We start from the raw sequence: 230,686 nt of genomic DNA on the forward strand, positions 1-230,686 counted from the left end.
TCACACCCATCTCAAGCAACTTATCAACTAAAAGAGCACCTTGTATATCTTTCTCTACAATACGATATCCAAAGCATTCTATACCGTGTGACAATCTTTTCGTTTCTACATAAAATTCATTATCTTCAAATACGGTACCTTCTTCTGTTATCTCCACAACTTCAAGTGGATATTTCACATGTGTCGTACTTACCGATAATGCCACTTCAATAAATTGTTTAATTCCTTTCGGTCCATACACCGTTAAAGGCGTAGTTCCTCCTTGAAATGAACGGCTACCTAATAAACCAGGCAATCCAAAAATATGATCGCCATGTAAATGCGTAATAAATATTTTTTCAATGCGGCGCGGACGTACAGATGTATGTAATATTTGATGTTGCGTGGCCTCACCACAATCAAATAACCAAGTTTGTCCTCGTTCTTCTAACAATTGTAAAGCAATTGCTGAAACGTTCCTTCCTTTTGAAGGAACACCTGCACCAGTTCCTAAAAATACAAATTCCACTTTCTTTCCTCCAGCTCTAAATATACTCTATCTCTCATCTTACGGAATGTTATTTCAAATGGCAAATTGAATTTACATAACCAAACATCTAGACAACTATATAACACGAACGTTATACTCAAAAAATTTAGCTATCGTTCGTGTTTTGTGTTAAAATAATTATACTACATTTTAAGGGAGCGTTTTATTATGAAAGAAGTATTTCGTTTACAAACTGATTTTTCATCTTCATTTGATCGCTGGGTAAGTTCTTTCGTGTCTGATCACCCAGCACAATTAGAATGGACAACTTTAAAGGAATTAATCCATGAATATACAACATCACATACAAATGATACGTTACCAGCATATATTTCTTCAGCTTTAACATATTACGCCCAACGCGTTTCAACTACAAACAGTTCAGAGATTGTTATTTTTGAAAACCCTACAATCTCGTAATCTATAATAAAAAAGCACTGGTTACAGTGCTTTTTTATTTATACTTATTTAACAAATGATCATATTCCATCCAAAAGTCGGTATACATACTTCGCTCAAACTCATTTAAAATTATCTTTTCACTTGATTTATTGAATAATTCTTTTGCCTGTAGCGCAAAAGAAACAATTTGTTTTCTATATTCATTTTCATTTACTTCTATATGAAGCCCTTCATAGTATATAGCCTTTTGATCAGTAGAAATAACTTTGACAAAATCCTTTAAAACCACATTTTCACCTATATGGTTTATAGTCCAATGAATTGAAATTGGGCATCCTAACATGAGCATAGTGCCACATCCGTGCAAAATAAGCCCCTCTTCATTTTCAATATCACAAATATATTCTTTATCTAAAGTTCGTAACAGAGCTAAAGCTGATTCACTTATTCCCCATTCCTCATCCATACCTGTTTGTGTAATAATCGTTCCATCCACATTTAAATAAATTTCCCCGTGAGAACATAAATCTTCCTGCTCATTAAACAACCACTTTTGATTCTCAATATTTATAATAAAATTTTGTGGTACCATTACAAATTCCCCTTTTATAAAAATATTTATTTTTCATATTATTTATAATCAATATCATACATTTCATCCCACATATCTATTATAAATCCGTTTAATATTTTAAAAACACAGATAAAAAAGATATTGACACTACAATTTTACAGTGCTAACATTCAACATGTAATTGAATATGGTCTCTGTTAGGTGAGGCTCCTGTATAGAGAAACGCTGCTGCCCAAAAATGTCGAGAGACGCCAATGGGTCAACAGGAAAGGTCGGAATGAAGGCCTTTTTTAATGTAGCTGGTTTCAGTACCTATGCTATACAGTGCTAAAACTCAACGAGGGAGAGGTGCATGTATTTTGTCATACACAAAAACTGTTTTTATTTATGTCTACTAACAGTCTTTGTTGTGGACTCTTTTAACTGCGAATTCAGACCTTTACTCGTTTTGAGTAAAGGTCTTTTTACGTCTATATGCACCTTACTATGAAACAAACATAGCATATTCAGAAACTACTAAATTGTACGGAGGTGAGGAACAGTTGGCAATTGATGATTCGGCCCATATACCCATACGTTTTACATTCATATTTCATCATGTAGGTAGGAAAGAAACTGTTCCTCACCATTTCAAATAGTTAGGTAACAGATTGTTTCCTCCTTCATGACAGAGGAGGAACTACCGATGTTTAATTTACAAAGACAAGAAACAAAGCATGCTTATGAGCAAGATAGCATGAAAACAAATAACGAATTATTAGTGGAGGTTGCAACACAAGATGTAAGCTCTGCGTTAAAACTTTTAGAAACAACACAAGATGGATTATCTAAACAAGAAGCGTCTCGTAGACTTTCTTTATGTGGTCCGAACGAAATAGCTCATAATAAAATGGCGCCGTGGTACATTCAATTTCTGTCGGCATTTAAAAATCCATTTATTTTCGTTTTATTAGCTCTTGGAGCACTCTCCTTTTTCACGGATGATATGCAAGGAACAATTGTCGTATCTGCAATGGTACTACTTAGTGCAACAATTCGGTTTTCCCAAGAATTTCGTTCTCAAAAAGCTGCCGATAAGTTAAAGGCTATGGTTCGAACAACTGCGAGCGTATTTAGAATAAATGGATTTGTACATGAAACAAAAAATGTAACGAATTTAAATCGAAATTACACAACAGAAATTCCAATTGAGGAACTTGTACCTGGCGATATCATTTCCCTTTCAGCCGGTGATATCGTTCCAGCTGATGTGCGTATTGTATCCGCTAAAGATTTATTTGTTAATCAATCTTCTTTAACAGGGGAAGCACTTCCTGTAGAAAAATACGAACACTGCTACCATACAGAAAATAAGCATATCTTACCGACAAACATGAAAAAAAATTACAATCCACTCGATATGGAAAACCTTTGTTTCATGGGAACAAATATTGTAAGTGGTAGCGCAAAAGCTGTTGTCATCTCAACAAGTACCGATACGTATTTCGGCTCTTTAGCCAATAAGGTAATTGGAAAGCGTGTAGAAACAAGCTTTGATAAAGGTGTAAACAAAGTAAGCTGGCTCTTAATTACATTCATGCTTATTATGGCACCTATTGTCCTTCTCATTAATGGATTCACAAAAGGTGATTGGCAAGAAGCTTTCTTCTTCGCTATTGCCGTCGCTGTCGGCCTTACACCTGAAATGTTACCGATGATTGTAACTGCTAATTTAGCTAAAGGTGCCGTTAACATGTCTAAACAAAAAGTAATTGTAAAACAGCTAAATTCTATTCAAAACTTAGGTGCTATGAACATTCTTTGTACAGATAAAACCGGAACTTTAACAGAAGATAAAGTTGTCCTTGTTCGTCACTTAGATCCCAAGGGAAATGAATGCAATCGCGTCTTGCAATTTGCCTATTTAAATAGTTTCTATCAAACTGGATTGAAAAATTTAATAGATAAAGCTGTTATTAAGCATACAGAGGAAAACAATACATTTAATCCATCAGCTTTTCAAAAGCTAGATGAAATTCCATTCGATTTCGCCCGCCGGCGTATGTCAGTCATCGTAAAGGATATTTCAGGTGAACATACAATGGTTTGTAAAGGTGCCGTAGAAGAAATTTTATCAATTTGTAACTACACTGAAGTGGATGAAAAAATCGTTCCACTCACCGAGGAAATACGTTCAAATGTCAAAAAACTAAGTGAGACACTAAATAGTGAGGGTATGCGGGTTATTGCTGTGGCTTATAAAAAAGATAGAAGAATAAATGATACAGAGTACGCAGTAAAAGACGAAACTGATATGATTCTCGCTGGATATATCGGCTTTTTAGATCCACCGAAACCATCTGCAGCAGCTGCAATTCAAGCATTACAAAAACATGGTGTACAAGTGAAAATTTTAACTGGCGATAACGAAATTGTTACAAGAAAGGTTTGTAAAGAAGTTGGATTAGATATCTGCGAACCAATCCTCGGTTACGAGATTGATTCTTTACCAGATAAAGCATTAGCAAGACTTGCCGAAGAAACGACTGTATTTGCGAAGCTTAATCCAATGCAAAAATCTCGTATTATACACGCATTACAAGGAAATGGACACACTGTAGGTTACATGGGAGACGGCATTAACGATGCTGTAGCATTACGTGAAGCTGATGTCGGAATATCTGTTGATACTGCTACTGATATTGCGAAAGAAGCTTCCGATATTATTCTACTCGAAAAAAGTTTAACTATATTAGAAGCAGGGATTTTAGAAGGACGTACTACATTCGGAAATATTTTAAAATATATTAAGATGACAGCTAGCTCTAACTTCGGTAATGTGTTTAGCATGTTAGTAGCAAGTGCTTTCATTCCTTTTTTACCGATGCTTGCCATTCATCTTTTAATTCAAAACTTACTTTATGATATTTCACAACTTTCTATTCCATGGGACAAAATGGATAAAGAGTTTCTAGAAAAACCACGAAAATGGGATACTGCAAACTTACGAAACTTCATTATTTGTATCGGCCCAATTAGTTCTATATTTGATATTATCACATACGTAGTCATGTGGAATGTATTTGGTGCAAATACATCGAGCGAGCAATCATTATTCCAGTCCGGTTGGTTTGTCGTTGGATTGTTAACACAAACTTTAATTGTTCACATGATAAGAACACAAAAGATTCCATTTATTCAAAGCACTGCATCAACACCAGTCGTTTTATTAACCGCTCTTATTATGGCAATCGGGATTTATATTCCATTCTCACCACTTGGTGCAGCCGTTGGTTTACAAGCATTGCCACTTAACTATTTCCCTTGGTTAGTAGGAATACTATTAGGCTACGCTTTTTTAACACAATTCCTGAAAAAGCTTTATATTAAAAAGTTTCATAGCTGGTTGTAAAAATAAGAATGAGTATCCCCCGCTCATTCTAAAAAACATAACACATATTATATATGGAGGTGACCATGATGGTATGGTACGACATTGTATTCAGGTTAGTTATAGCAATTATTGTAGGAGCTTGCATTGGAATGGAAAGACAATGGAGACACCGAATGGCTGGGTTACGGACAAATGCTCTCGTATCACTTGGTGCCTGTATAATAGGAAAGGTGTCATGATTTTACTACTTCATGACACCTTCTACATAAACTTATTTTCTAACTTTTGTTGAAACGACTTCTCTTGCTTACGTAGTAGTTGACTACCTCGTTGTAAAATCGGTGTTCCATACTTATCGTTAATTTGATCAATGACAGCAAGTAGTGGTTCTTTTTTCGCATCCTCTTCAAATGAAAATAAATCTAATTGTTTCACCGATTCTGTCTTCCACTCTATTTCAGTAGCTGTAACACCTAGTAAACGAACGGAATCACCATCCCAATGTTGCTTCCATAAACGGGATGCTGCTTGAAAAATATCGCGTTCTTCCCAAATTGCATTTTTCAATTGCTTACTCCGTGTTACTGTTCGCCTATCATGGTATTTAATCATAATTTGAATATTATAACTAACAAGGGTTCGCTTTTGTAATCTTTTACTCACTGATTTTGATAACCGTTCTAACATATCAAGTAATTCTTTCTCTTCATCCATATCCTTTGAAAAAGTCATCGAGTTACCGACACTTTTATGTTGGCCCATTTGACTCGGATCCACTTCCCTATCATCCGTACCTTTTGCACGCTTTTGTAAATCAATACCGTGCTTGCCAATTTTAGCGCGAATGATATGCTCGTCTCCCTTCGCTAACTGTTCAATTGTATGTATATGAATTTCATTTAATTTTTCAGCTGTTTTTTCTCCAATCCCATGCATTGCTTCAACTGAAAGTGGCCAAATCATTTCTGGAATATCACGTTTTCGAAGTACGGTAATACCGAGAGGTTTTTTCATATCAGAAGCTGTTTTTGCTAGGAAAAGATTTGGAGCGATTCCGATACTACACGGAAGCTGCAACTCTGTTAATAGTGCTTGTTGAATCATCTTTGCTATTTCAAGAGGCGAACCAAGTGCGTAGCAATCTGTAATATCTAAATATCCTTCATCTATTGAGACTGGTTGTATCTTTTCTGTAAAACGAGAAAGGACTTGAAACATTTGAAATGAAGCTTCGCGATATAATGTGAAATTAGGACGCCTTACAACTAATTGCGGGCATAACCTTTTCGCTTCCCAAAGGGGCATCGTCGTACGTATTCCGTATTCCCTCGCCTCATAACTACATGTTATAATAATTCCTTTTCTCTCTTTTTCATTTCCAGCAACCGCTAATGGCTTTCCTTGTAATGATGGATCATGAGCAATTTCAACAGATGCGAAAAAGCAATTCATATCTACATGTAAAATAACGCGACCATTTTTCGGATACATTTCTCGCATAGTACTCACTCCCTAATCAGAACGTTCGTTCTTTTATTATATCAAATTTTGCACAATAGTTATAATAATTACTTGTTCTTTTTTATAATCGATATAAATCGAAACTTTAATCAACTCTCACTAATCGGACTTTTACGGGCAGCAGGGCCCCCACCTAACTTCTTTACTTTCGCTGAATTTTGAGGTAGGGGTCTTACTGTCCGGCAAATAGCGGGATAAACTCAACTATACATTCCTTGTAGTTATATTAATCATTGCAATTAATTATTTACTACTTCCGATTTTCAATATGAATACGTTAGGGTTATTCCCTCGTCTAGTACATGTAGCAACAACGTATATACTTCCATAGTTTTTCTTATATTCGCTTATACGTCTTGTCAAAGCAATCGAATCAAAATAAAAAGCGTGTAAATCATAATTGATTTACACGCTTTTTATTTTCCATTACTTCGCTACTTCTTCAATAATTGCAACAACTAATTCTGCTGTTTTTGCTAATTCTTCAACAGGAATCTTCTCGTTTGTTGTATGAATTTCTTCATAACCAACCGCTAAGTTAACTGTTGGGATACCATGTCCTGCAATTACGTTTGCATCACTTCCGCCACCACTTTGGTGAAGAGAAGGTGTACGACCAATTTTTTCAGCTGCACGTTTTGCAACTTCTACAACGTGATCGCCATCAGCAAATTTAAATCCTGGGTACATAACGTTTACTTCAACGTCTGCATGACCTCCCATTTCTTTTGCAGTTGTTTCAAATGCTTCTTTCATTTTCGCAACTTGTGCTTCCATTTTCTCATTAATTAAAGAACGAGCTTCTGCAAAGATTTGTACATGATCGCAAACGATATTCGTTTGTGTACCACCTTCAAAACGTCCAATATTTGCAGTCGTTTCAGAGTCAATGCGACCAAGTGGCATCTTCGCAATTGCTTTCGCTGCGATAGTAATTGCAGATACACCTTTCTCCGGCGCTACACCAGCGTGAGCTGTTTTCCCGCGAATAATTGCGTTCACTTTCGCTTGTGTTGGAGCTGCAACAACGATTTCACCAACTTTTCCATCGCTATCTAATGCGTAGCCATATTTCGCTGTAATACGCTCACGGTCTAATGCTTTTGCACCAACAAGACCTGATTCTTCTCCGACTGTAATAATAAATTCTATTTTACCATGAGGGATATTTTTCTCTTTTAAAACACGGATTGCTTCGAACATTGATGCTAATCCAGCTTTATCATCCGCACCTAAAATTGTTGTACCATCTGATACGATATATCCATCTTTAATAGAAGGCTTAATTCCATTACCAGGAACTACTGTATCCATATGAGAAGTAAAGTAAATTGTATCAACACCATCTTTTGTTGCTGGTAAAGTACAAATTAAGTTACCTGCACCATGACCAGTTACAGCCATTGTGTCATCTTCAAATACTTCTACACCTAAATCTGTAAATTTCTTCGTTAATACTTTGCAGATTTCTGCTTCAAATTTCGTTTCAGAATCTACTTGTACTAATTCCATAAATTCATTTACTAAACGTTCTTGATTAATCATAAGACTGCGCCTCCTGCACTACCATTATGTATGTAACACTATTAATTATAACAGAATTTCGCAAAAGTTTCGAAATACAAGACAAAAAACAGATGGTTTACATGTCTAGATAACCATCTGCTTTCTATTACTCATTTAACAATACCCAGCGCATATGATCTTCCCACACGCCATTTACCATTAACATCTTCCTAGACACGCCTTCATATTGAAAACCTATCTTCGTTACTACTTGTATAGATGCTAAATTACGAGGCATAATCGGAGCTTCTATACGATGTAACTGAAATTCCCCAAAAGCAACTTGAATTGCTTTTCTAAGCGCTTCTGTCGTATACCCTTTGTTTAACTCTGCTTTATCTAATTTATAACTGAGTACACAAGATTGATAAATGCCACGAACGATTAAATTAAATGAAATACACCCAATTATTTTCGTATCATCACCCTTTTTAAAAATCCATAGTCTGATGATTTTCCCTTCTTCGAACTCTTTTCTATCCTTTTGCAACTTTTTCTTTTGATAATCTAGCGTAAAAAAATCATCCGGTCTATACTCTTCCCAAGCTTTTAAAAATTCACGATTTCTGTCGTAATATTGAAGAACTGTTTCAGCATACGACTCATCAATTTCCCTTAAGTATAAACGATCTGTTTCGTATATTTTCATCATCGTATCTCCATTCTTCAGCTTGCCCAACTAAAAATTAACAATATACCCTTTTACTATATTCTCTATACACACTCAAATTTCCTGTTATATTTTGCAATCCCCTCCCGAATTTTGTCCTCACTCTCCCCTTGTCCATAATTTCATTTCTCGTTACAATGAAATTGTACTGATTTGCAAGGAGGTATAACGATGCATAAAAAAGCTCAAAAAGTTATGGTTTATGTGATGCTGATTTCTATGCTTGTAACAACATTACTTGCTGGCGCGAGTATGTTTTGGTAAAAAGGGCGATGTGTTCGTCCTTTTTTTACTTTTTACACATGACAAAATAAACCATCTCGACATCGAGATGGTTTATTTTATATAAAACACAATCGCTACAATACTAAAGGAAAATGACATTACAAGTGCTATTACAAAACTTGTATATTGTTTCTGCTGAAATGCTCCAATAACAAAAGTTAGATTAAGTAATGCCATACATACAATCGCTACAAGATAAGAACATATATTAAAAGTTGCCAATATGAATGTAATAACAAATAGAAATCCCATAAAAAACTGCATATACGAAAGTTTTGGATTCAAGTACATATGAGCAACCCCTTTATCTAATTTTATCTTTCTATATTCTCATTAACGCACGGTTATGTACACATGTCAAGACAACTTATTATAATAGAAAAAGCCAACCTTTTCGTTGGCTTTTTCATATGCAACGGCTCCTTTTTCTTTTGCCAATTGCTGAAATGATTTTTTCGATTTCACAATCCATACTTTCGTTCCAATTGGAATGCGATCAAACAAATATTCCACATCGTTTTTCTTCATTCTTATACACCCTTGTGAAATATACTTTCCAATTGAACTCGGTTGGTTTGTTCCATGTATTCCATATTTACTTCCATCAGTTCCTCTTGCATTAAATCCAATCCACCTTGACCCAAGTGGATTTTTTGGCGACCCACCTGGAATATCCTTCGCAATATAATACGGATCCTTCGCTTTCATTACAACATCAAAAGTTCCTTCTGGAGTTAATTCATTCGTTTTCCCTGTCGCTACTGGAAAAACCTTTTGAATCTTTCCATCGTCAATGTAAGCTAATTTATTCGTTGCTTTATTTACAATAATAAAAGGATCTCCGGCACGTGGATTATCCCCAAGAGGCCAAATCGGCGATAAAGAAAGACATAATATGATAGAGAGAAGATACGGCATAGATAATTCCTACCTTCTATATAAGTTCTTTTATATTATCCTTTCCCTTAAAGCGACTTTTAATGAGTAAATATTGTTCCATTTCATACACAAGTTGAACAAGTTTCGCACGTATCTCAAATTCTTCGCGTGTAGCTGGCAATGGCATGTCTCTAAATAATTCCCTCATTTCTTGAAGCTGCCTTAAGGAAATAACGCCAGTACTCTCAGGGCTAATAGCATTACCAATGTTTTCAACAACATCTGCAATCATATCAGCTTGTTCATATGTCCATGATAAAGAAGCTGCTAGTGGTATCATTCGCTCTAAAATTTCGAATTGTTGCATACGCATATTAAAATAACGGTAGTAATAATCATCTTCTCGCATAAATGCATTCTCAAGTTTTTTAAACGATAAATCTCTTGCTTCATTTAACATATTCTCGGTTTCAATGAGTTCTGCTCCACTCCAACTACTTTCTCGATTTCGTAAATACACAACCATTTCAAACAAAATCGTTTTAAAATTACTCTCTATTTTACCCTGATACTCTTTTAGCTTATTTTCACTACTCGGCATATACATATTTACTAATAACGCCACACTAATCCCTATCGTTAATATAGCAATTTCATTTCCAACTATAAGCCATGTAATTTGCTTCAATGAATATAGATGCATAACAATAACTGAACTCGTGACAATACCTTCTTGAATTTTAAGCATTACTGCAGTCGGAATAAATGTAAGTAACAATATGCTAATTGCAAGTGGTGTATAGCCGATCGTTTCAAAAATACAAAACGCGAATACCATTGATAATACACAAGCTAGAAAACGATGTAACGACACTTGAAGCGATTTGCGCTTCGTATTTTGTACACATAAAATAACTAAAATACCTGCTGAACTATAAAATTCCAACCCTAATAACTGAGCAATAAAAACTGCCGCACCTGTCCCTATTGCTGTTTTTACTGTACGATATCCAATTTTAAACATATCATTACTCCTATATGTATAAACGTATTTACAGCTAGTATAAAAAAAGGATGACACAATGTCATCCTTTTCTACTTATTATTCACATAACCTTTTCATATTACAATATTTTTTGTAAAAATTGTTGCGCACGTTCACTTTTCGGCGCTGCAAAAAATTCTTCTGGTGCACTATCTTCTACAAGCTTTCCTCCGTCCAAGAAAAGAACACGATCTGCCACTTCTTTTGCAAAGCCCATTTCATGTGTAACGATAGCCATCGTCATTCCTGTCGTAACTAACGATTTCATAACTTCTAACACTTCTTTCACCATCTCTGGATCTAGCGCCGATGTCGGTTCATCAAATAACATAACTTCCGGTTCCATTGCTAACGCTCTTGCAATTGCTACACGTTGCTTTTGTCCTCCCGAAAGACGATTTGGATACGTATCTTTTTTATCTACTAATCCAACCTTTTCTAAAAGTTTCTCAGCTTTCTTTTCAGCTTCTTGCTTCGTTATCCCTTTTACATTGATAGGAGCATACGTAATATTTTCTAATACAGTCATATGAGGAAATAAGTGAAAATGTTGAAATACCATACCGACATTTTCACGAACATGCATAACATTCGTTTTCGGATTCGTTACTTCTTCCGTTCCAATCCAAATGTGACCATCCGTTGATGCTTCTAACATATTCATACAACGTAAAAATGTTGATTTTCCTGATCCAGAAGGTCCTATAATTGCAACTACTTCCCCTTTTTCAATCGTTGTTGTAATTCCTTTTAATACTTCGTTTTTACCAAATGATTTATGAAGGTTTTCAATTTTAATCACTTTTCTTCATTCTCCCTTCAATTGCCTTCCCGACTAATGTAAGAATAATGACTAACATATAATAAATCAGTCCAACAAAAAGTAATGGTTCAAGATATTTAAATGTCTCACCGCCTACAATGTAAGCACGACGCATTAAATCAGTCGCGCCTATTACCGTTACTACAGCCGATTCTTTTGTAAGTGTCGCAAATTCATTCACAAGCGCTGGTAATATATTTTTTAATGCTTGAGGGAAAATAATATTTCTCATCATTTTTCCGTATGGTACCCCTAAAGCCATTGCTGCTTCTGTTTGTCCTTTATCAACCGCTTGAATACCAGCACGAATTACTTCTGACATGTATGCACCTGAATTCAAGCTAAATGCAAGTACAGCAGCTAAGAATGCTGGTATTTCATAACCAATTATTTGTGGGACGCCGAAATAAATAATCATTAATTGCAATACAAGGGGTGTACCACGAAAAATTGATGTATAAAAATCTGCTGCTATATTTAATGCTCGTATTCTAGCAATTTTACAAAGTGCTAATAGCGTTCCTAAAATAAATCCTGCTAAAGCTGATACTGCTACAATCTTCAAAGTAACTTCTAAACCTTTTAGTATATATGGTATCGAAGGCGTAATCGCCGAAAAATCTAAGTTCATTCTTTTCATTCCCCTCACAGAAAAGTGAAAGGCAGCTTATTTTCCGCTGCCAAACCATTTCTTCACTAATTTATCCATTTCTCCATTTTCTTGCATTTTTTTAATTACTTTATTAAATTCTGCTGTTTTATCACTGTTTTTCGGAAGGGCAATTGCTGCTCCAACTTCTTCTGGTGCTTCTTTAATTTCAATTCCTTGTAAATCTTTCATTTTCTCTAAATAATTTTTAGCAACTGTGTCTTCTATAATTGCAGCGTCAAAACGACCAGCTTTAATTTCTTGTACGATTTCTGGTATACGGTCACGTCCCTCAACTTGGAAATCTACTTGTTTTTTAAATTCTGCTGCTTTCTCTTCTTGAATAGACCCTGTTTGTACCCCTACTTTTTTCCCTTTCAAACCCTCTACAGATTGAATGTTAGAATCCTTTTTAGAAACGACCATGTTTTTCGCAACAAAATAAATATCTGTAAAATCAACATTATTTTTACGCTCTGCAGTTGGCGTCATGCCTGCCATTACGAAATCAACTTTTCCTGAACTAAGAGATGCTAATAAACCACCAAAATCCATATCTTTCACTTTCACTTCATACCCAAGTTCTTTTCCGATATATTTAGCAACATCAACATCAAAGCCGATAATTTCATCACTTTTTGAAGCTTCTACGTATTCATATGGTTTATAATCTGCTGAAGTTCCCATTACGAGTACTTTCTTATTTCCTTTTGTTTCTTTCGATTCCCCATTACTACAAGCGCTGAACATACTTAAAATTAAAATAAGTGCAAACGATATTGATACTAACTTCTTCATCTTTCTTCCCCCTAATAATGTATATTTAAAAGTTTAATAGAATATTTATTCGATGTTTGTATTGTATCAGCACTTTTATTTTTATGCAATATATAAAATAAAAATAAATAAACAAACAATATAAACGCTGTTTTTTATGTATAAAAAAATGCATAAAATAACACAACTATGCATATCTCAGAAATTTTAATAATAAATAAAAAAGGCGGCACATCCACTTGATTGTGGACGTGCCGCCTTTTCTCTTATTTTTTATAGTTCTTCACAATTCTCTTCGAAATATGATTGTAGTTTGGCAATAACTTGCATCGGTTCATGACCTTCAATTTCATGACGCTCTACCATCGTTACAATTTTTCCATCTTTTAATAAAGCAAATGATGGAGAAGAAGGTGGGTACCCTTCGAAATATTCACGCGCTCTTGCTGTCGCTTCTTTATCTTGCCCTGCAAACACCGTTACAAGGTGGTTAGGACGTTTATCATAATGTACGGAATGCGCAGCAGCAGGACGAGCAATACCACCTGCACAACCACATACAGAGTTTACCATTACAAGTGTTGTTCCATTTCTTTTAAACGCTTCTTCTACCGCTTCTGGCGTCGTCAATTCTGTATATCCAGCAGAGACAATCTCTTCACGCGCTTGGCGGACAACATCATTCATAAAAAAGTTAAAATTAATCACTCTTTTCCCTCCTCTAAAACTACCTATTTGTATCTTACCAGTTAATGTTTATGAAATACAAGTAAGTTTACTTGTATTTAAGTATAGAAAAGGTGTTAGAGCTCTTGCTCTAACACCTTTTCTTTAATGACCACGATGTTTTTGCTTTGCTTTTTGTACTTTCATTAAACGTCTTCTTTCTTTTTCAGCTTCTCGCTTCTCTTTAGACTGCACTTTCTTTTCTTGTTTATGCAATTCATAAGATAAACTAATCGCCTCTTGCGCCTTAGTAAAACGTTTAATATTTATTTCTTTTGCTGCTTGTCGTATGGTACGCTTTATGTTTTTAGGACGCTGTTTTTCTTTAATTTCTACACCACATTTTGCAAAGTGCTGAAAATGCTCTAAAAGTGAACTATTCACAAACATAAGCACTTCTTCATCTGACGGTTCCGCCCCAAAAATATACCTCGCTCCATACAATTTCCCTTTTTCTTTGCATGTAATGATTCCAACAAAAAATTGGCCATCGTGATATACTGTCAAATCCATTGACAGCCCCTCCTTTAAAAGATTAGAAATACGGGACATCCCGGAGGGGAAGGTTACTGACATGAAATCATGCGTCTGGACTACCAACCAGAACTGTGTTTTTGTATTTCTTTCACTATGATTATATCTTTTTTTCCATAATCTTCATATATTCAGCAATCATTTTTTTATGCGATCCTACAATATAGTCAGGTAGTTCTGTTACTGAAAAGAATTTAAGCTGAACTGCTTCTTCTTTATTCATAACAAAATCCCCTTCGTATTCATCTGTATAATAGGCGGTTGTTACAGATTGAAATTCATCACCGTTTGCTAATTTTGTAAAGTAGTTTGCTCCAGAAAATACATTGATTAGTTGCAAGTTCTTCACTTTTATTCCTGTCTCTTCATATACTTCACGATAAGCTGTTTCTTCTGGTGATTCACTAAGCTCCATTAGCCCACCAGGTAGCCCCCATTTTCCGTACGGCTCTGTCCGCTGCTGCAATAAAACATATCCATTTTCATTTATAACGAGTACAACAGCACCAACTAAAATTAAAGGGCGATGACCAACTATTTTTCGTAATTCTTCTACATATCCCACCGTATCGCCTCCTTTTTCGTTGTCCACACTATTGTATCATATGTACGAAACGACAAAATGCGTATATTTTTCATTTTTTTAACAAAATATTTATTTTATGTGATTCATCTACTGTAGCTAACATAATGGATTCGACTTCTGTACTCTCCTCTAGAAATTTTCTCGCCCACGCTTCTGTTTTTCCTAATAATGCAAGAACATCTTTCTGTATCCTCCCATCCTTTACTAATACAAAAGAAACTGGAGATTTTTTTCCCGCCACTTTAAGATCAAGCCGTGAAACTGCTTCATATTCTGGATACCGAAATATAGAAACGACACCGTTCGCTTCCCATAATGCTAATTTAATCGTTTGAATATCGCTCACATTTCGCATACGAAGTTCCGAAAACAAATATTCCACGGTAATTCTCGCCTTTTTCAAATTGCTAAAATCAATGGAACCATTATGTATAAGAATGATAGGTGCTGGCTCTAAAAAACGTCTCCATCTATCCCATTTCAGCATTAAAACTGAGCTTATAATATGAAGTACAACGAGTATGAACGTTGTAATCATCGAGCCCAGTAACCCTACTTTTTCATCAGACAATGCGTTAGAAATATTCCCACCAAGCAATAACACTAATACAACATCTAAAAAACGAAGTTGTGCGATAGACCTTTGCCCCATCGCTTTCGCAACTAATATTAAAAATATGTATGCTATAATAGCCCGAATAACCCATTCACTATTAGAAAGATGCCGTGCTCCTTCAAAAATATGCATATGCATCACTTTGCACTCCTTACCCGTCTCAAACTGCTATCCTGTTTTAGTTTGCAACGTTTATGAGCATATATGTAAAAAAGCTGGTTCGTTTAAAAACGAACCAGCTTTTTTTACTTAACTGAAAACATATATTTTTTATACGTTTTCCGTACCGATAGTATGAGCCCCATCATAATCATATTCGAGAATAAGGAACTTCCCCCATACGATAAGAAAGGTAATGCAATACCTTTTACAGGCATTAATCCAACGATCATACCGATGTTTTGGAATATTTGAACTGTTAATATACCGATCGATCCAGCGCATAATAATGTACCAAATAAATTATCAGCGGAATAACCAATAATAATTGTTCGATATAGTAGTAATAGGAACAAGAAGACAACTAAGGCTGCTACGATAAATCCACCTTCTTCGGCAATTGTAGCGAAAATAAAGTCAGTATGCTTCTCTGGGATATAGACGCTTCCTCCCCCAAACCCTTTACCTTCCATTCCTCCACTACCTACAGCTAAAATCGATTGTTGCGTTTGATAACCTTGATCTGCATTTTCAAATGGATTTAACCAACCTACAATACGCGACTGTTGGTGAGGTTTTAGTAAAGTAACTAAATTATTATAGAAAAAATCTTGATACTTAAAGAAAATAAATATTAAAGCAGATAATATGGTCAACGGAATAACTGTACATAATGCTATCAATTTCTTTTGAATACCTGACATAAATAAAATACATGCAATAGCAGCAGCATATAAGAACACCATACCTGTATCAGGTTGACTATATACAACCGCCATAGGTGGAAGTGACACTAGCATAATTTTACCTACTAGCTTTAAATCTGTTTGGAATGTCCTTGCCATATACTGTGCATTATGTTTTACTGCTATACTCGCTACTACAAGTAGCAATGCAATTTTGAAAAACTCAGACGGCTGAATTTGTCCAAATACTGGGAAAACAAACCATCTTTTTGCACCTAATTTTTCAGGTGTAAAACCTGATGGTGGTAATACTTTCAAAAGAATAAGTGAAGCAAACCCGGCAATATAAAGTGGCCAAGACAATTTTTGCAATTGATCTAAGTCGATGCTTGCAACAAGAAGTAACAATACAACCCCAATTATGTAGTTAACACCTTGTTTCATAGCAAAGTTTGCAGCTCCATACTGTCCCGTTTGCTGACTGCTATATATAGCAGCTATACTCGTCACACATAGTGCACACAAAATTAAAATTAATTTTACATCTAAACTTTTTAGAAACTCGGTACTTCTTTTCATGACATCCTCCTGAAACATTGTTACGGCAAAAATAAAAAACCAGGAGTCAACATTCTTCATGTTTTGACGACTGATTACACATTATCTATAAAACACTTATATAGAATAACTCTCTTTTTCATACAATACAATATATTATACTACAGTTTCATCAGTAAGATTTGCCAAAAAAATTATTCTTTTCTTATTTTATATCCATATACCATATATCAGCAATGTATTTTCGTAAATTCCTAATACATAATCGTTTATTGTAAGATTACTGGGAAAGGTATTTATACATATAGTAGGATGTAGATGAAGAAATAAGATAATAAAAAGCTCGCATAAGCGAGCTTTTTATTAATATACAGATGTATTGTTTTCTGACATGTTTTCTAAAATTTCTTTAACACGTCCTAAGAACTTACCACAAATTAAACCATCAAGTACTCGGTGATCAAGTGATAAACATAAGTTAACCATATCACGAGCACCGAACATACCGTTATCCATAATTACTGGGCGTTTTACAATTGATTCAACTTGTAGAATAGCCGCTTGTGGGTAATTAATAATACCCATAGATTGAACAGAACCGAATGATCCTGTGTTATTAATTGTAAATGTTCCACCTTGCATTTCGTCTGCTTTTAACGATTTCGTACGTACTTTTCCTGCAAGTTCTGTAATTTCACGAGCGATACCTTTAATTGTTTTCTCGTCCGCTTGCTTAATTACTGGTACAAATAGTTCTTCCTCTGTTGCAACAGCGATAGAAAGGTTAATATCTTTCTTCTGAACAATTTTATCGCCAGCCCACATTGAATTAATTTGAGGATACTCTTTTAACGCTTGTGCTACTGCTTTTACGAAGAAAGCAAAGAACGTTAAGTTAAAGCCTTCACGCTTCTTAAAGTCACCTTTAATTGAGTTACGGTATGACACAAGGTTTGTCACATCTACTTCAATCATCATCCAAGCATGTGGTGCTTCGTGTTTACTACGTAACATGTTTGCTGCGATTGCTTTACGCACACCTGTTACTGGAATTTCGATATCTCCAGGCATTGTAGGTACAGAAACTGGTTTCGCAGCTTCTACTTTTTGCGCTACTGGTGCTGCTTTTGGTGCTTCTGGGCGAGCTTCTACTACTGCCGCTACAGCTTCCTCTTTCTTCGCCGCACCTGCTTGCGGAATATTTCCAGATTCCACTAGCTTTAAAATATCTTTACGAGTGATACGGCCGTTTGCTCCCGTACCTTCTACTAGATCTAAATCAACGTTATGCTCACCCGCAAGTTTTAACACAGCTGGTGAAAAACGTGGTTTTCCATCAGTTGGTTGTTTTACTTTCGGTGCTTTTTCAGACGTAGCTACTTCCGCCTTTGGTTCTTCTTTTGTTTTTTCCTCAACAGCTGTTGCTGCTACTTCATCTGCGCCTTCTACTTGAATCACACAAACTACTTCACCTACAGCTAACGTATCACCTTCACCAGCGATTAACTCTTTCACAACACCCGTGAAAGAAGATGGTACTTCAGCATTTACTTTATCAGTCATTACTTCTGCAAGCGGATCATACTTGTTTACGTGATCGCCAACATTAACGAGCCATTTACTAATTGTGCCCTCTGTAACGCTCTCCCCGAGCTGAGGCATTGTAATATTTTCTACAGCCATGTATAGTCCCCCCGATTAAAATTCCGCAAGTTCACGCATTGCTTTTTCAACTTTATCTGGATTTACCATAAAGAATTTTTCCATTGTTGGTGCATATGGCATTGCTGGAACGTCTGGACCTGCAAGACGTGCGATTGGCGCATCTAAATCAAATAGACAGTTTTCAGCAATAATTGCTGCCACTTCACTCATAATGCTTCCTTCTTTATTGTCTTCTGTTACAAGAAGAACTTTACCTGTTTTAGAAGCTGCTTCAATGATTGCTTCTTTATCTAATGGATATACAGTACGTAAATCAAGAATGTGTGCAGAGATGCCATCTTGTGCTAACTTTTCAGCCGCTTGAAGAGCAAAATGAACACATAATCCGTACGTGATAACTGTAATATCATCACCTTCACGTTTTACATCTGCTTTTCCGATTGGTAATACGTAGTCATCCTCCGGCACTTCACCTTTAATTAAACGATATGCACGTTTATGTTCGAAGAATAATACTGGATCTTCATCACGAATGGCTGCTTTTAATAAACCTTTTGCATCATATGGTGTAGAAGGGATAACGATTTTTAAACCTGGTTGGTTTGCAAACATCGCTTCTACAGATTGCGAATGATACAATGCACCGTGAACACCCCCGCCAAATGGTGCACGGATTGTAACTGGACAAGTCCAATCATTATTAGAACGATAACGAATTTTTGCTGCCTCAGAAACAATTTGGTTTACTGCTGGCATGATGAAATCAGCAAACTGCATTTCAGCGATTGGACGCATCCCATACATTGCCGCACCAATTGCTACTCCAGCAATTGCAGATTCTGCAAGCGGTGCATCAAGCGCACGATCTTCACCAAATTGATCATACAAACCGTGTGTCGCTTTAAACACGCCACCTTTTTTACCAACATCTTCTCCTAAAACGAATACTTTCTCATCGCGTTCCATTTCTTCGCGCATTGCTAATGTAATAGCATCAATATAAGACATTACAGCCATGAAACGTTCCCCCCTATTCTGCGTATACGTGCTTCAATGCATCTTCAGGTGCTGCATACGGAGCATTTTCTGCATATTCTGTTGCTTCATTTACGATATGCATAATTTCATCTAACATTTGTTTTTCCGATTCCTCAGTTAATACACCAGCTTCTTTTAAATAAGCCGCGAATGTTATAATTGAATCTTTTTTCTTTGCTTCTTCTACTTCTTCTTTATCACGATAAACACGATCATCATCGTCACTAGAATGTGCTGTTAAACGATATGATACTGTTTCAATTAAAGTTGGTCCTTCACCACGACGACCGCGATCTGCTGCTTCTTTTACAGCTTTATATACTGCAAGTGGATCGTTTCCGTCTATTGTATATCCAGGCATACCGTAACCAATCGCACGATCTGATACGTTTTTACATGCTAATTGTTTTTCAACTGGAATAGAGATTGCATATTTGTTATTTTCACACATAAAAATAACAGGTAGTTTGTGTACACCAGCAAAGTTTGCCCCTTCATGGAAGTCACCTTGGTTTGAAGAACCTTCTCCAAATGTAACGAACGTTACTAAATCTTTCTTCTCCATTTTTCCAGCTAGTGCAATACCAACTGCATGTGGTACTTGTGTTGTTACTGGAGATGAACCTGTAACAATACGATTTTTCTTTTGACCGAAGTGACCAGGCATTTGACGACCACCAGAGTTTGGATCTCCAGCTTTCGCAAAAGCAGACAACATAAGCTCTTTAGCTGTCATACCAAATGCTAGTACAACACCCATATCACGGTAGTATGGTAATGCATAATCTTTCTCTCTATCAAGAGCGAACGCCGCTCCAACTTGTGCAGCCTCTTGTCCTTGACAAGAAATTACGAATGGAATTTTACCAGCACGGTTTAATAACCACATACGTTCGTCAATTTTACGTGCAAGTAACATCGTACGGAACATTTCTAATACTTGCTCATCACTTAAGCCAAGCTCTTCATGGCGCTTTTCTTTTACTTCTGCCATTTTTCATAACCTCCTAAATCCACATTTTTATGCGTGTAACGCTCTTCCATCTACAGCAAGTGCTGCTTCACCAATCGCCTCAGATAATGATGGATGCGGATGAATTGTATGTGCTACTTCCCAAGGTGTTGCATCAAGTACTCTTGCAAGACCCGCTTCAGAAATCATATCTGTTACATGTGGTCCAATCATATGAACACCAAGAATGTCATTTGTCTCTTCATCAACTACAAGTTTTACGAAACCATCTGATTCTCCGTATACAAGTGCTTTTCCGATTGCGCGGAATGAGAACTTACCTACTTTTAACTTATAGCCTTTTTCTTTCGCTTCTTGTTCTGTTAAACCGACAGAAGCAACTTCTGGACTGCTATATACGCATTTTGATACCATAGAGTAATCAATTGGTGTAACTTCTTTCCCTGCAATATGTTCTACTGCAGCAATTCCTTCATGAGAAGCAACGTGAGCAAGTTGCAGGCCACCGATTACATCTCCAATTGCGTAAATATGCGATTCTTTCGTTTGATAAAACTCATTTGTTTGAATGTATCCTTTTTCCACAACGATATCTGTGTTCTCTAAGCCAATATTTTGCGTATTCGCTTGTCTTCCTACAGATACAAGCATTTTTTCTGCTTTAAATTCTTTATTTTCACCGTTGTGTTCAGCTTGGATTGTTACTCCATTATCTTTTACCAATGTTTCTGGTAATACTTTTGCACCAGTTACCACTTTAATACCTTTTTTCTTGAATAGACGTTGCATTTCTTTTGAAACGTCTTGATCTTCTAGTGGTAATATCGTTTTCGCATACTCTAATACTGTAACTTCTACACCGAAGTCAGCAAGCATAGATGCCCACTCAATACCGATTACACCGCCACCAACGATAATAATCGAACTAGGAAGCGTTTCCATTTTTAGAGCATGATCTGAAGACATTACGTACTCTCCATCTAATTCTAAACCTGGTAATGAATTTGGACGAGAACCTGTTGCAATAAGTACATTTTTTGGAATTAACATTTCATTCTCTTCTCCACTTGCAAGTTCAACTGAAATTGTCCCTGGCATCGGAGAGAAAATAGATGGGCCAAGAATACGGCCAATACCTTCAAACACATCAATTTTACCTTGTTTCATTAAATGTTGAACGCCTTTATGAAGCTGCGTTACTATCTTCTCTTTACGCTCTTGTACTTTCGCAAAGTTTAGTTCTACATTGCTTGCAATAACTCCGAACTCTTCGCTTTTTTTAGCAGTTGCATATACTTCCGCACTACGTAAAAGAGCTTTACTAGGAATACATCCTTTGTGTAAACAAGTACCACCAAGATTTTCTTTTTCGACTAGTGCAGTTTTTAACCCTAGTTGTGATGCACGAATTGCAGCAACATATCCACCAGTACCGCCGCCAACGATGACTAAATCATATTCTTTTGCCATTATCTCAACCCCTAGCTACCGTTTCTTTTTCACGTACAACGTATTCTTTTGGAGCTTCTTCTTCACGTAATACACGAAGTGCTCCTTCTGCTAACGCTTCTAACTCATCTTCGCCTGGATGTACGATAACATCTGCAATCCAGTCCACTCGCTCTTTTATTTCATCGACAAGAATTTTACTGTATGCCAGTCCACCAGTTAATACGATTGCATCGATTTTCCCGTGAAGTACAGCGCTAGCTCCGCCAATCTCTTTTGCAACTTGATATGCCATTGCTTTATAAATAAGAGTTGCTTCAGGATCACCTTTTTCAACCATTTGCTCTACTTTAATCGCATCATTTGTACCGATTAAACTTACAAGTCCACCTTGTCCGACAAGTTTTTTAATCATTTCATCACGGTAATACTCACCAGAGAAACACATTTCTACTAGTTGCCCTACTGGTACTGTACCAGCGCGCTCTGGACTAAATGGTCCTTCTCCGTTTAAACCGTTATTCACATCGATTACTCTTCCTTTTTTATGAGCACCAACTGTAATACCACCGCCCATATGTGTAACTAATAAATTTAAATCCTCGTATTTTTGATTTAACTGTTCAGCTACTTTACGAGCAACTGCTTTTTGATTTAATGCATGGAAGATACTTTTGCGTTCCATACCAGCAATGCCACTTATACGAGCAACCGGCTCCATCTCATCTACAACGACAGGATCTACAATGAATGCAGGAATGTTTAATCCAGAAGCAATTTCATATGCTAAAATGCCTCCAAGGTTTGAAGCGTGATGACCGCTAAAGCCATTTTTCAAATCTTCTAACATCGCATCGTTTACTGTATACGTACCGCCTTCGATTGGACGAAGTAATCCACCACGCCCACAAACAGCGTTTAATTTTGAAATGTTAATACCATGAGAATGTAGAACTTCTAAAATCGTTTCTTTTCGAAACTCATATTGGTCGATAATTCTCTTATATTTTCCAATCTGTTCTACGTCATGACGAATCGTTTCTTCTAGAACGGGTCTTTCATTATCAAAAACACCAATTTTTGTGGATGTACTACCTGGGTTAATAACAAGAATTCGATTTACAGACAATGTTGCTACCTCCACTAATAAATTCAAAAGGAAGTGGAAACCTCATAAGAGGTAACCACACCTTTTGTAAAAGTTATATATGAATGATTAGCGACGGCTAATAATATCGTGACCGTTGCGTAAGTAAGTGCTACGAGAATTTTTCAAGCTTGCAATGCGCTCTTCAGCTAGACGATCTGCCGCTACATAAGTTGCTATGCCATCGCGTTTTGAAATTTCGATTACTTTTGCAATCGTGTCATAAATAGACTCAACACGTTTTAGTGCACGTTCTCTATTGTATCCATATAATTCGTCTGCTACGTTAATTACGCCACCTGCATTAATTACATAATCTGGTGCGTATACAATACCCATTTCATGAATGATGTCACCGTGACGATCTTCTTTTAATTGGTTATTTGCAGAACCTGCGATTACTTTTGCTTTAAGTTGTGGAATAGTTTCATCATTAACTGTTGCGCCTAATGCACATGGTGCGTAAATATCGCATTCAACACCGTAAATTTCATTTGGTTCAACTGCTGATGCACCGAATTCTTCTACAGCACGTTGTACAGCTTCTTTATTAATATCTGTAACGATTAATTTTGCTCCTTCAGCGTGTAAATGTTTGCATAGATGATATGCTACGTTACCAACGCCTTGAACAGCAATTACTTTTCCTTCTAAATTGTCAGTGCCGAAAGCTTCTTTCGCAGCTGCTTTCATACCACGATAAACACCGTATGCAGTTACTGGAGATGGGTTACCAGAAGAACCGAATGATGGTGAGATACCTGTTACAAAGTCAGTTTCTTCGTGGATAATATCCATATCATCTACTGTTGTACCAACATCTTCAGCTGTAATGTAACGTCCGTTTAGTCCTTGGATATAACGTCCTAGTGCACGGAACATTGCTTCGCTCTTATCTTTACGAGGATCACCGATAATTACTGTTTTCGCACCACCTAAGTTTAAGCCAGCTGCTGCGTTTTTGTATGTCATCCCTTTTGCAAGACGCAATGCATCTTCAATCGCCGCTTCTTCAGAATCATATGTCCACATTCTTGTTCCACCAAGAGCCGGTCCAAGTGTTGTATCATGAATTGCAATAATTGCTTTTAAACCAGATTCTTTATCTTGACAAAATACTACTTGCTCATAATCATATTTTTCTAAGTATTCGAAGATTTCTAATGTCATTGTCGTTTCCCCCTAATGTTTTACCCTTTTTGGTTTATTTTGAAGCAGTCGCAACTGCCAATGCTAATGAATATACTTTTGTTTCTGCTGAATCAGCACGAGATGTTAAAACAATCGGTGCTTTTGCGCCAGCAATCATTGCTCCTACTTTTGCATCCGCAAAGTATACGAGTGATTTATATAGCACATTTCCAGCTTCAATCGTTGGGACGAGTAAAATATCTGCCTTACCTGCTACATCACTTACTATGCCTTTATGCTCTGCTGCAATTTGTGATACTGCATTATCTAAAGCAAGTGGTCCATCAACGATACAATCTTTAATTTGTCCGCGGCGATTCATTTGTGTTAACATCGCTGCATCAATTGTCGCCTGCATCGCTGGATTCACAACTTCTACTGCTGCAATTGGTGCCACTTTTGGCAAGTCGATTCCTATTGCCTGGGCAACTTCTACAGTATTTTGTATAATAGCAGCTTTTTGTGTTACATCAGGTGCGATGTTCATCGCTGCATCTGTAACGAAAATAAGACGATTGTAATTTGGAACTTCAAATGCTGCTACATGTGAAAGTACGCTACCTTTACGTAGGCCCCACTCTTTGTTTAACACAGCCTTCAAAATATTCGCTGTTGGGATGTTCCCCTTCATAAGCACGTCTGCTTCACCATTTCTCACAGCTTTAACAGAAAGTTCTGCAGCCTCTGCACTAGACATTGCTGCAATCACTTCAACATGTTCTGAAGTTTGTAAACCATGTTCTTCTAGCATCCCCATTATTTTTTCTTGATTTCCATATAGACGAAATTGAGCTAGCTGTAATTTAATTGCTTTCGCTACAGCTTCAATTACTTCATGATCTTCAGCTACTGCTACAGCCACAGTTTTTTTAGGCTTCCCTGCTGCTTGATCAATTAAGTATTCTAACTTCATATTTTGTAATCAACCCTTTCCGTCGTCCCTCGTCTATTTATAAAGCAAATACCGTGCCAACTTTTAAAAGTGGTCTTACCAATAATGAAAACGCATTCAAAATGCAGTAAAATCAATACTTTGGAAAATAACAAAAGATTCTGTCTTATTTTGTCGCTTTTTGTATACCATGCAATAAATTGCACGGTACGCAATTTATTGCATGCTATTTTTTGCATGGTCATACTTTTCTAGCTTGTAATATAAATTTCGAACGGAAATTCCTAACGCTTTTGCAGTTTGCGTTTTATTCCCATCAAATCTCTCCAAATATTCATGAATAATATTCCCTTCAAACTCTGTCACTAAATGTTCAAGTGGCTTTTCTTCTAATTCAGGTAATAAATGTGATTGCTTTGACTCCACCTGCTCTTCGTTATGTAATGGCGGTAAATGGTGTACATCAATATAGGTCTCGTTATAATTCATAAAGATAATAGCTCTTCCCAGAATATTTTCAAGTTCCCTCACATTCCCTGGCCATTCGTATGATTGTAAATATAAAATGGCTGAATCAGTGAGCCCTTCTACATTACGACCGTAATCTTGATTAATTTTTTGAATCAATCTGTCCGCAATTGTCGGTATATCTCCTTTACGTTGACGAAGAGATGGAATTTGAATTGGGATTTTATTTAATCGATAATATAAATCCTCCCTAAACTTCCCTTCTAGAATAGCCTTTTCTAAATTCACATGCGTCGCTGCAATTACTCGAACATTAATAGGTATCGCTTTCGTTCCACCAACTTTTACAATTTCTTTTTCCTGCAGTACACGAAGGAGTTTCGCTTGTGTATTTGCAGATAACTCCCCTATTTCATCTAAAAAAATACTACCGTTATTTGCTTCCTCAAAGAACCCACGTTTCCCGCCTCTTTTCGCTCCAGAAAACGCCCCTTCCTCATAACCAAATAATTCACTTTCTAACAACGTCTCCGAAATGGCTGCACAGTTTACACGGACGAACTTATTGTATTTTCGATTACTTCCATTATGGATTGCATGTGCAAACAATTCTTTACCAGTCCCAGATTCACCGCGTAACAGTACTGTTGCTGGTGTATTTGCTCCTAGCTTCGCCTGTTCGATAGCTGCCGTTGTTTCATCTGAATTCCCGACAATATCATCAAATGAATATTTCGCTTCTAATGTGCGAATAATTTGCCTTGCTCTATTCAATTCATTTGTTAACTTTTGAATTTCCGACACGTCACGGATAACGCCGACGCTTCCTTTCAATATTCCATCCACAATGACTGGTGCCACGTTTACAATTACATCGCGCTTTTTTTGCCCAATCTTCATATGTATTCCGCGCACCGCACGACGCGTTCGAAGTACTTTCATATGCATACTTTCGCCTTCTACAATATCAGTTGTAGCAGGCTTCCCAATAATATCTTCTTCTGTTAAACCCGTTAATTTCGTATATGCCGGGTTAATGACTAAACCTCTTCCTTTTTCATCCACAACCGAAATTGCTTCTTCAGATGAGTTAATAATTGCCTCTAATAGTGTTTGAATTTCCTTTAAATCTGTAACTTCTTCCGCTAAATCTACAACTTCTGTTATATCTTTAAAAATTGCAAATGCCCCTTGTACCTCTCCGCCCTCTTTTAATATCGGTATACGCGTTGTAATAATTTTCTTTCCATTCTCTAATGTTAGTTCATAATTTACTTCTATTTGTTTCGTACGTATAATGCGAAGTAATTTACTAGTTGGAATGACTTCTAAAATATATTTTCCTATCGCCTCTTCTTTTTTATATCCGATAATACGCTCTGCACTTTTATTAAAAAGACGAACTTGTCCCTCTCGATCAATTACGATCATGCCATCATGTGTAGAATTTAAAATTAATTCTCCTTGTTGCGTTTGTTCCTCTAATCGCCCAATTAGCCCTTCCTTCTCATGCGCTAATCCTGTAACAATTTTTGCGATATCACCTGGTATAAGAAGAGTGTCTTTTTTCTTTTTTTCCAATAAAACCTTATGCACATCATCTTCACCTGTCATATCAAATATTACATCGATATGCATAGAAAGAAATGGAGTTACACTTTCTCCAATTGCAATCCCGTATTCCTTAGCAATTTGTAGTCCTTTTGCCAACGGATTTATATCAATAATCCCTATAATTTGAAATATATTCGAACTTTGTAACAGATTCAGCAGTGCGCTCCCGCCTTCACCTGCACCAACAATTAATACTTTTTGTTTCATATATCCCACTTCCTCTCGAAGTAACTCTGCAAATTTTTTCACACTTTTATCTTACTCGTTCAGCACCCTCTTGACAAACCCCCTTTCCCTATAACATCATTAAAATATACGAAATAATCTGAAAAGGAGCGTTATGTATGCAGCGTTACGTTGCTCTACTATTAGCACTCATCCCTATTTCATTAGCTGTGTTTGGTATAAAGTTAATGAGAGATACTGTATTCGGGATTCTATTTCCACCAATCTCTATACTGTGGTTACAATTTTTAATCGGCGCTCTCTGCTTCGGGCTCGGGTTTTATATCTTCGGTGGCTTCGTCTTGCACCGAGACCGTAAACGAAATAAAGTACAAGCTCGCTTTAGAAGATAGGAATGCCTCACTATTTATAAATAAAAAAATGAGACCGTTACACGCGGTCTCATTTTTTTATTGGCATTAACGTTCTTGCCGTTTCAGGGTAATCAGTAATAATCGCCGATATATTCATATCAAAATATTTACGCATAAGCGTTTCTTCATTAATTGTATAAGGGCGAACCTCTACACCACTTTCCATCGTTAGTTCGGCAATAGCATCTTGAAGGTAACGATAATTCGGATGTACTGCTGTAGCCCCCATTTTTTTCGCGTATGCCCACGGACTATGCAAACCTTCGCGATATAAAATTGCTGTTTGAATATCAGGAGCCATCATATGGCACCGTTTCATACTGTAGTGATTAAACGAAGAAAATATAACACGATCCTCTAGACTAAATTTCCGCACAAGCGTTATAACTTCTTCCTCTAAACCTCTGTATGGAATTTTATTATTTTTAAGTTCAATATTAAGTAGCAAACTCGTTTGTTCAAGCCATTCTAATACCTCTTCTAAAAGTGGTATTTTACAAAAACCTACTTTATCACCAAATTTATAACTTGCATCTAACTTGCATAAGTCCTCATATACATAATTCCGAACCGCGCCTTTTCCATTTGTTGTCCGGTCCACCGTTTCATCATGAATGACGACAACTTTTCCATCTTTCGTTAATTGAACATCAAGTTCAATTCCATCCGCTCTAAAAGACTCAGCCGCTTCAAATGAAATCATTGTATTTTCTGGGTACGTTCCAGCCGCACCACGATGTGCAAATATAAGAGTCATCCTCACTCCCCCAATCTTATGCTATACTATACGAAAAAGGAGGTACTTCTATGAGACCATTACAAATCTCTCCAGATACTGCAGTCCGCTTATCAAAAGCACTAGGTGTTCCACTTGAACAACTCATGCATATGCCGCAGCACATTTTAATTCAAAAGCTAGTTGAATTAGAAAAACAAAATAAAGACGAAGAATAATACAGTCCTGTTTTGCAGGACTTTTTATTATTTTCTATTATATCACGGATGCCTTTCCTACTAAAATCCTTTAACAGATGTACTACGATGTGATTTAGCCGTTCCTTCATCATTTAATAATGAATCACATCTTTTCTTTTTTTGTTACACGTCATAAAGAAAGCAGACTATTTATTTATAAGTCCCCATTGCGTTCTAAAAACACGATCATAAAAAAACTAGAAGCCCTTTATATTATTTTTTATTGAACGTGCGGAGCATCCCCTGATTCGTATAGTTCTTTCGCTTTTTCCTCCCCGAATGTAGTTAAAATATAATGTTGCTCTTCTAACGCATCCATTGCTCTAGTTACTTTACAAACGCTATCTTCTTGAGCATCCGAGAAATAATTGTGATCTTCTACAATTTTACTAAAATCTTTTTTCGCCCATCTATCAGCAATTGCTAAAAGTTCATTTTTCTTCGTAAAGCTACTCTTATTTATAATTTCTTTTAATTTTTTAGCATTACTTTGAATCATTGGGATAGAGCCCGATTTTCGTTCTGCCACCACTTTTTGATGAGTCATGCGATGCATCGCTGTAATGACTTCGCTTTCAGTAGAATTTTCAGTAACATACACATCAACAAAGACCCCATCCACCTCTCTACCTACTATTGTTTGGTCTTCTTTTTTATCTATTTGAGCGCTCACTTCTTTATCTACTGGATTATCTGCAAGTTCTAACATTCCAAATGTAACTGCAATAGCAAGAACTCCCATAGCTGCTACTATTCCTAGCCAAGTTGAAATTTTATTTTCCATTCCCCTTCTCCCTATCTATATCTATTTTATTGCCTTATAAAAAACTCACTTACATGTAATATTACTGAAAATAGGTTTTATTTTCCACACTATCAAATAATCTCTTTTTCTCAACAAAATAAAAAGACCAACGAATTATAACATTCATTGGTCTTTCATTAAAAAGTTTATTGGCTTTAAATTTGATATCGAGTATCAATTTCAAGAATTATTAAGCTTTACTAAAGCTTAAATCCCCTACTACTTTTACTCTCAACTAGCTTTATGTTCAAGTCTCAGCTTATCCGCAACCATTGCGATAAACTCAGAGTTCGTAGGTTTTGCTTTTGACATGGATACTGTATAACCGAATAAGGACGAAATAGAATCAATATTCCCACGGCTCCAAGCTACTTCAATTGCGTGACGAATTGCGCGCTCCACACGGCTTGCTGTGGTATTATATTTCTTTGCGATATCTGGATACAATACTTTCGTAATCGATCCTAATAATTCGATATCATTGTATACCATGGAGATTGCTTCTCGTAAATACATATATCCTTTAATATGAGCGGGTACACCAATTTCATGAATGATACTCGTAATACTCGCATCTAAGTTTTTCGGTTTTCCATCTACTGTTGTTGCTGATCGGAATGATGGTAGTGGACGCTTAATCATAGCGTTTGCTTTACCACTCACTTGACGAATATGACTCGTTAAATTCTCCATATCAAATGGTTTTAATATGAAATATGAGGCACCTAAGTCAACTGCTTTTTTCGTCACATCTTCTTGCCCGAATGCTGTCAACATAATTACGCTAGGCTGTTTTAACCTTTCAATATGTCGCATTTTTTCCAATACAGCTAAACCATCTAAGTGTGGCATAATAATGTCTAAAACGAGTACATCAGGTTGCTTATCTGTTAATAAGTTTAAACACTCTTGACCATTATAAGCAGTACCGATTACTTCCATATCATCTTGAGCGGCTACATAGCTCTCTAACATTGATACTAATTCTTTATTATCATCCACAAGACATACTTTAATTTTCTCCACAGCTTTTCCTCCCTTACCGAATCGATTCTCCGACATGTGTATCCTTCTAGGCTACATGAATTGTTCGACAATTGTGTGAAAATTCCCTTTTAAAGTTTCTTACTTTCCGATAAAATCACAAAAAAATATGTTTATCGTTCATTTATTCCCTTTCGCAACACATTCCATCATAGAAATACAACGAAACGTTCAACCCTTTCCTTTTATTTTACAACAAAAAACACCTCTTGCGGAGCTTTTACAAAATTTCAACGAATTTTTCAACAGAAAAAGCGAGCTAATAATATATATTAGCTCGCTTTTTTCTCTTGATCATAAATATTAATTCCAGCTTGATGTAACATCCATTCAATATGAACACCATATCCTGATGTTGGATCATTTACAAATACGTGTGTAACAGCACCAATTACTTTTCCATTTTGTACAATTGGACTTCCACTCATTCCCTGTACGATACCGCCCGTTTTCGCTAATAGACGTTTATCTGTTACTTTTATTACCATACCCTTTGTGGCTGGGAATTTTTGTTGCACTGTACTAACAACTTCAATATCAAACGCTTCTACTTTATCTTTATCAATAACTGTTAATATTTTTGCCGGTCCTTCTTTTACTTGATGAGATAATGCGATAGGCATCGCTTTATCCATTATACCGTTTTTCATATTCGTATTTAATTTTCCAAAAATACCATATGGACTATTAATTGTAATATTGCCAATCACTTCACGGTCTGGTGAGAATCTTGCTAATTTCTCCCCTGGATTCCCATGACTACCTCTTTCAATTGATGTAACTGTCGAGCGCATAATTTGTCCATCTTCGACTTGAATCGGCTTTTTCGTATCATTATCAGAAATAACATGACCAAGTGCCCCATATTTCATAGAATCTGGATGAACAAATGTCATCGTTCCAATTCCAGCTGCCGAATCACGGATATACAAGCCAATTCGATAAGACGATTCACCGTTGTCTTTTTGTGGAGTTAGCTTCGTACGAATATATTTTCCATCTCTTAACAATACAAGATTAAGCGGTTCACCTGTTTCTCCACTATTATGAATAAACGGTGCTACATCACTCATTCTTTCAATTGTTTTACCATTAATTTCAGTAATCATATCTCCAATTTGTACACCTGCTATTTCACCAGGAGATATTTTACCTTTTTCAGTTTGAATTAAATGATGGCCTACAACAAGTACACCTTTTGTATTTAATTTCACACCAATTGATTGTCCACCTGGAATCACTTTAAAATCTTTTAACACTTTCACATTTACTTTTTTCACTGGAAAACCAGCAAGCTGAAATACCATATCAGCTTCACCATTTTGATGAGAATTTACCATAAGTCCTTGTTTTTCTTCATTCGAACTCACTGTAAATACATGACGATTTGTGGATGAAGCTTTGAAAACTGGTAATGATGATATTTCTGATTGTTGTCCTTCAAAAACAACAAGTTGTTTCGGTGATGAAATAAACGTTCGAAGCGGTTTAAAACATCCAATAAAAACTAAAGAAACAAGGAGACAAAGACCTATTATTTTTCGAAATTTTTCTAATTTCAACTTGTTCACTCTCCTCGCTCCTACCCCACATTCAGCCTCTTGGCTTCACTTTTTAATCTCTCCTTGCAGTGCTTTATTTATAACCGGAAGAATTAAGAAATCGTCATTTGAGAAAAAAAGCTATCCATTACTGGATAGCCTCTGCTGTCTGTTTAAAATGATGTGCTTGCGTAAGTAATTCTTTCGCATGCTCCGTCGTTAAATCTGTGATTTCCACACCAGAAATCATTCGAGCTATTTCTGTTACTTTATCCTCCATAGTTAAAACAGTAACTGATGTAATTGTCCGATCATTCGCTACTTGTTTTCGAATAAATAAATGTGAATCTGCCATTGAAGCTACTTGAGGTAAGTGCGTAATACAAAGTACTTGCGAGTTTACTGATACTCGATAAATTTTTTCCGCAATAGCCTGCGCGACCCGGCCACTTACACCCGTATCCACTTCATCAAAAATAACAGATGCAACTCCTTGATGCTTAGAAAAAATGCTTTTTAAAGCTAAAATGATACGAGATAACTCTCCGCCAGAAGCAACCTTTGAAAGTGGTTTTAGCGGCTCTCCTGGGTTCGTTGAAATATAAAATTCCACATGATCGTAACCATCCGCCGTAAGTCTTACCGGCGCACCTTCCACAAGGGGCTCTTCTGCATTTCCTTCTCTCTTCATAATTCTCACTTCAAATTTCGTTTTTTCCATATATAATTCTTTTAATTCCTGATGAATTGCATTTGTAAGGTGTTCTGCAAGTTCATGACGCATATTACTTAACAACGTTGCTTCTTTCAGAATAACACTTTCTAATTCCTTCAACTGTTTCTTCGTCGTTTCAATATGAACGTCTTTATTTTCAATCGTAAAAATTTCCTGTTCAATTTTATCAGCATACGCTAAAATCTCTTCTACAGTATTTCCATATTTTCTCTTTAGCATACGAATTTCATTCAAACGTGTTTCGATTTCATCTAAACGATTTGGATCATATTCCATCATATCGAGCTTTTCTCTCAGTTGATAGGCAACCTCTTCTAATAAGTAATAGCTATTTGCAATTGAATCATGATTTTCCTGATACACTTCATCTAAATGTGTAATACTTTCCATTTGCCCCATTGCACTTCTTACATTATCTAACCCTTGTCCGTCGGCACTTAACGAACGATATGCATCACCTAACGCTTTATAAATCTTTTCAAAATTAGAAATTTGCAATCGTTCCTCAGTTAATTCATTTTCTTCATCCATCTTTAAATCCGCCTTGCGAATTTCTTCATGCTGAAATTGAATTAAATCTAAGCGATGTGCCATTTGTTGCTCATTTTCACTTAACGATTTCAATTGTTTTTTTAATTTTTCATAGTCAGCGTATACGTTTTGATATATGTCTAATTGTTTAACGATTCGATCCCCATCAAAGTGATCAAGCATAAACAGATGTCGTTCTTCATTCATTAAATCTTGCGTTTCGTGCTGTCCATGAATATCAACAAGTGTTTTCCCAATTTCTTTTAATATGCTAAGTGTAACAAGCTTCCCATTTACACGACATACACTCTTCCCGTTCGCAGCAATATCACGCTTTAAAATAATCATGCCATCTTCTATTTCTATATCTAACTCTTCTGCCTTTTCAATACATGGATGCTTCTCATCTTCAACATAAAATAGCCCTTCAATCTCAGCCTTTTCTGTTCCATATCGAACAAATTCTGCTGACCCACGGCCACCTACAAGTAAACTAATTGCATCAATAATAATCGATTTTCCGGCCCCTGTTTCACCGCTTAAAACCGTTAAACCTTTTTGAAAAGAAATATTTAATGCTTCAATAATAGCAAAGTTTCTAATCGATAATTCCGATAACAATGCCCCATTCACCTCGTTATAAAATAATCCCTTACTAAAGGATTTTCTCAGTTCTTCATTCAAATAATCATGCTATATATTTGTATGTATATACTCTTCTAACCCGCTTCATTGTACCAAACATTTGTTTTACGGGTCAATCCATCTATTTTCTAACTTTATGCAAACAAAATATTATATTACAATTGAAAATTCATATTTTTAACCAATAAAAATATCTTGTTCACTTTCCACTTTACGATGGAAAGCAAACAAGATTTTTTTGTTACAACATATTTAAGAAACGATCAGAGACAACACCTGTATCGTCAGGTGTACGGCAAATAATTAAGCAAGTATCATCACCACAGATGGTTCCGATGATCTCATCCCACTCTAAATGATCAATAAGTGCTCCAAGTGAATGAGCGTTACCAGGCAATGTTTTTAGCACAAGCATATGTCCTGCCGTGTCTAATTTTACAAATGAATCCACTAGATTTCGTTTTAATTTTTGTAACGGGTTAAATCGTTGATCTGCTGGCAAGCTATATTTATAGCGCCCATCATGTAATGGCACCTTCACTAAGTGCAGTTCTTTAATATCGCGCGATACTGTTGCTTGCGTTACATTAAATCCCTCATTACGTAAAATATCAACTAATTCATCTTGTGTTTCAATTTCTTTGTTTGCAATAATTTCCCTGATTTTAATATGGCGCTGACCTTTATTCATACATTTGCACCTCACACTATCTCTTACCATAGTTTAAACATTGGTATACTTCACTTATTTATGTTAACTTATAATTCGTTTCTTGTACACAATTGTTTTTACAATCATTATACAATTACAGCAAAAAGAGGAACAACATATGTTATTCCCCTTTCCCTTTTTGTTTTAGAACTTCATGCGCTTCTGTAACAACTTGCTCTATAGAAATCGGAGAATGATTTTCGCCATTCTCACGTTCACCATGCCATTTCAGATGAATTAAAAATTCAATATTACCATCCCCACCCGTAATTGGTGAGAATGTTAAACCTTCCACATCATAGCCTTCTTTTAAAGCAAACTCGACAATCATTTCTACAACAGCTTCATGTACTTTTCTATCGCGAACGATACCTTTTTTCCCAACTTGCTCTCTTCCAGCTTCAAACTGCGGTTTAATTAACGCTGCTACATCTCCGTTAGGCATAAGCATTGTTTTTAAAACTGGCAGTATAAGCTTTAATGATATAAATGAAACATCAATACTTGCAAATTGAGGTAAACCACGTTCTAAGTCTGCTGGTGTCACGTAACGGAAGTTTGTTCGTTCCATTACAACAACACGCTCATCTTGACGTAATTTCCACGCTAGTTGATTGTATCCTACATCTAATGCATAAGATAATTTCGCTCCATTTTGAAGCGCGCAATCTGTAAAGCCACCAGTTGATGAACCAATATCTATCATAACTTTATCTTGTAAATCAAGATGAAATGTCTCTAATGCCTTTTCAAGTTTATAACCACCACGACTTACATACGGCATAACTTGTCCCTTCACCGTAATCTCAGTATCTTGCGAGATTTTCTCTCCTGGCTTATCAAGTCTCATCTCATTCGCATATACGAGTCCGGCCATAATGGCGCGCTTTGCTTTCTCACGCGTTTCTATAAGTCCTCGCTCTACTAATAGTACATCTACTCTTTCTTTTTTTACGCTCATTTGTTACGCCCTTTTTTGTTTTGATGGAATCATTGTATGAATACGGTCTACAACAGCATCTGTCGTTAAACCAATTTCTTCTAATAATTTTGTTACACTCCCGTGCTCTATGAAGCGATCTGGAATACCCATTCGTTCAACTAATGCACTATGGTAACCATTTTCAGATGCAAATTCAACTACTCCTGTTCCAAAACCACCGATTAAACAAGCTTCTTCAATCGTTAAAATCGGTATATTCTTTCCTAGAAGATCATGTAAATATGCTTCATCCATTGGTTTAATAAAGCGAGCATTCACTACTTTCACTGAAACCCCAGCTTTTTCAAGACGCTCAGCTGCTTCCATTGCCATTGGTATTGTCGTACCAAACGTTAAAATAGCTGCTTGTGTACCCTCTTTTAACGTCTCCCACGTACCGATTGGAATCGCCTTTAATTCTTCATCCATATGAACGCCAAGTCCATTACCGCGCGCATAACGCAATGCGATTGGTCCATCTTCATATTGCATCGCCGTATAAACTAAATGTTGCCCTTCATTTTCATCTTTCGGCATCATAAGCACCATATTCGGCAAGTGACGTAAGAATGAGATATCAAATACGCCTTGATGCGTTTCACCATCTGCTCCTACTAATCCCGAACGATCTATTCCGATGAAAACATTTAAATTTTGGCGGCATATATCATGAACAACTTGGTCATATGCTCTTTGTAAAAATGTTGAATAAATCGCTAAGAATGGCTTCATTCCTTGCGTTGCCATACCTGCTGCCATTGTTGTAGCATGCTGTTCTGCAATACCTACATCAATCATACGATCTGGGAATTCTTTTTGGAATTTCTCAAGTTTTGATCCAACAGGCATTGCAGGTGTAATTGCTACGATACGCTCATCTGCTCTCGCTAGCTTAAGTACTGTTTCACTAACGACAGCACTCCATGCTGGTGCAACTTCTTTCGGCTTAACGAAGTCACCTGATTCAATTTTATAAGGTCCTGTTCCATGCCAAGTTCCAATAACGTCACTCTCAGCCGGTTTATAACCTTTTCCTTTTTTCGTAATAACGTGAACGAGTACTGGGCCTTTTGTTTTCTTTGCATATTGCAACGTTTCGAATAACTTTTCATAATCATGCCCATCGACTGGACCTAAATATGTAAAGCCTAACTCTTCGAAAAAGACACCAGATACTAGTAAATATTTAAGACTATCTTTTATTTTCTCTGCTGTCGCAGCCACTTTCCCGCCAACTGCTGGGATTTTCTTTAATATATACTCTAATTCATCTTTTACCCAGTGATATTTTCCTGCGGTACGTAAACGACCGAGCACATTATGAAGCGCACCAACGTTTGGTGCAATTGACATTTCATTATCATTCAAAATAACAATCATGTCTGTTTTTTCATGTCCAATATGGTTCAATGCCTCTAAAGCCATTCCGCCTGTTAAAGCACCATCTCCAATAATTGGTATAACATATTCTTTCGTTTTCTTTAAATCACGTGCCAGAGCCATTCCCATTGCAGCCGATAACGAAGTCGAGCTATGACCAGTTTCCCATACATCGTGCTCACTCTCACAACGTTTCGGGAAACCACATAGACCTTGATATTGCCTTAATGTACCAAACTCTTTCGCGCGTCCAGTTAAAATTTTATGTACATAGGATTGATGTCCTACATCCCATAAAAATTTATCTTGCGGGCTATCAAATAATTTGTGCAGAGCAATTGTGAGTTCTACTACACCTAAATTAGGTGCAATATGTCCACCTGTTTGAGAGAGCTCTTCAATTAAAAACTTACGAATATCCTCACTCAATCCCTCTAGTTCACTGATAGACATATCTTTCAAAAAACTAGGGTTTTGAATTTGCGTTAGATCCACATGGATCACTCACTTTCATTTCATAATCTGTCAACATGTCAAATATTATAAAAAAACATTTACACAAAACAAGAAATTCTCTTTTCTATTTTTCGTCTTGTCCCGCTATTAACCAGTCTATTGCGCCTTAATCCTATTATAAACCATATTTCTTCAGGCGATGAAAAAAATAGCCGCTAACACGAAGTGATAACGGCAATGTAATCTACATATATTTTTGCCAATAACAAGAAAAGAAAAACCTTTTCCTACATTTATATCATAAAATGATGAATGACTCAACAAATGAAAACGCTGTTATATTAGTTATTACGTTTTGCAATCAAATCGCAAATAGATAGTAAATATTCATCTTGTAATTGCAAGGAGCTAATCGCACCTTTTGCTTCTGCAATTGTTTCTTCTAAAATATCCTTTGCTCTATCTACAGTAAACAACGTCGTATATGTGCTCTTTTCATTAGAAAGATCGCTACCAATCGGTTTTCCAATCTCTTCTTCAGTTCCTTCGACATCTAAAATATCATCTCGAATTTGGAAAGCTAGACCGATATATTTGGCAAACGTAAGCAACTTTTCTTCTTGCTCTTCTGTCGCATCAGAAAGTATCGCACCCGCAAGTACAGCAAATTCAAGTAGTTTTCCGGTCTTATGTTTATGGATGTACTCCAATTCATCAATCGTAAGGCGTTTCCCTTCCGCTTCCATATCTGCCACTTGTCCGCCAACCATTCCTTCTGGTCCTGCTGCTTTTGCGAGTTCAAGTACAAGTCTTACTTTTTTTTCAGCAGAAATTTCTTTTTGCTCATATGCCATAATAACTTGAAAAGCGTATGTCAATAAGCCATCTCCTGCTAAAACTGCCATCGCTTCACCAAATACCTTGTGATTTGTGGGCTTTCCTCTTCTTAAATCATCATCATCCATACAAGGTAAATCATCATGAACTAACGAATATGTATGAATCATTTCAAGAGCACAAGCTGCACCTACTCCAAGATTTCTTTCTTTCCCAAACGCTTGTAATGTTGCAAACAAAAGTAACGGGCGGAGACGTTTTCCACCCGCTTCCAAAGAATATGCCATCGCTTCACGAAGTACATTTGGACATTGTAATCCATTTGCATAGCTTACAAGTTTTTCTTCTACGAAAGTTTTACTTTCTTTCAAAAAAGTATCAAAAGCAATCGTCACTATGCTTCATCTCCTAAAGCAGTAAACGGTTCAAGCTCTCCATCTTCCCCAAGAATAACTGCCATTTGTTCTTGTACATTCTTCAGCTTCTCATCACAAAGCTTAGATAATTCCATACCTTCTTTAAAATAAGAAATCGCTTCTTCTAAAGGTACGTCACCTTGTTCTAGCTTAGAAACAAGATGCTCAAGTTGCGAAATTGCCTCTTCAAAGCTTAATTTATTTTCCATTATTCAATTCACGCTCCTCTATGCCTGATACGCTACAATCTAGTATTCCATCTTGTAATTGAACTGAAACAGCATCTCCAAGGCTTACATCTTTCACACTTTTTAACACTTGCTTCTCTTCATCATATACAAGCCCGTACCCTCTCATCATTACTTTAAGCGGACTTAACGCTTCAAGTTTTTGAGCAGCTCTTACAAAGGCAAATTCTTTCGTTTGAAGTAACGTTTGCATTTCACGTTGTAATTGCTTTTGCAACGTTTCCACAGCTACCTTCGTTTGCACAATTTTTTGAGATGGGTGGTGCTTCTCTAAATAAAATGAAAGTTGCTTTAACTGATTCACCTTTTTATCAATATAGCGCTCTTTCGCTAAAACAAGCTGTTCTAGCGCTCTATCTAATTGCTCTTCCTTTTGCTCATATACTTGTCTTGGATAACGGAACGCATACGATTTTTGCAACACTTGTAGTTTTTCTTCTTTTTTATGTACTAACTCTCTCATTGCTCTTTGCAATCTCAGAGTTCTTTGTAATACCTTTTCTTGTAACTCTATAATATTAGGTGCTGCCAGCTCAGCTGCTGCGGTCGGTGTTGGCGCGCGTAAATCTGCAACAAAATCTGCGATTGTAAAATCCGTTTCATGGCCTACTGCCGAAATAATAGGGATTTCACTCTTAAAGATTGCTCTTGCAACCATTTCCTCATTGAAAGCCCATAATTCCTCAATAGAACCTCCACCACGACCAACGATTAGTACATCTATCTCTCCCATTTCATTCGCTGTACGAATCGCTTGTACAATCGAGGGAGCCGCTGACTCCCCTTGTACAAGTACCGGAAATACAATAACATTCCCAATTGGATAACGACGTTTAATCGTTGTTATAATATCACGAATCGCTGCTCCTGTTGGCGACGTAATCACACCTATTGTTTTAGCGTAAGGAGGAATCGCTTTTTTATAAACTTGAGAAAAAAGTCCTTCTTCTTCTAAACGAACTTTTAACTGTTCGTACGCTAAATGTAAATTTCCGACTCCGTCAGGCTGCATGTCTTGAATATAAATTTGATAAGAACCACTCGCCTCGTAAACAGAGATTTTCCCTTTCACGAGTACCTTCATCCCATTTTCCGGTTTGAATTTAATATTACGATTATGGCCCGCAAACATAACCGCTGCGATTCTTGCATTTTCATCTTTCAATGTAAAATACATGTGGCCACGGCTATGATTTTTAAAGTTGGAAATTTCACCTTTTAACCAAACAGACTGCAAATGCGGATCATATTCTATTTTTGTTTTTATATAGCGTGTTAACGCTGTAACGGTTAAATATTGCTTCTCCATTTCTCTCTCCTCATAGCCGACTCAAATTATTTACAAACGACACCTGCACGTTTGGCAGATTCAACAGTATTATGAAGAAGCATTGTGATTGTCATTGGACCAACACCCTTTGGCACAGGTGTAATGTAACCCGCAACATCTAACACGTTGTCAAAGTCAACATCACCACAAAGTTTTCCTGTTTCTAAACGGTTAACACCAACGTCAATTACAACCGCCCCTTCTTTAATATAATCCGCTGTTATCATTTTAGGTCGTCCAACAGCTACGATTAAAATATCAGCTAACTTCGATAACTCTTTCATATTTTGCGTCTTAGAATGACAATATGTGACAGTGGCATTTTCATTTAAAAACAATTGCCCCACTGGTTTACCGACAATATTACTTCTTCCAATTACTACTACATGTTTTCCAGAAATATCAAGATTTGTTTCTTTTACTAATTCTACAATACCATGCGGTGTACATGGAAGGAATGTATCTTGTCCCGTCATCATACGTCCCACGCTGATTGGGTGAAATCCGTCTACATCCTTTTCTGGTGAAATTCTTTCAATGATAGCTTTTTCTTCAATATGTTTTGGTAAAGGTAATTGCACTAATATGCCATTAATACGGTCATCGCCATTTAAGCGATCGATTTCAGCAAGCAAACGTTCCTCAGTAATTGTTTCAGGAAGTTCAATTAGCTCTGAGTAAATCCCTACTTGTTCACAGCCTTTTTCTTTTCCTTTCACATAAGAACGAGATGCTGGATCTTCTCCAACTAAAATAACTGCTAATCCTGGTACAATACCTTGCTCTTTCAACTTCACAACTTCTTCTGTTAATTGTGCTCGTTTTTTCTCCGCAACTTCATTTCCTTTGATGATTACTGCTACCATTTTAAGATTCCCCCTTAAAGAATTTACAGTGTATCTTTTATATTAGATAAAACGCCGTTAATAAAACGACGAGATTCCTCATCCCCAAATGTTTTAGCAATTTCAATTGCTTCGTTAATTGTTACGTTGTGTGGAATTTCTTCCATGTATTTCATTTCATACACAGCTACACGTAAAATACTGCGATCAACAATACTAATACGCTCAAGCTTCCACTTTTTTAAATTTTGACGAATCGCTTCATCGATTGCTTCTTTATTTTCTACAAAACCTACTACAAGTGACTCTAGAAACTCATTTGTTTCTTCGCCTTCATCTAGCGTGTTTTCCACTGCTACTTTCGGTTCTAATTCACCTGTAATATCCATTTGGTATAATGCTTGCATTGCTCTTTCTCTAGCCGTCCTACGTTTCATTGTAACTCTCCTTTATGCTTCAAGTCTTTCCTTATACTTTGTTATATTATTATAATTTATAAGCCGTCAATTCACTTACTCTTACAGTTTTCATTGATTTTCCAACCTTATAATACAATGATAATAACACAATTTATCGTTTCACACACGGGTTACAAGGCTGAAAAATAATAAAAAGATTAACTTCAAGTTCCATATCTTATCACAATGTACGTTTTTTGGAAAAACGAAACATCTTCTTGTTTATTTCTTATTTTTTGAAATAGTATAATAATTAGAGGGTTGTAATTTGTGAAGAAATGAAACGATAAAAAAGATGCCTATGTTACTAGGCACCTTTTCATTCTTACACTGGTTCGATTTCTGTTTTTTGTGTTTCGAATGTTACGCCAACGATGTGAACATTCACTTCTTTTGGCTCAAGTCCTGTCATTGTAAAGAGTGCTTGGCGAATATTGTCTTGAATCTTTTGTGCAACAACTGGAATTGCTACACCAAAATACATTACAACATAAAGGTCAACGATAATATCTTCGTTTGCTAATTCAACCTTTACACCTTTACCATGATTTTTCTTACCTAACTTCTCAACAACATCTGTAGCAAAATTACCGCGCATTGCCGCTACACCTTCTACTTCTGCAGCTGCAATACCTGCAATTACTTCAATTACTTCTGGTGCAATTTCTACTTTACCAAGAGTTGTATCTTGACCCATATCTAACATATGTTCAGCCATGAAAAAAACCTCCTTTAATGTATCACTGCGTCACAAGTTCATGCTCTTCCAAAAATTTCGTATTAAACTCACCTTTTACAAAATCAGGATGATCTAGCAATTGCAAATGGAACGGGATTGTTGTATGTACGCCTTCAATGACAAATTCACTAAGTGCGCGCTTCATTTTTGCAATTGCCTCTTCACGTGTTTTTCCGTGAACAATTAATTTAGCAACCATCGAATCATAGAAAGGTGGGATTGAATATCCCGGATATACAGCTGAATCGACGCGAATACCAAATCCTCCTGGTGGTAAATACATTTCTACTTTACCTGGAGATGGCATAAATTTTTTGGCAGGGTTTTCCGCATTAATTCGACATTCAATTGCCCAACCATTAAATTGTACTTCTTCTTGCTGTAACGATAACTTTTCTCCTGAAGCAACAAGAATTTGCTCTTTAATTAAGTCCATTCCCGTTACCATTTCAGTAACCGGATGCTCAACCTGAATTCTCGTATTCATCTCCATGAAATAAAAGGTTTTCGTTTTATATTCATAAATAAACTCAACCGTACCAGCACCTGTATAATCAACCGCTACCGCCGCTTTAACTGCCGCTTCACCCATCTGCTTGCGAATATCTTCATCAAGTGCAGGTGATGGACTTTCTTCTAATAGTTTTTGCAAACGGCGCTGAATTGTACAATCACGCTCTCCTAAATGAATGGCATTTCCGTGTGTATCTGCCATTATTTGAATCTCAACATGGCGGAAATCTTCAACGTACTTTTCTAAGTATACACCAGGGTTCCCAAAAGCGGTACTAGCTTCTTGCTGTGTAATTTGAATTCCTTTTATAAGCTCTTCTTCATGGCGTGCAACACGAATACCTTTTCCGCCGCCACCTGCAGTCGCTTTAATAATAACTGGATATCCAATTTGATTAGCAAGCTCGATCGCTTCTTCGGTATTTTTAATAATCCCTTGTGAACCTGGTACAATCGGAACCCCTGCTTCTTTCATTGTATCACGAGCAACGTCTTTTGTGCCCATCTTTGAAATAGCTTCTGGACTTGGACCGATAAAAATCAAGTTACATTCACGGCATAACTCTGCGAAATCTGCATTCTCTGCTAAAAATCCGTATCCCGGATGAATAGCATCGCAGCCTGTTAACTTCGCAACGCTAATAATGTTTGTCAAATTTAAATAGCTTTCTTTCGAAATCGTTGGTCCTACACAATACGCCTCGTCTGCAATCTGTACGTGAAGTGACTCTTTATCTGCTTCTGAATAAATTGCAACTGTTTCAATATCCATTTCTTTACAAGCACGAATAATTCGTACAGCAATTTCCCCACGATTGGCTATTAATACTTTTTTTATCATCACAAAGACTCCCTTATTACGCTTTTACAAGAAATAGCGGTTGTCCATACTCAACAAGTTGTCCGTTATTAACAAGAATTTCAACAATTTCGCCCTCTACATCAGCATCAATTTCGTTAAATAACTTCATAGCCTCGACAATACATACGATAGAATCTTTCGATACTCTATCCCCAACACTTACATATGGAGGGGTATCAGGCGAAGAAGAAGAATAGAATGTACCTACCATCGGTGATGTGATTTTATGTAGGTTTTCATTTTGAACAGCCTTCTTCTCTTCTTGTTTTGGTGCTTCTGCTTGTGCTGCTGCTACTTTCGTTTCAACTTCAACAGGCGCTACTGGTTGCATAGCTTGTTTTGCTGCAGGTGCTTGCACAGCAACAACTTCATTACCACGCTTTTTCATTTTGATTGTTGTACCGTCTTTTTTGTATTCAAATTCATCAATATTAGAGCTATCAATTAATTTAATTAATTCGCGAACTTCTTGAATTTTAAACATGTAAAATCCACTCCCATACTCTTGTTTGTCCCGTTTTTACAGATTCTCGTCACGAAAACTAGATTGACTGTAAAAATACGATGTACTCTATTAGAAAATATATTTCATTAACTAATAGAAATATTTACTATTTCCATCTTACGATAAATTTTTTAAACATTCCAATTTATATTTCTTTATAATAAATCGAAATTCCTGTAAAAATATTATTCCAATAAAAAATTTAATACCTAGTAATAATACCAAGTTTCACATGAAATTGGCAAGACCACTTCTAAAAAAAACATTCACTACTTTTTCAAAACGTTACACAGCAAACATGCCATTCCCTCTCCACTCTTCACCACACCTATAGTCAATAACATATTTTTACCAAATATTATTTTTTTGTTTACACGCCGTTCATCATTCCTTCATATAAGAATAGTATGTTCAAAGTGTAGAAAATATATTGTGTCGAGGTGTGGAAATATGATATGGCTCATTCTCTTTTTACCTGCTGTAATCGTTTGGGCATGCGTTCTTTTCATCCACGTCAAATCCGGAAAAAGTAATCATCAGTACCATGAACCACTAATCTTTTACTCACAACGTATTTCTCCGTTCCGAGTTGAACATAGTAAAAATAATTACAAAGACGAAATAGAAAAAAGCTATCGAAAATGATAGCTTTTTTCTATTCACACGTACTTACATACTCTTTTTACTATTTGCATACCCTTTGCTTAGTAAAAGATAATAATCCGCAGGGAAATCCCTACGGATTAAAGTTTCACTTATTTCGCTGGTGGATCAAATTTCACACCTACATCTTTTGATCCGCCTTCACTTCTTACAAGTTGAATAATTTTATTTGCTTCTTTCTGTGAATGTTTTGCCGCTTTAACCGTTACTCTAATATCAGTACCATCAGCTCTTACAAGAGCATCTGGATATCCTCCTTGAGATTTAATTACTGTCTCAAGTAATTCTTGCTTCGTTTCCATTGTAGTGATTGCATCAAAGTTATCTTTCGCTTTACTCTTTTCTGTCGCTGAAGATTTCGAAGAATTCATCACTTCTTGTAATTTTGCTTTCTCTTCACTACGCTGATCTTCCATTTGCATACGTAAAGCTGTGAAATTCTCATCACTTGATTGAACTGATACATTGCCCTCTTTTTTACTTGTTTCTTTTTTTGCATTTTCTTTTTTGTCTGTTTCTTTATTTGTTGTTTCTTTGCTTGTATTTTCTTTTTTCGGAGTTTCTTTAGGCGCTTCGTTTGTTACTGCTTTATCAGTACCTTGTTTTTCTTGTCCAATCTTTTCACCTGTTGCTGGCGATGCTGTATTCATTTTGTCAGGAGTTGTCACGTAATACACAGATAGTACAACAACTAAACTTAACATCGTTAATAGCCAAACTGTTTGTTTTTTTAACACTTTATTTCCTCCCTATCAATTTTTCGGTGAAACTGAAACGCGATGGGCCGGTACATCTAGCAGCCTTATCACAGCTTCTTTTACCATTGCTTTAACTTGTATATTATCCACTCCCTTTGCTACGACAAGAACACCACGTACTTTCGGCTTCTCTGTTCGTAAAACAACAGGAGTTTCTTTATCCCCTTCACGTATAATGACAGTCTTTTCATCAAGAGACTCGTCCTCTACTTCTCTCTTACCGCCTGTTTTATCTGTTTCACCTGTTGTTTGTGAGCGTTTCACTGTATTTTTTTCTAAAATTTTTTCTTCAGATGAATCCAAATTCACTTTAATCGTTACGTCTTTTACTCCTGCTATTTCTTCTAAAGCAGTTTTTAATTCTTGTTCATACGCTTTTTCATATTTTTCTACATTTGACATATTATCATTATTTTTTTGTCCAAAAGTTGGTACATCTTTTTCCTGGTTTTGAGTTTTTTGTTCTTTAAATACAGGTACTTCTTCTTTTTTACTTGAAAAAAAACTACTAGAAAACATAAGCAACATTCCAAGTATGAGTAGGACAAGTAAGAACTTAGGTGTTACCTTTCTTCCCTTCTCATTACTTTCTTTTTCATCTCCATTCAATAAGTTTCGAAAAAATGAGAACTTCGAATTTTTATCTTTATTGTCCATTTACTCTACCTGTCCTCCCTTCCATTTGAACTTGGATTTGTTTATTCTCTAGTTGCCACCTGCTTGAAAAGAAGTCTTTCATTTCTACATTCGTTTCCTCTACTTTTTTCGGTGGTTCTTTCGTGTTAATTTCAACTGGTTTTACTGTTTCGATTGCATCATTTTTACTACGTTCTTTTTCTTTTAACGTCACAACAACAGATTGAATATCTTTCGCTGACTTTACTTCCGCTGTGCTTTCCGCTGCGACTATTTGTATTTCAGAGACTGACATACCATACTGTTTCTCAAACTCTTTTCCTACTTCTTTTTTCATTTTGGTAGCCATCTCTTCTAAACTATATGCACGTGTTAGAGCTTGTATTTCTTTTTTCTTCGAATCTATTGAATTTTTTACAGATCCTTCTGCTACGTACTTTTCTTCATTAAAATTTGCAATTACTTCATTTACATCTGTCTGCAATAGTTTAAAAAGAGGTGTTAAAATTAATACGACTAACAAAAGACTTACAACGAATTTAACGTATTTTTGCAAATTCGAATTTGGAAGAATAAGATGAAGCATTGTCGCTAAGAGCAAAAAAACGATAATATTTCTGATCCACTCTGTAACAAATTGCATACTCTTCACCTCCTACCGCATCATAAGTGTAATATTCCCCGCAGCAATAATAATTGTAATACTTAAAAAGAACATAAATGATACGATAGCTAAGCAAGCAAATACGTAAATGATGCTTCGTCCAATAATGTCTAAGCATTGAATAATTGCTCCGCCGCCAACCGGTTGCAATACTGCTGCTGCGAATTTATAAATAAATGCGATACAGAAAATTTGAATCGCTGGAAAAGCAACAATTAAACATAAAATGACGAGCCCAATAATTCCGACTGTGTTTTTCAATAATCCTGATGCGCTAATAACAGTATCTGCCGCTTCTGTAAACATCCTTCCGACTACTGGAATGAAGTTCCCTGTTACAAATTTAGCAGTTTTCACAGCTATTCCATCAGCAACAGCTGTTGCTGTTCCTTGTACAGATAATACCCCTAAAAAAATCGTTAAAAAGATACCGATAATCCCAACGCTAACGTTTTGCAGAAGCTTGGACAATTTCGTCACTTTATATTGATCACTCATTGTACTTACAATACTTAATATCGTTGCCAGTAATAAAAGCGGTAGAACGATATAATTCATAAGAAGCCCGCTTGTATTCATTAAGAAAATGATAATCGGATGAAAGAAAGATACAGATACAACCCCGCCACCAGTCGCTATAAGCGCCAATAAAATTGGCAATAGCGCTAATATGAAATCTACCATTGTTTGTATCGTTTCTCTTGCATATGTCATAACGACATAAAAACTATTTAAAGCAAAAATAATAAGTACCATATATACAACAGCATCAGCAATTTTACTTACACTACTTTTTGAAAAAGCGGATTGCAGTGATTGCAACAATGCACTAAAGATTGTGAGCATAATGAGTGTGCCAAGCAGTTTTCCATTAGCTGCAAGCTCATGAAATAAATATTTTAATAACCCTATCATCCACTCTTTTAGAGAGAATTCTTTTTCTCCCTTTACAAACTCCATAAAACTCCCTTTTTGACTCTCTGGCAAATAGCCTCCATATTTTGTAACAAGCCCGTCCCAAAATTGCTTCACATCTTCAATTCCGAGCTTATCCAATTGTTGATCAACGACGTTTGTTTCTACAGGAGAAGCTTGTACAACAACTGGTAAAGAAAAGAAAAGGAAGCAAGCAAATAGCAGCTTAGCTCCAAACCTCCTCAACATTCACTCCCCCTTATCCCGTCGGTAAAAATCCGAGAATAGTTTCAATTACAACCGTCAAAATAGGAATTGCCATAACGAGAATTAAGATTTTCCCAGCAAGTTCAATTTTCGAAGCGATGGCACCTTGACCAGCATCTTTTGTAATTTGAGCTCCAAACTCGGCAATATAAGCAATTCCAATAATCTTTAGTAACGTTTCCACATAGACGTTACTAACTTTCGCTTCACTCGCAACTCTCTCAATCATTTGTAAAATAGAATGAATTTGATCGATTAAAATAAGAAACATCACGCTACCTACGAACACAATAAATAAAGATGTAATACTAGATTTATGCTGGTTCAAAACAGCAGCTAAAAACGTAGCAACGAGGCCTAATCCGACAATTTGTATAATTTCGATTCGAACCGCCTCCTTTACTGGAAGAGAAAGACACTTTTAATCTTGTCGAATAGCGTATTAATTAAAAATGCAACATGAAATAAAATGACGACAAAACCGACAAGGATAACCCAATTTGCAATATCCTCACGCTTCAATTCTTTTAGTACAGTATGAATGAAAGCTAAAACAATGCCGATTCCGGCGATTTGAAATATTAATCCAACATCAATGGACATCGCCTTTCTCCCCCCTATAGCAGTAAAATTACAATAAGTAGCCCTGCTAGTACCCCTAAGCTCTTAATCATTTTTTCGTATTGCAGTTGTAAAGCTTTCGCTTCCTCTTCTTCTCTCTCCAAATGTGTAATACATAAGCGAATATGTTTTTGTTGTGATTCACGATCATGTTGCCCTAGCGTTTCACCAAATTGCTGCAGTATTTCATACTCGGTTTGTTGAAAAGCCGTCAACTTCCAATTCTCTTTCAAACTATCTATCCAAGCTTCCCTTACTGTTTGTTCTCCACTTTCTAGTTTTTTAGCGAAACTTTGAAATATCCAATTTAATGGCTTTGGCATTTGTTTAACTAATCGCTCGGCAGCCTCAGATAAAGGTGTGTGTCCATACATAATTTCTGCCTCTAATGATTGAAGTGCTGATTTTAATAACCTAAGTTGCCTCGGTCTCTCACTGTATCTTTTAGCGTACGAAAACCCGAAAAAGGTGCTGACCGCAACGATTAACACTGCACCAAATATTTTCACCATACGCCCTCAGCCTTTCTATTTGATAACACTGGTTTTCCATATTTATCTTTCACCTGCATAACCGTTCCTGGACCCCTCGCTTTTGACAACTCCACAAACCTATCAAATATACCAAGCTCTAGCACTGCCTTGAGCGATGGACGTCTCACAACATCCTCATAGGAAAATCCGTGTGCGCTTATAAAAAGCTGGACACCTGCATGCACTGCCTCCATAATTGCTTCACTATCTTCTTTACGGCCAATTTCATCTACGATCAAAATATCAGGACTCATAGAACGAATCATCATCATCATTCCTTCTGCCTTTGGACATGCGTCTAACACATCGACTCGGGTACCAAAATCATATTGCGGGATCCCTTTCACACAACCAGCAATTTCTGACCGTTCATCAACGATCCCCACTTTACAGGAAGGAATTTCCGAAGCACTTACCCCTTGACTCATGCAACGTGCTACATCTCTTAAGAGTGTCGTTTTTCCCGTTTGGGGAGGGCCAATTACCATCGTGTTTAACCACCTTTTTTCATACAAATATGGCAAAAGCGGTTCAGCAATCCCTATTTTTTGACGAGCAATACGAATATTAAAGGAAGAGACATCACGAATCATTTTCACTGCGCTTTTTTCTGTAATGACTTTTCCTGCTAACCCGATTCTATGCCCTCCGCGAAGCGTCACATACCCACGTTTTAATTCCTCTTCCATCGTATAAATTGAGAATTGACTTAACTTATTCAATAAGTAAATAGCATCCTCTGCAGTAGTGATATAGTCATAAAAAAACACCTTTCCGTGTGCAATACACTCTAGCGGCCTTCCAATTCGAACACGAATTTCCTCTAAAGCATCGTATTGCTTACATTCTTCAATTAAGTACTTCATCGTTTTTGGTAAAACTTCTAATACCTCTTTCATCGGCTTCTCCCCACTATACTCGACTTACTATTTCAGTAATGCGATAAAAATACAGCAAATTCCAAGCGCTAGAAAAAAGAGCTTCAAGAAAGAAATTTCACTTGCTACACTCGCTATCCCAATTGTCATTGTTAAAATTAATACGGTAGGTCCAACAAACGCCAACATACCATTTATAAACAACGCTTTCTTCGCATCATTCACATAAAGCATAAGCAAAGCAGCAAATATCTCCGCACTACCTGAAAATAATCGAAGTGCCCCCATAACAAGCACGGATGTTTCCATTGCCGCTAGCCACTGTTTCATTCTTCCACCTTCTCCCGTAACAGTTACTAACTTCGTATTCTAAAAAAGAATATATTTGTACAACCATATGCAGAGGTTGTCTATTTCAGAAGTAAAAACATAATTTTTCTCTAAATTCCGAATTACAATCTGAATATTCATATTATTTCATGGTATATTATGGTATATTTAGTTTAAAAGAGGTTTAAACCATGCAACACGTCACTTTATTACCACTAGATTTATGCCATACAAATGTGATTTTCGAGCTATCAAGTGATCCACATATAAAAAATGCATTGGGAATAACGGTAGAAAACATCGAAGACACGAAAACATTTCTTCTTTTCGCAATAGAAGAAGAGCGTCAAAAGAAATCCTTATCGAGAATGATTGTGAATGAAGAAAATGAAATAATTGGCCTCACCACACTTAAACATATTAATAATGAAAAAAAGCAATCTCACATTGGTAGTTGGCTCGGCTATCCGTACTGGGGAAAAGGCTATAACGAGGCTGCTAAAAAAGAAATCTTTAAAATCGCCTTTTTAGACTTACAACTTTCCTACGTATTTGCTGGTGCTAAAACGAATAATATCCGCTCACTAAAAGCACAAGAAAAACTACCTTATATTTCATTGCATGTGGAAAACAAGTTTCCAGACGAACACGCTGCACTAGAGAAAGAAGTAAAGTCACCTTGCTCTCTGCATGTCGTGTCACGTAAAAATTTTTTAAACTGGTTGAAATTACAAAATGAGGAGGAAAAATATGAAGGCATTGAAAATTAGTTTAACCGTTGTAGTAGAATTAGCTCTTATTTATCTTTTTTCATTATTAGTCGGTTGGTCATTTATAGAGACCTTTTTCCTTGGTAGTTTAGCAATATTTGCAATTATGTGGTTAATTATTATGAGTAACCATAGAAATAACATTACAGATCACGCAATAAGTAAAACATTAACTGGCGTTGAGACTGGCGAAATAAAACCATTTCAAATTGTTTTGACTCCATCTATTATGGGTACTCTTTCACTTGTTTTAGTCAGTTTTATAATAACAGCTATTTACTATCTACCCTATTTCCTATAAAAAAAGCACTCGTGAATTATCACGAGTGCTTTTTTACTATGCACGAGAAACGTATTTACCTTCACCAGTGTTGATGATAAGCATTTCGCCTTCGTTAATGAAGATTGGTACTTGTACAACAAGACCAGTTTCTAATGTAGCTGGTTTTGTTACGTTAGAAGCAGTATCACCTTTAATACCAGGCTCTGTTTCTGTAACTTGTAATTCAACTGTGTTTGGAAGTTCAACACCAAGTACTTCGCCTTGGTAAGTCATAATTGCTACTTCCATGTTTTCTTTTAGGAATTTAAGCTCGCGCTCGATTTGTTTTTCACCAAGTTCGATTTGCTCATAAGTTCCGTTATCCATAAATACATGAGCCTCACCGCTTGCGTATAAGTATTGCATACGACGGTTTTCGATGTGTGCTTTTTCTACTTTCTCACCTGCACGGAATGTTTTCTCTTGAACAGAACCTGTGCGAAGATTACGTAGTTTAGAACGAACGAATGCAGCACCTTTACCTGGCTTTACGTGTTGGAAATCAAGTACTTGCCAAAGGGCATTGTCCACTGAAATTGTTAAACCTGTACGAAAATCGTTTACTGAAATCATGTAAAAAAATCCTCCTGTGTATTACAAAATAATAAGTTCTTTTGGTGATTTCGTAATTACTTCATTACCTTCACTTGTCACAATGATATCATCTTCAATACGTACGCCGCCAATACCTGGAATATAAATACCTGGCTCTACTGTTACAGCCATACCTGGTTCAAGTACTATATCAGAACGGAACGCTAAACCTGGTGCTTCATGGATTTCAAGACCTATTCCATGACCAGTAGAGTGTCCAAAGTATTCACCATATCCTTTTTCCGTTATGTAGTCACGCGTTAGCGCATCAGCCTCGCGACCTGTTAAACCAGCTTTAATACCGTTCACACCACGTAATTGTGCTTCTAAAACGATATTATAAATTTCTTTTAATTTATCAGATGGTTCACCGACTGCAATCGTACGAGTAATATCAGAACAATATCCTTTGTAATAAGCGCCGAAGTCTAATGTAACGAAATCTCCTGTTTCTATCACTTTTTCAGATGCCACGCCGTGCGGTAATGCCGAACGAAGACCTGAAGCAACGATAATATCAAACGAAGAAGATGTTGCTCCTTGTTTTCTCATGAAAAATTCAAGTTCATTTGACACTTCAATTTCAGATACTCCCGGGCGAATGAATGATAGAATATGCTCAAAGGCAGCATCTGCAATCTGTGCAGCTTCCTTTAATATCTTAATCTCTGAATCAGTCTTTATCAAGCGTAACTTTTCTACAAGTCCAGAAGTCGGGATAAATTCAGCATCAATCGCTTCCTTATGCACTGAATAAGAACTATATGTAAGAGTATCTTGCTCAAAACCAAGTTTTTGAATTCCAAGCTCTTTCACTTGCTTTGCCACTTCATCAATGATCAATCCTGCGTGCTGTACAACCTCATATCCAACCGCTTGTTTACTTGCCTGCTCGACGTAACGGAAATCTGTAATAAATTGAGCACGATCTTTTGAAATAAGAACAACGCCTGCTGTTCCTGTGAAGTTAGCCATATATCTACGACTATGTTCATTTGTTAACAAAATACCGTCAATGCCAGCCTCATCAAATGCACTTCGTAATCTTTCAATTTTCTCCATTACTTTATGCCTCCCTCAATTTCTCCATTAATGCAAATAACGCTAACTTATAGCCATAAAAACCAAATCCTACAATTTGACCTGCACAAACAGCTGCCGTCACAGATTCATGACGGAACGATTCACGCTGATGAATGTTAGAAATATGTACTTCAATAACAGGAATCGAAATGCTCGCAATGGCATCACGAATCGCATAGCTATAATGCGTAAATGCTCCCGGATTTAAAATGATCCCTTCATATATATCTTCCGCTTCATGAATAATGTCGATAATGGCACCTTCATGATTCGATTGGAAACATTCTAACTCCACTCCCATTGTTTCTGCTTCTTGCTTCATATCTGCTTCAAGTGTCGCTAGCGTGCCCTTTCCATATACATTTACCTCACGAACACCGAGGCGATTTAGGTTAGGACCGTTTACGAGGAGTAACTTTTTCATATTCTTAAAACTCCTTAATATTAAATATCTATACAATATTTTAACATAGGAGTTACTTATTTGAATAGTTCGTCTTCTCTTGCCCTTCTTGTTCTGCTTTATTGCTATTTACTGCGTAAGAAACAGAATATGCTATAAACACACCATACAATATAAAAATACATATTGTCGTCACAATTGTCTCTTTTGGTAAATGGAGCGCACTTTTAATAACAGGAGCCATTAAACCCATCCCCCAAAACAGTAGTGCCCACCAAAATAGCCCATAAATAATTCCCGCTATAATCCCTTCAAACTTCGCAAAAAATGCTTTATACAAAAAGGCGATCAAAATTGAAAGAAGTCCCATACACACTATTCCGAACACATTGCCCCATACACCCTCTTTCCAACTTCCAAACGCAAATGGTAAAAGGAAATAATTCGGTCCCGCCTCCGTGAATGAAAATATATGAAGGAAATACCAGATCCCGCCCCAAAAGATTCCACCAAACAAACCAATCTGCACAAAATTCCTTGTTCCTAATTGTTCTTGACTCACATCGACACCTCCGCTCAATAGTATGCCCGAAACTATTTTGAAGCATGTTTAAATCCTGCGAAATTTGTCTATAAAAAGAATAAGAAATGTCCGACTCTCATAACATTTTCCCTTGTCATCTACTTGTATTTGCCGATAAAATAAAGGAAACTCGGTGATTGTCTTATTTCAAAACGACAGAACCCAGTATGACAATTGCCTCTTTTTCTACATAAGAGAGAAACAAATACAGGTTGGTGTTAACATGGCAGAAGAGTCAAAACAAATATATGGCGGGCAAGCGGTCATAGAAGGAGTTATGTTTGGCGGTAGAGAATATACTGTTACAGCGGTTCGTCGTAAAGATAAATCGATTGAATTTTATCGATTACCACGCGTTCGTAATAAAGTACTATCTACCCTAAAAAAAATTCCATTTTTACGAGGGATTGCCGCTATTGTGGATGCAAGTGCGAATGGAGCAAAGCATTTAAACTTCGCTTCAGAACGATTTGACGTCCACCCAGAAGATGATGAACAAATTGCAAATAAAAAAGAAGAACAATCAAAATTAACGATGGTATTAGGAGTTGCAGCTGTTGGCGTTTTATCTTTTATATTCGGTAAAGTCATTTTCACAGCAGTTCCTGCACTATTAGCTGAATTAACGAGACCGATTTTCCCATCTCATACTGGGCAAATCATTGTCGAAAGTGTCATTAAGCTCATGCTATTATTGAGCTATATATACTTTATTTCTTTAACCCCACTTATTAAGCGGGTATTTCAGTATCACGGTGCAGAGCATAAGGTAATCAATGCTTACGAGAATAACCTTCCTCTGACTGTAGAAAACGTTCAAAAGCAAACTCGTCTCCATTATAGATGCGGCAGTAGCTTTATTATATTTACAGTCATTATTGGAATGTTCGTTTATTTCCTAGTCCCTACAGATCCTCTTTGGGCACGAGTTATAAACAGGATTTTATTAATTCCAGTTGTACTTGGTATTTCTTTTGAAGTATTGCAATTTACAAATCGATTACGAGATATTCCCGTATTACGCGTACTTGGATATCCTGGATTATGGCTACAACTATTAACAACGAAAGAACCAACAGATGATCAAGTGGAAGTAGCAATTGCATCGTTTGAAGAATTATTACGTTTAGAGAACAAACAATAATTATTTAAAAATGGTGTTCAACTCCTTTCCTCATCGTTAATATACTAATTTCAATATATGTTTTTAGGAGGTGTCCCTTATGAACGGTCGTTCGTTTACTTTCGCTATATTTGTGCTTATTATCGGATTGGCAATATTCGGCCTTGTTTCATCTGTTATTACAAATCCCATGGGTGTATTAAGAAATATCGGGTACATGTTACTTGTTGTCGGTATCTTTTACTTGCTATACAAGATGTTTACAAATTCCAGTGGTTCCGCAAATTCGCAAAGCTCATATAAGCGTGCGGCAAAACAATCGAACCGCAAACATGGGAAACAAAATGTAGCACCCCTAGGCAATTCTTTCTTTAAGTCAAATACTTCTAATGACAAAAGTAAAAAAGGGAATTCTTCCACTTTGAAACGAAAAAGAAAACAGTCTCATTTAACTGTCATTGAAGGCAAAAAAAGCAAAAAGAAAGACCGTGCTTCCTTTTAGGAAATACGGTCTTTTTTTATACTTTGAAGCACTTCTTTTAAACTTTTCTCTCTCATACTTTCAATTCGAAGATGATGATTTTCAAACGGTAAATTCCGTGTCACATCATTAGGTACCACAACGCACGTTAATCCCGCTGCAACTGCTGCTCTCAATCCATTTAATGAGTCTTCAAATACAACAGCTTCAGATGGCTTAATTCCTAATTCTTCTATTGCAACTCGATAAAGAGCTGGATCTGGTTTTACCTTCTCAACATCTTCTCTCGTTTTAATTACTTCAAAATATTCTCGAATTTGTAGCTCTTCTAAAAAATGAATAACCCATTCTCTAGAAGAACTAGAAGCTAGTGCGATTTTTAATCCCATTTCTTTCGCTTCTTCTAAATATTCTTTTACCCCGTCACGAGCTTCTGGTATTCTCATTTTCTCTTTATGTAAAGTTGCCACTTTTTCTTTTAATACACTTTTGTTAAACTTCTCTTTTAATTGATCATTTAAATATGTATAAAGTACCTCATCTGTTGTTCCAATGCATTTCGCAAATTCCTCTAAAGGTAGTTCCCCGCCGTATTCACGAACAGCATCTCTGAAAGAGTGAAACCATATCGTTTCTGTGTCCACAATTAATCCATCAAAATCAAAAATAATTGCTTTCATAATTCTCCCATCCTTTTCGAATTGAAATAAAAAAGGAAACGCCATACGTTCCCCTTAATTACTTTTCTCTTCATTTGCTCTTTGAACACCGCGAAGCGTTTCCACTCGGACTGCATCTTGTTCAAAGTATTGCACTAAATCACCAATGCGATCAATCGCTTCCCAACTTAAATGATGTTCAATTCCTTCTACATCATTGTAAATTTTACTTTCATCCACACCGATAATACGCATAAATTGCTCTAGCAAGTCATGACGATATACGAGACGTTCTCCGATTTTTTTACCTTTTGTTGTTAATACAAGCCCTCTATATTTTTCATAAATTAGATATTCATCTTTGTCTAATTTTTGCACCATTTTTGTTACAGAGGATGGATGTACACTAAGCGCTTCAGCAATATCAGATACGCGGGCGTAACCCTTTTCATCAATCAACAAATAAATTTGTTCAATATAATCTTCCATACTAGGGGTAGGCATCGGTTTCCTCCATCCAAGTTCATTTTGCTTATTCCGTACGAAGCAATCAATAAAATGATACACCAGAAAGAATAACGTGACAAGTTGAAAACGAGCCTAAATATATAAAACAAAAAAGAATCTGTATTTGCATACAGACCCCCCTTAAGTAAAATATTGTATTTCTGCATTAGGAAAAAACTCATTTATATAACCTCTTATCGTTTCTTCCAATACTGCTGCATCATCCTTTTTATATACATATTTTCCGATGCCATATCGTCCCCATTTATACTTCCGCTTCTCTTCATCCATTTCAAGCTTCGTATTTGGATAACGCTCTTGAATAACCTTTTTCGCTGGTTTTGTAAAACGATGCTGAATTAATTCAAACGTTAAATTTGGTATCGTCATATCCTTCAGCGCATTGTACAGTCGCTCAAATAGTTCACGGTATCCTTCTTCCCATCCTTCATGCATATAAAGTGGCGCAACTATAAAACCAAGTGGATAACCCGCGCCTGCTACTTTACGAGCAGCTTCAATTCTTTCTTCAAACGGTGATGTCCCTGGTTCAAAATTTTTAATTACATACCGTGAATTAATACTAAACCTGAAACGCGTTTTCCCATTATGTTTTGCATCTAACAAATGATCAACGTGCGAATATTTCGTAACGAAACGCAAACGCCCATGCTCACTTTCTCCAATAAATTCAATCGCCCTCTTTAATGCATGTGTTAAATGATCAATCCCAACGATATCTGATGTACAAGCAGCTTCAAACCTTGTGATTTCAGGTGCTCTTTCATCCATATATTGCTGTGCCTTCTCAAATATTTCATCAAGATTCACATACACGCGAACGTAAGGCTTACTCCCAAGTGTCGTTTGCAAATAACAATAATGACAATGTCCCATACATCCTGTTGCAAGCGGAATTGCATATTCAGCTGACGGTTTTGAAGTATCAAACTTTAATGTCTTCCTCACCCCAACGACAAGCGTTGCTTTTGCATTACGATACTTTTGTAAATCATTTTCACCCGGCAAATTCCGAATTTGATTATGGGATGTCGTTTCACGAATTTCTAATCCCATCTTCGTAAACTTCTCATAAAGCTCTTTTCCAAGTGGATATTCAAGTGCCTTCGGTTCAAAGTACACGAGTTTTGGCATAAATGGTTTCATACGCTTCCCTCCTCTCGTTAGTATGGGAAACATTGAAAAATTAACACTCATTAAAGTTTTCCACTTCAGTAACTTGCGTTGCAAGTTACTGAATGTTATAATCCGGATAACAGCTACCTTGCAACGCAAGTTACCTGAGTAAAAGGTGGTGAAATCATGCACAGCCAAATGTTAAAAGGTGTACTAGAAGGTTGTATCCTATACATCATTTCACAAGAAGAAGTGTACGGATATGAACTGAGCACAAAATTAAATAAACATGGCTTTACATTCGTAAGCGAAGGAAGCATCTATCCGTTATTATTACGTATGCAAAAAGAAAAATTGATCGAAGGCACATTAAAAGCTTCCTCACTCGGTCCAAAGCGAAAATATTATCACATAACCGATAAAGGATTAGAACAACTTAAAGAATTTAAACAAAGCTGGGGAATGGTTTCTACTACGGTAAATAACTTATTACAGAGGGAGTGATAGGGATGAATGCACAAGACATGATTGAATTGAATAATAAAAAACGTGAGCTTCTAACTTCCGAAAACGAGGCTGCTTATGGTGATATGTTAGTATATCTTCGAATATCAAACGTACCCGAGCAACAAATGGAAGAACTGTTACTAGAAATATTAGATCACCTCATCGAAGCACAAGCAGAAAATAAAAACGCTTATGACATCTTCGGAGATAATTTACAATCTTATTGCGATGAACTTATATCAGCTTTACCAACTCAAACAAAGTTAGAAAAAGCCTCTTTAATTGGATTTTCTATTAGCTTACTTCTTGCTATACAGTTTGGCATAAATGCAATTATTTCATTTTTTATGTTTTTCTTTGAAAAAAACAATACATTATCAAGTCCGCCTTTTAGCATCCTTGGAACTACTTTGTCCGTTTCAATAATTATACTAGGTATACTATTTATTTTATATTTATTAAAGCGTTACTCCTTTAATCAGAAAATGAATTGGAAAAGAAGAATTCTATTTGGATTCGCATTTGCTACTCCATTTTGTTCCGCTGTATTCTTAAATATTTATTTCCAAAAGCAACCTTACCTCATTTATCATCTAAACTTTTGGCAAAATGCTTTAATTGCTATCTTATTTTTTATTTTATATAAATTACTATATAAAAAATCAAATTTTTAACAGCCCTTCAAAAGGCTGTTTTTTCTTCTGTCTAATTTTACAAATTGAAAAATTTCATAAAGAAAATAAGAAAAATGCAAAATAATTAAAGTTAATTGTTGACGTGATGCTTTTATTATCGGTATCATAAATCTTCGTGAGCAATTATTTTTCGTTATACGATTTTTTTATTATTACTGAATTTTTGAGAGGAGAAATTAGATGTCAGTTAAGAAGAAAACGCAAGTACGCACCGGCAAAATGGTACGTGAACTAATGTTAGCAGACGAAGATGTAAATGCTTCGCTAATTATGGTATATAGTGAAAACGGTGTAAACGCAGAAATTAAAATCGAGGGCTTAACGCCGAAATGTAACGAAGAATTATTTTTGAGCGGAAACGTGGATTGGAACAAGAGTGTTATTTATAAAATTGTTGATTTCACTGGAAACGCTGAAGTTGGTAAAGTTACATTAACAGCGATGAACAAAAACAATGTGTCTCTAGAAATTGAACGCGTTATGTGGAGTAAAGAAAATAAAGAAGCTGCCGAGCAAGAAGAAACACAGGTAGAAGCAGCACCGAAAAAAGAAGTAGTTGTAGAAGCTCCAAAAGCAATTACACCTGCTCCTAAGCCTGTTACGCGTGTGGAAACACCTGCTATGGCACCTAAGCCTACTCCGGTACCGACACCGAAGCCAGTAAGCGTAGAAGCAGCTGTAGAACTAGTTACTCCAGCGCCTGTGAAAAAAGCAGTCCCTACTCCAGTTACAAAGCAAGAGACAGCACCGGTTGCTCCTGCAAAACCGAAGCAGCCTGCTTTGACTGAAACAAATTCAAAACTACAAGAAAATTATGTTAAACTCGTGAAAAAGACAATTGAAGTTTGTCAAGATTACGAGCTTGGCATCGACATAGATGATTCTATTGAAAGCTTAAAAGAAGAACTACAAAGCCAAGGTATTAGCGTTACATTTGACAAAGAAATTATGGACGTTGTAAGTCGCCTTCGTTCTTTACAAGATAAAGGAATCAAAGTAGAAAAAGTACTTAATTTACTATAAAAAAATAAGAGGTGGCAATTGCCATCTCTTATTTTTTATAATTCCACTCATTACTTTCATACTTTTCTTTCGCTAACGTTTGAACTTCATGTAACTGTTCTTCTGTTAATTCATATGGAACAAGTTCTACATCCAATCCTTTTTCAAAGCCAACTTCAAACGCTTTAATTAACTGTTCTATCGTAAATGTACGGTCTGTTAATTCATTAATTGCTACTGCTTTAGAAGAGAACATACTCTTCATACGTTCCTTCACACGTTCATTTGGGAATAAAAATAGATCATATAGTTCATCTAAATCAATTTCTAATGGAATCGATCCATGCTGTAAAATAACACCTTTTTGACGTGTTTGAGCACTACCAGCAATTTTTCGTCCTTCCACTACAATTTCATACCAAGATGGTGCATCAAAACATACGCCTGAACGTGGATTTTTTAAATTTTCACGATCTGCTTCTGTTTTTGGAACTGCATAATAGGCTTCTAACCCTAATGCCTTAAAACCATCTAATAAACCTTGCGAGATAACACGATACGCTTCTGTAACTGTTTTCGGCATATTCGGATGATCTTCAGACACAATAACACTATACGTTAACTCTTTGTCATGTAGTACACCCCTGCCGCCTGTTTGACGACGAACGAATCCATATTTCTTTTCGTTAACTACATCCATATTAATATCTTTTTCAACACGTTGAAAATACCCAACTGTTAATGTTGGTACTTCCCATTCATAAAAACGAATTGTTGGTGGCATTTTCTTTTCACTTTGCCAATTTAATAAACATTCATCTAACGCCATATTAAATGCCGGTGAACATTGACCAGAGTTAATATAACACCATTTTTCTTTTCCCATCCTGCACCTCATATAACCAATTATTTTTCACATTCTCTAGTCTACCAAATTCGACAAAATTTGTGAAAGAATACGAAATTTCTTCTTATATGCAAATGAATCTGTTGCATAAATACATAAGGGCATTATAATATTGAAAGTAGGATAAGAAAAAAGGGAGCGATAGAATCGTGTCAACAACTTGGATTATTTTATTAGCCGTAATCGTAGCATTTATCGGCTACACTGTATGGATGTACTTCTATCAGAAAAAATTAATTAAAACTCTTACAGAAGAAGAATTTCGCGCTGGCTACCGTAAAGCACAGCTTATCGATATTCGTGAAGCAGACGAATATAACGCAGGGCATATTTTAGGTGCACGTAACATTCCGTTATCACAAATTCGCCTTCGCCATAAAGAACTTCGTCAAGATCAACCTGTTTACTTATATTGCCAAAGCGGATTCCGTACAGGTCGTGCAGCGCAATACTTAAAAAAACAAGGCTACAAAGATTTCTACCAATTACAAGGTGGATTTAAATCTTGGACAGGCAAAATTAAAAAGAAATAATAACATACAAAAAACTAGCTGAATAAATCAGCTAGTTTTTTCATTTCATCTTATTCGCAATGTATAATAAATTCTGCTTGATTACCTTTTCATCGTTCTCTTCTACATTCCGATACAGCAGTTGATATTCAATTCCTTTCTCTTTCCATATAAGCGTAGCAAATTCGTCACCACGTTCATAATCATCTTTATTTTTAAAATAAGCAGACGTTCCATTATTCAGTTTCATTTGTTCTTGAAATCGCTTCTCTTCCACAAGATCCGGAAAACTATAAGGAAAGTTCGCGACATTTAACTCAATATACTCATTTCTACCTGGTTCTTTCTGTTTATATTTAATCGTTAAGACAGTGTTCTTTTTCCCAAGCGTTCTTACTTCCCCCTTCACATCACTTGTAATATCGTACGGTAAAAACGTTGGAACTTTAAACTTCACCGGAAAATATTTTGGAAGTTCCTTTAGCGGAATAGGATCCGTAACACGATCCATAGCTCCTCCCGTTGTTCCCACAAAGTGTTTTTCTTCTTGCATCGTTTGCTGAAACGAACACGAACTAAGCACGAAACTAGAAAACACGAAACAAATGATTCTTTTTTTCAATTTGTTTCCGCCCTTTCATACCGCTCTCTTAACGAACGAAGCGTTGATATTCTCTTCATATTCGCTTTGTCACCAAACTCCACCTTTGAAAACTTTCCACGTTATTCTCACACATTTTGACAACACTTTTTGCAAACAAAAAAGACCCCTATCATTCTTACGCCCAAATGAAAAGGTTACGCGAATAAAAAGAAGTCTTATTAATACCATAGTTTGTGAAAAGCTTTTCAGGTCAAGATTTTTTCTTTCTTATTATTTTCCCTTTATAATAAGGGAAAGAGGTGATACATATGGCCAATATAAAACAAATTGCTAAAACTGCTGGTGTATCGATATCAACTGTTTCTCGTGTCCTGAATAATCACCCTTACGTAAAAGAAGAAAAGCGTAAGCGTGTTCTAGATGCTGTTGAAGAATTAAACTACGCAAAAAATATAAATGCTGTCCATTTAATAAGAGGGAAAACATATACAATTGGCGTTATGCTTCCTTTCATTAACCTCCCCTACTTCAGTACGATTATTGAAGGAATCGGAAACGAAGCGTTATTAGCTGGGTATCATATTAATTTATGTCAAACGAATTACGATAGCATTGAAGAAATTCGTGTTCTTGAAATGATGAAAATGAAACAATTTGATGGGATGATTATTTGCTCCCGAACGAGCTCTTGGGAACAAATCGAACCTTTTGCAAAATTTGCCCCTATTATTTCATGTGAAAAAATGAAGCATCCCCTCATTTCATCCATCTACGTAGATCATTATGAAGGTTTCCGTCTTGGTACTGCCTATTTACTAAGTAGAGGCCATGAAAAAATCGGAATTTGTTTAGCAAGAAAAACAAGTGTAAATTCCATGGAGCGCGAAAAAGCGTTCGCCGATACACTTCGTAACGAAGGCAAAACGTTGCATCCTGAATGGATTTTCCACCAATGCTATACAATGCAGGACGGAGCACAAATACTCCATCGTATTTTAAATATGAAAAATCGTCCAACTGCTATTTTCACAGCGAACGATCAAGTTGCAGCTGGTTTATTAACAGAGGCTCGAAAACATGGTATTCGAGTACCTGAAGACCTTGCTATCCTTGGATTTGATAATCATGAAATTTCAAAGGCATTAGAAATTTCCACAATTGAACATCCCGGTCTCGCAATGGGCTCACATGCTTTTTCTTTATTCCATAAGCAGATCCAAAGCGAGCAAATTGTCGGCAGTGCAAAAGAACTTTCATTCCATTTAATTGAGCGAGAGACTGTCTAAAAAGAGCGTTACTTATAACGCTCTTTCTCAGCTCTTCACCTATTGACTTTATATTTCCCATCTCATATAATGAACCTAACGAACGGTAGGTAGGGGATGAAAATGACAGCAAACCGCATTAAAGCTGTAGCACTTTCTCATTTCGCACGCTACGGCTATGAAGGAACTTCATTGGCAAATATTGCTCAAGAAGTTGGGATTAAAAAACCATCGATTTACGCACACTTTAAAGGAAAAGAAGAGCTATATTTCATATGCTTAGAATCTGCTCTTCAAAAAGATTTGCAGAGCTTCACAGGCGATATCGAAAGCTTTTCCAATTCGTCCACTGAAGAATTGCTTTTAAAATTATTAAAAGGGTATGCAAAACGATTTGGTGAAAGTGAAGAATCAATGTTTTGGTTACGAACTTCTTATTTTCCGCCTGATGCATTTCGCGAACAAATTATTAATAAAGCAAATGTACACATTGAAAACGTCGGAAAACTTTTATTCCCTGTATTTAAAAGAGCAAGCGAACAAGATGAGCTGCATAACATTGAAGTAAAAGACGCCTTAGAGGCTTTTCTATGCTTACTCGACGGTCTTATGGTTGAACTATTATACGCAGGTTTAAATCGTTTTGAGACACGTTTAGACGCTTCTTGGAAAGTATTTTGGCGCGGACTTTCAAACTGACGGATTGCTCCTTTGCAATGCGTCGTTTTTAAGCCCTTTACCTAACGACTGGTAGGAAGGAGAAATGACATATGGCATGGATTTATGTAATCATCGCTGGTATTATTGAAATATTTTGGGTGATTGGACTAAAAAAAGCAGAGGCACCACTTGAATGGGCTGGTGTTGCTCTATTAATTACAATTAGTTTCGTCTTATTATTTAGAGCTTATAAAGATTTACCTGTCGGCACTGTATACGCAGTCTTTACAGGAATCGGAGCTGGCGGAATCGTTCTTACAGAGATTTTCATCTTCGGAGAACCTTTCTCTATCGTAAAAGTTTTATTAATCGGTTTAATCTTCTTCGGAGTAATTGGTTTAAAACGAGTAACAGAAGAAAAAGAAGCGAAGGAGGCCGCATAAAATGGCTTGGGTATTTTTAATTCTAGCTGGTATTTGTGAAATTATTGGTGTACTCTTTATGAAAGTAGCCACTGAAAAGAAAGGCTGGGCACCAAAAGTTATTTTAATCGCTAACTTCGGCGTAAGCTTCTTCTTCTTATCTCTTGCGATGAACACATTACCGATGGGAACTGCTTACGCAATTTGGACTGGAATCGGAACTGCTGGAAGTGCACTTCTAGGCATTCTCATTTTCCGAGAATCAGCGGATTGGCGTCGTCTTGCTTTCTTAAGCTGTATTCTATGCGGCGCTGTTGGCTTAAAACTATTAAGCTAACGTGAGGTGAATGTCATGTGGAAAGAAAAAGGAAAGAAAATATTAGCATGGATCACACTTGGTATCCTCATTCTATTACAAATAAGTTTTCATATAATAGAATCATTGTTTCATAAAGTATTATCCATTCTCACATTCCTTCCTAACATGACACTTGAAATTATATCGATTGTTTGGTCCATTATCACCTCCATTGCAATCGTCATTATATGGAGTATCGCCAAACTATGGAATAAGTTATTTAAAAAGGACAGTATTTCTGAAAAAGAATAACTGTCCTTTTTTATATTCATTCAGACTTTCTGTAGAAGTTACATGTGATAAGACAAAACAGACCAATTATGGCAATACTTATACCAACCCCTTTATGTAAACTTGGAAATAACAGTGGTATATCCGAGTAAACATTTGCTAATATGAGGCCGATTGAAAATAAAAATATTCCTATTCTATATAACCATTTTCTTTTGTTCATCATTCTCCCCTCCTAACATTTTTCATATACTCCTTTCTTTTGGACATACTACCTAAAAAAGGAGTGGATAATATGCAAAATTCTATACATAAGCAAATTCTATTTTTATTTTTCCTATTTCTTATTCTCGTTATCGTTTTCAGCTTTATATTACATACTCCAAAAGATGTACCAAATAGCGTTTCTTTTTATAAACTACTGCTCTCGTATTGTCGTTATTGAAGAAGGTGCCTTTTTTAAGGCACCTTTTAAAATTCTCTTTTTTCATATATTTTTACTGAAACAAAGATAGATATTATGAACATGCATATTGAACTAATGAATAACAAGCTGTTATATAGTTGAATTTGTTCTAAGTTGATTTGAAACAAAGCTTCTAAAACAACTATCGGTGCCATGAATATTACTATCGTAATGAAAATGGATTTCTTATACCCTAGCCAAAAGGCTATTGGTAAAACAAAGCTTAAATACAATAAAATAAAGCTAATACTAGCAACCATTGTCGTTTCAATAAATTCAAATAAGTTAACCCCGCTCTTCATTCCTATCGTGAAACAACCGACCGTTACACTTATAAAAAGAATAATTATTGCTACTATATATTTCGCATACACAATTTGTTTTCTCAATATTGGCAAACTATTTACTATAACTTCACTCTCATTTTTACTATCTGCTTCAAATGTTTTTACTGTTGCCCCAATTGTAATAATTACTGACATAATTATGAACAGATTTTCCGTATCTGTTAAGGCCATATAAAAGAAAACAGGATACAGTATGTACCAAATTAAAAATTTCCATTGAATAATGAAATCTTTTAAAATTAGTTGCTTGATCATGTATTACCCCTCCTAATATGAAAATGCTCCTTCTATAACTCTGCCTCCTGAAACATTTTCATTGAGAGAAACATTGATATGACTATACTTACTAACACTCCAATACTAAGAACACCCATTGCTAGTGTAGCCTCTTGAGAGTGAAGTACTTTTAACATAATTGTTTTATCACCAAAAATATTGCACATAAGACCAATCATACCCATTAAAGGAAAAAGCATAATCAAATTCAAGACAGTAATAACTTTATATCCCCCAATGTAATTAGTCGGTATCGTTACTGCACAATAAATCAAAGTTGCTACTATTGCTGAAAATATTGCATACCCAGGCATAACTATATCTCTGTTCAATAAAATATTTCCTAATATTACGACTATAAAAGTTACACTCAAACCAGCCATAATAAATAATGTGCTTGAAATATATTTAGCTATAATTATCTCTTTTCTCGTTATAGGCAAACTCACTAACACTTTTTCTGCTTTACTTTTCTCGTCATAATAAAAAGAAATATATATAATCGTACTACATGTTATAAATACTCCTATTGCAATCCCCATTGGTTCGACGGAATTCTTAAAAATAGATAAAATAGGGATTAAAAAATAGAAAGGAAACATCTTCTTCTGTAAAAAAAACTCCTTCAAAATCAACTGTTGCATATGAATTCTCCTCTCTATAAATCACGCGTTTCATGAATTTTAATTGTAAGAAACATAGAAGCGATATAGGCACTAGCTAATATCATTCCTCCAACCGTAAATACACCAATATGTACTGGATTCATAATCCACTCACTGAATGAAGATGTTGTTTCATTCAGCCCATCACTAATAAATATCCAAAGAAGTACACCAATCCCCATTGCTGCCGCTGATACTATACTTCTCATGCCCTTTGATTTTGTACCATAATAACTAGGAAAAAATGTCGCCACAAATACTACAGAATAAATCACTCCACTTACCACTACATACCATGGAATTTCAATATAAAAATTAGGATGGTATACACCAATATCATCAATAACAGCAATACCTCTTAAAAGGAATACAATTATCATAGTTGAAACCATGGCACCGACAATAAATATTGCACAGGAAATATATCTAGCAATAATGATATCCTTCCGACTTACTGGTAAACTATTTATAATAATGTCACTTTTATTTCTTTCATCCATAAAGGTTAACGTCATAACGGAGGAGAGGGTTATAAATAGACAACTCATCGGAAATAAAAATTCACCACTTGGCTCTAACATAAAAAACAAAAGAGGCATAACAAAATTCACTAACCACATTACCCGAAAAAAGAACAAATCTTTATATACAAGCTGACGCATAGGCACCTCTCCCTTTCGCAGTGTAAACGATAATGTCATCTAATGTAGGCTTTTCTAGTACAACCTCATTTCCAAACCAATCGATAATTCCTTGTTTATCCTTCGCTAAACCTTCGAAACCAAATTTATTTTTTCGTAATCCAACAAATAGTTCTTTTCCTTCTCGGTCTAATAAATCATTACTTCCTTTTACGATTACGTAGTTCTCCATTAAGTCTTCTTTTTCACCAGTAAATATAATTTCTCCATCATTGATGAACGTAACATAATCTGCAATGCGCTCTAAATCTGTTGTAATGTGCGTTGAGAATAACACGGATACTTCATCTTCCATTACAATTTCTTGCAGCATATCAAGTAATTCACTTCGAACAACTGGATCTAACCCTGCTGTCGGTTCGTCCATAATAATAAACTCTGCGTGGTGCGAAAGTGCGATGGCAATCGCAAATTTCATTTTCATTCCTTTTGATAATTCTTTAATTTTTTTATACTTCGGAACTTGCAATCTATGCATATACGATTGATACTGCTCTTCGTCCCACTTTTTATATAACGGTGCAATAATACGCTTCATTTGTTCACACGTTAAATCTTCGTAATAATGATTTTCATCATATACAAAGCCGATATTTTGTTTTATTTCCTTTTCAGCTTTCTTATTGTCCTTGCCAAAAATTTTTATATCTCCGTTATCTTTTTTAATTAAATTCATAATCATTTTGATTGTCGTACTTTTCCCGGCCCCATTCGGTCCGACAAACCCCATAATATATCCGCGTGGTAACGTAAAACTTATATTTTTCACTGCGAAACCTTCATAACTTTTACAAACATTTTTTAACTCTAACATCTCTCTCATTCCCCCTTATATAAAAACGCAATCATCTGCTGTAAATCTTCAAGTGAAAGCTGCAACGCTTTACTTTCATTCACAATCTCTTCCGCTTTACTTTCCAATAGGCGAAGCCGCTGTTCTTTTAATAGTTCATTATTTTTACGTGAAACATAAGTCCCCTTCCCAGCAACAGTTTCTATATATCCTTCTTTTTCAAGCTCCTCGTATGCACGCTTCGTTGTAATGACACTAATTTGTAATTCCTTCGCTAAGCTACGAATAGACGGTAATTGATCTCCACCCTTTAAACCGCCATTTAAAATAAGCTGGCTTAATTGTTTTCTTATTTGCACATAAATAGGGTCTTGGGAAGAATTCGAAATAATAATATTCATGTTTTCCTCCAGTGTGTGTATATACTGTGTATACCTTATATATACAGTATATACACAGCATCCTATTTTTGGCAAGAAAAAAAGACCAACATTTTCCTGTTGGTCTTTCGTATATGTATCACTTTTCAAAGCGATCTAACATCTCGTCTCTCATTCCGAAACTTACTACTGCAATTCCTATATACATAAACAGAAGGAATGCCGGATGAACTGTATTGTACCAGCTGCTGTCAACAATTAAGTAAATCGTTAATGCCACAACAAGAACAAACGCTAAGATAAACATATAAAAGTGTCTTGTACTACCCATGATAAACTCCTCTCTTCTCACTTCACCATTCAACAGTTTATTTTATCGAATAATTCGATATGACTCAAGGTTAACTTTCTGTTATGTAATCAAGTTCTACCTTTACAATGTCCTCACATGCTATTGAAATGATTGTTCCTTGTTTATCAATCGCCGTCACTTCTCTATTATCCATTACACGATTTGCTACTCTTTCTAATACTTTCCCTTGGTCTCGATAGCAAAATTCTTTTACATCTTTAATTGTTTCTCCATTTTCTAAATGGTATACCATTCTATAACATCGATATCCCACACTTTCACCCCCGTCTTGTTCGTTTTTTCACATATACATAAAAATGAGTAATCTTTGCCTCATCACATCTTCTTAATTTCAATAAAATTCTAACAAAAATAAATACTTTTATCAAACCGACTTTTTCAACAAAACTACCTATAAAACTACACCTTTACACCATTAGGAAACAAAAAACATATTTTTTTAACATTTTCTTCACTATTTCTGCATAAAGTGAAACTTTATGCAGTGGGGATTTTTGTTCATCCCCACTGATTATTAGTTGAACCAATCGGGCATTTACGGACAGTTTATCTCCCACCTGGCTTCTTTGCACCAGCTAAGTTTTGAGTTGGGAGTTTACTGTCCGTTAATGCGGGACAAATTATCCATACAAAAAAAGAACCCGCCTCAGCGAGTTCTTCCTTTGTTATTTTAATCAAACTTGTACAGGAGCTGGCTTCGCATAACGTAAAACTGGTTTACGTGCAGCCATCGTTTCGTCTAAACGTTTAATGACTGTCGTATGCGGTGCTTCTTGTACAACTTCTGGATTTTCTTCTACTTCTTTAGCGATTTGAATCATCTTATCAATGAAACCATCTAATGTTTCTTTTGATTCTGTTTCTGTCGGCTCAATCATAATACATTCTTCCACATTTAATGGGAAGTAAATTGTTGGTGGATGGTAACCGAAATCAAGCAGGCGTTTTGCGATATCTAATGTACGTACACCAAGTTTCTTTTGACGACGACCTGATAATACAAATTCATGCTTACAATGTCTATCGAATGGAAGATCGTAGAATGGCGCTAATCTTCTCATCATATAGTTCGCATTTAATACAGCATACTCCGTTACTGCACGCAAGCCATCTGGACCCATAGAGCGAATATACGTGTATGCACGAACGTTAATTCCGAAGTTACCATAGAATGGTTTCACACGACCAATTGCTTCTGGACGGTCGTAGTTGAAGTGATAACCATTTTCCGTTTTCTCTAAAATCGGTTTTGGTAAGTACGGAATTAAATCAGCTTTCACACCTACTGGACCAGAACCTGGGCCACCACCGCCGTGAGGACCTGTAAATGTTTTATGAAGGTTTAAATGCACAACGTCAAATCCCATATCTCCTGGGCGTGCTTGGCTTAATACCGCATTTAAGTTTGCACCATCATAGTATAATTTACCGCCTGCATTATGGACGATTTCTGCCATTTCTAAAATATTTTCTTCGAATAGCCCTAATGTATTAGGATTTGTTAACATAAGTGCTGCTGTTTCTTCGTTTACAACACGTTTTAAGTCTTCTAAGTCAACAAGGCCATTTTCATTTGATTTTACTGTAATTGTTTCAAAACCAGCTACAGTTGCAGATGCTGGGTTCGTTCCGTGAGCAGAGTCAGGCACAATTACTTTCGTACGGTTAAAGTCACCATTCGCTTCATGGTATGCACGAATTAACATTAAACCTGTCCATTCTCCATGTGCACCAGCTGCTGGTTGTAAAGTAACAGTATCCATACCTGTAATTTCAATTAAATGCTCTTGTAAGTCGTACATTAATTCCATTGCACCTTGTACTGTCTTTTCATCTTGCAGTGGATGAATATTTGCAAATCCTGCGAAACGAGCTACACTCTCATTAATTTTCGGATTATATTTCATCGTACAAGATCCAAGTGGATAGAATCCAGAATCAACACCGTGGTTACGGTTTGAAAGTGCTGTATAGTGGCGCATAATATCAAGTTCAGATACTTCTGGTAGCTCTGCATCTTCTACTCGAATATAATCGCTCTCAAACACATCTTCTAGTTTCACTTCTTCTACATCTAATTTGGGTAAGCTATATCCTATGCGTCCTTCTTTACTCACTTCAAAGATAAGTGCTTGGTCTTGGTTCTTCATTGGATAGCCCCCATTTCGTTTACAAGTGTGTCAATTTCCTCTTTTGTACGAAGCTCAGTTACTGCTACAAGCATATGGTTTTCATGCTCTTTATAATCACGGCCTAGATCATAACCACCGATAATATTCTTTTGTAATAATGCATCGTTTACTTCTTTCACTGGACGTTTGCAATCTACAACAAACTCATTGAAGAATGGTCCAGCAAATGTTACTGTGAAGCCTTTCGCTTCAAATTGACGTTTTGCATACTGTGCTTTAGAAATGTTTTGACGTGCCATTTCTTTCACACCTTGTTTGCCAAGTGCCGTCATTGCAACAGAAGCTGCTAATGCATTTAACGCTTGGTTTGAACAAATGTTAGATGTCGCTTTATCACGACGAATATGCTGTTCACGTGCTTGTAACGTTAATACAAATCCACGTTTACCATCTGAATCTACAGTTTGTCCAACAAGACGTCCTGGAATTTTACGCATAAATGCTTTCGTTGTTGCAAAGTAACCACAGTGCGGTCCACCAAACTGCGTTGGAATACCGAATGGTTGTGCATCACCGATTACAATATCAGCACCAAATTTCCCTGGTGGTGTTAATGCGCCTAATGATAATGGATTTGAAGAAACGATAAATAATGATTTTTGTTGATGAACGATTTTTTCAATATCAGCTAATTTTTCAACTTGTCCGAAGAAGTTTGGATATTGAACGATTACACAAGCAACTGTATCATCTACTTCACTTTGTAATACGTCTAAATCTGTTACACCATCTTTATGATTAATTTCAACAACTTCAAGATTTTGACCTTTTGCATACGTTTCAAGTACTGCTCTTGATTCTGGATGAACCGCGCTAGATACAAGAATTTTCTTTTTGCGAGTATGGCCAGCTGCTAACATTGCCGCTTCAGCTAAAGCTGTACCCCCGTCATACATAGAAGAGTTTGCTACATCCATTCCTGTTAATTCACAAATCATTGTTTGGAATTCAAAGATTGCTTGTAATTCCCCTTGTGAAATTTCCGGTTGGTATGGTGTATAAGCTGTATAAAATTCTGAGCGAGAAATAACATGATCTACAATTACTGGAGCATAATGATCGTATACGCCTGCTCCTAAGAAAGAAGCGTATTCTTTTAAGTTAGCATTTTTACTAGCCATTTGAGATAGCTCTTTTAAAAGCTCTGGCTCTGATTTTGCTTCTTTAATTTTTAAATCCCCTTTAAAACGAACACTCTCTGGAATATCAGAGAATAATTCATCGATCGTTTGAACGCCGATCGTTTGTAACATTTCTTTTTTGTCTTCTTCTGTCATTGGAAGATAACGATGCAACATGAAATCTACCCCTCTCCCCGTTACTTTGAACGTTTGTAAAATGGTGTTGGAACAACTACTGCTTTGACGCGTTTATTACGAATTTCAATTTCTACTTCTGTATCAACTGCTGCGTATTTTACATCAATTAGTGCTAAACCAATGCTTTTCTTTAACGTTGGAGATTGTGTACCACTCGTTACTTCCCCAATTTTTTCTTCACCAATAAATACAGGGTAATGCGTACGAGGAATTCCACGTTCGATTACTTCGATGCCGACTAATTTACGAGGCGCACCGTTTTCTTTTTGCTCTTTTAACGTTGCTTTTCCAAAGAAGTCTGCTTCTTTATTTGTTTTTACCGCAAAGCCAATTCCAGCCTCAATCGGTGTAATATCTTTTGATAATTCTTGTCCATAAAGTGGTAATGTTGCTTCGAATCGAAGTGTATCACGAGCACCTAAACCACATGCTTTTAAGCCCTCTTCTGCCCCAACTTCAAGAAGTTTCTCCCAAAGTTTTGCAGCATCTTCACTCTTACAGTAAATTTCGAATCCATCTTCACCTGTGTAACCTGTACGAGATACAAGTGCTGGAATTCCGTCTACAAGAATATCGTTTTTAAATTTAAAGAACTTAATTTCTTTCAAATCTTCTGACACAACTTTTTGTAAAATGCCTTCTGCTTTTGGTCCTTGAATTGCAAGCTGTGCAACTTCACTAGAAACATTGACTACTGTCGTATCGCCAATTACATGACTTGCTAACCATTCGTAATCTTTCTCGATATTTGATGCATTGATTACTAATAAATAGTCTTCTTCACCACGTTTGTAGATTAATAAATCATCTACTGTACCACCATTTTCATAGCACATAGCTGTATATTGTGCGCCCCCTACCTTTAAGGTAGATACGTCATTTGTAACAACACGTTGTAAAAATGCTAAACTATCTACACCTTTTACTTCAACTTCTCCCATATGAGACACATCGAACAAACCTGCAGCTGTACGTACAGCTTCGTGTTCTTCTTTAATGCTTGAAAATTGAACTGGTAATTCCCAACCACCGAAGTCGATTGTTTTCCCACCATACTTCGCGTATACATCAAATAACGGTGTACGTTGTAATGTAATCATGCTCTCTCCCCCTTATGCTTTGACAAATCAATAAAAGTTGCTTCCCTTTTCTAAACATTTTCATTCTGAAAAGATAGGATATACGGAATCTCATTATATTTTTTTATGAAAGCGTAAATAAAAAATCACTTTCTTGGATAAAATACGAAAGATTCCACACATTTCACACCATTATCCTAACATCATTCGCTATATTTCATCAATATTCTAGCATAAAAAATAATTTAGAATTTTTTATGTTAAAACACAATAAATACAGCTTTTGAGATTTAATACTTTATTATTGTCTATCATATAGCCTTTAATAACGATAATTATGCCTTCTTTTAAGGCAAATCATCATACATTAAAAAATAATTACTTTAGTTTATAAAAGGTGGGAGAGTTGTAATGAATGTCGATATTTCCGTAGATCGGACATGGCAAAACAATTTTTTAAATAGAATTGACGAAGATGGTCCTTGGACAAACTGGGATTTATATCACTTAGCTTATGAAACAGAAAAATCGTTACTTGTTCCTACTTTTGATGGACTACAAGCACCGAAACATTTATCCCATTTCACACCGCTTCCGCATCAATTAGAAGTCGCTCAAAATGTGATTGAACAAATGAACGGTAAAGCGATTCTAGCAGATGAAGTAGGCCTTGGAAAAACAATCGAAGCTGGACTTATTTTGAAAGAATACATGGTCCGCGGGCTCGTGAAAAAGGTACTTATACTTGTCCCAGCTTCTCTCGTATCACAATGGGCATACGAACTGAATACAAAGTTTTTCATTCCAGCTGTAGCCCAAAAGAAAAGCTATTCATGGGAACAAGCCGATGTGATTGTCTCCTCAATTGATACTGCAAAACGTTCACCGCATCGTGATATCGTTTTGAACTTAGAATATGACCTTATTATTATCGATGAAGCACATAAACTTAAAAATAATAAAACAAAAAACTATGAATTTGCACAGCGATTAAAAAAGAAATTTTGTTTATTACTAACCGCTACTCCTGTTCAAAATAAGATTGATGAAATTTTTAACCTTGTTTCTTTATTAAAACCAGGACATTTAGGCAATCAATCCAACTTTGAAGAATATTACGCTTCCAAAAATCGCTCAGCCGAATCAGATGAAGACTTAAAAGCTCTCATTAATAAAGTAATGGTGCGAAATAGACGACATAATACCGGTATCGATTGGCCGAAGAGACATGTACGTACAATTTTTGTTGAGTTTAATGAACAAGAACAAGCTCTATATAATGATATCGAAAATTGGCGAGGACAAGACGCCTTCACATCTGCTTTCTCATCGTTAACTTTAAAACGGGAAGCATGTAGTAGTCGTGAGGCTGTTTACTATTCATTGAAAAAGCATGTAGAAAAAAGACAGAAAGAAAACGAACATTATATAAAAGATCCACATATCGATGTGCTAATGGACAAAATTAATCATATTCCTTTCAACTCAAAAGCAAATAAAGCTCTTGAGCTTATAAAAGAAATTGACGATAAAGTCGTTATCTTCACAGAATATCGAGCGTCACAAATGTACTTACAATGGTTTTTACAACAACACGGTATTTCTTCCGTTCCATTCCGCGGCGGGTTTAAACGCGGGAAGAAAGATTGGATGAAGGAGCTTTTCCAAAACCACGCACAAGTATTAATTGCAACTGAAGCTGGTGGTGAAGGGATTAACTTACAGTTTTGTAGCCATATGATCAATTATGATTTGCCATGGAATCCAATGCGTCTTGAACAAAGAATCGGGCGTATTCACCGTCTCGGTCAAAAGAATGATGTTCATATTTATAACTTAGCTACAAAGCATACTGTTGAAGAACATATTCTGAAACTGTTATATGAAAAAATCAACTTATTCGAGCGTGTTATCGGTGAACTCGATGAAATTTTAACGAGAATTAATATGAAAAACATCGACGCGCACATTCAAGAAATTTTCGCGCAATCAAAAAGCGAAGGTGAAATTAGAATTAAGATGGAAAACTTAACATCTATTATCGACTTTGCGAAACGAAATGAAGCTGAGGTGCAGGGCTATGCAGCAACATGAAATTCATAATTACTTATACAATTTCTTTGAGGCGAATAACTGTGAAATTTTAGAACGTTCTCCTCATTTATTAGATGTACAGTTAACAATTGAGATGGATAAATTATTAATGAATCGCCCTTTTTATTGGCACTATCTTGAGAAAACAGGAGGCGTACCGAATCCGATGCGCCTTACTCTTATTACAAATCCAGAAAATGAAGAAAATGATGGTGAGCTTATTCACTACGGTTCACCACGTCTACATCAAATTTTCCAAACGACAAAAGAATTAGGCTCATACATACGTTTATATGAGGGTGTAAGACATAATGGAGCAACACATACACCGCTCCACCCTTGGCTCGGTATTAATATAAAAGTTTCCTATCAATGTGATCGAAAAAAAGACATCCTTCACTCGATTGGTATTCATCTCATTTCTGGAACAATGATGGCAAACTTTCATGAAACATTAACAAACATTAAACTTACACCAAAAATACCTGATTTTTGTTTTACGCTCTCGCCCATCATTAAACCTCAAAGTGGTTTACAACGCATAGAAGACGCTTTAAAAAATATAATTGCAGAAGATGACCATACGTGGGCAAAAGAAGCAAGAGTGCGTTGGAATCATGATTTAGACCTTTTAAACCGTTTTTATGAAGAAAGTGACGAACTTCCTGAGAGCTATGAAATTGAAAAACAAGCTCTGCAAGAACAGTATGAACCACGTATTACAGTGCAAATTATTAACGGTGGACTCTTTTATGTTACCGCGAATCATTTTCTATCAAAATAAAGCTCCTTCTGCTTTAGAAGGAGCTTTATTTCGAGTTACTCTCTATCCTCATTACGCTCTTGTTGTTTTTGCTTTGCCATGCGTTTTTGATACGCACGATCCTTCGCGCTCACATGATTTGCATCAGTTGGAAGATTTTCTTTCGAACGTCCAATTCCATTGCTCATCTTTCCCACTCCTTTTTACGTTTTTCAGAATACATGTTTATTTTCAGCTAGAGTGACAATCCTTATACAAAAAAATAAGAGCAGCCATTGGCCACTCTTACTCGCTCACATATTTTTGAAACATATCATGGATGCCTTTATTTACTAGGTTCGAGATCTGCTCGTCAGATTTATTCGGATAACGATCACGCAATCTGATAGATGCCTTCACCATTAAATTTTCTAATACAGAACGGCCACCTTCTCCATAAATAATTTCAGCATATTTAACAAGCCTTCCATCCTCTACTGTTGCTGGATTATGATTGAAGAAAAATTTACTCATTGTCTCCACCTCTCTCTTTTGATAACGTTTACATTTATATAGATTATTTATGTTATTTATTTCACAATATTGTATGCATGTATATTTAATTAGTTTCATTATAAAGCAACATATCGATAGTAAATATGTGATTTTCCGTCCATTTTGTGAACAAATTAAAAATGAAAGCGTTTCCTTTATTATATACTAAAAAAACTTACTACGCTAGGGGCAATTTTTTTCAATCTACTAACCCCTCGAAAATTGATATATTTTTTCTTTTCCCATTAAACCCTTATACAATTTTCAGAAATTATATTATAAAATATATGTATGACTTAAGGAGGCTTTGTATGAATCAAAATAAAAAAGCTATATTAGATCTTGTCTTTTATCTCGTAATCCCATTCCTCATTTGGAAATTTGCAAAACCTTATATCGATCCTTATTACGCGATGTTACTTTCCTCTGTTCCGGGGATTATTTATACACTGTATACCTTTAAAAAAGAAAAACAGTTTAACGTGACAGGGTTCTTTATTTTAATTACACTCATTTCTAATACAACGGTAGATTTATTATCTGGGTCAGCTGAACGAATGTTGTGGAATGATGCATATTATCACATCGTACTCGGTATTATCGTCATCTGTACAATTTTCATAAAAAAACCACTCATGTTATATTTCGCTGCGGATATTGCAGCGCTGCAAGGGCATGACCGTGATAAAAGTCGTGAACTGTATCGTGATAGTCGTATCTATCCAGCATTGCAATATTTAACGCTCTTTTTTGGTCTACAATTCATATTAAAAAGCTTCTTAAAAATTTATTTCATCTCTGTTTTTGGTGTAGATGGCTATGGTGAAATGAGAGCGATTATGACCGCTGTAGGCTGGGGCATTTCTATTTGTATCGGAATAGGATTTGTATGGGTGAACAATAAAATACATGCCGTTACGGAAGAACAAGAATCCGTGCAGTAAATAAAAATTCCCTAGTGTAATACGACACTAGGGAATTTTTGGTTTGCTAAACATATGACTAAAATTCAACTTGATTTTTTTCTTTTACTTTTTACATTTCGGTAAAACAAAGCAGCACTCAGCGGCATAACACCAAACCACTTATTCATAAATGGCTCTTTTTCAGCACGGCGTTGTTCTTTCTTTTGTTTTCGATCTTCTTTTGGAGCATCCATATACGACACAAACTGCTGCGTCACAAAGCGAACATAATCATTAGTAGACATATTATCATCACCTCTACTTGATTAGTATGTCCACTTTTTTACACATTAATCTTTTCCTTTAATTCATTCATAATTTGCTTTACAGACTTATTTGTCGTATCGATATGAATGTGAGCCTCTTCATAATAAGCTCGGCGTGATTCAAATTTCTTTACAAATGCATCTATATCTTTCTTTTGAAATAGTGGACGTGTCGTATCTTCACGAAGCCTTTCTGCAATTACATGCGGATCGCAATATAAATACACGACAGTTCCGTTCTCTTTCATCCACTTGCGATTTTCCGCTCGTTCAATAATTCCCCCACCAGTTGTAATAATGACATTATGGACTGGTAGCGCACGTAACATTTCACTTTCATATTCCCGAAAAGCCATTTCGCCTTCTTCAGCAAAAATATCACGAATTGCCTTCTCCTGCTTCTCTTCAATTTTTTGGTCTGTATCGATAACATCCATATGAAGTTCTTTACTTAACGCTTTTCCAATTGTTGTTTTCCCTGCTCCCATGTAGCCGGTTATGTATATAGATTTCATTTTCTGTCCTCTCAATCGTCATTTATTAATTGTTATTATAACGAAAGATGCTACTTTGTTTAATAAAAAAACGTTTTGTTCTTATACTATGAAGAACAAAACGTAACACTCGCTTTTACTTATAAGTACCTCTTCTCACCCACTGCGTTGCAATCCATTTCTCACCTTTCGTTACAGGTGCCCCTCCGTGTAACGTAAGCTCATTTATTGATTGATCTTGATAAAAATACTCAAAGTATACTGCCATTCCCTTTCTAGGGTGTACAGAAAGATTTAATTTCGGGAAGTACGTTTCTCCGCCTTCTTCTACATCATTTAAATACATTACAAGCGTACTAATACGATTATTAGCAGCTGATCTACTATGTTCCGCAAAATAATCATAGTGGGCTTTATATTGTTGATCCACTTCATAATTTAAAATGTGTAATCCTTCACCATGCGACGCAGGAACATTCATGATAGATGAAATTCGTTTTTCAATCTTTGAAGTAAGTTCATTGTCTTCCAAAAATGCACCGCTACTTGTTCGAATATCATTTACATCACGTGATGAACCAATTTTAGAACGCTCCATTTTATTTTTAGACATTTCAATCAATTCACCACACTCTTCATCACTTAGTACATTTGCTAATACGACAATAAGAGGTTCTTCGAATTTTGAAATAATGTGTATTTCTCTATCTTCTGTCATAATCGTATTTCCTTTATGATCAAAAATAGTTTGTTCCTTATTTTCACCTATTTGATTGTTGTTTGTCATTTCCCTATTCTCCCTAAAAATAATGATTGGATAGCATGAATATATCATATTCTTTCTACCTTTCTCTTTTTTGAGAAAATTTAAACTTTTAATCATTATATTTATCCATTTCTTCTAAAAAATCAATTCAATTTACAATAGAAAATCCTGGTTTATCTCCATATATTTCACATATTATCCTTCTATCCAATCCACTATTTTTCCATCCTTTTTTCTATACCGAAAACTCACCGTATAGAAAGCTTCCTGTTTGAGTGTGCACTGCAACGTAACGAGAATTAAATCATTTTCAAAGACATAATTTCCACTCGCTTCTCCCTTTTCATACTGAAAGAAAAATGTACCTTCTTTTTCTTTTTGCTGTAAATCTTTTTTTATATCTGTAATAGATCGGTTAAGTAATTCATCCAATAAAAACTTTTGTTCTATTTCTATATAAAAATTTTTATCTGTAAACAACATATTTGTTTCGTATATAAAAAAAGAAGTTAATAAAATAAGAAAGATAATAGTTCCAGGCATTGTAAATCCATTTTGCTTTCTCATACGTTTATTCCTATTTCGCTATATCGCATAACTACACCTTCATATATTTTCCCACTAGTATCTTTTACATTTATAATGAGTACATGAGGTGTTAGTTTGTAAGAAACTGTTCCAATATTTTGTAAAACAACTTCCCTCCCGCGCCTATTTACCTTTCTTATAAGACGACTATTCTCTTTTTCATACGATACTTCACTCCCATTACGCGATCGGAATCGTAAAATACTTTCTCCATTTTCAAATGCTAGCTGTTCTCCAGATGATACTTCACGAAACTCCAATTGCATTTGCCCTAAATACACATCCCACTCCCAATCATTTAATCCTTTTGACTGTTTATTTCCCATTTCAATGAAATGTAGGCGGGGAAGGAGCAAAAAAAATATTGATAATAGAAACAGACATACAATCATTTCTATTAATGAAAAACCAAATTCTAATTTATTTTTTCTCCTACATAAAAGCATTGTTCCATCATTCTGTCTTTCACATCTCTCCACATGGTACAAACTTCATTGCCTCCCCAATATGTGTAATACACAATTCCATTTATATTCTTTTCTATTATTCGCTTTTCTTCATTTCCATACATATATATAGCTGCTTCTTTTTTTAATAATCCAGATGCCTTATAACGAATTTGTATATTTTTTCTTTCTTGCATAACTAATACTGTTTGCGGTAGTAGTAAAGATACAGCCATCATTAAAACACTTAACGATACAATCATTTCAGCCATTATGGATCCTTTTTGACATTTCACGATACGTAAATCTCCCTCTTCCAAGCTGAAATACAATTTCATATTTATAATTTCTATACGAAATTATAATCGTACCACCTCTATTAATATTTCCACTTGGATTATATGTCATCGGATTTGGAAACGTATGCAAATCAATTTGTATATCTTCTTCATACTCTCGCTTGACGATATAATACTTTGTACCTGACTCTTTTATAGCATACATATTTCTATCTTTATGCCAACGTAATGTATAGTGCTTTTGACGGTTTATCGCTAATTGCTGCATATACAAAATATCATTTGAAAACTGCCTCAAAAATTGTTCAACTTTTTGTCGCTCGTATAAGGAATGCACGCTAAAATACGTAACTATACTTAATACAGAAATAGCAAATAAAACGAGTAACATTTCTAAAAAAGTAAACCCCTGTTGTTTCACAATGCCCTAATTGATACTGCGCCATCATCTGAAATATGAATAGATTCGCCATTCGGGCACTTATCAGTTGTAATATACTTTTCATCTGTCAGTTCTTTTAACGATGGAATTTTATTATGTTGTAATTGATATACTTGTATTTGCGCTTCTATAGCTTTCACGTAAGCTGCACACCCTTTTCCTTGGACCGATGAGCGCTGTGTAACTACATTCGGAATAATTAATAGTAATAATATAGTTATGACAACCATCACTAATAGCATCTCTAACAGAGTAAATCCTTCCTCATTCTGCATACAAATGCCCCCTAAATAGAATTCATCATTTGAAACATCGGCATAATCATCGCTAAATACATAAGGACAACGATTCCTCCAATACATGTAAATAAAATAGGCTGAATGATAACTAACATATGTTTAATTTTCCGTTCCATCTTTTCCATAATAAGATCGCTATAGTCACCTAATTCAATCCCTAAATTGCCGTTTGCTTGTCCATGCGTAATAACATAAGAAAGTTCTTTCTCGTAATACCCACTTTTAGCAATGATAGATTGTAACTGTTCTCCTCCAATTAATTGTCTTTCAATCCGGCTCGCTTCATATTTAAAGAACGGATGATATCTTTGCTCCATCATTATTGTTAAAGCTTCACATACTGATAGTCCACCATTTAATAAACCACTCAACTGAGTAGCAAAATAATGTGAATGCTTTAAAATAAGAAATGTTTTGATGAGGGGAATACGAAGCATAATTTTTACCTGTCTAATATGTGGAAGTTTCCTAAAATACAACATGTATAAAATACCTCCAATAATAACAGTTAAAATAGCGACTAAAATAATGTAAGGTAGCAGTTTTATTGCACTTAAAATTTTTTCTGTAAGTAGTGGTGTATTAGAACCGAACGAACTATAAACTATTTCAACCTGAGGTAATAAAATGAGTTTAAAAATAAAGAGCATGATTAGTAGAAAAAACATCAAAAACATAGGATACTGCATTATTTTCATCATGTCTCTCCTATACTTATCTTTCTTATAAAGAAGTGCACTTCCTTGTTGCAAAGCAAAAGAAATATCACCATGTTGCTCGGCATAAAATAAATAACTTAACATGTCCTGATGAAACTTTAACTGATGAAAAGAATCGTGTAGACTTTTCCCATCTTTTAACTCCTCAATCATGCGCTGCAATTGTACTTTCTTTTCTACAGGTAATTGAAACTGTAAAAATTCTAATGCTTGTAAAAGAGAGTAGCCTTTTTCTAATAATTCTCCTAAACGTTTCAACAATACTACTTGATCACTTAAACTCCAAGTTTTCTTAAACATAAACATCTTCTTCTAAAAAACCTAAAGCATATCCTTTTCGTATTGATGATTCTAAAGTCTCATGTTTGTAAGTAACACATTCTCCATCAGCTTCTTTAAGCGCTTGTTTTAACTCATATCCATATAGTAGCTCATAAATGCTAGCCTGCCTTACTTGCCTCATTGATTTACATAAAGTTGAGCACTTTCCTCTGCAAAACGGACACTTCAATTCGACAAGTCGCTGTGCAGCTACAGCCAATAAAGACTGTTCAATCTCTTGCCTCGTTATACCATAATCTATGAAACGAATGATTGCTCCTTTCGCATCATTCGTATGCAGCGTTGTCATTACTAAATGTCCTGTCAAACTTGCTCTTATAGCTATTTTTGCTGTTTCTTCATCACGGATTTCACCGACTAAAATAATATCTGGATCATGACGTAAAATAGCCTTTAATCCTGTTTCATATGTGAGACCCGCTTTTTCATTTATTTGAATTTGTAATACATCGTCACTTCTTTTTTCAACCGGATCTTCAAGTGTAATGATGCGACGTGTTTTCTTTTTTCTAATTACCTCTAATAATGCATACATTGTCGTCGTCTTCCCAGATCCAGTCGGTCCAGTAAACACAAGTAGCCCCTGTGAATAGCGTAAAAACGAGAGTAGTTTTGCTGCCGTACTTGGAAATAACGAAAGATGTGATAAGGGCTGAACAGATGCTTGTAAATGAAGACGAATAACAAGACTTTCTTGATATACTGTTGGAAGTGTGGAAAGGCGTAAATACACTTCTTGTCCATCAATTTGCAAATACAACGAACCATTCTGTGGCTTCCGTTTCTCGCCTATGTCCATAGATGCTAAAAATTTGAAATGTGAGACAAGTTTTTCTCCAAACTCCTTTTCAATACACTGTATCGTCATTAAATCTTTTCCTATACGTAGTTGCACCGCTACATCCTTCTGCCGGGGCACAATATGTAAATCTGACGCTTGTACCCTACACGCTTCTTTTAAAATTGCATTCGCAAAAATTTCAATCCCATTCATCACTTTTCCCTCCTCACTATGTATATAGCATGAAAACATGCGCAATAAAAATTTGGACTTTTGTATTTTCAATAGAGGAAAAAGGAAAAATATGTTTGTGAAATTATGAACAATTTCCGAATTATTGTCTGAAATTACCTATACTCATGTTTATCTGTATTATAATGTTATTATCTTGGATAAAGTGATAAAGGTGGAGATCCTCATGGAACAAGCTTTAAAAATTACAGGTGTATTATCTGACCCAACTCGTTATTACATTTATAAATATATTTCGCAAAAACATAGTTACGTAACGGTACAAGAAATTGCAGATGAGTTTGACATTCATCCAAACGTAGCGCGTTTACATTTATCTAAATTAGAAGATGTTCATATGCTAAAATCGGAAACGAAGAAAACTGGAAAAGGCGGACGACCGAGCAGATTGTATGTCTTATCTGAAGATGTTATCCAATTACAATTTCCATTCCGTGATTATCAATTGTTAGCAAGAATCGCATTTAATTCTTTACTTAGCCTTGGCGCTGCTGGTGAGAAAGCGCTATACGAAACGGGAAAACAATTCGGAGCTGAATTAATGCAACAACATATGCAACGTTTAAATGTGAGTGAAGATGCTTTAACAGTGGAACAAAAAGTTCAAATTGCAAAAGAAGCTTTCTCAACAGCTGGCTTATCACCTGCATTTGAATTAAGTGCAGATGGAACAAAAATTTTCTATGATGTACACAATTGTCCATTTAAAGAAGTTGCTGTTCATCATCCAACTGAAATTTGTAACATGCACGGAGATATGATGAAAGGAATTTTTGAAATCCTATTCCCTAACATGGAATTAACTCGAAATGATAGTCTATTAGATGGATGTAAATCTTGTAATTATAAACTAACAATTTAATTTTTCATATAAAAAGAAGCCAATAATAATTGGCTTCTTTTTATATGAACGAATATTTACAATAGTAAGAAAAATAAACTATAATGAGGTGAGGTTTACTTTTTTTAGAAAAGGAGGGAGATGGCATGGAGCGCATGTTTCGCGTTCTCGGCTTTTGGACTGGAATTTTCTCGGTCATGTTTTATGTAGGGGATATGCAACCGGCCGCACTACTATTTTTAGGACAAACAGGTTTCTTCGTACTTTTAAGCTATTTAAAATTAACAGAGCGTATGTATATATACGTATTTGGGGCATATTTAACTGTTTTCTTCATAGGATTTACATACTACACGACATTCTTACTTGTGCCTGGGGCTGGACATTAAAAGATGGCATTTTGCCATCTTTTTTTTAATTCCGGAATTTCCTAGTTGACTTATAGGTTTTATTACCTTATATTCTATATAACAGATTGGAATTAGGGGGAATCAACATGAATACACTGCTTGTCGGAATTAACGTTGCAGTCATGCTCATCTTAGTTGGCGTATTATATTATATGCAACGTAAGCATGTATCTTTTAATAAACGTGTATTTACCGCTTTAGGAGTCGGAATTTTATTCGGTCTTATATTACAATTTATTTATGAGCCAACTTCTAAAGTAATTATTGAATCAAATACTTGGTTTGGCTTAATCGGTAACGGTTATGTAAAATTACTTCAAATGATCGTTATGCCACTTATTTTAGTATCTATTATTTCAGCATTTACAAAATTACAGTTAACGAAAAACCTTGGTAAAATTAGTGGCCTTATTATCGGTATTTTAATTCTTACTACAGGAATCGCTGCAGCTGTCGGTATCGCTGCAAGTGCAGGATTTGATGTATCTGCAACCGGCCTACAACAAGGTGATGCAGAATCTGCTCGTCTGAAACTAGTTGAAGAAAGATTTACTTCTATTGAAAAGACAACAATTCCAGATAAATTATTAGAGCTATTACCTACAAATCCGTTTCTTGATTTAACAGGCGCTCGTCCAACATCAACAATTTCTGTCGTAATATTTGCAGCCTTTATCGGCATTGCCTTTATAGGTGTAAAACGAAAATATCCAGAACAAGCAGAGCTATTTAAGAAAATGCTTGATGCTGTATATGCAATCGTAATGCGTATGGTAACATTAATTTTACGCCTTACTCCATACGGCGTATTAGCTCTTATGGCAAAAACAGTTGCTGGTAGCGATATAAATGCTATTTTAAAACTTGGTAACTTCGTGTTAGCCTCTTACGTAGCACTTATCGTAATGTTTATCATTCACTTATTATTAATTGCATTGTCTGGTTTAAATCCAATTCAATATTTGAAAAAAGTGTTCCCTGTACTAACTTTTGCATTCACATCTCGCTCTAGTGCTGGTGCGATGCCATTAAATATTGAAGCGCAAAAAGAAAAGCTTGGTATTTCCGAAGGAATTGCAAACTTCGCAGCTTCATTTGGGGTATCTATCGGACAAAACGGTTGCGCAGGTATTTATCCAGCAATGCTTGCAATGATGGTCGCTCCAACTGTTGGAATTGATCCATTACAACCACAATTTATTTTAACTTTAATCGCTGTCGTTGCTATTAGCTCATTCGGTGTTGCTGGAGTTGGTGGCGGTGCAACATTCGCAGCTTTAATCGTACTATCTACAATGAACTTACCAATCGGTATTGTTGCTCTAGTTATCTCGGTTGAGCCATTAATCGATATGGGGCGTACAGCTCTTAACGTAAGTGGTTCTATGACAGCAGGTCTTATTTCAAGTAAATGGCTTGGTGAATTAGATCAAGATACGTACAATCAAGATGATACAAAAACTGGTGAAATTGCTTCATAATGAAAAAAAGACGCTAACATACAATTGTCAGCGTCTTTTTATTCCGTTCCCTCTTTATAGATTTTATCTTGAGAATTATCACTCCAAGTATTCTTCTAGTTGCTCTTTTAACTCTTCCTCAATCTCATAACAAGATTCATCAGCGAGTTCCCCTACTTTCTTACTCCCCAAAATGTTTGATTGAATTGGCATTCCTAAAAAGATTCTTTCACATTTCCAAATTGGAATATTGTGAAATCCAATCATCTCTTTTTCTTCATCTAATATAGCTATAGCAACTGATGAATAATAACCCACCTCAAAGGGATTCTCTTTTTCCCTTGCAAATCCCATATCTAATTCCATGTGGTTTTCTATGTATAAACGTGAATACTCTTTATGCAGTTTAAGTGATATTCGCTCTATTTCCTTCTCCATACATTGAATGTTCTCTTTTAACTCCAACGTAAACTCCTGTTCTTTATATTTCATTTTCGCCTCCTTAAACATAGAAAAAGAGAATACAATAACATATCCTCTTTCCTCAAATATATTTCATTATCTCACAGCCCGTCCTTTTCACAAATAACCATTTTGTTCGCACCATTTATGAAATTGTCCTACGTCTACTCCAACTAACACGATATCCTTTAGCTCTACATCAATGACTTGTTCTCCAATTACAATAGCAAACTGCGATGCTAATTTTGTCTCGTTTTTCTTTACAATTCCAATTCGGTTCCGATGCGGTCCATCTTTTATATATGCTTTTTGTCCTACAATATCAAAGTTCAAAATTCTCACCTCTTTTACTGCGCTCAAATTGGAAATACGATCTCCACCTCGGAAAATTTCCTTTCATTGCACTATTTCTCTATATATATGACGAAACAATAAAAGAGTCCTTCCTTCTTTACAATTATTTTTTCTTTGTTTCATTTTTGTGATTGAAACGTAAAGTTTATAATAAAATACACTTGGAAGCGCTTTCTATGTAATTTTTTATGTTATAATATATAAGTAGAACTTCGTAAAGAGGGTTAAAAAATGAATACAAAAATGATTAAAAAAGTAATTGAAGCATTAAAAGTATATGGCTTTCAGGATGTATCATTCTGTGACAAAATGAAGCAATTTTTATTTCATAACGAAACCGATATTATGAGCGGCTATGCAGAAATAACATATAGTAGTCAATTTGAAAAATTCAACGTACAAATTCATCCAATTGAAACGCATCACCAAGCAGAGTTACAAGAGATTGAAAGACATATACAAGCTTGTATAAGAAAAGTGGAATATTTAAACGCACTTCTTACCGGGCAGACAAAACTAGATGATAAAATTATTATTATGTAAAAAAAGAACGTGATCCAATCACGTTCTTTTTTCATTATACGTTCATCTTTTCCTTTAGTTGTAATCCTGTAACAGATTCTAATACATCCATCGATTCTCCAAATGTCATATCAAAAATTGTCTTGTCCTCTATGTATGGAAACTGTCTGAAACGCTTTTCTAACACCTTCACAGCATCTGATGTAAAATTTGCACTATCAATGCCAAATTCTGTTTCAAGAAGAACGATCCAATCTAACACATGAAAACCTAATCCATTGACGAATGAAATCAATTTTTCTTCTGGGTTTGAAGATAAGAATACTTGGCGTTCCATCTCACTAAAAAGTTCTTCTCCTAAGATTTCAGCTAACTCATCATCATGTTCACGTTCAACAAGTTCTTCGTAGCCGTAATCATCCACAAGCTCTTCTACTTCTTCACTATCCTGACAAAGCAATTGACTAAGAAGTGCCTCTTTCTTAAATTCACTATTTTGTACGACTTCTAAAAAGCTCGTTTCCCATCCATTTTCTAATTTCATATTATGTACTCCTTTATATACGTTTCTTATCATCACTGTACCCAAAAGATCACTTTTATAACCTTTTAGGTAGTTACTATTATTTCACATGATTCATAACATAAGATGCAAACTCAGCTACATCTCCTTCAAAAATATTTATTTCTGGCAAGTGATAGAACGTTGTTTGGAGCGGGTTTCCTGCATGATATACATATATCGTTTTCTCTAGTGCAATCGCCATTCCAAACTCTGTATGGCTCCCGTTTCCGCCATCTAATATAAGTAAAAATACATCCGCTTCTTTTACAGCATTTTGTTCTGCCTGACCAATTTCTCTTAATTGTTCTTCATTCGCTGCTCTTTCATTTTTGGTCCAATCATATGTATGGTGCCATCCTGCATGTTTCAGTTCATTTGCTACGGAACGTACAAGATGTTTATTTTGGAAACCTGAGGCGATATAAAAATTCATTTATATACACTCCTTCATTATGTATGGGGAAACTCCTTTTTAGCGTTATTTGTTATAGCTACAATAAAGAACAACTTCAAAAAAAATCCCCATCTTTAAAACTTATTTGCGTTTAAATGATGGGATGCTTCATGGTCTTCTTTTATTTTTTGTTTTTTATAACTTTCATCAGCTAACATTTCTAGTTCAGCTGTTATCTCTGACTTTTCAAGCTCTCTTTCTTGCGAAAATTTCCTTGAAATATAAACAATAACACTACCAACGTACAACACAAAGCATATAATAAGTGCAGTATTTTCATAGAGACTTAGCTCCAACACAGTCACTCCTAATCCATTCGTATTTTCACGCCTCATTAATTGGAATTTCCCTATTAACCCATTTGTTATCCCGCTATTTGAGGGCAGTAAGACTCCCTCCTCAAAATTCAGTAACAGTAAAGAAGTTAGATGTGGGATGCACCCAACTGATTAAAGTTTCACTTTATTGTAACATAAAAATATCAATTCTTGGAATCTTTCACCCTACTAAAAGAGGCATGATTGTTTCATCATGCCTCTGAAATATTTTGAATGATTGTTTTAATTGCTTCTTTTCCATTATATTTTTTTAGTGCTGTTTTATACTTCTCATTATTTTGACTTAATTCTTCGACATACTTTATAAGAGATTTTATATTTACATCTTCTTCATATAATACGGAGGCATATCCTTGTCTTTCAAAGGACTCTGCATTTAATATTTGATCTCCACGGCTTGCAAATTTCGATAATGGAATTAAAACCATCGGCTTTTGTAATGTTAAAAATTCAAAAATTGCGTTGGAGCCCGCGCGTGAAATAACAAAATCTGTTACCGCTAATATATCTGGCAGTTCTCCATGTACATATTCAAATTGTCTATATCCTTCTTTATTTTGTAAACTTTCATCAAGGTTACCTTTTCCGCAAAGGTGAACAATTTGATATTTTTTCAGAAGTTCTGGTAACGCGGATCGAACCGTTTCATTAATTTTTTTTGCGCCCAAACTTCCTCCCATGATTGTAATAACTGGCTTTTTACGTGAAAAGCCTAAAAATGCTAAACCTTTTTCACGATTTCCCTTTAGTACTTCTTCACGTACAGGAGATCCTGTATAAATTACTTTTTCTTTCGGTAAATGTTTCGCAGCTTCTTCAAATGTAACAAATATTTTCGAAGCAAAACGAAGCGCAATTTTGTTTGCTAGTCCTGGCGTCATATCAGATTCATGTAATAAAACTGGTACTCTATTTAGCCATCCGCCAATTACGACTGGTACAGATACGAAACCGCCTTTTGAAAAAATCACATCTGGTTTTAGTTTTCGAATTCTTACATACGCATCCATAACCCCCTTCATTACAAGAAAAGGATCTTTTATATTTTTTAAATCAAAATAACGACGTAGCTTTCCACTCGAAATACTATAGTAGGGAATGCCTTCCTTTTCTATAATCGTTTTCTCAATACCTTGGTGAGAACCAATATAAGAGATATCCCAGTTGTCTTCCTGTAAATATGGGATAATGGCTAAATTAGGTGTTACATGTCCTGCCGAACCGCCACCTGTAAAGACTATTTTCTTCATACGTCTCCCCCTTCTAGACTATAATACACTAAAATATCTTGCCTCAGGGTGAGAAAATACCATAGCCGTTACGGACGCTTCTGGCTCCATCATGAATCCTTCTGTTAATGAAATACCTATTTCCTCTGGATGAATTAAGCGAAATAGCTTTTCTTGATCTGCAAGTTCTGGACACGCCGGATAACCAAATGACACTCGTATTCCTCTATATTTCGTACGGAAACGTTCTTCCATCGTCAGTTCAGGTGAGTCCGGAATGCCCCAGCGGTCACGAATGAGCATATGTGTTTTTTCAGCAAGTCCTTCCGCTAATTCAAGCGCTAACGATTGAATGGCATGACTACGTAGGTAATCACCTTTCGCCTTCCACTCTTCAGCAATATCCCGAACTCCTTCCCCAACCGTAACAGATAAGAAAGCAACATAGTCCATCTCATCTCCTATTGGGCGCAAATAATCACCTAAAGTACGATAGGGAGCCTTTCCTTGTCTAGGGAATGTGAAACGCTCTATAACACGCGTATGATCTTCTGGATCATATATTACAATGTTTTGTCCGTCGCTTTGCGCTGGGAAAAATTGATACACTGCTTTCGGCTTTAACCAAGATTGTCCTTCCTGCAATAATTCATCTATTAAATCATTTAATTCATGTGCTCTCTTATCTCCCTCTTTCAAAAGCTTCTTCACATTTCCTTTTAATCCAAGGTGATGCCCAAGTAGCATTTGTCTATTCAGAAATGGTGCGAGATGAAGGGCGGGAACATCTCGTAATACAATTCGTTTTGTTGAATCAGGCACCATAACCTCTGATTTTGGTAATGGCTCAATTACTGCTGGAATTTCTACTTTCTTCTCCTCTTTTTTTACGATATGAAGATGACGTTCTTTTTTATCCTGCTTCATCTTCTCACGCTCTTCTTCTTTTTGAAGCTTATTAATAATATCGAGCCCCGTCATCGCATCACTCGCATAACAAACGAGTCCTTTATATGATGGTGAAATCCGATTATCTGTAAACTTTCTCGTTAACGCTGCACCACCTACAACAATGGGCACATCAATATTTGCCGCTTTTAAATCTTCAGCAGTCGTTACCATTTGTTGCGCTGATTTTACTAATAAACCTGAAAGGCCTATAATGTCCGGCTTCTTTTCTTGTACTTCTTGAACAATTCGATCCGAACGTACATTAATTCCTAAATTAATAATCTCATATCCGTTATTCGCTAAAATAATTTCAACGAGATTTTTCCCAATATCATGCACGTCACCTTTTACAGTTGCTAACAATACTTTCCCTTTTTTCGCACTATCACTAGATTCCATATGTGGCTCTAAATAGCTTACAGCGGCTTTCATACTTTCGGCACTTTGCAATACTTCAGCAACAATAAGTTCATTATTATTAAATAGTCGTCCTACCTCGTCCATCCCTGTCATAAGCGGACCGTTAATAATATCAAGAGGTTTTCTTCCTTCTTCAAGTGCAAGACTTAAATCCTCGTGTAATCCTTGTTTCGTACCTTCTACAATATAATTTGCTAGTCTTTCATCAAGCGTTAACGTTTCTTGCACAACGACATCTTTCTTTTTAGCAACTCGGTAAAAGTTTGTAAATTCTTCTAACGTCTCTTTCGTCGTTTCAAACAGTAATGCATCTGCAAGGCGTTTTTCTTCCTCTGGAATCGACGCATAGCGTTCTAATTTTTCCGTATTCACAATCGCGTAATCTAATCCTGCTTTCGTAGCATGGTATAAAAAAACTGAATTTAATACTTCACGTCCAGCCGGTGGTAAACCAAATGATATGTTACTTACACCTAAAATCGTTAAACACTCTGGTAACGCTTCTTTAATAAGGCGAATTCCTTCTATAGTCGCTGCCGCTGAGCCAATATATTCTTCATCACCTGTCCCTACTGGAAACACAAGTGCATCAAAAATAATATCTGACGGGCGTATCCCATACTTCTTTGTAAGTAATTCATAGCTTCTTTTCGCAATTTCTATCTTTCGTTCCGCACTAACCGCCATACCGTCTTCATCAATTGTTCCTACAACTATAGCGGCACCATACTTCTGAAGAAGCGGTGTCACTTTTTTAAATCGTTCTTCTCCATCTTCTAAATTAATTGAATTAATAACAGCTTTTCCTTGAATATAAGTAAGAGCTCGCTCCATCACATTTTCATCTGTTGAATCAATCATAATCGGTACTTTTAAAACTTTCGTAACTTCTGCTAAGAAGTTTTCCATATCTTCTATTTCATCGCGATCAGGATCTGCCATACAAATGTCAATAATATGAGCATTTTTCTTCACTTGCGCTCTTGCCACTTCAGCAGCCTCTTCAAATTTCCCTTCTGCTACTAAGCGTTTAAATTTACGTGACCCAATAACATTCGTTCTTTCACCTACAAATAACGGTCTCATAGACTCATCATATTGCAGTGCTTCTAATCCACTAATTCCATGTCCTTCTCTCTCATGATGGTCACGAGGCCTAAGAGATGCTAGCGCGGATTTCATTGCTTTTATATGTTCTGGTGTCGTGCCACAACAACCACCAATAATATTAACCCATCCTTCTTCAGCAAATCGCTTCACCTTTTCAGCAAGAGAAGATGGAGATTCATGGTAATGTCCATCTTCATCAGGAAGACCTGCATTTGGATAACAAGAAATGTAACACTCCGATAAATCAGATAGTGAACGAATATGGTCCCTCATAAACTCCGGACCAGTCGCACAGTTTAACCCAACAGATAATGGTTTCATATGTTCTACTGATAAATAAAAAGCTTCAATTGTTTGCCCAGCCAGAGTCGTTCCCATTGGCTCAATCGTTCCTGAAATCATAATAGGAACCGTTTTTTTCAGTTCTTCAAAAGCGGCTTGAATTCCAATATAAGCTGCTTTCACGTTACGCATATCTTGACTCGTCTCAACGAGTAATACATCAACTGCTCCTTTTAATAATCCTCGTGCCTGCCTTGTATAAGCCTCAATCAATTCTTCAAAAGTCACACCACCTGTAACACTAATTGCTTTCGTTGTTGGTCCCATCGCTCCCGCAACATATACTTCCTTCCCGCTTTCTTTAACAGCTTGCTTCGCCAAAAGTGCTGCCTTTTCATTTAGTTCTTCATCTAAATGAGACAGATCATAATCACTTAGTACAATATTCGTTGCCCCAAATGTATTTGTTTCAATAATATCCGCTCCAGCTTCAATATAAGCTTTATGAATCTTTAAAATAACGTCTGGTCTTGTTTCCACTAAATATTCATTACAGCCCTCGTACTCTTCTCCTCCGAAATCTTCAGCAGTTAAATCCTCTTGCTGAATCATTGTCCCCATTGCACCATCTAATATTAAAATGCTATTTTTTAATTTTTCTTCTATACACTTCATCAATTAATACCTTCTTTCACTTCTTGCTTTTCTCTTACATATTTAACAAGATGTTCTGTAATTTCATACTTTAAAAATGGTGTAATAAGATAAATACCATTAAAATATTTCATCGCTGCGTCGACCAATTCTTGTGAAATGCGGATCCCTTCCTCAATTGCTGCCTCTTTCGTTTCATGTCCATCCATTCTCTCTCTTATTTCTTCAGGAAGAGTAATACCCGGCACCTCAAAATGAAGAAAATCTGCATTCCGCTTACTTACTAACGGCATAATTCCAATAAAAATAGGTTGTTCCAAATGCTTTGTCGCTTCATACACTTCTTCAATTAACTTGATATCGTAAATTGGCTGAGTTAAAAAATACTCCGCTCCAGCATCTATTTTTCGTTCCATTCGCTTAACCGCTGCTTTTAAGTGCCTCACGTGAGGATTAAATGCGCCGCCTACAGAAAACCTTGTCGCCGGTCCAATTGATTTCCCTAAAATTGAACGTCCATCGTTCATTTCTTTAATCATTTTAATAAGCTCAATAGAGGATAAATCATATACAGAAGTGGCACCGGGAAAATCACCAACGCGCGCTGGATCACCAGTTAAAGCTAACACTTCTTCCATCCCTAACGCCGATAAACCTAACAAATGTGATTGTAGTCCAATGACGTTATGATCTCTACACGTTAAATGCGTCAATACTGGGATATCATGCTTCGTTAATAACGCACCCATCGCCATATTAGAAACACGAGGCGATGCTAATGAATTATCTGCTAGAGTAATAGCATCTGCTCCCGCTCTTTTTAACGCTCTTGCTCCTTCAAAAAAACGCTGTGTATCTAACGTTTTCGGTGGATCTAATTCCACTACAACTGTCGTTTGTTTTTTCGCTTTCTCTGCTAGAGTGACGTGAGCCTTCGAACGTTTCTCATGCGTATGAACGACTTTCGGCCTTTGAATCGTGTCTTTTTCTATTACAGGGGTAATATTCGCAACAGCGCGCTTCATACTTTGAATATGTTCTGGAGTCGTACCACAACAACCACCCAATAACCGAATACCTTGCTCAATAAATCTCGGTGTCATCGCTTCAAAATAAGCTGGGCTTCCCTCATATACGTAACGTCCATCCGCATAATTCGGGAGGCCTGCATTTGGGTATGCTGATAAATAGCCATTTTGAGGAATCGATATCATTTTGAAAGCTTCCGTCATATGAAGCGGCCCTAGTTGACAATTCAACCCAACAACATTTGCACCGTAATCTATAAGTTGCTTTAATATTTCATTGACATCATTTCCATTTTGAGTCGTACCTGCTTCATGTAACGCTAATTGCGCAACAATTGGAATATTCGTTTGCTTACGCAATACTTTAACGGCATGAAGTAATTCAAATTCATCGTAAAAAGTTTCTAATAGTAATCCATCAACCTGTTCTTCTAGTAAAGCCCCTGCCTGTTCAAGTAACATAAACTCTCTTTCCATATCAGTCGTTGTAACAGCTCCGATATGTTTCATACCACCAATTGTTCCTAAAATTGCATTTTTATCTGTCACAGATGCTTTCGCCAGTTTTACTGCCGCTCTATTAATTTCTGTAACTTGATTTTCTAAACCATACATACGTAATTTCGCCTCATTTGCTCCATACGTATTCGTTTGAATTACATCTGCTCCAGCAGCTACATATTGTTTATGAATCGATATAATTAAGTCTGGATCAGATACATTCAATTCTTCAAAGCTACTTTGCAAACCATGTGAATGCAATAACGTCCCAACCGCACCATCACCTATTACAATTCCTTTTGATAATAAATCTAGTAATTTCACGACTCTCCCTCATTTCTATCAATATAAAAACCCCCTCTTCACTTTGAAGAGGGGGACATAATCGTTCCTCCTCTTATTATGCAAAACATTCGTTTTGCAGGTATTAGCACCGTTTCAAACATTTCGTTTGAAGGTTGCCGGGTTTCACAGGGCCTTTCCCTCCACCGCTCTCAATAAGAGTTGTCTTTATTATTTTATTTATGTAGCTAAAAGGAAATGCGTTCCCCTTTTAACAATGTTTGTTAATTTTTTAATAAATTTAGCATGCACAAAAGTAAAAGTCAATGACACTTGCGGAAAAATAAAAATTATTTAAAATAAAGTTGCAATTCAGTTATATTTTATTGTAAAGTTAAAAACATAATAAAAATTTCATACGAACATTCTTATCTAGAGAGGTAGAGGGACTGGCCCTGTGACGCCTCAGCAACCATTAACATTTTGTTAATAAGGTGCTAATTCCAGCAAATTGTGAAAGATTTGACAGATGAGAAGAAGACTCTATTCAAACCGAAAGCCTTCTTCTTAGAAGGCTTTTTTTATTTTATATTCACTTAATGTTTCAATTTAAAAAGGAGGAATTTTCACATGTCAACAATCGAAACAAAACTAGCACAAATCGGAAATCGCAGTGAAACTACAACTGGAACGGTTAATCCACCAGTTTATTTCTCAACCGCTTATCGTCACGAAGGAATTGGTAAATCTACTGGCTTTGACTATTCACGAACTGGCAATCCAACTCGCGGTCTTTTAGAACAGGCGATTGCAGACTTAGAATATGGCGAACAAGGTTATGCCTGTAGTTCAGGGATGGCGGCTGTTCTCCTCGTCCTTTCTCTATTCCGCTCTGGAGACGAACTTATTGTATCTGAAGATTTATACGGGGGAACGTATCGATTATTTTCTGAGCATGAAAAAAAGTGGAATGTTCGATGTAGATACGTAAATACACAGTCTATTAAACAAATTGAGCAAGCTATCACAACTGAAACGAAGGCTATTTTCATAGAAACTCCAACTAATCCATTAATGCAAGTTACTGATATTGCTGCTGTCGCAACTGTAGCGAAAAGGAACGGACTACTTCTTATTGTAGACAACACTTTCTACACACCTTATATACAGCAACCATTAACAGAAGGTGCTGACATTGTACTTCATAGCGCAACGAAATATTTAGGGGGACATAACGATGTACTAAGCGGGCTTGTCGTTGCAAAAGGAAAGGAACTTTGCGAGGAAATCGCTCATTATCATAATGCATCAGGTGCAGTTTTAAGCCCATTTGACTCATGGTTATTAATTCGCGGTATGAAAACGTTAGCGCTTCGCATGAGGCAACATGAAGAAAATGCGAAAGCAGTTGTTGCGTATTTAAATGATGAGGACGGGGTGACAGATGTATTTTATCCAGGAAGAGGTGGCATGATCTCATTCCGCCTTAAAGATGAAGCTTGGATTAATCCATTCTTACAATCTTTATCCTTAATTACATTTGCCGAAAGTCTTGGTGGTGTAGAAAGTTTAATGACTTATCCAGCAACGCAAACACATGCTGATATTCCTGAAGAAATTAGAACAGCAAACGGCGTATGCAATCGTCTTCTTCGATTCTCAGTTGGCATTGAAAATAGTAACGATTTAATTCAAGACTTAAAGCAAGCCATTAAACTCGTAAAAGAAGGTGTAAGAATATGAGCTATTCTATAGATACACTCTTACTACACAACCAATATAAACACGACTCGCAAACAGGCGCTGTGAACGTTCCTATTTATAATACATCAACTTTTCACCAGTTTGATGTAGATACGTTCGGAAAATATGACTATAGCAGGTCAGGAAATCCAACTCGTGAAGCTCTTGAAGATATCATTGCTTTATTAGAAGGCGGAACAAAAGGATTCGCCTTTGCATCAGGCATTGCAGCGATTTCCACTGCATTCCTCCTTCTTTCACAAGGTGATCACGTACTCATTTCAGAAGATGTGTACGGAGGCACTTACCGAGTGATAACTGAGGTACTCTCCCGTTACGGTGTTTCACATACATTTGTTGATATGACCAATTTAGAAGAAATAAAACAAAACATTAAACCAAATACAAAGCTCTTTTATGTAGAAACACCTTCTAACCCACTTTTAAAAGTGACAGATATTCGCGAGGTTTCTAAACTCGCAAAATCTATTGGCGCTCTTACTTTTGTTGATAATACATTTTTGACACCACTATTCCAAAAACCACTTGAACTTGGAGCTGATGTCGTTCTTCATAGTGCTACAAAATTTATTGCTGGTCATAGTGATGTTACTGCCGGATTAGCAGTAGTAAAAGATTCAGAACTCGCTCAAAAGCTTGGATTTTTACAAAATGCATTCGGTGCTATTTTAGGACCTCAAGATTGTTCTCTCGTACTTCGCGGTCTAAAAACATTGCATGTACGCCTCGAACATTCAGCTAAAAATGCCAATAAAATCGCACATTATTTACAAGAGCACTCTAAAGTAAAAAATGTCTATTATCCGGGATTACAAACTCATCTCGGATTTGATATTCAACAATCTCAAGCAACATCAGCTGGAGCGGTCTTATCGTTTACTTTGCAGTCAGAAGATGCACTCCGCAAATTTTTATCAAAAGTAAAATTACCTGTTTTTGCAGTTAGTTTAGGAGCTGTAGAGTCAATTCTTTCTTATCCAGCAAAAATGTCACATGCAGCACTGTCGCAAGAAGCTCGTGATAAAAGAGGAATCTCTAATTCATTACTTCGGTTATCAGTCGGTCTTGAAAATGTTAACGATTTAATATCCGATTTTGAAAATGCCCTTTCTTATGTAGAAGAACCTGTAAATGCATAGAGAAAAAGAAGATATGAGATTAGGTTTTCATATCTTCTTTTTATGCGGTTTAGTTATATTCATTTGAATTTCTTCTTTTCTTATAGTCCATAAAAAATAAAAGTATATCATCTATTTCTAAATAATGGATTAATTGATATATTAAGAAATAAAAAGGGGTGAAAATAATGGATACTTGTGCAGATATTTTAATCGTTATCGATTTACAAAATGGCGTATGTTATAGCGAGGAGCATTTATTTGATTTACAGAACTTACTAACAAAAGTAAATAAAAGAATTTCTTCATATAGAAAATTAAATAAACCAATCTTTTTGTTCAACATTGTGATGATGATTTAGTACCCGAGAAAGAACTTTGGGCTATTCATACCGATCTAGATGTTCAAGAACAAGATTTTTTTGTAAGAAAAACACATGCAAATTCATTTTATAAAACAAACTTAAAAGAAATTTTAGATCAATTATCTGTAAATCGCATTGAATTTTGTGGCGCCCAAACAGAGTACTGTATGGATGCAACGATTAAGTTTGCCCACGGACTAGGATACGAAAACTTTATGGGACAGAAAACAACCTCTACGTTGAATAATCCTTTTATGTCCGCAAAAGAGACAATTGATTTTTATGAGAACATATGGAATCACAGATTTTTAACGTTGCTAAAAGATGAATTTTAGAATAAATGACTAATGACTTGATCATCCTAAGATTTATCAGCCGTAATCAAATATTTCATTATCACCATAAAGAAGCGAATGACATTCAGCTTCTTTTCTTTTAACCTGTTTTATATTCTATATATATCATTATAATTCCTTTGTCATATTATTTTAAAAATTTCGTATATTCATTTGAAAGAATAAGAAAATCATGATAAAATTGTGTTACAAATATATCTATATCTTTCAATTTTTAAAACGCATCGAAATTTTCACCCAAAAATGTCATTTTACAAAAACATGCTAATTTACCTATTTTATTTACATCCGGGTCTCTTTTCTTACAATTTCTTTACTTTAGGACTTTTTTTCTGCAACAACTATTTTCTTTTCTTTAAATTTTTGGTATGTATAGTATGGTATAATAGCTCACACGGAGGTGGAAAAGAACATGTTAGAAACCTTTCAAAAAGAATTAGAACTATATGAAAGTAATGCAGAATTATTAAAAGTGCTAGCTCATCCTGTTCGTTTATGTATCGTAAAAGGATTAATCGAGCGCGGTCCAAGCAACGTTTCTACAATGTATACTGGCTTAAACATGCCACAATCTACAATTTCACAGCATTTAGCAAAATTAAAAAGCGCTAAAATCGTTTCTAGTGAAAGAAAAGGATTGGAAATTTATTACAAAGTAGAGAATGAAACAATCATTCAACTCGTTCGTGTATTATTAGGTTAGGGACTAATAATCGCAGAAAAAGAACGTATTCTATATTTTTTATCTCATATCTTTAATATAAATATATATCATGAGAGGAAATATATAATACTACATAAGTCGTATTAAAAAACAAGACACAGTATATACTGTGTCTTGTTTTTTATATTGTTACATACTGATCCAAATGTAAATGTTGCATATCTTTTGTATGTATAACAACATCAAACGAACTCCCTACTCCTCCATTTAAAATCATAGAACGAACTGCTCGATTTTGTTTTTGCGTTTCAGAAAAAGGATTCGTATCTTGATGGCTCGTAAGCTGTTCTAATATCCCTGCAGCTAACAAGAACTCAGATTGTTTCTTATGCCATACTGCACTCATTCCTTGCATACTAAACATCTCCTTTAGCTCGTCCCAATGAACATGAGTAGTAAGATCCATTTCACCTGGATGCGCTAGTGGGTTACGCATTAGCTTATGCTGATAATATCCTCGCAAACTTCCTTCGCGGTGTGCTGGATGCATCCATTCTTCTTTTGTGTATCCGTAATCAACTGTAATACATATACCTTTTTGAAACCATTTCGAAATTTCTTTTATATACTCTTCCATAACAATTGGTACTTCAAAACGTTGCCCTTCAGCAATATGAATATTATATTTCAATAAATAGCGACCAATTCTTTTATTTAACGGCCTACATACTTCTGAAAGGTTTCCTTCCTCTGTATATGTAATACGTACTTCATACAATATACCATTTCTTTTCTCAATTACTTCAACAGGAAATGCATCAAACAACTCATTCGAAAAAAGAATTCCCTCGAAAGAATCTCCCATTTCACTATAGGAGGTATAGTACGATACATTAGAAAATGAGCCAAGTTGCTCCTGCTGTAATTTCCTATGAAAAGGGCTCACTTCAATCATTGAATAGTTTAAATTAATAAAGGTGTTTGGAGATAATTGCTTCCATTCTTGTAAAACATCATAGGCAAACTTCCCTGTTCCCCCACCAACCTCACAAATATTCGAAGCAACTTCACCATTTTCAACAAGACGAATAAAAAGTTTAGCAAAAGTTTTTGCAAAAACAGAGGATACATTGCTACTTGTAAAAAAATCCCCTTGTCTTCCAATCTTTTCACGTTCTTTCATATAATATCCATGACCCTCCGTATACAATACAAGGTTCATATACGTACTATATGAAATTGAATAATCCTTTTCTTTCCCCATCCATTCTCTTAAAATGAGCTCCATTCCCATAATGACTCCTTATTGTAAAAACGGATTATTTTCTTTTTCAAAGCCAATGCTTGTTTCTGGACCATGTCCACATAACACCGCTGTTTCATCTGGTAATACAAATAATTTCTCTTCAATACTTCCAATTAATTCAGCAAAACTTCCACCAGGCAAATCTGTTCTTCCAATGCTCATTTGGAACAATACATCTCCTGAGAATACAGCATTCGCTTCTTTACTATAATAAGAAATACTTCCTGGAGAATGTCCTGGTGTCTCAAAAATTTCAAAATTAAATGATCCAATTGTTAATGTACCTTCTGCATCAATAATATGATCCGCTGGTTTTGCTGTAATACTGCGGTTCATCATAAAAATTTGAGAGCCGTTTACAGTTGCATCTCCTAACCAATCTGCTTCTTCTTTATGTACGTACACAGGAATATGAAAAGCGTCTCTTACGGCATCAACAGCACCGATATGATCAAAGTGAGCATGTGTTAATAAAACAGCCAATGGTTTTAATTGTTCTTCTTGTAAATATGTAACGAGCTTTTCACCTTCATGACCAGGGTCAAAGATAATGCACTCTTTTTGATCGTTCATTAAAATATAAGCATTTGTTTGTAATGGGCCTAACGGCATTTGTATCCATTTCATATGAAAATCTCCTCCAGTTGTTAAACTTACTTTTAATGATACAACATTTCTTTCTCTGAGGAAAAGAAAGGATGCTATCTCGACAATTATTTTTAAAACATGTACAATATAAAAGAGTAAATATTCCAAAAACTCATAATAAGAAATGGGTAGACAGAGGAGGATATTGTATGGGCCTTGTTATTATTTTTACACTTGTCACTCTGTTAGCTGTATTTGCTACGCTTAGAACACTTCGTGAAAAAAACTTTTTCGCGAGCGGCTTTGCAATTGCAACTGTACTCGTTTTCGGATGGTTTACGATCATGACTGTTCTATATAACGGGTATCCACCAGCAGCTTAATTCGTTTACACTTTATTCTTCATCGAGATTTTACACAAAAAGAGGAAGGGTTCCCCCTTCCTCTTTTCATATTTCACAACTTATATCATCTTCGCTTCGTATTTGTGCTTTTTTACAAGCCAAGCTCCTCCGATAACACCTGCATCATTACCAAGTGTTGCAATAGCTAACTTCGTGCTCTTTACAGCACGTGAGAAAGCGTATTGCTCGAAATAGCGTTGAATTGGTTCTAATAACGCATCTCCAGCTTTAGACACGCCTCCACCAATAACAATTTTCTCTGGGTTCAATGTACTAGAAAGGTTCGCTACAGCTAATCCTAAATAAGAAGCTACTTTTTCTACTACTTCACCTGCTAATTCATCACCTTGTCCAAGTGCTTCAAAGACATCTTTTGATGTAATACGTCCTTCTTCAGCTAACATAGAACGCAACATGCTCTCTTTATTAGTCTCTTGTATTTTTTGCATAGCAACACGTACAATACCTGTCGCAGATGCTACTGTTTCTAAGCAACCAGACTTCCCGCAATTACATGGAAAAGCATTTTCTGTAACGACTGTAATATGTCCAATCTCACCAGCAGCACCACTCACGCCGTGTACAATCTCACCATTGGCGATTACACCACCACCAACGCCCGTACCAAGTGTCATACAGATTAAATCTTTTGCACCTTCACCAGCACCTTTCCACATTTCACCAAGCGCTGCTAAGTTTGCATCATTATCAATAACAACAGGTAATCCTGTTTCTACTTCTAATAAATCTTTTAGCGGATAGTTTTTCCATCCTAAATTAACCGCTTCATAAATCATTCCAGACGCCACATGTACAGGACCAGGAGCTCCCATACCAATACCAATTAATTTGCTCTTCAATTCGCCTAATTCTTCTAGCTTTTTATCAATTGCTTTCGCAACATCAAGTGTAATATGTTTTCCTTGCTCACCTGTATTCGTAGGGATTTCCCACTTATGTAAAATTTCACCGTATACATTAATAAATGCTAATTTAATCGTTGTACCACCAAGGTCAACACCAACTAACCATTTCTCTTCCATGTTGCTTACCTACCTTTATCTAATTCTTATTTAGCTCTTTTTGAATTTCTTGCTTCAATAAAAATAAAGCTGTTTGATAGTCTTGTGGATCGATTAGCTGTGATTGATTTAATTCACGCAATTCATCTTGCATTAATTGTAAATCTGCAATTCGATCTCCCGTATAAATAATCGTACCAAATTTCTTTAGCAATTGCTGAATATCATAAATAGATACCATTTCATCACCCTCTATGCTCACTTACTATAAAAAATTATAATAAGAAAACGTTCACATATTTTATTATAATCAAGAAGAAAAAGTCTCGTCAATTTTTATTTGTCTATACAAGCTTATTTATAAGCAGTGTTCCTTTTTCTGTAATAATTTTTTCTATGTTTTTATCAAATGGCTCTACTGGAATGTGTTTTACCATTTGAAAATCATACGCTAATGACAGCGTTTTCCCTTTATAATGCACGAGATAACGATCATAATAGCCACCGCCATACCCAATTCGCTCTCCTCGTTCTGTATAAGCTACGCCTGGGACAATTTGAAGATCAATTTCATCCATATTCACTTCTTCCGTAAGCCCGGGAATCGGTTCACGTAAATTCATATACACCGTTTCTAATTGATCAAAATTATTAATTTGCCGGAAGGACATCGTTCTAGTTCCTTTATTACACTTAGGAACTACAACTTTCTTTCCTTCTTCCCAAGCTTTTTCGATAATAGGATATGTATTCACTTCATTTTCCATTGAAAGAGTAATTCCAATTGTTTTAGCTTCAACCCACTCTTTTTGCGCATACAACGAAAATGCAATCTGTTCTGATAAAGTTGTATACTGTTCTTCTGATAAAGAATTCATGTGTTCTATTATTTGTTTACGTAAACGTACTTTCTCTGCTTTCACACATTCTCCCCCTTACAGTGACACTTTACTCTATGCTGATAGTGTATCACTTTTAACATAGGAATCGAATAAAAAAAGAAACAGTAGGAAAATATTCCTACTGCTTACTTTGTTTCACGGTGTAACGTAGACTTCTTGTCACGCTTGCAATACTTTTTAAGCTCGATACGCTCAGCGTTGTTACGTTTATTTTTCTTTGAGATATAGTTACGATCTCCGCATTCTGTACATGCTAGAGTAATATTCACACGCATTCTTATTTCCCTCCAGTACTAATAACTTAAATCAGACTATACTATAATACCACTTTTAAAATAAAAATTCTACACCTTTTGATATTGTCTAATTTTTTCTATAAGATTTTTCATATTTTCCCTTGCTATTACTGGGTTTCTAGCATGTGAATACACCAAAAATTTTGGTTGTTTTGTGTCAGAAACGATATAAGACCACTCTTTTTCAGTATATTTGAACTGTACTCCTTCAAATATACCTTCTCCCTTCCTTTCTATATCATCTAATAATTTCCTCATAATTTCCCCTTTTTCATTCCATGAACATACCACTTCATCATAAAGTAAATAGAGCGGAGGTGATTGCTCTACTATGCTGAGAAACGTTTTTCCTTGCAATGCTATTAGCTCGAATAATTTTCCAATCCGATATAAAATATCTCGCTTCCACCTTACTTGAAACGACTTTCTTTCATCCTGCGTATAAAATAGAAGATAACATTCTCCTAACTTCAAAGACATTGGGTAAATATTTCCTGTCGATTCGAGTAAGAAATCTGGAATATCTACCTCTTCCAAATCTGTACCTTGGTAAATATTACTATGTTTATCGTATAACTCGAAATGATTTCCTTGCTCAGAAAACATAAGAGCCATATTCGCTTTACTTGATTTCATCAAAGCTTTCACATGATCTTTTTGTTCGCTTGCATAAATCCATGTAACTGTACAACCAAGTCTTTGCAGAAAGAGCATGAGTAAATGTTGCAACGTATCATTTCTCTTATTAATAAGAAGATGAAACTTCTGCATCTGTATTTTCTCGATATCAATATGCTCCAATATAACTTCTATATACTCATTCATAGAAACATGAACGAGCTTATTACGCCCCATTTCTTTCTCATGCACGTAATAAAACAATTCGGACATATATACTTGTTCTATCTCTTTTTGCTGCTTATACGTTAACGGCATGCCAGCTTGACCGTATAACTTTATAACAATCTCATTCTCATTCTCCACTTGAATGAAAACACCACCTGCACATTGCAACTGGTGAACACTATATTGAAAAAGTGACTCGTTCACTTCTTTACATTCCATCGTATGAATCCCTATACCATGAATAGCATGTAAAAATAAATTTTTATAAGAGGTTGTTTCTATATTTTCTTGACTTCCAATTAATATACTTTCTCCTTTTTTAAAAAGAGAACCATACGCCATCGCAATCTTCACGATAAACTGGGGAGTAATTTCAACATTCCCTCTTCCTACAATGCGGCTTTTTTGTAACCACCCTGCACTCATTTCACTCTCTTGAATACCAGCCGCTCCTACTATCGAATGACTATCAATCGCCTTATAAGGCCATAGTTTTCCTTTTTGCTTAATTACCGTACTTCTTCCGATATGACAGTGATCCGCTACAACACTTTTTTGAAACAGTGTAACATCATCTTCAACTATTGTACGCTCTCCTATTGTCGTTTCTAATAGTTCACAATACTTCCCAATGTGGGCATTTGCAAAAACAATACTTTTTTGCAGATGAGAATAATTTGAAACGATACTATTTTTCCCAATAATAGAATATGGCTCAATTACAGCTCCTGTACCAATCTTTGCTCCTTCTCCAATAAAAGAGGGGCCATGAATTTTCGTCCCTTTACCAATCGTCACCCCTTCTCCCATCCATACCATCGGTAATACTTCTGTATAAGGAATAGGTACTTGTAACTTTTTCGTTAACAAATCAAATTGTGCTTGTCGATATTGATTAAATGTGCCGATATCTAACCAATAACCTTCTGACAAATATGCGAATAACACATTTTTGTTTGCCAATAACGGAAACACATCATGACTGAAATCAAAAAATTGCCTAGGCGGTATGTAAGAAAAGATTTCTGGCTCCATAATATATATGCCTGTATTCACAACATTAGATACTACCTCATTCCAGCCCGGCTTTTCTATATATCGTGTAACCTCCTGGTCTTTATTCATTACAACCAATCCAAATGAGAGTGGATTTTCTACTTCTTTCACAAACATTGTTACCATTCTTTTCTTTTGTTCATGAAACCTAATTCCTTCTGATAATTGAAAGTCAGTTAATGCATCCCCGCTTATCACAACAAATGTTTCATCTAAAAATTGTTCTGCTTGTTTAATACTCCCTGCTGTGCCAAGCGGAGGAGAGTCTTCAAAATAATACAAGTTAACTCCCCATTTACTACCGTCACCAAAATATTGCTTAATGGTCGTACTCATATATTGAACAGTAATTGCAATTTCACGAATACCATGCTGGCGTAATAACTCAATATTATATTCTAAAACTGGTTTTTCTAATAATGGTAACATCGGCTTTGGAGTATTACATGTTAATGGTCTAAGGCGCCTTCCTTTTCCTCCAGCTAAAATAACCCCCTTCATATACTTCAGCCTCCACTTATATAATGTTCAGTAACTCCATATACCATATGTATATTCCCTATCCCACATGAACTAGCAGCATAAACTTGATTAGTTAAACACATCCTTATTTAGAAGACTATATAATTAAATTTCTAACCTATAAAAACGTACATTTCAAACAACAAGAAAGCGCTTACTATAAATTGGTAAATAATACTTATTAACGACAAACATATATACTAATTTTTCCATTACATTATGATACATCTTATCATCATAAACTAAAGGAAACAACGAGCTTTTTTTGTCATGTTTTGACTAAAAAAAGCAGGTGATTTCTCATCACCTGCTTTTTTTCCTACTCATTCAATAAATAATGCTTTCCTTTTACTAAATAAAAGACATTTTCAGCAATATTTGTAATATGATCTGCTACACGCTCAATATATCTCGCGACAAATGATAATTGTGTAATTTGCGTAATTGCTTCTGGTTGTTCCGGAACTGAAGATATAAACTCACGAATTGCTTTTCCATATATTTCATCAACGGAATCATCCATTTCAGCAATTTGTTTCGCAAAAGTTAAATTTTCTTGTTCATATGCTTCTAACGCTAAATGCAACATCTCATTTGCAACCGCAAACATTTCATCTAGGTTGTGCAAACTAACAGCCACTTCTTTTTCCCCAAGACGAATTGTAGCCTTTGCAATATTAACAGCATGATCTGCAATGCGCTCTAAATCTGTCGCTGTTTTAATTGAAATAAAAATCCTTCTTAAGTCACTTGCTACAGGTTGCTGCTTCGTAATGAGCATAAGCGCAAGATCGTTTATTTCCTCTTCTAAATTATCCATGCGGTAATCACCATCAATGACCTCTAACGCTTTCTCTACATCCCTTGTATGCAGACCTTCCATAGCAATCAATAAAGCCGCATTTGCTAATTCTCCAAGCTCAATCACCTTTTGCTGTAACGCTTTTAAATCACCTTGAAACTGTTCTCTTACCATTTTTCTTCCCCCTCAATATTATGTGCCATTATATAAAAGTGAAACTTTAATCAACCCTCATCAATCGGGATTTGATAGGCAGCAAGATCCCCTCCCTAACTTCTTTGCTTTCGCTAAATTTTAAGGTGGGGGTCTTACTGCCCGCAAATAGCGGGGTAAATCTCCTACATAGCCTCTTACGCTTGTAATAAACCTTAAGATAAGGAGAAGTATTACTTCTTTATTAACAGTAAGATAAAATAAGAAATGCCCTCTGTTAAGAGGGCATTTGCTCTTAGCTTTGAAACGATATCAACCAAAGCGACCTGTAATATAATCTTCTGTACGCTTATCTGAAGGAGTCGTAAATAATTTGTTTGTATCTGTATACTCCACAACTTCCCCGCTTAAGAAGAAAGCTGTTTTGTCTGAAATACGCGCTGCTTGTTGCATATTATGCGTTACGATAACAATACTAAAATCTTTCTTTAGCTCTTGAATCAATTCTTCTACTTTTAATGTTGAAATTGGGTCTAATGCCGATGTTGGCTCATCCATTAAAATAACGTCTGGCTCAATAGCTAAGCAGCGTGCGATGCATAGACGCTGTTGCTGTCCACCAGATAAACCGTATGCATTATCGTGCAAACGATCTTTTAACTCATCCCAAATCGCTGCTCCACGTAAACTTTTTTCAACAATTTCATCTAATGTCTTTTTGTCACGAATACCATGGATTTTTGGACCGTATGTTACATTCTCATAAATAGATTTTGGAAATGGATTTGGCTTTTGGAACACCATTCCTACATGCGTTCTTAATTCTTCAACTGGATATGATTTATCAAATATATTGCGTTCTCTATACTCAATTACACCTGTAGTTCGAACGATCGGTACTAACTCTACCATGCGATTTAATGTTTTTAAGTAAGTTGATTTACCACAGCCACTTGGACCGATAATGGCTGTAACTTCATTCTCATGAATACTTAAATTAATATCTTTTAAAGCATGGTCTTCCCCGTACCATAAATTTAAGTTTTTCGTATCAAATACTACCTTCTTTGGCGCAGTCTCGATTTTCTCTTCGTTTTTCACCTGTACATTTACTACTGTTGCTACCATTTGAATTCCCCTTTCATCCACTTCCAACTTATTTTCGATTTCGTAACCATAAAACAAATATATTGATAAATAGCAACAAACCTAACAAAACAATCATCCCAGCTGCTGCTACATACTGAAATTCTTCTTGTGGCCTACTCATCCAATTAAAAATTTGAATTGGTAGAACTGTAAATCTATCAAACATACTAAATGGAACATAATTTGCAAACGCAAGTGCCCCAATAACTAATAGTGGTGCAGCCTCTCCAATTGCTCTTGATATCGCTAACGTACAGCCCGTTATAATCCCTGGGAAAGCATATGGCAATACAATTTGATACATCGTTTGCCACTTCGTAGCACCTAATCCGTAAGAACCCTCTAATAAAACACTTGGTACTGATCGAATTGCTTCTTGACTCGCCACAACAACTGTTGGTAAAACGAGTAGACTCATCGTCAATGCTGCTGCAACTATACTCTCTCCTAAATGAAGAGCATATACAAAAATAGTTAAACCAAGCAATCCAAATACAACAGATGGTACTCCTGCTAACGTTTGATTATTAATCTCTATTATTTTTTTAAATAGAGATTCCTTCGCATATTGCTCTAAATAAAGTGCTGTTCCAACTCCAAATATAAAAGAAACAGGTATAACAATACTCATAAATAATATTGTCCCTGACAAAGCTGCAGCAATACCAGCTTCTTTCGGATTACGTGAAGCGAAATTTGTAAAGAAATCTATTGAAAGATAACTTATACCTTTTTCAACAATTTGAAACAGTAACAAAAACAAAATTACGATTGAAAATAAAATTGCTATATAAAATAACAATTTGTAAATTCGATCTTTTAAAAAGCGTGATGCCATATTTTTTTGTATTTTTTTATGATTCAACATTCGCATATTATGTCATCCTCCTAAAACGGCGCATAATTGACTGCGAAATGATGTTCATAATAAAGGTAAACAAAAATAACGTTGCGCCTACAGCATACATGCTGTAATACGTAATCGTTCCATGCGGAGCATCACCTAAACTTACTTGCACAATATAGGCTGTTAACGTTTGAATAGAATGTGTCGGATCAAGCGATACATTTGGTGTGGATCCTGCTGCAATTACAACAATCATCGTTTCACCAATCGCACGAGAAGCTGCTAATATAATTGCTGCCATAATCCCTGTAAAAGCGGACGGAAACACCACTTGTTTTACCATTTCAAACCGCGTCGCTCCGAGTGCTAATGAAGCTTCTTTCGTCCCTTTCGCCACAGCTCTCATCGCATCTTCAGATAGAGATGCAATTGTAGGCATCATCATAAATCCGATAACGATTCCTGGACTAATCGCATTAAAAAACTGTAAATCTGGTATAATCCTTTGTAAAAGCGGTGTAACAACTGTTAATGCAAAAAAACCATATACAATTGTCGGGATACCTGCTAATAGCTCTAACATCGGCTTTAATATTTTCCGTGCACTATTTGAAGCATATTCGCTTAAAAATACGGCACACGCTAAACCGATAGGAATTGCTACAAACATAGCAATTGCTGTTACAAGGAACGTTCCACATATAAGTGGTAATATACCGAATTTAGGGTCTTCAAAAAATGGTAACCATTCTTTCTCCGTCAAAAAGGAGTATAATGATATTTTTTGAAAAAACATGATTGTTTCATTAGAGAGCGTAAAAACAATGCCAAGTGTCGTCACAATAGAAACACTAGCAATTATTTTTAGTAATAAAGGTACTATTCGATTGATTCGCTGCGTTTTTTTTCTTTGTTTTGTATTTCTTTCAATCAAATGTTGTACAGAAAATGTAATTTGACTTTTGTCATTATGAGCCAAAGATGAAAACCCCTTTCCACCCTGACATTACCTTTTTATTTCTGTTAACATACGCAGCTGTTCATTGTATTTTTCTTTTTTTAATTTTACATACCCGACCTCTTCAGCGAGGTTACCGACATGCTGAATCATAAACTCAACATAGTTTGCTACATTCATTTTATTTCGGATAGATGCATTATTCACATAAGTAAGTAGCGGCCTAGATAACGGCTTATACTTACCTGATTGAATGGTCTCTTTCGTCGGAAATACACCATTTACTTTTATTGCTTTCACCTTATCTCGATTAGCCATATAATAAGCATATCCTACAAAAGCAATGGCATGTTTATCATTCATTACCCCTTGCATAATAACTTGATCATCTTCAGACAAAGAGACTTTTTTTACAATGCGATGATTTTGTAAGATGACATTTTGAAAATAATCATACGTACCAGAGTCTACGCCTGGTGCATAAAACTTCACTTGTTCACGTGGCCATGTTGAATGAATTTGTGACCATCGCTTCTCTCTTCCATCTTCACTCCAAAGTAGTCGTAACTCGTCTACTGACATATCGTCTACCCATGTATTATGGCGATTCACAACAATCGTAAGACCGTCGTTAGCAACCTCAAAAGGTGTGAACTGAATAGAGTTTTTCTTCATTTCATTTTTCTCGACTTGTTTCATTACTCTCGAAGCATTATTTATATCTACTTCTCCTTTACTGAAACGATTAAATCCTCCCCCAGTTCCAGAAATACTGATGGAAATTTTCACGTCTGGATGCACCTTTGTATATTCCTCCGCTACTGCTTCTATAATAGGAAAAACCGTTGAGGATCCATCAACTCTCACTTCTCCCGTATCATTTAAAGCAAATGCAGTAGACATTTCAAAACAGAGGAACCATATTGATAATACGAAAACTTTAATCGGTGTACGCATCCATTTCACGTGTTCTTCCTCCTAGAAGTAACCGGAAATAACAGGATTACAGATATAAGAATACTGCTAAACTATTAATTCGGTTTTAATTGTTTGTAAAAGTTTTGTAAAGTTCCACATAAATCAACATACGGTACAATTTTAATTCAGTAGTAGCTATTCATTTCCTCTGACGATTTCCCTATAAAATATTTATCCCCTATCCCACCATATACAAGTATCATTTATACGGCCGCGTTTTTTTCAATGTTGTATACTTGTCCACATTTATTACACGATATGCATAAACCATAAAAAAAAGCACACTATCTTTTCAGATAGTGTGCTTTTTTACAACTTTTTTATTCATCATCTTGCTCTTTATTTTTATTGTCTTTATCATCTTTTGGAGCTTCACCATTTACTTCTTTGTTTTTCAAATCAAAGTAAGCGTCCATAATTTCACGACCAATATATCCATTAATACCAGTCTTATCATCATGTACCCACGGAACGACAACAGAGAATGCTACTTCTGGATCTTCAAGTGGCGCATAACCTACTAATGTTAAGTTATATGTTTCCACACGTTCACCGTTTGCCTTTCTACCAATCTCTTTATCTCCGCCATACACAGTTTGCGCGGTACCTGTCTTCCCTGCCGCTTTATATTTTGCACCTGTAAAGTATTTTGTAGCTGTACCACCTGAATCATTATAAACTTGTCTAAATCCTTCTTGAACACGTTTAATTTGCGATTCTGGCATATCAACACGATTTAATACTTTCGGTTCCATAGATTGAACAACTTTCCCAACTTCATCCGGTTTCACTGCCGGTTGACGAATTTCTTTTACAACTTGTGGTTGCATACGATATCCGCCATTGGCAATCGTCGAAATATATTGCGCTAATTGAAGCGGTGTATACGTATCATACTGTCCAATTGATAAATCTAGTAAGAAACCTGGTTGACTACTTCTACCCATCTGACCAGCAGATTCATTCGGTAAATCAATTCCTGTTTTTACACCAAGTCCAAACTGTCCGAAATAATAACGCATCGTATCAAATGCTTTTTGAGGTATATCTAACGTACCACCTCTCACATACTGAACACCGGCGATATTCATCGCTGTTTTAAACATATAAACGTTAGAAGACATTTTTAAAGCTGTCAGGTCATTAATGTATCCCATCGTTTTCCAAGACGACTTCGTAGGTGTACCTTTTAATTTAATTGGTTCATCCAATTGCACCGATCCTGGTTGAATCGCACCAGTTTGATATCCAGTAAGTACTGTTGCACCTTTTACAGTTGATCCCATCGGATAAGAACTTGTCATGGTACCTAATGCAAAGTCATTTACTTTCGTTTGACCATCTTCGTTAACTAATTGTTTCCCCGCCATAGATAAAACTTCGCCATTTTTTGGGTTCATCATTACAACGAATGCGCGATCTAAAAGAGGTTCGCTTCCTTTAAACCTCATTAAATTCTTCGCAAGAATATCTTCCACGCGCTTTTGTAATTCCATATCAATTGTTAAGTTCAGGTCATTACCACTTTGTCCTTTTGATACATTAATCGTTTCTAAAATATTACCGTTTTTATCTGTAACATTTCTAACTTCTGCTTTCGTACCGTGTAGGCTATCTTCATACTGTTGCTCAAGATAACTTTTTCCTACTCGGTCATTTCGATTATAATCACGAACAAGATAGTAATCTAGTCTTTCTCTAGGTAAACCTTCATCAGATGTCGACACCCCACCAAGTACACTTCGGAATAAATCATCGTACGTATATTTTCGATCCCAATCAACATTCGTATCTACACCTGGTAATGCTGCTAAGTTTTCACTAATAATCGAATATTCCTTTTCTGTAGCATCCTTTTTAATAACTTGAGGTGTCATTGCATATCCGCCATCCATCTTACTCTTAATCGCTAGTATTTCTAGATCTTTTGCGGATAATTGATTAATCTCTTCTTCTGTTACACGACTTCGCTGGCGCTCGTCTAATTCTTTATCATCAATTTTTTTATCTTTAAACTCTTGACGATCTTTATTCGTAATTTTTTCTTTAGCTTCCTCTTTATGCATAGCAAGCCAATAATCTTTTTTATCGCGATCCGTTAATTTATCTGTCGGTACTTCAATCAAATCTGCTAGCTTTTTCGCTGTTTCTAAGCGATCTTCTGCAGTTGATCCTTTCATTTTTGTAAATGTAATAGTACGAATGGCTGCATTATCTACTACAGGTCGCCCATAACGGTCAAATATTTTCCCACGCGGTACAGGATTACTTATCGTTGAGTTTTCTTTCTTCTCCACTTCATTCTTATATTCTTCACCACGAACAATTTGTACATATCCGAGCCTTACAATAACAGCGGAGAACATTAAAAACACGCAGAAAAACAGCACGTTTAACCGAAAAGGAACGTGGGTCTTTTTCTTATTTTGCTTCTGCTTCTTGCTCATACAAACCCCCTCTACCAACAGCTATGTAATGTGAAAGGGACACCTTCATACAGGTGTCCTCACTGCTGTCTTACATCTTTTTCTATTCTAGCATAAAACAAACGAGAAGTTAACCTTCTGGTTCAGTTTGGTTTTGCGCGTTCCCTTGCGTTACAACACTTGCTTTACTCGCATTTCCCTCATCATATTTGACATTTTTAACTGCAAAATAAATAAGAAAATGTCCAGCACCTAAAATACATAATAAGTAAGGTAAACTTTTTTCAGGTGGAAAGAATAGTACAGCACATAAAAAACTTAAAATGGAACAGATTCTTCCGGCGTTTAACCACAGCTCCCGAACAACGACATATTCCACACGCCATTCTCTCGCATTTTTCGCTCTACCAATTACGTCATATGTCATTGATCCGTACGGAACAAGTAAAATAGGATATGCAATTGCAATACATGCCGCATAAATAAGTAATTTCGTGTATGTAACATTGAAAATAACTAAAAAGACGACAGCATATAAAATAATGCCTCCAAGTAAAATTGCTTTTTTTCGCCACTCCTTCTTTAACATACGAGCAACTAAGTAATAACATACAAAGGATACAGCAGAGTTCACTAAACTGTATTTCCCTAATGCAAACTCACTATTAGTTGCTAAATAAACATATACTGAAATGACAAAAATAAACGTTCCTTCTCTCAATCCTTGGAAAAAATGAGCTCGTGTAATCTTTCCCCAATTTTTATCAATCCGTCGTTCTTTCAATACTTGCACGATTTCATAACGCCCTTCACATTCTCTTTTAGATAAAAAGAAGCTTAAGACGACAGCAATTGCAAATAGAACTAATGAAAGAAAGAATATAACAGTATAGCCACTCCATTTCTCCATACGTGAAATTGTGTATCCTGCTGCTATTGGTCCAATCATTCCAGAGAAGGATGTAAGAAGTCCAAGAAACCCATTAAAGAAATCTCTTGTTTCTGGTTCTGTAATTTCAAATGTCAATAAGTTAAAAGCCAACCAGTAAAAACCGTATCCTACTCCTAAAAGAGCCCCCATTAATAAAATATACTGAGAAGCACTTTTCCCTGCTACTAAGACAACAATAAAAAAAATTGCGAGCGTCCCTACTCCTATTCGTAATAAAATCGAGCGATCGATACGTTTCGCTAATTTTCCCCCTACAAGAAATGTGAGAGGCTGTAATACCACGCTGGCTAAATTATACAAGCCAAGATTCACATAATTTTGTGTTTGTTTCCATAAATAAATATTTACAAACGTATTCGATAAAGAAATTGCGAGCGTGTATAAACCTCCTATAAGGAGTAATAACACTAAATCCCGATTCACTTCAACGTCACCAATTATATGTTTCCATTTCATACACAACTCTCCTTTACTTCATGTTCTAGTCTTCCAAAGACAAGCCCAATTATGTAAAAGGAAAGCATAGAAAAAAGCTAGGAGCTCTCCCCTAGCTTTTTCTATATTTATTACGATTATTTTGCTTCTTGGTAACGTTTTTCAGCAGCGTTCCAATCTACAACGTTCCAGAATGCGCCGATGTAGTCTGGACGACGGTTTTGGTAGTTTAAGTAGTAAGCATGCTCCCAAACATCTAAACCGATAACTGGAGTTTTACCTTCAGTTAAAGGAGAATCTTGGTTTGGAGTGCTTGTTACTTCTAACTCACCATTGTTTACTACTAACCAAGCCCAACCAGAACCGAAGCGAGTTGCGCCAGCTTTTGCGAATTCTTCTTTGAATGCATCGAAGCTACCGAATTTTGCTTCAATTGCAGTTGCAAGTTCACCTACAGGTTGTCCTCCGCCGTTTGGAGATAGGATTGTCCAGAAGAATGTATGGTTAGCATGTCCGCCACCATTGTTACGTACTGCTGTACGGATTGCTTCTGGTACTTCGTTTAAGTTTGCAACTAATTCTTCTACGCTTTTGTCAGCTAATTCTGCATGACCTTCTAAAGCAGCGTTTAAGTTTGTAATGTACGTGTTGTGATGTTTTGTATGATGGATGTTCATTGTTTCTTTGTCAAAGTGAGGCTCTAAAGCATCATACGCATAAGGTAAATTTGGTAATTCGTGTTTTGCCATTGTTATATTCCTCCCAGTTTATGTATTGCCACTTAAGTGACATACAACTTCATTCTACCCTAATTGCCATAGGGTGCAAACAAATAAATCACATTGTCTTGCTATCATTAAAGTAGCAAAATTCCCACTTCTTTTCAATTAAAATGCTCATATATTCCGTAAAAAAAGCTTCCTTCTACAAGGAAGCTTCCTGCTAACATAATAAACATGCGAAATGGATATGGACCCTGTAGGACTCGAACCTACGACCGGACGGTTATGAGCCGTCTGCTCTAACCAGCTGAGCTAAGGGTCCACAATTATGTATGTAACAACATATCAAATAAAGGAATTCCTATCGGATATGCTCTTTAAGAAATGTAAGATAAATTTACCATATAGAAAAGAAAAGTGTCAATTGTATTTTTCTTATTTAAAAGAAGAAAGTTAATAAAAGAAATTTAGTTATCTCCACTATATGTAAATATAATATATCTTGAGATTCTCTAGATTCCTACGTTACAATGATTTTATACATACATAAAGGAAGTGAATCTATGTCCATATTTACCCAATTCGTAAAAAGCATATACTCGCCTAAAGATATGGCGCTATTCCGTTTTCAAAAAATCGGTAAAACCATTTTGTATATTATGCTACTTTGCTTAATTACTACTATTCCAAGAACTTTTTTGTACGGTAGTTTTATCCAGGATGGTGTTGGCATGGTAAATCAAGTCATCGATAAAGATTTACCTGATTTTAAAATCGAAAATGGCGAACTAAAAGCTGATATTGATCAACCTATTGAAAAAGAAGAAGGAAATACACTTTTCGTATTTGATCCAAATTCAACAGACCTAGAAAAATATCAAAATAAAACAGGTTTATTTGTTTTAAAAGATAAAGTAGTCTCTATGGGAAATGGTCAAACACAAACGTATTCTTATAACGATTTGTTAGGTGCATCTCTTGAGAAAAAAGATCTACAAGAATTCATTTCTTTATTCGATAATATTTATCCAATTTTATTATTTGTTATTGGATTCTTAGTGTACCTATTCCAATTATTCATAACTTTTGTAGGCGTGACTTTACTTGCGTTCATCGGTTCTGCTATGAGCGGTCAACGTAAACTATCCTATAAACAAGTTTGGACACTAACTGCATACAGCTACACAATTCCAACAATCTTCTTTATGATTATGGATGCATGCAAGATTGTCGTACCTGGATCAACATTCATCTATATCGCAGTTGTTTTAATTGTTCTGTACTTAACAATTAAAGAAGTTCCAAAACCGAAAGAAAAATAAGAAAGAAAAAAAATGCCTAAATAGGCATTTTTTTTTTGGACAAGCATATATTCCTAGCAAAGGAGTGAAGAATATGAAGAGATTAGGTATATTCCTATTCGTGCTTGTTCTCGGTTATATATTTTATTACGATATAAAAATCGGTACGTTACCGATGTTAAGTTCATATAAAAAAACAACTGCTGCTCAAACAATTAAAAAAGAAAACACAGACAGTCAACAAAATAAAGCGAACAAAACAGAAAAAGAAACGGATGTATCTTATAAAACAATTGAAGTAAAAACTGGTGAGACAGTTCTTTCTATTACAGAACAAATTAACAAGAAAAAAATTCCTTCCATAGAAAAAGTCATTGACGACTTTAAACAATTAAACAAAAGTACCTCTGCTACAAAAATACAAATTGGAAAGTCTTATAAATTCCCTTTATATCAATAAGCTATCACTTAATCCTTGTCAATTACATAAAGGCGCTGATACAATAGTAAAAGTGAAACCGAGTACTTCGGTTTCTATAGCCCTATATCACGTATACTATCATTGATATGAGGGACTAAATAAGAAACTTCTTTTATAAGGAGAGCGATCTATTCGTGAATGAAATGACTCATCGTACAAAAACACGTCCAGTTAAAGTCGGTAATTTAACAATCGGCGGTAATAATGAATTAATTATACAAAGTATGACAACAACAAAAACACATGATGTTGAAGCAACAGTTGCTGAAATCAAGCGTTTAGAAGAAGCCGGCTGTCAAGTCGTCCGCGTTGCCGTTCCAGATGAACGCGCAGCAGATGCTATTGCTGATATAAAAAAACAAATCAACATTCCACTTGTTGCTGATATTCATTTTGATTATCGCCTTGCTTTAAAAGCAATTGAAGGTGGCATCGATAAAGTACGTATCAATCCAGGTAATATTGGTCGTCGCCATAAAGTAGAAGCTGTTGTAAATGCAGCAAAAGAGCGCGGTATTCCAATCCGTATCGGTGTAAACGCTGGTTCATTAGAGCGACACATTTTAGAAAAGTACGGGTACCCAACTGCAGATGGTATGGTTGAGAGCGCGCTACATCATATTAAAATTTTAGAGGACTTAGATTTCCACGATATTATCGTATCTATGAAAGCCTCTGATGTTAACTTAGCAATCGAAGCATACGAGAAAGCTGCTCGTGCTTTTGATTATCCATTACATTTAGGTATTACAGAATCTGGAACATTGTTTGCCGGAACTGTAAAAAGTGCTGCTGGTCTTGGAGCAATCTTAAATAAAGGCATCGGAAATACACTACGTATTTCATTAAGTGCTGATCCAGTTGAAGAAGTAAAAGTTGCTCGCGAATTATTAAAATCATTCGGTCTTGCGTCTAATGCAGCAACACTTATCTCTTGTCCAACTTGTGGTCGTATTGAAATCGATTTAATTAGCATTGCTAACGAAGTGGAAGAATACATCTCTACACTTCAAGTACCAATTAAAGTTGCAGTACTTGGTTGCGCTGTAAATGGCCCTGGTGAAGCTCGTGAAGCTGATATCGGTATTGCCGGTGCACGTGGAGAGGGATTATTATTCCGTAAAGGGCAAGTCGTTCGTAAAGTGCCAGAAGAAACAATGGTAGAAGAACTGAAAAAAGAAATCGACGTAATTGCTGCTGAAATGGCTGCTGAACGAGAAAAAGAAAAAGAGACACAAGAACAATAAAAAGAAGGTTGCCACAATATTTGTGAGCAACCTTCTTTTCTACGTAAAAAAGCTCGTCAGTTATATAACCGACGAGCTTTTACTTTGCACATTTTGGACAACGACCATATATTTCAAACTTATGACCCGTTACTTCATAACCGGTAAAATCTTTATTCATAAAATCCATTGGGCAGGAAGTAATCTCTTTCGTTCCCCCACAATCCAAACAAATAAAATGATGATGATGTTCCATAATAGAACAAGTAAAACGAAAATGTTTTTCACCATTTAATTCCGTTTGTTCTAAAACACCAATCTCAGCAAAAACTGTTAAGTTACGATAAATCGTATCAAAACTAAGCCCTGGATAATCGTCCTTCATATGCTCTAAAACGTCTTTCGCAGTTAAATAACGATTATGTGCTGCAAATAATCTGAGCATCTCTTCTCTTTTTCCAGTATGTTTATATCCTTTTTCTTTCATTAGGCGTAAAGCTTCTGTTAGATTCATACCTATCCCTACTTTATGCAGTTTTTTTCTTCTTCCATAAAATCGCACCGATTAAAATAAGAACTGCTATCATAACAATTGTACCACCTGGCGCTAGATCAAGTTGATACGAAGCAAACATTCCACCAATTACTGCAATTTCACCAAATAAAATGGAAAAGAAAATTGTTTGTTTAAATCCTTTAGCAATACGAATACTTGCTGCAACTGGTAACGTCATTAATGATGATACAAGAAGAACCCCCACTACACGCATTGATACTGCAATGACAAGAGCAACTAATATAATGAAAATAAAGTGAATCCATTTCGCTCTTAAACCAGTTGATACTGCGTATTCCTCATCAAATGATAATAGAAACAGCTCTTTATATAATAAAATAATTGTCGCAACAACAACAATTGCTACAATCCCAATAATAATTAAATCTGTACTTGTTACAGCACTGACACTACCAAATAAATAACTAAATAAGTCTGTGTTAAATCCATTTGCAAGTGAAATGAAAATAACTCCAACCCCCATCCCTGCCGAAAGGATAATTGGAATTGCTAATTCTTGATAGTGCTTATATACAGTTCGTAACTTTTCGATTAGTAGCGCTCCACCAATCGAGAAAATCATCCCCATATATAAGGGGTTTAAAAATCCACCTGTAAAAATGGTTTTTTCAAGTAATAAACTTGCTGCAATACCCGATAACGTCACGTGACTTAATGCATCCGCAATAAGAGATAAACGACGAATAACAACAAACACACCAATTAGCGGTGCAACAAGTCCAATTAAAATACCAGCGTATAAAGAATTACGTAAAAAGTCATATTGTAAAAAATCTTGTATCATTATATCCTCCCGTGATGCTCATGTTCGTGTTCTAAACGATGAACATGATGTCCATATAAGACGGACATTTCTGCATCTTCTAACTCTCGGAACTTCTCTACATTTCCATGGAAATGTAGATGTTGGTTTAGGCATGCAACATGTGTTACTTTTTCGGTAACAGCTCCCATATCATGAGTAACAAGAATTAATGTGATCCCGAGCCTTTTGTTTAAATCCTCTAATATTTCGTAAAAACTTTCCACATTTTTTACATCAATTCCAACAGTAGGCTCGTCCAAAATAAGCAATTCAGGATCACTAACGAGCGCACGAGCAATAAATACACGCTGTTGCTGTCCACCAGAAAGCTCTCCAATGTTACGATCTTGAAACTCACTCATCCCTACATCAGCAATTGCTTTTTCTACCTTTTTCTTATCCTCTTTTGTGAAAAAGCGAAAAAGCCCTTTTTTCGAAACAAGTCCCATTGACACAACTTCAGAAACAGTTGCTGGAAAACCAGAATTGAAACTATTTGCCTTTTGGGATACATAACCAACTTTGTTCCATTCCTTAAACTTCTTACTATCAACGCCAAACACGCGAATGCTTCCTTCTTTTGGCTTTAAAACACCTAATAAACACTTAAGTAAAGTTGATTTACCTGAACCATTCGGTCCCACTAAACCTAAAAAAGCTCCCTTCGGAACTTGCAAATTAATATTTTCTAACACATTCCGATCTTCATATCGGAATGTTAAACCTTCAATTTCTAATATATTATTCATAGCATCTCACCTATTTTAATTCAGAATGATTCCGATTTATATCTATTTGAATTATAGTACAGCTTATTATAGTTGTAAACCAATCTGCCTAAAATATATCTATTTTTTCAAGAAACCTTACTATTATAACAAAAAGCAGAGAAAAATTCTCTGCTTCCGAAAAATATTCCTATAAACTTTTTAGTGAATAGCCGATTTAAACTTACCACCATTTGTCTCTTGCGTGCTCATAATCGTAACAAATGCATTTTCATCAATTTCATGCACAATTGATTTTAACTTCGTCACTTCTAGACGCGTTACAACTGCATAAATAACTTCTTTTTCTTTATCCGTGTAACCACCTTTCGCTACAAGCTTTGTAGTTCCACGGCCAAGACGATGCAAAATCGCGTTTGATACTTCCTCATATTGATCAGATACAATTAAAACCGCCTTCGTTTCATCTAGCCCTTGAATTACTGTATCGATCGTTTTAAATGCGATATAGTACGTCATAACAGAATACATCGCTTGTTCCACACCAAACACAAATGCTGCCCATGCAAAAATAAATAAGTTCACAAACATTACGAATTCACCAACAGAGAATGGTAATTTCTTCGTTAATAAAATCCCCATAATTTCAGTTCCATCTAGCGATCCACCATGACGAATTACAAGTCCTACACCAAGACCTAAAATAAGACCACCAAACACTGTCGCTAAAATAGGTTCTGTTGTAAATGGCGGTACCGCATGTAACGTTGACTCAATGAAAGCTAACGCTACAATACCAAATGTCGAAGATAACATAAATGTTTTTCCAATTTGCTTATAACCGGAATACATAAATGGGATATTGAGAACAACGACTAAAGTAGAAAAACTTAACCACCAAATGTTAGGAGTAAGATAATCTAATATAAGAGAAATACCAATAATTCCACCATCAATAATTTTATTTGGCATTAAAAATAGTTCAATTGCTACCGCCGCGCATGCTGCTCCAAAAATAATCATAACTAAACGATAAATGAGATGAATAACACTTTCTTTTCGATGTTGCTTTTGCTCCATAAGTCCTCCCTTTACTCTTTTTCTGTAGTTTTGTCCTTATATTATAACATACGCTTCTTTTCCTCATGAAAAAGAAACTCCACACGAATATGTACAAGCTATATGCTCATATATTTCGATAGAAGAACGCGTGAAGGAGGATAATAAGATGAACCTCATTAAACAAATTGTTAATAAAAAATTAAATCATATTTCTACAAAAGAGCTATTAAAATATAGCAAAGAATATGAAGTTCCCATTACAGCCGCACAAGCTGATCAAATCGTTTTACTTATGAAGGGTAAAAATATTAATATTTACGATAACAACGAGCGACTAGAGCTTTTAAAACAAATCGCAAAAGTAACTTCCCCTGCCACTGCCCAACAAGTAAATACATTATTTCAGCAACTACTAAAATAAGGAGGGGATTTCCCCCTCCTTATTGCGCTTTAATTTTTTCAAGAAGCCCTTCATCAAAAGTGCCGTTTTTCAGCATTTCGATTTCCAATTTGTATGGTGGCTTCTTATCTTTTTTATCTTCCCCTACATACGGTGTTTCAAGAATTTTTGGTACATGCATTAACTGTGGATGATGTACAATGTGATGCAATGCTTTATACCCAATGTGACCAAATCCAATGTTTTCATGACGGTCTTTTCCTGCTCCGCGTACATTTTTACTATCATTAATATGAAGTACTTGTAAACGATCTATACCAACGATCTTATCAAATTCGTTTAATACGCCGTCGAAGTCATTTACAATATCATATCCTGCATCGTGCGTATGACACGTATCAAAGCATACAGATAGCTTTTCATTATATTTTACACCATCAATAATTTTTGCAATTTCTTCAAAGCTACGACCGCATTCTGTTCCTTTTCCTGCCATCGTCTCTAACGCAATGTTAACCGTCTGTTCTGGCGTTAATACTTCATTAAGCCCTTTAATAATTTGTTGAATACCAGCATCTGCTCCAGCACCAACGTGCGCTCCTGGGTGAAGAACAATTTGTTTCGCTACACCTAATGCCGATGTTCTTTCAATTTCCATGCGAAGAAAGTCTACGCCTAATTGGAATGTTTCTGGCTTCGTCGTATTCCCAACATTAATAATATACGGCGCATGGACGATAATTTCCTCAATTCCGTTCAGCTCCATATGTTTTCTTCCTGCTTCTATGTTCAATTCTTCAATTGGTTTTCTTCGTGTATTTTGCGGTGCACCTGTATAAATCATAAACGTTGTTGCACCGTATGAAACAGCCTCTTCACTTGCTGCTAATAACATTTTCTTACCACTCATGGAAACATGAGATCCAATCTTTAACATACAATCACCTCTTCAATATACAATAGATATAATGATAGCATAATTTGTAGAAATATGTAGTGAATTGTTTGTTCACAAAAGACGCACTACACAAATTCATATGACTATTTAGACAGACTATACTCTTCATTTAAATTAGCGGGATTAAAAAAAGATAAGGGAAACCCCTTATCTTTTTTTATTGCTATATTTTCTCTTCACTTTGTCACGTTCTGTTGCAAGTTTACGTTTATAGTTTGGTTTTACTTTTTTCGGTTTTTTAATAACTTTCGTTGCCATAACATCAAGTTCGTCATTTGGTTTTTTACGGCTCTTACGACGACGACGCTCACCTAAATCTGCCCACTCATCTCCACGTAAATCTACATGTTTAAACTCGATATGACGTTGTTTTTCTAAGCTATCTAACGCTTCTTCGTTTGCTGGATCATAAATCGTCACTGCAATACCAGAATGCCCTGCACGTGCTGTTCTTCCAACGCGGTGAACGAAGAAATCTAAATCTGATGGTAGCTCATAGTTAATAACATGGCTAATCCCTTCAATATCAATACCACGTGCTGCTAAATCAGTCGCAACAATATATTGGAATTCAAGGTCACGAATTTGTTTCATCATTTTTTTACGATCACGTGGTGATAAATCCCCGTGAATTCGTCCAACTTTTAAGCCACGTTCCATTAATCCATCAGCAACTTGGTCTGCCATCTTTTTCGTATTCGTGAAAACAACTGCTAAATACGGTTTAAATTGAAGTAGCATTTTATGCACTAAATCAATTTTATTACGATGTTTAGAAGGCACTAAATAGTGTTCAATGTTTCCAGCTGCAACTTGTTTTGGATTGATATGAATATGCTCTGGATTCTCCATATATTTCTTCAGAAACGGTTTTAGTTTTTGAGGAATTGTTGCAGAGAAAACTAACATTTGCAAGTTTTTAGGCATGCGTGCTGCAATTTTGTCTACATCATGAATGAATCCCATATCAAGCATTAAGTCTGCTTCATCGACAATAATCGTATTTGCTTTATGAACAAATAACGCTTGTTCTTCAACTAAGTCTTTAATACGTCCTGGTGTCCCAACTACGATATGAGGTTGTTTTTTCAATTTCTCAATTGAACGTTGTTTATCAGTTCCACCAATTAAACAACGTGCTGTAATCATTTGGTCTTCCGCACAAAACTTTGTTAATTTCACGATTTCTTCGTAAATTTGTTGTGCTAACTCACGAGTAGGCGCTGTAATAACAAGTTGTACTTCTTCACGACTTGCATTAATTCTGTTTAATGTAGGAAGTAAGTATGCATGTGTTTTCCCAGAACCTGTTTGGGATTGTCCAATTACACTTACACCTTTTTTCACGACTGGGAAAATTTTCTGCTGAATTCCTGTCGGCTCTGTAAAGCGTAGTTCACGAACTGCATCTATTAAAAATGGTTTAAAATCATACTGTGTAAAAGTTTGTTGTGTCATAAGTTACACCTTCTTTCTAAAATTTCTACTGCGCGCACAAATCAGTCAAGTCTACATTATATCGAAATCTACAAGTAAAATCCATCTTTAGTTTAGGTTTTCACTTCAAAAACTAACCTTCTTCCCTTTTATTGCATATTGTATGTGTATATACCTAACTGAAGAAAGGAGGATTTCTCACATGTTTCCGAAATCCCCTACAAGGCAAATGTATCCGAATCCAGGGCAGCAACCTTATACACCATATCCAATTCCACAACTACCACCAATGGCACAAAAAAAGAAAGGTTTTCTTGCTAAGCTTTTTAAAAAACACGATCCAACCGAGCCATTTATGCAAATGGTTCCACCTTACCGACAAATGGAAGGGCAACCAATGATGCATCAGCAACCACCACCGCCGCAATATCATCAGCAATATCCGCAGCAATACCAGCAACAATATCCGCAGCAACATCCACAATATCAACCATACATGCAGCAACATCCTGAGCAAATGATACCGCCTCAAATGTATGAATCAAATGAAACGCGCGGCGGCTCAACTACAACTGCGGCAACAGCAAGCAGTGGCATCGGCAGTTTTTTTTCGAACTTAATTTCGAATCCAACTAATATGATAAATAACATCGAAAAAGTATCCCAAGTCGTTCAATCTGTAGGTCCTGTCGTCGAACAGTATGGTCCTATTATGCGTAGTCTACCAAGCATTGTTAAAATCCTCACCTCTGGAAAAAGCACGGAAGAAAATCAAACGGAAAATGTAACAGAGCCAGTTGAGGTAGAAAGTCCGCCTCCTGCACCTCAAAAAAAGAAACGAAAACGAAAGAAAATAGTGATTGAACCTGTAATAGAAAAAGAGTTACCGAAAGAACCAGTTCAACAAACAGCAACAAAACCAAAACTATATGTGTAACAATCCTTTGTTTTCTATCCACTCCTCCTTTATAATGTAAAAGACTATGCACAAAAGTATCCCTTGTTTAGAAGGAGAGGATTACTCATATGAAAATTGTTAAAATTTCCCCTCGTGGTTATTGCTACGGTGTTGTCGATGCAATGGTAATTGCACGTAACGCCGCATTAGATAAATCATTGCCGAGACCCATTTATATTTTAGGTATGATTGTTCACAATAAACATGTTACAGACGCTTTTGAAGAAGATGGAATCATCACATTAGACGGTCCAAGTCGCTTAGAAATTTTAGATAAAATTGATTCTGGTACTGTTATTTTCACTGCACACGGTGTTTCTCCAGAAGTTAAACAACGCGCAAAAGAAAAAGGTTTAACAACAATCGATGCTACTTGCCCAGATGTTACCAAGACGCATGACCTTATCGAAGCTAAGAAAGCGGAAGGGTATCATGTCATTTATATCGGTAAAAAAAGTCATCCAGAGCCAGAAGGCGCAGTTGGTATTGCACCTGACATCGTTCACCTTATCGAAAGAGCCGATGATTTAAAAACATTAGAAATCCCAACAGATAAAATTTTAGTAACAAATCAAACAACGATGAGTCAATGGGATGTTCAACATTTAATGGAGGACATTCAAAAAAAATTCCCAACAGCAGAATTCCATAAAGAAATTTGTTTAGCAACTCAAGTTCGCCAAGAAGCTGTCGCTAAACAAGCTGATGTTGCAGACTTAACAATTGTTGTTGGTGATCCGAAAAGTAACAATTCAAATCGCTTAGCACAAGTATCACAAGAAATCGCGGGTACAAAAGCATATCGAGTTGCTGATGTAAGCGAAATTCAATTAGAGTGGCTACAAGGTGTAGAAAACGTAGCTGTTACAGCAGGTGCTTCTACTCCAACGCCAATTACGAAAGAAGTTATCGCTTTCTTAGAGCAATATAACCCAATGAATCCCGCTACATGGGAAAGAGTTCGAAAAGTACCGTTACAAAAAATATTACCTCGCGTGAAAGTGAAAAAAGAACAATAATAAAAACCGTTGCTTGCATGAGCAACGGTTTTTATTTTTCTTATACAAATATAAATGGATCTGTATGTAACTGCGAAGCATGAATGTGTACATTGAGTTTCTTTGCATCCACTTTTTCTTGTAATTGCTTTTGTACACCTTGTTTCATTACTTTTTCAACATTATGTCCTGGGTCAACTATATTTAAACCGAGCATCATCGCATCATGAGCAACATGATAGTACATGTCACCAGTTACATATACATCTGCTCCTTTAAATTTCGCTTGGTTTATATATTTATTACCATCTCCACCAAGTACAGCTACTTTACGCACTTTATCGTCTAACTTACCGACAACTCTTGCGCCCTTCACGTCTAATGATTGTTTCACATGTTCTGCAAATTGACCAAGCGTCATTTCTTCTTGTAAGTATCCTATTTTTCCTAGGCCTAACGTTTCACCTTTATTATCAAGCGGATACACATCGTATGCTACTTCTTCATAAGGGTGCGCCGTTACCATTGCTTTAATCACTTTCCGCTGTAATGAAGTTGGAATAATCGTTTCGATTCGCACTTCTTCTACACGTTCTAACTGTCCAGTTTCCCCGATATAAGGATTTGTCCCCTCTTGAGGTACAAATGTGCCTGTACCCTCGCTACTAAACGTACAGTGGCTATAATTGCCGATATGACCAGCACCTGCGTCTCCTAATGCTTTCCTTACTTCTTCTGCATGAGTGACTGGCACAAACACAACAACTTTTTTCATTTCTTCTGCATATGTCGGTGCCAAAACTTCTGTATTTTGCAATCCTAACGCCTCAGCAAGTAAATCATTTACCCCGCCCTTAGCAACATCCACATTTGTATGCGCTGCATAGATTGCAATATCATTTTTAATACACGTTTCAATAATTCTTCCGTACGCTTTATCTGTATGAATCGCTTTTAACGGGTTAAAAATTAAAGGATGATGAGCAATAATGACATTTGCTCCTAATTGAATCGCTTCCTCCACAACTTCCTCCGTTACATCTAATGCAATTAATACGTGCCGCACGGGTTTATTAAGCGCTCCAATCTGCAGGCCAATCTTATCTCCTTCCATCGCCAAATGCTTCGGATACATACTTTCAAATAAAGAAATAATTTCATGGCCATTTGGAATTTTACTCATGATAAAACCTCCCCTATCATTTTCATTTTCGCTTCTACTTCCCCACGCTTCGCTTTTGTTTCTTCAGAATCAGCTGCACGTTCTAACTGTTTTAAAATATTTTGGAAGTTTTTTAATTCTCCTTCCCATTTTTCAACGAAGGCTTCACTTTTTTCTGTTATTAAAAATGGTCCCATAAACAATTCAGCTTGTTTATTTTCAGAGTAAGGCGCTGCAACATTTCCTCGCTCCCCTACTAAAATTTCGTAAATTTTCCCATCTTCTTTTACGATTTTTTCATGGATAAGCTCCCAACCATTCTCAATAAACCATTCACGAATATGATGCGCTGCAATATTAGGCTGTAAAATTAAACGTGTTACACCTTCTAATTTTTCTTTACCACTTTCTAAAATGTCACGAATTAACGCTCCGCCCATTCCGGCAACCGTAATTACATCTACTTCTCCTGGTGCGATAACAGCTAATCCATTCCCTTTACGCACATCTACTTTATCTTGTAAACCACTTTCAGCTACAGTTGCTTGCGCAGAGCGAAATGGTCCATCTACGACCTCTCCTGCAACTGCTTTTGTAGCAATATTATTTATAATTGTATAACACGGTAAATACGCATGATCCGATCCAATATCAGCGACTGTAGATCCTACTGGTATTTCACGTACAACTTCTTCTAATCGTTTTGAAAGCTTTACTTCATTCATGTATTTCCATTACTCCTTCTCTTGTCAGTCTGTCTCCATGATAATGAATTTATAGTAGTTGTTGCAAGCCCATAACAACAATTCACTGCTCTATCATTCATCGTATTTTAGAAAATATAGAAAAACAAGCCCTTTGCATAAGCAAAAGGCTTGTCATACGGAACTTTATTTTTTCTTCGATAACCAATCAGCTACTTTAGCGGCTTGATCAGCTGGAACTATATTGGCAGGCATATTGCCTTTTCCTTTCGAAAGAATTTCTTTAATTTCATCCTTTGAAAGTTTCCCACCAATTTTTTGCAAGTTAGGTCCAACTGCCCCTTGTAACTGATCACCATGGCAGCTCGTACAACTTTGCTTCACAATATCTTCTGGTTTTGATGCCGTTTGTGCTGGCTTCCCGCCATTTTTTGCATCAGCTAACTCTTTAGATTTATTTAGCCCCTGAAATGAAAATACAAACATAACGATAATACCCAATGCTGCAATAAGAGCGAACGGAATCAGCGGATTACGTTTCATATCTCTTCTCCCCCTTCTATATCCCTAAATAGTTAGATGATTCAGTCATTTCCATTGTACTTGAAAACGCTCTATCAGAAAAGAGTAAACTACCACTTGTTAAAAATATTCCATAAATTCAGTTTATTGTTTTTTATTGTCATATCGCTTATTATTTCGATAATTATTAACGTTTCTCATCATATTTTTCGCTTTTCTACATATATTTTTGTATAGAATAAACAAAATTAATCGAAAAATCGAAAAATGAGCATTTGCAAATCAAAAGACAATTCTGTAAAATAAATTACAAGAAATTGTAATCGTTGCCGATAGCTAAATTTTAACAAAAATTAACAAAATAAAAAAGTTTACTTCACAATGGTGAAGTAAACTTAAAAAATAACCTATTCTAAGAAATCCTTAAGACGCTTACTACGGCTTGGATGTCTTAATTTGCGAAGTGCTTTTGCTTCAATTTGACGGATACGCTCTCTCGTTACGCCGAATACTTTCCCAACTTCTTCAAGCGTACGAGTTCGTCCATCATCTAAACCGAAACGAAGACGTAGAACATTTTCTTCACGATCTGTTAGCGTATCTAACACATCTTCTAATTGTTCTTTTAGCAATTCATAGGCTGCATGGTCCGCAGGCGATGTTGCTTCTTGGTCTTCAATAAAGTCACCTAAATGGGAGTCATCTTCTTCACCAATTGGTGTTTCAAGAGAAACTGGCTCCTGTGCAATTTTTAAGATTTCACGTACTTTTTCTGGAGCAAGATCCATTTCTTCACCAATCTCTTCAGGAGACGGTTCACGACCTAAATCTTGTAATAATTGGCGTTGTACACGAATTAACTTGTTAATCGTTTCAACCATATGAACTGGAATACGAATTGTTCGCGCTTGGTCTGCAATGGCACGTGTAATAGCTTGGCGAATCCACCAAGTTGCATACGTACTAAATTTGAAACCTTTACGATAATCGAACTTTTCAACAGCTTTAATTAGACCCATATTACCTTCTTGAATTAAGTCTAAGAAAAGCATACCACGGCCTACATAGCGCTTTGCAATACTTACTACAAGACGTAAGTTTGCTTCTGCAAGACGACGTTTCGCTTCTTCATCGCCTTCTTCAATACGCGTTGCAAGTCGAATTTCTTCTTCTGCAGATAGTAAGTCTACACGACCAATTTCTTTTAAATACATACGAACAGGATCGTTGATTTTAACCCCTGGTGGTACACTTAAATCATTGAGGTCAAACTCTTCTTCTGTTTTTGAAATTTGGCGATTATTAGGGCCTTCTTCGTTGTCATTATCACCAACTAAGTCAATGCCTTGTTCACCCAAATATTCATAGTATTCATCCATTTGATCGGATTCAATTTCAAATCCATTCATGCGTTCTGCAATCTCTTCATATGTAAGAACGCCACGTTTTTTTCCGAGCTCAGTGAGTTGTTCTTTCACTTGCTCAAGGGTCATTTCAGTTTCAATTTGTTTAGAACGAGCTGGTTTGTCAGCCATCTGTTCCCCTCCTTACGCGAGATACAAACATTCATTATACTAAAACTTTATCAAAAAAGCTATTTTCTCGCTTTTTGATTTTGTAAATATGCTACATAATATTTAGCAGCCTCTACAGGATCTGTTTTTTCCATTTGTTTCACTTTAAAGATGATCTCCATCTTTTCAAGTTTTTCCTGATGCCGTCTAAGCGTCTCCAAATGGCCTTGTAACACTTCTTCTGTGTATTCTGGATTAATAAATTCATCCGTCGAAATATCAGTGATAATATTTTTCAACTTTTCATCAGAGAGCCAACTTAAAAATGTTCCGACTGAAGGTTCATTTCCCTTTTCATAATATGCGTATAGTTCATATAAAATCCCTTTATGTTCTTCTGTATGAAAATCTTCTATATGGGATTCCATACGAACAGCTACTTCTGCACTTTGCAACATATGGTAAATAATTTCTCTTTCCGCTCTTTCAAAACCTGTTAACTTCGGTTTTGTTTGAACGACTTGAGACGGTTTAGCAACCTGCTTTATTTGTTTTTGCTGTACCTTTTGTTCTTTGCGATATTGGTGCAATTGATTCAAAAGTGTTTCCATTGAATACGAAAATTCTTGCGATAATGACTTCAAATATGACTCTGCCTGCATCGCATCTTGTAACAACGATAACTCTTTTAAAACACTTTTCACATATTCTTCTTTGCCAGACTCATCTTGCAAATTTTTCCCTAAACGCAAATAATTTATTTTAAAACCAACAAAACTCACACTTGATTTCACAAGATTTTCAAAAGCAGTAGTCCCATATTGTTGCACATATTCATCAGGATCAAGCTTATCTGGCAAGGATGTGACTTTCACTTGGCAACCAACTTTTAGCAATAATTGCCCTGCTTTCATCGTCGCTTCTCGCCCTGCTTTATCACCATCATAGCAAAGAACAACAGTTTCAACGTTACGTCGCAGAAGTTTTGCTTGTTCTTCAGTTAAAGCTGTTCCCATTGTCGCAACAGCTTCTTCCACACCACTTTTTACCGCAGCTAGTACATCGGCATATCCTTCGAAAAGAACCACTTGCCCACGCTTTCTAATAAATGGTCTTGCTTGGTGGAAGTTATACAACAATTTACTTTTGTGAAAAATCGGTGTTTCAGGACTATTTAAATATTTCGGAGTGTCATCTCCTAACGCCCTTCCACTAAACGCTATCACCTTACCTTGTAACGTATAGATCGGGAACATAACTCTTCCACGGAAGCGATCATAATGACTACCATCCTTCTCACTTCTTATTAGAAGGCCAGCTTGTTCCATAGTAGACAGCGATAAACCTCTTTTTTGTAAAATTTTCGTCGCTGCATCCCAAGCAGGTGATGCATAACCAATTTCAAACTTCTCAATCATCTCTTTCGTAATACCACGGTTTAATAAATATGAAAGTGCTTCATTTCCCTCTTCCGTATTTACTAATAAATGATGATAATACTTTTTCAATAATTCATGAGCTTGTTGCATGATGACAGTGTCATCAGATATGTCTTCTTGTTGTCCTTGTCCTGATGTGTACTCTGCAACCGCAATTCCATTTCTTTCGCCTAGCTTTTGAACAGCCTCGGTAAACGCCAGTCCTTCCATTTTCATTAGAAAGGAAAATACATTTCCACCTTCTCCACATCCGAAGCAATGAAAAATTTGCTTATCAGATGAAACAGAGAATGAAGGAGAATTCTCACCATGAAATGGACAAAGGCCGAAATAGTTACGCCCCTGTTTTCTAAGTTGAACGTATTCACCAATGACTTCTACAATATCGGATGATGTCCGAATCTGTTCAACAACTTCTTCGGGAATTCTGTTCCCCATAACTCCATCTCCGTGTCGTATTTTGTATTCGATATAAATTAAAAAATTCCTTTATAATTCGACAATATTTTTCTAAACTTGTTAGAAAGTGTTGCCGATTACATTGTATAAACGATTTTGAACCTTTCCTATAGGTCCTTTATCTGCATAAATCGCATATACATACTTGCTATATAAAATTGTATACATTTGCTCATCTGTTACAAATGTATCTCTTAGAAACAATACATATACACCTTTTTACAAGAAGAGTAGCAAGCCACATATACTGTTTGATCTTGAGATCTGTAACTTTTTCATGTTGATCCATATAACAATCAACTCCATTTTGTTCAGTATCTACAATGATCCAATTGCCTTGCTATTTCCTTAAAGGATGAGCATATGATGCGACAAACAAAATTCCGACATGAAATTCCGCTCCAACTTGCACAATTTCAGCCTTCACGGGATATACATCTACACCAACTAATATGTTGTTGATGTTTTGCATATTTCTGTATTCTACATCCCTTCTGTGAATCCTTCCATAATGTGCGTTTTCTTGTATAGATTTTGTCGATTTAACGTAATTACATGTCTTTTTCGTAAATCCTATCCCTAGTTTATTCTGAAAAATTAAAGTCTAAACGTAAAATATAGGTTTTTATCACAATTTTTTATTATAATATATTTTCTTCAACTACGCTACATATCCCTTTATTTTTTCATCTTACATTTCAGGATGACAAACTCACACCTTGAATATACTAAAAGACAAAGGAGTATAAGTATAACCATTACACTACAATCTATTACAAAGTCCATAGGTACCATATTTCACACGAGCGAAAAAAGCACATTCACCTTTGGTAAATGTGCTAAAACATTTTTTGGTTTTGCACTGCATTCACAATAATATTTGCTGTTTCTTCAATCGCTTTATTCGATACATCGATTACTTGGCAATTTATTCTACTAATTACTTCCTCAAAGTGATCAATTTCTTCTTGAATACGATTAATATTTGCATATGTTGCTCCATCACTTAATCCAAGTGATTTTAATCGTTCTTTTCGAATATGATTTAACTTATCTGGCGTAATTTTCAAACCGAAACATTTTTCTTTTGCCACTTGATATAGTTCTTCAGGTGGGTCAACTTCTGGCACGAGTGGTACATTCGCAACTTTCAAGCGTTTGTTATGAGCTAAATATTGGGAAAGTGGTGTTTTTGATGTACGCGAAACACCAATCAACACGATATCTGCTTTTAAAATACCTCGTGCATCTCTGCCGTCATCATACTTCACAGCAAACTCAATCGCTTCAATCTTTTTAAAGTATTCTTCATCTAACCTACGGACAACACCTGGCTCATATCTCGGCACTTGCCCCGTAATTTCTTCAATTTGATCAATAAGAGGGCCGATAATATCGTATGCCTCTACCCCTTCTTTTGCAGCCTCTGTTACTAAATACTGGCGCATATCAGGCTTAACTAACGTAAAACATATAAGTGCTTGATTACTCTTAGCAATCGAAATCACTTCTTTTAATGTCCCTGTATCTTCTACATACGGTACACGTCTAATATCAGGAGCAAACGGGAATTGCCCCATTGCTGCTCGAACAACCAAATCAGCCGTTTCTCCTACAGAGTCAGATACGACATATACGATTTTATTATCCATTACATTACCTCACTTTAAACAAATTACACTTATTCGTTATTTACTAAATTTACAAACGCACGTGTAATATTTGTTTTTGTAATTCGCCCAATCACTTCTAAACCTTGTTTCGTATCTTTTACAACTGGCATTGCATCAATCTGTCTTTCTATTAATTCCATCGCAATATCATATAAAGAATCCTCTCTACGACACATCGCAATGTTTGGCATCCTTGTCATGATAATATTAACCGGAAGAGAGGTTAAATCCTGCTTTCCTAAGCTCGCTCTTAATAAATCTTTACGAGACACAACACCAACTAATAGAGTCATCTGATCTACAACGAACAATGTACCAACGTCCTCTAAAAACATCGTACAAATTGCATCGTATACGGAAACATTTTTATCAATTACAACCGGTCTAGATTGATAATCTTGTACTTTAATTTTCTTAACAGCTTCAGATAATAGCTGCCCCCCAGTTTTACCCGTATAAAAATAACCTACGCGTGGACGTGCTTCTAAATAACCAGCCATCGTTAAAATTGCTAAGTCTGGTCTTAGCGTCGCACGTGTTAGACCCAATTGCGCTGCAATTGATTCCCCTGTAATAGGACCGTGATCTTTTACAATCTGAATGATATGTTCTTGCCGTTTATTCAGCTCTATGATAATCACCACCTTTAATGCACAACGAAAAAAGTTATACTATCTCTTAAATATTATATACTAAATATGCTATTCGAAAAAGAAAGTATGTAAAAAGGACCGTATACGGCCCAAAATTATATTTGAAACTTATCAAGTTGTTCTAAAAAACGTCTTGATTTCAAATAAATTCCGCAATATTCATCATAATATGTATTCAATACTAAACGCATTTGTTTTTTTGTGCTATCCTTTACCGATACATTTCCGAGCCTATGTAAATCGAAATGGAAGAAAAGGCGTAATAATTTATGAACAGCTTCTCCTACCGGTATACGATATGGGTCTTGCTCTGCATGACGTGAGCACAGAAAACCGCCTTCCCTTACGGAGAAGGCGACAAAGTCTGTTTCTTGATGACAAATCGCACATGTATCAAAGTACGGGCGCATCCCTAATACCGGAAGCATTTTCGTTTGATAAATTAATGATAATACTTCTGGATCAACACCCTCACACATATAATGCAACGTTTGATATAACATTTCAAATAAATACGGATTATGTTTTTTATCTTCTGTTGCTTTATCAGTTAACTCAACAATAAATGATGCATAAGCAGTTAAAAATATATCCTCGCGAATTTCTTTCATAGTTGAAATAATCTCGCCTTGTTGCAATGTTCCAAGCCCAGATCCCATTTGAATTAGAAAATGGCCATGTGTCATTAATTGCGACACAGATGCTAATCGGCTTTTCGGTTTTTTTGCCCCTCTTGCCATTGCACTTACCTTACCAAGTTCTCTTGAGAATATTGTAACAATTTTGTTCGTTTCTCCGTAATCTGTCGTACGGATAACGATGCCCTCAACTTTTTGAAACATGTTCGTCACCATCCAAGGTTTGAACAAAACGGGTCAAGAAATTGGAGAGTCTAGATGCGCTAGCTCCTCTTCATGTTGATCCATCTCATCGTTTACGTCTTTTTCCATTTCTTTCAAAAGCAAGTACGTTTCAATGCTTCCTGTTTTGGAGAAAAACTTCCAGGTAAAATCTAGCATAAGAATCCACCTTTCTCAATAAGCGTAGCCTATAAACCAATTTCCTTTGTTGTTATTAAATTGACCCATTTTGTCCATTTTCATGTGAGAAAAATTTTTCCTAATTTATCAAAGTTCATAAAAACCAATAATCAGTGGATGAACCAACCATCCACTGATTACAACTTTACTCTATTTTAGTACTCATCCTCGCGGAAACCTAGGTCACGAAGCTGAGACATTTTATTACGCCAATCTTTTTGCACTTTTACCCATACTTCTAAAAATACTTTAGAACCAAGTAGCGCTTCAATATCAAAACGAGCTCGCTTACCAACTTCTTTTAACATTTTCCCTTGTTTTCCGATGATGATTCCTTTTTGTGATGCACGTTCAACAACAATCGTTGCATTTATATAAACTGCCCCGCCCTCACGCTTTTGAATCGCATCGATAACAACAGCCACAGAATGCGGCACTTCTTCACGTGTTAAATGTAGTACTTTCTCACGAATAAGCTCTGCAATAATAAATCTCTCCGGATGATCCGTTACTTGATTCTCTGGATAGTATTGTGGTCCTTCTGGTAAATACTTTTTAATTGTTCCAATTAAAGCGTCCACATTATTACCGTCTAACGCAGAAATTGGTACAATCTCTGCAAATTCATGTAGTTTACGATATTGATCAATTAACTCTAGTAATTGCTCTGGATGAAGTTGGTCAATTTTATTAATGACTAAAAATACTGGTTGTTTCGTTTCTTTTAATTTCTCAATGATGAATTCCTCACCACGACCAAATCCTTCAACTGCATTAACCATAAACAGAACAATATCAACTTCTTTTAATGTCGTTTGAGCCATCTTTACCATGAAGTCGCCTAATTTATGTTTAGGTTTATGTATTCCTGGTGTATCAATGAAAATAACTTGTGCATCATTTTCTGTATATACACCTTGAATTTTATTACGAGTCGTTTGTGGCTTATCACTCATAATAGCAATTTTCTGGCCAATAATACGGTTTAAAAATGTAGATTTTCCAACATTCGGTCTGCCAATAATAGAGACAAAACCTGATTTATAACCTTTTCTATTCATGTAAATCCTCCGCTAAAAATGCTCCTGGTAACAATTCTCCGACTGTCGTCTCTTGAACGTCACCATGTAAGTTTGATAAGTATACTTTCGTATCCTGTTTACATAATTCTACCATAACTTGTCGACATGCTCCACAAGGAGGTACTGGACGCTTTGTATCTGCTACAACCGCAATGGCTACAAATTCGTTATCTCCTTCAGAAACCGCCTTAAATAAAGCTGTTCTTTCAGCACAATTACATAAGCCATATGATGCATTCTCAACATTACATCCACGATACACTTTTCCATCGCTCGTTAATAATGCTGCACCTACTTGAAATTTAGAATATGGTACGTACGCTTGTTTACGCGCTTCGATTGCTTCTAGAATTAATTGTTTACTATTCATATTCCCGCATCCTTCCTGTTCACAGCTATGAAGAGATACACTCTCTCATTAAAGGCCCTTACGGCACTTCCAAAGCTTAATAAAAGCTTCGGAATGCAACTATACCATATACGGTAAAAAGATAATAGCACCAATTATAACAGCTATAATTGCAAACAATAAAACCGCTCCTGCCGCAACATCCTTTGCAATTTTTGCAAACGGATGAATATCGGCAGTCGCTAAATCTACCGTTTTTTCCACAGCCGTATTTACCATCTCTAAACTCATTACACTCCCTATTACAATAAGTAATATCATCCACTCTATTTTCGTAATATGGAAATAAAAGCCGCAGCATATAACAATGACTGCGGCTAAATAATGGATTTTCATATTTCGTTCATGACGAAAACAAAAGAATATACCAGCTATAGCATATCTAAAACTATCTATAAGTTTTCCTTTTTTCATCGTCCTAATCCAAAAGCTTCTAAAATTTCTTTTTGTCTTCCGAACATTTCTTTTTCATCTTCTTCTGTCATGTGATCATAACCAAGTAAATGTAAAAAGCCATGTAACGCCAAAAATCCAAGTTCACGATCGAAAGAATGTCCGTACTCTTCAGCTTGCTCTTTCGCCCTTGGAATAGAGATAATAAGATCACCTAACATGCGCGGCATCTCTACACCAACAATTGCCATTTCTCCTTCTCCCATCTCTTCCATAGCAAAGGATATTACATCTGTAGGTTGATCTTTATCTCGGTAATCACGATTAATTTCTCTAATGCGCTCATTATCTACAAATGTCACCGATACCTCCGCACCAGCCTCGATATTTTCCATTTGAGCTGCTTTTTCTAACACTTCACGAATTAAACTCATATACTCTTCTTTTACTTCTTCTGTTTCATCAATAAAATCAATTAACAAACTCATTCTTTCTCCTTTTCTTCCGGAGGTTCCGGATATGTAATACGCGAATGGAAAATACCATTTAACGTTTCACACAACGTTTTTCCAACGATTTGTAGTTCCTTAAACGTCAAATCACATTCACTAAATTGACCGTCTTGCAGTCGATCTTTAATAATACTTTGCACCAAATTATTAATTTGTTCTGGCGTTGGGTGATTCATAGAACGTACCGCAGCTTCTACACTATCAGCAATACCAACAATTGCCGATTCTTTCGAAGTTGCTTTTGAACCTGGATAACGGAACATCTCTTCTGTATATTTTTCTTTATCTTCTTTAATAGCTTTATAATAAAAATATTTCAGTAACGTTGTACCGTGATGTTGCCCAGCGATATCAATAATTTCTTGTGGAATATGATATTCTTCGAGCATTCTTACTCCATCCGTTACGTGAGCAATTATAATATCTTTACTTGTTACAGGATCTAATTTATCATGCGGGTTTTCAATTCCCATTTGGTTTTCAATAAAGAATTGCGGTTGTACTGTTTTTCCTACATCATGATAATATGCCCCTACACGCGCTAATACACCATTTGCCCCGACTGCTTCACAAGCAGCCTCAGAAAGATTCGCTACCATTACACTATGATGATATGTCCCTGGCGCTTCTAACAAAATTCTGCGTAAAAGTGGATGATTTGGGCTTGATAATTCCATAAGCTTCATACTTGATACGATTCCAAGTCCACTTTCTAAATATGGTAAAATCCCCATAGCCAAAACGGATGATATAATCCCTGAAAGTGAAGCCATTAATAATTGCGTACCAATTTCAAGAGGCGAAAAATTCCCATTACGTAATAATAAGAGCGCCGCCAATACGACTACATTTAATACAGAAACGAGTATACCAGCTTGTAAAATCATTGTACGACGATTTTTTTCTCGCAAGAAAATACTAACCGATAACGAACTTAACAATACGTAAATCCCTACACTATAATTTAATGTACTCGTTACTCCTTCATTAAACATAATACTTCCGCATACAGAAAAAATCATACTCGTTAAAAAGACAAATCGATCACCAATCATTAGTTTTACAAGTATTGTTCCCATCGCAACTGGGACAACATATGCAATCCCTGCGTATTCAAGTTTTTGAAACAAACTAATGATTTTCATTAAGACGATTGTGATAGACAAAATTGTAATATACGCTAAAACATACGGTCTATCTTCTCTTTTTCTCTTTAAAAATAATTCAAATTGTTTATGCATAAAGTATAGTAACACACCAATGAGTACCGCTAATCCAACATAAGGTTGAAAACCGTTCCCTTTTTCTAACAAACCAACTAATTTCAACTGATTATACACATCACTTGAAATTGTTTCACCTTCTCTAACAAGAACTTGTCCTTGAAGAATATAAACAGGTGGAACTAAATCTTCCTCTGCTTTTCTCTTCTCTTTCGTTAAGATTGGGTCATAAAAATAGTTAGCTGAAATTGCATATCTTCCTAGCGCCTTAATTGATTCTTTTAAACCATTATCAACATTAACACTATTCATCTCACTTACATATCGTTCTTTCGCATCTTTCAATTCGTCCATTTTAATATGCTCAGTCATGATACTATTAATCGCTGTGACCGCAGCATCTTTCGCTAATACTAATTGGCTCGGATCTGCATTAATCAAATTCAGTAAGTTTGAATCAGATAACTCTTTCGTTAAGTCAGCGGGTAGTTTCTTTTTTAACTTGTCCACTTTCTCAGCATCAGTCATCTTTTTTTGATCATCCGGTCCAACAGCTTTAATCTCTTGCACCACTTCATCCACTTTAGCAAAGACGTCATTCACAATATCAACTTTGTTTTGTTTATACTCACTTTTATATGTATATTGATCTTCAACTTTTGTAGCGGCTTCTTTTTTCTTTTTATCCGTTGTAACTTTATCTTCAATTTTTATAGGAGAATGGATTGTCTTTTTCGCAATAGAATACATATTAACATCTAATTGTTCTGGTTTTACATTATTCATAAGCGCAAAAAACAGCACTGCTCCTAACACAACGTAAGAAATCCAACTTAGTTTTTTCGAATGTTGTAAATTACGAAACCACTTAGAAATTTCTTGAGATCTTGACATGATTTCAATACCTTCTCCTCTCCAGAAATAAAGTGAAACTATTTATAGCTTTCATTTCTTCTACCAAACGATACTTTGAGGCAATATTTTATACACTAGTACCAATAGTTTATTTTCCTTATCTTTCATGATAGTAAAAAATATGACGTTCGCCAACCTTATCATACAAAAAGAAATGATCCTGACAAATAGGATCATTCCATTTTATCATATGCCTCAATAATACGTTGCACCAATGGATGTCTCACAACGTCCGTTTGTTCTAATGTAATAAATGACAGACCTGATACACCAGATAAAATATTAGCAGCTATAGATAGCCCTGATTTTACCCCTTTTGGCAAGTCTACTTGTGAAGGGTCCCCTGTAATAACCATTTTAGAACTAAAACCTAATCTTGTTAAAAACATTTTTATTTGAGCACCCGTTGTATTTTGAGCCTCATCTAAAATAACAAATGAATCATCAAGCGTACGCCCCCTCATATAAGCAAGCGGAGCTATTTCAATTACTCCTCGCTCCATCATACGCTGCGTATATTCTTGTCCAAGAATATCATGTAAAGCATCATATAACGGGCGTAAGTATGGATCTACCTTCTCTTTCAAATCCCCTGGTAAAAAACCTAAATTTTCTCCAGCTTCTACAGCAGGTCTTGTTAAAATAATTTTCTTTACATATCCTTGTTTTAAAGCCCTCACAGCCATTACTACAGCTAAATATGTTTTTCCAGTTCCTGCAGGCCCTATCCCAAAGACAATATCATTCTTCTTCATCGCATGAATATATCTTCTTTGCCCCATTGTTTTTACACGAATGGATTTACCTTTTGCAGTCTTGAAAATTTCTTCCTCATATAACTCTTCAAATTGAGCAATTTTCCCTTGTTGTGCAAGCTGAATCGCATACGCAACATCTCTCTCTGAAATTGATATACTTTTACGAATTACAACAAGTAATTGCTGTAAGATTTTTTCTACGAGTGCCACCGTTTCAACTGCCCCAGATACATGAACAGTTTCTCCTCTAGTTACGATCGATACATTCAGTTCTCGTTCAATTACTTTTAAATGCGCATCATTAACTCCAAAAAGAGCGATTGCTTCGTTAGCATTTTCCAATTGTTGGTTCATTTCTACTAATTGTTCTGCCATTACTCAGTCTCCTTGAATATCGGATTCGGATATTGGTTGTGGCTCTGCAATATTTTCAACCACAGTATAATGCAATGTGACTTTTAGTTGATCCGCCTCAACCTCTTTACTCAAAATCTTATCACTTACAATCATAGCATGTTCATCCAATTTTTTCTTTAGTTCTTTTTCGGCCATCTCCTTCGCTACTTTCAGCGCTTGCTTTTCTGTATATTCTCGATTCGCTTCTTCTTCTTCTCTCACAACATCTTTTTCATATGCAATCGGCAGTGTAAAACCAAATAATTTCACATCATGCTTTACACTTTCAGTACGAGAGCGTTTATACTTATCATGCTGAAATCCCCATATTTTTATTTTCGTATCCCCGAATTTAAGAAAATGTTCATTGTATACATTACCAGTATACACTTGGAATTGCGTCTTTAACGGGACATCCACCTTAGATGTATACCACGTTTCGCCATATACAATACCTTTCGCTGAAACAATCGTCGGACTTTCCTCATTACCATATATTCCCGATACGAGAATCTGTCCTTTTTCTACATGATCATTTTTCAGTACAACCGGCTTTCCAACTTCTACAAACGTTTTTGTAATAATCGCTTCTTTTTTTGCTACTAAATTTTGTGGCCTTTGTTCCTTTTCTTTCTTCGGTTCGTTTTTTTCAACAATTTTAAAATGATAAGTCGTTCCCCTTACTTCTAGTCCCGCCCAAGTAATGGCATTAATATTATCTGTCAAATGGCGTTGCACATCTTCTACATTCGGCATTTGAAATTGTAGTTTCCCTTTTTTAATACCCATTTTATCCAATTCTTTCATCAATATATATTCTGTTTCAGGTTTAGCTCCTGTAATTTCAATTTTCCAAACCATATTTGACATTGCAATCACACCAAAAAAGAAAATTAAAAAACCAATTAAAAATCCACTGTTTTTAATTAAACGTTTATTCCAAAAAGGAAAACCATAACGTCCAATAAAATATAATTTACATTCATTTTTTCTATAAATTGGTTTTATTTTTTTCACATCGCGTAACAACATACAAAAAACTAACGTTTCATCAGCTATCTTTTTAACATCCCAAACTAATAAATTCCTCCGTACACATTCATTAACAAACCGTTCCGCTCCTCTACCTTCAATTCGCACTTTTACATATCCAAGCCACTTTATAAACCATTTATTTTTCATTTACCACCTTCACTACCTTTCTAAAAGTAGATATACTACTTTTTATTTGAAGCATTAAAATAGCTCGTACTAAAATAAAACAGAGTAAAACTGTAATCAGTCTCTATCAACGGAACTTTTACAGGATAAAGAAGAAAAACTTCACAAATGGAAGTTTCACTTCAATCACCTTTTTTTTCATTTTCTAAAAATGTTACTTGCTCAATTATCCCCTCGAGTAAAAGCTCTTCTGGAAGAATCGTTTTAATAACAAAGGATTGTCCTTTAATTAATAATTGACCGTGTTTTAAAAGCAATCGCACTTCTTTATCTGAAAACACTAATAACCCCCGATGATTTTCTATATAAATATGTATTTGCCCAACAAGAGTAATCCGAGGTAAATCCATTAATACATCCACTGGTAGGTCTACTTGTTTTGTCAACCAATTTTTCATTTGTTCTAATTTCTTCATCTCGAAAGACCCCCTCTCATCCCATATATATGTATTTCTTCACAAGTGCCTATCGTGTTATAACGACTTCACTAACATAACTATATTCTGCAAGAGTTCATATCATGTTAATTAAAACAGTCGCTATATGAAATCATATTTGTCAGGACAATGATGGATCAGAGGATGTTACCTTTAATAATAGAAGTATTAATACAAGAATATGCGCCCCTACAGGATATCAGTACAAGTTACATTAAGAAATTGAGCCTAGCAAGAAGTTGGAAACTTGAAAAAACCTGTTACAATTCGTTCTGGACGTGACATACTGACCATAGAATAAGTAGTTGTCATTCATTAGACAAATGAGATAAAATCCGAAAAAGGAAATTGCTCCACTCTGAATTTTGCGGTGTAAGTAAGAATATTTTATAGGTGGTTGTTATATGAATTTCAAAAAAATATTAGGATTCATTAAAAAACAAAAAAATGAATTAATAAGCGAGGAAATACGAAAGGAAATTGGATTTAGTCAAGAAATTTTGAATGTTATAAAACAAGTTACTAACAGCAGCATCCAGCCCTTTTATGCAACTGATTCAAAATCTAAAATAGCCGGAGTCTCTTTCGTTACCTTTGAGGATTCTGCTGAACAGCAAGTTATAAAACTTCAATCTGAGGTTCAGAAACTTGGATACTTAGCTTTTATTTGCGAAAGAAGTTTTAGTCAAGGAAGTAAGAGTGAGTGTAGAATTGCAATTACACAAGGAAATGACCAATTTGATATCCTTACAATCCAACAAACAAATGGCGTTAATTACGAAGTTAGCAATATAGATGTTATTTTTAAACTAAGAAAATGGAATGATCGCTATCCTTTTATCATAATCGGTGCAGATCATGACTGGGTTGATGCCATTTTTAGCGCGTTACCTACAGACGAAGAAATGCAATCTTTCGCGCAAGAAATGTATGAATTTTGTCCAGATATAGTGGAACAAGGAACAGAAAGCATTGAGGAGTTAGTCGAAGAAATTAAGAAAACGAAAAAGCTTTTTTTATGGTGGGATTAATCATAACTAAGGCCGTTACCTTTTTTTACATACCAGAGGCGTTTCTATCACTTACAGAAACGCTTTTTAAGCAATATAGCGTTTTTCCTTAATAAGAACAATAAAAAAACGTCTCATACGAAATGAGACGTTTTTTTATGCTAATAGCTGGATAACCAGCTTATTCACAAGTGATCCGTCTGTTTTACCTTTTACTTTCGGCATAACAGCAGTCATCACCTTACCCATATCTGCTTTAGAAGTCGCACCAACTTCAGAAATAACTTGCTTGATTACATCAACTAGTTCTTCTTCAGTTAATTGCTCTGGCAAATATGCGCTTAAAATCTGAATTTCACTTTGCAGTTTATTAACAAGGTCTTCACGACCAGCTTTTTTAAATTCAAGGAGGGAGTCCTTATACTGTTTTACTTCACGAGCTAAAACTGTTATTTCCTCTTCTTCAGTAAGAGTATGTTGCAGTTTAATACCTTCATTTTGTAAAGCAGCCTTAACCATACGAATAACGGTTAATTTTTCTTTTTGTTTATTCTTCATCGCTTGTTTCATATCATCGTTTAAACGACCGAGAAGACTCATAACTTACACCCTCTCTTAGAATTTACGCTTTCTTGCCGCTTCAGATTTCTTCTTACGTTTTACACTTGGTTTTTCATAAAACTCGCGCTTTCTTGCTTCAGCAAGTGTACCAGTTTTAGAAACCGATCTTTTAAAACGGCGAAGTGCATCCTCCAAAGACTCGTTTTTACGAACGACTGTTTTTGACATTCTCTTTCCCTCCCTCCGAAACATCACACTTACATACTAACTTCAGCATGCAAAAAGAAACACTTCTTCAGCATGTCTTTTACGATTATAATACATTTTATCACTTCAGGTCAACTATTTGGCAGAATAAAAGAAGAATAGAAGCATTTCCTTTTCAAAAGTTATACAAATAGCTAGTATCCTTCTTTCATGAAGACAACTATATTTTTATCATTTCAACTTTTTTCATACAGGGATGCACGAAATGCCTCTCCACCTTCTAGTACTTAACCGCTTCAAATAAAGAAAGCATGCAAACCGTTTCCGGTTGCACGCTCTTTTTTATGCGCTTGCTGATTCTTTTTTCACATCATCTTCAAGAACACGAACAAATTGCGCTTCGTTATATGGATAACCAGCTTTCGTAATTTTCACTTTCACTAGCTTACCAATTAATTCTTCTGATCCTTCAAATACAATTTTCAAGTAGTTATCTGTATACCCTACATATAACCCTTCACGGTCGCCGTCTTTAAATTGCTCTTCTGGAATGATTTCAAGCACTTCACCTTCAAACGCTGATGCATATTCTTTCGCTAATTGATTAGATAGCTCAATTAAACGATGAACACGATCATTCTTCACATCTTCAGGAACTTGATCTTCCATGCGTGCTGCAGGTGTTCCTGTACGTTTTGAGTAAGGGAACACATGTAACTCAGAGAAGCGGTTCTCTTTAATGAAATTGTATGTTTCCATGAATTCTTCTTCTGTTTCACCTGGGAAACCAACGATTACGTCAGATGTAATCGCAAGGCCTGGTAACGCTTCTTTCAAACGATCTAAACGCTCTTGGAAGAATTCCATCGTATATTTACGACGCATACGTTTTAATACAGTATTAGAACCAGATTGCAACGGAATATGCAAGTGACGTACAACTACTTCAGATTTATCTAACACTTCAATTACTTCATCTGAAATTTGACTCGCTTCAATAGAAGAAATACGAAGACGTTTTAATCCGCCTACTTCCGCTTCCATATCACGAAGTAATCCAGCTAAGTTATAATCTTTTATGTCTTCGCCGTATCCACCTGTATGAATACCCGTTAATACGATTTCTTTATAGCCTGCATCCACTAATTGTTGCGCTTGTTTAATAACTTCTTTTCCATCACGAGAACGCATTAAACCGCGCGCCCAAGGAATGATACAGAATGTACAGAAGTTATTGCAACCCTCTTGTATTTTTAAAGACGCACGTGTACGATCCGTGAAATAAGGTACATCAAGTTCTTCGTACACACGTGTTTTCATAATATTGCGGACAGCATTAATTGGTTGACGCTCTTTACGGAATTCTTCGATGTAACCTAACATCTTTTCACGATCCTGTGTACCAACTACAATATCTACACCTGGAATCGCCATAATTTCAGCTGGAGATGTTTGTGCATAACATCCCGTTACGCAAATAACTGCATCTGGATTTTGACGCACAGCACGTCTGATTACTTGACGGCTTTTTTTGTCCCCAGTATTCGTTACTGTACATGTGTTAATAACATATACATCAGCTTTCTTTTCATATTCTGTTCTTTCATAACCACCTTGTTTAAACAATTGCCAAATGGCTTCTGTTTCATAGTGGTTTACTTTACAACCTAACGTATGGAACGCAACAGTTGACATTGATCATCACCCCATCAATTCAAAATGATACGAAGCAGCACTTAACGCGTATAACGGCGCCGTTTCTGTTCTTAAAATTCTTGGTCCTAAACTACATGGTACAAATTTATGTTCACGAAGCGCTGTAATCTCTTCCTCAGCTAAACCGCCTTCTGGGCCAAATACAATCAATAGCTTTTGACCTGGTTTCATTGTCGTTAAAGCTTTCGCAAAATTAGATTTCTCGCCTTGTTTTGCTTCCTCTTCGTAAGCAACAAGACAAGTATCATACTCACCACTCATTGAAAGCAATTGCTTAAATGATGCCGGAGCATGTACTTCTGGAATTTCACTTCTATGTGATTGTTCCGCAGCTTCTTTCACAATTTTTCTTAAACGCTCAACTTTTTTATCAGCTTTTTTCGCATCCCATTTTACGATAGAGCGAGATGCTTGAAATGGTAAGAATGCAGCTGCCCCAAGCTCAGTTCCTTTTTGAAAAATTAACTCTAGCTTGTCTCCTTTTGGCAGTCCACTTGCAATCGTCACGAAAACAGGAAGTTCACTTGACGCCTCTACCCATTCTACAATAGCCGTATTAATAAATTCACTGGTAATTTCATCAATTGAACATACTGCTGTTTTTCCATTTACACAGCAATAAATATGATCACCAGCTGACATACGCATCACTCTTGCGATATGATGTACGTCATCACCTACAATGCGAATACTTGTCTCATTTACATATTTCTCTTCTACAAAATAACGTTGCATATAATCACCTTAGTAGAGTTTCGTTCCTTTCGTAAGTCAACACTTACGAAAAGAACGAAACGTTATCATTTTTCATATAACAAACGGCAAGTCCCTCACCTTATAGTGAGAGACTCCCCTTTTCATTATAGACTAAAATCTATATTACGCATTTCGTGCAATAATTGCTACCCAATCTTCCATTCGTAACACTTCTTCAATTGTAAATCCAGCTTTTTCTAGCGCCTCAGAAATTACTTTTTCCTTCGCAGCAATAATGCCCGATGTAATAAATAATCCACCTGACTTCACAACTCTTGCTGCATCTTCAGGGAATAATAGAATAATTTCTGCTAATAAGTTAGCTACGATTAAATCAACTGGACCTTCAATACCTTCTAAAAGACTATTTTGTCCAACAGACACGATATCATCTGTTTTATTTAAACGTACATTCATTTCTGCACTTTCAACCGCAACCGGATCTAAATCATACGCTTGAACAGAAGACGCACCTAATTTTGCTGCTGCAATACTAAGTACACCAGAACCTGTTCCTACATCAATAATATTGTCACCTGGCTGTACTGTTTTTTCTAAAGCACGGATACACATCGTTGTTGTTGGATGAGTTCCTGTACCAAACGCCATACCCGGGTCTAATTCAATGATTTTTTCATCAGGAGAAGATGGTGTATATTCTTCCCAAGTCGGTACGATTGTGAATGTATCAGAAATTTGTACTGGATGGTAATATTTTTTCCAAGCAGTAGCCCAATCTTCTTCATTGACTTCGTTAACGGTAATATTTCCAGTACCAATTTCGATGTCGTAAGATGGAAGCACATCAATAGATGATTTTACACCTGCAATCGTTTCATGTAAAGAATCCGTTTGCGGGAAATACGCTTTTATTAATACACCTTCCGCCGGATATTCATCTGGGTTCAATGCATAAATTTCACCATATTGTTGCTCGCGCTCTTTCGTTAACTCCGCTGGATCCTCAATCGCAACTCCACTAGCACCAGCTTCATGTAAAATATGAGAGACAGCTTCTACTGCTTCTTCTGTTGTATGAATACTAATTTCTGACCATTTCACAATTTACCAACTCCATTTTTTATTTCCATTATTCCCCTTTGAAAGCACGTTTAAGCTTTCCGAATAAACTATCATCCTGCTCTTCTTGTCCTGCAAATTCACGTAATAAATCTTTTTGCTGTGAAGTCAATTTCGTCGGTACAACAACACGAACGACTACATATTGATCTCCTTGGCCGTATCCACGTACATTCGGAGCACCTTTTCCTTTTAAGCGGAATTCTGTTCCAGTTTGTGTTCCTGCTGGAATTTTCAGCTTCACTTTACCATGAACAGTAGGAACTTCCACTTCATCACCAAGCGCCATTTGCGCAAATGTTAATGGCATTTCGCAAATAATGTGATCTCCTTCACGCTCGAAGAATTCATGATTTCTTACATGAACGACAACATATAAGTCTCCTGCTGGTCCGCCATTTACGCCGGCTTCACCTTTTCCAGACACTCGAATTTGTTGACCATTATCGATACCCGCTGGAATTTTAACATTGATTTTTTTACGTTTACGAACTTTACCTGAACCGTGACATGTCGTACATTTTTCTTTAATAATTTGTCCAGTTCCTGAACAATGACCACAAGCTTGACGGTTTACGATACGACCAAACGGTGTGTTTTGTTCAACACTCACTTGACCAGAACCTGAACAATGTTTACATGTTTCTTTTGAAGTTCCTGGTTTTGCTCCACTACCTTTACAAGTATCACATGGATCTTCTACTGGAATTTCCACATTTAATTCCTTACCAAAAATAGCTTCTTCAAAATCTAAAGTGACTTGATATTGTAAGTCAGCACCTTGGCGCGGAGCATTTGGATCACGACGTCTGCCGCCGCCACCGCCAAAGAAAGAACTAAATATATCTTCAAAACCGAAGCCACCGCCGAAGTCTCCTCCGCCGCCAAATCCACCGAATCCTTGATTTGCACCAGCATGACCAAATTGATCGTACTGCGCACGCTTTTGATCATCACTTAACACTTCATATGCTTCTTGTACTTCTTTAAACTTTTCAATTGCATTTTCTTCTTTGCTTACGTCTGGATGGTATTTTTTAGCCAAACGACGATACGCTTTTTTTATTTCATCTGTTGAAGCGCCCTTGCTAAGTCCAAGGACCTCATAATAGTCTCGTTTACTCATAAATTTACAACCCCCGAATCTTTCACATAAACGTAATTTTAACACCGAAAGAAAGTGCTTTGCAACAAAGTTTCCTCACTTACAGTATGCAAAGCGAAAAACTTAAGATCCTCACACATCGCTTCTCATTCGTGAAAAAAGCCAAAGTCAAGGCACGCTTGACTTTGACTTTTTGTCATCTTACTTATTATGTTTACAGTTGAATTACTTGTCTTCTTTTACTTCTTCAAACTCAGCGTCAACTACATTGTCTTTCTTCGCGCCAGCGTCTTGTGCACCTTGCGCACCTTCTGCTTGACCAGCAGCTGCTTGAGCTTGCTCGTATAATTTAACAGTTAATTGTTGTACGATTTCTTGTAAAGCATCTTTTTTCGCACGAATTTCTTCAAGCTCGTTTTTCTCAATTGCAGCTTGTAATGCTTCTTTCGCTTCTGTTGCTTTTGCAACTTCAGCTGCATCTACTTTACCTTCTAAATCTTTTACAACTTTGTCTGTTTGGAATACAAGTTGGTCAGCTTCGTTACGAAGTTCAACTTCTTCCTTACGTTTTTGGTCAGCGTCAGCATTTGCTTCCGCTTCTTGTACCATACGTTCTACTTCTTCATCAGAAAGACCTGAAGAAGATTGGATTGTAATAGCTTGCTCTTTGCTTGTTCCTAAGTCTTTCGCACGTACGTTAACGATACCGTTCGCATCAATATCGAATGTTACTTCGATTTGTGGAATACCACGTGGTGCTGGTGGAAGGTCAGTTAATTGGAAACGACCTAACGTTTTGTTGTCAGCTGACATTGGACGCTCACCTTGTAATACGTGAATGTCTACTGCTGGTTGATTATCAGCAGCTGTCGAGAATACTTGTGACTTACTTGTTGGAATTGTAGTGTTACGCTCAATTAATTTCGTGAACACGCCACCCATAGTTTCAATACCTAAAGAAAGTGGAGTTACGTCTAATAATAGAACGCCTTCTACATCTCCAGTAAGTACGCCACCTTGAACTGCAGCACCTAATGCTACAACTTCATCAGGGTTTACACCTTTATATGGCTCTTTACCAGTTTCACGTTTAATAGCTTCTTGTACAGCTGGGATACGAGTAGATCCACCAACAAGAATAACTTTATCTAATTCGCTTGGAGCAAAACCAGCGTCTTTTAATGCACGACGAGTTGGCTCTAATGTTCTTTCAACAAGACCTGCTGAAAGCTCTTCGAATTTCGCTCTTGTTAACGTTAATTCTAAGTGTAATGGACCAGCAGCTCCAGCACTAATGAATGGTAATGAAATTTGAGTTTGTGTTACACCAGAAAGATCTTTTTTCGCTTTTTCAGCTGCATCTTTCAAGCGTTGAAGCGCCATTTTATCTTGGCTTAAATCAATGTTATTTTCTTTTTTGAACTCAGCTACTAAGTGATCGATGATAACTTGGTCAAAGTCATCGCCACCAAGACGGTTGTCACCAGCAGTTGAAATAACTTCGAATGTGCCGTCTGCTAACTCAAGGATAGATACGTCAAATGTACCGCCACCTAAGTCATATACTAAGATTTTTTGTTCTTCGTCTTGTTTTTCTAAACCGTAAGCAAGTGCTGCTGCTGTTGGCTCGTTAATGATACGCTCAACTTCTAAACCAGCGATACGACCAGCATCTTTCGTTGCTTGACGCTCTGCATCGTTGAAGTATGCAGGTACTGTAATAACAGCTTTCGTTACTGTTTCACCTAAGTATGCTTCAGCAGAAGCTTTTAAGTTTTGTAAAATGATGGCAGAAATTTCTTGAGGTGTATAATCTTTACCTTCAACTTCTACTTTGTAGTCTGTACCCATATGACGTTTAACAGACATGATTGTATTTGGGTTTGTAATTGCTTGGCGCTTTGCAACTTCCCCAACTTGACGTTCTTCATTTTTGAAAGCTACAACAGAAGGTGTTGTACGGTTCCCTTCTGGATTTGGGATAACCTTTGGTTCTCCACCTTCCATAACAGCTACACAAGAGTTTGTTGTACCTAAGTCAATACCGATAATTTTACTCATGGCGAATCCTCCTAGTTTTATGTAAATTATTGATTTACTTTTACCATTGATGGGCGAATCACACGGTCTTTTAATTTATAACCTTTTTGGAATTCTTCCACAACCGCGTTTGATTCAAATTCACTATCTTCCACTTGCATAATAGCTTGGTGTTCATTAGGATCAAACTGTTTACCAACAGCTTCAATCACTTCCACACCTTCTTTAGTCAGCGCTTCTAACAATTGACGATGCACCATTTCCATACCTTGTAACAAGGATTTCGTTTGCTCATCAGTCGCTTCCACTTGCATTGCTCTTTCAAAATTATCAAGAGCTGGCAAGATGTCTGAAACTAGACTTTGTGCTCTATATTTTTCAGCAGCCTGTTTATCCATTTGGACACGGCGCTTATAATTTTCAAAATCAGCTTGTAGACGTAATGTGCGACCTTCCGTTTCCGTTAGTTTCGCTTGTAACTCATCTACTTTTTCTTGTAAAAGAGCAGCCTCACTTTTTTCTTCTACAGTTTCTTCACTGTTTTCTGGCGTGACAGCTTCTTCAACTTGCGCTTCTTTTACTTCTTCTACCACTTGTTCGTTACGCTCTTCCACAATATTCACCTCCTTAAAAGGTATTAGGTATCATGCATAGCATGATTACCTAAGCATTATATATTACACACAGCAATGAAAATTTCATCACTTGAGCGAATGTATTACTCTCATTTACTTTTTAAGCCCATCAGTAAATTGTCTCGTAAATAACTGTAACAAACTAATTACACGAGAGTATTGCATTCTCGTAGGACCTAAAATAGCAATTGTTCCAAGTTGCTCTTCGCCGATCGAATATGTTGCAGAAATTAAACTACAATCCTCCATAGCCGTCGAAGAGTTTTCCCTACCAATTTTCACTTGAATCCCGACTTGTTTATGACGCAAAATGTCATAAAATTCGGCTTCATTATCAATCATGGTAAGTAAAGATCTAACCTTTTGAATGTCATGGAACTCTGGCTGCGAAAGCATATTTGCTTTTCCTCCAAAGTATATCTTTTCCGATAACGGAACTTGAAATGTACCATCCAACATTTTTATTGCACTATCGTAATTATGAACATACCCACGTAAAACTGTAACAATTTCCTTAAAGATTTTATTATGAAGTTCTTCCATCGGTACGCCAGATAGCTTTTCATTTAAAATATTAACCATTTTTTCTAAATCTGATAAATCAACAGATTCCGGAACGGTAATCGTTTTACTTTGTACATGCCCTGTATCGGTTACAATAATAGCGACTGCAGTTTGACGATCAAGCGGCACAATTTGTACATTTTTAAGTTTATTTGTACTTAACTTCGGTCCAAGAACAATTGCCGTATAATTCGTAAGTTCTGATAAAATTTGAGCAGATTGCTGTGCAATTTTTTCCGCTTCAAAAATTCTTTCAGCAAATAAATCTTTAATTTGTACAATTTCAGCGTTCGGTAAGTTTTGCGGCGCTAAAAGATGGTCTACATAAAATCGGTAGCCTTTCTCAGAAGGAACACGTCCAGAAGAACTGTGCGTTTTTTCAATAAAGCCTAATTCTTCTAAGTCCGCCATTTCATTTCGAATAGTAGCTGAACTAAATGTGATTTCATCTTTTTTAGCCAACGTTCTAGACCCAACGGGCTGCGCTGATCCAATAAAGTCATCAATAATTGTTTGTAAAATTAAGAGCTGACGTTCCGTAAGCATCTCATCATCACCTCTGTTAGCACTCTTTGTCTTTGAGTGCTAAATCTATTAATAACTTACCAAAATTGACATTCAATTGTCAACGGAAACGTCACGAAATAATGAAACTTTTTCACGCCTATAGAACATTTAATTAGTCAATCAAAAATGATTGGAATACTTCATTCCCTAATAATTTTCCTTTTCGCGTTAAACGCACATGTCCATCTTCCTCTTCAAGCAATCCCTGCTCTTGGTTGCTTTGTAACTGCTTCGCGAAAACTTGATCCATCTCTACATTAAATTTATTGCGGAACGCCGTTTTAGAAACACCTTTTGTTTTTCGAAGCCCTAAGAACAGCTCTTCTTCCATTCTTTCTTTCTCCGTCACTTTGTGAACATCTAAATACGGAAATCCTGTTTCATCAATTTTATTAAAATATTGCTTCAGGGGACCAACATTTTGAATACGTTCTCCGTTCACATAACTATGAGCTCCAGCTCCAAATCCATAATACTCTTCATTATTCCAGTATGTGAGATTATGTCTACTTTTATTGTCACCTTTTGAGAAATTACTAATTTCATACTGGTTATAACCGTGTTTCTCCATTTCATCCATTACTATTTCATACATTTTCGCTTCATGGTCTTCACCCGGAAGACGTAATTTCCCTTTGTTCATTAAGTTATAAAACACTGTTTTTGGCTCCACAATTAATGAATATGCCGAGAAATGTTGTACACCAAGCGTAAAAGCAATATCTAATGTTTCTTTTACATCTTCTATCGTCTGTCCTGGCAAAGCATAAATAATATCTACATTAATATTTTTAAAGCCTACTTCCTGTGCCTCTCGAATCGCGAGGAATGCATCTTCCCTCGTATGCTTGCGCCCGATCTTCTCAAGAAGTTCATCACGGAACGTTTGCACACCAAAACTAATTCGATTTACTCCACCTTCTAGCAGTACATTTAGCTTCTCTTTCGGTAGATCTCCTGGATTCGCTTCAAATGTTAATTCACAATTCGGGGCGAACGGACGCAAATGACGATTAATAATCTCGAGTAATTTTTTTGTCTGTTCCATATTTAACGCTGTCGGAGTTCCCCCACCCACAAAAATCGTTTTCATACTATCAAATGGAACTTTTTGAACCGTATTTATTATTTCCTTCTCTAAATAATCTAAATATTGATCAACCGGTTGGCGTTCAATAAACACTTTATTAAAATCACAATAGTGACAAATGTGCTGACAAAACGGAATATGAATGTATGCAGCTTGTACCAAATATAACTCCTACCTTTCTAAAAAGAAAACCTCCGCACTCCGGAGGGTTCTCTACTTCTCTAACGTATTACGAATTTGTTCCATTCGCATTTTTCCCCAATCATACATCATTTCAACGATCGGTAAAAGTGACATGCCTAGTTCCGTCATATAATACTCAACGCGAGGAGGAATTTCGGGATATACTGTCCGATCAACAATCCCATCTTCCATTAACTCTTTTAATTGGTTCGACAAAACTTTATGAGAAATGCTTGGGAATAACCGTTGTAATTCACTGAAACGATGCGGCCCTTCCACACCAAGATGCCACAGTATCACAACTTTCCACTTTCCACTAATAATAGAAAGCGTCAATTCCTTTTCACAATTAAAATTACCATTTTGTATTTTATCTTGAATATCTTTTCGAATATTTTCGGACATTAACAATCTCCTAACTCTATATGAACTAAAAAGCTCTCTCATTATTGTAAATGAGAGCTGCTCAGATGTCTAAAAAGTAATTATACAGAAAAAAGAAGCCGCACAAACGACTTCTTTTTTATTTCAAATATTAGTTGTCATCCATTTTCAGTACAGCCATGAATGCCTCTTGCGGTACTTCTACAGAGCCAACAGACTTCATACGTTTTTTACCTTCTTTTTGCTTATCAAGAAGTTTACGCTTACGAGAAATGTCACCGCCGTAACATTTTGCAAGTACGTTTTTACGCATCGCTTTAATTGTAGAACGTGCTACAACTTTATTTCCGATAGTCGCCTGAATTGGCACTTCGAACTGTTGTCTCGGAATTAATTCTTTTAATTTCTCTACGATTACTTTACCACGGTCATACGCTGAATCACGGTGTACGATAAATGATAAAGCATCCACTTGTTCATTATTTAAAAGAATATCCATTTTCACAAGTTTAGATGGTTTATAGCCAATTAACTCGTAGTCAAATGATGCATACCCTTTCGTATTTGATTTCAATTGATCAAAGAAGTCATATACGATTTCTGATAACGGGATTTCATATGTTAATGTAACACGCGTTTCATCTAAATATTGCATATCAATAAACGTTCCACGTTTACCTTGGCAAATCTCCATTACAGCTCCAACATAGTCATTCGGAACCATAATTGAAGCCTTCACAAACGGCTCTTCTACACGATCGATAGACTGTGGATCTGGCATATTAGATGGGTTATCAACAATAACATCTTCACCGTTAGTTAAATAAACTTTATAAATAACGCTTGGCGCTGTTGTAATTAAGTCAATCTTAAATTCACGTTCAATACGTTCTTGAATGATTTCCATGTGAAGAAGTCCTAAGAAACCACAACGGAAACCAAATCCTAGCGCTTGAGATGTTTCTGGTTCAAACTCAAGGGCAGAATCGTTTAACTCTAATTTTTCTAATGCATCACGTAAATCGTTATAACGAGCAGAGTCAATTGGATACAGACCACAGAATACCATCGGGTTTAACTTACGGTAACCTGCTAACGGCTCTGCAGCTGGACGTTTCGCATGTGTAATCGTATCACCAACGCGTGTGTCACCAACATTTTTAATCGATGCTGCTAAGAAACCTACATCACCTACCGTTAACTCGTCACGTTGCGTAGTTTTCGGTGTAAATACACCTACTTCTGTTACTTCAAATTCTTTACCCGTTGCCATCATACGTACTTTATCGCCAACTTTTACTGTTCCATTTACAACACGGATATAAGCAATTACACCGCGGTATGGATCATATAAAGAGTCGAAAATCATACATTGTAACGGCTCTTCTGAATCACCCGCCGGAGCTGGTACTTTTTCAACAATTTGTTCTAAAATTTCTTCAATACCAATTCCAGCTTTCGCAGAAGCAAGTACCGCTTCTGATGCATCTAAACCAATTACATCTTCTACCTCTTGACGTACACGTTCTGGATCCGCACTCGGTAAGTCGATTTTATTAATAACTGGTAAAATTTCTAAATTATTATCAAGCGCTAAGTATACGTTTGCTAACGTTTGCGCTTCAATACCTTGCGCTGCATCTACTACAAGAATCGCGCCTTCACAAGCCGCTAAACTACGAGATACTTCGTACGTAAAGTCGACGTGTCCTGGTGTATCAATTAAATGAAGAATATACTCTTCACCATCTTTTGCTTTATAGTTTAATTGTACTGCGTTTAATTTGATTGTAATACCACGCTCACGCTCTAAATCCATAGAGTCAAGCAACTGAGCTTTCATTTCACGTTGTGTTAACGCGTTTGTTTTCTCTAAAATACGGTCTGCTAACGTTGATTTTCCGTGGTCAATATGAGCAATAATAGAGAAATTACGGATTTTGGACTGTCTTTTTGCTCTTTCTTCTTTATTCATCTATGTTCTCAACTCCTAATAGTCTCGCCAATATACACTAGCACTGATTATATCAATAGAGCAACAAAGATTCAATGAAAACTCGTGCTGCTTACGATACAAATCATTCTATCTATATCTTATGCGAATAAACCATAAGAGACAAACCCTTTTCAAATTTTAAAACGGCTGTCTTACAAACCAGTAAAACAACCGCCTCCCATGTTACTCTTAGCTAAAAATTCTTTTTATTTTCCCAACAACGATATCCGTTCCGAACTTCGTCATTTCATAAGCTACACTTGCTACTGCCATCCCAATTCCTTCTACAACATTAAAACTTCTTAAACGTTCTAACTGTTGTTGTTTTTCTGAGGCCGAAAACGAGCTACCCAAAATTTCTGATTCAGCACCTGTACTTTCTGTCCCTGTCATATGAGCTATTTGTTCATATGACAATTGCTGATAACCTTTCATACTTTTCAAACCATGATTAGCAAGTGCCACTCCTGCTATCATCATAAGTAAACATAAAGCCACACTACATATACACAAAAGCGTAAAGCGACTCAAACGATAATCATCTGTTCCCCTCAATGTGTATATGCTCCCGTATTATCTTGATCAATTTGATGATGCAGCGCCGCATTTAAACCACTCGCTATTACATTCGCCATATCCTCAATAAAAGTATCTACTTCTTTTGGGGTTACCATTAAATTATGACCAAGAGGAGATAGCACTTCATAAATCAGCCTTCTTTTTTCTTCTTCTTCCAACGTACCAACAGCACCTAAAAACATATTTCTGCTCTTTTCATCCGGCATATCTTCTTCTGTTAATTTTTTCTTTTCTCCAAATGAAAATCCCGCTGGTAACAAAGATCGTGAAGGTTTATTTCCTTCTTTCATCTCTCGGCCGAAATGTTTCAAAATAAAATCAATCGTATCACTTGTAATCGAAACAGCATCGACCACAGTCGGAACACCAATTGCGATAACAGGGATACCCAATGTGTCTTTACTTAGTTCTTTACGTTTATTCCCAACCCCCGATCCAGGATGGATTCCAGTATCAGAAATTTGTATCGTGCTATTTACTCGTTCAATAGAACGGGCAGCTAATGCATCAATTGCAATTACAAAGTCCGGGTTCGTCTTCTCAATAATCCCATAAATAACATCGCTCGTTTCGATCCCTGTAATTCCCATTACCCCCGGCCGAATTGCACTAACAGGCCTAAACCCTTCTTCTACACTTTCAGGCTGTAATTGAAACAAATGTCTCGTTACTAATACATTTTCTACAACTATCGGTCCAAGAGCATCTGGTGTTACATTCCAATTCCCAAGACCTACAATTAAACAGCTTGCTTCTTTTGTAACTCCAACCTCTTCTAAGAAACAAGAAAATTCTTTTGCAAAAATACGCTCCACTTTTTGTTGAAGTTCTGTATCTTGCTGACGTATCCCTTGTACTTCAAGCGTTAAATAATTTCCAGGCTTTTTACCCATCGCTTCAGAGGCAGCTTCATCAATTGTTACTTTTGTAATTATAGTCCCCTCTTCTTCTCTCTCTTTTACAATAACTCCCTGTATCCCTTTTTGTTCTTCTTGGCTTTCTTGCAACATTTGATGAGCTTCTACAGCAAGGTCAGTTCTAATGCTATATTTACTTAAATCTAATGGTTCTTTCATCGTATCTCCTCCGTAATTCATAGTAAATATCGTTAGATTTCCCAAAGTTATATAAGGTCATTCTTTCCTTTACGTGAAATTTCATGGATATACTATTGCAATTCTCTTCACCGTTTGATAGAATATCACTTGTTCTATGTAAGAATCGAGTCATTCGATTGCACCAGGGAGGTGAAAAGTATGGCAAACATCAAATCTGCTATCAAACGCGCTAAACTTAGCGAAGAGCGTCGTGCACATAACGCTTCTATCAAGTCTGACATGCGTTCTGCTGTTAAAACTGTAGAAGCTTTAGTTACTAATAACGATCTTGAAAATGCTAAAGAAGCTTTCAAAACTGCTTCTAAAAAACTTGACAAAGCAGCTCGTAAAGGTCTTATCCACCAAAACGCTGCAGCTCGTCAAAAATCTCGCTTAGCGAAACAAGTAAACGCGTAAGGCGTTTAAAAAACGATCCATTTGGATCGTTTTTTTATATACAAAAAAGTTCATGTACTTAGTACATGAACTTTTTTGTGTCATCACATATGATTTAATCGCATTAAGAAAAACTCGAGCACAAGTTTCTTATCCATCTTTCCCGTCTTCATACTATAATCAGCTTCCGCTAATTCTATAATCACTTTTTTTAATTCTTCAAAAGAGAAAAACTTCGTTTGATTCATTGCCAACTTCACGCGATACGGATGTACACCAATATGAGACGCAATTTGATTTTGTCCATAACCACGTTGCTGTAGCTCTTTCACTTGATACAACAAGCGGAATTGACTCACTAATAACGCAAGCAATTTAATCGGCTCTTCCTGCTGCGTAAATAATCCATCCAAAATTTGCATTGCACCTGCAATATCTTTTTTCACCACTTTTTCTGTCAAAGCGAATACATTTTGCTCAACGGATTTTGGCACAAGCTCTGCAACAAGTTTCGTCGTAATCTCTCCACCCATACCAACGTATAACGTTAACTTGTCCATTTCCTTCGCCAACATTGTTACATTACTTCCCACAAGCTCTAGCAACAAACTAACAGCCGCGTTATCAATATGCACATGCACTTCATCTGCACGAGCAACAATCCATTTCTGAACATCCTGTATTTGCATCGCATTTGCTTCTACTACATCTGCTGTTTTCTTTAATAGTTTTGTAATTTTTTTTCGCTCATCAAGTTTTTCGTAAGGCGCAACAAAAACAAGAATAGAAAATGGAGAAGGTTCACCAATGTATTCTTCTAAAATTTTTATATTTTGCTCTAACTTTTCTTTTTGCGAAGTCAAAAATAACGGTGATTTTATTAACAGTACTTTCCGTTCTCCGAAGAAAGGAAGCGTACGCGCATCCTCAACCACATCTTCTAAATACGCTTCTTCTAAATCGTATGTCACAACATTAAACTCTCGATCTTCTTCTTCAAGTGCTTCTGTCGTAATAAGCTTTATCGTTTCATTTATAAAAAAAGCTTCCGTTCCATATAGTAAATATAACGGAGCAAACTGTTTCTTTTTAATTTTTTTATGTATATCACTCATACTTTTTCCTACTCCCTAACTTGGCAATATATATTTATACTAATGCCCTAGCTTTTGTTTTACAAGTACAAAGGAACAGGCTTTATAACCCGTCCCTTTATTTATATTAAACGCCACGCAATAAGCCCCGGGTTTCTTATTGGTGTGCGGTAATCACCTTCCCTTTATTATTCGCAATAAAAATTTGAGTATAAGTGCCAACTGTTAACATGCTTGGAAACGAAAAACTCACATTACTTCATGATTTAAAAGTAGCAAAAAAGCTCGTTTTCTCTTCATATGGAAATTGTAGATTTTTTTCTGACAATATTTTATACTAAAGTGGAATGTTGGGGAGGGATTCTAAATGAATGATTTTGAACAAAACGTTCAAAGTAAACGCAATGACGCTATTGATTCAGGGGTAGGATTTATCGTCTCATTTGGTTTTTTCGCAACACTTTTCATCATTGCAACTGTTATTAAATTTATCGGTTCTTAAAGACTGCCACTTCATGGCAGTCTTCTCTTTTTCATCTATTATGTGTTTTATCATATGTGATTTTACTTTTAAAGGTTCCATTTTCCCCTTTAAAAACATAGGAAATAGCACCTTGCTTGTCCGTGCGCCATATCGCACTCCCCATCTTCTCAAAACGCTCTATCACTTCTTTATGCGGGTGTCCATACCTATTCTGCTTACCAACAGATATAATCGCTACACGAGGCTGCATGACGTTCAAAAAAGGCTCTATAGATGACGTATTACTCCCATGATGAGCAACTTTTAAAACATCCACTTGTAAATCTGGATATGCCTCTACTAAAATCTTTTCCCCTTCTTCTTCCAAATCGCCTGTAAATAGCCACTTCAACCCTCCAAATTTTGCCCATATTACAATTGAAGCGTTATTTTCGCTTTTTTCTTTTCCTTTTGGAGCTAAAACGAAAAATTCCGCTTCATTTACACTCCAACTCGCCCCTTCCCCCACTTCAGTTATTTTCATTTCCTTTTCTAATGCCTGTTTCTTGACTACTTTTTCTAATACTGCATCTTTTCCCTTTCGGCCAAATACCACTTCTTTTACAGGTATATATGATAATAATTCTTGTGCAGCACCTATATGATCTGCATCTCCATGCGTTACGATTAATTTATCAATTGTTTTAATACCTTCTTTTTGTAAAAAGGGTATTAAAACATCATTCCCAACAGAAAATTCATGCTTTTTTTGTTGCCATTCTTCCTTATTCACACGAAGCGTTCCACCTGTATCAATAAGATAAATCCCTTTATCATACGGAAGGCGAATTAATATTGCATCACCTTGTCCAACATCAATAAATGTTACACTTCCGCTTCCTCTAAAATATGGATATATATAATGACATGTGCTAATAAAAAGAAATACACTTGCAACTATACAAACTATTTTTTTCGGCGCTCTTCTTTCCCAAACCATCAATATGCTGACAATACTCGCGCAATATACAGCTACAAGATTGAGGGGCGTTTCCCCGAAGATAAGCTGGGTAAATGGTAAACTTTCACAATAACTTAGAAAATCATTAGACATACTCAAGCCTATTGATAATACATCGGCAAATCCTTTTGCGAGAAACGGGACAATTGGCATACACAGTAAAATAATAATGCTACATGGTAATACAATGATAGATAAAAACGGAACGTATAAGAGATTGAGGAGAATGCTATATGGAGAAAAATAACCAAAGTGATATAACAAAATCGGAGTACTAACGAGCTGTGAAATGATAGAAATATAAATAGAATTCCGGATTACTCCGTTGCTACTCCCTAACAATAACGGAGCAGACAAAAGTAAAGCGAAGCTACCTACAAAAGAAAACTGAAATCCAATATTAAAAACAAGATAAGGGTCATATATAAGCATGCATATAGCTGTTACACTTAAAGCATCTAAACTAGACAAACGAATCGAGCACATAAAAGCAATCAACATCAAAACTCCTGTTATAGAAGCTCTTATAACAGAGGGTGACGCCCCTGCTAAAACCATATACAAAGGAATACAAACGATAAGGCAAATTGTTGCTACCTCCCTTGTCGCACCGCTTCTTAGCAAAATAAAATATACTATTACCATTAACAATACAATGTGCGAACCTGAAATTGCTAACAAATGTACAAGACCAAATTGTTGATATTGCTCTTCCACTTCAAACGTCATTTGTTGTCTATCACCAAATAGTAATGCATTCATAAAAGCACCTGATTGCTCTGGAAACATTTCTGTAACTTTCGAGATTGCTTGTTGCCTCAAAAGAAGAATCCATTGCGTAAGCGACAGTGATGTTTTATAGCATTCAGAAATATATGTAGCCTCAAATGTGAAATGAATATGTTGTTTGTATAAATAATCACGGTAATTAAAACCATGAAAATTCCGAGCTGTTTCCGGTTCTTTCCTCTCACCCTCGAATACACATGATATCCCTGCGTATAATTGTTGCATTTTTTTCTTTTCCAAAGCTGATTTTATTCTATAACTTAACTGCACTATATTTTTATTCTGATCTTCAAATTGAAAAGATAGGCGATCTCCATTAACAAGTGGTGTATTTTGTATAACCCCTCTTGTAACTCCATAGGACTCCCCTAGAGGCTTATTCCACGTTCGAACATAGGAAGTGTATATAACGCTACTAAAGCACGCTACAATACAAAAAATGAAGGTTTTACGCGAAGTGCGATATAAACAGAAGAAAACATTTAAAAAGAGGCAAAAAACTATCAATAAAAGTGACGAGGAAAAGGCAATTGCAATCCCTATTATAAACGAGATTGCAACATACCCCCATTGTTCTTGCAACTTATACTCACTCCTTATAGCATCATTTTTGCTTTCGTGAATACATGCTGTAATTCTTCCATTGATAAATTATCTTTTTCTAAAGACGCAAATAATTCTTTCAACTCTGTATAACGTTTTTGATCCTCTAATGCAGCAATATCATATTCTAGCGGAACGTGTTTCACTGTTACATTCGCTTGTTCAAATAACTCTATGGCGTATGGATGATTTTTATAATCCTGCGCATAATAAACCGCTGTAATACCACTTTGAATAATTGCCTTACAACATTGTAAACAAGGGAAATGCGTAACGTAAATTTCTGCTTCCTCTGTTTTCGCACCAAACTTGGCACATTGTAATAAAGCATTCATTTCGGCATGAATTGTCCGAACACAATGATTATCGATTACGTAACAACCATCATCTATACAATGTACGCCACCTTTAATTGAACCATTATATCCACCAGCAATAATTCGTTTATCGCGAACGATTGTCGCTCCTACCGCAAGCCTTGTACATGTACTACGCAAAGATAGTAGATGGCTTTGCGTCATAAAATATTGATCCCATGAAATTCGTTCCATATTTTTCACCTACTTTTTTGTCTACTTGTAGTGTAGCGAAAGAAGAAAAACTTCGTCAATCTTTTACGGAATAATAATTTGATCTTTTATCTTTTCAAGAGACTTCGCACCAATCCCATCAATCTCTAATAAATCTTCTATTTTCTGAAACGGACCATGTTCTTCTCGATATTTCAAAATACTTTCTGCCTTTCGAGAGCCAATCCCTGTAATTTTTTCTAGTTGTTCTTTCGCCGCTGTATTTATTCGAATCTTGCCATCTTCCTTAGAAGAAGTAAGCACCCCTTGTTCTGATTCATTTTTACTCGGTATATAAAGGAGCATTTGATCTTGTACAATTTGTGCTAAATTCACTTTTTTCATATCTACTTCTGATAAAAAACCACCAGCCTTTTGAACCGCATCCTTTACGCGATCTCCTTCCTTCATTTCATATACCCCTTCTTTACTAACCGCTCCTTTCACATCAATTATAATTGTTCTTTTCTGTTCCTTTGTATCCGATATTTTCGGTTTACCCTTTTTTTCGATTTCCTTCTCTTGTACATTCATTGTAATAGGCGTTCGTTCTACACTCTGATTCGTTTTCCAAAAAACAAGAAAAAGTAAAGTTCCAATAATAGCTACTAAACCTAACCACTTTTTCGGAAAATCCCACATCATTTTACACCTCTAATCATAAATTTATAACATCATTCATATTGTTTAGGAGAAAGCTGTTACGAAGGAGGGATGAAACTTTGAACATAGGAATTATAGGGACAGGAAACATGGGGAATATACTAATCGATGCATTTTTAGAAACCCGTGCTGTCAAACCTTCGTGCCTTACAATCATTAATCGGACGCCTGCAAAAGCATATCATATAAAAGAAAAATACCCTTCTGTTCATATAGCAAAAACAATCCCGGAAGTAATCGAACAATCACAACTTATTTTTATTTGTGTCAAGCCGATAGATATATACCCTATCCTAAAAAAATACGCTGAACATTTTTCTGATGAAACGTGCTTAGTTTCTATTACAAGTCCAATATCTCCATCACAATTAGAGACTCTCGTACCTTGCCACGTCGCGCGTATCATTCCAAGTATCACAAATCGCGCGCTCTCTGGCGCCTCACTATTTACATTTGGAGATAATTGCTCTGAAGAATGGCAACAAAAACTACTTCGTCTATTCAAAAACATTTCTACACCTCTTGTAATAGAAGAAGATATAACGCGCGTTTCATCTGATATAGCAAGTTGCGGTCCTGCTTTCTTTAGTTATTTACTACAATGCTTCATTAACGCTGCTGTAGATAAAACAAATATTACACACGAAGAGGCTACTACTTTAGTAAGTGAAATGGTCGTGGGGATGGGGAAATTACTTGAAAAAGAAATCTTCACATTACCTACCTTACAAGAAAAGGTTTGCGTGAAAGGCGGCGTTACTGGGGAAGGCATTCGGGTTTTAGAAGAGCACGTTGGAGATATGTTCCATAAGTTAATCGAGCGAACACATGAAAAATTTGATGAAGATTTAGAATGCGTTGATCAGCAATTCAATAAACACACATAATAAATACGTCATTTTCATTCCAAATCCTTTTTATAAATACTTACTTTTTTACAATACATTTTCACTTCAACTACTATTCCCGCACTTTACTCATACGATCTTCAGATTATGCTAGAACTAAAAATACATCTTCTTTATAAAACAAAAGCAACCTTCTCGGTTGCTTTTGTTTTATCCGTTTTTCTTCGCCATGAAGAAAATACGCTCTGTTTGTTCTGTAACTTCAAGTCGCTCAAAATCACCTGTTACACGAAGCACTGTAAAACCTGCTTCTTCAAGCCATTTCGTTAACTCTTCCACTTGATATGCACGTTGCACGTGACATTCGTCAAACCGATGGTACACATCTTCTTCCGGATCTTGAACAAAGAATGTTAAATCATGCTCTACACTATTTGATTCTTCACCAGGGAAGCAATTCCAAATAAGAGATATTTCTTCTCCATTCACTGTATACGTTTCATTTTGAAATACATGATGTATTTTATATAAAGAATGTACATCAAATAAAAACAAACCATCTTGACGTAAATGGTGAAATACTCTTCTAAATGTTTCTTGTACTCCATCTTCTTGCAATACATAATTTAATGAATCACAAAAGATGGTTACACAATCAAACTCACCTGGAACATCAAGCTCTCGCATGTCTTGTTGATAAAAAGGAATAAAGTATCCCTCTCCTCCTAGTTTTTGCTGAGCGACTGTTAACATTTCTTCTGAAAGATCGACACCTATTAAATCGTAACCCTTTTGCACAAGCGGCAGGGTTACATTACCCGTACCGCATGCTACATCAAGAATTTTTGCCTCTTTCATATCTGCCTGCTGTAAACTTTCCTCTGTAAATTCCACCCATTTATCATAAGGGACATCATTCATTAGTTCGTCGTACAACAATGCAAATTGTTCGTATTTCATTGGCCTAACTCTTCTGTAATATCTTCACGTGGCACATCGCCCCATAGACGCTCTAAATTATAGTGATTACGCTCATCTTTATGGAATACATGAGCAACTACATCTCCAAGATCAACTAATACCCAACGTGCTTCGTCAAACCCTTCCATACGTTGTACGTCGATTTGGAACTCATGTGCTTTTGATTTAATTTCACGTGCAATTGCTTGCACTTGTTTGTCTGAATTCCCGTGACAAATAATGAAATAATCTGCAATTGGTGAAATACCTTGCATATTTAGGACAACCATATCTTCTGCTCTCTTATCATCAGCTGCTTTTGCCGCTAATACTAATAAATCTTTATCGTTCATTTACTCATTTCCTCCTTGATAACTGCATTGTATGTTTGGAATGTTAATGGATAAATCGTCTGATCTTTTTCCATTAAAAATTGAATTGTTCTCTTTAACGCAAATAATAAAGCTTGATTTATATCTGTATATGCGAGTTTACGAGCCTCTTCCACTCCTGGAAACTTTCGCCCAGGTTCAATGTAATCAGCTACATAAATCACTTTATCTAACATCGTCATATTCTCATGACCACTTGTATGATATGTAATAGCTTGCAAAATTTCAGAATCCGTAATGCCTACTTCTTTTTCTACTAAGTATGCCCCAACAGGTGCATGCCATAACTCTTTGTTATAGCAAAGTAAATCTTTCGGCAAATCTTCACGTTTAATAATCTCTTCCATCTCTGAAATCGCTCTACATTTCGCATAATCATGGAATATAGCTGCCATCTCTGCTTTTTTTTCGTCCACACCGTATAACTTAGCAAGCTCAATCGCTGTCTCCATTACACCAATTGTGTGTATATAACGTTTTTCATGCATTTGTTGTTTGACAATATGCAGTGCATTCTCACGATTCATACAACCCATTCCTCTCGATATATACCTGTACTTTTTCGGGAAGTAAATATTTACACGTTTTCTTCTCCTTATATCTCTCACGTAATAAGGATGAAGAAACTGCAAATTCCGGAATTTCCACTGTAGTAATCTTATATGGTGTATGCAATGTATACCCAGGTCTTGCAACTCCAACAAACGTTACAAGATTAAGTAAAGCTTCAATGTTATACCACTTCGGTAAATACTCAACCATATCCCCACCAATAATAAAGTGAAACTGCACATCCGGATACTTCTTCGTCAATTGTAACATAGTGTCATACGTATAAGATGGGCCCTTCCTACTTAGCTCTTCTAAACAAATAGAAAAGCGCTCTTCTGCCTCAGTCGCGAGCTCTAACATATGTAAACGACTTTCTACACTTGTAATATTCCGCCCTTGTTTATGTGGCGGAATCTGGTTTGGCAAGAACCATACTTCTTCCAAGTTCAAAGCGTGATATACTTCATTTGCAATTAGCAAATGTCCATAGTGAGGCGGATCAAATGTACCGCCAATGATGCCAATTTTTCTCAAAAGAAACGCCCCTTCCTTTTACATACAGCAACTCTCCTCGGTTAGGAATGAAGAGAGTTGCTATTAATAAAAGTTCAATTGGTTTCGCTCTCTACATCATTACGCATAAACGATAAAAATAGCGCATGCTAGTCTTTTTATCGAGGAAGCTTAATTTGTTTATTTTCTCTTGATTCTTTGTATAAAACGATTGTGCTTCCAATTACTTGAACGATTTCAGCACGTGCACCTTTTGCAAGTTCTTCCGCAACCTCACGGCGATCAAATTCACAGTTTTGTAATACACTTACTTTAAATAACTCACGAGCTTCTAAAGTATCTGCGATTTGTTTAATCATATTTTCATTTACTCCGCCTTTTCCTACTTGAAAAATTGGTGTTAAATGATGTGCTTGTGCACGTAAAAATCTTTTTTGTTTTCCTGTTAACATATATGTTAGCCTCCAAGCTTTTCTATAACTAATTGTTTCATTCTCTCGATATTTGGCGTGCGGCCTGTCCACATTTCAAATGCAAGTGCTCCTTGATAAACAAACATATCAATACCATTTTGAATGATTGCACCTTGCTGTTTTGCCTCACATAAAATTTTCGTTTCAAATGGATTATAAATTATATCTGATACAATCGTTCCTTTTTTTAACGAACAAATTTGTAATGGCGTATGTTCTACGTGTGGATGCATACCTATCGTTGTCGTCTGAATGATAATATCATAATTTCCTTGTTCTTCTGTCGCTTTTTCTAACGACAAAGCAACAGAATTAACATCGGCCGTACGTGCAGCAATAAGTTCCTTTGCCTTATCTACTGTACGATTGGCTACATCAATCTCTTTTACACCTACATCAGCAAGAGAAAAATAAATAGCTCGGCTAGCACCACCTGAACCAAGTAACAAAATACGTTTCCCTTGAAGTGGTTCATTACTAATTGACTGCAACGCTCGAACAAAACCAATCCCGTCTGTATTATAGCCAATTAATCTTCCATCCTTATGAACCACTGTATTTACTGCACCGATTTTCCTTGCCAATGGGTCAATCTCATCCAAATACTCCATAATAGCAACCTTGTGCGGAGTTGTTACATTAAATCCTGAAATACCTAATGCTTTTAAACCTCTTACTGCTTCCCCTAGCAATTCCTCTTCAACAAGGAACGCATGATAATGGGCATCCATATTCAAGTGTTCAAATGCATCGTTATGCATAACGGGTGATAATGAATGTCCAATTGGATTTCCGATTACACCATATAATTGTTTCATAAATCCCTCTCCATATTAAATTAAAGATTTACGTAGTGAAACACTTACTCCTTTTGGTACGTGTGCAACAATTTTTGCTCCTGGTTCGTTCACAGTAACCCATCCTAATCCAGAGAATACAACATCCGTTTTAGGTTCACGAATATTAAATTCGTATTTCACTAGCTCAGGCATATTTGCTAATTCTTCTGGCGTTGGTGGGCTTAGTAAATCCCCGGCATGATTTTTATATAATTCATCTGCTTTCTCAAGCTTTGTACGATGGATTGTTAAGCGATTCGAGAAGTGACAAGTAAATGCACGACGACCACCACTTACATAATCAAAACGTGCCAATCCACTAAAGAATAACGTTTGTTCTTCATTTAATTGGAATACCATCGGCTTAATTTCTTTTGTTGGTGTAATAAGCTTTAAGCTTTGCTTTCCAACATAATGAGCCATTTGGTGGTGGTTAATAATACCTGGCGTATCATATAAAGAAGACTCTTCGTCCAATGGAATATCAATTAAATCAAGTGTTGTTCCTGGGAAATGAGATGTTGTAATTACATTTTCAGTCTCATCACTAAATTCTTTAATCATACGATTAATAAATGTCGATTTCCCTACATTCGTACATCCAACAACATAAACATCTTTGCCGCCGCGATAATACTCAATAGCATCTGCTAATTCAGCGATTCCTTGTCCCTTCGCTGCACTAATTAAAAAGACATCTTCTGGTTTTAATCCTAGCTGCTTTGCACTATAGCGCATCCAATGTTTTACTTTATCATGTTTTACTGACTTTGGAATTAAATCAGCTTTATTTCCAACAAGTAATACTTTATTATTCCCTACGAAACGATGTAAGCCAGGTAACCAGCTACCATTAAAATCAAAAATATCTACAATTTTGACTACTAATGCATCTGATTTTCCAATTCCATTTAAAATGCGTAGGAAGTCATCATCTGTTAACGATACATCTTGAATTTCATTGTAATGCTTCAAGCGAAAACAACGTTGACAAATAACTTGTTCTTTCTCTAAAGATGAGGCAGGAGCATACCCCACTTCGTTTTTATTTTCTGTTTGAATTTCTACACCGCAACCAATACATTTAATTGTTTCAGTCAAACTTTATTCCTCCCAGTTAATTAAACCTTTTTTCTTCATATTTTTCATAATTCTTCGTTCAATTTTTCGATTAAAGCGCGTTACTAATCCGTCCGTTTGTGCTACCGGTACAACTAAAATTGTATGAAGGCCTACTCGGTTTCCACCAAGCACGTCAGTCAGTAACTGATCTCCAATTACTACAACTTCATCTGGCTGCAAACGCATCTCTTGTATCGCACGCTTAAATGCGCGAACAAATGGTTTACGTGCACTATGAATAAATGGAATACCTAATGGATCAGCAAAATCTTTTACACGTTGCTCATTATTATTTGAAACGACCGTTACTTGAATGCCTTGCTCTTTCATTTCCAAAAACCATTTTTCAAGTTGCGGTGTTGCATTGGGACGATCCCATTCAATTAAAGTGTTATCTAAGTCAGTAATAACACCTTTAATCCCACGTTTTTTTAAATCTTCTGGTTGAACATGATATACATTTTTCACATATTCATTTGGTAAAAATAGTTTCAATTTCTTTCACCTCTTTGAGGATTTTTCATAAAATTTTTCGACAACATTTTTCGATATATAACCTGTGGATAAAATTGTACACATTTTCCACATTAATTTTTCAGTTAATTTGGAATTTACTAACAAACTATACACACTTTATCCACCTAGGTATGTGGATAACCACTCGTTTGTGACTGTCATATTTTTTTGGTACATTAAATGCATCAACGAATCAATCCTTATATTATTAGGAGGTGACTCACCTTGAAAACAAAACATATGGAACAGTTATCCACTGAGTTACTCACTGAGTCTTATTATAAAGCAAAAGAACTAAAATTAAATCCCGACTTCATTTTACTTATAAAACAAGAAATCATTAGACGCTCATTAGAGGACAAGCTTGTCAAATCATCTTGATTACATATAAAGTGAAAGTTTAATCAGCCCTTACCAATTAAACAGTTAAAGGATAATTTATTGGATGCCCTGTAAAAAGAGCCATCCTACGATGGCTCTCGAATAAACAAGTACTCCCATCTAGGGGATTTCATCATTAAGTATCTTTGCCCATAACTCTTACTTACGGTTATAAAAGCTTTTCTTTATTTATGAGCTAAGCGAGTAGCTATTTTTTCACCAAGACGAAGCTCTTGTCCACTCTTTAATTCCTGCACTACTTCTATCATATCTTTTTCAAACAATAACACAACTGTTGAACCAAATGTAAAGTATGCCATTTCTTCACCTTTTTGAACAGTGTCTCTCTCATGCAAAAGCTCAATACTATTAACAAACATGGCCCCTACTTTTACAAGAGCCATATGCTCGCCATCACTGCTTACTTCTGTAACAGAACGATAATTTTTTGACAGTGGTTCTTTCCCGTATTCCATACCAGCTGCATTTACCGGATATGATTTTCTACCGAGTACAAATCTTTCAGTCACAGAACCAGAAAGCGGACTATGAATGCGATGATAATGACTTGGACTCAAATAAATTACCATATATGTACCGCCTGCATATCGCGTTGCACGTTCTTCATTACCTAGCATATCCACAATTGAATAGCGCTTTCCTTTAATATCAAATGTTTTTGTATCCTCAATAGGACCATGATCTGCAAAAACACCATCAACAGGACTAACGATACTCGATGCATCTGTATCAATACTACGCTTTCCTTCTTTTAGCTTACGCGTAAATAATTCATGCAATGTTCTATATTCCTTCAAACCCTTTTCCATCTCATCTTGATTAATTTGAAAAACTTTCGCATACGATGGAATAATGATAGAGCTCAAACGAGATTGTGCAAATTTACGTAATATATAAGAAGTAAAGCGACCATTTGTAAGTTCTATCATAAGTCGATATAATGTACGTCGCAAATTGCGAAACCCCCTAATCAGTCTATAACTTTAGTTTCCCCTTCTTTTCTTTCTATATCATATGTAAAATTGGTTCTTATTCCCACATATCATATAAAGCAGCCTTATTATATATACAGAAAACTAAGTATGGTATTATTCTTAAATTATTTAGCACCTTCTAATATTACAGATAGAATCCGTCATTTTCAACAGTGAACATGTATTTCTTCTTAGCATAACGCGTTTTCTTTTCTTATTTACAATAAGAAAAGCAGCCCATTTTAAATATGGCTGCTTCTAATACACTTTACTCTTTCGCTTTTTTCTCTTTCTCTGCCCTGACAAACTCGTGGAACATTTTCATTAAAGCACGCTTTTCAATCCGTGATACGTAGCTTCTAGAAATACCAAGCGCCTTAGCGATTTCCCGCTGTGTTTTCTCCTTATCTAGCCCAAGTCCAAAACGTTTCACAATCACTTCTTTTTCTCTTTCGTCTAAAATATCGATATACTCTTTAATTTTTTCTAACTCCATACTAAGCTGAATCATATCAATTACATCTTCAGACTCTGATTTTAATATATCAATAAGCGATATTTCATTGCCCTCTTTATCTTGCCCGATCGGATCATGAAGTGAAACATCTTTTTTCGTTTTCTTTAGTACACGTAAATGCATCAAAATTTCATTTTCAATACAGCGTGCTGCATACGTCGCAAGCTTCGTTCCCTTTCCTGCAGAATAGCTCTCGATCGCTTTAATGAGCCCAATCGTACCAATTGAAATTAAATCTTCTGCATCTTCTCCTGTGTTCTCAAATTTTTTAACGATATGAGCTACAAGCCGTAAATTATGTTCAATTAAAAGATTTCTCGCTTGAGCATCACCTTGCTCCATTAACTCTAAGTACTTTCTCTCATCATCTGATGATAACGGCTGCGGGAACGCATTATTCTTCACATAAGAAACAAAGACAAACACTTCTCGAACCATATATCCAATTGCGGCGAATAGACTCAAACCTTTCACCTCCGCCAAAATAGTGGTCTTTATTATGTGTATGTGGGCGTGAGGTTGTTTGTGTCTGTACAGTTTATTTATAAAACTCAACACTTCCAACATTTAAAATATTTTATTGTTATATTATAATTATATAAAATTGTTATTTATATATGAATATGCTATTAAAGGGGACATTATTCATGATTACATTAGAACGATTATTAAATGTAACAATTTATTTAGGGGTATTTTTACTTTTCATTTCGTTCATTACTTTTGTTATTAAAAGAGGGCCTGATTTATTATTTTTTCAATTTGGAATTTCTTTATTTTTTGGAGCTCAAATTATAACTGGAATAAAATTTTTTCATAACTATGGTTTCTCGTTTCACTCAAAACTAGAACTACTTATCTTTATTTTCTATGTAATTGGAATTATTACATGTATACTATTGTTCTTTCATTTTCAAAATCTGTATCGAATTTTTTTATTAATTTGTAGTTTTTTATTTTTAACTGGATCCAATTATTACTTTAAAGAAACATTAAATTTTAGTGAAAAAATTCCAAAGCAACATAAAACTTTTTTAAGTACACAAGAAGACTCTTTTCCAAAAGAAGTCCGTAAATTTTCAGAGGATTACAATAATATAATAAGGAATGACTTTTATGAAATACCGATGATTCCTACTGAATTACAGATTACAAGCAAAAAAGATTCTTCACATAGTACATCTTTCTTAGTTGAACTTCATAATAGCGAGAATGAAATTACTGATGACTCTGTACAATTAACTCCATCAGACCGTTTTTATGTGCTGTTAAATACACAAAAAACAAAAATATCAAAAATAGTATATGAAGGGCAGAATTTTTTCACATTTACAGTCACACTAAAGGCTCTTAATTTACAGCAAGAACCAGAAATTCATAATATGTTTTTAGAAATAGATAAACGTAGAGCGATGAATCTTCTTAATTTTGAAATTAAAGCCCATACTAAAGAATGGAAAGTAATATTTAAAAGTGATAGTTCTCATTCCAATCTTCCTATCACATTTACTTTTGAAAAGCGAACAGGCAAATTATAAAAATAAAAAGAGTTATTTTCTTTGAAAAATAACTCTTTTTATTTTACTTACTCCAAATCTTTCTCCCAGTTTGGGCATCAATATAACGAATTTCCCGACTACAATCAAAAGGTTCTTTATGTTTTTCATCTGTCGTTTGTTTGTACAGTAGTTTGTATTTCGTTTCCTCTGCATCATGATCTAAAAACCATTCTAATTTAACTCGGATAGCCGCTCTGTATATTTCTAACGCTTTTTCTTTTATTAATTTTGGTGTTGTTTCATATGTAAGTAATTTTTTTATAAAGTTGCTAGACTCCCCCGAGTAGTGCATAACAGCACCATTTTCTACATTGATGTTGATCATAAATTGGTTATACTCTGCCGGAATATCATTTATATATACAGAAAAGATAAATCTTTCAATCCCATCTTCTGCTTCTTCACGTTCCTCCCAAAGACGCAGATATTGTTTGATATCTGGAATAACTCGTTCTAAAAATTGAAGTGCTTTTTGTAAACATTCCTCTCTAGACAGTATTTGCTTTACTTCTTTATCATCTGTCAGTTTTATAAAACCAGTTAATTCATTGGTTAATTTATCAATTGTAACGCTAACTAAATTATTATATTTCAACATCGGTAAATGCTTTTTAAAGAATTCATTCATTAAATATGGATTCTTTTCTTCTTTCTGTTTTTGTAATTCCTCTTTCGGAACAAATTTCATCCTTATTTCATCATCATTTTCCGTCTCATCTACTTTTGTAAAACCTTCTTTATTCCAGTCAAATAATTCGAATATGTCACCTCGTTCGTTACCTTTTCTCGATTTTCCAACAGCTACAGCCGAAGGCAATTTATAATGATCTGGCTCATATAAATCTTTACCTGTACTTGCATCAATAAACGCATGACTAGGCTCTGGTTCATATACAAGATGGTACCCTTTTACTTCTTCCCCGCTTTCATACTCACATGAAGAGTATGTTAAATCTATAAATACAAGTCTCATATCTTGTCTAGCTTTCAAATTTTCTAAAACGATATTCTCCTCAACAATTTCACTTGGCCATAACGGTTTTTTCTCTATAGCTTTTTGTCCATTGTAATGAAATTGCACAACATTACCTGAAGGGTTCACTCGCACAACGCACCCTGTATTCGGCAATGGATAGCTATTCACTTCTTGCATATAATTTACTTCTTTCCAACCACGCCTGTCGTCCTTAACCGTTACATATGTATAGAATTCATATCCTTCTTTTGTATATTTTTTCAAGAACGCATTTGCAATCTCCCTTGCCTTCTTCTCCTCTATCGCTTCCTTACCACTTGAAAAAGAATTTTCATCATCTATCCTAAACTCAATTAAATTACCAGTATGTCTATTCAATGTAATTTGTATCGTTCTCTCCTGATCCTCTTTATGCTCCCACCATAATAGATGATACGGGTCATCAACCCCTTCTTGATCATCTACAACAAGACTATATTCATCTGGAATGTTAATAATATGAGCCACTCGCTCTTTTCTTTCTTTATCTTTTTGATTCATCATACCGCTCCCTTTATTACATTTTAAGGTAATTATAACAAACAAAACCAAAGAACTATAAAAAAAAGACTAGAGATATCTCTAGTCTTTTACTTCGTCTCACGATGTAACGTTACTCGCTTTAATCGTGGACAATATTTTTTTAGTTCGATGCGTTCTGGATTGTTTCGTTTATTTTTTTTAGAAATGTAATTACGATCGCCGCACTCCGTACAAGCTAATGTAATATTTACACGCATATTTAATTCTCCTTTCTTTCAAAGATTGCAACTAAAACGTAATGATTACGATTTATATATTATAAAACTTCATTCTATTTGTCAATTGCAAAAACAAGAAGATTCTATTTAGAATCCCCTTGTTTTTTATAGTTAAATAAATTTTGTCCCGCATTAACGGGCAGTAAGACCCCTACTGATTTAAAGTTTCACTTTATTAAAACGATTCGTATGTAACAAATTCACTAATCGGCTTTCGATATCCTCGTGGGCGAGTTTTAGTAGTATCACTTTTTCCTATCGTAATCATTAAAACAGGTACTATATGCTCTGGCATATTTAATTCACTTTGTACTGCTTTTTCATCGAAACCAATCATTGGACATGTATCATAGCCATAATATTTAGCTGCGTACATAAAAGTCATCGCGCTTAACGAAGCATTTCTAATCGCTTCATCCTCCATGAAACGCTCTCCTTTTCCTTCATATAAACCTTTCGTTTGCCTAATTGTATCTTCATATTCACATTCATCAATCATTTTTAAAACTTTCATACCGAAGTAAATATTTTCAACATTTTGGTATGCTTTTTTATCACCACAAACGAGCACTACCGCTGATGCACTCGATACTTTATATTGACCGAAAGCTAATTCTTTTAATCTTTCTTTTCGCTCTTGATCACGAATTACAACATAATGTGTGTGCTGCAAATTATAGCAAGATGGAGAAAGCTTAGTTAACTCAAATATTTTTTTAAAATCCTCATTAGGGATTTCTATACCTTGTATAAATTTCATTGCAGAACGTCTAGCAATTGCTAATTCTTCAAAGTTCACCATATATCCTCCTCAATAACTATAAATTCAAATATACATTAATTTATACAAATAGATAAATCAAATAAAAACACTTTAAATCCGAATAATAATTATGATTAACAGCAAAAAAGACAAAAAGCTGAAACAATTAGTTCATACGAAATTCACACGAATCTATTACTATAGAAACTGTACATAGTGAACTTATTAACAATCACGTTTATTAATATAAAATCTTACTCGAAAGGAGTTGAAAGTATGAAAACTAAATATCGCTTTATGATCTCATCATTTGCTGCTTGCGCTTATATGATTTGGTATTTAGTATAATAACGACCTCACTTGCAAATAGGAAAAGGTGTGTATATAAATGGAATATAATCAATCAACAGTTAACTACTGGAAAGCTTTTGTATTACCATATACATTTGCTTTAGAAGAGTTAAAAACTAAATTTGAAATTATGAACCGGGAAGCTCAATTTCTAGAGGATTACAACCCGTTTGAACATATAAAAACAAGACTAAAACAACCTGAAAGTATTATTAAAAAACTAGAGCGCAAAAACTTATTACCAACAGTTGAAAATGCTCAAACACATTTACAAGATATTATTGGTATTCGTATTACATGTTGCTTCGTAGAAGATATCTATCATTTGAAAGAAGTCATTCAAAAACGCGAAGATATGGAAGTCATAGAAGTAAAAGATTATATCGCTAACCCAAAACGAAACGGATATAAAAGTTTACACATGATCATTAAATACCCTTTATCACTAAATTCTGGTACAAAAGATGTATTTGCAGAAATTCAGTTACGTACACTGGCAATGGACTTTTGGGCAAGTTTAGAACACAAACTTTATTATAAATATGAAGGGAAAATACCGGAGTATTTAAAAGATGAACTACATGATGCAGCAATGAAAGCTGAAGATCTGGATAATAAAATGGCCACAATTCGTCAAGATATTGATGATATTGAGGCATGTTCAAATCAAATTATGCTACCACTATAAAAAAAGGTTCTCACCAATGAGAACCTTTTTTCTATCATTTTTGGGAAGTACGACTCCACACTTATTAAAGTTTCACTTTATTTTTTCTCTATCGTTCGAACCTCTTCAATCTTCCATTTATCATCTTCTTTCCCAAGAGCATACTGTACTTTCTTTTGAAGAGTGATACTGTCGTCTACTTCCTTTTCTTTCGTTTCAACAATAACATACCCTACTTTACTAACTTTCATATCTATATGTTCCAATTCAATTTTCTTATTTCCCTTTTGAAATGCGGCTTCTTTTTGTGTTTTTAAGTCTTCAGCACTAGGCATCTTCTTTGAAAATAACTCCATATGTTCTGCAAGATTTTTTTCATTCGTCGTTCGCACAAATGTATGAATAACATCTTGAATAGATCTCTCTTCTTCTTTTGTTATTTGTACCTTTTCCTCAGTTTTTTTAGTAGTAGATTTTTGTTCTACGTTATTCTCTTCTTGTTGACATCCAACTAGTAGTACTACAAACACTAGAAGGAATCTTAATTTCCTAAATAACTTTTTCATATTCCCAACTCCTAAAAAGAAAAGTGAGGCATTTCGCCTCACTTTCGCTCTTAATTAGCGTCTTCCTTTATTCGGATCGCCACCGCCAACAATATCAAAGACACGTTTCGCTATATTTGTATTCTCTTGAACGCCAGAGAACAAGTATTTACCTGGACCAAATGCATATACGTTCACATCTTCCCCTGTATGTCCACCCGTTGTCCAGCCTGTAACCGAGCGCTTATTGAAAATATCTTCAATTGCATTATCAATCTTTGTTACATCTTTTGACGGAGCTATATCATTTACAGCTTGAATTTCTTCTGGAGTTAATTGTAAATCAATATACTTTTTCAATGTTTCTTCTACATTTGCACCTTTTGCAATCTCATTTGCCATAAAGTCTGGTGTGCGCTTTGCAGCTTTAATTGGTTCTACTTTAAAGTTATACTCGCCATTGGCACCTAAAGATAAGCCACCAGTAGCGTGATCTGCCGTTGCAACAACTAACGTATTTTTATCTTTTTTCGCAAACTCAATCGCTGCTTTGAAAGCTTTTTCGAAGTCTTCCATTTCACTCATTGCACCAACAATATCATTATCATGTCCAGCCCAGTCGATTTGACTTCCTTCCACCATTAAGAAGAAACCATTTTTATTTTTGTTCAAACGCTCAATTGCTGCATTAGTCATTTCTTCTAATGAAGGTGTTTTCTCATTACGGTCAATCATTTTATCTAATCCACCTGGTGCAAATAAACCAAGAATTTGGTCATTTTTATCATTTAACAATTGATCTCGATCCGTTACATAGCTATAACCAGATTTCTTAAACTCTTCTGTAAGATTACGATCTTTTCTAACAAAGTTCTTTACGCCGCCGCCAAGCATAACATCTACTTTATGCTTCCCTTTAATTTTCTCATCAAAATAATCATTTGCAATTGCGTCCATATTTTTACGGCTAATGTCATGCGCACCGAAAGCAGCTGGTGTTGCATGTGTAATTTCAGAAGTTGCAACGAGTCCCGTTGATTTCCCTTTTTCTTTCGCTTGCTCAAGAACTGTTTTCACTTCCGCTTTATCATTATCAACTGCAATTGCAGCATTATATGTTTTAATCCCTGCTGACATAGCTGTTGCTGCCGATGCAGAGTCTGTAATATTTTCATGTTCATCTTCTGGGTATGTTTTTTGTGTTCCTACAAGATGCTTATCAAATTCTGTAGATTCCATTTCAAAGGTTTTTGGATTATCTTTCATATAACGGTGAGCCGTCATATATGAAGGACCCATACCATCCCCAATTAATACGATAACATTTTTAATCTTTGCATTGCTTCCGTTCTCATCTGCATTAACCTCACTAGAACGAGTAAAATTCCATGTTGCTACCGAAGTAACTGCTAATGATGCCACAACTGCAAATGGCCATGCTTTTTTCACAAACTTTTTCACTGTCTTGTCCCCCTAATTAGGTTATTCATTTCCCACTATCAAATTTAACGGAAGACTATTAAGAGAAAATTAGCTGTATGTAAATTTTTTGTTAACTTATGTAAATATCAGTTATAATTTGTATAACTTTGTCTTTTTGTATCAATCATCCCGCCCTTTACAATTTAAATATAAACAAGTTGGATTTCATTTAACGTAAATCTCTTTTTTACATTTTGACTCTATTTTTATGAAAATAAATAGAAATGCGGTGAGCCTTTATGAAAATAGTAAAGCTAAATGAGTCTTTTATTTTTGAATTACTTAATCTTTGCAAATCTGTTGGATGGTTACACGATGAAATTTTTATGAAAAAACAATTCGAAATGTATCTTTCTATCGGCACACTTGTAGGTTACATTCATGAGAACAAACTCATTGCGACTGGAGGAGTATTTCCCTTTACAAGTAACTTCGCTTCCATTGGTATGTTAATCGTTCACCCTAATTTTCAAGGACGCGGAATAGGGCGCATGTTGCTAAATCATTGCTTGGAACAAATTCATCCAAAACAACCCATTGCACTTATTGCGACAAAAGCTGGCGAACCTCTATACACATCATGCGGATTTCAAACAGCAACAACGATTCATCGTTTTGAAAAGCAAACTATTAAGACGTACCCTTCTCACTTACAACAAGTACAAGAAGAAGACCTTATATCTCTTACTTCTCTGGATCAAATTGCAACTGGTATGAATCGTTCTCTACTTTACTCTTTGCTATTACCAAGGGCTGTACACTCTTTTAAAATTGAAAGAAATAACTGTATAGAAGCTTTTTCATTATGCATACAAAAGGGCAATATATTATGTATCAATCCACTTATCGCCAAGCAAGCAGAAGATGCTATTCAATTATTAAAAAAGATATGTGAATGTTGGAATGGTATAGTACGAATTGATGTCCCACACTCACAATTTACATTTCGTAAATTTCTTCAAACAGAAAATTTCCAAGAAACGCTCCTTTCACCTCTTATGATAAAAAATGGTAGCCGACTTCCTGGAAATCGTAATATGCTATTTGCTATGATAGATACAGCGTTATGTTAGAAAGGAGACACCTAATTGAAGCGATTTAGCTATTTTATGGTAGGTTGTCTTACTCTTACACTATTAGTAGGATGTAGTGCAGCAGAAAAGCCAGTAGAACAAGTAAAACAAGTTAAAAATACAATTACAGCGAAACTAGCTACCGAGGAAAAAATGGTAGAAATAGATGGTCAAACCATTTACTTTAAAAAGATTGGTAATGAAAAACCACCTTTACTTATGATTCATGGCTTTGGAGGGTCATCAGATGGTTTTCAAAAGATTTACTCCGATTTAGCAAAAGATCATACAATTATTTCTGTAGATGCTTTAGGATTCGGGCGCTCATCTAAGCCAATGGATTTTTATTATTCTTTTCCAACTCATGCAAATTTGTATTATAAATTAATGAAAAAACTAGGGTATGATTCATTCGCAATACTGGGGCATTCCATGGGGGGAGAAATTTCTCTAAATTTAACATATTTATATCCTGAAGCAGTTACTCACCTTATTTTAACTGATGCTACAGGTGGCCCTCATACATTCGTTACTAAACAAGGCTCACCAAAACCACAATTGTCGACTGATTTAAATGCAGTTTCTTCTATTACAGATTATGATGAAAGCAAAGTGAAATTCAAACGTAATGATGAAGAGCATTATAATAAAATGAAATTATGGCCTAGACGTCTTAAAATTAATGCAAATGAAATAAAACAGCCAACTTTAATTATATGGGGCAGAAATGATAGTAGCGTTTCCTGGAAAGAAGGAGAAACGTATCATCAATTCTTAAAAAATAGCACTTTACATATTATTGAAAAAGGTTATCATGCACCATTTCGCCAAGAACCACAAGAATTTGTCGGGTATGTAAAAGATTTCTTTAAGAACAATCCGATCAAAGTTGAAAAATAACATAAACGGGTATCTCATTTTGAGATACCCGTTTTCATATATTAAGCAGCTTGCTTTTGGCGTTTTTGAGTTTTTGATCCTAATACTTTCGGGATAACAAAGCCATCCATTCCAAATTTCCCAGCGTTCATACCGGAAACAAGAACAAACATAGATAAGATAACCATCTCAGGGTTCACACCAATTGACCCACTAAACATATAGGAAAAGTTCATTACAAGACCAAAAAAGACCGCTGTTTTTGTTAAACAGCCTACAATTAAACCAATTCCGACTAAAATTTCCCCCCATGTTACAAGTGTATTAAACAAATCTACATTTGGAATTGCAAATTCTTGTAAGAATGATGCCCACCAAGATTGAACAGCCGGTTGTGCACCTTTAGATTTTTCAATTGCACCTTGCAAATAACCTGTTGCATCGAATCCTTTTCCTTGTAGTTTACCGATTCCAGCCATTAACCATGTGTAACCAAGATATACTCGAATTACTGCTAATACAAAAGAAACTGCTTTGTTTTCTCTTAAAAATTGAATAACCATATCTTCCTCCTAAAGTTGTAATTAAGTTAGTTACAGATAATATAATAACATTAGTTACTTATTTTTAAAACGTTAATTATGAATAATTCGTGACATGCGTATGAAACATTCAAAACTAACGTTTATATAGTAACTTCTATTACCTGTAAAAACTTGAACATATCATACCACAGGTGATAATCATTTTCATTGAAAAAAATGTAAAAAAATTGTGAGTTAAATGTGAAACACGTTTATTCGAATATAGAATAAACGTGTTTCACACTAATTATAGAATCGAAATTTATGTGTCTCCTCATCAATTAAACTCGCTTCTTGAAACGCTTCTTCTAACGTTTTCCCATGGTTAATAACCCCATAAAATAAGCGTATAGTAAACATAAGTGCTGCATTTCCATCTACATAATCAATCGATCCAATATATGATTTCGCACCACTATGTAAAAAAGATTTTGCTAGATTTTGCTCCCCTAACGTGCACCCGCTATTTACAATATGTGTATTATGCAATTTTGCATATTCATAAATTTCTTCTGCACCAAAATACCCTCTCGGTTCATCTTGTTCATATACTTCTTCGCCTAACTCTTCCATGACAAACTTCCCTTCTTCACCATGAAAGCAAAAAATAATATAATTAACATCGTTAAATAAGTTCTTTCCAGAAAGAACTCCCACAAAATCTTTCGGTCTACCAATCCAATATGTCACAACCCTTGCACCAAAATATTCAAGAGATGCTCGGATTGATTGCGCCTCTAAATCCGAATTAAAACCAACTACTAATGCAATATTCAACATACAATCCCCATCCTATAATCAGCCCTTGTCAATCAGAATTTTCTGGGATAAATCCATTTCATATATACCCGTTTCTTTCAAAAAATCTGATCTAGTTAAAACGACTTTCTGTAAATATTGCCTATATGCTGTAATTGTTCCATCGTGGGATACAATGCAAATTCTTTCAACACTCAGTTCATAACACCAAAGAAGAAATTCATCTACTATTTGCTGAAAACTATTCTCTGAAATAGTGTTTATACCTTCCTTCCATAACTGATTATTTGAGCTTTTCTCTATCGAAAAATGCGGAAATAACTTTGTTATCATTCCCTGATCTACTATATAATCGCACGGTAATGTTCTCGCTTCTTCTCGATAAGGAAAAATACGCGGAGATACATATGGATGAACGATTTTTTGACAAGCAACTTTCGCACTCCATATTGTCGCCGTTTGCAAAGTTCTAAGTGTAGGACTAGCAATTAATATATCCGTCTCTTGTAATGGCACATTGCATTGAAGTAATTTAGCCTGATTCCTTCCTTCATCCGTCAATGGCGGATGAAGCACTTTTAAACTTGATGGCAAATCCCTTGTATGTTCTCCTTCCCCGTGCCGAACAAAGACGATTTTCATCCCCTTCCTCCTCTCATTATGAAATCCTCTTACATATTTCTTCCCTATCTCATACTTTATTCCTGCTATATGAAAACCAATATGTAAAAAACTTTTTACACAGAAAGGAGAATTACATATATGAAATGGATAATTGTCTTTATTGGAATGATTGTATAGGGATATATAAACGGCTTCTTTAGTAGTGATAAAACTGCTAATCCTTGGATTACAGATGATGAACGTGAAACAAAAATTAAGCAAAAAGCAATTACGGCAAGCTGGTCCGGTGTTTTTATGTTTTGTACCATTAGCCTCTTAAATAAATGGTTAGGTTTAAGCACAAACGATAAATCACCGTACTTACCAGACACTATCGCAGCTATTTTAAAAGAAAATGTAGAGTTACAAGTTTTACTCATGCTATTTGTTATGTATGGAATATTTTACTTACATTATCGAAGAAAATTAAGTGCCTAACTTCTAACTCATGATTATCCTCCTAAATGGTTATAGTAATCATGACAAAATGAAAGGAGAGATATAAACATGAGTAACTCGAATGAATTTTTAGATACACTACATGAAAAACAAGCAAAAGATGAACAAAATAGAAAGCGCCAAGGGAACGGAAACCCAGCGAAAAAAAAGCCAAATAAAACACATAAATAACAATTAAAACTGCCTAAAATGATCTTTTAGGCAGTTTTTTTATTCTTCTTTCACCGAGATAACATTTCCCCAATTCCATTTCTCATAATACCACGCTGGTACATCTATATTTTCAATCCACTTCTTTTCCTGCTTCCGATCTTTATGAGCAAGCCATACATCCGCTTTCTTACGGTCTGAACGTATCCAAATTAATTGATTACTCTTCTTCATGAAGATCGGGTGGTAATCCCCTTGCTTGTTCGTTTTCTTTGTGATTTGATGCTGTGCATTACTTGTACTATCGACCTCATATAAAGATGGTAGTGGCCTTTTTTCTGGTGGAGTTTCTATCCCTGCCTCTTTTGCTCGTGAAACGATAATTACTCTATCGTTCTTCCATACAAAATCCCAATCAACATATCCTTTCGGCGTAAATATGTTCTGCTGAAGTGCTGGCAATTCCTTTACTTTTAAATGTTTATTTTCTAATGCAACTCTTCCGCTCCCTTCAATATAAGCTAATATATTTTTTGATGGTGCCCATTGAAACCATTGTGCGTTTAATAACATTTGATCTACTTTTTCAAACCGACTGCCGTCTGCACGAACTAAGCAAAGCGTATTACTATCAGCTGACCATGAAGCTGTCGGTACTGCTAAAAATGAAATCCACTTTTGATCTGGTGACCACTTAAAGCCACTTGCTACTAGCGCTAGGAAATCATCGTGTTCATTTGGCAATGCATACAAATGCTTCATTTTGTGAGGATTCATATGTGCATCTTTTTGCACTTCATATAGCTGAGCGCCTGTCCATCCTGTTGGAAGTAAGTGCGCTTCAGAGGATACAAGAAAGTTCTTTCCATCGGGGTACCATGCATAATCCCCTACACCAGCCGATACATTTTCAAAATCTGCATTCTTTTTTTCTACATCAAATGTATTTAATGTACCTGTAAATATAAATGCAATTATATTTTCTGTTGGTGACCATTGATAATTCGATGCTTCTGAGTGAAACGGCGTAACTTTCTTTCCATCTTTCAGCCGATATAACTCAAGAATACTTTGTTTCTTCCCTTTTACATACGCTAGCCATTCCCCATCATATGACCACTTCGGCCCTGTTATGTACTCTCCTTTTGTAATCTGTATTTCTTTCCCATCAACTTTAATCCAAAGATTATGATGACGAATAAAAGCAACTTTCACACTATTATTTTCTGCACTAGTAATAGTGATAGAACATAAAAACATAAACAACACTACACTACTACTTACTATTAGCCTTTTCATACCATCACTCCATTTCCCTCATAGCATTCCTCACTTTATCCCTACAATATGTGAAAAATATCGATTCGACATAATCAGAAAAAATTTCCCAAGAAATTTTCAATCCATAGAGGATTGGTATGAATTATGTCGAAAGTATAGTTTAGCCAACATTTATATGTATAATTTCTAACTAAAATGCAAGATTTTATTTCTGAATATTGGCACTTTTTATTAGGGGGAGTATCAATGAAAAAAACTACATCTACACTATTAAGCATGGCGCTTGTCTTTTCTAGTTTTGGAGCTTTAAGTGCTCATGCTGAATCACTACAAAAGGAGAAGCAATTTAGTCCACAATTAAAAACAACGATTGAACAGTGGGGAGAACATAAAATCGCTCAAAATGTTGAAACGAAAACAACAAAAGAAATATCAGTAATTGTAGAATTACAACATGCACCTCTCGCTGCTCAAAGTAATATTCAGCATGCTCCAGATTTACAAAATAGTAATGCACAGTCTTATCATGCTGAGCTCAAAAAAGCACAAGAAGATACGACTAAGAAAATAAAAGAAAAAGCACCTGGTGCAAAAATTAAAGAAGTGTATAATACGTTATTTTCCGGATTCTCTATTTCAATTCCTGGAGATCAAATTACCTCTCTTGCCTCTTTACCTGAAGTAAAAGCAGTCTATCCGAACTTAACATATAAATTACATGAAACATCAAAAAGTGCTATTAACGAAGAAGCACCAAATATCGGTGGACCGACAATTGGTGCACCTGAAGCGTGGAATTTAAAAGATCCATTTGGCAAACCGCTTGATGGAAAAGGCATGAAAATAGCCATTATCGACTCTGGCGTAGACTATACACACCCTGACCTAAAGGCAAATTATATCGGTGGATATGACACGGTTGATGAAGATAACGATCCAATGGATGGTAACGTACATGGTACTCATGTAGCTGGAATTATTGCGGGTAACGGAAAAATTAAAGGCGTTGCTCCAAACGCTTCTATTCTAGCCTATCGTGTAATGAATGACGGTGGAACTGGTACAACAGATGATATTATCCAAGGAATTGAGCGAGCAATTCAAGATGGTGCGGATGTGTTAAACCTCTCCCTTGGGCAGGATTTAAATGTACCTGATCAGCCTGTAACATTAACGTTAGAACGAGCAGCGAAACTTGGTGTTACTGCTGTCGTTTCAAATGGAAATGACGGACCAAAACCTTGGTCTGTTGATGCTCCCGGTAACGCAAGTAGTGTCATTTCTGTTGGAGCATCTACGGTTTCTATCCCGTTTCCAACATTCCAAGTAACTGGTTCCAGCAAAACATATCAAGGGTTACCATTATCAAAATCCGATTTTCCAATAGAAAATGATTCTCCTCTTGTATATGTTGGTTATGGCAATCCAAGTGATTATGCAAAACAAGATGTGAAAGGGAAATTCGCACTTATTTTACAAGGTACTTCTAGTACATTAGTAAAAGCAGAACAAGCGAAGCAAGCTGGTGCACTTGGTGTGTTATTAATCTCTAGCGAAAAAGAAATTAATATGATGCCGGAATATTTTTCACGTGAACATCTAGCTGTCCCAGTAATGCAATTATCAAATACAAATGGGGAAGAATTAAAAACTTTAATTACAAAACGAAAGAAAAATATAAAAATTGGACAACCAAAGCAAACAGAACTTATCGGTAACTTTAGTTCAAGAGGACCATCACAAGGAAGTTGGCTAATAAAGCCTGATGTTGTTGCACCTGGAGTACAAATTACTAGTACAGTACCGCGAGGCGGCTATGAATCGCATAACGGAACAAGTATGGCTGCTCCGCAAGTAGCTGGAGCGGTTGCCCTCTTGCGTCAAATGCATCCTGATTGGACGACAGAACAATTGAAAGCGGCTCTTGCCAACAATGCCAAAACATTACATGATGTCAATGAAAATACATACCCTGTTATGGCACAAGGATCTGGTTTAATTAACATTCCGAAAGCAGCTCAAACAAATGTATTAGTAAAACCTAACAATGTCAGCTTCGGTCTTATTAAGCCCAATAGCGGAAAAGTAAAACTGACGCAAAATGTTACATTACAAAACCTTTCTAGTAAAAAGAAAAGTTTTTCAACTCGTGTGGAATTACTAGATGCAAACACAAAAACAAAAGTAAAAGCTTCTGTCCCTTCATCGATTAGCATTCAACCGAATAGTAGTACCGAAAAACCATTTACTATCACTGTAGATAGCTCACTACAACAAGGTGTGTATACTGGAAATGTATATGTAAAAGAACAAGGGGCAAAAGAAGAAATTCGAATTCCATTCACATTTAGTATCGATCCTAAAGATTATAAACGTATTGATGGACTTGAAATTATTAATTCTACTTTTAGCCCAAATGGCGACCACGTACTAGATGATAATCTCATCAACTACTATTTAGTTGCGCCTGTGGATGATATCACATTGCATGCAAATTTAGTTACGAAAGAACGTGTAACGTATCAAGGGATTATCCATCAAGCTAAAAATGCAACTCCTGGGTATAAACCTTTCAAATGGAATGGTACAAAAGCAGATGGCACTCCTTTAACTGATGGGCTATATCAAATTGAAGCAGTTGCTTCTAATTCTGGCGGGGAAACAAAGCAAACAGCTGCTGTATTTCTTGATCGAACTGCACCTAAGTTAACATACGAAGTTGACCAAGAAAATCTCGTAATTAGAGGAAAAGTTGATGATATTCTACTAGATTGGATGTCAGAATCTGGTTGGATAGCACCTGGTATTCCAGTGAGAATGCAATATGAAATTAACGGAAATGGTGTATGGGAACAGGCATTCCTGAACCCTTGGGAGAAAAGCTATGACATTTATTTCGATCGCACTCAATTACAAGAAGGAAAAAATACTATTCACATTGTAGCAACTGATGCAGCTGGCAATACCTCTAATTTAACTGTTAATTTAGAAGTGAAATAAAGTAAAATTTTAATCAGTGGAGATTTCGTTCATCCCCACTGATTATTAGCCTTCACCAATCGGGAGTTACGGGCAGTTAATCTCCCATCTCACTTCTTTGCTCCAACCGAATTTTGAGGTAGGAATTTTACTGCTCATTAACACGGGATAAAAAATTTTTGTTGACAATTTTTTTAATATAGTTTTATAATACAAAACATAGTTTAGTTGAACGAATTATATATCGGCTTTGAAGGAATACTAGTAGCGACTTATATCACTGTCTCAGAGAACTGATGGTTGGTGCGAATCAGTACATATACAAGCGTGAATTACAATTCTGGAGCTTCTTTCCCGTAATGCTTTTTATGCATGAAGAGAAAGACGGATCTTTCCGTTATCGTAAAGTGAGTGGTAAACAATTAGTTGTTTACAAATAGGGTGGTACCGCGATTTTTATCGTCCCTATCGGATTTTCCGATAGGGACTTTTTTGCGTCCATCCTCTTACACAATTTCATATATACGCGTTGAAAGAATCGCAGTAGTATCTTATATCCCTGTTACAGAGAGCTAATGGTCGGTGGAAATTAGCACATATATAAGTATGAATTACAATTCTGGAGCTTCTTTTTCGTAGTGCTTTTATGCATGAAGGAAAAGACGGAATTTTTCCGTTATCATTAATTGAGATGTAAGTATATTTTCACTTACAAATAGGGTGGTACCGCGATTCTTTCGCCCCTATCGGATTTTCCGATAGGGGCTTTTTCTATTTCTCACAGAAACAGATGTTAAATAATTCCGAATCTTATGATAAAATTTTATAAGCGCTTACAAATAATGAAGGGAGGTGATACAAGCTATACGAAATCGATATTCAATTTTATAGAAAAAAAGGAGGATGTCTAAATGACAAAGAAAACAGAAATTCCATCGCATTTAAAACCATTCGTATCCACACAACATTATGATCAATACACACCGGTGAATCACGCTGTGTGGCGTTACATTATGAGACAAAATCATAGCTTCTTAAAAGACGTTGCTCATCCAGCCTATGTGAACGGACTACAATCATCTGGTATTAATATAGATGCAATTCCAAAAGTAGAAGAAATGAATGAGTGTTTGGCACCAAGTGGCTGGGGCGCTGTAACGATTGACGGACTTATTCCCGGCGTAGCATTCTTCGATTTTCAAGGACACGGATTACTACCGATCGCAACAGATATTCGGAAAGTAGAAAATATCGAGTACACACCAGCTCCAGATATCGTACACGAAGCCGCAGGACACGCACCGATTTTACTTGATCCTACATATGCAAAATATGTGAAACGTTTTGGGCAAATTGGTGCAAAAGCTTTCTCTACAAAAGAAGAACATGATGCATTTGAAGCTGTTCGTACATTAACGATAGTGAAAGAAAGCCCTACTTCTACTCCTGATGAAGTTAAGGCTGCTGAAAATGCTGTAATTGAAAAACAAAACTTAGTTTCTGGTTTATCAGAAGCTGAACAAATTTCACGTCTTTTCTGGTGGACAGTAGAATATGGATTGATCGGAAATATAGATGATCCAAAGATATATGGTGCTGGTCTCCTTTCTTCTGTTGGCGAAAGCAAACATTGCTTAACAGACGCTGTAGAAAAGGTTCCATTTTCTATCGAAGCATGTATAGGGACAACTTATGACGTAACAAAAATGCAACCACAACTATTTGTTTGTGAATCCTTTGAAGAATTAACAGATGCGCTTGAAACATTTTCTAAAACAATGGCCTTTAAAACAGGTGGAAAAGAAGGTTTAGAAAAAGCAATTCGCTCTGAGAACTATGCAACAGCTGAGCTAAATAGCGGATTACAAATTACAGGTACATTTAGCGAGACAATTGAAAACGATGCAGGTGAATTAATTTACATGCGAACAAATTCGCCAACGGTATTAGCACTTCATAATAAACAGTTAGCGAATCATTCTACTTCTGTACACAGTGACGGATTTGGAACACCGATTGGATTACTCACTGAAAATATTGCATTAGAAAATTGTACAGACGAACAACTACAATCATTAGGAATTACAATTGGAACTATCGCTGAGTTTACTTTTGCAAGTGGTATTCATGTAAAAGGAACAGTAACAGATATTGTAAAAAACGATAAGAAAATTGCTCTTATTTCCTTTATCGATTGCACAGTTACTTATAACGCCCGCGTTTTATTTGATGCTTCATGGGGCGCATTTGATATGGCTGTTGGCTCACAAATCACTTCAGTATTCCCAGGTGCCGCAGATGCCGCAGCATTTTTCCCAATGGATGAAGAAGTTCACGAAATTCCTGCTCCACTTGTACTGAATGAACTTGAACGTATGTATCAAACAGTTCGAGATATTCGAAGTGAGGGGATTTTACACGACGCACATATCGATCAATTAGTAGCAATTCAAGAAGTATTAAATAAATTTTATGCGAAAGAATGGTTACTGCGCCTTGAAGTATTAGAGTTACTTTTAGAGCATAACAAAGGGCATGAAACATCGGCAGCATTACTACATCAACTTTCTACTTTCACAACTGACGAAGCTGTAACACGCCTTATTAACAATGGTCTTGCGTTACTTCCAGTAAAGGATGTGAAAAATGATGCTAAGATTAACTGAAGAAGAAGTTCACGAAGAATTATTGAAGGTAGATAAATGGATGGTAAAAGATGAGAAATGGATTGAACGAAAATATATGTTTTCCGACTACTTAAAAGGAGTCGAATTTGTCTCTGAAGCCGCCAAACTATCAGAAGAACATAATCACCATCCATTTATCCTTATCCAGTATAAAGCAGTTATTATTACTTTGTCATCTTGGAATGCAAAAGGTTTAACGAAACTAGATTTTGAGCTTGCAAAACAATTTGATGAACTATTTTTACAAAACGAAAAAGCAATTATAAGAAAATAAAAGGAGAAGCCTTTTTAGGCTTCTCCTTTTATTTTGAAATGGATACAATGTCCAAATGGATCCTCGACTTGTAATATTCCATCTTTGTACGTAGCAATCTTGCCAATATTTTTTAAGCTTTCACATACTTGCTCTTTTTGTTTTTCATTCGCTAGTACAACTGTGAAATATTTCAAACCAACAGAACCTGGCATTTGCGGTGGTACCCCTTCACCTTGCCATGTATTTAAACCGATATGGTGATGATAACCACCTGCAGATACGAACAATGCTCCATTACGAGATGGAATCGTTACTTCAAAACCAAGACCATCAACATAGAAACGTTTCGCTTCCTCTAAATCAGCTACATGAAAATGAATATGCCCCATCACAGTACCAGCTGGAAAGCCATTCCATGTACTTCCTTGCTGTAATAATTCTTCACCAGCTAACGGGTTACTAACAAATGGGAGTTCTCCATTCTCATCACGCCAAACTTCTTTTTGTCGATCATGATAAATTTCAATCCCGTTTCCATCTGGATCAGCTAAATAAAGAGCTTCACTAAAGTAATGATCGGCTCCGCCATGTAGTGGATATACCATCTCTACAAGATGACGAAGAACATTCGCTAAATCCTGTCTACTTGGTAATAAAATTGCGTAATGATATAACCCTGTTCTTCCTCTTTGCTTCGGAAAAGCTTCTTTCTTTTCTTCAATGATAAGAAGTGGTTCATCATTTTCATTCCCAAATGTAACGACTGCTTCTTCTTCTCTTAGCACCTTCATACTTAGTACTTCCGTATAAAACTCTAGTGATTTCTTTACATTAGATACGTATAAATGAACAACATCAAGTGTTGTATCGGGATGAAGTTGAAAACTCATCTTGTTAGCCCCCCCATTTAAATTAGTTCTTCTTTGACATTTTTTCTTTTAAGAAATTATCTACAAAGCCATCAGCTTTTGCAACAAATAAGTATGCACCCATTGCTAATAATGCAAGTTCTAATTCGAAACCAGGATTTTTTCCATCTCCCAATAAACCAGCTGACCATTTCACTTTTACGATTGCTCCAACCATAACAAGTGCAAATAATAATCCAATATATCTTACACCTAAACCTAGAATTAATAATAGACCTCCAACTAATTCAAACGTTGCTACACCGTATGCAAGTCCTCCTGGTAAACCAATACTTGTAAACCATCCTGCAATATTGTCAATTCCTGATTGGAATTTTGTTAAACCGTGCATGAAGAATGTTACCCCTAACACGATACGAATAATTAAGTTACCAATATGTTGATTCATTTCATTCTCTCCTTTATAGTTTTCTTATACAAAACTTTTATTTACATTACAAAACATACACTAATTTTTTTTATTCGTCAATTCATTTTCACTGGGAAAAAATATATTTTTTTTGCTATGATACAAATAGTTGTTTACAAAAAGGAGCTTGATTTTATGAATATTGGTTCTGCAATACGTGAAATTCGTCAACGTAGAGGCATAACAATTGCACAAATTTGCGAGGGAACAGGTCTTTCTAAAGGATTTATGAGTCAGGTTGAAAATAATAAAACATCACCATCTATCTCAACTTTAGAAACGATCTCCAATTTTTTAAACGTTCCCCTTCCCTATTTATTGTTAGAGCAAAAAGATCGATTAAAAATTGTCAAAAAAGAAGAACGGAAATACAGTGTATACGGCAAAGATGAGCAAAGAATTGAACATGTTGCGGAGCAAGGGGGCCTTCGCCTATCTTTAGTAGAAATCCCTACTGGATTCCCGAAAGAAAATTCACCAAATGCCCATGAAGGGGAAGAATGTCACCTTGTATTACGCGGAAAATTAGAAGTTCAGCACGGTGAAGATATTGCAATTGTAGAAGAAGGTGATTCTTTCTCATGGAATGCATGCGTTCCTCATATTGTTCGTAATATAGGAGAAGAAACTGCATTATTACTCATCTCTAGTTATGCAGAAAATCGAAAACGTGTTTACTAAATAATAAAAAAGAAGCCTGTTAAACAGGCTTCTTTTTATCCCCTTATAATTCCATAACTTGTCCCAACTAGTACAGTCTTCTCATGCTGATTGCGATAAACTGACTCGATTGAAACTTTTTTATAGCCTTCCATTTGCTCAACATTTGTTAAAGTTAGTTCACAAGTGATCGTATCTCCTGTGAAAACTGGTCTAATAAACTCACTTACTAATTCTCTTGCTATGTAATGTAACTCTTCTCCCACTTTCGTCCCAATGCTAGCAGTCAATAAACCATGAACCATTAATCTTCCATTTTCATCGTATTCCACATGGTGTCTACCTTTATCACCGGTAATATTTGCAAATTCAAAAACTTCTTCCTCAGTAAATCTTCTTTCATATTTAAATACATCCCCAGCTTTTACACTCATTTTTATCCCCCTAATAATAAACAGAATTTTCTTTTATTTTATCATAAAACGAGCCTCAATCCATTCTCTATTATCAAAAGTCTCAAAATTACCTCGCTATACTTTTTTACTTTCCATTCATTTATCGGTGACCATCTCTTTTTGCGACTTGATATCCATAATACGCACATGTTCCATTTCTCGATAACTCTCTAACTTCAAATCCACAGCTTCTATAAAAATCAAAATTGTTCGCTGATGTATGCGCAAACCAATCACCGTGGGGAAGTTTTTGCAGGCAAAGAGCTACAAGCTTCTTACCTAATCCCTTCCCTCTATATTCACACTTCACAACTAAATTTACTATGTTCGCAATCATAATTCCATCAGAAATGACTCTAACCATCGCAATCATCTCTTCCTCATCCCAAATTGTGAAAGCCCATGTTGAATTTTCGAATGCTATCGTAAATTTTTCAATTTGCCAAGAAGGGATATTATCATTACTCCAACCGGCATCTTCAAATAAAGCTTTAATTGCATATGCTGGTACACTACTCGTTCCCTCACGAATAATAAGTCCATTATGATAAATGTACATGTAACCCCTCCCTTTATTTTCATATACCATTCTTCAAAAAATGCAATTTACCTTTAAAAAAGTAATTTTTTCATCCAACACGCTTAATAGAATAAACTAGAGCATCGATTCCATGAAATGACGTTGTTTTCTCGTAGCTGAGCCCAGTTTTTCTAGCAACAAATATTGAGGCGGGATGATTCGGATTAATAAGAGAAATTAATTTATTCATTCGTAATGCTTGGAAACCATAGTCACGAAATGCTGCCGCCGCTTCTTTTGCATACCCTTTTCCCCAATACTGAGGAAGTAACCAATAACCAATTTCAATTTCCTCTTTTCCATCTATTTTCTGCTTTACCAGCCCTGCATGACCAATTCTTGTTCCCGTTTCCTTTTCAATCAATACAAATAAACCGAGACCGTTTTTATAGCTAGGAATCACCCATTCCTCCAGACTTTTTTTACACTGTATATATGTTTTTAATGTCCCATTTCCAATATAACGCATTACCTTCTCGTTCCCCCATAGTGAAGCGTAGAACTGTAAATCATCCATTGTATATTTGCGAATTTGTAAACGTTCTGTATGAAACATGCTGGCACTCCTTTCCACTAATTTATTCTTCATTTCACGATCATGTTTTGTATGTATACGGTATGTTACTATTTATTATAAAGTGAAACTTTAATCAGTGGGGAATTTTGTTCACCCCACTGATTATTAGCCTTTACCAATCCGACGTTTACAGGCAGTGGATCTCCCGTCTAACTTCTTTTCTTTAACTGAATTTTTAGGCGAGAGTCTTACTGCCTGGAAAATAGCGGGATAAATGAACCAATGATAAAATACAGAATATTCATTCTAAATAACTAAAAAAAGCAGTAGACAAATATTGTCCACTGCATCCATATCATAACTAGCATAAAGAAAACTACAATTGAGGGGGGTGTAGGATTTTCAAATATACTAGATACTTATCCCGTTCTAACGGGCGGTAAACTTTCCAATTGTTTCAAGTGAAAAGTTTACCGCACATAAGAACTTCCTTCGTTCATTAAGATAGTATTGCTAAATAATCATATACACGCTTAGATTTCTCTCCACCCATTCGTGCATGTTGAAGAAGAGAAATACCATGAGGGCCAGATGCACGCAATGCTTCTGGTTGAGCTACTAAAATAGCTTGTACAACTTCTAATTCACCAAGCATAGCTGCTGCAAAAATATCCATCCGAGCACCCTTTTCTAGTAAATAAAGAGCAATATCTTTACGACCTACATGTGCCGATGCGCCTAACGCACTTTCCCAATCTGATCCACCCCAATTATAAGAGGCGTGAAGTAAGCTTGGTGATTCAACCAATAGCTCTTGTACTTTCTCTAAATCCCCGTGAGCTGCCATAACAAATTCTCTTACTAATTCCGTGGTAATACGCTCTTCTGTTTGCATCGCTCTTCTCCCCTTTTAGAAATTCGTTTCGGTGTAAAAAAAGGCTTGTCACTTCCTTGAAAAATATCTACATCTATGCCAAATACATGTTGAAACATTTCATGGCATAGTACTTCTTCTGGTATACCATCATACTGAATCTTTCCTCGCTTTAATACAAGTAAACGATCGCTATATTGAGCAGCTTGGTTAATGTCATGTAAAACCATTATAATTGTCATTCCAAACTCCTCATTTAATCGTTTCACAAGTTCCATTACTTCCAACTGGTGAACGATATCTAAAAAGGTTGTTGGTTCATCCAATAATAAGACATTTGTACGTTGCGCTAACGTCATCGCAATCCAAGCACGTTGCCGTTCCCCTCCTGATAAAGAATGTAAAAGACGATATTCATACCCTTCAAGATTTGTAACAGACAATGCCCAATCAACAATTTCTTCATCTTCTTTATTTAAGCGGCTACTCCATGATTTATGTGGACCTCTTCCGAACTCAATTAGTTCTTTCACTGTTAAATCTAATTGATGATCATGCATTTGCGGTAACATTGCTAATTGCTTCGCTACATCAGCACTCTTCATCATATGAATATTTTTCCCATCTAAAATGATGTCCCCTTCGCTTTGTTTCAGTAGCCTTGCTATTAAACGAAGCAAAGTAGATTTTCCCGATCCATTCGGACCAATTAAACTAACGATTTCTCCAGCCTTAATATGTACATTCATATTTTGCATTTGAAATCTTTCAGAGTGTGCGTAAAACACTTTGTTAACGGAAATCACTTTGTTTTCCTCCTCTATGAATTAAATATAAGAAGAACGGACCACCTAAGAAGGACAGTAAAATACCAACAGGCAATTCGATTGGGTCAAACCAACTTCGAGCTATTGCATCCGCAAAAACAAGTAATACCCCGCCGCCAAGGCATGATAAAGGTAGCAAATATCTATAATCATTTCCAACTAATAAACGTAGCATATGTGGTACGACAAGACCGACAAATCCAATAAGACCAGACACACTTACTGCAATTCCAGCTAATAATGTACTTACTACGATTAAATAAAACCGACTTTTTTCCACATTATGTCCTAATAACTTTGCCATTTCATCTCCAAGCATTAACACTCGAATATGCTTAATACCAAAGAAAGCTAATATAATGGCGAATATTGCATAATAAATAATCATGTTTAAATGTGCCCAACTTACACCTCCAATACCGCCCGCTAACCACGGTAACACCGATTGTACTTTGTCACTATGTAATAACATTAATGCTGACGTTGCTGCACCAATTAATGCATTGATCGACACCCCTACTAAGACGATTCTTGAAGGTGGTGCCCCTTTTTGCCATGATAAAGCATAAATAACCATCGCTGTTATGAAAGCTCCTAAAAACGCCCCTAGTGGTAAAAAAGCTAGATGCTGTGGGAATAAAATCATGATGACAATTGCTACAAGGCCTGCTCCAGATGAAACTCCGATAATACCAGGATCTGCAAGAGGGTTTCTCATAACCCCTTGTAGCAGTGTACCAGATGCAGCTAAACATGTTCCTACTATAAACCCAATAAGCACTCTCGGTATGCGAAGATCCCATACAATTCGATGAACTGTCGAACCTTCCTCTTGTATACCTGTTAAAATATCTCGTATAGAAAAGGATAAACTTCCTGCGAAAAGACCGTACAAGAGACCTAGGATTGTTAATACAACTAAAGTAACTGCTATTATCCATCTTTTTTTCGCAAAAGGATGTTCCTTTTCTCTTACTACTTCACTACTTTCCATACGTATCATTTCCTTACATCTTGTATACTTTTATACATAAAATCCATTGCTTCTGTAACTTTTGTACCAGGATTAGATCCAAATAAATCAGGTGGCAAAATAACTACGCGGTTTTGTTTTACTGCCTCTAAATTTTTCCACGCTTCATTTTTCATCATTTCGCCTTCGAATGCTTTTTTCACACTTTTTGGATCTCCGTGTGTAATTAAATAAATCACATCTGGATTCGCCTCAATAATACGTTCTACACTTAGCTGTGCATATTGCGGATATTCTTTCGTTTCTGGAAAATCAGAAGCAATATTTTTTCCGCCTGTTTTTTCTAAAATATCACCTGATAAAGATGTTGGTAATGCCGCTAAATAAGTACCTGGTGCGCCATACACTAGCAATGCTTTCACATCGCTCTTTTTCTCATATTTCTTCATTTGATCATTCATTTTTTGATTAATTTCTTTTGCTTTATCTTCTTTCTTCATTACCGTTCCATATAATTCAATATTCTTTTGAATATCTTGTACAGAATTCGCAGAAGAAATGATAACTTGCGTTCCTTGTCCTTCAACCGTTGGCACATTCTTTTGGAATCCATTGTTAGCAACAAGTACATCGGGCTTTAAACTAGCAATTTGCTCAAAATTCGGTTGATGTGCATTCCCAATTACTTGTGCTTTCTTTAACTCCTCTGGAAGAGTTAATTTCGTATCCGGGCGACCTACTATTTTTCCACCTAAAGCATGAATAATATCCATGTCCCCCATACTTAATGTTGCAAAATTTTCTGGCACTTTATCGAATGTTACCTTTCTTCCTGATAGGTCGGTAATTTCGATTTTCTCTTTTCCTTTTTCTGTTTTGGTTGCAGACGCTTTTTCGTCCCCTTTGGCACTGCAACCTATTAACAAGAAAAAAATAGATAAAATCGCTGTAAATAGCGTAATAGATTTTTTCATTCCTTCACCTCTAATTGATAATGATAATCATTAACTACTATTCTACTTTAATTGATAAGGATTATCATTGTCAACACGAAACGCATACATTTTTCTACAAAAAACAAAAAGCGTGACAAAAAGATTTTTTCTTTTCGCCGCGCTCTAGTTAACAATATTATTCACATTCATTTTCCTCTAGCTGGTCACGCATCACTTTCACTCGCTGAAAGAAAAAGAACGATAAACTTAAAAATATAACGATGCTCCCCATCATAACAAAAAATTGGATTGTCTCTTTTGCTCCATTCGGAATCAACAAGCCAACCATTAACAATGTACTTACAGCGAGAAGAATTTGTCCGAACCGAGTATAGTCTTCTATTTTTCCTTTTAATTCTTTCATTATATTCTCACTCCTCCATTTCACTGTATCATATTCTATGAAACTGAAAGACCAGTAAATACAGCCATTCTGGGAGATGTTTTCCAATAAAAAAAGAGCCGCTTTACTGCGGCTCTTTTGTAATCATTATTCACCTTTATATGCTTCCATATAAATTTCTTTCAGTTCTGAAATAAGCGGCAACTTTGGATTAGCAGTTGTACATTGATCTTCAAAAGCTCTTTCTGCTAATACTCCAACAACCTCTTCAAATTGCTCTTTATCTACTCCTTGTCCTGCAATACTCATATTAATATTTAAGCTTTTTCCAAGCTCAATAATTGCTTTGACGAGTGATTCCACCCCTTCTGCTGCCGAGCTTGCTGGAAGCCCGAGCATTCTCGCTATATGTGCATATCTTTCATCTGCCACAAAGTGCTCATATTTTGGGAACAATGCGTGTTTTCTTGGCTTAATAGCATTATAGCGGACTACATGCGGCATTAGAATGGCATTTGCGCGTCCGTGCGGAATATGGAATTCTGGTCCAATTTTATGTGCTAAGCTGTGATTAATACCGAGGAAAGCATTTGCAAATGCCATACCTGCAATTGCAGAAGCGTTATGCATTTTTTCTCTTGCTTCTTCATCATTTCCATCTTTATATGCTCTCGGTAAATATTTGAATACGAGATCAATAGCTTTTAATGCTAATCCATCTGTATAGTCATTTGCCATAACAGACACATACGCCTCAATTGCATGTGTTAAAACATCCATACCAGTATCTGCTGTTACATGTGGTGGTACTGTCATTACAAATTGCGGATCAACAATTGCTACATCTGGTGTTAATTCATAATCTGCAAGCGGATACTTTATATTATTTTTCTTATCTGTAATAACCGCAAATGGTGTCACTTCTGATCCCGTTCCTGATGTCGTTGGAATCGCAACAAACTGCGCCTTATTTCCTAATTCCGGATATTTACATGTACGTTTTCTTATATCTAAAAACTTCTGTTTAATGCCATAGAATGTCGTTTCTGGATGCTCATAGAATAACCACATTCCTTTTGCTGCATCCATAGCTGAACCACCACCAAGTGCGATAATTACATCTGGCTTAAAGCTTCTCATCATTTCCGCACCTTTAAAAACAGTTTCATCTGATGGATCTGGTTCGACCTCAAAGAAAACTTCAACTTTCACATCATTTGCATGCTTGTTTAAATAGTGCGCGACTGTATCGACATAGCCATGTTCAACCATTCCAGGGTCCGTTACAATAAATGCACGTGAAATGTTAGGTATATTTGCTAAATAAGCTGTAGCATGTTTTTCAAAATAAATTTTTGGTGGCAATTTGAACCACTGCATATTCTTTTTTCTATTTGCCAGCCTTTTTATATTTAATAAATGAGTGGCTGTTACATTTTGGGAAACTGAATTCTTTCCGTATGAACCACAACCAAGTGTAAGTGATGGAATAAATCCATTATATATATCACCTATTCCACCTTGTGATGAAGGTGCATTTACAATGAGACGGCAAGCTTTCATACGTAATCCAAATTGCTTTTGCACATCTTTATTTGTAGAATGGATAACTGCTGAATGTCCTAAACCACCGAGGTTCAACATTTCTTCGCAATATGTAAATCCTTCTTCTAATGAATTCGCCTTCACACAAGCTAATACTGGACTCAGTTTCTCACGAGATAACGGATATGCTGCTCCGATACCTTGAATTTCAGCTACAAGCATTTTTGTATGTTCAGGAACAGTAATCCCAACTAAATCGGCAATATACTGTGCTGATTTCCCTACAATATCACTATTTACTGCACATGTATTTTCATTTATAACAAGCTTTTCTAATTTTTTTCTTTCTTCTTCTGTTACAAAGTAACAATTGTTTTCAATCATTTCTGTTTTAACATCATCATAGATTTCTTTATCGACAATGATTGCTTGTTCCGATGCACAAATCATACCGTTATCAAATGTTTTCGATAAAATTAAATCATTAACAGCTCGTTTTACATGTGCTGATTTTTCTATATAACACGGTACATTACCAGGCCCAACGCCTAACGCTGGTTTTCCAGTAGAGTAAGCTGATTTCACCATACCAGCGCCTCCAGTTGCTAGAACGAGTGCTACACCATCATGGTTCATTAATTGTTTCGTCGCTTCAACAGACGGTCTTTCAATCCATTGAATACAGTGTTTTGGTGCACCAGCTTTCATCGCTGCATCATATACTGTTTTCGCCGCTGCCACAGAACATTTTTGTGCGGAAGGATGAAACGCGAAAATAATTGGATTTCTTGTTTTTATCGCAATTAACGCTTTAAACATTGTTGTCGACGTTGGATTCGTTACTGGCGTTACCCCAGCTACTACACCGACAGGTTCCGCGATTTCTATTATTTCTTCATGAGAATCTTCGTGAATAATTCCTACCGTTTTATCTTGCTTTATACTATGCCAAATATATTCAGTGGCAAAAATATTTTTAATGCATTTGTCTTCATATACACCACGGCCAGTTTCTTCAACTGCTAATTTTGCTAGCGGCATATGTTGATCAACACCTGCTAATGCCATTTCATGAACAATGTTGTCAATTTCCTCTTGTGTAAAACTTTCTAATGCTTGTAAAGCTTGTTGACCATTATTTACTAGTGTATCAATCATCTTTTTTACTTCCTGCATTTCATTTACAACTTTCTCTTTGACTACCATGTAAATTTCCTCCTATTCTACTATCACGGTCCTTATATGTCCCTATAGGTCAAAATAAGTCCCAATTAACATAAAAAAATAGAGATGCTTTCCTACATGAATTTCATTGTTTGTGAAATATTTCACAAGTTTGTTCGTGAGTAACATTTCCTGAATTCAATATACATGAAATCATTTCGTTTGTGTATGTCTATTTTGTGAAATGTTTCACAAAATAATGTAATAAAAAAACGCACTGCTCTATATTAGCAGTGCGTTTTTTTATTATGCTAGCGCTTGTGCTAAATCTTCAATTAAATCTTCACCATCTTCAATACCGACAGAAATACGAATTAATGTATCTGTAATTCCTAATTCTTTGCGGCGATCAGCTGGGATTGATGCATGTGTCATTTGAGATGGAATAGAAATTAAACTTTCTACTGCTCCTAAACTTTCAGCCAGTGTAAAATACTGCAATTTCTCAAGTACTTTATTTAATGTCTCTTCACTATCTACATCAAATGAGATAATAGCACCAAAACCATTTGCTTGTTCTGTTGCTAATTCGTGGTTTTGATGTGATTCAAGACCTGGGTAATATACTTTATTTACTTTTGGATGATTATTTAAGAACTCAGCAATAGCGCGTGAATTCGTTTCATGTTCTTCCATACGAATTCCTAATGTTTTTAAACCACGAAGTAGTAAGAAGCTATCTTGCGGCCCAAGAATACCTCCTGTTGAGTTTTGTACAAAGTGAAGATCTTCTGCTAGTTGTGGGCTATTTACAACTACTAGACCTGCAACTACGTCACTATGACCTCCTAAATATTTCGTTGCACTATGAAGCACAATATCTGCTCCTAAAGAAATCGGCGACTGCCAATATGGCGTCATGAATGTGTTATCAATAATTGTTAATAAGTCTTTCTCTTTAGCAAGAGTAGATATTTTCTTAATATCAGTAATTTTTAGTAGTGGGTTCGTTGGTGTTTCCACATAAATTGCTTTCGTATTTGGACGAATCGCTTCTTTAACTTCCTCTAAGTTTGTTGTATCTACAAATGTATGCTCAATACCGAAACGGTTTAATACTTTCGTAATAACGCGGTATGTTCCGCCATAAACATCATCTGTTAAAATAACGTGGTCACCTTTTGAGAACAACATAATTGTCGCTGTAATAGCAGCCATTCCTGAACCAAATGCAAATCCAGCATGCCCATTTTCTAATACAGCAATCATTTCTTCTAAAGCTGCACGTGTTGGGTTACCTGTACGTGAATATTCATATCCTTGATGCTTACCAACTGCTTCTTGTTTGTACGTACTTGTTTGATAAATCGGTACGTTTACAGATCCAGTTGAAGGTTCTCCCATGCGAATACCATGAATTAACTTTGTCTTTGCTCTCATTTTTTATTCCCATCCTTTGTATATGTCTTTACTTAAATAGCGCTCACTGCTATCAGGAAAAATGGTTACAATATTTGTACCTGGTGCTGCCTTCTCTGCCTCAAGTAAGCTCGCATGAAATGCTGCTCCTGAAGAGCTCCCAACGAGAAGTCCTTCTTTTTGCGCTAATTCTTTCACTCGTAAAAATGCATTTCGATCAGAAATCGTATGAATTTCATCAAAATAAGATGTCTTCAAAAATGGCGGGATAAATTCCAGTCCAATTCCTTCGGTCTCATGTGAACCAGCCTTACCACCATTTAAAATAGATCCTTCTGGCTCTACGATAACTGTTTTAATACCTATATTTTTTTCTTTCAAATAAGATGCAGTCCCCATAAATGTACCGCCAGTTCCTGCTCCAGCAACAAATATGTTAATCTCTCCATTCAATGCGTCCCACAGTTCAGGTCCTAATGTTTTAAAATATGCACGAGGATTTGCCTCATTTGCGAACTGACTTGGAGAGTATGAATTCGGTATTTCATTTACTAACTCTTTTGCTTTAGCAATTGCACCGGTCATTCCTTGCTCAGTCGGTGTATGCACGACCGTTGCACCTAGTGCTTTCATTAATTCTTGTTTTTCAATACTAAATTTCTCTGGTACACAAACAATAACACGTAAATCATGCTCTAATGCTGCAAGTGCCAGTCCAATACCAGTATTCCCAGCAGTCGGTTCAATAATTGTTCCACCCTGGGTAACAAGCCCTTTTTCTAGCGCATCTTCGATTAATTCTCTTCCTAAACGATCCTTAACGCTTCCGCCTGGGTTATAAAATTCAAGCTTTGCAAATAAACGGACCCCTTTCGGAAGTGAAAAACGAGTAATTTCTACAATTGGTGTATGACCAATTAACTCATGAACTCCACGATATACATTCATCGTGTTCTCCCCCTTGTTTGCCAATAAAGAAAAGGCAACTGTATGTATTTTCTTTATATGAGACAGTTGCCTTTTTGTTACATTACTTTAACTCTTCTAACACTTTTACGATAAAGTTTGTAGAATGAAGAGCTGCTTGATCTAAAAACTGATCAAATGAAACATTTGATTCTTTACCAGCAATATCAGAAAGTGCGCGAATGATAACAAACGGAATTTCATATTGGTGGCATACTTGTGCAACAGCTGCTGCTTCCATTTCTACCGCATAAAGATTTTCAAATTTATCACGAATTGCTGCAACACGGTTCGGATCACTCATAAATGAATCACCTGTTGCAATCATACCTTTTACAACTTGAATATTTTCTTCAGCCTGCATACATTTCTCAGCTAATGCAACTAACGCCTCATCAGCTTTAAATCCAGGCGGCATTCCTGGTACTTGACCATATTCATAGTTAAATGCTGTTACATCTACGTCATGGTGACGAACTTCAGTGGAAATAACTACATCACCAACGTTTAGAGAATGATGGAATCCACCAGCTGAACCAGTATTAATTACTTTTTCAGGCTTATATTTTTCTAATAAAATTGTCGTTGACATCGCTGCGTTTACTTTACCAATACCAGACTTTAACAAGATTACTTCATGCCCTGCTAATAGCCCTTTCGTAAATTCACAACCTGCAACCGTTTCTGTTTCTGCTTGTTCTAATTTGTCACGTAAAATACGTACTTCTTCTTCCATTGCTCCAATTACAGCAATTCTCAATCTAATCCCTCTTTCTATTGCTTAGTTGCCTCCATTACCCAAACGAAATGATTTAATCTCGTGAATGTTACATGGAAGCCATTGTTTTCAAAAATAGTCTGCATAACTGGAATACGTGTATAGTATTCCGTTTGCAAATCGTTTGCTAACTGGTGGAAACCTCTTTCTTGTGCTGTTTCAACAGTTTTATCATATGCATCTTGATCTGCAAATATCGTATCAGCAAACACTATTTTACCACCTTTGTTTAGCAATTGACTATACTTCGCAATCGCTACATTTTTTTCATCATCTGTTAAATGATGAAATGCATAGGTGCTTACAATGGTATCAATTGAATTTGGAACTTCAAACGAAAGAAAATCACCCTCTGTAATTGAAAATTCTTTTGGCAATTTCTCTTTTGCAATCATGCGCATTTCACGCGACGGTTCTATACCGTAAACTGTGCGGCCAGCAAGTAATAATTTATTTGTTAAATTACCTGTACCGACACCAAATTCTAATACATTACCAAATGACTTGTTAACTACATCCTCTAGAATGTCCTCATAATGGGCGAAAACTTCTTTATATTGTATATCTTCGCCTTGTACAAATGAGTCGTACGTATGAGCCCACTCATCAAATAAACCATTAAATTCTGTACCCATAAAAATTCCCCTTTTTCTTATCGGTTTTATCAGTATGATATTCCCTCTTTCTAAAAATGTCAATTGAAATGTACATGGTATTTCCTTCTTTTCTTTGTTACACTATAGTTGATTACATAGGAGAGGGGCCGTCTTCATGTCATTTACCTTTGAAATGTTAGAAGATAAAGTAGAGTTTTTTGAAGCGGGAGACTTAGCTTCTTTAGAACGAAAAATTAGTGAACAAATTGATAATAATAAAGCACTTATGCTTGAAGTTCATCACATCTCTCATCAAATGGTTATGGATCCTGAAAGCAAAAGACCGTATTATAGCGCGGTTGTTCATTTTAAATTAAAGAAATTGCGTTAACAAAAAAGAGAAGCTCCTAAGGAGCTTCTCTTTTTTAGTTTAGAGTTTGAACAAGTACTGGTTTCCAGCCCTCATTGTCTACCCAATCAATATTTACGTAATATCTTTTCCCACTTTGCTTATCTTGAACATCACCATAAGCTTTGCTCTTTCCAGTTTTGTCTCTTCCAACAAAATGGAATACTAATTGCTCTTTCGGTATCTCAACACCTGCAGCAATTGCACTTTGCATCTCATTCCAATCTGATGACCCTTGTTTAAACGTCATCGCCGGTGATGAACCTTGTTCTGTTCCTACAGCTTTCCAAGAAGGTTTTGTGTAAGCCTCTTTTGCCTTAGATACAGTTTTTTCAGCTGATACTTTCTCGTTAGCTTTCGCTTCTTCTTCAGCTTTTTTCTGTTCTTCTTCAGCCTTTAGCTTCTCTTCTTCAGCTTTTTTCTTAGCTTCTGCTTGCTCTTGTTCTTTTTCTTTTTTCTTAGCAGATTCTTTATCTTCTGATTTTCCAGCTTTCTCATTCTTTGTTGTTTGTTGAGAGACTTTCTTATCAGTAGAAGATGCTTGCTCTTTCGTACTAGGAACGAACAATTGATATGCTACAATAGCTACTAATAGTAATACAATAGCGATTGCAATATTTAAAACACCGTTTTGACGACGTTTTTGTTGTTTCTGTTGGAATCTTGATCCTCCTGCCATTCTCCAAACCTCCATGCAGTTTTTCCTAATTGCTATTGTAACATTAAATCTAGAAAGGTTGAACATTTACAATGATATTTTCATGAAATGAAGACATTTCACTATAAATTGCAAGATTACTTTTCATTCTCCAATTGATAGATTGCTCCCACCATATCTTTAAAAATAGGTGTAACTTTATTCACTTTGCTATCAGTCTCTAGATCAACAACAACTAAAGCATATCTTGGATTCTCATACGGAAAATAACCTGCAAACCAGCGATTCACCCTCGTCCCTTTCCCCGTTTGCGCTGTCCCGGATTTTCCAGCGACACTTAGTGGCAACGAACGGAATGCCGTTCCTGTTCCTTTCTCCCTTGTTACAACGCCTCTTAATAACTCTTGTAATGTTTTCACTGTTTCATACGAAAGCTGTTTTCCATTTAACGTATGGCTCTCAAATGTAAAAAAATCCGCTCCATTTTTATATACTATTTTTTCAACAGCTTTCACTTCCATCTTTTCTCCATTCCTCGCAATCGTCGCCATCATATTGGCAATTGCTAGAGGTGATATACGTACATCTTTCTGTCCAATCGCTGTTTGTTCTACCGCTTTTTTATTACTTTTATTTTCTTCATTCCCCCAAATAGTAGTGCCTTTCTCTTCTGACATTTGCTCAAAATGAGGTGTATGAAATACAGAACCTTTCCATCCAACCTTTTCATTTGCTCCTAGAGCTGCTACGTATGTTTCTAACACCGTCCTATCCTTTTGTAATAGCTCGTTACCTAACTCGGAAAATGTCCTGTTACAGCTCCTAGCAAAGCTCTCTTTAAAGTTAAGCGTACCCATCCTAACTTGCGGGTCGTTTTCACCATATAAATCTTTATTACAGTTAAATGTCCGATTAAACAAATTTACTTTTTGATCAATGACTGCAGCTGCAACTACTGTTTTAAAAACAGAGCCTGGAAAATGTGGCGTTAACATTTGATTTTCAAGTGTAGTTTTATATAAATTCTCATCCCTTACTTGTAAAGACGGCTTACTAACCATCGCTAATATTTCATTTGTCTTTACATCAAGTAATACTAATCCCCCCTTCTTTATTTCGTTTGCTTCAATCACTTCTTCTGCTTTTTGCTGCAACTCTTTATGTAAAGTAGTTTGAACCCTAACTGGATAAAACGGATTTCCTGGTGAAGTGTATTTCGCTTGCTTTCCGAAAATTGGTTCTCCTTGCCGATCTACTTGATATAATACTTTTGCCTCTCCATCAGTCAATAGAAATTCATCAAATGATTGCTGTAATCCTGAAATACCTATCGGCGTTTGTTTTGAAATTTTTTTCAATTCTCCATATCGCTTTTGAAACTCCCTTTCGTTCTCCCCTACATCACCAATTAAATGACTGATTTCTCCAGTTTGTTTTAATCGTACTTCAGCTGCTACAATACCTAATACATGTAATTCATTTACCTTCTCCATCTGCTCTCGTGTCACTCGAAATGGAGCAGTTTCTCCTTGTAGGGTAAATGCATTTTTGTTATTTTTCATTTGTCTTCTAATCTCTTGTCTCGACACACCAATGATATGCGCGATTTTCTCTAACATGTCATTTTTTATTTGTAAAAATGGAAAAATAATTAAAACAGGATATTTTTCCTCACCTATTTCTTTACCATTACGATCTATAAACTGCCCACGTCCATCGTCTACTGTAATGGATTGTGTGCGTTGCGTAACACTTTTTTCAATTAAATTTATTTTGCGATCAGTAAATGATTCTGTATCTATAATTTGAATTTGGATTAAACGACAAAGCAATACAAACATAACGCTCATAAAACAAATTAAAACAATTGTAATTCTCCGTTTTATTTTCATAAAAAAACACCTCGTCTATTGTAGTTTAGACGAGGTACTATTTTATTTATACAAGCTCCAAAACAAAAATAGATATTATATAAAGCTATTATTGTTTTTTTGGCTTCTCTAAAAATTTCGTAAGAAGCGATTTAAATTCAGTTTCATTCACTCCAGTGTTTTTAGCAACTTCAATTACAGTAGTTGTTACATTAGCCGCTACTTTTAAATAGTCCTTACTGAAATTATCCATTTCATTTCTTTTTTCTTTTGCATTCTCAACTGTTACAGAATCAATACAAGTAATCATCTTATCTACAATATGTAAATAATTATTTTGTGCATCTATTATTTTTTGAATATCATCTTTATTACTTACTTTCGATTGTTTTAAATATGTATATGCTTGATTCACTTCATCTTTTAAAATTTTATCATTATTCTTCGCCTGTTCTTGTAACATATTCTTCATATCATCTATTGTTTTTTGATCCATCGAATCTCGCAATAAATAATCTGGATTCCCAATTGCGTAATCATACTTAATCGTTACATCTTGAAATATTTTCATGACAATTGCTAATTGATACGCTACATCAAAATCATTAAATTCCTTTTTATCTTGTGGATTTTCTAAGGCTTTTGAACTCTCAGTTGCTTTAATATCCTTTTTTTCTTCTTGCTTTACTTTTTCTCCCTTTGATGATGTAGTTTCTTCATTCGTTCCGCATGCAGCAAGTCCTAATATGGAGATACTACAAACCAATCCTGTAAAGATTTTATGTTTCATAATTAGCCCCTTTTCCCTTTTAAAACCTATGGTCTCTAATTATGATATCAAAGCTTAAAGTGTTTTTTTGACATTTTTTGTCGAATCACTCTAAGGTTTACACAATTTTTTTCATTCTACAGAAAAAAAAGATTCTCCCGATAGGAGAATCTTTTTTTTATTTTACAGAGACAATCTCTACTTGCATTTCTCCGCCTGGTGTTTGGATTGTTACTTTCTCACCAATTTGCTTACCTAATAAGCTTTTTGCGATTGGAGAATCGTTAGAAATTCTTCCTTCGAATGGATCAGCTTCCGCGCTACCTACGATTGTATACGCTTCTTCATCTCCGTTTGGTAATTCTTTAAATGTTACTGTTTTACCTAATGTAACAACAGTAGATACTTCGCCAGTATCTTTAATGATAACTGCGTTACGAATCATATTTTCTAATTGTGTAATACGTCCTTCTACGAACGCTTGCTCATCTTTCGCTGCATCGTACTCAGAGTTCTCAGAAAGGTCCCCGAAGCTACGTGCGATTTTAATACGTTCTACTACTTCTTTACGTCTTACTGTTTTTAATTGCTCAAGTTCGTTCTCTAGTTTTTGCTTACCCTCTTGCGTCATAGGGTATGTTTTTTCTGTTGACATATTTTCCACTCCTTTTATATACCAATCCCCTGAAAAAAAGAGGAGTTCCATATGAAAACTCCTCCGCTTCCATTGTTAGCGGAGGTTTCTAGTACCCTTGCACTAGCGGAGTTGTCACATACAACCCCGTATTTCCAATTCTTCTTTATATAAAGAAGATATGTATGGAAAGTTGATATAAATATGCCCTCACCTATATATAGATGAGGTTGCATGTTTCATTGTATTCGATAAGAAGGGAAAAAATCCCTTCCTACCGTATATCTTTTACTATGCTATTACAAATTTACTTTTTGTTCAAGAATTGTTGCAATTTTTGTCACCATAATATCAATTGCAACGTGGTTTTGTCCACCTTCAGGGATAATAATATCCGCAAATTTCTTAGAAGGCTCAATAAATTGATTGTGCATTGGACGTACAACATTTACGTACTGATCAATAACTGAATCCATCGTACGACCGCGCTCTTTAATATCACGCTGCATGCGGCGCAGAATACGAAGGTCAGCATCCGTATCAACGAATAATTTAATGTCCATTAACTCGCAAAGACGTGGGTCTTCTAAAATAAGAATTCCTTCTAAAATAATTACATCTTTCGGCTCAACTGGAATAATTTCTTCTGAACGCGTATGCAATGTATAGTCATATACAGGCTTATCAATTTGCTCATATGCAAGCAACTGCTGCAAATGTTCAATTAACAGATCATTATCAAACGCAAGCGGATGATCATAATTTGTTTTTAAACGCTCTTCCATTGGTAAATGGCTTTGATCTTTGTAATAATAATCTTGCTCTAAGATTAAAATAGAATGACCTTTAAAATGGTCAAAAATCGCTTTCGTTACACTCGTTTTACCTGATCCCGAACCACCAGCAATTCCAATTACAACAGGCTTATTCGTCCCCATTCGACTATCACTCTTTCTTATTGAAGTATGCTTTTGCGCATCATATTATTCACATACACTCGTTGATCCACTTTGAATTTCACGATTTGCAACGGATGTCTCGCTGCATCTAATTCGTTTCCATCCTCATCCCAAATTTTCTCCACCGTTTGCGTAAAGTTTTCTATTTCTGGTCCAAAGAACTCCACTTCATGTCCTGGTTTGAAATGATTACGTTGCTCAATCGTTACGATGCCCGTTTCTTCATTATAATCTAACACTAAACCAGCAAAATCATACGTTGTTTTCTTACTATGATTTCCAAACATTTGCTCTTGATGTCCTGGAACCCCTTCAAAGAATGCAGGAGCTGTATCACGATTTGCACATTTATCAAGCTCATCTAACCATTCTTGTTTAAACTCAAAGTTATCTGGATCCGCACAATAAGCATCAATTACTTTACGATATACAGTTGCTACAGTCGCTACGTAATGGATTGATTTCATACGTCCTTCTACCTTTAAGCTATCGATTCCGATTTCAATCATTTTCGGAATGGATAAAATTAAATTTAAATCTTTTGGACTCATCGCAAAGTGAGCATCTCCTTCTTGGAATAGAGGAAGCTCTTTTGCATCTTTATGTTGTGATACTGTTTGAACTAAATCATAATCCCAGCGGCAAGATTGGCAACAGCCACCACGATTAGAATCACGCGCTGTCATATGGTTACTTAATGTGCATCTTCCTGAATATGCGATACACATTGCACCATGTACGAATGCTTCAATTTCAATATCCACTTTTTCTTTAATTTCTTTCATTTCTTCATAGCTTGCTTCACGAGCTAATACAAGACGATGTAAACCTTCTTCTTTCCAATACTGTGCTGCTTTCCAGTTGGATAGTGATTGCTGTGTGCTTAAATGCACCTCAACAGAAGGCGCTACGCGTTTACAAGTCTCAATGATAAGCGGATCAGCAACGATAATTCCCGTTACGCCAGCTTTTTCAATCCCTTTTAAATATTCCTCTAGCCCGTCCATATTTTCATTATGCGCAAAGATATTTGTTGTTACGTATATTTTTGCTCCATACTTCTTTGCAAACTCAACGCCTTCTGCCATTTCTTCTAGCGTAAAGTTGCCTGCATTCGAACGAAGACCAAATTCTTGTCCACCTAAATATACAGCATCTGCCCCGTAATGGATAGCTACTTTTAATTTTTCTAAGTTACCCGCAGGGATTAACAGTTCAGGTTTCTTCACAATAACACGTTTGCCATCGATCACTCGTGAAATTTCTTGTACAGTCATTTCCTACACCCTCCTCGTTTAGTAAACCGTTTCTTTAAAGAAGAATCCTGTATCTAACGGACGATTTACTGGTTGCATTTCTTCTATTTCTTTATATAGATCATCTTTCACGTCATAATATGCATCACGATCTTCTACGCATAAATCAATCGCTTGACGATATTTCTTCGTTACTTCAATAATGTATTCAGAGCTTTTTAGTACACCGTCGATTTTTAAGCTATCAACTTCAGCTTCGATTAGTTCCTCTAATTCATCGATGAAACAAATATCGTTGGGACTCATAATGTGAGTACCATTTTCATCTTCATAAATTGGATATTTATTGTTACGCTCTGGGTCATATAAGAACATATTCTCTTCATATTTTTTCTTTTCAATGTCAAGATTACGTCCTTGATACTCAAAGTAGTTTCCTACTAATGAACGCTTCGATTGGAACATACAAGTCATACCGTGAATTTGTACTTCTAGTTCCACTTCAGCATTTTCTTTTAAATCAACAATTTCATCTAAGCTCAGCTCACGAGCTAATACAGCGCGCTTCGCTCCTCTTTGTCCCCAGTAGTTACAAGTGAACCAGTTTGTTGCTGTCGTTTCTGTATTCCAGTGCAACTGCATATTTGGTGCTACTTCGCGAACAGCCATTAATACCGCTGGATCTCCGAAAACAATTGCATCTACATTTACTTCGTTTAAAAATGAAACGTAATCTGTTAATTCTTCTACTTTATCGTTGTGGAACATAGCGTTCATGGCTACGTATACTTTCACACCATTTTCATGTGCAATCTTCACAGCTTGTTTTACATCTTCACGTGAAAACTCCCCTGCTAAACGTAAACCAAACTTTTGCTCACCGATCATTACCGCATCTGCTCCTGCTTTCGCAAGTTGTTCGATATCCGCCACCGCTCTTGGCGTTACTAACAATTCAGGTTTCTTCATACCTTGGTCACCCTCTCTTTTTACTAACAGCTACTCCATCACCAATTGGGAAAATCGTTGTATCATATCCTTCATGGTTCATAAGCCACTCATTGTACGTCTTAATACGACGGATTAAACCACGTGTACGTCTGTTTTCAATTTTCTCTTTTGTCGTTACAAGACCGTGGTACATAACATTATCTGAAATAATTACGCCACCAGGATTTAATAACGGTTCATATAAGTCAAAAAAACGACGATACTGTCCTTTTGCTGCATCAATAAAAATAACGTCAAATGTCCCGTGTTCTTTTACTTGTTCACCTGTCTCTAACGCATCACCGTAAATAACTGAAATACGATCTGTTACTGGGGAACGTTCTATATATTCAAGTGCTTTTTCATATCGCTCACGATTGCGCTCAACTGTCACAATACGTGAATTTGGAATAGCTTGCATCATACGAATACTAGAATAACCGATTGCTGTTCCAAGTTCTAAAATGCTTTTCGGTCCAATTAAACGTAAAAATTGCAGCATAAATTCCATTCCAAGTCGATCCATAATCGGCACATGATTTTCTGTTGCATATTCTTCCATTTCAAGAATTAATTTATCTTTCGGATCAATAAATGATAATAGGTACTCGTTAACTGCATCCTCCATAAATGGTCCTCCTTATTTACATGGAGAAGTGCCTCTATGACGTCTTTTCACACATAGAATGCAATAAAAATACAAGCCAGCTTTATCCTTAGCTTGTACGTCCCGTTTTGATATTAAAAACGATTCTTCTGCCAGTTTTTAACCCGATATATTTTACCACAAAAAAGAGGGATGTGCGACTTTTTTCGCTATCCCTCCCCATTTCACTGTTTTTTCGTAATGTATTTTTGCTTTAATGCATTATGCTCTTCTAATGTTTTCGCATAGTACACTTCACCACTTGGTGCAGCTAAGAAATAATAATAATCTGTTTGCGCAGGTTCTAACGCAGCTTCTACTGAATGTTTACCAGAGTTTGCGATCGGCCCTACCGGCAATCCTTTTACAACATACGTATTGTACGGTGAGTTGACCTTTAAATCTTCGTATAATACACGTTGTTTATGCTTTCCAAGTGCATATAATACCGTTGGATCCGTTTGAAGCGGCATACCTTTTGCTAAACGATTATAAAAGACACTAGAGATCTTTTGACGATCTGTAAAACCAGTTGCCTCTTCTTCAATAAGTGAAGATAATGTTAAAAGCTGATGAACATCCCAATTCTTCGCTTTCATTTTCGCCTCATTTTGAACAATGATTGCATTTGTTTTCTCAAGCATTGGAATTACAATTTCTTCTAACGTTGTATCTTTCTTATAAAACGAATACGTTGCAGGATATAAATAACCTTCTAATGGGTATTTAATATTACTATCAAAGATTTTATCCGTTAATAACTTCGGATACTTTTGCTGCATTTTTTGAATAAATGCTTTATCGTTTAATTGACGCGTAACATCATCTTTATTCCACTTTAGTTCTGTCGCAATCGTTTCTGCAATTTCAGTTACTTGCGCCCCTTCTTTAATCGTCACTTTATAAAGAGCTGGACGATGCACGTTGCCAGCTGACATTTGTTCGATCACATCTTCAGCATTCATTGAAGGATTTAATAAATATGTACCTGCTTGTAAACTTTTCGATTTAGCCTTTGTATAAAAACTAAAAACTGTACCGTTTTTTACAGCGCCTTTTTCTTCTAAAATTTCTCCAATTTTACTTGTAGATGATCCTTTCGGAATTTCTACTTCAATCTCTTTTTTATTCCCGCTATCAACTGGTCCTAATGCGGATGAAATATACGCATAGACTGAACCACAAACTAAAAGCAGTGCAATAATCGAAAATAAAAAGATGCGTCTACGCTTCTTTTTCACTTGATTCTCTATCAAAACATTTCCTCCTTACTTAATTGTAGACCGTATGTACACCTTTCTATACAGCACGATGTAAAAACGCAACAAATTCACTTATCTTTTTTAATTGACACTTTATTTTTCTACAATCCGTCTCATTATACTACAAAGACTTACACAGTTTCGACAAAAAATCTTTCATTTTACATATAAATACAAAAAAAGATGGACTGTATGTCGTCCATCTTTTCAGTACTTATTATTCAGCTTCTTGCTCATCAGCAATAGTGTTAAACGTTTCTTGTACCATTTCCCACTCTTCTTCTGATTCGATTGGAAGTAAAACTCCGCCCTCTTCTTCATTTTGCTCATAAGCCATTGCATCATAAATTGGGTCTCCATCTTCATCTACTTCACCGATTGGAGAGAAGATTACGTATGATTTTTTACCAAATTTGTCAGCATCAAAAGTGAAAATAATTTCACATAAATGTTCGTTACCTTTTTCGTCTACAATTGTAATTTGACGTTCTTCCATTTTGGTCACCTCTTATTTTCTATCTAAAAATCCTTGTAAGATTACGACTGCAGCCATCTTATCGATTACTTGTTTTCGCTTCTTACGACTTACATCAGCTGAAATGAGTAGACGTTCCGCTGCCATTGTTGACAAACGCTCGTCCCACATTACAACGTCTAATTGTAACAGCTCTCGTAGGTTTTCTGCAAATTGTTGGCACGCTTCGCCACGTGGGCCAATTGTACCATTCATATTTTTAGGTAAACCTACTACTATTTTGTCCACATTGTACTGCTTTACTAACTCAGAAATACGATCAAAACCAAAGTGACCTCGTTCTTCGTTAATCTTAATTGTTTCTAATCCTTGTGCTGTCCAGCCCATTTCGTCGCTAATTGCAACTCCGACTGTTTTTGTACCTACATCTAAACCTAATATCCGCATAAACTACTCCTCACGATGATGTTTCAAGTAAGACTTCACAAGCTCTTCAATTAACTCATCACGTTCAAGCTTGCGAATGATGCTACGTGCATCTTTATGGCGAGGTATGTATGCTGGGTCTCCACTTAATAAATAACCGACGATTTGGTTAATCGGATTATAGCCTTTTTCTTGAAGTGCATCATACACAGTTAAAAGTACATCATTTACATGGACACTCTGTTTTTCATCTTGAATGCTAAACTTCATTGTTTTATCAAAACCGTCCATTTCAAGCACCTCACTTATATAGTAAGTATAGGGAGAAGAACTTCTCCTCTCCCTACCATTGTACACTACTATCTCTTTATTTTGAAACAGATTTAACGTACTCTTGTACAAATGCTAAAGCTTCTTCGACTTGAGCTGGGTTTTTACCGCCTGCTTGTGCCATATCAGGACGGCCACCACCGCCACCGCCGCAACGAGAAGCTACTTCTTTCACAAGTTTACCAGCATGGTAACCTTGGCTAATTAAGTCTTTCGTTACACCTGCTAGGATGTTTACTTTATCGTCATTAACAGACGCTAATACAACAACTGCTGACTCTAATTTATTTTTCAGATCATCCATCATCGTACGTAAGTTGTTCATATCTGCAACATTTACTTTCGCTGCTAATACATTCACACCATCAACTGTCATTACAGAATCAGTTAAGTTTCCAGCTTCGATATTGCTTAATTTCGCAGCAAGAGATTCATTTTCTTTTTGCAGTTGTTTCACTTCAGCAAATAGACCATCAACTCTTGTTAAAATATCTTTCGGATTTGTTTTCATTTTTCCTGCTGCTTCTTTTAATAAACCTACTTGATCGTTCATTAATTCGTATGCAGACTTACCAGTTACTGCTTCAATACGACGAGTTCCTGCACCAATACCAGACTCAGCAACGATTTTGAAAATACCGATAGAAGCTGTATTATCAACGTGACAACCACCACAAAGCTCTAAGCTGTAATCGCCAACTTGTACAACGCGTACAACATCTCCGTATTTTTCACCGAATAATGCCATTGCGCCCATTTCTTTCGCTTCTTCGATTGCTTTTTGAGAAATCTCAACATCAATACTTTCCCAAATTTTTTCGTTTACCATACGCTCAATTTTTTCTAATTCGTCAGCTTGTACTTGACCGAAGTGAGAGAAGTCAAAACGTAGACGTTCAGAAGTTACAAGAGAACCTGCTTGGTTAACGTGTGTTCCAAGTACGTCTTTTAATGCTTGGTGTAGTAAGTGAGTTGCTGTATGATTTTTTACAACGCTACTACGGTTTTTCGTATCGATAATAGCTTTTACAGCCGCATCTTTCGTTAATGTACCTTCTTCAACAACAACTTTATGCAAGTTTTGGCCGTTTGGTGCTTTTTGTACGTCTTTTACAAGAACTTTCACACCATCTGCAAGAAGGTAACCACGGTCTGCAATTTGTCCACCGCTCTCAGCATAGAATGGTGTTACATCAAGCATTAATTGTCCTTCTTCACCAGCGTGTAAGCTGTCTGTGTATTCACCGTTTTTCACAAGTGCAACAACGTTACTTTCTGTTGCAACTGTACCGTAACCAACGAATTCGCTCGCTACTTTAATTTCTCCAAGGACACCACCTTGAACTTGCATAGAATCAACGTCTTGACGAGCAGCACGTGCACGCTCACGTTGTTTTTCCATTTCATTTTCAAAACCTTCATGATCAACTGTCATGCCAGCTTCTTCTGCATATTCTTCTGTTAATTCAATTGGGAAACCGTATGTGTCATATAGACGGAACGCATCTACTCCAGAAATAACAGTTGTTTTTTCTTCTTTTGCTTTTGCAATTACTTCAGCTAAAATCGCTTCACCATCATGAAGTGTTTCATGGAAACGCTCTTCTTCGTTCTTCACAACTTTCGCAATGAAATCTTTCTTTTCAAGTACTTCTGGATAGAAGTCTTTCATTACTTCTCCAACAACCGGTACTAATTCAAACATAAATGGACGGTTGATGTTTAATTTCTTCGAATAACGAACAGCGCGGCGTAATAAACGACGTAATACATAACCACGGCCTTCGTTAGATGGAAGAGCACCGTCACCAACAGCGAATGTTACTGTACGGATATGGTCAGCAATTACTTTGAATGCCATATCTTTTTCTAAATCGCCATTACGATATTTTTCACCAGAAATTGTTTCTGTTGCACCAATCATCGGCATGAATAGGTCTGTATCAAAGTTCGTAGGTACATCTTGAACGATAGATGTCATACGCTCTAGACCCATCCCTGTATCAATGTTTTTCTTAGGAAGTGGTGTATATGAACCGTCTGGATTATGGTTAAATTGAGAGAATACAAGGTTCCATACTTCTAAGTAACGCTCGTTTTCTCCGCCTGGATATAATTCTGGGTCACTAAAGTCATTACCGTAAGCTTCTCCGCGGTCATAGAAAATCTCTGTATTCGGTCCACTTGGTCCTTCACCGATATCCCAGAAGTTTTCTTCTAAGCGAATAATACGCTCTTTTGGAACGCCCATTTTCTCATTCCAAATTGTGAATGCTTCTTCATCTTCTGGATGGATTGTAACTGATAGTAATTCTTTATCGAATCCGATCCATTTGTCGCTCGTTAAGAATTCCCAAGCCCATGTAATTGCTTCTTCTTTGAAGTAATCACCAATTGAGAAGTTTCCTAACATTTCAAAGAATGTATGGTGACGAGCTGTTTTCCCTACGTTTTCAATATCGTTTGTACGAATTGATTTTTGAGCATTTGTAATACGTGGATTTTGTGGGATTACACGTCCATCAAAATATTTTTTTAATGTAGCTACACCACTATTAATCCATAAAAGAGATGGATCTTCATGCGGAACTAGTGATGCACTAGGTTCTACTGCATGTCCTTTTTCTTGGAAAAAGTCTAAAAACATTTGACGAATTTGTGCGCCTGTTAGTTGTTTCATTGTATTTTCCTCCTTAAATATAAAAAACTCCCGTCCCTATAAAAGGGACGAGAGTTAACTCGCGATACCACCCTAATTATGAATTGATTACAATAACAATCAATTCATCACCTCATGGTGCCGTAACGTGGCAAGACGGCAGTGATTAGCTGCTCTCAGGATTAGCTTTCTGTTACCCTTCATCTAAAGCTTCTTTCAGCCATATGGAAGCTTCTCTCTAGAAATGGACTGTAACGTACTTGTTCCGTCATTGATTTAATGTATTATATGACTAAATATAATAGAATTCTCTTAAGTTTGTCAATGTAGATAATCATTTATATTGTATTAATTGCTTATTTATCATAGGTATTCTACTATTCATTCTTAACAGCCTTTTCATATAGTATGCATTTATTAACAAATCGGAATCTCCTTATAAGAATGATTTATAAAAATTTCTAAATATTACTTTTTTTGCTATAATTAAATTATTGTTAATAAAATAAAGGAGCGATCACAATGACAACCTTACTTAGCAAAGCTAAAAACATATTAGCGACTGACGAAACGATATTATTTTACGCAGCATGTTCATTAGACATATTTATTTATCGTTCCGTCGCAAGGCCAGGATTGCTAATTTTAACGAACAAAAGACTATTCTTTTATGGGCCAGATGTAAGTAAGAATCCAATATTTGAAGAGTACTCTTTCGCAAAAATTTCTAATCTAAAAGAACAAAAGCGTCTTTTCAACAATCAAATTATATTTATGTATGATAACGAATGGAAAAAAATAAAACATATTCAAACAAATGATGTGAGCTCCCTCGTTCAAAAGATACACGAGCAGCTTTCTAAATAAATATATGATTAGCCCTCTATTTCTTACATAGAGGGCTTCTATACTTACACATCTTCTTTTTTCAAGAGCGGTCTCACATGAACAATGACAGTGCGAATAACTGCTAAAATCGGAACAGATATTAGTAACCCTACAATCCCAGCTACCTCTCCCCCAACTAGTAAGGCAAGCATAATAATAACGGGATGCATACGAAGTGACTTACCAACGATGTAAGGCGATAAAATGTTACTCTCCACAAATTGCAAAATCGCAATCGTGATCCCCGCCTTAATAAGTAAACTCGTTGATACTGTTGCTGCAATCATTAACGTCGGGATCGCTCCTAAAATAGGACCGAAGTATGGGATTATATCCGTTACCCCAATAATAATGCCAAGCAATAATGGATATTTCATACCGATAAACCAAAAAGAAAGAGCTGATACTCCCCCTAATACTAAACAAACAAATAACTGTCCTCGAATATAGCTTCCAAGTGACTTATCAATTTCTTTCGCAAGCATTTGCCCCGTACCTCGCCATTTACTTGGGACTAGTTTCCAAAAGATATGATAAAACTCACCATAATCTTTTAATATGTAAAATACAATGAACGGTATTAAGAAAATAATGAGCAATGAATCGAGTACACCACGAGCTGTACTCATCACTTTATTTAAAAGCGCTTGAATCTTCGTTTCCACACCCACAAAAAGTTGCTTCACCTTTTCATGAATGAACGAAGGGAAATTCGCTGTTTGTTCTGTAACGCCATCCATCCACGAATCGTACATCTTTGTAAACTGGGGAAATTGTTCATTAATCTCTTGTAACTGTTTAATAACGACTGGTGTTCCTTTATAAATCCCATAACCAATTCCGCCAAAGAAAAGGATATAAATGAGCAAAATGGCAAGTGTACGAGGCATCCCTTCCTTATGAATTTTTTCAATTAAAGGGTGCAATAAATACGCAATAAAACACGCGATAAGAAACGGCGTGATTGCTACTTTAAATACAAAAATAATCGGTGCCCATAGCGGCTTAATTTTTAAAAAGACGAGCAGACAAAGAAAAACAAGTAACAATAATCCTAAACGATATATCCAAATGATTTTAAGATTCTTCACATGAAAAACCTCCTCCACCTTTATTTTGAAAATAAATGGGGTAGGTTATGTGCGAAACTTTTAAAATCTTTTCATACGGACCATACTGTTTTTTAAAGACGTACATATAAATAACATAACAAGGACAACCACCCCTGAGAATACAGCATGAATTAATATAATCAGGAGGGCTAATTATGGTTTTATTTATGCTTGGATTATCAGCACTTTTTATGATTCTTGAATGGATTTGTATCGGGTTCGGTATTTGGAAGGGGTTCTTTATTCATTCCTCACGTAAAGAAAAAGCGAAGCAATTATGGCAGTATGGAATACTTGGCGTTGGCTGCTACGGTCTATCTTATCTTTTCTCAGAGATCGGACTTTTTTATTTGCATATGGGTGCATAAAAAAACTCCCTTGTCTACAAGGGAGTTTTTCAATTTATCGAAATGATTATAAGTAAGACTTAATCATCTTACGTGCTTTTTTCATATTGCGTTTTGAAAATACATCTTGTTTACGAGCATATTGATATGCTGCAGCTCCAACACCTAATGCGATTAATGAATTGCGTAGATTCAAAGTAAATCCCCCTTTTCGTTATCCGATCGTTCTTTCATTCTCATCAAATAAATCATCAAGAGAGCTTAATGAACCATCTTCCTCAACTTGATGTGTATGGATTTTCCCCTTTGAAACCGATAATTCGATATAACAATTCCAGCAATAAAATTGGTTGACACCTATTTTTCCAATGTCTTTCCCTTTGCAATTTGGACAAATGAACATATGGCTTTCATCTCCTTACAGTCTCCCAGATTCTATTCGCCATTATGTCCAAACTGCATTCATTTATACATTACTGGAGCCTTTCAACGCTATGCGTTTGAAAGTTTCACTATATAATTTCACCTTGTTACATGAAATCATACGGTGAAATGTTTTCCACGTCCATTTCCTCGCCATTAACTGTGACCATCTGTACTTCTCCTTGTGATTCTTGCAAGCGACTAGCTAAAGTTGTTTGACGCATTGCATCATCAAGGCGATTTACACCAGATTGGAAAGCTGCTTCCTCCCCGCAAATAATAAGGAACTTCTTACTTCTTGTAATACCCGTGTAAATTAAATTACGACGTAACATACGGTTGTAACTTTTCACGATTGGCATAATAACAATCGGAAATTCACTACCTTGTGATTTATGAATGGAACAACAATATGCATGCGTAATTTGATTTAAATCGGGCTTCGTATACGTTACCTCAATTCCATCAAATGAAACGATAATCATATCTTGTTGCTCAACGTTCTCTTTCGCATAAAACACCGAAACAATTTCCCCAATATCACCATTAAACACTTGGCTCTCCGGCTGATTCACGAGTTGCAGTACTTTATCGCCTCTTCGGTACACAACATCACCGTAAGCAATTTCTTTACTCTTTTCCCTCTTCGGATTAAATACTTGTTGCAGCGCTTCGTTTAATACATTAATACCAGCAGGCCCGCGGTACATCGGTGCTAATACTTGAACATCCCTTGCACTAAAGCCTTTTGTTTTAGCATTTTCGCAAACTTTTTTCACAACCTCAACAATTTGAGCCCCTGTACAGCTGATAAACGAACGATCTTTTTTGTTTTGCGCTAAATCTGGTGGTAGAGTTCCATTTTTTATCGCATGGGCAAGTTGAATGACTGATGAGCCTTCCGCTTGACGATAAATTTCAGTAAGCTTCACTGTCGGAACTGCGCCTGCATTTAATAAATCTTTTAATACTTGTCCAGGTCCTACAGATGGCAACTGATCTTCATCACCTACAACGATAACTTGAATATTCGTCGGCAACGACTTAAATAGCTGATTTGCAAGCCAAATATCAACCATTGAAAATTCATCGATAATAAGGAGCTTACCTTGGACAGGATCCGTTTCATTACGCTGGAAAGATCCTTCTGGCGTCCAACCAAGTAAACGGTGAATTGTGCAAGCTGGAAGTCCTGTCGATTCACTCATCCGCTTCGCTGCTCTTCCTGTTGGAGCTGTTAATAGTATTGGAAATGGATTATCATCACTGTATTCATTCGGATTTAACGATAATCCGTGAAGTGACGCATACATTTCAACAATCCCTTTAATAACTGTTGTTTTCCCTGTTCCTGGTCCACCTGTCAATAACATCATCGGTTTATGAAGTGCCGTTTGAATTGCTTCTTGCTGAAACGGTGCATATTGTACGTTCAGTTGTTCTTCAATTTCACCTAACGTTTTTAACACTTCCGCTTCTGGAAATGAAGGTGTTTCTTCTTGATTCATAAGCCTGCGAATAGACTTTACAACACCTTTTTCAGAGTAGAATAACGTCGCTAAATACACTCGTTCTTCTTCTATGATGACTTTCCCTTCACTTTGCATCGTTTCAATACAACCTATAATATCTTCCTCAGTCACTCTTCCTTCTTGATTGTTTAAAAGTGACATCGTTTCTCTTACAAGTTGATCTTTCCTCATATAAACATGACCAAGTTGTAATGAGACATTCTCTAATGTGTAAAAACATCCCGCTCGTACACGGTCGTCATGATTACCCGATATCCCTAACGCACGCCCTATATCATCCGCTCTTCCAAAACCAATCCCGTCCACTTCTTCAATAAGTTGATACGGATTATTACGAATCACTTCTAATGTCATCTCTTTATATTGCTGGTAAATCTTAATAGAAAGTTTCGTTCCAAAACCGTAGCCATTTAAAAAGCTCATTACTTTCTCTAATCCTTGATGTTCAACAATTGTCTCATATATTTCCTGAGCCTTTTGTTTATTAACAACACCATTTAATGCCTCAGGGTCATCCATAATTTTAGAAATAGCATGTTCTCCGAGATGATCCACAATTTTTTCAGCTGTACGCTTTCCTATCCCTTTAAATAAATCACTCGCTAAATATTGCACCATACCTGCTTTTGTTTGCGGCAATTCTTTTTTAAATGTTTCAACCATATATTGTTTTCCATACTTTGGATGGTCCTTAAAATGACCAGTCAATGTAAACACTTCATCTTCATGCATGCGGGGAAAATGACCGTTTATCATTACTTTCTTTTCGTCATACGTTTCATTCGTTTCAATGACTTTCATACTGACAACGGAATAGAGGTTTTCTTCGTTGTGGAAAATGGTATGAAGAACTTGCGCTTTTATAAACTTTTTCTCTTCCTCAAACAAATCCATTGCATGTTGATTTCCCATCTTTCCTCTCCTTTCCGATATTTTCACTTTAATGAGCAGTACATCCCCCACCTTTTTAGATGAGGGATAACTACCCATTAAACTATATTTTTATCTTATTCAGCTTCTTGCTCTAATAAACGAACGCCATTACCCGCTAAAAAGTGATCTGGCTGAATTTCAGTTGCTTTCTTAAATAAAGCGAGAGCCTTCTCATTATTTTCCTCAAATACGTACGCAACACCTAAATTGTAATACGCATCTGCATGCTCTTCATCCATTTCTAATACCTTTTCAAAATAAGGTTTCGCCTCTTGAACATGTTCTAATCGCGCGAAGCAAAGTCCGCACTGGAATACAGCTTCTACATCGTTTTCATCTAATTCTGTTGCTCTTTGTAAGAATGGTAGTGCAAGACGATCATTTCCAAGCTGTACATGTGTGATACCTAACATAAATGTTACATCAGCTGATTGTAATCCAGCTTGCATTGCTTGTTCAAATACAGCTTTCGCCTCAGTAAATTGCTCTTGGCCATAATATACATTTCCTAAACCATAATAGGCAGCTGCAGATTTATCATCTAACTCTAGTGCGCGTTTATAAAATAAAATCGCTCGCTCGCTATCACCTAATACGTCTAATAAATTTGCAAAATTAATGTATCCAAGCGCATCTTTCGGATTTTCTTCGATTGCTTCTGTAAAATTTTTAGCTGCTTCTTCCCAGTTTCCTTCTTGCATATATTGAATACCTGTTTCAAGTTTGTTTGACATGTCCTTCACCTCTACAACAAATTATAACAAAGAATGTATTTTCCAAGCGAACGAAAATTCGCTTTATGTAAAAGAAACCTCTAACCGCTAATCGGCAGAGGCTTCTCGTTTATCCTAAATAATCCAATTTCTTACCACTACGGTATACTTCATCAATTGTAGCACCGCCTAAGCACTCATCTCCATCATAGAAAACGACTGCTTGTCCTGGTGTAATTGCACGAATTGGCTCATCACAAAGAATACGAACTGTATTTTCATCAACGATTTGAACCGTTACTTTATTGTCTTCTTGACGATAACGGAATTTCGCCGTGCACTTAAATTCTGTTTCTTTTTCTTTGTTACTTACCCATCCTACATTCGTAGCAATAACTTCATCACCATATAGAAGTTCGTTATGGAATCCTTGATCAACATATAAAATGTTTTCTTTTAGATTTTTCCCAACAGCAAACCATGGATCACCATTACCACCAATTCCAAGGCCATGACGTTGTCCAATTGTATAATACATTAAACCGTCATGCTTCCCTTTCACTTCACCAGATAATGTTTGCATTACACCTGGTTGTGCCGGTAAGTAGTTACTTAAGAAATCTTTAAAGTTACGCTCACCAATGAAGCAAATACCTGTACTATCTTTTTTCGCCGCTGTCGCTAAGCCAGCTTCTTTCGCCATTTCACGAATTTGCGGTTTCTTTAATTCACCTAACGGGAACATTGTTTTTGATAATTGCTCTTGGCTTAATTGATTTAAGAAATATGTTTGATCTTTATTGTCATCAACGCCGCGAAGCATTTTATATTCGCCGTCCATATAAGCAACGCGTGCATAATGGCCTGTTGCCACATAATCCGCACCAAGCGCAATTGCATGCTCTAAAAATGCTTTAAATTTAATTTCTTTATTACACATTACATCTGGGTTTGGTGTACGACCAGCTCGATACTCATCTAAGAAGTACGTAAATACTTTATCCCAGTATTGTTTTTCAAAGTTTACTGCATAATACGGAATACCAATTTGGTTACACACTTCAATTACATCATTGTAATCTTCTGTTGCTGTGCAGACACCATTCTCATCTGTATCATCCCAGTTTTTCATAAAAATTCCGATTACATCATAACCTTGCTCTTTTAATAAAAGTGCTGCTACAGATGAATCGACGCCACCGGACATTCCGATGACAACGCGTGTTTCGTGAGGTAGTTTGTTCATCATGTCACCTCCCATGCTAATTTTGTGTTAATCGCTTCACGATTTTCACTGTTTCGTACGCCGCTTTTTCAATTTGCTCTTTCGTATTTCCAAGTCCAAAACTAAAGCGTACGGATGAACGTATTTGATCGGAGTCTTTTCCAAACATCGCTACTAATACATGTGATGGATCAATCGAACCAGCTGTACAAGCAGAACCGCTTGATACTGCAATGCCAGCAAGGTCTAAGTTCACAAGAAATGGTTCAATGTTCATTCCTGTAAAACTTACATTAAGTACATGCGGTAAGCGATGTTCTAAGTTTCCGTTTACCTCGAAAGTAATGCCTTCATTTTTGAAGACAGATACCATTATATCTTTAAACTCTTCATATTGGGCATTTTTTTGCTCACGAGTTTTTTCAGCTATAAGAATTGCATGCTGAAGCCCAGCAATACTAGGCACATTTTCCGTACCAGCACGGCGTTTTCTTTCTTGCTCTCCGCCTATTAATAACGGTTCAAATTTCACATTTGCACCAGCGTATAAGAACCCTACACCTTTTGGCCCATTAATTTTATGTGCTGAAATTGATAATAAATCAATTCCAAACTCTTTCACATTAATTTCTACTAAACCGTAAGCTTGTACCGCATCTGTATGGAAATAAGCTTGATGATCTTTTAGCAGCTTTCCTATTTCCACAATTGGTTGCATTGTCCCTACTTCATTATTCCCAAACATAACAGATACAAGAATCGTCTCTTCTGTTAATGCCTTTTGTATGTCAGAAACTTGAATGCGCCCTGTTTCATCGACAGGTAAATATGTCACTTCAAACCCTTCACGCTCTAACAATTCGCACGTATGCAAAATCGCATGATGTTCAATTTGCGTCGTTATTATGTGGTTACCTTTATGACGGTTCGCACGTGCTACACCTATAAGCGCTAAATTATCAGCTTCTGTACCACCGCTCGTAAATATAATTTCATTCGGATTCGCATGAATGCTGCGTGCACACACTCGTCTCGCCTCATCTACTGCATGGCGCGTTTGACGTCCATAAAAGTGAATACTAGACGGGTTCCCGAATATTTCTGTCATATATGGAATCATCTTTTCGACCACTTCTGGGTGAGTCGGAGATGTCGCAGCATGATCTAAGTAAATGCGTTCCATTAAATCTCCTTCTTTCCAAATCGTTTCACAAGGAATTAAATGTAAAACATATAGCCCCCGTGATTTTCTTCCTCATAACGTACTAAATCTTCTAACGTTGTACTATCTAACACTTCTTGTACCGCATCACGAACACGCATCCATAACTGGCGTTGTGCTGGTTCTTCTTCTTCTATCATTTCTACAACACTAATCGGCCCCTCTAATACACGGATTACATCCCCAGCTGTAATGTTAGCCGGTTGATCTGATAGTACATATCCGCCATATGCTCCGCGTGTACTCTTTACTAGACGCGCGTTACGAAGTGGTGAAATTAATTGCTCTAAGTAATGTTCCGATAAGTCATGTGCCTGCGCAATTGATTTTAATGAAATCGGACCTTCACCAAACTTTTTTGCAAGATCGATCATAATTGTTAAGCCGTAGCGGCCTTTCGTTGAAATCTTCATCTATTTTGCACCTCTTTTCAAATTTTCACTTCTATTGGTTATATCTTATTTATAAAAGAACACAATTTAAAATCCTATGAAATTATAGCATAATATAGTATTATAAGAAATTTCAACTTGTGTATCAAAATGATAACATAAAATCACATTGAAAAACTCGGAAATTATTACAATTGAAAGAAAAATGAAAATATTCGTATTCATTTACCCATAAAACAGCATCCTATTTCAAATTCCGTAGAAAAAAATGATACGATAGAACGAGATTATATATTAAGGGAGACGGTCCAAATGAAACAACCACTCGCACATCGAATGCGCCCTACAAATATTCAAGAAATTATTGGGCAACAACATTTAGTTGGTGAAGGAAAGATTTTATGGCGAATGGTCCAAGCCAATCATTTTCAATCTATGATTTTATACGGTCCTCCAGGTACAGGAAAAACATCCATTGCCAGTGCAATTGCAGGAAGTACCGGTACCCCGTTTCGTCTATTGAACGCTGTTACTCACAATAAAAAAGATATGGAAGTTGTCGTACAAGAAGCGAAGATGCATCGACACCTCGTTTTAATTTTAGATGAAGTTCACCGTCTAGATAAAGCAAAGCAAGACTTTCTATTACCTCACTTAGAAAGCGGACTTCTTACTTTAATTGGTGCTACGACAAGTAATCCATTCCATGCAATAAACTCCGCTATTCGAAGCAGGTGTCAAATTTTCGAATTACACGCACTAACAGAAGAAGATATTTTAATTGGGTTAAAAAGAGCTTTAGAAGATAAAGAAAAAGGCCTTGGAGAATATGCAGTAACGGTAACAGATGAAGCACTACATCACTTTGCAAACGCCTCTGGTGGTGATATGCGTTCCGCTTATAACGCACTTGAGCTTGCTGTATTATCTAGCTTTACTACAGACGATCAAGCGGCTGAAATCACACTCGAGATTGCAGAAGAATGCTTACAAAAGAAGAGCTTCGTCCACGACAAAGGCGGCGATGCTCATTATGATGTATTATCAGCATTTCAAAAATCAGTGCGCGGAAGTGATGTAAATGCAGCACTCCATTATTTAGCACGCCTTATTGAAGCAGGTGATTTACAAAGCATTGGCAGACGCCTTCTTATTATGGCTTATGAAGATATTGGACTTGCTAGCCCACAAGCTGGACCACGTACACTAGCTGCAATTGAATCAGCTGAACGAGTTGGATTCCCAGAAGCACGCATCCCACTTGCAAATGCCGTTATCGAGCTATGCTTATCACCAAAATCAAATTCAGCTTATAAAGCACTTGATGCTGCATTACACGATTTACGCAACGGTCAAACAGGTGACATTCCAAGCCATTTAAAAGATAGTCATTACAAAGGCGCAGAATCACTTGGAAGAGGCATTGGATATTTATATCCGCACGACCATCCAAACGGCTGGGTAAGGCAACAATACTTACCTGATAAAATAAAAAGCAAGCAATATTATAAACCGAAAACGACAGGAAAATTTGAGCAAGCACTTTCTACTGTTTATGAAAGATTACAAACTTCGAATAAAACGAAAAATAAAGGGTAACATAAACGAAAACGTCACCATTATGGAGGCTTCGCTTATGAAAACACGTCAAGATGCATGGACAAAAGAAGATGATCTCCTTTTAGCAGAAACTGTTTTACGACATATTCGCAGCGGAAGTACACAAATAAAAGCGTTTGATGAAGTTGGCGACGCTTTAAACCGCACTTCCGCAGCTTGTGGTTTTAGATGGAATGCTGAAGTAAGACCGAATTACGAAGATGCGGTGCAGCTTGCAAAAAAACAACGTAAAGAATTAAAACGTTCTGAAGCTAATATAGAAAAAGATCGGTTCACGAAAACGAAACAACTCGTAATTGACGCCGATTTTTCAGAAGATATTACGTCAAGTAAACAAGATCTTACAATGCAAAATGTCATTTCATTTTTACAAAATTTAGAACATAACAATCCTTCACTTGCAAAGTTGCAAACTGAAAATGATGTATTACAAGCTCAACTCACCTCTCTGCAAAAAACGAATCATGAACTTGAAACGAAATTAGCAGTACTCA

Annotated in this window: 259 protein-coding genes, 1 tRNA gene, 2 pseudogenes, 3 riboswitches and 3 other annotated features (2 of these 268 only partly in view); of the genes and pseudogenes, 59 read left to right on the plus strand and 203 right to left on the minus strand. The window is 36.0% G+C overall.

Going from position 1 to position 230,686, the window contains the following annotated elements; genetic code table 11:
• Positions 1 to 508, minus strand: partial view of a ribonuclease Z gene (rnz, locus tag GBN91_RS01865; protein ID WP_000397455.1) — the 5' portion only. Its footprint begins 416 nt before the window's first position; the window shows 508 of its 924 coding nt (coding positions 1-508); it begins with the start codon at positions 506 to 508; the stop codon falls past the left edge of the window.
• Between the two features lie 189 nt (positions 509 to 697).
• Between rnz and GBN91_RS01870 the strand changes: the two genes are divergently transcribed.
• On the plus strand, positions 698 to 949 hold the full coding sequence (locus GBN91_RS01870) for a DUF3932 family protein (RefSeq protein WP_000665709.1): 252 nt from the start codon (positions 698 to 700) through the stop codon (positions 947 to 949).
• Positions 950 to 983: 34 nt separating this feature from the next.
• On the opposite strand, the gene GBN91_RS01875 is transcribed toward GBN91_RS01870, so the two are convergent.
• Complete coding sequence (locus GBN91_RS01875; RefSeq protein WP_000249063.1) at positions 984 to 1,523, minus strand: hypothetical protein; 540 nt, start codon at positions 1,521 to 1,523, stop codon at positions 984 to 986.
• Positions 1,524 to 1,691: 168 nt separating this feature from the next.
• Positions 1,692 to 1,859, plus strand: a riboswitch (M-box (ykoK) riboswitch).
• Between the two features lie 331 nt (positions 1,860 to 2,190).
• On the opposite strand from GBN91_RS01875, the gene mgtA reads away from it, so the two are divergent.
• Together mgtA and GBN91_RS01885 are read left to right on the plus strand one after the other, a co-directional pair.
• A complete protein-coding gene (mgtA, locus tag GBN91_RS01880) occupies positions 2,191 to 4,896 on the plus strand; it encodes a magnesium-translocating P-type ATPase (RefSeq protein ID WP_152121223.1) in 2,706 nt (901 codons plus the stop codon).
• Between the two features lie 68 nt (positions 4,897 to 4,964).
• Positions 4,965 to 5,099 (plus strand): annotated as a pseudogene (locus tag GBN91_RS01885) (MgtC/SapB family protein); the annotation flags it as partial.
• A 40-nt stretch (positions 5,100 to 5,139) separates the two neighbouring features.
• Here GBN91_RS01885 and GBN91_RS01890 read toward each other — a convergent pair.
• The 3 genes from GBN91_RS01890 to GBN91_RS01900 form a co-directional block, all read right to left on the minus strand.
• A complete protein-coding gene (locus GBN91_RS01890) occupies positions 5,140 to 6,378 on the minus strand; it encodes a DNA polymerase IV (protein WP_001208858.1) in 1,239 nt (412 codons plus the stop codon).
• Between the two features lie 447 nt (positions 6,379 to 6,825).
• A complete protein-coding gene (locus GBN91_RS01895; protein WP_000609803.1) occupies positions 6,826 to 7,944 on the minus strand; it encodes a tripeptidase T in 1,119 nt (372 codons plus the stop codon).
• Between the two features lie 127 nt (positions 7,945 to 8,071).
• Positions 8,072 to 8,617 (minus strand): GNAT family N-acetyltransferase, encoded by a 546-nt coding sequence (locus GBN91_RS01900; protein WP_001987197.1) that lies wholly within the window; start codon positions 8,615 to 8,617, stop codon positions 8,072 to 8,074.
• Positions 8,618 to 8,806: 189 nt separating this feature from the next.
• Here GBN91_RS01900 and prli42 point away from each other — a divergent pair, with 189 nt between their 5' ends.
• Positions 8,807 to 8,899 carry a stressosome-associated protein Prli42 gene (prli42, locus tag GBN91_RS01905; protein ID WP_000549040.1) on the plus strand — a complete coding sequence of 31 codons (93 nt, stop codon included), beginning with the start codon at positions 8,807 to 8,809 and terminating at the stop codon, positions 8,897 to 8,899.
• A gap of 72 nt (positions 8,900 to 8,971) precedes the next feature.
• Here the strand turns inward: prli42 and GBN91_RS01910 are convergent, their stop codons facing one another.
• The 19 genes from GBN91_RS01910 to GBN91_RS02005 form a co-directional block, all read right to left on the minus strand.
• Positions 8,972 to 9,211 (minus strand): DUF3894 domain-containing protein, encoded by a 240-nt coding sequence (locus GBN91_RS01910; protein ID WP_000281167.1) that lies wholly within the window; start codon positions 9,209 to 9,211, stop codon positions 8,972 to 8,974.
• Positions 9,212 to 9,277: 66 nt separating this feature from the next.
• The gene (locus GBN91_RS01915; protein WP_001146566.1) at positions 9,278 to 9,838 is read right to left on the minus strand and encodes a L,D-transpeptidase; all 561 of its coding nucleotides are present in this window, start codon (positions 9,836 to 9,838) and stop codon (positions 9,278 to 9,280) included.
• 16 nt (positions 9,839 to 9,854) lie between these two features.
• Complete coding sequence (locus tag GBN91_RS01920; RefSeq protein WP_098138121.1) at positions 9,855 to 10,823, minus strand: aromatic acid exporter family protein; 969 nt, start codon at positions 10,821 to 10,823, stop codon at positions 9,855 to 9,857.
• Between the two features lie 100 nt (positions 10,824 to 10,923).
• The gene (locus GBN91_RS01925) at positions 10,924 to 11,646 is read right to left on the minus strand and encodes an amino acid ABC transporter ATP-binding protein (protein ID WP_000590211.1); all 723 of its coding nucleotides are present in this window, start codon (positions 11,644 to 11,646) and stop codon (positions 10,924 to 10,926) included.
• Entirely contained in the window at positions 11,639 to 12,298 is a 660-nt protein-coding gene (locus GBN91_RS01930; RefSeq protein ID WP_001046916.1) for an amino acid ABC transporter permease, read from the minus strand. The genes GBN91_RS01925 and GBN91_RS01930 overlap by 8 nt, the downstream gene beginning before the upstream one ends.
• Before the next feature lie 36 nt (positions 12,299 to 12,334).
• Positions 12,335 to 13,114: a transporter substrate-binding domain-containing protein gene (locus GBN91_RS01935; RefSeq protein ID WP_000737663.1), complete on the minus strand. Its 780-nt coding sequence runs from the start codon at positions 13,112 to 13,114 to the stop codon at positions 12,335 to 12,337.
• Between the two features lie 252 nt (positions 13,115 to 13,366).
• On the minus strand, positions 13,367 to 13,780 hold the full coding sequence (locus GBN91_RS01940; RefSeq protein ID WP_001979317.1) for a BrxA/BrxB family bacilliredoxin: 414 nt from the start codon (positions 13,778 to 13,780) through the stop codon (positions 13,367 to 13,369).
• Between the two features lie 144 nt (positions 13,781 to 13,924).
• On the minus strand, positions 13,925 to 14,332 hold the full coding sequence (locus GBN91_RS01945; protein WP_000366588.1) for a YjdF family protein: 408 nt from the start codon (positions 14,330 to 14,332) through the stop codon (positions 13,925 to 13,927).
• Between the two features lie 121 nt (positions 14,333 to 14,453).
• Positions 14,454 to 14,918: an NUDIX hydrolase gene (locus GBN91_RS01950; protein WP_000542549.1), complete on the minus strand. Its 465-nt coding sequence runs from the start codon at positions 14,916 to 14,918 to the stop codon at positions 14,454 to 14,456.
• 70 nt (positions 14,919 to 14,988) lie between these two features.
• The gene (locus tag GBN91_RS01955) at positions 14,989 to 15,693 is read right to left on the minus strand and encodes a DUF421 domain-containing protein (protein WP_000550961.1); all 705 of its coding nucleotides are present in this window, start codon (positions 15,691 to 15,693) and stop codon (positions 14,989 to 14,991) included.
• A 107-nt stretch (positions 15,694 to 15,800) separates the two neighbouring features.
• Positions 15,801 to 16,979 (minus strand): FtsW/RodA/SpoVE family cell cycle protein, encoded by a 1,179-nt coding sequence (locus GBN91_RS01960; RefSeq protein WP_000831181.1) that lies wholly within the window; start codon positions 16,977 to 16,979, stop codon positions 15,801 to 15,803.
• Between the two features lie 342 nt (positions 16,980 to 17,321).
• Entirely contained in the window at positions 17,322 to 18,641 is a 1,320-nt protein-coding gene (locus GBN91_RS01965) for a dihydrolipoamide acetyltransferase family protein (RefSeq protein ID WP_152121224.1), read from the minus strand.
• A 15-nt stretch (positions 18,642 to 18,656) separates the two neighbouring features.
• Positions 18,657 to 19,640 carry a 3-methyl-2-oxobutanoate dehydrogenase subunit beta gene (bfmBAB, locus tag GBN91_RS01970; protein ID WP_000290071.1) on the minus strand — a complete coding sequence of 328 codons (984 nt, stop codon included), beginning with the start codon at positions 19,638 to 19,640 and terminating at the stop codon, positions 18,657 to 18,659.
• Between the two features lie 13 nt (positions 19,641 to 19,653).
• A complete protein-coding gene (gene bfmBAA, locus GBN91_RS01975; protein WP_000852551.1) occupies positions 19,654 to 20,655 on the minus strand; it encodes a 3-methyl-2-oxobutanoate dehydrogenase subunit alpha in 1,002 nt (333 codons plus the stop codon).
• 27 nt (positions 20,656 to 20,682) lie between these two features.
• On the minus strand, positions 20,683 to 22,104 hold the full coding sequence (gene lpdA / locus GBN91_RS01980) for a dihydrolipoyl dehydrogenase (protein ID WP_001051289.1): 1,422 nt from the start codon (positions 22,102 to 22,104) through the stop codon (positions 20,683 to 20,685).
• A gap of 4 nt (positions 22,105 to 22,108) precedes the next feature.
• Positions 22,109 to 23,212 carry a butyrate kinase gene (buk, locus tag GBN91_RS01985; protein ID WP_152121225.1) on the minus strand — a complete coding sequence of 368 codons (1,104 nt, stop codon included), beginning with the start codon at positions 23,210 to 23,212 and terminating at the stop codon, positions 22,109 to 22,111.
• An 87-nt stretch (positions 23,213 to 23,299) separates the two neighbouring features.
• Positions 23,300 to 24,400, minus strand: coding sequence for a leucine dehydrogenase (locus tag GBN91_RS01990; RefSeq protein ID WP_000171355.1), 1,101 nt, complete (start codon positions 24,398 to 24,400; stop codon positions 23,300 to 23,302).
• A 34-nt stretch (positions 24,401 to 24,434) separates the two neighbouring features.
• Entirely contained in the window at positions 24,435 to 25,334 is a 900-nt protein-coding gene (yqiS, locus tag GBN91_RS01995) for a phosphate butyryltransferase (RefSeq protein ID WP_048536130.1), read from the minus strand.
• A gap of 195 nt (positions 25,335 to 25,529) precedes the next feature.
• Positions 25,530 to 27,602, minus strand: coding sequence for a sigma-54 interaction domain-containing protein (locus GBN91_RS02005; protein ID WP_033666632.1), 2,073 nt, complete (start codon positions 27,600 to 27,602; stop codon positions 25,530 to 25,532).
• Between the two features lie 137 nt (positions 27,603 to 27,739).
• On the opposite strand from GBN91_RS02005, the gene GBN91_RS02010 reads away from it, so the two are divergent.
• Positions 27,740 to 27,973, plus strand: coding sequence for a DUF2627 domain-containing protein (locus GBN91_RS02010; RefSeq protein WP_001190211.1), 234 nt, complete (start codon positions 27,740 to 27,742; stop codon positions 27,971 to 27,973).
• A 49-nt stretch (positions 27,974 to 28,022) separates the two neighbouring features.
• Here the strand turns inward: GBN91_RS02010 and GBN91_RS02015 are convergent, their stop codons facing one another.
• A complete protein-coding gene (locus GBN91_RS02015; protein WP_000172583.1) occupies positions 28,023 to 28,751 on the minus strand; it encodes a glycerophosphodiester phosphodiesterase in 729 nt (242 codons plus the stop codon).
• Between the two features lie 50 nt (positions 28,752 to 28,801).
• Between GBN91_RS02015 and GBN91_RS02020 the strand changes: the two genes are divergently transcribed.
• A complete protein-coding gene (locus GBN91_RS02020) occupies positions 28,802 to 28,948 on the plus strand; it encodes a YycC family protein (RefSeq protein ID WP_001247671.1) in 147 nt (48 codons plus the stop codon).
• A 241-nt stretch (positions 28,949 to 29,189) separates the two neighbouring features.
• On the opposite strand, the gene GBN91_RS02025 is transcribed toward GBN91_RS02020, so the two are convergent.
• From GBN91_RS02025 to accB, 15 genes are all read right to left on the minus strand, one after another.
• A complete protein-coding gene (locus tag GBN91_RS02025) occupies positions 29,190 to 29,753 on the minus strand; it encodes a PRK06770 family protein (protein WP_000428229.1) in 564 nt (187 codons plus the stop codon).
• Between the two features lie 252 nt (positions 29,754 to 30,005).
• The gene (gene spo0A / locus GBN91_RS02030) at positions 30,006 to 30,800 is read right to left on the minus strand and encodes a sporulation transcription factor Spo0A (RefSeq protein WP_011110369.1); all 795 of its coding nucleotides are present in this window, start codon (positions 30,798 to 30,800) and stop codon (positions 30,006 to 30,008) included.
• Positions 30,801 to 31,090: 290 nt separating this feature from the next.
• Positions 31,091 to 32,389 (minus strand): SpoIVB peptidase, encoded by a 1,299-nt coding sequence (gene spoIVB / locus GBN91_RS02040; RefSeq protein WP_152121226.1) that lies wholly within the window; start codon positions 32,387 to 32,389, stop codon positions 31,091 to 31,093.
• A gap of 118 nt (positions 32,390 to 32,507) precedes the next feature.
• Entirely contained in the window at positions 32,508 to 34,247 is a 1,740-nt protein-coding gene (recN, locus tag GBN91_RS02045; protein ID WP_000947767.1) for a DNA repair protein RecN, read from the minus strand.
• 265 nt (positions 34,248 to 34,512) lie between these two features.
• Entirely contained in the window at positions 34,513 to 34,962 is a 450-nt protein-coding gene (gene argR, locus GBN91_RS02050; RefSeq protein WP_001032580.1) for an arginine repressor ArgR, read from the minus strand.
• A 142-nt stretch (positions 34,963 to 35,104) separates the two neighbouring features.
• On the minus strand, positions 35,105 to 35,944 hold the full coding sequence (locus GBN91_RS02055; protein ID WP_000111875.1) for a TlyA family rRNA (cytidine-2'-O)-methyltransferase: 840 nt from the start codon (positions 35,942 to 35,944) through the stop codon (positions 35,105 to 35,107).
• Positions 35,945 to 35,947: 3 nt separating this feature from the next.
• Positions 35,948 to 37,840: a 1-deoxy-D-xylulose-5-phosphate synthase gene (gene dxs / locus GBN91_RS02060; RefSeq protein ID WP_000366452.1), complete on the minus strand. Its 1,893-nt coding sequence runs from the start codon at positions 37,838 to 37,840 to the stop codon at positions 35,948 to 35,950.
• 302 nt (positions 37,841 to 38,142) lie between these two features.
• On the minus strand, positions 38,143 to 39,033 hold the full coding sequence (gene ispA / locus GBN91_RS02065) for a (2E,6E)-farnesyl diphosphate synthase (RefSeq protein ID WP_000150380.1): 891 nt from the start codon (positions 39,031 to 39,033) through the stop codon (positions 38,143 to 38,145).
• Positions 39,033 to 39,263 (minus strand): exodeoxyribonuclease VII small subunit, encoded by a 231-nt coding sequence (xseB, locus tag GBN91_RS02070; protein ID WP_000428423.1) that lies wholly within the window; start codon positions 39,261 to 39,263, stop codon positions 39,033 to 39,035. The genes ispA and xseB overlap by 1 nt, the downstream gene beginning before the upstream one ends.
• Positions 39,253 to 40,611, minus strand: coding sequence for an exodeoxyribonuclease VII large subunit (xseA, locus tag GBN91_RS02075; protein WP_152121227.1), 1,359 nt, complete (start codon positions 40,609 to 40,611; stop codon positions 39,253 to 39,255). The genes xseB and xseA overlap by 11 nt, the downstream gene beginning before the upstream one ends.
• 26 nt (positions 40,612 to 40,637) lie before the next feature.
• A complete protein-coding gene (folD, locus tag GBN91_RS02080; protein ID WP_000226732.1) occupies positions 40,638 to 41,498 on the minus strand; it encodes a bifunctional methylenetetrahydrofolate dehydrogenase/methenyltetrahydrofolate cyclohydrolase FolD in 861 nt (286 codons plus the stop codon).
• A gap of 23 nt (positions 41,499 to 41,521) precedes the next feature.
• Entirely contained in the window at positions 41,522 to 41,914 is a 393-nt protein-coding gene (nusB, locus tag GBN91_RS02085) for a N utilization substance protein NusB (RefSeq protein WP_000830247.1), read from the minus strand.
• 346 nt (positions 41,915 to 42,260) lie between these two features.
• On the minus strand, positions 42,261 to 42,653 hold the full coding sequence (locus tag GBN91_RS02090; RefSeq protein WP_000807630.1) for an Asp23/Gls24 family envelope stress response protein: 393 nt from the start codon (positions 42,651 to 42,653) through the stop codon (positions 42,261 to 42,263).
• 22 nt (positions 42,654 to 42,675) lie between these two features.
• On the minus strand, positions 42,676 to 44,028 hold the full coding sequence (accC, locus tag GBN91_RS02095; RefSeq protein ID WP_000592870.1) for an acetyl-CoA carboxylase biotin carboxylase subunit: 1,353 nt from the start codon (positions 44,026 to 44,028) through the stop codon (positions 42,676 to 42,678).
• 16 nt (positions 44,029 to 44,044) lie between these two features.
• On the minus strand, positions 44,045 to 44,533 hold the full coding sequence (gene accB, locus GBN91_RS02100; protein ID WP_000472859.1) for an acetyl-CoA carboxylase biotin carboxyl carrier protein: 489 nt from the start codon (positions 44,531 to 44,533) through the stop codon (positions 44,045 to 44,047).
• A 471-nt stretch (positions 44,534 to 45,004) separates the two neighbouring features.
• Between accB and GBN91_RS02105 the strand changes: the two genes are divergently transcribed.
• Complete coding sequence (locus tag GBN91_RS02105; protein WP_000638000.1) at positions 45,005 to 45,199, plus strand: hypothetical protein; 195 nt, start codon at positions 45,005 to 45,007, stop codon at positions 45,197 to 45,199.
• A 110-nt stretch (positions 45,200 to 45,309) separates the two neighbouring features.
• Here the strand turns inward: GBN91_RS02105 and GBN91_RS02110 are convergent, their stop codons facing one another.
• The 9 genes from GBN91_RS02110 to GBN91_RS02150 are packed head-to-tail and all read right to left on the minus strand — an operon-like array spanning position 45,310 to position 50,819.
• A complete protein-coding gene (locus GBN91_RS02110; protein ID WP_000914709.1) occupies positions 45,310 to 45,954 on the minus strand; it encodes a SpoIIIAH-like family protein in 645 nt (214 codons plus the stop codon).
• A gap of 15 nt (positions 45,955 to 45,969) precedes the next feature.
• On the minus strand, positions 45,970 to 46,632 hold the full coding sequence (spoIIIAG, locus tag GBN91_RS02115; protein ID WP_000368881.1) for a stage III sporulation protein AG: 663 nt from the start codon (positions 46,630 to 46,632) through the stop codon (positions 45,970 to 45,972).
• A complete protein-coding gene (spoIIIAF, locus tag GBN91_RS02120) occupies positions 46,622 to 47,254 on the minus strand; it encodes a stage III sporulation protein AF (protein ID WP_001161052.1) in 633 nt (210 codons plus the stop codon). The genes spoIIIAG and spoIIIAF overlap by 11 nt, the downstream gene beginning before the upstream one ends.
• 12 nt (positions 47,255 to 47,266) lie before the next feature.
• Positions 47,267 to 48,439, minus strand: coding sequence for a stage III sporulation protein AE (gene spoIIIAE / locus GBN91_RS02125; RefSeq protein ID WP_000946110.1), 1,173 nt, complete (start codon positions 48,437 to 48,439; stop codon positions 47,267 to 47,269).
• A gap of 10 nt (positions 48,440 to 48,449) precedes the next feature.
• Entirely contained in the window at positions 48,450 to 48,833 is a 384-nt protein-coding gene (gene spoIIIAD / locus GBN91_RS02130) for a stage III sporulation protein AD (protein ID WP_077393170.1), read from the minus strand.
• A gap of 23 nt (positions 48,834 to 48,856) precedes the next feature.
• Positions 48,857 to 49,060, minus strand: coding sequence for a stage III sporulation protein AC (gene spoIIIAC / locus GBN91_RS02135; protein ID WP_000020914.1), 204 nt, complete (start codon positions 49,058 to 49,060; stop codon positions 48,857 to 48,859).
• 14 nt (positions 49,061 to 49,074) lie between these two features.
• Positions 49,075 to 49,590, minus strand: coding sequence for a stage III sporulation protein SpoIIIAB (gene spoIIIAB / locus GBN91_RS02140; protein ID WP_000238702.1), 516 nt, complete (start codon positions 49,588 to 49,590; stop codon positions 49,075 to 49,077).
• Positions 49,584 to 50,510, minus strand: a complete 927-nt coding sequence (gene spoIIIAA, locus GBN91_RS02145) for a stage III sporulation protein AA (protein WP_000665905.1) — start codon at positions 50,508 to 50,510, stop codon at positions 49,584 to 49,586. The genes spoIIIAB and spoIIIAA overlap by 7 nt, the downstream gene beginning before the upstream one ends.
• A 27-nt stretch (positions 50,511 to 50,537) precedes the next feature.
• The gene (locus GBN91_RS02150; protein ID WP_000816050.1) at positions 50,538 to 50,819 is read right to left on the minus strand and encodes a YqhV family protein; all 282 of its coding nucleotides are present in this window, start codon (positions 50,817 to 50,819) and stop codon (positions 50,538 to 50,540) included.
• Between the two features lie 191 nt (positions 50,820 to 51,010).
• Here GBN91_RS02150 and GBN91_RS02155 point away from each other — a divergent pair, with 191 nt between their 5' ends.
• Both GBN91_RS02155 and GBN91_RS02160 read left to right on the plus strand, forming a co-directional pair.
• The gene (locus GBN91_RS02155; RefSeq protein ID WP_001164981.1) at positions 51,011 to 51,589 is read left to right on the plus strand and encodes a GNAT family N-acetyltransferase; all 579 of its coding nucleotides are present in this window, start codon (positions 51,011 to 51,013) and stop codon (positions 51,587 to 51,589) included.
• Positions 51,570 to 51,890, plus strand: a complete 321-nt coding sequence (locus GBN91_RS02160) for a hypothetical protein (protein ID WP_000645571.1) — start codon at positions 51,570 to 51,572, stop codon at positions 51,888 to 51,890. Before GBN91_RS02155 ends, GBN91_RS02160 begins: the two co-directional genes overlap by 20 nt.
• Positions 51,891 to 51,926: 36 nt before the next feature.
• On the opposite strand, the gene efp is transcribed toward GBN91_RS02160, so the two are convergent.
• From efp to GBN91_RS02180, 4 genes are read right to left on the minus strand one after another with little or no spacing between them, the layout of a single operon-like run.
• Positions 51,927 to 52,484, minus strand: coding sequence for an elongation factor P (gene efp / locus GBN91_RS02165; RefSeq protein WP_000626516.1), 558 nt, complete (start codon positions 52,482 to 52,484; stop codon positions 51,927 to 51,929).
• A gap of 21 nt (positions 52,485 to 52,505) precedes the next feature.
• Positions 52,506 to 53,567 carry a Xaa-Pro dipeptidase gene (gene pepQ / locus GBN91_RS02170; protein WP_000411039.1) on the minus strand — a complete coding sequence of 354 codons (1,062 nt, stop codon included), beginning with the start codon at positions 53,565 to 53,567 and terminating at the stop codon, positions 52,506 to 52,508.
• A gap of 4 nt (positions 53,568 to 53,571) precedes the next feature.
• Positions 53,572 to 54,012, minus strand: coding sequence for a type II 3-dehydroquinate dehydratase (aroQ, locus tag GBN91_RS02175; RefSeq protein WP_000735140.1), 441 nt, complete (start codon positions 54,010 to 54,012; stop codon positions 53,572 to 53,574).
• A 52-nt stretch (positions 54,013 to 54,064) separates the two neighbouring features.
• Positions 54,065 to 54,553, minus strand: coding sequence for a YqhR family membrane protein (locus tag GBN91_RS02180; protein ID WP_137049698.1), 489 nt, complete (start codon positions 54,551 to 54,553; stop codon positions 54,065 to 54,067).
• Positions 54,554 to 54,797: 244 nt separating this feature from the next.
• On the opposite strand from GBN91_RS02180, the gene GBN91_RS02185 reads away from it, so the two are divergent.
• Together GBN91_RS02185 and GBN91_RS02190 are read left to right on the plus strand one after the other, a co-directional pair.
• Entirely contained in the window at positions 54,798 to 55,718 is a 921-nt protein-coding gene (locus GBN91_RS02185) for a DUF1385 domain-containing protein (RefSeq protein WP_000807121.1), read from the plus strand.
• A 79-nt stretch (positions 55,719 to 55,797) separates the two neighbouring features.
• Positions 55,798 to 56,199 carry an SA1362 family protein gene (locus GBN91_RS02190; protein WP_001014463.1) on the plus strand — a complete coding sequence of 134 codons (402 nt, stop codon included), beginning with the start codon at positions 55,798 to 55,800 and terminating at the stop codon, positions 56,197 to 56,199.
• Here the strand turns inward: GBN91_RS02190 and GBN91_RS02195 are convergent.
• The 3 genes from GBN91_RS02195 to splB all read right to left on the minus strand — a co-directional run bounded on the left by GBN91_RS02195 (position 56,196) and on the right by splB (position 58,511).
• On the minus strand, positions 56,196 to 56,858 hold the full coding sequence (locus GBN91_RS02195) for an HAD family hydrolase (RefSeq protein ID WP_025687934.1): 663 nt from the start codon (positions 56,856 to 56,858) through the stop codon (positions 56,196 to 56,198). The two genes, GBN91_RS02190 and GBN91_RS02195, sit on opposite strands and share 4 nt — an antisense overlap.
• A gap of 54 nt (positions 56,859 to 56,912) precedes the next feature.
• Entirely contained in the window at positions 56,913 to 57,341 is a 429-nt protein-coding gene (mntR, locus tag GBN91_RS02200; RefSeq protein WP_001143084.1) for a transcriptional regulator MntR, read from the minus strand.
• Between the two features lie 144 nt (positions 57,342 to 57,485).
• On the minus strand, positions 57,486 to 58,511 hold the full coding sequence (gene splB / locus GBN91_RS02205; protein ID WP_000802121.1) for a spore photoproduct lyase: 1,026 nt from the start codon (positions 58,509 to 58,511) through the stop codon (positions 57,486 to 57,488).
• A gap of 156 nt (positions 58,512 to 58,667) precedes the next feature.
• Here splB and GBN91_RS02210 point away from each other — a divergent pair, with 156 nt between their 5' ends.
• From GBN91_RS02210 to GBN91_RS02220, 3 genes are all read left to right on the plus strand, one after another.
• On the plus strand, positions 58,668 to 58,985 hold the full coding sequence (locus GBN91_RS02210) for a PadR family transcriptional regulator (RefSeq protein WP_000556079.1): 318 nt from the start codon (positions 58,668 to 58,670) through the stop codon (positions 58,983 to 58,985).
• Between the two features lie 5 nt (positions 58,986 to 58,990).
• A complete protein-coding gene (locus tag GBN91_RS02215) occupies positions 58,991 to 59,662 on the plus strand; it encodes a DUF1129 family protein (protein ID WP_000993584.1) in 672 nt (223 codons plus the stop codon).
• A 201-nt stretch (positions 59,663 to 59,863) separates the two neighbouring features.
• Positions 59,864 to 60,706 carry a hypothetical protein gene (locus GBN91_RS02220; RefSeq protein ID WP_000111900.1) on the plus strand — a complete coding sequence of 281 codons (843 nt, stop codon included), beginning with the start codon at positions 59,864 to 59,866 and terminating at the stop codon, positions 60,704 to 60,706.
• A gap of 28 nt (positions 60,707 to 60,734) precedes the next feature.
• Here the strand turns inward: GBN91_RS02220 and GBN91_RS02225 are convergent, their stop codons facing one another.
• The gene (locus tag GBN91_RS02225; RefSeq protein ID WP_000514081.1) at positions 60,735 to 61,571 is read right to left on the minus strand and encodes a lipoate--protein ligase family protein; all 837 of its coding nucleotides are present in this window, start codon (positions 61,569 to 61,571) and stop codon (positions 60,735 to 60,737) included.
• A 170-nt stretch (positions 61,572 to 61,741) separates the two neighbouring features.
• On the opposite strand from GBN91_RS02225, the gene GBN91_RS02230 reads away from it, so the two are divergent.
• Positions 61,742 to 62,125, plus strand: a complete 384-nt coding sequence (locus GBN91_RS02230) for a rhodanese-like domain-containing protein (protein WP_000108653.1) — start codon at positions 61,742 to 61,744, stop codon at positions 62,123 to 62,125.
• A 40-nt stretch (positions 62,126 to 62,165) separates the two neighbouring features.
• Here the strand turns inward: GBN91_RS02230 and GBN91_RS02235 are convergent, their stop codons facing one another.
• Positions 62,166 to 62,702, minus strand: coding sequence for a hypothetical protein (locus GBN91_RS02235; RefSeq protein ID WP_033666640.1), 537 nt, complete (start codon positions 62,700 to 62,702; stop codon positions 62,166 to 62,168).
• Positions 62,703 to 63,016: 314 nt separating this feature from the next.
• Between GBN91_RS02235 and GBN91_RS02240 the strand changes: the two genes are divergently transcribed.
• From GBN91_RS02240 to GBN91_RS02260, 5 genes are all read left to right on the plus strand, one after another.
• On the plus strand, positions 63,017 to 63,994 hold the full coding sequence (locus GBN91_RS02240; protein WP_001273985.1) for a LacI family DNA-binding transcriptional regulator: 978 nt from the start codon (positions 63,017 to 63,019) through the stop codon (positions 63,992 to 63,994).
• Positions 63,995 to 64,090: 96 nt separating this feature from the next.
• A complete protein-coding gene (locus GBN91_RS02245) occupies positions 64,091 to 64,672 on the plus strand; it encodes a TetR/AcrR family transcriptional regulator (protein WP_002005730.1) in 582 nt (193 codons plus the stop codon).
• Positions 64,673 to 64,743: 71 nt separating this feature from the next.
• Complete coding sequence (locus GBN91_RS02250) at positions 64,744 to 65,076, plus strand: DMT family transporter (protein ID WP_000312339.1); 333 nt, start codon at positions 64,744 to 64,746, stop codon at positions 65,074 to 65,076.
• A gap of 1 nt (position 65,077) precedes the next feature.
• Positions 65,078 to 65,392 (plus strand): DMT family transporter, encoded by a 315-nt coding sequence (locus GBN91_RS02255; RefSeq protein ID WP_000312623.1) that lies wholly within the window; start codon positions 65,078 to 65,080, stop codon positions 65,390 to 65,392.
• Between the two features lie 15 nt (positions 65,393 to 65,407).
• The gene (locus tag GBN91_RS02260; protein ID WP_033695608.1) at positions 65,408 to 65,665 is read left to right on the plus strand and encodes a DUF3975 family protein; all 258 of its coding nucleotides are present in this window, start codon (positions 65,408 to 65,410) and stop codon (positions 65,663 to 65,665) included.
• A 16-nt stretch (positions 65,666 to 65,681) separates the two neighbouring features.
• On the opposite strand, the gene GBN91_RS02265 is transcribed toward GBN91_RS02260, so the two are convergent.
• The 11 genes from GBN91_RS02265 to gcvT all read right to left on the minus strand — a co-directional run bounded on the left by GBN91_RS02265 (position 65,682) and on the right by gcvT (position 74,256).
• A complete protein-coding gene (locus tag GBN91_RS02265; RefSeq protein ID WP_016123326.1) occupies positions 65,682 to 65,870 on the minus strand; it encodes a hypothetical protein in 189 nt (62 codons plus the stop codon).
• Between the two features lie 245 nt (positions 65,871 to 66,115).
• Entirely contained in the window at positions 66,116 to 66,712 is a 597-nt protein-coding gene (locus GBN91_RS02270) for an ABC-2 transporter permease (protein ID WP_046392992.1), read from the minus strand.
• A gap of 32 nt (positions 66,713 to 66,744) precedes the next feature.
• Positions 66,745 to 67,377, minus strand: a complete 633-nt coding sequence (locus GBN91_RS02275; RefSeq protein ID WP_063264118.1) for an ABC-2 transporter permease — start codon at positions 67,375 to 67,377, stop codon at positions 66,745 to 66,747.
• 14 nt (positions 67,378 to 67,391) lie between these two features.
• Entirely contained in the window at positions 67,392 to 68,060 is a 669-nt protein-coding gene (locus GBN91_RS02280; protein ID WP_152121228.1) for an ABC-2 transporter permease, read from the minus strand.
• Positions 68,041 to 68,913, minus strand: coding sequence for an ABC transporter ATP-binding protein (locus GBN91_RS02285; protein WP_061113704.1), 873 nt, complete (start codon positions 68,911 to 68,913; stop codon positions 68,041 to 68,043). Before GBN91_RS02285 ends, GBN91_RS02280 begins: the two co-directional genes overlap by 20 nt.
• Before the next feature lie 5 nt (positions 68,914 to 68,918).
• Complete coding sequence (locus GBN91_RS02290; protein WP_006921550.1) at positions 68,919 to 69,293, minus strand: GntR family transcriptional regulator; 375 nt, start codon at positions 69,291 to 69,293, stop codon at positions 68,919 to 68,921.
• A gap of 118 nt (positions 69,294 to 69,411) precedes the next feature.
• Positions 69,412 to 69,603, minus strand: a complete 192-nt coding sequence (locus GBN91_RS02295; protein ID WP_000535933.1) for a hypothetical protein — start codon at positions 69,601 to 69,603, stop codon at positions 69,412 to 69,414.
• A gap of 70 nt (positions 69,604 to 69,673) precedes the next feature.
• On the minus strand, positions 69,674 to 69,877 hold the full coding sequence (locus GBN91_RS02300) for a DUF3929 family protein (RefSeq protein ID WP_000262496.1): 204 nt from the start codon (positions 69,875 to 69,877) through the stop codon (positions 69,674 to 69,676).
• A gap of 442 nt (positions 69,878 to 70,319) precedes the next feature.
• On the minus strand, positions 70,320 to 71,795 hold the full coding sequence (gcvPB, locus tag GBN91_RS02310; RefSeq protein WP_000795702.1) for an aminomethyl-transferring glycine dehydrogenase subunit 2: 1,476 nt from the start codon (positions 71,793 to 71,795) through the stop codon (positions 70,320 to 70,322).
• On the minus strand, positions 71,792 to 73,135 hold the full coding sequence (gene gcvPA, locus GBN91_RS02315) for an aminomethyl-transferring glycine dehydrogenase subunit 1 (protein WP_000903240.1): 1,344 nt from the start codon (positions 73,133 to 73,135) through the stop codon (positions 71,792 to 71,794). The genes gcvPB and gcvPA overlap by 4 nt, the downstream gene beginning before the upstream one ends.
• Before the next feature lie 20 nt (positions 73,136 to 73,155).
• Positions 73,156 to 74,256: a glycine cleavage system aminomethyltransferase GcvT gene (gene gcvT / locus GBN91_RS02320; RefSeq protein WP_000631777.1), complete on the minus strand. Its 1,101-nt coding sequence runs from the start codon at positions 74,254 to 74,256 to the stop codon at positions 73,156 to 73,158.
• Between the two features lie 390 nt (positions 74,257 to 74,646).
• Here gcvT and GBN91_RS02325 point away from each other — a divergent pair, with 390 nt between their 5' ends.
• Positions 74,647 to 76,329: a DEAD/DEAH box helicase gene (locus tag GBN91_RS02325; RefSeq protein ID WP_001100037.1), complete on the plus strand. Its 1,683-nt coding sequence runs from the start codon at positions 74,647 to 74,649 to the stop codon at positions 76,327 to 76,329.
• Positions 76,316 to 77,113 (plus strand): YqhG family protein, encoded by a 798-nt coding sequence (locus tag GBN91_RS02330; protein ID WP_152121229.1) that lies wholly within the window; start codon positions 76,316 to 76,318, stop codon positions 77,111 to 77,113. The genes GBN91_RS02325 and GBN91_RS02330 overlap by 14 nt, the downstream gene beginning before the upstream one ends.
• A gap of 35 nt (positions 77,114 to 77,148) precedes the next feature.
• Here the strand turns inward: GBN91_RS02330 and GBN91_RS29400 are convergent, their stop codons facing one another.
• Positions 77,149 to 77,280 (minus strand): hypothetical protein, encoded by a 132-nt coding sequence (locus tag GBN91_RS29400; protein WP_000064668.1) that lies wholly within the window; start codon positions 77,278 to 77,280, stop codon positions 77,149 to 77,151.
• A 97-nt stretch (positions 77,281 to 77,377) separates the two neighbouring features.
• Complete coding sequence (locus GBN91_RS02335; RefSeq protein ID WP_000032702.1) at positions 77,378 to 77,605, minus strand: hypothetical protein; 228 nt, start codon at positions 77,603 to 77,605, stop codon at positions 77,378 to 77,380.
• Positions 77,606 to 77,678: 73 nt separating this feature from the next.
• Here GBN91_RS02335 and GBN91_RS02340 point away from each other — a divergent pair, with 73 nt between their 5' ends.
• The gene (locus GBN91_RS02340) at positions 77,679 to 77,795 is read left to right on the plus strand and encodes a hypothetical protein (protein WP_001987222.1); all 117 of its coding nucleotides are present in this window, start codon (positions 77,679 to 77,681) and stop codon (positions 77,793 to 77,795) included.
• 142 nt (positions 77,796 to 77,937) lie between these two features.
• Positions 77,938 to 78,570: a VC0807 family protein gene (locus GBN91_RS02345; RefSeq protein WP_001073111.1), complete on the plus strand. Its 633-nt coding sequence runs from the start codon at positions 77,938 to 77,940 to the stop codon at positions 78,568 to 78,570.
• 65 nt (positions 78,571 to 78,635) lie between these two features.
• Here GBN91_RS02345 and GBN91_RS02350 read toward each other — a convergent pair whose 3' ends face one another.
• From GBN91_RS02350 to comGA, 10 genes are all read right to left on the minus strand, one after another.
• Positions 78,636 to 78,836, minus strand: coding sequence for a YqzE family protein (locus GBN91_RS02350; RefSeq protein ID WP_000106083.1), 201 nt, complete (start codon positions 78,834 to 78,836; stop codon positions 78,636 to 78,638).
• 38 nt (positions 78,837 to 78,874) lie between these two features.
• Positions 78,875 to 79,372, minus strand: a complete 498-nt coding sequence (aroK, locus tag GBN91_RS02355) for a shikimate kinase AroK (protein WP_000836624.1) — start codon at positions 79,370 to 79,372, stop codon at positions 78,875 to 78,877.
• Positions 79,373 to 79,487: 115 nt separating this feature from the next.
• Positions 79,488 to 80,138, minus strand: a complete 651-nt coding sequence (locus GBN91_RS02360) for a 2OG-Fe(II) oxygenase (RefSeq protein WP_000183867.1) — start codon at positions 80,136 to 80,138, stop codon at positions 79,488 to 79,490.
• Between the two features lie 174 nt (positions 80,139 to 80,312).
• Positions 80,313 to 80,684 (minus strand): competence type IV pilus minor pilin ComGG, encoded by a 372-nt coding sequence (gene comGG / locus GBN91_RS02365; protein WP_001231318.1) that lies wholly within the window; start codon positions 80,682 to 80,684, stop codon positions 80,313 to 80,315.
• Positions 80,681 to 81,151, minus strand: coding sequence for a competence type IV pilus minor pilin ComGF (gene comGF, locus GBN91_RS02370; RefSeq protein WP_033692316.1), 471 nt, complete (start codon positions 81,149 to 81,151; stop codon positions 80,681 to 80,683). The genes comGG and comGF overlap by 4 nt, the downstream gene beginning before the upstream one ends.
• Positions 81,121 to 81,423, minus strand: a complete 303-nt coding sequence (locus GBN91_RS02375) for a hypothetical protein (RefSeq protein ID WP_000829464.1) — start codon at positions 81,421 to 81,423, stop codon at positions 81,121 to 81,123. The genes comGF and GBN91_RS02375 overlap by 31 nt, the downstream gene beginning before the upstream one ends.
• Complete coding sequence (comGD, locus tag GBN91_RS02380) at positions 81,416 to 81,871, minus strand: competence type IV pilus minor pilin ComGD (protein WP_000813141.1); 456 nt, start codon at positions 81,869 to 81,871, stop codon at positions 81,416 to 81,418. The genes GBN91_RS02375 and comGD overlap by 8 nt, the downstream gene beginning before the upstream one ends.
• On the minus strand, positions 81,868 to 82,167 hold the full coding sequence (comGC, locus tag GBN91_RS02385) for a competence type IV pilus major pilin ComGC (RefSeq protein WP_001178684.1): 300 nt from the start codon (positions 82,165 to 82,167) through the stop codon (positions 81,868 to 81,870). Before comGC ends, comGD begins: the two co-directional genes overlap by 4 nt.
• An 11-nt stretch (positions 82,168 to 82,178) precedes the next feature.
• A complete protein-coding gene (gene comGB, locus GBN91_RS02390; protein WP_016123380.1) occupies positions 82,179 to 83,216 on the minus strand; it encodes a competence type IV pilus assembly protein ComGB in 1,038 nt (345 codons plus the stop codon).
• Entirely contained in the window at positions 83,203 to 84,246 is a 1,044-nt protein-coding gene (comGA, locus tag GBN91_RS02395) for a competence type IV pilus ATPase ComGA (protein ID WP_001013167.1), read from the minus strand. Before comGA ends, comGB begins: the two co-directional genes overlap by 14 nt.
• A gap of 205 nt (positions 84,247 to 84,451) precedes the next feature.
• On the opposite strand from comGA, the gene GBN91_RS02400 reads away from it, so the two are divergent.
• The 3 genes from GBN91_RS02400 to GBN91_RS02410 all read left to right on the plus strand — a co-directional run bounded on the left by GBN91_RS02400 (position 84,452) and on the right by GBN91_RS02410 (position 87,017).
• Positions 84,452 to 85,147, plus strand: coding sequence for a helix-turn-helix transcriptional regulator (locus tag GBN91_RS02400; protein ID WP_000434125.1), 696 nt, complete (start codon positions 84,452 to 84,454; stop codon positions 85,145 to 85,147).
• A gap of 125 nt (positions 85,148 to 85,272) precedes the next feature.
• A complete protein-coding gene (locus tag GBN91_RS02405) occupies positions 85,273 to 85,515 on the plus strand; it encodes a DUF2626 domain-containing protein (protein ID WP_000440716.1) in 243 nt (80 codons plus the stop codon).
• Between the two features lie 107 nt (positions 85,516 to 85,622).
• On the plus strand, positions 85,623 to 87,017 hold the full coding sequence (locus GBN91_RS02410) for an L-cystine transporter (protein ID WP_001094344.1): 1,395 nt from the start codon (positions 85,623 to 85,625) through the stop codon (positions 87,015 to 87,017).
• A 78-nt stretch (positions 87,018 to 87,095) separates the two neighbouring features.
• On the opposite strand, the gene GBN91_RS02415 is transcribed toward GBN91_RS02410, so the two are convergent.
• A complete protein-coding gene (locus GBN91_RS02415) occupies positions 87,096 to 87,488 on the minus strand; it encodes a hypothetical protein (protein WP_000875399.1) in 393 nt (130 codons plus the stop codon).
• 87 nt (positions 87,489 to 87,575) lie between these two features.
• Positions 87,576 to 87,791, minus strand: a complete 216-nt coding sequence (locus GBN91_RS02420) for a DUF3912 family protein (RefSeq protein ID WP_001008327.1) — start codon at positions 87,789 to 87,791, stop codon at positions 87,576 to 87,578.
• A gap of 252 nt (positions 87,792 to 88,043) precedes the next feature.
• On the opposite strand from GBN91_RS02420, the gene GBN91_RS02425 reads away from it, so the two are divergent.
• Complete coding sequence (locus GBN91_RS02425) at positions 88,044 to 88,355, plus strand: hypothetical protein (RefSeq protein ID WP_152121230.1); 312 nt, start codon at positions 88,044 to 88,046, stop codon at positions 88,353 to 88,355.
• A 34-nt stretch (positions 88,356 to 88,389) separates the two neighbouring features.
• On the opposite strand, the gene GBN91_RS02430 is transcribed toward GBN91_RS02425, so the two are convergent.
• The 6 genes from GBN91_RS02430 to GBN91_RS02455 form a co-directional block, all read right to left on the minus strand.
• Positions 88,390 to 88,878: a hypothetical protein gene (locus GBN91_RS02430; RefSeq protein ID WP_000764267.1), complete on the minus strand. Its 489-nt coding sequence runs from the start codon at positions 88,876 to 88,878 to the stop codon at positions 88,390 to 88,392.
• Between the two features lie 79 nt (positions 88,879 to 88,957).
• A complete protein-coding gene (locus GBN91_RS02435) occupies positions 88,958 to 89,332 on the minus strand; it encodes a nucleoside 2-deoxyribosyltransferase (RefSeq protein WP_001012345.1) in 375 nt (124 codons plus the stop codon).
• A gap of 95 nt (positions 89,333 to 89,427) precedes the next feature.
• Positions 89,428 to 89,688 (minus strand): DUF3966 domain-containing protein, encoded by a 261-nt coding sequence (locus tag GBN91_RS02440; RefSeq protein WP_001250699.1) that lies wholly within the window; start codon positions 89,686 to 89,688, stop codon positions 89,428 to 89,430.
• Positions 89,689 to 89,882: 194 nt separating this feature from the next.
• Complete coding sequence (murG, locus tag GBN91_RS02445) at positions 89,883 to 90,941, minus strand: undecaprenyldiphospho-muramoylpentapeptide beta-N-acetylglucosaminyltransferase (protein WP_152121231.1); 1,059 nt, start codon at positions 90,939 to 90,941, stop codon at positions 89,883 to 89,885.
• An 18-nt stretch (positions 90,942 to 90,959) separates the two neighbouring features.
• The gene (metH, locus tag GBN91_RS02450) at positions 90,960 to 94,358 is read right to left on the minus strand and encodes a methionine synthase (protein ID WP_000649674.1); all 3,399 of its coding nucleotides are present in this window, start codon (positions 94,356 to 94,358) and stop codon (positions 90,960 to 90,962) included.
• On the minus strand, positions 94,358 to 96,190 hold the full coding sequence (locus GBN91_RS02455) for a bifunctional homocysteine S-methyltransferase/methylenetetrahydrofolate reductase (protein ID WP_152121232.1): 1,833 nt from the start codon (positions 96,188 to 96,190) through the stop codon (positions 94,358 to 94,360). Before GBN91_RS02455 ends, metH begins: the two co-directional genes overlap by 1 nt.
• A 70-nt stretch (positions 96,191 to 96,260) precedes the next feature.
• Positions 96,261 to 96,370, minus strand: a riboswitch (SAM riboswitch).
• A 203-nt stretch (positions 96,371 to 96,573) separates the two neighbouring features.
• A riboswitch (SAM riboswitch) is annotated at positions 96,574 to 96,684 on the plus strand.
• Positions 96,685 to 96,778: 94 nt separating this feature from the next.
• Here GBN91_RS02455 and metI point away from each other — a divergent pair.
• The 4 genes and pseudogenes from metI to GBN91_RS02475 all read left to right on the plus strand — a co-directional run bounded on the left by metI (position 96,779) and on the right by GBN91_RS02475 (position 100,454).
• Positions 96,779 to 97,891, plus strand: coding sequence for a cystathionine gamma-synthase/O-acetylhomoserine thiolyase (metI, locus tag GBN91_RS02460; RefSeq protein ID WP_000103897.1), 1,113 nt, complete (start codon positions 96,779 to 96,781; stop codon positions 97,889 to 97,891).
• A complete protein-coding gene (gene metC, locus GBN91_RS02465; protein ID WP_000122299.1) occupies positions 97,888 to 99,051 on the plus strand; it encodes a cystathionine beta-lyase in 1,164 nt (387 codons plus the stop codon). The genes metI and metC overlap by 4 nt, the downstream gene beginning before the upstream one ends.
• 167 nt (positions 99,052 to 99,218) lie before the next feature.
• Positions 99,219 to 99,730: pseudogene (locus tag GBN91_RS02470) on the plus strand (cysteine hydrolase family protein).
• A 433-nt stretch (positions 99,731 to 100,163) separates the two neighbouring features.
• The gene (locus GBN91_RS02475) at positions 100,164 to 100,454 is read left to right on the plus strand and encodes an ArsR/SmtB family transcription factor (protein ID WP_000894377.1); all 291 of its coding nucleotides are present in this window, start codon (positions 100,164 to 100,166) and stop codon (positions 100,452 to 100,454) included.
• 142 nt (positions 100,455 to 100,596) lie between these two features.
• Here the strand turns inward: GBN91_RS02475 and GBN91_RS02480 are convergent, their stop codons facing one another.
• Together GBN91_RS02480 and GBN91_RS02485 are read right to left on the minus strand one after the other, a co-directional pair.
• A complete protein-coding gene (locus tag GBN91_RS02480; RefSeq protein WP_000525152.1) occupies positions 100,597 to 101,709 on the minus strand; it encodes a class I SAM-dependent methyltransferase in 1,113 nt (370 codons plus the stop codon).
• A 9-nt stretch (positions 101,710 to 101,718) separates the two neighbouring features.
• On the minus strand, positions 101,719 to 102,348 hold the full coding sequence (locus GBN91_RS02485) for an MBL fold metallo-hydrolase (protein ID WP_000871225.1): 630 nt from the start codon (positions 102,346 to 102,348) through the stop codon (positions 101,719 to 101,721).
• Positions 102,349 to 102,518: 170 nt separating this feature from the next.
• On the opposite strand from GBN91_RS02485, the gene GBN91_RS02490 reads away from it, so the two are divergent.
• On the plus strand, positions 102,519 to 102,692 hold the full coding sequence (locus tag GBN91_RS02490; protein WP_000524852.1) for a DUF2759 domain-containing protein: 174 nt from the start codon (positions 102,519 to 102,521) through the stop codon (positions 102,690 to 102,692).
• A gap of 80 nt (positions 102,693 to 102,772) precedes the next feature.
• Here the strand turns inward: GBN91_RS02490 and glcK are convergent, their stop codons facing one another.
• From glcK to GBN91_RS02560, 14 genes are all read right to left on the minus strand, one after another.
• Entirely contained in the window at positions 102,773 to 103,756 is a 984-nt protein-coding gene (gene glcK, locus GBN91_RS02495) for a glucokinase (RefSeq protein WP_000391701.1), read from the minus strand.
• Between the two features lie 19 nt (positions 103,757 to 103,775).
• On the minus strand, positions 103,776 to 103,976 hold the full coding sequence (locus GBN91_RS02500; RefSeq protein WP_000253699.1) for a YqgQ family protein: 201 nt from the start codon (positions 103,974 to 103,976) through the stop codon (positions 103,776 to 103,778).
• 103 nt (positions 103,977 to 104,079) lie between these two features.
• Positions 104,080 to 104,658, minus strand: a complete 579-nt coding sequence (locus tag GBN91_RS02505) for a 5-formyltetrahydrofolate cyclo-ligase (protein ID WP_000642750.1) — start codon at positions 104,656 to 104,658, stop codon at positions 104,080 to 104,082.
• Positions 104,659 to 104,762: 104 nt separating this feature from the next.
• Positions 104,763 to 104,912 carry a 50S ribosomal protein L33 gene (gene rpmG, locus GBN91_RS02510; RefSeq protein WP_001265616.1) on the minus strand — a complete coding sequence of 50 codons (150 nt, stop codon included), beginning with the start codon at positions 104,910 to 104,912 and terminating at the stop codon, positions 104,763 to 104,765.
• A gap of 69 nt (positions 104,913 to 104,981) precedes the next feature.
• Positions 104,982 to 107,336, minus strand: coding sequence for a sugar phosphate nucleotidyltransferase (locus GBN91_RS02515; protein WP_152121233.1), 2,355 nt, complete (start codon positions 107,334 to 107,336; stop codon positions 104,982 to 104,984).
• A 340-nt stretch (positions 107,337 to 107,676) separates the two neighbouring features.
• Positions 107,677 to 108,333: a phosphate signaling complex protein PhoU gene (gene phoU, locus GBN91_RS02520; protein ID WP_000251240.1), complete on the minus strand. Its 657-nt coding sequence runs from the start codon at positions 108,331 to 108,333 to the stop codon at positions 107,677 to 107,679.
• A 291-nt stretch (positions 108,334 to 108,624) separates the two neighbouring features.
• Positions 108,625 to 109,440: a phosphate ABC transporter ATP-binding protein gene (gene pstB / locus GBN91_RS02525; RefSeq protein ID WP_000226686.1), complete on the minus strand. Its 816-nt coding sequence runs from the start codon at positions 109,438 to 109,440 to the stop codon at positions 108,625 to 108,627.
• Between the two features lie 28 nt (positions 109,441 to 109,468).
• The gene (pstA, locus tag GBN91_RS02530) at positions 109,469 to 110,335 is read right to left on the minus strand and encodes a phosphate ABC transporter permease PstA (RefSeq protein ID WP_001242557.1); all 867 of its coding nucleotides are present in this window, start codon (positions 110,333 to 110,335) and stop codon (positions 109,469 to 109,471) included.
• A 1-nt stretch (position 110,336) separates the two neighbouring features.
• Entirely contained in the window at positions 110,337 to 111,287 is a 951-nt protein-coding gene (gene pstC / locus GBN91_RS02535) for a phosphate ABC transporter permease subunit PstC (RefSeq protein WP_000940918.1), read from the minus strand.
• A gap of 27 nt (positions 111,288 to 111,314) precedes the next feature.
• Positions 111,315 to 112,232 (minus strand): PstS family phosphate ABC transporter substrate-binding protein, encoded by a 918-nt coding sequence (locus GBN91_RS02540; RefSeq protein WP_006927031.1) that lies wholly within the window; start codon positions 112,230 to 112,232, stop codon positions 111,315 to 111,317.
• 332 nt (positions 112,233 to 112,564) lie between these two features.
• Complete coding sequence (locus tag GBN91_RS02545) at positions 112,565 to 114,691, minus strand: peptidoglycan D,D-transpeptidase FtsI family protein (protein ID WP_152121234.1); 2,127 nt, start codon at positions 114,689 to 114,691, stop codon at positions 112,565 to 112,567.
• Between the two features lie 109 nt (positions 114,692 to 114,800).
• Complete coding sequence (locus GBN91_RS02550; RefSeq protein ID WP_000871384.1) at positions 114,801 to 116,078, minus strand: MFS transporter; 1,278 nt, start codon at positions 116,076 to 116,078, stop codon at positions 114,801 to 114,803.
• Between the two features lie 116 nt (positions 116,079 to 116,194).
• Positions 116,195 to 116,806, minus strand: a complete 612-nt coding sequence (gene sodA / locus GBN91_RS02555) for a superoxide dismutase [Mn] (protein WP_001052031.1) — start codon at positions 116,804 to 116,806, stop codon at positions 116,195 to 116,197.
• 221 nt (positions 116,807 to 117,027) lie between these two features.
• Positions 117,028 to 117,101 (minus strand) — tRNA-Ile (locus GBN91_RS02560).
• Positions 117,102 to 117,342: 241 nt separating this feature from the next.
• Between GBN91_RS02560 and yqgB the strand changes: the two genes are divergently transcribed.
• From yqgB to ispG, 3 genes are all read left to right on the plus strand, one after another.
• Positions 117,343 to 118,101, plus strand: coding sequence for a protein YqgB (gene yqgB / locus GBN91_RS02565; protein ID WP_000021897.1), 759 nt, complete (start codon positions 117,343 to 117,345; stop codon positions 118,099 to 118,101).
• A gap of 73 nt (positions 118,102 to 118,174) precedes the next feature.
• On the plus strand, positions 118,175 to 118,540 hold the full coding sequence (gene yqfZ / locus GBN91_RS02570; RefSeq protein ID WP_000825414.1) for a protein YqfZ: 366 nt from the start codon (positions 118,175 to 118,177) through the stop codon (positions 118,538 to 118,540).
• A gap of 164 nt (positions 118,541 to 118,704) precedes the next feature.
• Positions 118,705 to 119,808, plus strand: coding sequence for a flavodoxin-dependent (E)-4-hydroxy-3-methylbut-2-enyl-diphosphate synthase (gene ispG / locus GBN91_RS02575; protein ID WP_153577907.1), 1,104 nt, complete (start codon positions 118,705 to 118,707; stop codon positions 119,806 to 119,808).
• 79 nt (positions 119,809 to 119,887) lie between these two features.
• On the opposite strand, the gene GBN91_RS02580 is transcribed toward ispG, so the two are convergent.
• The 4 genes from GBN91_RS02580 to GBN91_RS02595 all read right to left on the minus strand — a co-directional run bounded on the left by GBN91_RS02580 (position 119,888) and on the right by GBN91_RS02595 (position 122,977).
• Positions 119,888 to 120,301 (minus strand): Fur family transcriptional regulator, encoded by a 414-nt coding sequence (locus tag GBN91_RS02580; RefSeq protein WP_001054516.1) that lies wholly within the window; start codon positions 120,299 to 120,301, stop codon positions 119,888 to 119,890.
• A gap of 13 nt (positions 120,302 to 120,314) precedes the next feature.
• Complete coding sequence (locus tag GBN91_RS02585) at positions 120,315 to 121,148, minus strand: metal ABC transporter permease (protein WP_000613815.1); 834 nt, start codon at positions 121,146 to 121,148, stop codon at positions 120,315 to 120,317.
• Positions 121,148 to 121,918: a metal ABC transporter ATP-binding protein gene (locus GBN91_RS02590; protein ID WP_001059661.1), complete on the minus strand. Its 771-nt coding sequence runs from the start codon at positions 121,916 to 121,918 to the stop codon at positions 121,148 to 121,150. The genes GBN91_RS02585 and GBN91_RS02590 overlap by 1 nt, the downstream gene beginning before the upstream one ends.
• A 180-nt stretch (positions 121,919 to 122,098) precedes the next feature.
• A complete protein-coding gene (locus tag GBN91_RS02595; protein WP_000435963.1) occupies positions 122,099 to 122,977 on the minus strand; it encodes a YitT family protein in 879 nt (292 codons plus the stop codon).
• A gap of 148 nt (positions 122,978 to 123,125) precedes the next feature.
• On the opposite strand from GBN91_RS02595, the gene GBN91_RS02600 reads away from it, so the two are divergent.
• Positions 123,126 to 123,380 (plus strand): DUF2624 domain-containing protein, encoded by a 255-nt coding sequence (locus GBN91_RS02600; protein WP_001048954.1) that lies wholly within the window; start codon positions 123,126 to 123,128, stop codon positions 123,378 to 123,380.
• Between the two features lie 19 nt (positions 123,381 to 123,399).
• Here the strand turns inward: GBN91_RS02600 and GBN91_RS02605 are convergent, their stop codons facing one another.
• Positions 123,400 to 124,296, minus strand: coding sequence for a deoxyribonuclease IV (locus tag GBN91_RS02605; protein WP_000912460.1), 897 nt, complete (start codon positions 124,294 to 124,296; stop codon positions 123,400 to 123,402).
• A gap of 168 nt (positions 124,297 to 124,464) precedes the next feature.
• Entirely contained in the window at positions 124,465 to 125,775 is a 1,311-nt protein-coding gene (locus GBN91_RS02610) for a DEAD/DEAH box helicase (protein ID WP_000194017.1), read from the minus strand.
• Between the two features lie 181 nt (positions 125,776 to 125,956).
• Here GBN91_RS02610 and vrrA point away from each other — a divergent pair, with 181 nt between their 5' ends.
• Both vrrA and GBN91_RS02620 read left to right on the plus strand, forming a co-directional pair.
• The gene (gene vrrA, locus GBN91_RS02615; RefSeq protein WP_000484166.1) at positions 125,957 to 126,691 is read left to right on the plus strand and encodes a VrrA/YqfQ family protein; all 735 of its coding nucleotides are present in this window, start codon (positions 125,957 to 125,959) and stop codon (positions 126,689 to 126,691) included.
• Positions 126,692 to 126,780: 89 nt separating this feature from the next.
• The gene (locus tag GBN91_RS02620) at positions 126,781 to 127,731 is read left to right on the plus strand and encodes a 4-hydroxy-3-methylbut-2-enyl diphosphate reductase (RefSeq protein ID WP_152121235.1); all 951 of its coding nucleotides are present in this window, start codon (positions 126,781 to 126,783) and stop codon (positions 127,729 to 127,731) included.
• Positions 127,732 to 127,771: 40 nt separating this feature from the next.
• On the opposite strand, the gene GBN91_RS02625 is transcribed toward GBN91_RS02620, so the two are convergent.
• The 19 genes from GBN91_RS02625 to yqfC form a co-directional block, all read right to left on the minus strand.
• The gene (locus GBN91_RS02625; protein WP_152121236.1) at positions 127,772 to 128,893 is read right to left on the minus strand and encodes a Nif3-like dinuclear metal center hexameric protein; all 1,122 of its coding nucleotides are present in this window, start codon (positions 128,891 to 128,893) and stop codon (positions 127,772 to 127,774) included.
• On the minus strand, positions 128,890 to 129,597 hold the full coding sequence (locus GBN91_RS02630) for a tRNA (adenine(22)-N(1))-methyltransferase (RefSeq protein ID WP_001006542.1): 708 nt from the start codon (positions 129,595 to 129,597) through the stop codon (positions 128,890 to 128,892). The genes GBN91_RS02625 and GBN91_RS02630 overlap by 4 nt, the downstream gene beginning before the upstream one ends.
• Positions 129,598 to 129,762: 165 nt before the next feature.
• On the minus strand, positions 129,763 to 130,119 hold the full coding sequence (cccA, locus tag GBN91_RS02635; RefSeq protein ID WP_000828141.1) for a cytochrome c550: 357 nt from the start codon (positions 130,117 to 130,119) through the stop codon (positions 129,763 to 129,765).
• 386 nt (positions 130,120 to 130,505) lie between these two features.
• Complete coding sequence (gene rpoD, locus GBN91_RS02640) at positions 130,506 to 131,633, minus strand: RNA polymerase sigma factor RpoD (protein WP_000764065.1); 1,128 nt, start codon at positions 131,631 to 131,633, stop codon at positions 130,506 to 130,508.
• A gap of 59 nt (positions 131,634 to 131,692) precedes the next feature.
• On the minus strand, positions 131,693 to 133,489 hold the full coding sequence (dnaG, locus tag GBN91_RS02645; RefSeq protein ID WP_000528223.1) for a DNA primase: 1,797 nt from the start codon (positions 133,487 to 133,489) through the stop codon (positions 131,693 to 131,695).
• A gap of 81 nt (positions 133,490 to 133,570) precedes the next feature.
• Positions 133,571 to 133,714 carry a hypothetical protein gene (locus tag GBN91_RS28715; RefSeq protein ID WP_000479733.1) on the minus strand — a complete coding sequence of 48 codons (144 nt, stop codon included), beginning with the start codon at positions 133,712 to 133,714 and terminating at the stop codon, positions 133,571 to 133,573.
• Between the two features lie 136 nt (positions 133,715 to 133,850).
• Complete coding sequence (locus GBN91_RS29405; protein WP_002024806.1) at positions 133,851 to 133,982, minus strand: hypothetical protein; 132 nt, start codon at positions 133,980 to 133,982, stop codon at positions 133,851 to 133,853.
• Positions 133,983 to 134,349: 367 nt separating this feature from the next.
• Positions 134,350 to 135,162: a pyruvate, water dikinase regulatory protein gene (locus GBN91_RS02650; protein WP_000368945.1), complete on the minus strand. Its 813-nt coding sequence runs from the start codon at positions 135,160 to 135,162 to the stop codon at positions 134,350 to 134,352.
• A 29-nt stretch (positions 135,163 to 135,191) separates the two neighbouring features.
• Positions 135,192 to 135,824 carry a transcriptional regulator CcpN gene (gene ccpN, locus GBN91_RS02655; RefSeq protein WP_000583756.1) on the minus strand — a complete coding sequence of 211 codons (633 nt, stop codon included), beginning with the start codon at positions 135,822 to 135,824 and terminating at the stop codon, positions 135,192 to 135,194.
• Positions 135,825 to 135,931: 107 nt separating this feature from the next.
• Entirely contained in the window at positions 135,932 to 136,678 is a 747-nt protein-coding gene (gene recO / locus GBN91_RS02660; protein ID WP_000487009.1) for a DNA repair protein RecO, read from the minus strand.
• A gap of 33 nt (positions 136,679 to 136,711) precedes the next feature.
• A complete protein-coding gene (locus tag GBN91_RS02665; protein ID WP_000883924.1) occupies positions 136,712 to 136,855 on the minus strand; it encodes a YqzL family protein in 144 nt (47 codons plus the stop codon).
• A gap of 176 nt (positions 136,856 to 137,031) precedes the next feature.
• Positions 137,032 to 137,937: a GTPase Era gene (gene era, locus GBN91_RS02670; protein ID WP_001080230.1), complete on the minus strand. Its 906-nt coding sequence runs from the start codon at positions 137,935 to 137,937 to the stop codon at positions 137,032 to 137,034.
• Positions 137,930 to 138,328, minus strand: a complete 399-nt coding sequence (locus tag GBN91_RS02675; protein WP_016123383.1) for a cytidine deaminase — start codon at positions 138,326 to 138,328, stop codon at positions 137,930 to 137,932. The genes era and GBN91_RS02675 overlap by 8 nt, the downstream gene beginning before the upstream one ends.
• Before the next feature lie 99 nt (positions 138,329 to 138,427).
• The gene (locus tag GBN91_RS02680; protein ID WP_016123384.1) at positions 138,428 to 138,781 is read right to left on the minus strand and encodes a diacylglycerol kinase family protein; all 354 of its coding nucleotides are present in this window, start codon (positions 138,779 to 138,781) and stop codon (positions 138,428 to 138,430) included.
• Positions 138,778 to 139,248, minus strand: coding sequence for an rRNA maturation RNase YbeY (gene ybeY / locus GBN91_RS02685; RefSeq protein ID WP_016123385.1), 471 nt, complete (start codon positions 139,246 to 139,248; stop codon positions 138,778 to 138,780). Before ybeY ends, GBN91_RS02680 begins: the two co-directional genes overlap by 4 nt.
• Entirely contained in the window at positions 139,245 to 141,389 is a 2,145-nt protein-coding gene (locus tag GBN91_RS02690) for an HD family phosphohydrolase (RefSeq protein ID WP_000091509.1), read from the minus strand. Before GBN91_RS02690 ends, ybeY begins: the two co-directional genes overlap by 4 nt.
• Positions 141,390 to 141,583: 194 nt before the next feature.
• The gene (locus GBN91_RS02695; RefSeq protein WP_000840501.1) at positions 141,584 to 142,543 is read right to left on the minus strand and encodes a PhoH family protein; all 960 of its coding nucleotides are present in this window, start codon (positions 142,541 to 142,543) and stop codon (positions 141,584 to 141,586) included.
• 3 nt (positions 142,544 to 142,546) lie between these two features.
• Positions 142,547 to 143,746 carry a sporulation protein YqfD gene (gene yqfD / locus GBN91_RS02700; RefSeq protein WP_000792498.1) on the minus strand — a complete coding sequence of 400 codons (1,200 nt, stop codon included), beginning with the start codon at positions 143,744 to 143,746 and terminating at the stop codon, positions 142,547 to 142,549.
• Positions 143,747 to 143,907: 161 nt separating this feature from the next.
• On the minus strand, positions 143,908 to 144,201 hold the full coding sequence (yqfC, locus tag GBN91_RS02705; protein WP_000732269.1) for a sporulation protein YqfC: 294 nt from the start codon (positions 144,199 to 144,201) through the stop codon (positions 143,908 to 143,910).
• A 425-nt stretch (positions 144,202 to 144,626) separates the two neighbouring features.
• On the opposite strand from yqfC, the gene GBN91_RS02710 reads away from it, so the two are divergent.
• Positions 144,627 to 145,253, plus strand: coding sequence for a DUF4253 domain-containing protein (locus GBN91_RS02710; RefSeq protein ID WP_001009615.1), 627 nt, complete (start codon positions 144,627 to 144,629; stop codon positions 145,251 to 145,253).
• A 135-nt stretch (positions 145,254 to 145,388) separates the two neighbouring features.
• Here the strand turns inward: GBN91_RS02710 and GBN91_RS02715 are convergent, their stop codons facing one another.
• The 14 genes from GBN91_RS02715 to gpr form a co-directional block, all read right to left on the minus strand.
• Positions 145,389 to 145,832: a GatB/YqeY domain-containing protein gene (locus GBN91_RS02715; RefSeq protein ID WP_000054562.1), complete on the minus strand. Its 444-nt coding sequence runs from the start codon at positions 145,830 to 145,832 to the stop codon at positions 145,389 to 145,391.
• Between the two features lie 15 nt (positions 145,833 to 145,847).
• The gene (rpsU, locus tag GBN91_RS02720; RefSeq protein WP_000048061.1) at positions 145,848 to 146,021 is read right to left on the minus strand and encodes a 30S ribosomal protein S21; all 174 of its coding nucleotides are present in this window, start codon (positions 146,019 to 146,021) and stop codon (positions 145,848 to 145,850) included.
• Between the two features lie 321 nt (positions 146,022 to 146,342).
• Positions 146,343 to 147,695: a tRNA (N(6)-L-threonylcarbamoyladenosine(37)-C(2))-methylthiotransferase MtaB gene (mtaB, locus tag GBN91_RS02725; RefSeq protein ID WP_000108679.1), complete on the minus strand. Its 1,353-nt coding sequence runs from the start codon at positions 147,693 to 147,695 to the stop codon at positions 146,343 to 146,345.
• Positions 147,696 to 147,701: 6 nt separating this feature from the next.
• A complete protein-coding gene (locus tag GBN91_RS02730; protein WP_001190156.1) occupies positions 147,702 to 148,451 on the minus strand; it encodes a 16S rRNA (uracil(1498)-N(3))-methyltransferase in 750 nt (249 codons plus the stop codon).
• Between the two features lie 144 nt (positions 148,452 to 148,595).
• The gene (gene prmA / locus GBN91_RS02735; RefSeq protein WP_000872101.1) at positions 148,596 to 149,534 is read right to left on the minus strand and encodes a 50S ribosomal protein L11 methyltransferase; all 939 of its coding nucleotides are present in this window, start codon (positions 149,532 to 149,534) and stop codon (positions 148,596 to 148,598) included.
• Positions 149,535 to 149,562: 28 nt separating this feature from the next.
• Positions 149,563 to 150,678, minus strand: coding sequence for a chaperone protein DnaJ (gene dnaJ / locus GBN91_RS02740; RefSeq protein WP_000043947.1), 1,116 nt, complete (start codon positions 150,676 to 150,678; stop codon positions 149,563 to 149,565).
• 204 nt (positions 150,679 to 150,882) lie between these two features.
• Positions 150,883 to 152,718 carry a chaperone protein DnaK gene (gene dnaK, locus GBN91_RS02745; protein WP_000034700.1) on the minus strand — a complete coding sequence of 612 codons (1,836 nt, stop codon included), beginning with the start codon at positions 152,716 to 152,718 and terminating at the stop codon, positions 150,883 to 150,885.
• A gap of 26 nt (positions 152,719 to 152,744) precedes the next feature.
• Positions 152,745 to 153,311: a nucleotide exchange factor GrpE gene (gene grpE, locus GBN91_RS02750; RefSeq protein ID WP_000392711.1), complete on the minus strand. Its 567-nt coding sequence runs from the start codon at positions 153,309 to 153,311 to the stop codon at positions 152,745 to 152,747.
• Positions 153,312 to 153,425: 114 nt separating this feature from the next.
• Positions 153,426 to 154,442, minus strand: coding sequence for a heat-inducible transcriptional repressor HrcA (gene hrcA / locus GBN91_RS02755; RefSeq protein WP_000954941.1), 1,017 nt, complete (start codon positions 154,440 to 154,442; stop codon positions 153,426 to 153,428).
• 133 nt (positions 154,443 to 154,575) lie between these two features.
• Positions 154,576 to 155,715, minus strand: coding sequence for a radical SAM family heme chaperone HemW (gene hemW, locus GBN91_RS02760; RefSeq protein WP_000249433.1), 1,140 nt, complete (start codon positions 155,713 to 155,715; stop codon positions 154,576 to 154,578).
• Between the two features lie 51 nt (positions 155,716 to 155,766).
• Positions 155,767 to 156,141, minus strand: a complete 375-nt coding sequence (locus GBN91_RS02765; RefSeq protein ID WP_001293539.1) for a winged helix-turn-helix transcriptional regulator — start codon at positions 156,139 to 156,141, stop codon at positions 155,767 to 155,769.
• Positions 156,142 to 156,271: 130 nt separating this feature from the next.
• Positions 156,272 to 158,095 (minus strand): elongation factor 4, encoded by a 1,824-nt coding sequence (lepA, locus tag GBN91_RS02770; RefSeq protein WP_001030949.1) that lies wholly within the window; start codon positions 158,093 to 158,095, stop codon positions 156,272 to 156,274.
• 210 nt (positions 158,096 to 158,305) lie between these two features.
• On the minus strand, positions 158,306 to 158,671 hold the full coding sequence (locus GBN91_RS02775) for a YqxA family protein (RefSeq protein ID WP_152121237.1): 366 nt from the start codon (positions 158,669 to 158,671) through the stop codon (positions 158,306 to 158,308).
• Positions 158,668 to 159,771 (minus strand): GPR endopeptidase, encoded by a 1,104-nt coding sequence (gene gpr, locus GBN91_RS02780; RefSeq protein ID WP_000662616.1) that lies wholly within the window; start codon positions 159,769 to 159,771, stop codon positions 158,668 to 158,670. Before gpr ends, GBN91_RS02775 begins: the two co-directional genes overlap by 4 nt.
• A gap of 180 nt (positions 159,772 to 159,951) precedes the next feature.
• Here gpr and rpsT point away from each other — a divergent pair, with 180 nt between their 5' ends.
• Positions 159,952 to 160,209, plus strand: a complete 258-nt coding sequence (rpsT, locus tag GBN91_RS02785) for a 30S ribosomal protein S20 (protein ID WP_001274011.1) — start codon at positions 159,952 to 159,954, stop codon at positions 160,207 to 160,209.
• Positions 160,210 to 160,292: 83 nt separating this feature from the next.
• On the opposite strand, the gene holA is transcribed toward rpsT, so the two are convergent.
• A complete protein-coding gene (gene holA / locus GBN91_RS02790) occupies positions 160,293 to 161,303 on the minus strand; it encodes a DNA polymerase III subunit delta (RefSeq protein ID WP_001279916.1) in 1,011 nt (336 codons plus the stop codon).
• A 346-nt stretch (positions 161,304 to 161,649) separates the two neighbouring features.
• Here holA and GBN91_RS02795 point away from each other — a divergent pair, with 346 nt between their 5' ends.
• A complete protein-coding gene (locus GBN91_RS02795) occupies positions 161,650 to 161,784 on the plus strand; it encodes a YqzM family protein (protein ID WP_000997609.1) in 135 nt (44 codons plus the stop codon).
• A gap of 31 nt (positions 161,785 to 161,815) precedes the next feature.
• On the opposite strand, the gene GBN91_RS02800 is transcribed toward GBN91_RS02795, so the two are convergent.
• The 3 genes from GBN91_RS02800 to GBN91_RS02810 all read right to left on the minus strand — a co-directional run bounded on the left by GBN91_RS02800 (position 161,816) and on the right by GBN91_RS02810 (position 165,372).
• On the minus strand, positions 161,816 to 164,137 hold the full coding sequence (locus GBN91_RS02800; protein WP_152121238.1) for a DNA internalization-related competence protein ComEC/Rec2: 2,322 nt from the start codon (positions 164,135 to 164,137) through the stop codon (positions 161,816 to 161,818).
• A 14-nt stretch (positions 164,138 to 164,151) separates the two neighbouring features.
• Positions 164,152 to 164,709: a ComE operon protein 2 gene (locus tag GBN91_RS02805; protein ID WP_000439769.1), complete on the minus strand. Its 558-nt coding sequence runs from the start codon at positions 164,707 to 164,709 to the stop codon at positions 164,152 to 164,154.
• Positions 164,710 to 164,772: 63 nt separating this feature from the next.
• Positions 164,773 to 165,372: a helix-hairpin-helix domain-containing protein gene (locus tag GBN91_RS02810; RefSeq protein ID WP_000989937.1), complete on the minus strand. Its 600-nt coding sequence runs from the start codon at positions 165,370 to 165,372 to the stop codon at positions 164,773 to 164,775.
• A gap of 77 nt (positions 165,373 to 165,449) precedes the next feature.
• On the opposite strand from GBN91_RS02810, the gene comER reads away from it, so the two are divergent.
• Positions 165,450 to 166,277: a late competence protein ComER gene (gene comER / locus GBN91_RS02815; RefSeq protein ID WP_001020554.1), complete on the plus strand. Its 828-nt coding sequence runs from the start codon at positions 165,450 to 165,452 to the stop codon at positions 166,275 to 166,277.
• A gap of 171 nt (positions 166,278 to 166,448) precedes the next feature.
• On the opposite strand, the gene GBN91_RS02820 is transcribed toward comER, so the two are convergent.
• The 8 genes from GBN91_RS02820 to GBN91_RS02855 form a co-directional block, all read right to left on the minus strand.
• Entirely contained in the window at positions 166,449 to 167,198 is a 750-nt protein-coding gene (locus GBN91_RS02820) for a class I SAM-dependent methyltransferase (RefSeq protein ID WP_000873069.1), read from the minus strand.
• Entirely contained in the window at positions 167,195 to 167,551 is a 357-nt protein-coding gene (rsfS, locus tag GBN91_RS02825) for a ribosome silencing factor (protein ID WP_000998173.1), read from the minus strand. The genes GBN91_RS02820 and rsfS overlap by 4 nt, the downstream gene beginning before the upstream one ends.
• Positions 167,548 to 168,117 (minus strand): bis(5'-nucleosyl)-tetraphosphatase (symmetrical) YqeK, encoded by a 570-nt coding sequence (gene yqeK, locus GBN91_RS02830; RefSeq protein ID WP_001078477.1) that lies wholly within the window; start codon positions 168,115 to 168,117, stop codon positions 167,548 to 167,550. The genes rsfS and yqeK overlap by 4 nt, the downstream gene beginning before the upstream one ends.
• Positions 168,107 to 168,676, minus strand: a complete 570-nt coding sequence (nadD, locus tag GBN91_RS02835) for a nicotinate-nucleotide adenylyltransferase (RefSeq protein WP_152121239.1) — start codon at positions 168,674 to 168,676, stop codon at positions 168,107 to 168,109. The genes yqeK and nadD overlap by 11 nt, the downstream gene beginning before the upstream one ends.
• A gap of 137 nt (positions 168,677 to 168,813) precedes the next feature.
• A complete protein-coding gene (yhbY, locus tag GBN91_RS02840) occupies positions 168,814 to 169,107 on the minus strand; it encodes a ribosome assembly RNA-binding protein YhbY (protein WP_000955224.1) in 294 nt (97 codons plus the stop codon).
• Between the two features lie 5 nt (positions 169,108 to 169,112).
• Positions 169,113 to 169,946 carry a shikimate dehydrogenase gene (aroE, locus tag GBN91_RS02845; protein WP_152121240.1) on the minus strand — a complete coding sequence of 278 codons (834 nt, stop codon included), beginning with the start codon at positions 169,944 to 169,946 and terminating at the stop codon, positions 169,113 to 169,115.
• 15 nt (positions 169,947 to 169,961) lie between these two features.
• Positions 169,962 to 171,068 (minus strand): ribosome biogenesis GTPase YqeH, encoded by a 1,107-nt coding sequence (yqeH, locus tag GBN91_RS02850; protein WP_000140799.1) that lies wholly within the window; start codon positions 171,066 to 171,068, stop codon positions 169,962 to 169,964.
• A 3-nt stretch (positions 171,069 to 171,071) separates the two neighbouring features.
• The gene (locus GBN91_RS02855; RefSeq protein ID WP_000765314.1) at positions 171,072 to 171,584 is read right to left on the minus strand and encodes a YqeG family HAD IIIA-type phosphatase; all 513 of its coding nucleotides are present in this window, start codon (positions 171,582 to 171,584) and stop codon (positions 171,072 to 171,074) included.
• Between the two features lie 246 nt (positions 171,585 to 171,830).
• Between GBN91_RS02855 and sda the strand changes: the two genes are divergently transcribed.
• Positions 171,831 to 171,986 (plus strand): sporulation histidine kinase inhibitor Sda, encoded by a 156-nt coding sequence (gene sda / locus GBN91_RS02860; RefSeq protein ID WP_000850094.1) that lies wholly within the window; start codon positions 171,831 to 171,833, stop codon positions 171,984 to 171,986.
• A 185-nt stretch (positions 171,987 to 172,171) separates the two neighbouring features.
• On the opposite strand, the gene GBN91_RS02865 is transcribed toward sda, so the two are convergent.
• Entirely contained in the window at positions 172,172 to 172,960 is a 789-nt protein-coding gene (locus GBN91_RS02865; RefSeq protein WP_001255000.1) for a phosphatidylserine decarboxylase, read from the minus strand.
• Between the two features lie 289 nt (positions 172,961 to 173,249).
• Complete coding sequence (gene sigK, locus GBN91_RS02870; protein WP_000051382.1) at positions 173,250 to 173,963, minus strand: RNA polymerase sporulation sigma factor SigK; 714 nt, start codon at positions 173,961 to 173,963, stop codon at positions 173,250 to 173,252.
• A 152-nt stretch (positions 173,964 to 174,115) separates the two neighbouring features.
• Between sigK and GBN91_RS02875 the strand changes: the two genes are divergently transcribed.
• Complete coding sequence (locus GBN91_RS02875; protein WP_193222111.1) at positions 174,116 to 175,036, plus strand: hypothetical protein; 921 nt, start codon at positions 174,116 to 174,118, stop codon at positions 175,034 to 175,036.
• 43 nt (positions 175,037 to 175,079) lie between these two features.
• Here GBN91_RS02875 and GBN91_RS02880 read toward each other — a convergent pair whose 3' ends face one another.
• The 3 genes from GBN91_RS02880 to GBN91_RS02890 form a co-directional block, all read right to left on the minus strand.
• Positions 175,080 to 176,573 carry a YcdB/YcdC domain-containing protein gene (locus tag GBN91_RS02880; protein ID WP_152121242.1) on the minus strand — a complete coding sequence of 498 codons (1,494 nt, stop codon included), beginning with the start codon at positions 176,571 to 176,573 and terminating at the stop codon, positions 175,080 to 175,082.
• A gap of 89 nt (positions 176,574 to 176,662) precedes the next feature.
• Positions 176,663 to 176,812 (minus strand): 50S ribosomal protein L33, encoded by a 150-nt coding sequence (gene rpmG, locus GBN91_RS02885; RefSeq protein ID WP_001265617.1) that lies wholly within the window; start codon positions 176,810 to 176,812, stop codon positions 176,663 to 176,665.
• A 196-nt stretch (positions 176,813 to 177,008) separates the two neighbouring features.
• A complete protein-coding gene (locus GBN91_RS02890; protein ID WP_044306410.1) occupies positions 177,009 to 177,635 on the minus strand; it encodes a nitroreductase family protein in 627 nt (208 codons plus the stop codon).
• A 349-nt stretch (positions 177,636 to 177,984) separates the two neighbouring features.
• Here GBN91_RS02890 and GBN91_RS02895 point away from each other — a divergent pair, with 349 nt between their 5' ends.
• A complete protein-coding gene (locus tag GBN91_RS02895) occupies positions 177,985 to 178,635 on the plus strand; it encodes a GTP pyrophosphokinase (RefSeq protein WP_000456219.1) in 651 nt (216 codons plus the stop codon).
• Positions 178,636 to 178,712: 77 nt separating this feature from the next.
• On the opposite strand, the gene GBN91_RS02900 is transcribed toward GBN91_RS02895, so the two are convergent.
• Positions 178,713 to 179,180: a hypothetical protein gene (locus GBN91_RS02900; protein WP_000732795.1), complete on the minus strand. Its 468-nt coding sequence runs from the start codon at positions 179,178 to 179,180 to the stop codon at positions 178,713 to 178,715.
• Positions 179,181 to 179,234: 54 nt separating this feature from the next.
• Complete coding sequence (locus tag GBN91_RS02905; RefSeq protein ID WP_000714913.1) at positions 179,235 to 180,620, minus strand: alkaline phosphatase; 1,386 nt, start codon at positions 180,618 to 180,620, stop codon at positions 179,235 to 179,237.
• A 260-nt stretch (positions 180,621 to 180,880) separates the two neighbouring features.
• Between GBN91_RS02905 and GBN91_RS02910 the strand changes: the two genes are divergently transcribed.
• Positions 180,881 to 181,714 (plus strand): GNAT family N-acetyltransferase, encoded by an 834-nt coding sequence (locus GBN91_RS02910; RefSeq protein WP_000706693.1) that lies wholly within the window; start codon positions 180,881 to 180,883, stop codon positions 181,712 to 181,714.
• A 15-nt stretch (positions 181,715 to 181,729) separates the two neighbouring features.
• On the plus strand, positions 181,730 to 182,614 hold the full coding sequence (locus tag GBN91_RS02915; protein WP_000819814.1) for an alpha/beta fold hydrolase: 885 nt from the start codon (positions 181,730 to 181,732) through the stop codon (positions 182,612 to 182,614).
• Positions 182,615 to 182,655: 41 nt separating this feature from the next.
• Here the strand turns inward: GBN91_RS02915 and GBN91_RS02920 are convergent, their stop codons facing one another.
• From GBN91_RS02920 to GBN91_RS02930, 3 genes are all read right to left on the minus strand, one after another.
• Complete coding sequence (locus tag GBN91_RS02920; RefSeq protein WP_000236612.1) at positions 182,656 to 183,156, minus strand: DoxX family protein; 501 nt, start codon at positions 183,154 to 183,156, stop codon at positions 182,656 to 182,658.
• Between the two features lie 264 nt (positions 183,157 to 183,420).
• Entirely contained in the window at positions 183,421 to 183,957 is a 537-nt protein-coding gene (locus tag GBN91_RS02925) for a delta-aminolevulinic acid dehydratase (RefSeq protein WP_152121243.1), read from the minus strand.
• Positions 183,958 to 183,975: 18 nt separating this feature from the next.
• Positions 183,976 to 184,578, minus strand: a complete 603-nt coding sequence (locus tag GBN91_RS02930) for a histidine phosphatase family protein (protein ID WP_000706239.1) — start codon at positions 184,576 to 184,578, stop codon at positions 183,976 to 183,978.
• Positions 184,579 to 184,743: 165 nt separating this feature from the next.
• On the opposite strand from GBN91_RS02930, the gene GBN91_RS02935 reads away from it, so the two are divergent.
• A complete protein-coding gene (locus GBN91_RS02935; protein WP_226800138.1) occupies positions 184,744 to 185,037 on the plus strand; it encodes a phosphoglycerate mutase in 294 nt (97 codons plus the stop codon).
• 69 nt (positions 185,038 to 185,106) lie between these two features.
• Positions 185,107 to 185,229, plus strand: coding sequence for a DUF4023 domain-containing protein (locus GBN91_RS02940; protein ID WP_000071866.1), 123 nt, complete (start codon positions 185,107 to 185,109; stop codon positions 185,227 to 185,229).
• Positions 185,230 to 185,268: 39 nt separating this feature from the next.
• Here GBN91_RS02940 and GBN91_RS02945 read toward each other — a convergent pair whose 3' ends face one another.
• Entirely contained in the window at positions 185,269 to 186,507 is a 1,239-nt protein-coding gene (locus tag GBN91_RS02945) for a TolB family protein (RefSeq protein ID WP_000825732.1), read from the minus strand.
• A 228-nt stretch (positions 186,508 to 186,735) separates the two neighbouring features.
• On the opposite strand from GBN91_RS02945, the gene GBN91_RS02950 reads away from it, so the two are divergent.
• The 3 genes from GBN91_RS02950 (at position 186,736) to GBN91_RS02960 (ending at position 192,429) form a co-directional block, all read left to right on the plus strand.
• Entirely contained in the window at positions 186,736 to 189,489 is a 2,754-nt protein-coding gene (locus GBN91_RS02950; RefSeq protein WP_152121244.1) for a S8 family peptidase, read from the plus strand.
• A 220-nt stretch (positions 189,490 to 189,709) separates the two neighbouring features.
• Positions 189,710 to 189,938, plus strand: a binding site (T-box leader).
• A gap of 50 nt (positions 189,939 to 189,988) precedes the next feature.
• Positions 189,989 to 190,216: a binding site (T-box leader), on the plus strand.
• 163 nt (positions 190,217 to 190,379) lie between these two features.
• On the plus strand, positions 190,380 to 192,134 hold the full coding sequence (locus GBN91_RS02955; protein ID WP_152121245.1) for an aromatic amino acid hydroxylase: 1,755 nt from the start codon (positions 190,380 to 190,382) through the stop codon (positions 192,132 to 192,134).
• Complete coding sequence (locus tag GBN91_RS02960) at positions 192,115 to 192,429, plus strand: 4a-hydroxytetrahydrobiopterin dehydratase (protein ID WP_000979537.1); 315 nt, start codon at positions 192,115 to 192,117, stop codon at positions 192,427 to 192,429. The genes GBN91_RS02955 and GBN91_RS02960 overlap by 20 nt, the downstream gene beginning before the upstream one ends.
• Positions 192,430 to 192,443: 14 nt before the next feature.
• Here GBN91_RS02960 and GBN91_RS02965 read toward each other — a convergent pair whose 3' ends face one another.
• A complete protein-coding gene (locus GBN91_RS02965) occupies positions 192,444 to 193,301 on the minus strand; it encodes a VOC family protein (protein WP_000009849.1) in 858 nt (285 codons plus the stop codon).
• Between the two features lie 22 nt (positions 193,302 to 193,323).
• Positions 193,324 to 193,728: a DoxX family protein gene (locus GBN91_RS02970; protein WP_001071553.1), complete on the minus strand. Its 405-nt coding sequence runs from the start codon at positions 193,726 to 193,728 to the stop codon at positions 193,324 to 193,326.
• 156 nt (positions 193,729 to 193,884) lie between these two features.
• On the opposite strand from GBN91_RS02970, the gene GBN91_RS02975 reads away from it, so the two are divergent.
• Positions 193,885 to 194,430: a helix-turn-helix domain-containing protein gene (locus tag GBN91_RS02975; protein ID WP_001020693.1), complete on the plus strand. Its 546-nt coding sequence runs from the start codon at positions 193,885 to 193,887 to the stop codon at positions 194,428 to 194,430.
• Positions 194,431 to 194,465: 35 nt separating this feature from the next.
• Here the strand turns inward: GBN91_RS02975 and GBN91_RS02980 are convergent, their stop codons facing one another.
• The 13 genes from GBN91_RS02980 to GBN91_RS03045 form a co-directional block, all read right to left on the minus strand.
• Entirely contained in the window at positions 194,466 to 194,843 is a 378-nt protein-coding gene (locus tag GBN91_RS02980; protein ID WP_000111564.1) for a hotdog family protein, read from the minus strand.
• A 121-nt stretch (positions 194,844 to 194,964) separates the two neighbouring features.
• A complete protein-coding gene (locus GBN91_RS02985; RefSeq protein ID WP_000276126.1) occupies positions 194,965 to 195,423 on the minus strand; it encodes a GNAT family N-acetyltransferase in 459 nt (152 codons plus the stop codon).
• A 70-nt stretch (positions 195,424 to 195,493) separates the two neighbouring features.
• Positions 195,494 to 196,033, minus strand: coding sequence for a GNAT family N-acetyltransferase (locus GBN91_RS02990; RefSeq protein ID WP_139848815.1), 540 nt, complete (start codon positions 196,031 to 196,033; stop codon positions 195,494 to 195,496).
• Between the two features lie 427 nt (positions 196,034 to 196,460).
• Positions 196,461 to 196,856: an ankyrin repeat domain-containing protein gene (locus tag GBN91_RS02995; RefSeq protein ID WP_001192766.1), complete on the minus strand. Its 396-nt coding sequence runs from the start codon at positions 196,854 to 196,856 to the stop codon at positions 196,461 to 196,463.
• Positions 196,823 to 197,641 (minus strand): ABC transporter ATP-binding protein, encoded by an 819-nt coding sequence (locus GBN91_RS03000; protein WP_006926759.1) that lies wholly within the window; start codon positions 197,639 to 197,641, stop codon positions 196,823 to 196,825. Before GBN91_RS03000 ends, GBN91_RS02995 begins: the two co-directional genes overlap by 34 nt.
• Positions 197,628 to 198,656 carry a FecCD family ABC transporter permease gene (locus GBN91_RS03005; RefSeq protein ID WP_002024813.1) on the minus strand — a complete coding sequence of 343 codons (1,029 nt, stop codon included), beginning with the start codon at positions 198,654 to 198,656 and terminating at the stop codon, positions 197,628 to 197,630. Before GBN91_RS03005 ends, GBN91_RS03000 begins: the two co-directional genes overlap by 14 nt.
• A 5-nt stretch (positions 198,657 to 198,661) precedes the next feature.
• Entirely contained in the window at positions 198,662 to 199,609 is a 948-nt protein-coding gene (locus GBN91_RS03010) for an ABC transporter substrate-binding protein (RefSeq protein WP_000748452.1), read from the minus strand.
• A gap of 157 nt (positions 199,610 to 199,766) precedes the next feature.
• Positions 199,767 to 199,994, minus strand: coding sequence for a YrhC family protein (locus GBN91_RS03020; RefSeq protein WP_000661263.1), 228 nt, complete (start codon positions 199,992 to 199,994; stop codon positions 199,767 to 199,769).
• 126 nt (positions 199,995 to 200,120) lie between these two features.
• Positions 200,121 to 202,724, minus strand: a complete 2,604-nt coding sequence (adhE, locus tag GBN91_RS03025) for a bifunctional acetaldehyde-CoA/alcohol dehydrogenase (RefSeq protein ID WP_000260507.1) — start codon at positions 202,722 to 202,724, stop codon at positions 200,121 to 200,123.
• Positions 202,725 to 202,988: 264 nt separating this feature from the next.
• The gene (locus GBN91_RS03030) at positions 202,989 to 204,122 is read right to left on the minus strand and encodes a bifunctional cystathionine gamma-lyase/homocysteine desulfhydrase (RefSeq protein WP_152121246.1); all 1,134 of its coding nucleotides are present in this window, start codon (positions 204,120 to 204,122) and stop codon (positions 202,989 to 202,991) included.
• A gap of 3 nt (positions 204,123 to 204,125) precedes the next feature.
• The gene (locus tag GBN91_RS03035; RefSeq protein ID WP_001103878.1) at positions 204,126 to 205,049 is read right to left on the minus strand and encodes an O-acetylserine dependent cystathionine beta-synthase; all 924 of its coding nucleotides are present in this window, start codon (positions 205,047 to 205,049) and stop codon (positions 204,126 to 204,128) included.
• An 82-nt stretch (positions 205,050 to 205,131) separates the two neighbouring features.
• A complete protein-coding gene (mtnN, locus tag GBN91_RS03040) occupies positions 205,132 to 205,827 on the minus strand; it encodes a 5'-methylthioadenosine/S-adenosylhomocysteine nucleosidase (protein ID WP_001217024.1) in 696 nt (231 codons plus the stop codon).
• A 14-nt stretch (positions 205,828 to 205,841) separates the two neighbouring features.
• Positions 205,842 to 206,480 carry a class I SAM-dependent DNA methyltransferase gene (locus GBN91_RS03045; protein ID WP_000536321.1) on the minus strand — a complete coding sequence of 213 codons (639 nt, stop codon included), beginning with the start codon at positions 206,478 to 206,480 and terminating at the stop codon, positions 205,842 to 205,844.
• 136 nt (positions 206,481 to 206,616) lie between these two features.
• Here GBN91_RS03045 and GBN91_RS03050 point away from each other — a divergent pair, with 136 nt between their 5' ends.
• Entirely contained in the window at positions 206,617 to 206,832 is a 216-nt protein-coding gene (locus GBN91_RS03050; RefSeq protein WP_000010984.1) for a YrzA family protein, read from the plus strand.
• Positions 206,833 to 206,866: 34 nt separating this feature from the next.
• Here the strand turns inward: GBN91_RS03050 and GBN91_RS03055 are convergent, their stop codons facing one another.
• The 13 genes from GBN91_RS03055 to alaS form a co-directional block, all read right to left on the minus strand.
• A complete protein-coding gene (locus GBN91_RS03055; RefSeq protein WP_000897098.1) occupies positions 206,867 to 207,529 on the minus strand; it encodes a YrrS family protein in 663 nt (220 codons plus the stop codon).
• A 116-nt stretch (positions 207,530 to 207,645) separates the two neighbouring features.
• Entirely contained in the window at positions 207,646 to 209,400 is a 1,755-nt protein-coding gene (locus GBN91_RS03060) for a peptidoglycan D,D-transpeptidase FtsI family protein (RefSeq protein WP_000695153.1), read from the minus strand.
• 88 nt (positions 209,401 to 209,488) lie between these two features.
• On the minus strand, positions 209,489 to 210,169 hold the full coding sequence (locus tag GBN91_RS03065) for a hypothetical protein (protein WP_000680877.1): 681 nt from the start codon (positions 210,167 to 210,169) through the stop codon (positions 209,489 to 209,491).
• A gap of 157 nt (positions 210,170 to 210,326) precedes the next feature.
• A complete protein-coding gene (gene greA / locus GBN91_RS03070; RefSeq protein WP_000102591.1) occupies positions 210,327 to 210,803 on the minus strand; it encodes a transcription elongation factor GreA in 477 nt (158 codons plus the stop codon).
• A gap of 278 nt (positions 210,804 to 211,081) precedes the next feature.
• Positions 211,082 to 211,720 carry a uridine kinase gene (udk, locus tag GBN91_RS03075; protein ID WP_000537078.1) on the minus strand — a complete coding sequence of 213 codons (639 nt, stop codon included), beginning with the start codon at positions 211,718 to 211,720 and terminating at the stop codon, positions 211,082 to 211,084.
• Positions 211,721 to 211,737: 17 nt separating this feature from the next.
• A complete protein-coding gene (locus tag GBN91_RS03080; protein WP_000217974.1) occupies positions 211,738 to 213,018 on the minus strand; it encodes a peptidase U32 family protein in 1,281 nt (426 codons plus the stop codon).
• Between the two features lie 18 nt (positions 213,019 to 213,036).
• Positions 213,037 to 213,966, minus strand: a complete 930-nt coding sequence (locus GBN91_RS03085) for a peptidase U32 family protein (RefSeq protein WP_000742806.1) — start codon at positions 213,964 to 213,966, stop codon at positions 213,037 to 213,039.
• A gap of 7 nt (positions 213,967 to 213,973) precedes the next feature.
• Positions 213,974 to 214,615 carry an O-methyltransferase gene (locus GBN91_RS03090; RefSeq protein WP_000389102.1) on the minus strand — a complete coding sequence of 214 codons (642 nt, stop codon included), beginning with the start codon at positions 214,613 to 214,615 and terminating at the stop codon, positions 213,974 to 213,976.
• A gap of 203 nt (positions 214,616 to 214,818) precedes the next feature.
• Positions 214,819 to 215,889 carry an endolytic transglycosylase MltG gene (gene mltG / locus GBN91_RS03095; protein ID WP_000572131.1) on the minus strand — a complete coding sequence of 357 codons (1,071 nt, stop codon included), beginning with the start codon at positions 215,887 to 215,889 and terminating at the stop codon, positions 214,819 to 214,821.
• A 223-nt stretch (positions 215,890 to 216,112) separates the two neighbouring features.
• Positions 216,113 to 216,391, minus strand: a complete 279-nt coding sequence (locus GBN91_RS03100; RefSeq protein WP_000392730.1) for a DUF1292 domain-containing protein — start codon at positions 216,389 to 216,391, stop codon at positions 216,113 to 216,115.
• Positions 216,392 to 216,403: 12 nt separating this feature from the next.
• Positions 216,404 to 216,817 (minus strand): Holliday junction resolvase RuvX, encoded by a 414-nt coding sequence (gene ruvX / locus GBN91_RS03105; protein ID WP_001221192.1) that lies wholly within the window; start codon positions 216,815 to 216,817, stop codon positions 216,404 to 216,406.
• A 3-nt stretch (positions 216,818 to 216,820) separates the two neighbouring features.
• A complete protein-coding gene (locus tag GBN91_RS03110) occupies positions 216,821 to 217,087 on the minus strand; it encodes an IreB family regulatory phosphoprotein (protein WP_000348590.1) in 267 nt (88 codons plus the stop codon).
• A gap of 76 nt (positions 217,088 to 217,163) precedes the next feature.
• Complete coding sequence (gene alaS, locus GBN91_RS03115) at positions 217,164 to 219,806, minus strand: alanine--tRNA ligase (RefSeq protein WP_152121247.1); 2,643 nt, start codon at positions 219,804 to 219,806, stop codon at positions 217,164 to 217,166.
• A gap of 40 nt (positions 219,807 to 219,846) precedes the next feature.
• Positions 219,847 to 220,066, minus strand: a binding site (T-box leader).
• A gap of 241 nt (positions 220,067 to 220,307) precedes the next feature.
• Here alaS and GBN91_RS03120 point away from each other — a divergent pair.
• On the plus strand, positions 220,308 to 220,652 hold the full coding sequence (locus GBN91_RS03120) for a PH domain-containing protein (protein ID WP_000209578.1): 345 nt from the start codon (positions 220,308 to 220,310) through the stop codon (positions 220,650 to 220,652).
• Positions 220,653 to 220,696: 44 nt separating this feature from the next.
• Here GBN91_RS03120 and GBN91_RS03125 read toward each other — a convergent pair whose 3' ends face one another.
• Positions 220,697 to 221,764 carry an AI-2E family transporter gene (locus GBN91_RS03125; RefSeq protein WP_000793128.1) on the minus strand — a complete coding sequence of 356 codons (1,068 nt, stop codon included), beginning with the start codon at positions 221,762 to 221,764 and terminating at the stop codon, positions 220,697 to 220,699.
• Between the two features lie 176 nt (positions 221,765 to 221,940).
• Between GBN91_RS03125 and GBN91_RS03130 the strand changes: the two genes are divergently transcribed.
• Entirely contained in the window at positions 221,941 to 222,153 is a 213-nt protein-coding gene (locus GBN91_RS03130) for a hypothetical protein (RefSeq protein ID WP_000242535.1), read from the plus strand.
• Positions 222,154 to 222,199: 46 nt separating this feature from the next.
• Here GBN91_RS03130 and GBN91_RS03135 read toward each other — a convergent pair whose 3' ends face one another.
• The 7 genes from GBN91_RS03135 to cymR all read right to left on the minus strand — a co-directional run bounded on the left by GBN91_RS03135 (position 222,200) and on the right by cymR (position 228,593).
• Positions 222,200 to 222,328 (minus strand): YrzQ family protein, encoded by a 129-nt coding sequence (locus GBN91_RS03135; protein ID WP_001053553.1) that lies wholly within the window; start codon positions 222,326 to 222,328, stop codon positions 222,200 to 222,202.
• Positions 222,329 to 222,346: 18 nt separating this feature from the next.
• Entirely contained in the window at positions 222,347 to 222,535 is a 189-nt protein-coding gene (locus tag GBN91_RS03140; RefSeq protein WP_000469281.1) for a hypothetical protein, read from the minus strand.
• 127 nt (positions 222,536 to 222,662) lie between these two features.
• A complete protein-coding gene (gene recD2, locus GBN91_RS03145) occupies positions 222,663 to 224,999 on the minus strand; it encodes an SF1B family DNA helicase RecD2 (protein WP_000528082.1) in 2,337 nt (778 codons plus the stop codon).
• A 95-nt stretch (positions 225,000 to 225,094) separates the two neighbouring features.
• On the minus strand, positions 225,095 to 225,754 hold the full coding sequence (locus tag GBN91_RS03150; protein ID WP_000066409.1) for a tetratricopeptide repeat protein: 660 nt from the start codon (positions 225,752 to 225,754) through the stop codon (positions 225,095 to 225,097).
• Positions 225,755 to 225,863: 109 nt separating this feature from the next.
• A complete protein-coding gene (mnmA, locus tag GBN91_RS03155) occupies positions 225,864 to 226,979 on the minus strand; it encodes a tRNA 2-thiouridine(34) synthase MnmA (protein WP_001038010.1) in 1,116 nt (371 codons plus the stop codon).
• A 16-nt stretch (positions 226,980 to 226,995) separates the two neighbouring features.
• Positions 226,996 to 228,141: a cysteine desulfurase family protein gene (locus GBN91_RS03160; RefSeq protein ID WP_000439882.1), complete on the minus strand. Its 1,146-nt coding sequence runs from the start codon at positions 228,139 to 228,141 to the stop codon at positions 226,996 to 226,998.
• A gap of 35 nt (positions 228,142 to 228,176) precedes the next feature.
• A complete protein-coding gene (gene cymR, locus GBN91_RS03165) occupies positions 228,177 to 228,593 on the minus strand; it encodes a cysteine metabolism transcriptional regulator CymR (protein WP_000704116.1) in 417 nt (138 codons plus the stop codon).
• A gap of 291 nt (positions 228,594 to 228,884) precedes the next feature.
• Here cymR and GBN91_RS03170 point away from each other — a divergent pair, with 291 nt between their 5' ends.
• Positions 228,885 to 230,171, plus strand: a complete 1,287-nt coding sequence (locus GBN91_RS03170) for a replication-associated recombination protein A (RefSeq protein ID WP_000812943.1) — start codon at positions 228,885 to 228,887, stop codon at positions 230,169 to 230,171.
• 37 nt (positions 230,172 to 230,208) lie between these two features.
• On the plus strand, positions 230,209 to 230,686 hold the 5' portion of the coding sequence (locus tag GBN91_RS03175; protein ID WP_000857710.1) for an RsfA family transcriptional regulator. The gene runs 164 nt beyond the window's last position; only the first 478 of its 642 coding nucleotides appear in the window; its start codon is at positions 230,209 to 230,211; its stop codon lies beyond the right edge, outside the window.

Source organism: Bacillus sp. B1-WWTP-T-0.5-Post-4, assembly GCF_009183795.1.
GTDB lineage: Bacteria > Bacillota > Bacilli > Bacillales > Bacillaceae_G > Bacillus_A > Bacillus_A cereus.

What these genes read in the sequence shown, in the direction of transcription:
- GBN91_RS02155 (WP_001164981.1), top strand. Translation starts at nt 51,011, where the DNA reads ATGCAACACGTCACTTTATTACCACTAGATTTATGCCATACAAATGTG.
- GBN91_RS03100 (WP_000392730.1), bottom strand. Translation starts at nt 216,391, where the DNA reads ATGGAAGAACGTCAAATTACAATTGTAGACGAAAAAGGTAACGAACAT.
- GBN91_RS02715 (WP_000054562.1), bottom strand. Translation starts at nt 145,832, where the DNA reads ATGAGTCTTCTCGGTCGTTTAAACGATGATATGAAACAAGCGATGAAG.
- murG (WP_152121231.1), bottom strand. Translation starts at nt 90,941, where the DNA reads ATGAAGAAAATAGTCTTTACAGGTGGCGGTTCGGCAGGACATGTAACA.
- GBN91_RS02350 (WP_000106083.1), bottom strand. Translation starts at nt 78,836, where the DNA reads ATGTCTACTAATGATTATGTTCGCTTTGTGACGCAGCAGTTTGTGTCG.
- GBN91_RS02330 (WP_152121229.1), top strand. Translation starts at nt 76,316, where the DNA reads ATGCAGCAACATGAAATTCATAATTACTTATACAATTTCTTTGAGGCG.
- metH (WP_000649674.1), bottom strand. Translation starts at nt 94,358, where the DNA reads ATGAAGTGTATAGAAGAAAAATTAAAAAATAGCATTTTAATATTAGAT.
- GBN91_RS03060 (WP_000695153.1), bottom strand. Translation starts at nt 209,400, where the DNA reads ATGAAAATAAAACGGAGAATTACAATTGTTTTAATTTGTTTTATGAGC.
- GBN91_RS02090 (WP_000807630.1), bottom strand. Translation starts at nt 42,653, where the DNA reads ATGGCTGAACATATGTTAGATATGGGTCAAGATACAACTCTTGGTAAA.
- holA (WP_001279916.1), bottom strand. Translation starts at nt 161,303, where the DNA reads ATGAGTGATATACATAAAAAAATTAAAAAGAAACAGTTTGCTCCGTTA.
- GBN91_RS02005 (WP_033666632.1), bottom strand. Translation starts at nt 27,602, where the DNA reads ATGAAACAAAAAGTATTAATTGTTGGTGCAGGTGAAGGCGGGAGCGCA.
- GBN91_RS02995 (WP_001192766.1), bottom strand. Translation starts at nt 196,856, where the DNA reads ATGCAAACAGAAGAGCGTATTACCACGGAATTAGTAAGAGAATTTGTT.
- GBN91_RS02300 (WP_000262496.1), bottom strand. Translation starts at nt 69,877, where the DNA reads ATGGTATACCATTTAGAAAATGGAGAAACAATTAAAGATGTAAAAGAA.
- greA (WP_000102591.1), bottom strand. Translation starts at nt 210,803, where the DNA reads ATGTCAACAGAAAAAACATACCCTATGACGCAAGAGGGTAAGCAAAAA.
- rpoD (WP_000764065.1), bottom strand. Translation starts at nt 131,633, where the DNA reads ATGGCTGACAAACCAGCTCGTTCTAAACAAATTGAAACTGAAATGACC.
- lpdA (WP_001051289.1), bottom strand. Translation starts at nt 22,104, where the DNA reads ATGGCAAAAGAATATGATTTAGTCATCGTTGGCGGCGGTACTGGTGGA.
- GBN91_RS02375 (WP_000829464.1), bottom strand. Translation starts at nt 81,423, where the DNA reads ATGGCTGAAATGATTGTATCGTTAAGTGTTTTAATGATGGCTGTATCT.
- GBN91_RS02795 (WP_000997609.1), top strand. Translation starts at nt 161,650, where the DNA reads ATGAATGATTTTGAACAAAACGTTCAAAGTAAACGCAATGACGCTATT.
- GBN91_RS01955 (WP_000550961.1), bottom strand. Translation starts at nt 15,693, where the DNA reads ATGCATATGCATATTTTTGAAGGAGCACGGCATCTTTCTAATAGTGAA.
- GBN91_RS03035 (WP_001103878.1), bottom strand. Translation starts at nt 205,049, where the DNA reads ATGAATGTATATCGTGGAGTTCATGAGTTAATTGGTCATACACCAATT.
- recD2 (WP_000528082.1), bottom strand. Translation starts at nt 224,999, where the DNA reads ATGGGAAATCAACATGCAATGGATTTGTTTGAGGAAGAGAAAAAGTTT.
- GBN91_RS03065 (WP_000680877.1), bottom strand. Translation starts at nt 210,169, where the DNA reads ATGAAACATAAAATCTTTACAGGATTGGTTTGTAGTATCTCCATATTA.
- GBN91_RS02160 (WP_000645571.1), top strand. Translation starts at nt 51,570, where the DNA reads ATGAAGGCATTGAAAATTAGTTTAACCGTTGTAGTAGAATTAGCTCTT.
- comGG (WP_001231318.1), bottom strand. Translation starts at nt 80,684, where the DNA reads ATGAGAAAGCAAAATGGATTTACAATGCCTGGAACTATTATCTTTCTT.
- GBN91_RS02500 (WP_000253699.1), bottom strand. Translation starts at nt 103,976, where the DNA reads ATGGTATCTATTTATGATATTCAGCAATTGCTAAAGAAATTTGGTACG.
- GBN91_RS02630 (WP_001006542.1), bottom strand. Translation starts at nt 129,597, where the DNA reads ATGAATGAAGTAAAGCTTTCAAAACGATTAGAAGAAGTTGTACGTGAA.
- GBN91_RS02400 (WP_000434125.1), top strand. Translation starts at nt 84,452, where the DNA reads ATGGAACAAGCTTTAAAAATTACAGGTGTATTATCTGACCCAACTCGT.
- spoIIIAA (WP_000665905.1), bottom strand. Translation starts at nt 50,510, where the DNA reads ATGAAAGAGGTATTAGAAGTTTTACCAAAAACGATGAAGTACTTAATT.
- GBN91_RS02970 (WP_001071553.1), bottom strand. Translation starts at nt 193,728, where the DNA reads ATGAATCAACATATTGGTAACTTAATTATTCGTATCGTGTTAGGGGTA.
- GBN91_RS02185 (WP_000807121.1), top strand. Translation starts at nt 54,798, where the DNA reads ATGGCAGAAGAGTCAAAACAAATATATGGCGGGCAAGCGGTCATAGAA.
- spoIIIAG (WP_000368881.1), bottom strand. Translation starts at nt 46,632, where the DNA reads ATGGACAATAAAGATAAAAATTCGAAGTTCTCATTTTTTCGAAACTTA.
- yqfD (WP_000792498.1), bottom strand. Translation starts at nt 143,746, where the DNA reads ATGAAAAATAAATGGTTTATAAAGTGGCTTGGATATGTAAAAGTGCGA.
- yqfZ (WP_000825414.1), top strand. Translation starts at nt 118,175, where the DNA reads ATGAAGAGATTAGGTATATTCCTATTCGTGCTTGTTCTCGGTTATATA.
- GBN91_RS03010 (WP_000748452.1), bottom strand. Translation starts at nt 199,609, where the DNA reads ATGAAAAAATCTATTACGCTATTTACAGCGATTTTATCTATTTTTTTC.
- GBN91_RS02545 (WP_152121234.1), bottom strand. Translation starts at nt 114,691, where the DNA reads ATGAGCAAGAAGCAGAAGCAAAATAAGAAAAAGACCCACGTTCCTTTT.
- GBN91_RS02025 (WP_000428229.1), bottom strand. Translation starts at nt 29,753, where the DNA reads ATGGAAAATAAAATTTCAACTTGGCTAGGAATAGTAGCAGCTATGGGA.
- GBN91_RS02625 (WP_152121236.1), bottom strand. Translation starts at nt 128,893, where the DNA reads ATGAGTAAAATTCCAAATGGCCATGAAATTATTTCTTTATTTGAAAGT.
- GBN91_RS02220 (WP_000111900.1), top strand. Translation starts at nt 59,864, where the DNA reads ATGTCAGTTAAGAAGAAAACGCAAGTACGCACCGGCAAAATGGTACGT.
- GBN91_RS02290 (WP_006921550.1), bottom strand. Translation starts at nt 69,293, where the DNA reads ATGAATATTATTATTTCGAATTCTTCCCAAGACCCTATTTATGTGCAA.
- GBN91_RS03170 (WP_000812943.1), top strand. Translation starts at nt 228,885, where the DNA reads ATGAAACAACCACTCGCACATCGAATGCGCCCTACAAATATTCAAGAA.
- GBN91_RS02260 (WP_033695608.1), top strand. Translation starts at nt 65,408, where the DNA reads ATGTGGAAAGAAAAAGGAAAGAAAATATTAGCATGGATCACACTTGGT.
- GBN91_RS03140 (WP_000469281.1), bottom strand. Translation starts at nt 222,535, where the DNA reads ATGTTCATTTGTCCAAATTGCAAAGGGAAAGACATTGGAAAAATAGGT.
- spoIIIAC (WP_000020914.1), bottom strand. Translation starts at nt 49,060, where the DNA reads ATGTCCATTGATGTTGGATTAATATTTCAAATCGCCGGAATCGGCATT.
- GBN91_RS01960 (WP_000831181.1), bottom strand. Translation starts at nt 16,979, where the DNA reads ATGAAAAGAAGTACCGAGTTTCTAAAAAGTTTAGATGTAAAATTAATT.
- GBN91_RS02345 (WP_001073111.1), top strand. Translation starts at nt 77,938, where the DNA reads ATGAATCAAAATAAAAAAGCTATATTAGATCTTGTCTTTTATCTCGTA.
- GBN91_RS02605 (WP_000912460.1), bottom strand. Translation starts at nt 124,296, where the DNA reads ATGTTAAAGATTGGATCTCATGTTTCCATGAGTGGTAAGAAAATGTTA.
- pstA (WP_001242557.1), bottom strand. Translation starts at nt 110,335, where the DNA reads ATGCGAATGTTGAATCATAAAAAAATACAAAAAAATATGGCATCACGC.
- GBN91_RS02875 (WP_193222111.1), top strand. Translation starts at nt 174,116, where the DNA reads ATGAATATGCTATTAAAGGGGACATTATTCATGATTACATTAGAACGA.
- mnmA (WP_001038010.1), bottom strand. Translation starts at nt 226,979, where the DNA reads ATGAACAAACTACCTCACGAAACACGCGTTGTCATCGGAATGTCCGGT.
- rpmG (WP_001265617.1), bottom strand. Translation starts at nt 176,812, where the DNA reads ATGCGTGTAAATATTACATTAGCTTGTACGGAGTGCGGCGATCGTAAT.
- accC (WP_000592870.1), bottom strand. Translation starts at nt 44,028, where the DNA reads ATGATAAAAAAAGTATTAATAGCCAATCGTGGGGAAATTGCTGTACGA.
- metC (WP_000122299.1), top strand. Translation starts at nt 97,888, where the DNA reads ATGAGCTATTCTATAGATACACTCTTACTACACAACCAATATAAACAC.
- argR (WP_001032580.1), bottom strand. Translation starts at nt 34,962, where the DNA reads ATGAATAAAGGTCAGCGCCATATTAAAATCAGGGAAATTATTGCAAAC.
- GBN91_RS02225 (WP_000514081.1), bottom strand. Translation starts at nt 61,571, where the DNA reads ATGGGAAAAGAAAAATGGTGTTATATTAACTCTGGTCAATGTTCACCG.
- GBN91_RS02405 (WP_000440716.1), top strand. Translation starts at nt 85,273, where the DNA reads ATGGAGCGCATGTTTCGCGTTCTCGGCTTTTGGACTGGAATTTTCTCG.
- dnaJ (WP_000043947.1), bottom strand. Translation starts at nt 150,678, where the DNA reads ATGAGTAAACGAGACTATTATGAGGTCCTTGGACTTAGCAAGGGCGCT.
- xseA (WP_152121227.1), bottom strand. Translation starts at nt 40,611, where the DNA reads ATGGAGAAGCAATATTTAACCGTTACAGCGTTAACACGCTATATAAAA.
- GBN91_RS29400 (WP_000064668.1), bottom strand. Translation starts at nt 77,280, where the DNA reads ATGAGCAATGGAATTGGACGTTCGAAAGAAAATCTTCCAACTGATGCA.
- GBN91_RS01945 (WP_000366588.1), bottom strand. Translation starts at nt 14,332, where the DNA reads ATGGATTTGACAGTATATCACGATGGCCAATTTTTTGTTGGAATCATT.
- GBN91_RS02600 (WP_001048954.1), top strand. Translation starts at nt 123,126, where the DNA reads ATGAACCTCATTAAACAAATTGTTAATAAAAAATTAAATCATATTTCT.
- dnaK (WP_000034700.1), bottom strand. Translation starts at nt 152,718, where the DNA reads ATGAGTAAAATTATCGGTATTGACTTAGGTACAACAAACTCTTGTGTA.
- gcvPB (WP_000795702.1), bottom strand. Translation starts at nt 71,795, where the DNA reads ATGAAGAACCAAGACCAAGCACTTATCTTTGAAGTGAGTAAAGAAGGA.
- GBN91_RS02215 (WP_000993584.1), top strand. Translation starts at nt 58,991, where the DNA reads ATGAATGCACAAGACATGATTGAATTGAATAATAAAAAACGTGAGCTT.
- aroE (WP_152121240.1), bottom strand. Translation starts at nt 169,946, where the DNA reads ATGAAACAATTATATGGTGTAATCGGAAATCCAATTGGACATTCATTA.
- GBN91_RS02730 (WP_001190156.1), bottom strand. Translation starts at nt 148,451, where the DNA reads ATGCAACGTTATTTTGTAGAAGAGAAATATGTAAATGAGACAAGTATT.
- GBN91_RS01870 (WP_000665709.1), top strand. Translation starts at nt 698, where the DNA reads ATGAAAGAAGTATTTCGTTTACAAACTGATTTTTCATCTTCATTTGAT.
- GBN91_RS02480 (WP_000525152.1), bottom strand. Translation starts at nt 101,709, where the DNA reads ATGGGAATGGAGCTCATTTTAAGAGAATGGATGGGGAAAGAAAAGGAT.
- GBN91_RS02680 (WP_016123384.1), bottom strand. Translation starts at nt 138,781, where the DNA reads ATGAAAAAAGGAAAACTTATAGATAGTTTTAGATATGCTATAGCTGGT.
- GBN91_RS02810 (WP_000989937.1), bottom strand. Translation starts at nt 165,372, where the DNA reads ATGATGTGGGATTTTCCGAAAAAGTGGTTAGGTTTAGTAGCTATTATT.
- GBN91_RS02195 (WP_025687934.1), bottom strand. Translation starts at nt 56,858, where the DNA reads ATGAAAGCAATTATTTTTGATTTTGATGGATTAATTGTGGACACAGAA.
- GBN91_RS02360 (WP_000183867.1), bottom strand. Translation starts at nt 80,138, where the DNA reads ATGACAAACAACAATCAAATAGGTGAAAATAAGGAACAAACTATTTTT.
- mtaB (WP_000108679.1), bottom strand. Translation starts at nt 147,695, where the DNA reads ATGTCAACTGTTGCGTTCCATACGTTAGGTTGTAAAGTAAACCACTAT.
- GBN91_RS02425 (WP_152121230.1), top strand. Translation starts at nt 88,044, where the DNA reads ATGAATACAAAAATGATTAAAAAAGTAATTGAAGCATTAAAAGTATAT.
- GBN91_RS03020 (WP_000661263.1), bottom strand. Translation starts at nt 199,994, where the DNA reads ATGAAAGAATTAAAAGGAAAAATAGAAGACTATACTCGGTTCGGACAA.
- GBN91_RS02925 (WP_152121243.1), bottom strand. Translation starts at nt 183,957, where the DNA reads ATGTTGAATATTGCATTAGTAGTTGGTTTTAATTCGGATTTAGAGGCG.
- aroK (WP_000836624.1), bottom strand. Translation starts at nt 79,372, where the DNA reads ATGAAATCTATATACATAACCGGCTACATGGGAGCAGGGAAAACAACA.
- GBN91_RS02900 (WP_000732795.1), bottom strand. Translation starts at nt 179,180, where the DNA reads ATGAAAAAGTTATTTAGGAAATTAAGATTCCTTCTAGTGTTTGTAGTA.
- GBN91_RS02665 (WP_000883924.1), bottom strand. Translation starts at nt 136,855, where the DNA reads ATGCTAGATTTTACCTGGAAGTTTTTCTCCAAAACAGGAAGCATTGAA.
- comGB (WP_016123380.1), bottom strand. Translation starts at nt 83,216, where the DNA reads ATGTTTATGTTTAAGAAAACTTGGAGTTTAAGTGATCAAGTAGTATTG.
- GBN91_RS02980 (WP_000111564.1), bottom strand. Translation starts at nt 194,843, where the DNA reads ATGAGTGTAAAAGCTGGGGATGTATTTAAATATGAAAGAAGATTTACT.
- GBN91_RS01890 (WP_001208858.1), bottom strand. Translation starts at nt 6,378, where the DNA reads ATGCGAGAAATGTATCCGAAAAATGGTCGCGTTATTTTACATGTAGAT.
- splB (WP_000802121.1), bottom strand. Translation starts at nt 58,511, where the DNA reads ATGAAACCATTTATGCCAAAACTCGTGTACTTTGAACCGAAGGCACTT.
- GBN91_RS02985 (WP_000276126.1), bottom strand. Translation starts at nt 195,423, where the DNA reads ATGTACATTTATCATAATGGACTTATTATTCGTGAGGGAACGAGTAGT.
- metI (WP_000103897.1), top strand. Translation starts at nt 96,779, where the DNA reads ATGTCAACAATCGAAACAAAACTAGCACAAATCGGAAATCGCAGTGAA.
- GBN91_RS02285 (WP_061113704.1), bottom strand. Translation starts at nt 68,913, where the DNA reads ATGTTAGAGTTAAAAAATGTTTGTAAAAGTTATGAAGGTTTCGCAGTG.
- GBN91_RS02610 (WP_000194017.1), bottom strand. Translation starts at nt 125,775, where the DNA reads ATGACACAACAAACTTTTACACAGTATGATTTTAAACCATTTTTAATA.
- GBN91_RS02620 (WP_152121235.1), top strand. Translation starts at nt 126,781, where the DNA reads ATGAAAATTGTTAAAATTTCCCCTCGTGGTTATTGCTACGGTGTTGTC.
- GBN91_RS02415 (WP_000875399.1), bottom strand. Translation starts at nt 87,488, where the DNA reads ATGAAATATAAAGAACAGGAGTTTACGTTGGAGTTAAAAGAGAACATT.
- GBN91_RS02020 (WP_001247671.1), top strand. Translation starts at nt 28,802, where the DNA reads ATGAGACCATTACAAATCTCTCCAGATACTGCAGTCCGCTTATCAAAA.
- ispG (WP_153577907.1), top strand. Translation starts at nt 118,705, where the DNA reads ATGACTCATCGTACAAAAACACGTCCAGTTAAAGTCGGTAATTTAACA.
- GBN91_RS02930 (WP_000706239.1), bottom strand. Translation starts at nt 184,578, where the DNA reads ATGAAAATCGTCTTTGTTCGGCACGGGGAAGGAGAACATACAAGGGAT.
- GBN91_RS03045 (WP_000536321.1), bottom strand. Translation starts at nt 206,480, where the DNA reads ATGGGTACAGAATTTAATGGTTTATTTGATGAGTGGGCTCATACGTAC.
- yqiS (WP_048536130.1), bottom strand. Translation starts at nt 25,334, where the DNA reads ATGAAGTTAGAATACTTAATTGATCAAGCAGCAGGGAAGCCTAAAAAA.
- recO (WP_000487009.1), bottom strand. Translation starts at nt 136,678, where the DNA reads ATGTTTCAAAAAGTTGAGGGCATCGTTATCCGTACGACAGATTACGGA.
- mntR (WP_001143084.1), bottom strand. Translation starts at nt 57,341, where the DNA reads ATGCCTACCCCTAGTATGGAAGATTATATTGAACAAATTTATTTGTTG.
- GBN91_RS03120 (WP_000209578.1), top strand. Translation starts at nt 220,308, where the DNA reads ATGACAACCTTACTTAGCAAAGCTAAAAACATATTAGCGACTGACGAA.
- GBN91_RS03085 (WP_000742806.1), bottom strand. Translation starts at nt 213,966, where the DNA reads ATGAAGAAACCTGAATTGTTAGTAACGCCAAGAGCGGTGGCGGATATC.
- GBN91_RS01940 (WP_001979317.1), bottom strand. Translation starts at nt 13,780, where the DNA reads ATGAATGATGTTGTCCGCCAAGCGCGTGAAGAGATTGTCTCTGCTGGA.
- GBN91_RS02585 (WP_000613815.1), bottom strand. Translation starts at nt 121,148, where the DNA reads ATGATACAAGATTTTTTACAATATGACTTTTTACGTAATTCTTTATAC.
- pstB (WP_000226686.1), bottom strand. Translation starts at nt 109,440, where the DNA reads ATGGTAGCAACAGTAGTAAATGTACAGGTGAAAAACGAAGAGAAAATC.
- bfmBAB (WP_000290071.1), bottom strand. Translation starts at nt 19,640, where the DNA reads ATGGCTGTAATGTCTTATATTGATGCTATTACATTAGCAATGCGCGAA.
- GBN91_RS02105 (WP_000638000.1), top strand. Translation starts at nt 45,005, where the DNA reads ATGATATGGCTCATTCTCTTTTTACCTGCTGTAATCGTTTGGGCATGC.
- GBN91_RS02015 (WP_000172583.1), bottom strand. Translation starts at nt 28,751, where the DNA reads ATGACTCTTATATTTGCACATCGTGGTGCGGCTGGAACGTACCCAGAA.
- adhE (WP_000260507.1), bottom strand. Translation starts at nt 202,724, where the DNA reads ATGGTAGTCAAAGAGAAAGTTGTAAATGAAATGCAGGAAGTAAAAAAG.
- GBN91_RS02250 (WP_000312339.1), top strand. Translation starts at nt 64,744, where the DNA reads ATGGCATGGATTTATGTAATCATCGCTGGTATTATTGAAATATTTTGG.
- GBN91_RS02325 (WP_001100037.1), top strand. Translation starts at nt 74,647, where the DNA reads ATGAATGTCGATATTTCCGTAGATCGGACATGGCAAAACAATTTTTTA.
- GBN91_RS02820 (WP_000873069.1), bottom strand. Translation starts at nt 167,198, where the DNA reads ATGAAATACGAACAATTTGCATTGTTGTACGACGAACTAATGAATGAT.
- phoU (WP_000251240.1), bottom strand. Translation starts at nt 108,333, where the DNA reads ATGGTAAGAGAACAGTTTCAAGGTGATTTAAAAGCGTTACAGCAAAAG.
- GBN91_RS02960 (WP_000979537.1), top strand. Translation starts at nt 192,115, where the DNA reads ATGATGCTAAGATTAACTGAAGAAGAAGTTCACGAAGAATTATTGAAG.
- GBN91_RS01875 (WP_000249063.1), bottom strand. Translation starts at nt 1,523, where the DNA reads ATGGTACCACAAAATTTTATTATAAATATTGAGAATCAAAAGTGGTTG.
- GBN91_RS02880 (WP_152121242.1), bottom strand. Translation starts at nt 176,573, where the DNA reads ATGAATCAAAAAGATAAAGAAAGAAAAGAGCGAGTGGCTCATATTATT.
- GBN91_RS02650 (WP_000368945.1), bottom strand. Translation starts at nt 135,162, where the DNA reads ATGGATAATAAAATCGTATATGTCGTATCTGACTCTGTAGGAGAAACG.
- efp (WP_000626516.1), bottom strand. Translation starts at nt 52,484, where the DNA reads ATGATTTCAGTAAACGATTTTCGTACAGGTTTAACAATTTCAGTGGAC.
- hrcA (WP_000954941.1), bottom strand. Translation starts at nt 154,442, where the DNA reads ATGCTTACGGAACGTCAGCTCTTAATTTTACAAACAATTATTGATGAC.
- GBN91_RS03005 (WP_002024813.1), bottom strand. Translation starts at nt 198,656, where the DNA reads ATGGAAAGTAGTGAAGTAGTAAGAGAAAAGGAACATCCTTTTGCGAAA.
- GBN91_RS02435 (WP_001012345.1), bottom strand. Translation starts at nt 89,332, where the DNA reads ATGAATTTTTATATCGCCTCAGGTTTCCAAAATAAACATCTTGTACGT.
- GBN91_RS02240 (WP_001273985.1), top strand. Translation starts at nt 63,017, where the DNA reads ATGGCCAATATAAAACAAATTGCTAAAACTGCTGGTGTATCGATATCA.
- GBN91_RS01910 (WP_000281167.1), bottom strand. Translation starts at nt 9,211, where the DNA reads ATGTACTTGAATCCAAAACTTTCGTATATGCAGTTTTTTATGGGATTT.
- GBN91_RS02940 (WP_000071866.1), top strand. Translation starts at nt 185,107, where the DNA reads ATGAGTAACTCGAATGAATTTTTAGATACACTACATGAAAAACAAGCA.
- spoIIIAB (WP_000238702.1), bottom strand. Translation starts at nt 49,590, where the DNA reads ATGGTGAAAATATTTGGTGCAGTGTTAATCGTTGCGGTCAGCACCTTT.
- yqfC (WP_000732269.1), bottom strand. Translation starts at nt 144,201, where the DNA reads ATGAAGAAATTAGAACAAATGAAAAATTGGTTGACAAAACAAGTAGAC.
- rpsU (WP_000048061.1), bottom strand. Translation starts at nt 146,021, where the DNA reads ATGTCAAAAACAGTCGTTCGTAAAAACGAGTCTTTGGAGGATGCACTT.
- GBN91_RS03050 (WP_000010984.1), top strand. Translation starts at nt 206,617, where the DNA reads ATGTCATTTACCTTTGAAATGTTAGAAGATAAAGTAGAGTTTTTTGAA.
- GBN91_RS01915 (WP_001146566.1), bottom strand. Translation starts at nt 9,838, where the DNA reads ATGCCGTATCTTCTCTCTATCATATTATGTCTTTCTTTATCGCCGATT.
- GBN91_RS02265 (WP_016123326.1), bottom strand. Translation starts at nt 65,870, where the DNA reads ATGATGAACAAAAGAAAATGGTTATATAGAATAGGAATATTTTTATTT.
- gpr (WP_000662616.1), bottom strand. Translation starts at nt 159,771, where the DNA reads ATGAAAGAACCATTAGATTTAAGTAAATATAGCATTAGAACTGACCTT.
- GBN91_RS01895 (WP_000609803.1), bottom strand. Translation starts at nt 7,944, where the DNA reads ATGATTAATCAAGAACGTTTAGTAAATGAATTTATGGAATTAGTACAA.
- accB (WP_000472859.1), bottom strand. Translation starts at nt 44,533, where the DNA reads ATGTTTAAAATTCAAGAAGTTCGCGAATTAATTAAATTAATTGATAGC.
- GBN91_RS02550 (WP_000871384.1), bottom strand. Translation starts at nt 116,078, where the DNA reads ATGAAATGGAAACATATAATTGGTGACGTTGAAGTGAATCGGGATTTA.
- nusB (WP_000830247.1), bottom strand. Translation starts at nt 41,914, where the DNA reads ATGAAACGTAGGACGGCTAGAGAAAGAGCAATGCAAGCATTATACCAA.
- yqgB (WP_000021897.1), top strand. Translation starts at nt 117,343, where the DNA reads ATGTCCATATTTACCCAATTCGTAAAAAGCATATACTCGCCTAAAGAT.
- yqeK (WP_001078477.1), bottom strand. Translation starts at nt 168,117, where the DNA reads ATGAATCGTGAGAATGCACTGCATATTGTCAAACAACAAATGCATGAA.
- GBN91_RS02430 (WP_000764267.1), bottom strand. Translation starts at nt 88,878, where the DNA reads ATGAAATTAGAAAATGGATGGGAAACGAGCTTTTTAGAAGTCGTACAA.
- GBN91_RS02945 (WP_000825732.1), bottom strand. Translation starts at nt 186,507, where the DNA reads ATGAAAAGGCTAATAGTAAGTAGTAGTGTAGTGTTGTTTATGTTTTTA.
- GBN91_RS02805 (WP_000439769.1), bottom strand. Translation starts at nt 164,709, where the DNA reads ATGGAACGAATTTCATGGGATCAATATTTTATGACGCAAAGCCATCTA.
- GBN91_RS01990 (WP_000171355.1), bottom strand. Translation starts at nt 24,400, where the DNA reads ATGACATTAGAAATCTTCGAATACTTAGAAAAATATGATTATGAGCAA.
- gcvT (WP_000631777.1), bottom strand. Translation starts at nt 74,256, where the DNA reads ATGATTACATTACAACGTACACCGTTATTTGATGTATACGCGAAGTAT.
- udk (WP_000537078.1), bottom strand. Translation starts at nt 211,720, where the DNA reads ATGGGGACGAATAAGCCTGTTGTAATTGGAATTGCTGGTGGTTCGGGA.
- GBN91_RS02965 (WP_000009849.1), bottom strand. Translation starts at nt 193,301, where the DNA reads ATGAGTTTTCAACTTCATCCCGATACAACACTTGATGTTGTTCATTTA.
- prli42 (WP_000549040.1), top strand. Translation starts at nt 8,807, where the DNA reads ATGCATAAAAAAGCTCAAAAAGTTATGGTTTATGTGATGCTGATTTCT.
- GBN91_RS02295 (WP_000535933.1), bottom strand. Translation starts at nt 69,603, where the DNA reads ATGGGTAGTACAAGACACTTTTATATGTTTATCTTAGCGTTTGTTCTT.
- GBN91_RS02890 (WP_044306410.1), bottom strand. Translation starts at nt 177,635, where the DNA reads ATGGTGAACTTTGAAGAATTAGCAATTGCTAGACGTTCTGCAATGAAA.
- GBN91_RS02440 (WP_001250699.1), bottom strand. Translation starts at nt 89,688, where the DNA reads ATGAGGCGTGAAAATACGAATGGATTAGGAGTGACTGTGTTGGAGCTA.
- GBN91_RS02920 (WP_000236612.1), bottom strand. Translation starts at nt 183,156, where the DNA reads ATGGTTATTCAATTTTTAAGAGAAAACAAAGCAGTTTCTTTTGTATTA.
- GBN91_RS02990 (WP_139848815.1), bottom strand. Translation starts at nt 196,033, where the DNA reads ATGAAGAATAAATTAGTGGAAAGGAGTGCCAGCATGTTTCATACAGAA.
- GBN91_RS02055 (WP_000111875.1), bottom strand. Translation starts at nt 35,944, where the DNA reads ATGAGCGTAAAAAAAGAAAGAGTAGATGTACTATTAGTAGAGCGAGGA.
- GBN91_RS02710 (WP_001009615.1), top strand. Translation starts at nt 144,627, where the DNA reads ATGAATTTCAAAAAAATATTAGGATTCATTAAAAAACAAAAAAATGAA.
- GBN91_RS02695 (WP_000840501.1), bottom strand. Translation starts at nt 142,543, where the DNA reads ATGGCAGAACAATTAGTAGAAATGAACCAACAATTGGAAAATGCTAAC.
- ruvX (WP_001221192.1), bottom strand. Translation starts at nt 216,817, where the DNA reads ATGCGGATATTAGGTTTAGATGTAGGTACAAAAACAGTCGGAGTTGCA.
- GBN91_RS02275 (WP_063264118.1), bottom strand. Translation starts at nt 67,377, where the DNA reads ATGCAACAGTTGATTTTGAAGGAGTTTTTTTTACAGAAGAAGATGTTT.
- bfmBAA (WP_000852551.1), bottom strand. Translation starts at nt 20,655, where the DNA reads ATGGCAGAAGTAAAAGAAAAGCGCCATGAAGAGCTTGGCTTAAGTGAT.
- GBN91_RS01965 (WP_152121224.1), bottom strand. Translation starts at nt 18,641, where the DNA reads ATGGCTGTAGAAAATATTACAATGCCTCAGCTCGGGGAGAGCGTTACA.
- GBN91_RS01930 (WP_001046916.1), bottom strand. Translation starts at nt 12,298, where the DNA reads ATGAACTTAGATTTTTCGGCGATTACGCCTTCGATACCATATATACTA.
- GBN91_RS01935 (WP_000737663.1), bottom strand. Translation starts at nt 13,114, where the DNA reads ATGAAGAAGTTAGTATCAATATCGTTTGCACTTATTTTAATTTTAAGT.
- GBN91_RS03090 (WP_000389102.1), bottom strand. Translation starts at nt 214,615, where the DNA reads ATGGAGGATGCAGTTAACGAGTACCTATTATCATTTATTGATCCGAAA.
- GBN91_RS03110 (WP_000348590.1), bottom strand. Translation starts at nt 217,087, where the DNA reads ATGGACGGTTTTGATAAAACAATGAAGTTTAGCATTCAAGATGAAAAA.
- GBN91_RS02335 (WP_000032702.1), bottom strand. Translation starts at nt 77,605, where the DNA reads ATGAGTAAATTTTTCTTCAATCATAATCCAGCAACAGTAGAGGATGGA.
- GBN91_RS02910 (WP_000706693.1), top strand. Translation starts at nt 180,881, where the DNA reads ATGAAAATAGTAAAGCTAAATGAGTCTTTTATTTTTGAATTACTTAAT.
- cccA (WP_000828141.1), bottom strand. Translation starts at nt 130,119, where the DNA reads ATGAAACGTAATCCGCTGATTCCGTTCGCTCTTATTGCAGCATTGGGT.
- GBN91_RS02475 (WP_000894377.1), top strand. Translation starts at nt 100,164, where the DNA reads ATGTTAGAAACCTTTCAAAAAGAATTAGAACTATATGAAAGTAATGCA.
- rpsT (WP_001274011.1), top strand. Translation starts at nt 159,952, where the DNA reads ATGGCAAACATCAAATCTGCTATCAAACGCGCTAAACTTAGCGAAGAG.
- lepA (WP_001030949.1), bottom strand. Translation starts at nt 158,095, where the DNA reads ATGAATAAAGAAGAAAGAGCAAAAAGACAGTCCAAAATCCGTAATTTC.
- rsfS (WP_000998173.1), bottom strand. Translation starts at nt 167,551, where the DNA reads ATGAACGATAAAGATTTATTAGTATTAGCGGCAAAAGCAGCTGATGAT.
- GBN91_RS02955 (WP_152121245.1), top strand. Translation starts at nt 190,380, where the DNA reads ATGACAAAGAAAACAGAAATTCCATCGCATTTAAAACCATTCGTATCC.
- GBN91_RS02270 (WP_046392992.1), bottom strand. Translation starts at nt 66,712, where the DNA reads ATGATCAAGCAACTAATTTTAAAAGATTTCATTATTCAATGGAAATTT.
- GBN91_RS02515 (WP_152121233.1), bottom strand. Translation starts at nt 107,336, where the DNA reads ATGAAGGGGGTTATTTTAGCTGGAGGAAAAGGAAGGCGCCTTAGACCA.
- GBN91_RS01900 (WP_001987197.1), bottom strand. Translation starts at nt 8,617, where the DNA reads ATGATGAAAATATACGAAACAGATCGTTTATACTTAAGGGAAATTGAT.
- GBN91_RS02590 (WP_001059661.1), bottom strand. Translation starts at nt 121,918, where the DNA reads ATGAATAATATATTAGAAATTGAAGGTTTAACATTCCGATATGAAGAT.
- rpmG (WP_001265616.1), bottom strand. Translation starts at nt 104,912, where the DNA reads ATGCGTGTGAATATTACTCTAGCATGTACAGAATGCGGAGATCGTAAC.
- sodA (WP_001052031.1), bottom strand. Translation starts at nt 116,806, where the DNA reads ATGGCAAAACACGAATTACCAAATTTACCTTATGCGTATGATGCTTTA.
- GBN91_RS03080 (WP_000217974.1), bottom strand. Translation starts at nt 213,018, where the DNA reads ATGACTGTACAAGAAATTTCACGAGTGATCGATGGCAAACGTGTTATT.
- GBN91_RS03030 (WP_152121246.1), bottom strand. Translation starts at nt 204,122, where the DNA reads ATGAGAGCAAAGACAAAGTTAATTCATGGTATTCGCATGGGAGAACCT.
- glcK (WP_000391701.1), bottom strand. Translation starts at nt 103,756, where the DNA reads ATGGAAGAGAAATGGTTAGTTGGTGTTGACCTTGGTGGTACAACGATT.
- spoIIIAE (WP_000946110.1), bottom strand. Translation starts at nt 48,439, where the DNA reads ATGTTGAGGAGGTTTGGAGCTAAGCTGCTATTTGCTTGCTTCCTTTTC.
- GBN91_RS02410 (WP_001094344.1), top strand. Translation starts at nt 85,623, where the DNA reads ATGAATACACTGCTTGTCGGAATTAACGTTGCAGTCATGCTCATCTTA.
- GBN91_RS02675 (WP_016123383.1), bottom strand. Translation starts at nt 138,328, where the DNA reads ATGAATAGTAAACAATTAATTCTAGAAGCAATCGAAGCGCGTAAACAA.
- gcvPA (WP_000903240.1), bottom strand. Translation starts at nt 73,135, where the DNA reads ATGTTGCATCGTTATCTTCCAATGACAGAAGAAGACAAAAAAGAAATG.
- vrrA (WP_000484166.1), top strand. Translation starts at nt 125,957, where the DNA reads ATGTTTCCGAAATCCCCTACAAGGCAAATGTATCCGAATCCAGGGCAG.
- GBN91_RS02210 (WP_000556079.1), top strand. Translation starts at nt 58,668, where the DNA reads ATGCACAGCCAAATGTTAAAAGGTGTACTAGAAGGTTGTATCCTATAC.
- GBN91_RS03160 (WP_000439882.1), bottom strand. Translation starts at nt 228,141, where the DNA reads ATGGAACGCATTTACTTAGATCATGCTGCGACATCTCCGACTCACCCA.
- comGF (WP_033692316.1), bottom strand. Translation starts at nt 81,151, where the DNA reads ATGCTTTTATGTAGGAGAAAAAATAAATTAGAATTTGGTTTTTCATTA.
- mgtA (WP_152121223.1), top strand. Translation starts at nt 2,191, where the DNA reads ATGTTTAATTTACAAAGACAAGAAACAAAGCATGCTTATGAGCAAGAT.
- pepQ (WP_000411039.1), bottom strand. Translation starts at nt 53,567, where the DNA reads ATGGAGAAAATTGAAAGATTACGAAGTGCATTTGATGAGGCTGGCATT.
- cymR (WP_000704116.1), bottom strand. Translation starts at nt 228,593, where the DNA reads ATGAAGATTTCAACGAAAGGCCGCTACGGCTTAACAATTATGATCGAT.
- GBN91_RS02950 (WP_152121244.1), top strand. Translation starts at nt 186,736, where the DNA reads ATGAAAAAAACTACATCTACACTATTAAGCATGGCGCTTGTCTTTTCT.
- alaS (WP_152121247.1), bottom strand. Translation starts at nt 219,806, where the DNA reads ATGAAACAACTAACAGGCGCACAAATTCGTCAAATGTTTTTAGACTTT.
- GBN91_RS02340 (WP_001987222.1), top strand. Translation starts at nt 77,679, where the DNA reads ATGCATGTATATTTAATTAGTTTCATTATAAAGCAACATATCGATAGT.
- GBN91_RS02280 (WP_152121228.1), bottom strand. Translation starts at nt 68,060, where the DNA reads ATGCGTCAGCTTGTATATAAAGATTTGTTCTTTTTTCGGGTAATGTGG.
- yhbY (WP_000955224.1), bottom strand. Translation starts at nt 169,107, where the DNA reads ATGTTAACAGGAAAACAAAAAAGATTTTTACGTGCACAAGCACATCAT.
- era (WP_001080230.1), bottom strand. Translation starts at nt 137,937, where the DNA reads ATGAATAGAAAAGGTTATAAATCAGGTTTTGTCTCTATTATTGGCAGA.
- GBN91_RS02245 (WP_002005730.1), top strand. Translation starts at nt 64,091, where the DNA reads ATGAAAATGACAGCAAACCGCATTAAAGCTGTAGCACTTTCTCATTTC.
- GBN91_RS02765 (WP_001293539.1), bottom strand. Translation starts at nt 156,141, where the DNA reads ATGTCCGAAAATATTCGAAAAGATATTCAAGATAAAATACAAAATGGT.
- GBN91_RS02485 (WP_000871225.1), bottom strand. Translation starts at nt 102,348, where the DNA reads ATGAAATGGATACAAATGCCGTTAGGCCCATTACAAACAAATGCTTAT.
- GBN91_RS02595 (WP_000435963.1), bottom strand. Translation starts at nt 122,977, where the DNA reads ATGGAGCAAAAGCAACATCGAAAAGAAAGTGTTATTCATCTCATTTAT.
- aroQ (WP_000735140.1), bottom strand. Translation starts at nt 54,012, where the DNA reads ATGAAAAAGTTACTCCTCGTAAACGGTCCTAACCTAAATCGCCTCGGT.
- GBN91_RS02580 (WP_001054516.1), bottom strand. Translation starts at nt 120,301, where the DNA reads ATGAATCTAACAGAAGCTTTACGCCTAATGAAAGAAAAAGGATATAAA.
- GBN91_RS02255 (WP_000312623.1), top strand. Translation starts at nt 65,078, where the DNA reads ATGGCTTGGGTATTTTTAATTCTAGCTGGTATTTGTGAAATTATTGGT.
- GBN91_RS02895 (WP_000456219.1), top strand. Translation starts at nt 177,985, where the DNA reads ATGGAATATAATCAATCAACAGTTAACTACTGGAAAGCTTTTGTATTA.
- GBN91_RS02975 (WP_001020693.1), top strand. Translation starts at nt 193,885, where the DNA reads ATGAATATTGGTTCTGCAATACGTGAAATTCGTCAACGTAGAGGCATA.
- ybeY (WP_016123385.1), bottom strand. Translation starts at nt 139,248, where the DNA reads ATGAGTTTGTTAATTGATTTTATTGATGAAACAGAAGAAGTAAAAGAA.
- dnaG (WP_000528223.1), bottom strand. Translation starts at nt 133,489, where the DNA reads ATGGGGAACAGAATTCCCGAAGAAGTTGTTGAACAGATTCGGACATCA.
- GBN91_RS02150 (WP_000816050.1), bottom strand. Translation starts at nt 50,819, where the DNA reads ATGAAACAGTGGCTAGCGGCAATGGAAACATCCGTGCTTGTTATGGGG.
- GBN91_RS03055 (WP_000897098.1), bottom strand. Translation starts at nt 207,529, where the DNA reads ATGGCAGGAGGATCAAGATTCCAACAGAAACAACAAAAACGTCGTCAA.
- GBN91_RS01920 (WP_098138121.1), bottom strand. Translation starts at nt 10,823, where the DNA reads ATGTTTAAAATTGGATATCGTACAGTAAAAACAGCAATAGGGACAGGT.
- xseB (WP_000428423.1), bottom strand. Translation starts at nt 39,263, where the DNA reads ATGGAAAATAAATTAAGCTTTGAAGAGGCAATTTCGCAACTTGAGCAT.
- comGC (WP_001178684.1), bottom strand. Translation starts at nt 82,167, where the DNA reads ATGCAGAATGAGGAAGGATTTACTCTGTTAGAGATGCTATTAGTGATG.
- folD (WP_000226732.1), bottom strand. Translation starts at nt 41,498, where the DNA reads ATGGTAGCAGTAATCATCAAAGGAAATGAAGTTGCGGAGAAAAAACGA.
- GBN91_RS02690 (WP_000091509.1), bottom strand. Translation starts at nt 141,389, where the DNA reads ATGTCAAGATCTCAAGAAATTTCTAAGTGGTTTCGTAATTTACAACAT.
- GBN91_RS29405 (WP_002024806.1), bottom strand. Translation starts at nt 133,982, where the DNA reads ATGCAAAACATCAACAACATATTAGTTGGTGTAGATGTATATCCCGTG.
- comGA (WP_001013167.1), bottom strand. Translation starts at nt 84,246, where the DNA reads ATGAATGGGATTGAAATTTTTGCGAATGCAATTTTAAAAGAAGCGTGT.
- spoIIIAF (WP_001161052.1), bottom strand. Translation starts at nt 47,254, where the DNA reads ATGCAATTTGTTACAGAGTGGATCAGAAATATTATCGTTTTTTTGCTC.
- GBN91_RS02490 (WP_000524852.1), top strand. Translation starts at nt 102,519, where the DNA reads ATGGGCCTTGTTATTATTTTTACACTTGTCACTCTGTTAGCTGTATTT.
- GBN91_RS02190 (WP_001014463.1), top strand. Translation starts at nt 55,798, where the DNA reads ATGAACGGTCGTTCGTTTACTTTCGCTATATTTGTGCTTATTATCGGA.
- GBN91_RS03130 (WP_000242535.1), top strand. Translation starts at nt 221,941, where the DNA reads ATGGTTTTATTTATGCTTGGATTATCAGCACTTTTTATGATTCTTGAA.
- GBN91_RS03150 (WP_000066409.1), bottom strand. Translation starts at nt 225,754, where the DNA reads ATGTCAAACAAACTTGAAACAGGTATTCAATATATGCAAGAAGGAAAC.
- GBN91_RS02010 (WP_001190211.1), top strand. Translation starts at nt 27,740, where the DNA reads ATGCAGCGTTACGTTGCTCTACTATTAGCACTCATCCCTATTTCATTA.